The 225506-nt window shown below is 64.0% G+C and carries 220 protein-coding genes, 2 tRNA genes, 3 rRNA genes and 4 pseudogenes (2 of these 229 only partly in view); 129 read left to right on the forward strand and 100 right to left on the reverse strand.

All coding sequences use genetic code 11. The features are described 5' to 3' along the window. Window positions 1-234, reverse strand: partial view of a GTPase HflX gene (gene hflX / locus HSR122_RS08360; protein ID WP_229109133.1) — the start only. 1083 nt of this gene lie to the left of the window's left edge; 234 of the gene's 1317 nt are visible here — the first part of the coding sequence; its start codon is at window positions 232-234; its stop codon lies off the left edge, out of view. A 289-nt stretch (window positions 235-523) separates the two neighbouring features. Continuing rightward, window positions 524-1501, reverse strand: coding sequence for a phosphoribosylformylglycinamidine cyclo-ligase (purM, locus tag HSR122_RS08365; RefSeq protein ID WP_229109135.1), 978 nt, complete (start codon window positions 1499-1501; stop codon window positions 524-526). Window positions 1502-1972: 471 nt separating this feature from the next. Here purM and fer point away from each other — a divergent pair, with 471 nt between their 5' ends. After that, on the forward strand, window positions 1973-2653 hold the full coding sequence (gene fer, locus HSR122_RS08370; protein ID WP_229109137.1) for a ferredoxin Fer: 681 nt from the start codon (window positions 1973-1975) through the stop codon (window positions 2651-2653). 35 nt (window positions 2654-2688) lie between these two features. Then, window positions 2689-3753 (forward strand): guanosine monophosphate reductase, encoded by a 1065-nt coding sequence (locus tag HSR122_RS08375; protein ID WP_229109140.1) that lies wholly within the window; start codon window positions 2689-2691, stop codon window positions 3751-3753. Between the two features lie 62 nt (window positions 3754-3815). On the opposite strand, the gene HSR122_RS08380 is transcribed toward HSR122_RS08375, so the two are convergent. Then, entirely contained in the window at window positions 3816-5321 is a 1506-nt protein-coding gene (locus HSR122_RS08380) for a replication factor C large subunit (RefSeq protein WP_229109142.1), read from the reverse strand. A 240-nt stretch (window positions 5322-5561) separates the two neighbouring features. Here HSR122_RS08380 and HSR122_RS08385 point away from each other — a divergent pair, with 240 nt between their 5' ends. From HSR122_RS08385 to rrf, 6 genes are all read left to right on the forward strand, one after another. Further along, complete coding sequence (locus HSR122_RS08385; RefSeq protein ID WP_229109143.1) at window positions 5562-6206, forward strand: helix-turn-helix domain-containing protein; 645 nt, start codon at window positions 5562-5564, stop codon at window positions 6204-6206. Window positions 6207-6471: 265 nt separating this feature from the next. Further along, on the forward strand, window positions 6472-8061 hold the full coding sequence (locus HSR122_RS08390; protein WP_229109144.1) for an oleate hydratase: 1590 nt from the start codon (window positions 6472-6474) through the stop codon (window positions 8059-8061). Between the two features lie 584 nt (window positions 8062-8645). After that, a 16S ribosomal RNA gene (locus tag HSR122_RS08395) occupies window positions 8646-10114 on the forward strand. A 120-nt stretch (window positions 10115-10234) separates the two neighbouring features. Further along, a tRNA-OTHER gene (locus HSR122_RS08400) sits at window positions 10235-10301 on the forward strand. A gap of 195 nt (window positions 10302-10496) precedes the next feature. Then, window positions 10497-13437: ribosomal RNA gene (locus HSR122_RS08405) — 23S ribosomal RNA — on the forward strand. Window positions 13438-13549: 112 nt separating this feature from the next. After that, window positions 13550-13671: ribosomal RNA gene (gene rrf, locus HSR122_RS08410) — 5S ribosomal RNA — on the forward strand. The 16S, 23S and 5S rRNA genes sit together here with 1 tRNA gene alongside, the layout of an rRNA operon. Before the next feature lie 81 nt (window positions 13672-13752). On the opposite strand, the gene HSR122_RS08415 is transcribed toward rrf, so the two are convergent. The 4 genes from HSR122_RS08415 to HSR122_RS08430 form a co-directional block, all read right to left on the reverse strand. Then, window positions 13753-14619 (reverse strand): ATP-grasp domain-containing protein, encoded by an 867-nt coding sequence (locus tag HSR122_RS08415; protein ID WP_229109146.1) that lies wholly within the window; start codon window positions 14617-14619, stop codon window positions 13753-13755. A 6-nt stretch (window positions 14620-14625) separates the two neighbouring features. Continuing rightward, window positions 14626-14901, reverse strand: coding sequence for a ubiquitin-like small modifier protein 1 (locus HSR122_RS08420; protein WP_229109148.1), 276 nt, complete (start codon window positions 14899-14901; stop codon window positions 14626-14628). Window positions 14902-14972: 71 nt separating this feature from the next. Next, window positions 14973-16133 carry a hypothetical protein gene (locus HSR122_RS08425; protein ID WP_229109149.1) on the reverse strand — a complete coding sequence of 387 codons (1161 nt, stop codon included), beginning with the start codon at window positions 16131-16133 and terminating at the stop codon, window positions 14973-14975. After that, window positions 16130-17347, reverse strand: a complete 1218-nt coding sequence (locus tag HSR122_RS08430) for a potassium channel family protein (RefSeq protein ID WP_229109152.1) — start codon at window positions 17345-17347, stop codon at window positions 16130-16132. The genes HSR122_RS08425 and HSR122_RS08430 overlap by 4 nt, the downstream gene beginning before the upstream one ends. A gap of 130 nt (window positions 17348-17477) precedes the next feature. Between HSR122_RS08430 and HSR122_RS08435 the strand changes: the two genes are divergently transcribed. From HSR122_RS08435 to ligA, 4 genes are all read left to right on the forward strand, one after another. Beyond that, window positions 17478-18587: a pyridoxal-phosphate-dependent aminotransferase family protein gene (locus HSR122_RS08435; RefSeq protein ID WP_229109153.1), complete on the forward strand. Its 1110-nt coding sequence runs from the start codon at window positions 17478-17480 to the stop codon at window positions 18585-18587. Between the two features lie 63 nt (window positions 18588-18650). Continuing rightward, a complete protein-coding gene (locus HSR122_RS08440) occupies window positions 18651-18890 on the forward strand; it encodes an antitoxin VapB family protein (RefSeq protein WP_229109155.1) in 240 nt (79 codons plus the stop codon). Next, on the forward strand, window positions 18887-19261 hold the full coding sequence (locus HSR122_RS08445; protein ID WP_229109157.1) for a type II toxin-antitoxin system VapC family toxin: 375 nt from the start codon (window positions 18887-18889) through the stop codon (window positions 19259-19261). The genes HSR122_RS08440 and HSR122_RS08445 overlap by 4 nt, the downstream gene beginning before the upstream one ends. Window positions 19262-19308: 47 nt before the next feature. Continuing rightward, on the forward strand, window positions 19309-21396 hold the full coding sequence (gene ligA / locus HSR122_RS08450) for an NAD-dependent DNA ligase LigA (protein WP_229109159.1): 2088 nt from the start codon (window positions 19309-19311) through the stop codon (window positions 21394-21396). On the opposite strand, the gene HSR122_RS08455 is transcribed toward ligA, so the two are convergent. The 4 genes from HSR122_RS08455 to HSR122_RS08470 are packed head-to-tail and all read right to left on the reverse strand — an operon-like array spanning window position 21391 to window position 24931. After that, on the reverse strand, window positions 21391-22230 hold the full coding sequence (locus tag HSR122_RS08455) for an ABC transporter permease (RefSeq protein WP_229109161.1): 840 nt from the start codon (window positions 22228-22230) through the stop codon (window positions 21391-21393). The genes ligA and HSR122_RS08455 overlap by 6 nt on opposite strands. Beyond that, entirely contained in the window at window positions 22230-23135 is a 906-nt protein-coding gene (locus tag HSR122_RS08460; protein WP_229109163.1) for an ABC transporter ATP-binding protein, read from the reverse strand. Before HSR122_RS08460 ends, HSR122_RS08455 begins: the two co-directional genes overlap by 1 nt. A 36-nt stretch (window positions 23136-23171) precedes the next feature. Beyond that, window positions 23172-24023, reverse strand: coding sequence for an ABC transporter permease subunit (locus HSR122_RS08465; protein WP_229109165.1), 852 nt, complete (start codon window positions 24021-24023; stop codon window positions 23172-23174). Further along, on the reverse strand, window positions 24020-24931 hold the full coding sequence (locus HSR122_RS08470) for an ABC transporter ATP-binding protein (RefSeq protein WP_229109167.1): 912 nt from the start codon (window positions 24929-24931) through the stop codon (window positions 24020-24022). The genes HSR122_RS08465 and HSR122_RS08470 overlap by 4 nt, the downstream gene beginning before the upstream one ends. A gap of 144 nt (window positions 24932-25075) precedes the next feature. Here HSR122_RS08470 and HSR122_RS08475 point away from each other — a divergent pair, with 144 nt between their 5' ends. The 5 genes from HSR122_RS08475 (at window position 25076) to HSR122_RS08495 (ending at window position 29422) form a co-directional block, all read left to right on the forward strand. Continuing rightward, window positions 25076-25786, forward strand: coding sequence for an ABC transporter ATP-binding protein (locus HSR122_RS08475; protein ID WP_229109169.1), 711 nt, complete (start codon window positions 25076-25078; stop codon window positions 25784-25786). After that, window positions 25783-27045 (forward strand): ABC transporter permease, encoded by a 1263-nt coding sequence (locus HSR122_RS08480; RefSeq protein ID WP_229109171.1) that lies wholly within the window; start codon window positions 25783-25785, stop codon window positions 27043-27045. The genes HSR122_RS08475 and HSR122_RS08480 overlap by 4 nt, the downstream gene beginning before the upstream one ends. A gap of 75 nt (window positions 27046-27120) precedes the next feature. Beyond that, on the forward strand, window positions 27121-27444 hold the full coding sequence (locus HSR122_RS08485) for a rhodanese-like domain-containing protein (RefSeq protein ID WP_229109172.1): 324 nt from the start codon (window positions 27121-27123) through the stop codon (window positions 27442-27444). Window positions 27445-27659: 215 nt separating this feature from the next. Continuing rightward, window positions 27660-28727, forward strand: coding sequence for an ABC transporter permease (locus tag HSR122_RS08490; protein ID WP_229109174.1), 1068 nt, complete (start codon window positions 27660-27662; stop codon window positions 28725-28727). A gap of 2 nt (window positions 28728-28729) precedes the next feature. After that, entirely contained in the window at window positions 28730-29422 is a 693-nt protein-coding gene (locus HSR122_RS08495) for an ABC transporter ATP-binding protein (RefSeq protein WP_229109176.1), read from the forward strand. A gap of 6 nt (window positions 29423-29428) precedes the next feature. Here the strand turns inward: HSR122_RS08495 and HSR122_RS08500 are convergent, their stop codons facing one another. From HSR122_RS08500 to cofD, 4 genes are all read right to left on the reverse strand, one after another. After that, window positions 29429-29620, reverse strand: a complete 192-nt coding sequence (locus tag HSR122_RS08500) for a 30S ribosomal protein S17e (protein ID WP_229109177.1) — start codon at window positions 29618-29620, stop codon at window positions 29429-29431. Between the two features lie 90 nt (window positions 29621-29710). Next, entirely contained in the window at window positions 29711-30286 is a 576-nt protein-coding gene (locus HSR122_RS08505) for a DUF447 domain-containing protein (protein ID WP_229109179.1), read from the reverse strand. After that, a complete protein-coding gene (locus HSR122_RS08510; RefSeq protein WP_229109181.1) occupies window positions 30283-31122 on the reverse strand; it encodes a triphosphoribosyl-dephospho-CoA synthase in 840 nt (279 codons plus the stop codon). The genes HSR122_RS08505 and HSR122_RS08510 overlap by 4 nt, the downstream gene beginning before the upstream one ends. Further along, window positions 31119-32123 carry a 2-phospho-L-lactate transferase gene (gene cofD / locus HSR122_RS08515; RefSeq protein ID WP_229109183.1) on the reverse strand — a complete coding sequence of 335 codons (1005 nt, stop codon included), beginning with the start codon at window positions 32121-32123 and terminating at the stop codon, window positions 31119-31121. The genes HSR122_RS08510 and cofD overlap by 4 nt, the downstream gene beginning before the upstream one ends. A 160-nt stretch (window positions 32124-32283) precedes the next feature. Here cofD and HSR122_RS08520 point away from each other — a divergent pair, with 160 nt between their 5' ends. The 5 genes from HSR122_RS08520 to HSR122_RS08540 all read left to right on the forward strand — a co-directional run bounded on the left by HSR122_RS08520 (window position 32284) and on the right by HSR122_RS08540 (window position 40759). Further along, window positions 32284-32970: a PHP domain-containing protein gene (locus HSR122_RS08520; protein ID WP_229109185.1), complete on the forward strand. Its 687-nt coding sequence runs from the start codon at window positions 32284-32286 to the stop codon at window positions 32968-32970. Next, on the forward strand, window positions 32967-34034 hold the full coding sequence (locus HSR122_RS08525; protein ID WP_229109191.1) for an asparagine synthase C-terminal domain-containing protein: 1068 nt from the start codon (window positions 32967-32969) through the stop codon (window positions 34032-34034). Before HSR122_RS08520 ends, HSR122_RS08525 begins: the two co-directional genes overlap by 4 nt. 57 nt (window positions 34035-34091) lie before the next feature. After that, a complete protein-coding gene (locus tag HSR122_RS08530) occupies window positions 34092-34550 on the forward strand; it encodes a GNAT family N-acetyltransferase (RefSeq protein WP_229109193.1) in 459 nt (152 codons plus the stop codon). Between the two features lie 162 nt (window positions 34551-34712). Further along, window positions 34713-39278, forward strand: coding sequence for a glutamate synthase large subunit (gene gltB / locus HSR122_RS08535; protein ID WP_229109195.1), 4566 nt, complete (start codon window positions 34713-34715; stop codon window positions 39276-39278). Beyond that, complete coding sequence (locus tag HSR122_RS08540) at window positions 39278-40759, forward strand: glutamate synthase subunit beta (protein WP_229109197.1); 1482 nt, start codon at window positions 39278-39280, stop codon at window positions 40757-40759. Before gltB ends, HSR122_RS08540 begins: the two co-directional genes overlap by 1 nt. A 27-nt stretch (window positions 40760-40786) precedes the next feature. Here the strand turns inward: HSR122_RS08540 and HSR122_RS08545 are convergent, their stop codons facing one another. Genes HSR122_RS08545 through HSR122_RS08560 form a run of 4 tightly spaced genes read right to left on the reverse strand, consistent with a single transcriptional unit; the run spans window position 40787 to window position 43466 of the window. Next, window positions 40787-41626 (reverse strand): energy-coupling factor ABC transporter ATP-binding protein, encoded by an 840-nt coding sequence (locus HSR122_RS08545; protein ID WP_394355561.1) that lies wholly within the window; start codon window positions 41624-41626, stop codon window positions 40787-40789. Between the two features lie 53 nt (window positions 41627-41679). Next, window positions 41680-42480: a cobalt ECF transporter T component CbiQ gene (gene cbiQ / locus HSR122_RS08550; protein WP_229109200.1), complete on the reverse strand. Its 801-nt coding sequence runs from the start codon at window positions 42478-42480 to the stop codon at window positions 41680-41682. Beyond that, entirely contained in the window at window positions 42481-42795 is a 315-nt protein-coding gene (locus HSR122_RS08555; protein WP_229109202.1) for a cobalamin transport operon protein, read from the reverse strand. Then, window positions 42792-43466, reverse strand: a complete 675-nt coding sequence (locus HSR122_RS08560; protein ID WP_229109204.1) for an energy-coupling factor ABC transporter permease — start codon at window positions 43464-43466, stop codon at window positions 42792-42794. Before HSR122_RS08560 ends, HSR122_RS08555 begins: the two co-directional genes overlap by 4 nt. Window positions 43467-43711: 245 nt before the next feature. Between HSR122_RS08560 and HSR122_RS08565 the strand changes: the two genes are divergently transcribed. Continuing rightward, a complete protein-coding gene (locus tag HSR122_RS08565) occupies window positions 43712-44335 on the forward strand; it encodes a uracil-DNA glycosylase family protein (RefSeq protein ID WP_229109206.1) in 624 nt (207 codons plus the stop codon). A 118-nt stretch (window positions 44336-44453) separates the two neighbouring features. Then, window positions 44454-45032 (forward strand): hypothetical protein, encoded by a 579-nt coding sequence (locus HSR122_RS08570; protein ID WP_229109208.1) that lies wholly within the window; start codon window positions 44454-44456, stop codon window positions 45030-45032. Window positions 45033-45216: 184 nt separating this feature from the next. Here the strand turns inward: HSR122_RS08570 and HSR122_RS08575 are convergent, their stop codons facing one another. Together HSR122_RS08575 and HSR122_RS08580 are read right to left on the reverse strand one after the other, a co-directional pair. Beyond that, complete coding sequence (locus HSR122_RS08575; RefSeq protein WP_229109209.1) at window positions 45217-45525, reverse strand: DUF7116 family protein; 309 nt, start codon at window positions 45523-45525, stop codon at window positions 45217-45219. 76 nt (window positions 45526-45601) lie between these two features. Then, window positions 45602-46600 carry a mannose-1-phosphate guanylyltransferase gene (locus HSR122_RS08580; RefSeq protein WP_229109211.1) on the reverse strand — a complete coding sequence of 333 codons (999 nt, stop codon included), beginning with the start codon at window positions 46598-46600 and terminating at the stop codon, window positions 45602-45604. Window positions 46601-46711: 111 nt separating this feature from the next. On the opposite strand from HSR122_RS08580, the gene HSR122_RS08585 reads away from it, so the two are divergent. Further along, window positions 46712-46861 carry a DUF7557 family protein gene (locus tag HSR122_RS08585; protein ID WP_455428718.1) on the forward strand — a complete coding sequence of 50 codons (150 nt, stop codon included), beginning with the start codon at window positions 46712-46714 and terminating at the stop codon, window positions 46859-46861. On the opposite strand, the gene HSR122_RS08590 is transcribed toward HSR122_RS08585, so the two are convergent. Next, window positions 46862-47146, reverse strand: coding sequence for a DUF7091 family protein (locus tag HSR122_RS08590; RefSeq protein ID WP_229109213.1), 285 nt, complete (start codon window positions 47144-47146; stop codon window positions 46862-46864). Window positions 47147-47308: 162 nt separating this feature from the next. Between HSR122_RS08590 and HSR122_RS08595 the strand changes: the two genes are divergently transcribed. Together HSR122_RS08595 and HSR122_RS08600 are read left to right on the forward strand one after the other, a co-directional pair. Then, on the forward strand, window positions 47309-48241 hold the full coding sequence (locus tag HSR122_RS08595; protein WP_229109215.1) for a replication factor A: 933 nt from the start codon (window positions 47309-47311) through the stop codon (window positions 48239-48241). Between the two features lies 1 nt (window position 48242). After that, window positions 48243-48842 (forward strand): RPA family protein, encoded by a 600-nt coding sequence (locus HSR122_RS08600; RefSeq protein WP_229109218.1) that lies wholly within the window; start codon window positions 48243-48245, stop codon window positions 48840-48842. On the opposite strand, the gene HSR122_RS08605 is transcribed toward HSR122_RS08600, so the two are convergent. Then, window positions 48839-49255 (reverse strand): VOC family protein, encoded by a 417-nt coding sequence (locus tag HSR122_RS08605; protein WP_229109220.1) that lies wholly within the window; start codon window positions 49253-49255, stop codon window positions 48839-48841. The two genes, HSR122_RS08600 and HSR122_RS08605, sit on opposite strands and share 4 nt — an antisense overlap. A gap of 59 nt (window positions 49256-49314) precedes the next feature. Between HSR122_RS08605 and HSR122_RS08610 the strand changes: the two genes are divergently transcribed. Both HSR122_RS08610 and HSR122_RS08615 read left to right on the forward strand, forming a co-directional pair. Further along, window positions 49315-50649, forward strand: coding sequence for a DEAD/DEAH box helicase (locus HSR122_RS08610; RefSeq protein ID WP_229109221.1), 1335 nt, complete (start codon window positions 49315-49317; stop codon window positions 50647-50649). Between the two features lie 391 nt (window positions 50650-51040). Beyond that, window positions 51041-53779 (forward strand): ATP-dependent helicase, encoded by a 2739-nt coding sequence (locus HSR122_RS08615; RefSeq protein WP_229109222.1) that lies wholly within the window; start codon window positions 51041-51043, stop codon window positions 53777-53779. Between the two features lie 62 nt (window positions 53780-53841). Here HSR122_RS08615 and HSR122_RS08620 read toward each other — a convergent pair whose 3' ends face one another. After that, window positions 53842-54675, reverse strand: coding sequence for a M48 family metallopeptidase (locus HSR122_RS08620; protein WP_229109223.1), 834 nt, complete (start codon window positions 54673-54675; stop codon window positions 53842-53844). A gap of 136 nt (window positions 54676-54811) precedes the next feature. On the opposite strand from HSR122_RS08620, the gene HSR122_RS08625 reads away from it, so the two are divergent. The 3 genes from HSR122_RS08625 (at window position 54812) to HSR122_RS08635 (ending at window position 57074) form a co-directional block, all read left to right on the forward strand. Further along, on the forward strand, window positions 54812-54985 hold the full coding sequence (locus HSR122_RS08625; RefSeq protein ID WP_229109224.1) for a DUF5786 family protein: 174 nt from the start codon (window positions 54812-54814) through the stop codon (window positions 54983-54985). Window positions 54986-55067: 82 nt separating this feature from the next. After that, the gene (locus HSR122_RS08630; protein ID WP_229109225.1) at window positions 55068-55271 is read left to right on the forward strand and encodes a DUF7561 family protein; all 204 of its coding nucleotides are present in this window, start codon (window positions 55068-55070) and stop codon (window positions 55269-55271) included. 81 nt (window positions 55272-55352) lie between these two features. Beyond that, on the forward strand, window positions 55353-57074 hold the full coding sequence (locus HSR122_RS08635) for a helicase C-terminal domain-containing protein (protein ID WP_229109227.1): 1722 nt from the start codon (window positions 55353-55355) through the stop codon (window positions 57072-57074). Window positions 57075-57218: 144 nt separating this feature from the next. Here the strand turns inward: HSR122_RS08635 and HSR122_RS08640 are convergent, their stop codons facing one another. Together HSR122_RS08640 and HSR122_RS08645 are read right to left on the reverse strand one after the other, a co-directional pair. After that, on the reverse strand, window positions 57219-58295 hold the full coding sequence (locus tag HSR122_RS08640) for a class I SAM-dependent methyltransferase (protein WP_229109229.1): 1077 nt from the start codon (window positions 58293-58295) through the stop codon (window positions 57219-57221). Continuing rightward, the gene (locus tag HSR122_RS08645) at window positions 58288-59424 is read right to left on the reverse strand and encodes a 60S ribosomal export protein NMD3 (protein ID WP_229109230.1); all 1137 of its coding nucleotides are present in this window, start codon (window positions 59422-59424) and stop codon (window positions 58288-58290) included. Before HSR122_RS08645 ends, HSR122_RS08640 begins: the two co-directional genes overlap by 8 nt. A 133-nt stretch (window positions 59425-59557) precedes the next feature. On the opposite strand from HSR122_RS08645, the gene HSR122_RS08650 reads away from it, so the two are divergent. Continuing rightward, on the forward strand, window positions 59558-60301 hold the full coding sequence (locus HSR122_RS08650; RefSeq protein ID WP_229109231.1) for a creatininase family protein: 744 nt from the start codon (window positions 59558-59560) through the stop codon (window positions 60299-60301). 55 nt (window positions 60302-60356) lie between these two features. Here HSR122_RS08650 and HSR122_RS08655 read toward each other — a convergent pair whose 3' ends face one another. Continuing rightward, complete coding sequence (locus tag HSR122_RS08655) at window positions 60357-60755, reverse strand: DUF5790 family protein (RefSeq protein WP_229109234.1); 399 nt, start codon at window positions 60753-60755, stop codon at window positions 60357-60359. A 386-nt stretch (window positions 60756-61141) separates the two neighbouring features. On the opposite strand from HSR122_RS08655, the gene guaB reads away from it, so the two are divergent. Next, window positions 61142-62629: an IMP dehydrogenase gene (guaB, locus tag HSR122_RS08660; protein WP_229109236.1), complete on the forward strand. Its 1488-nt coding sequence runs from the start codon at window positions 61142-61144 to the stop codon at window positions 62627-62629. A gap of 43 nt (window positions 62630-62672) precedes the next feature. On the opposite strand, the gene HSR122_RS08665 is transcribed toward guaB, so the two are convergent. The 3 genes from HSR122_RS08665 to HSR122_RS08675 form a co-directional block, all read right to left on the reverse strand. Next, entirely contained in the window at window positions 62673-64397 is a 1725-nt protein-coding gene (locus tag HSR122_RS08665; RefSeq protein ID WP_229109238.1) for an ABC1 kinase family protein, read from the reverse strand. A 100-nt stretch (window positions 64398-64497) separates the two neighbouring features. After that, complete coding sequence (locus tag HSR122_RS08670) at window positions 64498-64854, reverse strand: Hsp20/alpha crystallin family protein (RefSeq protein ID WP_229109239.1); 357 nt, start codon at window positions 64852-64854, stop codon at window positions 64498-64500. A gap of 55 nt (window positions 64855-64909) precedes the next feature. Then, entirely contained in the window at window positions 64910-65707 is a 798-nt protein-coding gene (locus HSR122_RS08675; protein WP_229109241.1) for an E3 ubiquitin ligase family protein, read from the reverse strand. A 149-nt stretch (window positions 65708-65856) separates the two neighbouring features. On the opposite strand from HSR122_RS08675, the gene HSR122_RS08680 reads away from it, so the two are divergent. The 7 genes from HSR122_RS08680 to HSR122_RS08710 all read left to right on the forward strand — a co-directional run bounded on the left by HSR122_RS08680 (window position 65857) and on the right by HSR122_RS08710 (window position 72527). Beyond that, window positions 65857-66519 carry a helix-turn-helix domain-containing protein gene (locus HSR122_RS08680; protein WP_229109243.1) on the forward strand — a complete coding sequence of 221 codons (663 nt, stop codon included), beginning with the start codon at window positions 65857-65859 and terminating at the stop codon, window positions 66517-66519. 27 nt (window positions 66520-66546) lie between these two features. Then, complete coding sequence (locus HSR122_RS08685) at window positions 66547-67185, forward strand: helix-turn-helix domain-containing protein (protein ID WP_229109248.1); 639 nt, start codon at window positions 66547-66549, stop codon at window positions 67183-67185. Between the two features lie 340 nt (window positions 67186-67525). Further along, window positions 67526-67762 (forward strand): 4Fe-4S ferredoxin N-terminal domain-containing protein, encoded by a 237-nt coding sequence (locus HSR122_RS08690; RefSeq protein ID WP_229109249.1) that lies wholly within the window; start codon window positions 67526-67528, stop codon window positions 67760-67762. Continuing rightward, window positions 67759-70116 (forward strand): molybdopterin-containing oxidoreductase family protein, encoded by a 2358-nt coding sequence (locus HSR122_RS08695; RefSeq protein WP_229109250.1) that lies wholly within the window; start codon window positions 67759-67761, stop codon window positions 70114-70116. Before HSR122_RS08690 ends, HSR122_RS08695 begins: the two co-directional genes overlap by 4 nt. Next, window positions 70116-70745 (forward strand): 4Fe-4S dicluster domain-containing protein, encoded by a 630-nt coding sequence (locus HSR122_RS08700; RefSeq protein WP_229109252.1) that lies wholly within the window; start codon window positions 70116-70118, stop codon window positions 70743-70745. Before HSR122_RS08695 ends, HSR122_RS08700 begins: the two co-directional genes overlap by 1 nt. Then, window positions 70742-71836: an NrfD/PsrC family molybdoenzyme membrane anchor subunit gene (gene nrfD / locus HSR122_RS08705; protein WP_229109254.1), complete on the forward strand. Its 1095-nt coding sequence runs from the start codon at window positions 70742-70744 to the stop codon at window positions 71834-71836. Before HSR122_RS08700 ends, nrfD begins: the two co-directional genes overlap by 4 nt. Window positions 71837-71846: 10 nt before the next feature. Beyond that, entirely contained in the window at window positions 71847-72527 is a 681-nt protein-coding gene (locus HSR122_RS08710; RefSeq protein WP_229109256.1) for a TorD/DmsD family molecular chaperone, read from the forward strand. A gap of 22 nt (window positions 72528-72549) precedes the next feature. On the opposite strand, the gene HSR122_RS08715 is transcribed toward HSR122_RS08710, so the two are convergent. Continuing rightward, window positions 72550-72762 carry a hypothetical protein gene (locus HSR122_RS08715; RefSeq protein WP_229112231.1) on the reverse strand — a complete coding sequence of 71 codons (213 nt, stop codon included), beginning with the start codon at window positions 72760-72762 and terminating at the stop codon, window positions 72550-72552. A 101-nt stretch (window positions 72763-72863) separates the two neighbouring features. Further along, window positions 72864-73502, reverse strand: coding sequence for an HAD family hydrolase (locus HSR122_RS08720; RefSeq protein WP_229109260.1), 639 nt, complete (start codon window positions 73500-73502; stop codon window positions 72864-72866). 83 nt (window positions 73503-73585) lie between these two features. Between HSR122_RS08720 and HSR122_RS08725 the strand changes: the two genes are divergently transcribed. Next, complete coding sequence (locus HSR122_RS08725) at window positions 73586-74353, forward strand: competence/damage-inducible protein A (RefSeq protein ID WP_229109268.1); 768 nt, start codon at window positions 73586-73588, stop codon at window positions 74351-74353. 674 nt (window positions 74354-75027) lie between these two features. On the opposite strand, the gene HSR122_RS08730 is transcribed toward HSR122_RS08725, so the two are convergent. After that, a complete protein-coding gene (locus HSR122_RS08730; protein WP_229109272.1) occupies window positions 75028-75171 on the reverse strand; it encodes a hypothetical protein in 144 nt (47 codons plus the stop codon). A 39-nt stretch (window positions 75172-75210) separates the two neighbouring features. Here HSR122_RS08730 and HSR122_RS08735 point away from each other — a divergent pair, with 39 nt between their 5' ends. Further along, complete coding sequence (locus tag HSR122_RS08735) at window positions 75211-76557, forward strand: RNA-guided endonuclease InsQ/TnpB family protein (RefSeq protein WP_229109276.1); 1347 nt, start codon at window positions 75211-75213, stop codon at window positions 76555-76557. 100 nt (window positions 76558-76657) lie between these two features. On the opposite strand, the gene HSR122_RS08740 is transcribed toward HSR122_RS08735, so the two are convergent. Continuing rightward, window positions 76658-78418 (reverse strand): glycoside hydrolase family 13 protein, encoded by a 1761-nt coding sequence (locus tag HSR122_RS08740; protein WP_229109277.1) that lies wholly within the window; start codon window positions 78416-78418, stop codon window positions 76658-76660. 225 nt (window positions 78419-78643) lie between these two features. Here HSR122_RS08740 and HSR122_RS08745 point away from each other — a divergent pair, with 225 nt between their 5' ends. Both HSR122_RS08745 and HSR122_RS08750 read left to right on the forward strand, forming a co-directional pair. Further along, entirely contained in the window at window positions 78644-79636 is a 993-nt protein-coding gene (locus HSR122_RS08745) for an aldo/keto reductase (RefSeq protein ID WP_229109279.1), read from the forward strand. Window positions 79637-79711: 75 nt separating this feature from the next. Continuing rightward, complete coding sequence (locus tag HSR122_RS08750) at window positions 79712-80122, forward strand: DUF1648 domain-containing protein (RefSeq protein ID WP_229109281.1); 411 nt, start codon at window positions 79712-79714, stop codon at window positions 80120-80122. 29 nt (window positions 80123-80151) lie between these two features. Here HSR122_RS08750 and HSR122_RS08755 read toward each other — a convergent pair whose 3' ends face one another. Next, complete coding sequence (locus HSR122_RS08755) at window positions 80152-81126, reverse strand: DUF368 domain-containing protein (protein WP_229109284.1); 975 nt, start codon at window positions 81124-81126, stop codon at window positions 80152-80154. Window positions 81127-81128: 2 nt separating this feature from the next. After that, on the reverse strand, window positions 81129-84257 hold the full coding sequence (locus HSR122_RS08760) for an oligosaccharyl transferase, archaeosortase A system-associated (RefSeq protein WP_229109288.1): 3129 nt from the start codon (window positions 84255-84257) through the stop codon (window positions 81129-81131). A 158-nt stretch (window positions 84258-84415) separates the two neighbouring features. Here HSR122_RS08760 and HSR122_RS08765 point away from each other — a divergent pair, with 158 nt between their 5' ends. From HSR122_RS08765 to HSR122_RS08775, 3 genes are all read left to right on the forward strand, one after another. Next, window positions 84416-85156 carry an NRDE family protein gene (locus tag HSR122_RS08765; protein ID WP_229109290.1) on the forward strand — a complete coding sequence of 247 codons (741 nt, stop codon included), beginning with the start codon at window positions 84416-84418 and terminating at the stop codon, window positions 85154-85156. A 53-nt stretch (window positions 85157-85209) separates the two neighbouring features. Further along, entirely contained in the window at window positions 85210-85560 is a 351-nt protein-coding gene (locus HSR122_RS08770; protein ID WP_229109294.1) for a helix-turn-helix transcriptional regulator, read from the forward strand. 135 nt (window positions 85561-85695) lie between these two features. Then, window positions 85696-88008 carry a vWA domain-containing protein gene (locus HSR122_RS08775; protein ID WP_229109296.1) on the forward strand — a complete coding sequence of 771 codons (2313 nt, stop codon included), beginning with the start codon at window positions 85696-85698 and terminating at the stop codon, window positions 88006-88008. A 67-nt stretch (window positions 88009-88075) separates the two neighbouring features. Here HSR122_RS08775 and HSR122_RS08780 read toward each other — a convergent pair whose 3' ends face one another. The 7 genes and pseudogenes from HSR122_RS08780 to HSR122_RS08810 form a co-directional block, all read right to left on the reverse strand. After that, window positions 88076-88843, reverse strand: a complete 768-nt coding sequence (locus HSR122_RS08780; RefSeq protein WP_229109298.1) for a DUF7289 family protein — start codon at window positions 88841-88843, stop codon at window positions 88076-88078. Between the two features lie 27 nt (window positions 88844-88870). Further along, on the reverse strand, window positions 88871-90487 hold the full coding sequence (locus HSR122_RS08785; RefSeq protein WP_455428707.1) for a DUF7266 family protein: 1617 nt from the start codon (window positions 90485-90487) through the stop codon (window positions 88871-88873). 208 nt (window positions 90488-90695) lie between these two features. Continuing rightward, entirely contained in the window at window positions 90696-91649 is a 954-nt protein-coding gene (locus HSR122_RS08790) for a DUF7261 family protein (RefSeq protein WP_229109302.1), read from the reverse strand. Then, on the reverse strand, window positions 91646-92221 hold the full coding sequence (locus tag HSR122_RS08795) for a DUF7288 family protein (protein ID WP_229109304.1): 576 nt from the start codon (window positions 92219-92221) through the stop codon (window positions 91646-91648). The genes HSR122_RS08790 and HSR122_RS08795 overlap by 4 nt, the downstream gene beginning before the upstream one ends. A 106-nt stretch (window positions 92222-92327) precedes the next feature. Further along, on the reverse strand, window positions 92328-92783 hold the full coding sequence (locus tag HSR122_RS08800) for a DUF7287 family protein (protein WP_229109307.1): 456 nt from the start codon (window positions 92781-92783) through the stop codon (window positions 92328-92330). A 119-nt stretch (window positions 92784-92902) separates the two neighbouring features. Continuing rightward, a pseudogene (locus HSR122_RS08805) lies at window positions 92903-94951 on the reverse strand (type II secretion system F family protein); the annotation flags it as partial. Then, complete coding sequence (locus tag HSR122_RS08810; RefSeq protein WP_229109315.1) at window positions 94948-97455, reverse strand: type II/IV secretion system ATPase subunit; 2508 nt, start codon at window positions 97453-97455, stop codon at window positions 94948-94950. The gene HSR122_RS08810 and the pseudogene HSR122_RS08805, both read right to left, overlap by 4 nt. A gap of 114 nt (window positions 97456-97569) precedes the next feature. On the opposite strand from HSR122_RS08810, the gene HSR122_RS08815 reads away from it, so the two are divergent. From HSR122_RS08815 to HSR122_RS08830, 4 genes are all read left to right on the forward strand, one after another. Next, window positions 97570-97869, forward strand: coding sequence for a hypothetical protein (locus HSR122_RS08815; protein ID WP_229109316.1), 300 nt, complete (start codon window positions 97570-97572; stop codon window positions 97867-97869). A gap of 53 nt (window positions 97870-97922) precedes the next feature. Then, a complete protein-coding gene (locus HSR122_RS08820) occupies window positions 97923-98513 on the forward strand; it encodes a thioredoxin family protein (RefSeq protein ID WP_229109319.1) in 591 nt (196 codons plus the stop codon). Between the two features lie 256 nt (window positions 98514-98769). Further along, complete coding sequence (locus HSR122_RS08825; RefSeq protein WP_229109321.1) at window positions 98770-99054, forward strand: translation initiation factor eIF-1A; 285 nt, start codon at window positions 98770-98772, stop codon at window positions 99052-99054. A gap of 83 nt (window positions 99055-99137) precedes the next feature. Beyond that, the gene (locus tag HSR122_RS08830; RefSeq protein WP_229109322.1) at window positions 99138-99560 is read left to right on the forward strand and encodes a DUF5796 family protein; all 423 of its coding nucleotides are present in this window, start codon (window positions 99138-99140) and stop codon (window positions 99558-99560) included. A gap of 28 nt (window positions 99561-99588) precedes the next feature. On the opposite strand, the gene HSR122_RS08835 is transcribed toward HSR122_RS08830, so the two are convergent. Continuing rightward, window positions 99589-100524: a class 1 fructose-bisphosphatase gene (locus tag HSR122_RS08835; protein ID WP_229109323.1), complete on the reverse strand. Its 936-nt coding sequence runs from the start codon at window positions 100522-100524 to the stop codon at window positions 99589-99591. 224 nt (window positions 100525-100748) lie between these two features. On the opposite strand from HSR122_RS08835, the gene HSR122_RS08840 reads away from it, so the two are divergent. Next, window positions 100749-101150: a universal stress protein gene (locus tag HSR122_RS08840; protein WP_229109325.1), complete on the forward strand. Its 402-nt coding sequence runs from the start codon at window positions 100749-100751 to the stop codon at window positions 101148-101150. On the opposite strand, the gene HSR122_RS08845 is transcribed toward HSR122_RS08840, so the two are convergent. Genes HSR122_RS08845 through HSR122_RS08855 form a run of 3 tightly spaced genes read right to left on the reverse strand, consistent with a single transcriptional unit; the run spans window position 101134 to window position 103641 of the window. Further along, on the reverse strand, window positions 101134-102075 hold the full coding sequence (locus HSR122_RS08845; RefSeq protein WP_229109329.1) for a mechanosensitive ion channel family protein: 942 nt from the start codon (window positions 102073-102075) through the stop codon (window positions 101134-101136). The two genes, HSR122_RS08840 and HSR122_RS08845, sit on opposite strands and share 17 nt — an antisense overlap. 12 nt (window positions 102076-102087) lie before the next feature. Further along, window positions 102088-102942, reverse strand: a complete 855-nt coding sequence (locus tag HSR122_RS08850) for a translation initiation factor eIF-2B (RefSeq protein WP_229109338.1) — start codon at window positions 102940-102942, stop codon at window positions 102088-102090. A gap of 60 nt (window positions 102943-103002) precedes the next feature. Then, window positions 103003-103641, reverse strand: coding sequence for an MBL fold metallo-hydrolase (locus tag HSR122_RS08855; protein ID WP_229109340.1), 639 nt, complete (start codon window positions 103639-103641; stop codon window positions 103003-103005). A 73-nt stretch (window positions 103642-103714) separates the two neighbouring features. Between HSR122_RS08855 and HSR122_RS08860 the strand changes: the two genes are divergently transcribed. After that, window positions 103715-104806 (forward strand): aminopeptidase, encoded by a 1092-nt coding sequence (locus HSR122_RS08860; RefSeq protein WP_229109342.1) that lies wholly within the window; start codon window positions 103715-103717, stop codon window positions 104804-104806. A 95-nt stretch (window positions 104807-104901) separates the two neighbouring features. Here HSR122_RS08860 and HSR122_RS08865 read toward each other — a convergent pair whose 3' ends face one another. From HSR122_RS08865 to HSR122_RS08895, 7 genes are all read right to left on the reverse strand, one after another. Beyond that, entirely contained in the window at window positions 104902-105705 is an 804-nt protein-coding gene (locus HSR122_RS08865; protein ID WP_229109344.1) for an endonuclease III domain-containing protein, read from the reverse strand. A gap of 38 nt (window positions 105706-105743) precedes the next feature. Further along, window positions 105744-106157, reverse strand: a complete 414-nt coding sequence (locus HSR122_RS08870; RefSeq protein WP_229109346.1) for a DUF371 domain-containing protein — start codon at window positions 106155-106157, stop codon at window positions 105744-105746. Window positions 106158-106212: 55 nt separating this feature from the next. Further along, complete coding sequence (locus HSR122_RS08875; protein WP_229109348.1) at window positions 106213-107346, reverse strand: DUF373 family protein; 1134 nt, start codon at window positions 107344-107346, stop codon at window positions 106213-106215. A gap of 74 nt (window positions 107347-107420) precedes the next feature. Further along, window positions 107421-108311, reverse strand: a complete 891-nt coding sequence (locus tag HSR122_RS08880; RefSeq protein ID WP_229109349.1) for a coiled-coil protein — start codon at window positions 108309-108311, stop codon at window positions 107421-107423. Between the two features lie 402 nt (window positions 108312-108713). Then, the gene (gene mvaD, locus HSR122_RS08885; RefSeq protein ID WP_229109350.1) at window positions 108714-109679 is read right to left on the reverse strand and encodes a phosphomevalonate decarboxylase MvaD; all 966 of its coding nucleotides are present in this window, start codon (window positions 109677-109679) and stop codon (window positions 108714-108716) included. A gap of 58 nt (window positions 109680-109737) precedes the next feature. Continuing rightward, window positions 109738-110250 (reverse strand): DUF7122 family protein, encoded by a 513-nt coding sequence (locus HSR122_RS08890; protein WP_229109351.1) that lies wholly within the window; start codon window positions 110248-110250, stop codon window positions 109738-109740. Beyond that, window positions 110247-111155: an RsmB/NOP family class I SAM-dependent RNA methyltransferase gene (locus tag HSR122_RS08895; RefSeq protein WP_229109352.1), complete on the reverse strand. Its 909-nt coding sequence runs from the start codon at window positions 111153-111155 to the stop codon at window positions 110247-110249. The genes HSR122_RS08890 and HSR122_RS08895 overlap by 4 nt, the downstream gene beginning before the upstream one ends. A gap of 83 nt (window positions 111156-111238) precedes the next feature. Here HSR122_RS08895 and HSR122_RS08900 point away from each other — a divergent pair, with 83 nt between their 5' ends. Continuing rightward, complete coding sequence (locus HSR122_RS08900) at window positions 111239-111961, forward strand: CPBP family intramembrane glutamic endopeptidase (RefSeq protein WP_229109353.1); 723 nt, start codon at window positions 111239-111241, stop codon at window positions 111959-111961. Window positions 111962-111983: 22 nt separating this feature from the next. Here HSR122_RS08900 and HSR122_RS08905 read toward each other — a convergent pair whose 3' ends face one another. Further along, on the reverse strand, window positions 111984-112454 hold the full coding sequence (locus HSR122_RS08905; RefSeq protein WP_229109354.1) for a carotenoid biosynthesis protein: 471 nt from the start codon (window positions 112452-112454) through the stop codon (window positions 111984-111986). A gap of 100 nt (window positions 112455-112554) precedes the next feature. Here HSR122_RS08905 and HSR122_RS08910 point away from each other — a divergent pair, with 100 nt between their 5' ends. After that, window positions 112555-113292 (forward strand): proteasome assembly chaperone family protein, encoded by a 738-nt coding sequence (locus HSR122_RS08910; RefSeq protein WP_229109355.1) that lies wholly within the window; start codon window positions 112555-112557, stop codon window positions 113290-113292. Between the two features lie 24 nt (window positions 113293-113316). Here HSR122_RS08910 and hcp read toward each other — a convergent pair whose 3' ends face one another. Beyond that, the gene (hcp, locus tag HSR122_RS08915) at window positions 113317-115005 is read right to left on the reverse strand and encodes a hydroxylamine reductase (protein ID WP_229109356.1); all 1689 of its coding nucleotides are present in this window, start codon (window positions 115003-115005) and stop codon (window positions 113317-113319) included. A 235-nt stretch (window positions 115006-115240) separates the two neighbouring features. On the opposite strand from hcp, the gene dhaL reads away from it, so the two are divergent. The 9 genes and pseudogenes from dhaL to HSR122_RS08960 all read left to right on the forward strand — a co-directional run. Next, entirely contained in the window at window positions 115241-115948 is a 708-nt protein-coding gene (gene dhaL / locus HSR122_RS08920) for a dihydroxyacetone kinase subunit DhaL (RefSeq protein ID WP_229109357.1), read from the forward strand. 1 nt (window position 115949) lies between these two features. Further along, window positions 115950-116348, forward strand: a complete 399-nt coding sequence (dhaM, locus tag HSR122_RS08925; protein ID WP_229109358.1) for a dihydroxyacetone kinase phosphoryl donor subunit DhaM — start codon at window positions 115950-115952, stop codon at window positions 116346-116348. Window positions 116349-116382: 34 nt separating this feature from the next. Beyond that, window positions 116383-117477: an AmmeMemoRadiSam system radical SAM enzyme gene (gene amrS / locus HSR122_RS08930; RefSeq protein ID WP_229109359.1), complete on the forward strand. Its 1095-nt coding sequence runs from the start codon at window positions 116383-116385 to the stop codon at window positions 117475-117477. 24 nt (window positions 117478-117501) lie between these two features. After that, on the forward strand, window positions 117502-119055 hold the full coding sequence (amrB, locus tag HSR122_RS08935) for an AmmeMemoRadiSam system protein B (RefSeq protein WP_229109360.1): 1554 nt from the start codon (window positions 117502-117504) through the stop codon (window positions 119053-119055). Between the two features lie 56 nt (window positions 119056-119111). Further along, window positions 119112-120551: a hypothetical protein gene (locus HSR122_RS08940; protein WP_229109361.1), complete on the forward strand. Its 1440-nt coding sequence runs from the start codon at window positions 119112-119114 to the stop codon at window positions 120549-120551. A gap of 104 nt (window positions 120552-120655) precedes the next feature. Further along, the gene (locus HSR122_RS08945; RefSeq protein ID WP_229109362.1) at window positions 120656-121585 is read left to right on the forward strand and encodes a class I SAM-dependent methyltransferase; all 930 of its coding nucleotides are present in this window, start codon (window positions 120656-120658) and stop codon (window positions 121583-121585) included. A 71-nt stretch (window positions 121586-121656) separates the two neighbouring features. Continuing rightward, window positions 121657-122100, forward strand: coding sequence for a PaaI family thioesterase (locus HSR122_RS08950; protein ID WP_229109363.1), 444 nt, complete (start codon window positions 121657-121659; stop codon window positions 122098-122100). A gap of 86 nt (window positions 122101-122186) precedes the next feature. Then, window positions 122187-122261 (forward strand) — tRNA-Val (locus HSR122_RS08955). A gap of 232 nt (window positions 122262-122493) precedes the next feature. After that, a pseudogene (locus HSR122_RS08960) lies at window positions 122494-122787 on the forward strand (AAA family ATPase); the annotation flags it as partial. 3 nt (window positions 122788-122790) lie between these two features. Here HSR122_RS08960 and HSR122_RS08965 read toward each other — a convergent pair. Beyond that, a complete protein-coding gene (locus HSR122_RS08965) occupies window positions 122791-123402 on the reverse strand; it encodes a hypothetical protein (protein ID WP_229112232.1) in 612 nt (203 codons plus the stop codon). A gap of 467 nt (window positions 123403-123869) precedes the next feature. Here HSR122_RS08965 and HSR122_RS08970 point away from each other — a divergent pair, with 467 nt between their 5' ends. Then, on the forward strand, window positions 123870-124400 hold the full coding sequence (locus HSR122_RS08970) for a 50S ribosomal protein L16 (protein ID WP_229109364.1): 531 nt from the start codon (window positions 123870-123872) through the stop codon (window positions 124398-124400). A 196-nt stretch (window positions 124401-124596) separates the two neighbouring features. Continuing rightward, complete coding sequence (locus tag HSR122_RS08975; RefSeq protein ID WP_229109365.1) at window positions 124597-126132, forward strand: TrkH family potassium uptake protein; 1536 nt, start codon at window positions 124597-124599, stop codon at window positions 126130-126132. A 33-nt stretch (window positions 126133-126165) separates the two neighbouring features. On the opposite strand, the gene HSR122_RS08980 is transcribed toward HSR122_RS08975, so the two are convergent. Together HSR122_RS08980 and HSR122_RS08985 are read right to left on the reverse strand one after the other, a co-directional pair. Next, entirely contained in the window at window positions 126166-127668 is a 1503-nt protein-coding gene (locus HSR122_RS08980; RefSeq protein WP_229109366.1) for a carboxypeptidase M32, read from the reverse strand. 65 nt (window positions 127669-127733) lie between these two features. Next, window positions 127734-128885 (reverse strand): MBL fold metallo-hydrolase, encoded by a 1152-nt coding sequence (locus tag HSR122_RS08985; protein WP_229109367.1) that lies wholly within the window; start codon window positions 128883-128885, stop codon window positions 127734-127736. 164 nt (window positions 128886-129049) lie between these two features. Here HSR122_RS08985 and HSR122_RS08990 point away from each other — a divergent pair, with 164 nt between their 5' ends. Then, window positions 129050-130318, forward strand: a complete 1269-nt coding sequence (locus HSR122_RS08990; RefSeq protein ID WP_229109368.1) for an RNA-guided endonuclease InsQ/TnpB family protein — start codon at window positions 129050-129052, stop codon at window positions 130316-130318. A gap of 277 nt (window positions 130319-130595) precedes the next feature. On the opposite strand, the gene msrB is transcribed toward HSR122_RS08990, so the two are convergent. Continuing rightward, window positions 130596-131009 carry a peptide-methionine (R)-S-oxide reductase MsrB gene (msrB, locus tag HSR122_RS08995; protein WP_229109369.1) on the reverse strand — a complete coding sequence of 138 codons (414 nt, stop codon included), beginning with the start codon at window positions 131007-131009 and terminating at the stop codon, window positions 130596-130598. A gap of 155 nt (window positions 131010-131164) precedes the next feature. Between msrB and HSR122_RS09000 the strand changes: the two genes are divergently transcribed. Beyond that, on the forward strand, window positions 131165-131845 hold the full coding sequence (locus HSR122_RS09000) for a hypothetical protein (RefSeq protein WP_229109370.1): 681 nt from the start codon (window positions 131165-131167) through the stop codon (window positions 131843-131845). After that, window positions 131842-132258 (forward strand): hypothetical protein, encoded by a 417-nt coding sequence (locus HSR122_RS09005; RefSeq protein ID WP_229109371.1) that lies wholly within the window; start codon window positions 131842-131844, stop codon window positions 132256-132258. Before HSR122_RS09000 ends, HSR122_RS09005 begins: the two co-directional genes overlap by 4 nt. 19 nt (window positions 132259-132277) lie before the next feature. Here HSR122_RS09005 and HSR122_RS09010 read toward each other — a convergent pair whose 3' ends face one another. Then, on the reverse strand, window positions 132278-132487 hold the full coding sequence (locus HSR122_RS09010; RefSeq protein WP_229109372.1) for a ribbon-helix-helix domain-containing protein: 210 nt from the start codon (window positions 132485-132487) through the stop codon (window positions 132278-132280). A 157-nt stretch (window positions 132488-132644) separates the two neighbouring features. After that, complete coding sequence (locus tag HSR122_RS09015) at window positions 132645-133445, reverse strand: alpha/beta fold hydrolase (protein WP_229109373.1); 801 nt, start codon at window positions 133443-133445, stop codon at window positions 132645-132647. Window positions 133446-133542: 97 nt separating this feature from the next. On the opposite strand from HSR122_RS09015, the gene twy1 reads away from it, so the two are divergent. The 5 genes from twy1 (at window position 133543) to ribB (ending at window position 136677) form a co-directional block, all read left to right on the forward strand. Further along, window positions 133543-134517, forward strand: coding sequence for a 4-demethylwyosine synthase TYW1 (twy1, locus tag HSR122_RS09020; protein ID WP_229109374.1), 975 nt, complete (start codon window positions 133543-133545; stop codon window positions 134515-134517). Window positions 134518-134581: 64 nt separating this feature from the next. After that, window positions 134582-134815 carry a hypothetical protein gene (locus tag HSR122_RS09025; protein WP_229109375.1) on the forward strand — a complete coding sequence of 78 codons (234 nt, stop codon included), beginning with the start codon at window positions 134582-134584 and terminating at the stop codon, window positions 134813-134815. Next, on the forward strand, window positions 134805-135200 hold the full coding sequence (locus HSR122_RS09030) for a PIN domain-containing protein (protein WP_229109376.1): 396 nt from the start codon (window positions 134805-134807) through the stop codon (window positions 135198-135200). Before HSR122_RS09025 ends, HSR122_RS09030 begins: the two co-directional genes overlap by 11 nt. Before the next feature lie 120 nt (window positions 135201-135320). Then, the gene (locus HSR122_RS09035) at window positions 135321-136016 is read left to right on the forward strand and encodes a CTP-dependent riboflavin kinase (RefSeq protein WP_229109377.1); all 696 of its coding nucleotides are present in this window, start codon (window positions 135321-135323) and stop codon (window positions 136014-136016) included. Beyond that, window positions 136003-136677, forward strand: a complete 675-nt coding sequence (gene ribB / locus HSR122_RS09040) for a 3,4-dihydroxy-2-butanone-4-phosphate synthase (RefSeq protein WP_229109378.1) — start codon at window positions 136003-136005, stop codon at window positions 136675-136677. The genes HSR122_RS09035 and ribB overlap by 14 nt, the downstream gene beginning before the upstream one ends. A 91-nt stretch (window positions 136678-136768) precedes the next feature. Here ribB and HSR122_RS09045 read toward each other — a convergent pair whose 3' ends face one another. Further along, window positions 136769-137827, reverse strand: coding sequence for a DUF7544 domain-containing protein (locus HSR122_RS09045; RefSeq protein ID WP_229109379.1), 1059 nt, complete (start codon window positions 137825-137827; stop codon window positions 136769-136771). A gap of 75 nt (window positions 137828-137902) precedes the next feature. Then, a complete protein-coding gene (locus HSR122_RS09050; protein WP_229109380.1) occupies window positions 137903-138244 on the reverse strand; it encodes a dihydroneopterin aldolase family protein in 342 nt (113 codons plus the stop codon). 122 nt (window positions 138245-138366) lie between these two features. Here HSR122_RS09050 and azf point away from each other — a divergent pair, with 122 nt between their 5' ends. After that, entirely contained in the window at window positions 138367-139137 is a 771-nt protein-coding gene (gene azf, locus HSR122_RS09055; protein WP_229109381.1) for an NAD-dependent glucose-6-phosphate dehydrogenase Azf, read from the forward strand. A gap of 304 nt (window positions 139138-139441) precedes the next feature. Here the strand turns inward: azf and HSR122_RS09060 are convergent, their stop codons facing one another. Continuing rightward, window positions 139442-139963 carry a hypothetical protein gene (locus HSR122_RS09060; RefSeq protein ID WP_229109382.1) on the reverse strand — a complete coding sequence of 174 codons (522 nt, stop codon included), beginning with the start codon at window positions 139961-139963 and terminating at the stop codon, window positions 139442-139444. 337 nt (window positions 139964-140300) lie between these two features. Here HSR122_RS09060 and HSR122_RS09065 point away from each other — a divergent pair, with 337 nt between their 5' ends. Next, on the forward strand, window positions 140301-142967 hold the full coding sequence (locus HSR122_RS09065) for a valine--tRNA ligase (RefSeq protein ID WP_229109383.1): 2667 nt from the start codon (window positions 140301-140303) through the stop codon (window positions 142965-142967). Window positions 142968-143146: 179 nt separating this feature from the next. Here HSR122_RS09065 and HSR122_RS09070 read toward each other — a convergent pair whose 3' ends face one another. After that, entirely contained in the window at window positions 143147-143296 is a 150-nt protein-coding gene (locus tag HSR122_RS09070) for a hypothetical protein (RefSeq protein ID WP_229109384.1), read from the reverse strand. A 103-nt stretch (window positions 143297-143399) separates the two neighbouring features. Here HSR122_RS09070 and HSR122_RS09075 point away from each other — a divergent pair, with 103 nt between their 5' ends. The 8 genes from HSR122_RS09075 (at window position 143400) to HSR122_RS09110 (ending at window position 152036) form a co-directional block, all read left to right on the forward strand. Then, window positions 143400-143927 carry a DUF7547 family protein gene (locus HSR122_RS09075; protein WP_229109385.1) on the forward strand — a complete coding sequence of 176 codons (528 nt, stop codon included), beginning with the start codon at window positions 143400-143402 and terminating at the stop codon, window positions 143925-143927. Window positions 143928-143933: 6 nt separating this feature from the next. Beyond that, window positions 143934-144113, forward strand: coding sequence for a hypothetical protein (locus HSR122_RS09080; protein ID WP_229109386.1), 180 nt, complete (start codon window positions 143934-143936; stop codon window positions 144111-144113). An 80-nt stretch (window positions 144114-144193) separates the two neighbouring features. Continuing rightward, complete coding sequence (locus HSR122_RS09085) at window positions 144194-145357, forward strand: alpha-1 4-glucan-protein synthase (protein ID WP_229109387.1); 1164 nt, start codon at window positions 144194-144196, stop codon at window positions 145355-145357. A gap of 45 nt (window positions 145358-145402) precedes the next feature. Then, complete coding sequence (locus HSR122_RS09090) at window positions 145403-146623, forward strand: extracellular solute-binding protein (RefSeq protein WP_229109388.1); 1221 nt, start codon at window positions 145403-145405, stop codon at window positions 146621-146623. 8 nt (window positions 146624-146631) lie between these two features. Further along, the gene (locus tag HSR122_RS09095) at window positions 146632-148257 is read left to right on the forward strand and encodes an ABC transporter permease (protein ID WP_229109389.1); all 1626 of its coding nucleotides are present in this window, start codon (window positions 146632-146634) and stop codon (window positions 148255-148257) included. Then, the gene (locus HSR122_RS09100; RefSeq protein ID WP_229109390.1) at window positions 148244-149362 is read left to right on the forward strand and encodes an ABC transporter ATP-binding protein; all 1119 of its coding nucleotides are present in this window, start codon (window positions 148244-148246) and stop codon (window positions 149360-149362) included. The genes HSR122_RS09095 and HSR122_RS09100 overlap by 14 nt, the downstream gene beginning before the upstream one ends. Further along, the gene (locus tag HSR122_RS09105; RefSeq protein ID WP_229109391.1) at window positions 149362-151422 is read left to right on the forward strand and encodes an ArnT family glycosyltransferase; all 2061 of its coding nucleotides are present in this window, start codon (window positions 149362-149364) and stop codon (window positions 151420-151422) included. The genes HSR122_RS09100 and HSR122_RS09105 overlap by 1 nt, the downstream gene beginning before the upstream one ends. After that, complete coding sequence (locus tag HSR122_RS09110; RefSeq protein WP_229109392.1) at window positions 151419-152036, forward strand: gluconate 2-dehydrogenase subunit 3 family protein; 618 nt, start codon at window positions 151419-151421, stop codon at window positions 152034-152036. Before HSR122_RS09105 ends, HSR122_RS09110 begins: the two co-directional genes overlap by 4 nt. 55 nt (window positions 152037-152091) lie before the next feature. Here HSR122_RS09110 and HSR122_RS09115 read toward each other — a convergent pair whose 3' ends face one another. Continuing rightward, a complete protein-coding gene (locus HSR122_RS09115) occupies window positions 152092-152775 on the reverse strand; it encodes a dolichyl-phosphate hexose transferase (protein ID WP_229109393.1) in 684 nt (227 codons plus the stop codon). 143 nt (window positions 152776-152918) lie between these two features. On the opposite strand from HSR122_RS09115, the gene HSR122_RS09120 reads away from it, so the two are divergent. Continuing rightward, complete coding sequence (locus tag HSR122_RS09120; protein WP_229109394.1) at window positions 152919-153995, forward strand: hypothetical protein; 1077 nt, start codon at window positions 152919-152921, stop codon at window positions 153993-153995. Between the two features lie 34 nt (window positions 153996-154029). Here HSR122_RS09120 and trmB read toward each other — a convergent pair whose 3' ends face one another. After that, complete coding sequence (gene trmB / locus HSR122_RS09125) at window positions 154030-155082, reverse strand: HTH-type sugar sensing transcriptional regulator TrmB (RefSeq protein ID WP_229109395.1); 1053 nt, start codon at window positions 155080-155082, stop codon at window positions 154030-154032. A 146-nt stretch (window positions 155083-155228) separates the two neighbouring features. Between trmB and HSR122_RS09130 the strand changes: the two genes are divergently transcribed. Then, the gene (locus HSR122_RS09130) at window positions 155229-156356 is read left to right on the forward strand and encodes an NAD(P)/FAD-dependent oxidoreductase (RefSeq protein WP_229109396.1); all 1128 of its coding nucleotides are present in this window, start codon (window positions 155229-155231) and stop codon (window positions 156354-156356) included. Between the two features lie 16 nt (window positions 156357-156372). Here the strand turns inward: HSR122_RS09130 and HSR122_RS09135 are convergent, their stop codons facing one another. Further along, window positions 156373-157341 (reverse strand): chemotaxis protein CheW, encoded by a 969-nt coding sequence (locus tag HSR122_RS09135; protein ID WP_229109397.1) that lies wholly within the window; start codon window positions 157339-157341, stop codon window positions 156373-156375. After that, on the reverse strand, window positions 157334-158251 hold the full coding sequence (locus HSR122_RS09140; protein WP_229109398.1) for a ParA family protein: 918 nt from the start codon (window positions 158249-158251) through the stop codon (window positions 157334-157336). Before HSR122_RS09140 ends, HSR122_RS09135 begins: the two co-directional genes overlap by 8 nt. A gap of 306 nt (window positions 158252-158557) precedes the next feature. Here HSR122_RS09140 and HSR122_RS09145 point away from each other — a divergent pair, with 306 nt between their 5' ends. Continuing rightward, a complete protein-coding gene (locus HSR122_RS09145) occupies window positions 158558-158788 on the forward strand; it encodes a hypothetical protein (protein ID WP_229109399.1) in 231 nt (76 codons plus the stop codon). Here the strand turns inward: HSR122_RS09145 and HSR122_RS09150 are convergent. Then, window positions 158776-159126, reverse strand: a complete 351-nt coding sequence (locus HSR122_RS09150; protein WP_229109400.1) for a hypothetical protein — start codon at window positions 159124-159126, stop codon at window positions 158776-158778. The two genes, HSR122_RS09145 and HSR122_RS09150, sit on opposite strands and share 13 nt — an antisense overlap. Window positions 159127-159248: 122 nt before the next feature. On the opposite strand from HSR122_RS09150, the gene HSR122_RS09155 reads away from it, so the two are divergent. Next, a complete protein-coding gene (locus HSR122_RS09155; RefSeq protein ID WP_229109401.1) occupies window positions 159249-160430 on the forward strand; it encodes a redox-regulated ATPase YchF in 1182 nt (393 codons plus the stop codon). A gap of 22 nt (window positions 160431-160452) precedes the next feature. Here the strand turns inward: HSR122_RS09155 and HSR122_RS09160 are convergent, their stop codons facing one another. Next, window positions 160453-160824, reverse strand: coding sequence for a hypothetical protein (locus tag HSR122_RS09160; protein ID WP_229109402.1), 372 nt, complete (start codon window positions 160822-160824; stop codon window positions 160453-160455). A 102-nt stretch (window positions 160825-160926) separates the two neighbouring features. On the opposite strand from HSR122_RS09160, the gene HSR122_RS09165 reads away from it, so the two are divergent. The 3 genes from HSR122_RS09165 (at window position 160927) to HSR122_RS09175 (ending at window position 163664) form a co-directional block, all read left to right on the forward strand. Further along, window positions 160927-162108, forward strand: a complete 1182-nt coding sequence (locus HSR122_RS09165; RefSeq protein ID WP_229109403.1) for a hypothetical protein — start codon at window positions 160927-160929, stop codon at window positions 162106-162108. A gap of 53 nt (window positions 162109-162161) precedes the next feature. After that, on the forward strand, window positions 162162-162719 hold the full coding sequence (gene thpR / locus HSR122_RS09170) for an RNA 2',3'-cyclic phosphodiesterase (RefSeq protein WP_229109404.1): 558 nt from the start codon (window positions 162162-162164) through the stop codon (window positions 162717-162719). A 132-nt stretch (window positions 162720-162851) separates the two neighbouring features. Beyond that, a complete protein-coding gene (locus tag HSR122_RS09175) occupies window positions 162852-163664 on the forward strand; it encodes a ZIP family metal transporter (RefSeq protein ID WP_229109405.1) in 813 nt (270 codons plus the stop codon). 27 nt (window positions 163665-163691) lie between these two features. Here the strand turns inward: HSR122_RS09175 and HSR122_RS09180 are convergent, their stop codons facing one another. Then, window positions 163692-164189, reverse strand: coding sequence for a twin-arginine translocation signal domain-containing protein (locus tag HSR122_RS09180; protein ID WP_229109406.1), 498 nt, complete (start codon window positions 164187-164189; stop codon window positions 163692-163694). A 159-nt stretch (window positions 164190-164348) separates the two neighbouring features. On the opposite strand from HSR122_RS09180, the gene HSR122_RS09185 reads away from it, so the two are divergent. The 4 genes from HSR122_RS09185 to HSR122_RS09200 all read left to right on the forward strand — a co-directional run bounded on the left by HSR122_RS09185 (window position 164349) and on the right by HSR122_RS09200 (window position 166482). Beyond that, window positions 164349-164501 carry a 50S ribosomal protein L39e gene (locus tag HSR122_RS09185; protein ID WP_229109407.1) on the forward strand — a complete coding sequence of 51 codons (153 nt, stop codon included), beginning with the start codon at window positions 164349-164351 and terminating at the stop codon, window positions 164499-164501. Further along, window positions 164501-164779 carry a 50S ribosomal protein L31e gene (locus HSR122_RS09190; protein ID WP_229109408.1) on the forward strand — a complete coding sequence of 93 codons (279 nt, stop codon included), beginning with the start codon at window positions 164501-164503 and terminating at the stop codon, window positions 164777-164779. Before HSR122_RS09185 ends, HSR122_RS09190 begins: the two co-directional genes overlap by 1 nt. Before the next feature lie 3 nt (window positions 164780-164782). After that, the gene (locus HSR122_RS09195; protein WP_229109409.1) at window positions 164783-165445 is read left to right on the forward strand and encodes a translation initiation factor IF-6; all 663 of its coding nucleotides are present in this window, start codon (window positions 164783-164785) and stop codon (window positions 165443-165445) included. Window positions 165446-165558: 113 nt separating this feature from the next. After that, entirely contained in the window at window positions 165559-166482 is a 924-nt protein-coding gene (locus tag HSR122_RS09200) for an alpha/beta fold hydrolase (protein WP_229109410.1), read from the forward strand. Window positions 166483-166501: 19 nt separating this feature from the next. Here HSR122_RS09200 and HSR122_RS09205 read toward each other — a convergent pair whose 3' ends face one another. From HSR122_RS09205 to HSR122_RS09220, 4 genes are all read right to left on the reverse strand, one after another. Then, a complete protein-coding gene (locus tag HSR122_RS09205) occupies window positions 166502-166774 on the reverse strand; it encodes a DUF7111 family protein (RefSeq protein ID WP_229109411.1) in 273 nt (90 codons plus the stop codon). A gap of 194 nt (window positions 166775-166968) precedes the next feature. Next, complete coding sequence (locus HSR122_RS09210; RefSeq protein WP_229109412.1) at window positions 166969-167865, reverse strand: mechanosensitive ion channel family protein; 897 nt, start codon at window positions 167863-167865, stop codon at window positions 166969-166971. A gap of 71 nt (window positions 167866-167936) precedes the next feature. Continuing rightward, window positions 167937-168722 carry an endonuclease V gene (locus HSR122_RS09215; RefSeq protein WP_229109413.1) on the reverse strand — a complete coding sequence of 262 codons (786 nt, stop codon included), beginning with the start codon at window positions 168720-168722 and terminating at the stop codon, window positions 167937-167939. Window positions 168723-168724: 2 nt separating this feature from the next. Further along, window positions 168725-169660, reverse strand: coding sequence for a rhomboid family intramembrane serine protease (locus HSR122_RS09220; RefSeq protein ID WP_229109414.1), 936 nt, complete (start codon window positions 169658-169660; stop codon window positions 168725-168727). A 159-nt stretch (window positions 169661-169819) separates the two neighbouring features. Here HSR122_RS09220 and HSR122_RS09225 point away from each other — a divergent pair, with 159 nt between their 5' ends. The 5 genes from HSR122_RS09225 (at window position 169820) to HSR122_RS09245 (ending at window position 174162) form a co-directional block, all read left to right on the forward strand. After that, entirely contained in the window at window positions 169820-170299 is a 480-nt protein-coding gene (locus HSR122_RS09225) for a DUF5788 family protein (RefSeq protein ID WP_229109415.1), read from the forward strand. Next, entirely contained in the window at window positions 170296-172035 is a 1740-nt protein-coding gene (gene polX / locus HSR122_RS09230) for a DNA polymerase/3'-5' exonuclease PolX (protein WP_229109416.1), read from the forward strand. Before HSR122_RS09225 ends, polX begins: the two co-directional genes overlap by 4 nt. Continuing rightward, a complete protein-coding gene (locus tag HSR122_RS09235) occupies window positions 172035-172499 on the forward strand; it encodes a Mut7-C RNAse domain-containing protein (RefSeq protein ID WP_229109417.1) in 465 nt (154 codons plus the stop codon). Before polX ends, HSR122_RS09235 begins: the two co-directional genes overlap by 1 nt. Before the next feature lie 74 nt (window positions 172500-172573). After that, the gene (locus HSR122_RS09240; protein WP_229109418.1) at window positions 172574-173065 is read left to right on the forward strand and encodes a DUF5797 family protein; all 492 of its coding nucleotides are present in this window, start codon (window positions 172574-172576) and stop codon (window positions 173063-173065) included. Further along, window positions 173065-174162, forward strand: a complete 1098-nt coding sequence (locus HSR122_RS09245) for a DNA-methyltransferase (protein WP_229109419.1) — start codon at window positions 173065-173067, stop codon at window positions 174160-174162. The genes HSR122_RS09240 and HSR122_RS09245 overlap by 1 nt, the downstream gene beginning before the upstream one ends. Before the next feature lie 15 nt (window positions 174163-174177). On the opposite strand, the gene HSR122_RS09250 is transcribed toward HSR122_RS09245, so the two are convergent. Together HSR122_RS09250 and HSR122_RS09255 are read right to left on the reverse strand one after the other, a co-directional pair. Beyond that, window positions 174178-175872: an FAD-dependent oxidoreductase gene (locus HSR122_RS09250; protein ID WP_229109420.1), complete on the reverse strand. Its 1695-nt coding sequence runs from the start codon at window positions 175870-175872 to the stop codon at window positions 174178-174180. A 171-nt stretch (window positions 175873-176043) separates the two neighbouring features. Further along, a complete protein-coding gene (locus HSR122_RS09255) occupies window positions 176044-176940 on the reverse strand; it encodes an MBL fold metallo-hydrolase (RefSeq protein ID WP_229109421.1) in 897 nt (298 codons plus the stop codon). Between the two features lie 877 nt (window positions 176941-177817). Between HSR122_RS09255 and HSR122_RS09260 the strand changes: the two genes are divergently transcribed. Next, window positions 177818-178162 carry a fasciclin domain-containing protein gene (locus HSR122_RS09260; protein WP_229109422.1) on the forward strand — a complete coding sequence of 115 codons (345 nt, stop codon included), beginning with the start codon at window positions 177818-177820 and terminating at the stop codon, window positions 178160-178162. Between the two features lie 51 nt (window positions 178163-178213). Next, window positions 178214-179461, forward strand: a complete 1248-nt coding sequence (locus HSR122_RS09265; protein WP_229109423.1) for a glycosyltransferase family 87 protein — start codon at window positions 178214-178216, stop codon at window positions 179459-179461. 275 nt (window positions 179462-179736) lie between these two features. Here the strand turns inward: HSR122_RS09265 and HSR122_RS09270 are convergent, their stop codons facing one another. Continuing rightward, window positions 179737-179982: a DUF7385 family protein gene (locus HSR122_RS09270; RefSeq protein ID WP_229109424.1), complete on the reverse strand. Its 246-nt coding sequence runs from the start codon at window positions 179980-179982 to the stop codon at window positions 179737-179739. A gap of 141 nt (window positions 179983-180123) precedes the next feature. Here HSR122_RS09270 and HSR122_RS09275 point away from each other — a divergent pair, with 141 nt between their 5' ends. The 3 genes from HSR122_RS09275 (at window position 180124) to HSR122_RS09285 (ending at window position 181074) form a co-directional block, all read left to right on the forward strand. Further along, window positions 180124-180309 carry a DUF7525 family protein gene (locus HSR122_RS09275; RefSeq protein ID WP_229109425.1) on the forward strand — a complete coding sequence of 62 codons (186 nt, stop codon included), beginning with the start codon at window positions 180124-180126 and terminating at the stop codon, window positions 180307-180309. Between the two features lie 36 nt (window positions 180310-180345). Beyond that, window positions 180346-180570 carry a DUF7123 family protein gene (locus HSR122_RS09280; protein WP_229109426.1) on the forward strand — a complete coding sequence of 75 codons (225 nt, stop codon included), beginning with the start codon at window positions 180346-180348 and terminating at the stop codon, window positions 180568-180570. 69 nt (window positions 180571-180639) lie between these two features. After that, window positions 180640-181074 carry a CoxG family protein gene (locus HSR122_RS09285; protein ID WP_229109427.1) on the forward strand — a complete coding sequence of 145 codons (435 nt, stop codon included), beginning with the start codon at window positions 180640-180642 and terminating at the stop codon, window positions 181072-181074. Window positions 181075-181600: 526 nt separating this feature from the next. On the opposite strand, the gene HSR122_RS09290 is transcribed toward HSR122_RS09285, so the two are convergent. Beyond that, window positions 181601-183691 (reverse strand): CDC48 family AAA ATPase, encoded by a 2091-nt coding sequence (locus tag HSR122_RS09290; RefSeq protein WP_229109428.1) that lies wholly within the window; start codon window positions 183689-183691, stop codon window positions 181601-181603. Window positions 183692-183865: 174 nt separating this feature from the next. On the opposite strand from HSR122_RS09290, the gene HSR122_RS09295 reads away from it, so the two are divergent. Beyond that, window positions 183866-184030 (forward strand): hypothetical protein, encoded by a 165-nt coding sequence (locus HSR122_RS09295; protein WP_229109429.1) that lies wholly within the window; start codon window positions 183866-183868, stop codon window positions 184028-184030. Beyond that, window positions 184027-185226, forward strand: coding sequence for a phosphopyruvate hydratase (gene eno / locus HSR122_RS09300; protein WP_229109430.1), 1200 nt, complete (start codon window positions 184027-184029; stop codon window positions 185224-185226). The genes HSR122_RS09295 and eno overlap by 4 nt, the downstream gene beginning before the upstream one ends. A 503-nt stretch (window positions 185227-185729) precedes the next feature. On the opposite strand, the gene HSR122_RS09305 is transcribed toward eno, so the two are convergent. Together HSR122_RS09305 and HSR122_RS09310 are read right to left on the reverse strand one after the other, a co-directional pair. Then, complete coding sequence (locus tag HSR122_RS09305) at window positions 185730-185948, reverse strand: hypothetical protein (RefSeq protein ID WP_229109431.1); 219 nt, start codon at window positions 185946-185948, stop codon at window positions 185730-185732. A 111-nt stretch (window positions 185949-186059) separates the two neighbouring features. Continuing rightward, a complete protein-coding gene (locus HSR122_RS09310) occupies window positions 186060-186872 on the reverse strand; it encodes a MinD/ParA family ATP-binding protein (protein WP_229109432.1) in 813 nt (270 codons plus the stop codon). A 127-nt stretch (window positions 186873-186999) separates the two neighbouring features. Here HSR122_RS09310 and prf1 point away from each other — a divergent pair, with 127 nt between their 5' ends. Then, window positions 187000-188253, forward strand: a complete 1254-nt coding sequence (gene prf1 / locus HSR122_RS09315; RefSeq protein WP_229109433.1) for a peptide chain release factor aRF-1 — start codon at window positions 187000-187002, stop codon at window positions 188251-188253. A gap of 164 nt (window positions 188254-188417) precedes the next feature. Here the strand turns inward: prf1 and HSR122_RS09320 are convergent, their stop codons facing one another. Beyond that, window positions 188418-190787 (reverse strand): methyl-accepting chemotaxis protein, encoded by a 2370-nt coding sequence (locus HSR122_RS09320; RefSeq protein WP_229109434.1) that lies wholly within the window; start codon window positions 190785-190787, stop codon window positions 188418-188420. 179 nt (window positions 190788-190966) lie between these two features. Continuing rightward, entirely contained in the window at window positions 190967-191359 is a 393-nt protein-coding gene (locus HSR122_RS09325) for a DUF6276 family protein (protein WP_229109435.1), read from the reverse strand. Window positions 191360-191593: 234 nt separating this feature from the next. Here HSR122_RS09325 and HSR122_RS09330 point away from each other — a divergent pair, with 234 nt between their 5' ends. Next, entirely contained in the window at window positions 191594-192121 is a 528-nt protein-coding gene (locus tag HSR122_RS09330; protein WP_229109436.1) for a DJ-1/PfpI family protein, read from the forward strand. A gap of 62 nt (window positions 192122-192183) precedes the next feature. Here the strand turns inward: HSR122_RS09330 and HSR122_RS09335 are convergent, their stop codons facing one another. The 4 genes from HSR122_RS09335 to HSR122_RS09350 all read right to left on the reverse strand — a co-directional run bounded on the left by HSR122_RS09335 (window position 192184) and on the right by HSR122_RS09350 (window position 196008). Further along, window positions 192184-192864, reverse strand: a complete 681-nt coding sequence (locus tag HSR122_RS09335) for a V-type ATP synthase subunit D (RefSeq protein WP_229109437.1) — start codon at window positions 192862-192864, stop codon at window positions 192184-192186. Between the two features lie 72 nt (window positions 192865-192936). Next, the gene (locus HSR122_RS09340) at window positions 192937-193527 is read right to left on the reverse strand and encodes a DUF7411 family protein (protein ID WP_229109438.1); all 591 of its coding nucleotides are present in this window, start codon (window positions 193525-193527) and stop codon (window positions 192937-192939) included. Between the two features lies 1 nt (window position 193528). After that, window positions 193529-193882 (reverse strand): DNA-binding protein, encoded by a 354-nt coding sequence (locus HSR122_RS09345; protein ID WP_229109439.1) that lies wholly within the window; start codon window positions 193880-193882, stop codon window positions 193529-193531. A gap of 377 nt (window positions 193883-194259) precedes the next feature. Beyond that, a complete protein-coding gene (locus tag HSR122_RS09350; RefSeq protein WP_229109440.1) occupies window positions 194260-196008 on the reverse strand; it encodes a glutamate--tRNA ligase in 1749 nt (582 codons plus the stop codon). Between the two features lie 92 nt (window positions 196009-196100). Between HSR122_RS09350 and HSR122_RS09355 the strand changes: the two genes are divergently transcribed. From HSR122_RS09355 to HSR122_RS09375, 5 genes are all read left to right on the forward strand, one after another. Beyond that, window positions 196101-196649 (forward strand): NUDIX hydrolase, encoded by a 549-nt coding sequence (locus tag HSR122_RS09355; protein ID WP_229109441.1) that lies wholly within the window; start codon window positions 196101-196103, stop codon window positions 196647-196649. A 52-nt stretch (window positions 196650-196701) separates the two neighbouring features. Next, window positions 196702-197064, forward strand: a complete 363-nt coding sequence (locus HSR122_RS09360) for a DUF5810 domain-containing protein (protein WP_229109442.1) — start codon at window positions 196702-196704, stop codon at window positions 197062-197064. Between the two features lie 103 nt (window positions 197065-197167). Next, window positions 197168-197593, forward strand: coding sequence for a DUF5809 family protein (locus HSR122_RS09365; protein WP_229109443.1), 426 nt, complete (start codon window positions 197168-197170; stop codon window positions 197591-197593). A gap of 1 nt (window position 197594) precedes the next feature. Continuing rightward, entirely contained in the window at window positions 197595-198029 is a 435-nt protein-coding gene (locus HSR122_RS09370; protein WP_229109444.1) for a hypothetical protein, read from the forward strand. Beyond that, window positions 198026-198565, forward strand: coding sequence for an NUDIX hydrolase (locus HSR122_RS09375; RefSeq protein WP_229109445.1), 540 nt, complete (start codon window positions 198026-198028; stop codon window positions 198563-198565). The genes HSR122_RS09370 and HSR122_RS09375 overlap by 4 nt, the downstream gene beginning before the upstream one ends. A 63-nt stretch (window positions 198566-198628) precedes the next feature. On the opposite strand, the gene HSR122_RS09380 is transcribed toward HSR122_RS09375, so the two are convergent. Next, entirely contained in the window at window positions 198629-199366 is a 738-nt protein-coding gene (locus HSR122_RS09380) for a DUF429 domain-containing protein (protein ID WP_229109446.1), read from the reverse strand. 119 nt (window positions 199367-199485) lie between these two features. On the opposite strand from HSR122_RS09380, the gene HSR122_RS09385 reads away from it, so the two are divergent. The 3 genes from HSR122_RS09385 (at window position 199486) to HSR122_RS09395 (ending at window position 201882) form a co-directional block, all read left to right on the forward strand. Beyond that, a complete protein-coding gene (locus tag HSR122_RS09385) occupies window positions 199486-200217 on the forward strand; it encodes a hypothetical protein (protein WP_229109447.1) in 732 nt (243 codons plus the stop codon). Window positions 200218-200326: 109 nt separating this feature from the next. Continuing rightward, window positions 200327-200677, forward strand: coding sequence for a hypothetical protein (locus tag HSR122_RS09390; RefSeq protein WP_229109448.1), 351 nt, complete (start codon window positions 200327-200329; stop codon window positions 200675-200677). 83 nt (window positions 200678-200760) lie between these two features. Beyond that, window positions 200761-201882, forward strand: coding sequence for a citrate synthase/methylcitrate synthase (locus tag HSR122_RS09395; RefSeq protein WP_229109449.1), 1122 nt, complete (start codon window positions 200761-200763; stop codon window positions 201880-201882). Here the strand turns inward: HSR122_RS09395 and dinB are convergent. Then, on the reverse strand, window positions 201879-203135 hold the full coding sequence (gene dinB / locus HSR122_RS09400) for a DNA polymerase IV (RefSeq protein WP_229109450.1): 1257 nt from the start codon (window positions 203133-203135) through the stop codon (window positions 201879-201881). The genes HSR122_RS09395 and dinB overlap by 4 nt on opposite strands. 18 nt (window positions 203136-203153) lie before the next feature. Between dinB and HSR122_RS09405 the strand changes: the two genes are divergently transcribed. From HSR122_RS09405 to HSR122_RS09415, 4 genes and pseudogenes are all read left to right on the forward strand, one after another. Beyond that, on the forward strand, window positions 203154-204233 hold the full coding sequence (locus tag HSR122_RS09405) for a tyrosine-type recombinase/integrase (protein ID WP_229109451.1): 1080 nt from the start codon (window positions 203154-203156) through the stop codon (window positions 204231-204233). A 1120-nt stretch (window positions 204234-205353) separates the two neighbouring features. Then, window positions 205354-206433 carry a hypothetical protein gene (locus tag HSR122_RS09410; protein ID WP_229109452.1) on the forward strand — a complete coding sequence of 360 codons (1080 nt, stop codon included), beginning with the start codon at window positions 205354-205356 and terminating at the stop codon, window positions 206431-206433. A gap of 556 nt (window positions 206434-206989) precedes the next feature. Then, window positions 206990-207205, forward strand: a pseudogene (locus tag HSR122_RS15035) (HNH endonuclease); the annotation flags it as partial. 153 nt (window positions 207206-207358) lie between these two features. Further along, window positions 207359-208372 (forward strand): hypothetical protein, encoded by a 1014-nt coding sequence (locus HSR122_RS09415; RefSeq protein ID WP_229109453.1) that lies wholly within the window; start codon window positions 207359-207361, stop codon window positions 208370-208372. Window positions 208373-208652: 280 nt separating this feature from the next. Here HSR122_RS09415 and HSR122_RS09420 read toward each other — a convergent pair whose 3' ends face one another. Next, window positions 208653-209162 (reverse strand): hypothetical protein, encoded by a 510-nt coding sequence (locus HSR122_RS09420; protein ID WP_229109454.1) that lies wholly within the window; start codon window positions 209160-209162, stop codon window positions 208653-208655. 285 nt (window positions 209163-209447) lie between these two features. Between HSR122_RS09420 and HSR122_RS09425 the strand changes: the two genes are divergently transcribed. From HSR122_RS09425 to HSR122_RS09435, 3 genes are all read left to right on the forward strand, one after another. Further along, window positions 209448-209837 (forward strand): hypothetical protein, encoded by a 390-nt coding sequence (locus tag HSR122_RS09425; protein WP_229109455.1) that lies wholly within the window; start codon window positions 209448-209450, stop codon window positions 209835-209837. A 481-nt stretch (window positions 209838-210318) separates the two neighbouring features. Continuing rightward, a complete protein-coding gene (locus tag HSR122_RS09430) occupies window positions 210319-210486 on the forward strand; it encodes a hypothetical protein (RefSeq protein WP_229109456.1) in 168 nt (55 codons plus the stop codon). Between the two features lie 708 nt (window positions 210487-211194). Beyond that, entirely contained in the window at window positions 211195-211539 is a 345-nt protein-coding gene (locus HSR122_RS09435) for a hypothetical protein (protein ID WP_229109457.1), read from the forward strand. 310 nt (window positions 211540-211849) lie between these two features. On the opposite strand, the gene HSR122_RS09440 is transcribed toward HSR122_RS09435, so the two are convergent. From HSR122_RS09440 to tpiA, 6 genes and pseudogenes are all read right to left on the reverse strand, one after another. Then, window positions 211850-212245: a hypothetical protein gene (locus tag HSR122_RS09440; protein WP_229109458.1), complete on the reverse strand. Its 396-nt coding sequence runs from the start codon at window positions 212243-212245 to the stop codon at window positions 211850-211852. Between the two features lie 70 nt (window positions 212246-212315). Continuing rightward, window positions 212316-215000 (reverse strand): DUF1156 domain-containing protein, encoded by a 2685-nt coding sequence (locus HSR122_RS09445; protein WP_229109459.1) that lies wholly within the window; start codon window positions 214998-215000, stop codon window positions 212316-212318. Between the two features lies 1 nt (window position 215001). After that, a complete protein-coding gene (locus HSR122_RS09450; RefSeq protein ID WP_229109460.1) occupies window positions 215002-215892 on the reverse strand; it encodes a hypothetical protein in 891 nt (296 codons plus the stop codon). Beyond that, window positions 215876-218401 carry a DUF499 domain-containing protein gene (locus HSR122_RS09455; protein ID WP_229109461.1) on the reverse strand — a complete coding sequence of 842 codons (2526 nt, stop codon included), beginning with the start codon at window positions 218399-218401 and terminating at the stop codon, window positions 215876-215878. Before HSR122_RS09455 ends, HSR122_RS09450 begins: the two co-directional genes overlap by 17 nt. A 332-nt stretch (window positions 218402-218733) precedes the next feature. Next, a pseudogene (locus tag HSR122_RS09460) lies at window positions 218734-218883 on the reverse strand (Y-family DNA polymerase); the annotation flags it as partial. 302 nt (window positions 218884-219185) lie between these two features. After that, window positions 219186-219833, reverse strand: coding sequence for a triose-phosphate isomerase (gene tpiA, locus HSR122_RS09465; protein ID WP_229109462.1), 648 nt, complete (start codon window positions 219831-219833; stop codon window positions 219186-219188). A gap of 107 nt (window positions 219834-219940) precedes the next feature. On the opposite strand from tpiA, the gene HSR122_RS09470 reads away from it, so the two are divergent. Continuing rightward, complete coding sequence (locus HSR122_RS09470; protein ID WP_229109463.1) at window positions 219941-220495, forward strand: response regulator; 555 nt, start codon at window positions 219941-219943, stop codon at window positions 220493-220495. A gap of 27 nt (window positions 220496-220522) precedes the next feature. Here the strand turns inward: HSR122_RS09470 and HSR122_RS09475 are convergent, their stop codons facing one another. Both HSR122_RS09475 and HSR122_RS09480 read right to left on the reverse strand, forming a co-directional pair. Next, on the reverse strand, window positions 220523-221065 hold the full coding sequence (locus HSR122_RS09475) for a multiprotein bridging factor aMBF1 (RefSeq protein WP_229109464.1): 543 nt from the start codon (window positions 221063-221065) through the stop codon (window positions 220523-220525). Between the two features lie 182 nt (window positions 221066-221247). Beyond that, entirely contained in the window at window positions 221248-222588 is a 1341-nt protein-coding gene (locus tag HSR122_RS09480; protein ID WP_229109465.1) for a transposase, read from the reverse strand. 125 nt (window positions 222589-222713) lie between these two features. On the opposite strand from HSR122_RS09480, the gene HSR122_RS09485 reads away from it, so the two are divergent. The 3 genes from HSR122_RS09485 to HSR122_RS09495 form a co-directional block, all read left to right on the forward strand. Continuing rightward, a complete protein-coding gene (locus HSR122_RS09485; RefSeq protein WP_229109466.1) occupies window positions 222714-223223 on the forward strand; it encodes an LUD domain-containing protein in 510 nt (169 codons plus the stop codon). Next, window positions 223220-225397 (forward strand): LUD domain-containing protein, encoded by a 2178-nt coding sequence (locus tag HSR122_RS09490; protein WP_229109467.1) that lies wholly within the window; start codon window positions 223220-223222, stop codon window positions 225395-225397. The genes HSR122_RS09485 and HSR122_RS09490 overlap by 4 nt, the downstream gene beginning before the upstream one ends. A 75-nt stretch (window positions 225398-225472) precedes the next feature. Next, window positions 225473-225506 carry the beginning of a DoxX family protein gene (locus HSR122_RS09495; RefSeq protein WP_229109468.1) on the forward strand. 1100 nt of this gene lie beyond the right edge of the window, so 34 of the gene's 1134 nt are visible here — the first part of the coding sequence; its start codon is at window positions 225473-225475; its stop codon lies off the right edge, out of view.

The raw sequence follows: 225506 nt of genomic DNA on the forward strand, positions 1-225506 counted from the left end.
GTTGTCGAAAATCACCACCGAAGCCCCAGCTCGGGCGACGAGTTCCGACAGCTGGCCGGCTTTGCCTTTCCCGATGTGATAGGCGGGATCCTCCGTCCTGGTCTGGGTCAGTTCGTCGGCGACCTCGTAGCCGGCCGCACGGGCCAGTTCGCGGATCTCGGCGGTCTCGGGGCTCCCCGAGTCGACCCGCTTGGCGATGACCGCGGTTTCCGTGTGCGCTCGTGTCTCCGTCACTCGTCTGCGCGTAGGAGACGAGGCCATATAACTTTGTTTTGACCTCCCGCAGTGGAGTAGCACCCGTCTGCGAGGGGGAGCGACGCGTCTACAAGACGAGCTCAGCGTCCGCGAAAGCGAACGAAACCCCGACAGAATAGCTATCGCGTTCGCAAAGGGGGACGCGGGAGTGGTACTCCCGCGCGTGTGACACTACGGAGCCGTCCGGCTCCATTCACGGTTACGGGATCCAGCCGCATAAGCCTCTAGCGTCGTTCACACGGAAGGCAACGGTGTTTTCCGCGAATCGTCAGGCCAGTTCGAGCCCACGGATCGCTACGCACTCCTCGCCGTCTTCGACGCGACCGATGATGCGCGCATCGTCGCTGTCTTCGACGACGGCTTCGGCGTCGTCCCGGTCGAGCGCAGCCACGAAGCCGGTCCCCATGTTGAACGTCCGGTGCATCTCCTCGCTGTCGACGTTGCCGACGTCCTCAACGAACTCGAAGATCGGCTGTGGCGCGAAGGGGTCATCGATCTCGTAACGATACGATCCCATCCGGGTGAGGTTTGTCCAGCCGCCGCCGGTCACGTGTGCGGCGGCGTGAGCGTCATGCTCTCGAAGCGGGGTGAGCACCTCGCTGTAGATGCGCGTGGGCGTCAGCAGTTCCTCGGCGATCGTGCGGTCGGGTTCAGGTGGGAAGGGGTCGGTGTACTCGTGGTCGCGCGTGACGGCTTCGCGAGCCAGCGTCAGCCCGTTCGAGTGGATCCCGGATGACGGCCAGCCGACGACCGCGTCGCCCGGTTCGGCCTCGCCCGGGAAGACGGCGTCTTTCGGCGCGAGCCCGGCGCAGGTTCCGGCGATGTCCAGTCCCCTGATCACGTCCGGCATGACGGCGGTCTCGCCCCCGACCAGCGCGACGCCGGCACGTTCGGCCCCCTCGCGCAACCCAGCGCCGATCTCCTCGCTCGTCTCTTCGTCCGGCGTCTCGACGGCCAGGTAATCGACGAACGCCACCGGCTCGACTCCCGCCGCGATCAGGTCGTTCGCGTTCATCGCCATGCAGTCGATGCCGACCGTCGAGTAATCGTCGACCGCCTCCGCGACCAGCAGTTTCGTCCCGACGCCGTCGGTGGCCAGCGCCAGATACTGCTGGCCGATATCGACCAGTCCGGCGTAATCGCCCTCGAACTCCCCGGCAGCGCCGATGAGTGCCTCGGTCGCGGCCTCGCTGGCGTCGATGTCCACCCCTGCCTCTGCGTACGTAAGCTCCTCGTCCTCGGCCATACCCGAGTGAGCGCCCGGCCCGGGCAAAAGCACACCGGAACGAACTCGATACGGTGACGATACGACTGCTTGAACCGATAGCGCCTTTCACGACCACAAACGTAGCAAGTCCCCCTCTCGACGTAGGAGACGTTTACATCGCGTGAAAACACCGTAAACAGTCCGAACGATTGTCGTCTCTTATGCGGATCGCCCTCGTGTTGTCTACTATGAGCGTAGCCCGAACGCGGTGTCCGAACTGTGGGTTCGAGGTACAGGGGGAACAGGAGTGTCCGCTCTGTGGGGCGGAACTGGCCGGCGAAGTCGACGAACAGACAGAGAACGGGTGATCGCCCGCGCCGCAGACCTTGATTGCCCTCGGTACCAGTCGCCCGGCCAGGTGCGTCGTCGATATGACCGGCTACGCCAGCCGCCACGAGCAGTTCTTGCGGCCTGCCGAGCGGTTTTACGGCGTCGAAACCTACCGCATCTGTGACCTCGCCGTACGAGGTGCTCGGAGTCGACCCGGACGCCAACGAGGCCGAACTGCTCGAGGCATACAGACAGCGGGTCAAAGAGACCCATCCGGATCAGGGCGGCTCGGTCGAGCAGTTTCAGGCCGTCAGAGATGCCTACGAACAGCTCCGTTCCGGTGCGGTCTCCGACGACGGAACGTCGACCGACGAACCCCGCGCATCCAGCGGTGCCGAGACACCGAGCGAACCGGACAGTCGCCCGAAAACAGTCACCGTCGAGTATCTCGATTACGAGGTGCTCGACGACCACGGCTGGTCGCTCGGCGACGACGACCTCTTCGAGCGCGCCCGACGTGCCGACCTCGACGCCGAGACCCACGGCCGGTTCGCGGTCGAACCGGGCGAGACGCTGCTTGAAGCCGCCGAGAACAACGGCTTCGCCTGGCCGTTCGCCTGTCGGGGCGGGGCCTGCACGAACTGCGCCGTCGCGATCGTCGATGGGGAGATGCCCCCGCCGGTCGGCCACATCCTCCCCGAAGAGTTGATCCGCCGTGGGATTCGGCTGTCGTGTCTGGCCGCGCCGATCACGAGGGACGCGAAGGTCGTCTACAACGTCAAGCATATGCCCGACGTCGCGGAGTTTCTCCTGCCGGCGAGCCGCTTCGAGAAGACGTACTCGCGCCAACGAGATCGGTAGCGTTATCCGGATCGATCGACTATGCCTGCGGCGGCATGAACAACATTCGAACTGGACTCTCGTACGGGGACGCGCTGCTCGTCCCACAGCGATCGCCGGTCGACAGCCGCAACGACGCCGATCTCTCGACGCAGCTCACACCGGGGATCGAACTGGAAACGCCACTGCTCTCTGCGCCGATGGACACTGTCACCGAGGCCGAGACGGCGATTTCGCTCTCTCGCGCCGGCGGTCTCGGGACGATCCACCGATTCATGACGGTCGACGAGCAGGTCGAGGCCGTCGAGCGGGTCGTCGAGGCCGGCGAGCGCTGTGGCGCGGCAGTCGGCATCGCCGAAGACACGATCGCTCGCGCCGATGCCGTACTTGGTGCCGGCGCGTCGCTGGTGATGGTCGACGTCGCACACGGCCACCTCGAGAAGACGCTCGACGCGGTCGCGGACCTGCGGGACGCGTTCCCCGACGCCGAGATCGTCGCGGGCAACGTCGCGACGAAACAGGGGGTTCGCGATCTGGCTACGGCCGGTGCCGACGCGGTCAAAGTCGGGATCGGGCCGGGCAGTCACTGTACGACCCGCCGCGTGGCGGGGGCCGGCGTCCCGCAGTTGACGGCCGTCGACGACTGTGCCGACGCGGCCGCACCGCTCGACGTCTCGATCATCGCAGACGGCGGCATCCGCACGTCCGGTGACGCGGTCAAAGCGCTGATGGCCGGCGCTGACACGGTCATGATGGGCAGTCTCTTCGCCGGGACCGACGAAGCGCCCTCGGAAATCGTCGAGATCGACGGGACGAAGTACAAGCGGTCCCGCGGGATGGCAACGACCGCCGCCAACGAGAAACGCTCGGACAAAGACACCGACGCGGTTGCACCGGACGCCGACGAGGGCGTCGAGGGGCTGACCGAATACAAGGGTCCGCTGGCCGACGTCGTCAAGGAGTTCGCCGCCGGGATACGGTCGGGGCTCTCCTACGTCGGCGGTCACACGATCGAAGACGCGCGCGAACGCGCCGAGTTCATCCGAGTCGCACCCAGCGCGCAGGACCGCGAGGGCGCGCACGGCGATCACGACTGGGAAACCGTCTCCGCCGACGACTGACGTCGCTGTCCCTCTCCATCCGTGTTGCTGTCACCGATGTACCGCTCTGAGGACGGTCTCGTTCACATGAAATCAGATAGTCCGGTCTGTCCGTCGTCCTCCGACTGCTGATCGTCACCGTCGGCCCCGCTTTGTTCGGACGGCTTCCCCTCGTCGGTCGCTGCGGACGCACTCCGGTCCGTCGATCCGGGTTCGCCGGCGATCGACTGCTGGCCGTCCGTGTCGCCCGACGCCGTGGCGCTGTCACCGTCGTCGCTGGCGCGTCCGGCGAACGCCTCGCCGCCGGCCTCGGCCGTCCGCTCCTCGCGGAGTTGCTGGGCGTCTTCGACGATCGACTGGACCTTGTTGGTGTCCTCGCCGCTTCCGGTGACGAAGGAGACGTGGCTGGCGTCGAGGTCGTAGGCGGCGGCCATCGCGACGGTCAGTTCGCGGTTCTTGCAGTGGTGGGTCATCGTCGCCAGAAACGGCACGATCTCCCGGCGTGCCGTCGCGATGCTGGTCCCGTTCCTGGTCGCGATCTGTCGGGCGACGTAATCGCGGGTCTTGCGCGCCCCTTTCGTGCGGCCGAGCTTCGACCAGTACGACGGCGGCCCGTACCGTGTCCATCCGCCTTTCTGTCCGCCGCGTGCGGCCGCGACGCCCGCGGTCATGTTGTCGCCGGCGTACTTCCAGAAACTGTAGTTCTGGGTGGCCCGGACCCGGCCGAGCCACTGGTCCGCGCGAGCGAGCGCGTCGTACGCGCGAGTCAGCTCCGCCCCCTCGAAGTCCTTCGGAACGTTATCCGCGATCCAGTTGATCAGGTCGTCGGGTGTCTCGTCGACATCGTAGGATGACTTGAGAGCGGTTTCGGCGTCGCCTTCCTTGATCACCACGTCGAGGTACTCGAAGATTCCTTGTGTCGTGTCCCGCTCGCCGGTGATCACGTCCTCGGCCCCGATCGAATCTCGCCCCTCGGTCAGCGCCTGCAGGTCCTTGATCGCCCCGCGGAGGTCGCCGCTGTTCATCTCGGCGATCCGCTCGAGCGCCGCGTCCTCGAACTCGATATCCTCCTTGCGACAGACGTCCCTGAGCACGGGCACGATCGAGCGCTTGCTTACCTCGCGGAACTCGATCTCCCGGCAGGCGTTGCGCAGGCCCTTGGACATCTCGTAGAAGTCGTTGGCGATGAGAATTACCGGCTGGTCGGCCTCTTTGACCAGTGACGTGACTGCCCGCGTGCCGCCGCGGTCGGCGTTGCCGTGGATGCTGTCGGCCTCGTCCATGACCACCAGCCGCCGGCCAGCGCCACCCTGTGCGAGCGTCCCCGAGCGGGCCGCCTCGCCGGCGACGCGTTCGATTACGTCCTTCGTGCGCGCGTCGCTCGCGTTGAGTTCGATGGTCGGCCAGCCCTTGTCGCTTGCCAGCGCGTGCGCGGCCGAAGTCTTTCCGACCCCCGGGGAGCCGTGCAGGACGACAGCCTCGCGGTGGTCTTCCCAGGTGTCGGCCCACTTCTCGAGGGCATCGCGGGCCTTGTCGTTACCCCGGACTTCCGCGAGCGTCGACGGCCGGTACTTCTCCGTCCAGTCCATTAGAAGGCGAAAGGCGGGTGACGGGGTTAGTGGTTTCGGAGCGTGGGCCGAGACCGGCGCGGACGCCACGCCCGAGGACGGTATCGGGGCGATGGAATCACCCCCGTCCGCAGACATCCTGTCCTACTCGCCGTCATCGACGTCGGGATTTTCGAGTTCGGCTTCGAGTCGCTCGACGCGCTCTTCGAGTTCCGCCAGACCCTCGCTGTCGTTAAGTCCCGACCCGTGCAACGATCGCATATGAGCGTCGTCTGTGAGTTCGAACTCCTGTCGACCGAGTTGCCGCTGACCGGCGTTGCAGCGGCCCTCGAGACGATCCTCACGATCGACGACGTGGTCTCGGGGACGGCAGGCGCGCCCGCCGTCGTGTTCTCGACGACCGGTGTCGACCCGAGCCGCCTCGAGGAAGCGATGGACGACGCCGGCCCGGTCCTGGAGCACGTGCCCCTCGAGTCGACCGTCGTCGAGTCGCGCTACCGGGTCACTCTCGATACGGCACACGCCGACGTCTACACGCGGCTCGTCGACCTGCGGACCCATCCCATGGGCGCGGTCGTGACCGGTCGCGGCTGGAAAGTCAGCGCGCAGTTCGCCGACCGGGAGGCGCTGGACGCGTTCCGGACCGCGTGTGGAAACACCGGCGTCGAGTTCCGGCCACGTCGCGTTTTCGAGGCCGAGATTGACCGGACCGACGACTACGGCCTCACTGCTGCCCAGCACGAGGCGCTGCTCACCGCCCACGAGATGGGATACTTCGACGTGCCCCGGGAAGCCGACCTGTCCGACGTCGCCGCGGCACTCGAGACGACGACCTCGGCGCTGTCCGAACGGCTCCGGCGCGGCCAGCGCCGACTCGTCGGTCACACGGTCGCCAGCGCGGAGTGATTCGCACTGCAAGATTGGACGAGCCTGAACTGCAACACCGGGAGAGTCTGCATGGCCGTGCGGGTGAGTTTGAACTGCAGGATATATCCTGCAAAGCGTTAGCGCTGCGGCCGGCCTACGTTCCTCTGTGGCGAGACGTCGGGCATACCGTCTGGTCGGCACAGAACTGGAGGATCCATGACCACGCTACCACCACCGCAGGCGAGCACAGACCGCGGATCGGAACGCGAGCGCGTCCGGACGACCGCGACGCCGGAGGGGTCGTATGCCCGTTGAACAGACGCCGCACGTCGCCGACCGGGAGGCGCACGTCGTCGGCGGCGGAATCGCCGGGCTGGCGGCCGCGGCGTTTCTGATCCGTGACGGCAACGTGCCCGGCGAGAACGTCCACGTCTACGAGAAACTCGACGTCGTCGGCGGGGCGATGGACGGCGCGGGCGACCCCGAGGAGGGGTACGTCATCCGGGGCGGGCGGATGTTCAACTTCCCCGCTTACGAGTGTACCTGGGACCTCTTTCGGACGATCCCCGCCCTGGAGGACGACAGCATCTCGGTCAAAGAGGAGATGAACCGGTTCAACGAGAAACACCCGTCCTACGCGGAGGCGCGACTGATCGAGGACGGCAGGCATCTCGACGCCTCCCAGTTCCAGCTGGAGACCCGCCACCGGATCTCGTTGCTCCGGTTGCTGCTCACGCCCGAGGAGCGACTCGGGGACACCCGGATCGAGGAGTGGTTCGGCGACGACTTCTTCGAGACGAATTTCTGGTACGTGTGGGCGACGATCTTCGCCTTCCAGCCCTGGCACAGCGTCGCCGAGGTCCGGCGGTACATGTACCGGTTCCTCCACGAGTTCCCCCGACTGCACACGATGGAGGGGATCGACCGGACCAAGTACAACCAGTACGACTCGATGATCCTGCCGTTGCGACGGTGGCTCGAGGACCGTGGCGTCGACTTCCAGTACGACTGTCGCGTCACCGACATGGATATCGTGACCTCGCGAGCGGGCCGGACCGTCGAACGACTCCATTGCGAGATCGACGGCGGAACCGAGCGCATCGGGGTCGAGCCCACGGATATGGTCTTTTTCACCAACGGCTCGATGACCGACGGGTCGGACCTCGGCGCGTGGGACGAGGCTCCCGAGACGAACGAGACCGGCGCGTCCTGGGAGCTGTGGCGGGAAATCGCCGCGGACAACCCCGGATTCGGCGACCCCGAGGTTTTCGCCGGCAACGTTCAGGAGACCAAATGGGAGTCGTTCACCGTCACGTTGCACAACACGGACCTGTTCGAACACATCGTCGAGTTCACCGACGAGGAGCCCGGCAACGGGCTGGTGACCTACGTCGACTCGTCCTGGCTCATGTCAACGGTCGTCGCTGCGCAACCGCACTTCGCGAACCAGCCCGACGACGTGAAGATCTTCTGGGGGTACGCCCTGTTCCCGGACCGGGAGGGCGACTACGTCGAGAAGAAGATGTCCGAGTGCACCGGCCGGGAGATCCTCGAAGAGCTGTGCTATCACCTCCAGTGCGCGGACCGATTGCCGGAGATTCTGGAGGGCGTCGACTGCGTGCCGTGCATGATGCCGTTCATCACGGCTCATTTCCAGCCCCGGACATCTGGCGACCGACCGGCAGTCGTCCCCGACAGCTCGCGCAACCTGGCGTTCCTCGGACAGTACGCCGACCTCCCGCGCGATGTCGTGTTCACCGTCGAGTACTCCATCCGGACGGCGATGACCGCGGTCTACGAGTTACTCGACCTCGATCAAGAGATTCCGCCGGTGAGCAAACACTACCGCAAGCCGGGGGTCCTCGCCGACGCGGTCTCGGCGTCGTTCGAGTAGCCCCAACATCGACAAGGGCGTATTAATCCCCGACCACCGGATGTCGAACACCGCTCGTGGGCCATAGCGAACGAGAGCCGCCCCCGAAGTGATGTCTCGCCCCACAGTGAACAACCCCGCCACGGCAACGGCGGAGTCTCGGCCGGCCAGAACACCCCTGCGAGGAACCCGAAAAGTCAAATGCAGTACTATAAACCAAGAATGATAATTCCGTCACAGAGCCGTGGTCTCGCGTCTCACACGGCCGACCTCTTCGACGGGTTTTTGTATACCCCTCTCCTTGGATGGAATGCACACGGCAGGTGGCGGACGGCGGCCTCGGTCGCCACGCCACCGGAACTCTAGACGGGGTTTCTCCCGTCGATGATGACGATGTCGGGGGCGTTGCTCTGCAACGCCCTGGATCGCCGCAGTGGCGATCCCCGAAAGATGAGGAGTCCACACCTGCGGGTCGCACCGTACAGATGGGTTCTGATGTGAGCCCTGACAGTTCGGTGATGAATCGTCGATCGTATCGACGTCGCATCATCGAATGACGGACAGAGACATAGCGTGTCTCCGCCAGACCCAACCGATTGGGAAACATTCCGGTTGATCCTGCCGGAGGCCATTGCTATCGGAGTCCGATTTAGCCATGCTAGTCGCACGGGTTGAGACCCGTGGCGGAAAGCTCAGTAACACGTGGCCAAACTGCCCTACAGACCGCAATAACCTCGGGAAACTGAGGCCAATAGCGGATAGGGTTCTCCTGCTGGAGTGCGGAGAACCCGAAACGTTCCGGCGCTGTAGGATGTGGCTGCGGCCGATTAGGTAGACGGTGGGGTAATGGCCCACCGTGCCGATAATCGGTACGGGTCGTGAGAGCGAGCGCCCGGAGACGGTATCTGAGACAAGATACCGGGCCCTACGGGGCGCAGCAGGCGCGAAACCTTTACACTGCACGACAGTGCGATAGGGGGACTCCGAGTGCGAGGGCATAGCGCCCTCGCTTTTGCGCACCGTAAGGTGGTGCGTGAATAAGGACTGGGCAAGACCGGTGCCAGCCGCCGCGGTAATACCGGCAGTCCGAGTGATGGTCGATCTTATTGGGCCTAAAGCGTTCGTAGCTGGCCACGCAAGTCCGTCGGGAAATCTACCCGCCTAACGGGTAGGCGTCCGGCGGAAACTGCGTGGCTTGGGACCGGGAGACCCGAGGAGTACGTCCGGGGTAGGAGTGAAATCCCGTAATCCCGGACGGACTACCGATGGCGAAAGCACCTCGGGAGCACGGATCCGACAGTGAGGAACGAAAGCTGGGGTCTCGAACCGGATTAGATACCCGGGTAGTCCCAGCTGTAAACGATGTCCGCTAGGTATGGCACAGGCTACGAGCCTGTGCTATGCCGCAGTGAAGACGCAAGCGGACCGCCTGGGAAGTACGTCTGCAAGGATGAAACTTAAAGGAATTGGCGGGGGAGCACTACAACCGGAGGAGCCTGCGGTTTAATTGGACTCAACGCCGGACATCTCACCAGCACCGACTGCAATCGTGACGGCCAGTTTGATGCGCTTGCCCGAGTTGCAGAGAGGAGGTGCATGGCCGCCGTCAGCTCGTACCGTGAGGCATCCTGTTAAGTCAGGCAACGAGCGAGACCCGTATCCCTAATTGCCAGCAGCATCTCGCGATGGCTGGGTACATTAGGGAGACTGCCACGGCTAACGTGGAGGAAGGAGCGGGCAACGGTAGGTCAGCATGCCCCGAATGTGCTGGGCAACACGCGGGCTACAATGGCCGGGACAACGGGTCGCTACCCCGAGAGGGGGCGCTAATCCCTAACCCCGGTCGTAGTTCGGATTGAGGGCTGAAACTCGCCCTCATGAAGCTGGATTCGGTAGTAATCGCGTGTCAGAAGCGCGCGGTGAATACGTCCCTGCTCCTTGCACACACCGCCCGTCAAAGCACCCGAGTGAGGTCCGGATGAGGCCTGGATTCCCAGGTCAAATCTGGGCTTCGCAAGGGGGCTTAAGTCGTAACAAGGTAGCCGTAGGGGAATCTGCGGCTGGATCACCTCCTAACGATCGGGACTGGGACGACGTCCCAGCCCACATTTCCTGCCACCGCGGCAGGACCTGGTGATCGGCGGCCGTTTCGGTCGCCGCCGAGCTGTCAGGGCTCACGCCCCTCGTGAGAGGGAGACCGGTAGCTCAGTGGCAGAGCACCACCTCGTGTGGTTACCCCGGTTCGATTCCGGGTCGGTCACTCCCGCGGGCGATCGCGCCCGCACCAACCGATGCACCACCCCGCGGCAAGCGCGGGTGGGAAGGGTTGATACACGCACCGCTCACCCCGGGCGTGTAGATGACACCGCGTGTACGTGCAATCCAGACGTCAACTGGACCCGTTTCATCAGAAACGTGTGTCCGACTATCCGGAGCTGAGCTTCGCTCAGCTTCGTATCGAGTGGCTACTGTGCCGTTCGGTGAATGGCTCGGCTCGAGCGCCGATGACGGACGTGCCAAGCTGCGATAAGCTCAGGGGAGCCGCACGGAGGCGAAGAACCTGAGATCTCCGAATAGGAACTCCTCACCGCAATTGCTTCGCGCAATGGGGAACGCCGGGAACTGAAACATCTCAGTACCGGCAGGAAGAGAAAGCGAACGCGATGTCGTCAGTAACCGCGAGTGAACGCGACACAGTCCAAACCGAATCCTTCGGGATATGTGGTGTTTTGGGCTGACTCTCATCGTCAGACCGTCTCGTCGAAGTCTCCTGGAACGGAGCACGACACAGGGTGACAGTCCCGTAGGCGAGACCACTACGACGTGCGTCAGTACCCGAGTAACGGGGGTTGGAAATCCCTCGTGAATCCGGCAGGCATCGTCTGCCAAGACTAAATACGACTCGAGACCGATAGCGAACAAGTAGCGTGAGCGAACGCTGAAAAGCACCCTCAGAAGGGAGGTGCAATAGGGCCTGAAATCGAGCGGCGATAGAGCGACGGGGCATACAAGGTCCCCCGAGAAATGAGACAGGCGCGAGCCTGCAGTAAGATTCGGGGGAAGCCGATGTTCCGTCGTACGTTTTGAAAAACGAGCCAGGGAGTGTATCCGCGAGGCGAGCTTAACCGGTGCATCCGGGGAAGCGCAGGGAAACCAACATGGCCGCAGGAGCGTGGAACTTCGTCCACGCACCCCAGGGCCGCCGTCTTCAAGGGCGGGGAGTCCCGTGGATACGACCCGAATCCGGACGATCTACTCCTAGACAGGGCGAAGCGTATCGAAAGATACGTGGAGGCCCGCTAGCGTTGGTGTCCTACAATACCCTCGCGTGATCTGGGAGTAGGGGTGAAAGGCCCATCGAGTCCGGCAACAGCTGGTTCCAACCGAAACATGTCGAAGCATGGTCTCCACCGAGATAGTCCGTGAGGTAGAGCGACCGATTGCCGTGTCCGCCCTCGAGAGAGGTCGGCTCGGCTGTCAAACTCCGAACTTACGGACGTCGGCGACGTGGAGGTTCCGGTATGCGGGGTAAGCCTGTATACCAAGAGGGGAACAACCCAGCGTCAGGTTAAGGTCCCCAAGTATGGATTAAGTGTAATCCTCTGAAGGTGGTCTCAAGCCCTAGACAGCCGGGAGGTGAGCTTAGAAGCAGCTACCCTCTAAGAAAAGCGTAACAGCTTACCGGCCGAGGTTTGAGGCGCCCAAAATGATCGGGACTCAAATCCATCACCGAGACCTGACCGCAGGAGTCACATCCTGATCGAGTAGGTTTGGCGCTCCGATTGGGTGGAAGCGCGGGCGAGAGCTCGTGTGGACCGATCGGTGACGAAAATCCTGGCCATAGTAGCAGCGATAGTCGGGTGCGAATCCTGACGGCCTCAAGAGCAAGGGTTCCTCGGCACTGTTCGTCAGCCGAGGGTTAGCCGATCCTAAGATCCGTCGTAATTCGAGCGGATCGAACGGGAAACTGGTTAATATTCCAGTGCCGCCGTCCATCAAAAGTCGACGCTTTGGGTTCGCCTGGACCGGGCTTTCGCCCGGTGGAACTGTCAAAGACCGTGGAAGCCGTAACGGCACGAAGCGATCGAACGGCAGGATACCGCAAGCCAGGTCACCCCGGAGCCCGTGAAAAGACGAAGACGGCGATCGTACCGAGATCCGACACAGGTGCTCTGGCGGCGAAAGCCAAGGCCTGTCGGGACCAATCGACGTTAGGGAATTCGGCAATCTAGCCCCGTACCTTCGGAAGAAGGGGTGCCTGCCTCGGGAAGAGGCAGGTCGCAGTGACTAGGGGACTCGGACTGTCTAGTAACAACATAGGTGACCGCAAATCCGCAAGGACTCGTACGGTCACTGAATCCTGCCCAGTGCGGGTATCTGAACACCTGGTACAACAGGACGAAGGACCCGTCAACGGCGGGGGTAACTATGACCCTCTTAAGGTAGCGTAGTACCTTGCCGCTTCAGTAGCGGCTTGCATGAATGGATTAACCAGAGTCCCGCTGTCCCAACGTCGAGCCCGGTGAACTGTACGTTCCAGTGCGGAGTCTGGAGACCCCCAAGGGGAAGCGAAGACCCTATAGAGCTTTACTGCAGGCTGTCGCTGAGACGTGGCCGCTAGTGTGCAGGATAGGTAGGAGCCGTCACACAGGTACCCGCGCCAGCGGGCCACCGAGGCATCACTGAAATACTACCCACTAGTGGCTGCGACTCTCACTCCTGGCGGAGGACACCGGTAGCCGGGCAGTTTGACTGGGGCGGTACGCGCTCGAAAAGATATCGAGCGCGCCCGAAGACCATCTCATCCGGGTCGGAGATCCGGAGAAGAGCGCAAGAGCATAAGATGGTTTGACAGTGTTCTTCCCAACGAGGAACGCTGACGTGAAAGCGTGGTCTAGCGAACTCATTAGCCCGCTCGATGCGGGCAATGAATGACAGAAAAGCTACCTTAGGGATAACAGAGTCGTCACTCGCAAGAGCACATATCGACCGAGTGGCTTGCTACCTCGATGTCGGTTCCCTCCATCCTGCCCGTGCAGAAGCGGGCAAGGGTGAGGTTGTTCGCCTATTAAAGGAGGTCGTGAGCTGGGTTTAGACCGTCGTGAGACAGGTCGGCTGCTATCTATTGGGGGTGTCATGGTACCTGACGGGAACGCCCGTATAGTACGAGAGGAACTACGGGTGGTCGCCACTGGTGTACCGGTTGTCCGAGAGGGCAGTCGCCGGGCAGCCACGCGACACGGGGTAAGAGCTGAACGCATCTAAGCTCGAAACCCACCTGGAAAAGAGGTACCGCCGAGGTCACTCGTAGAAGACGAGATCGATAGACTCGGGGTGTGCGCGTCGAGGCAACGAGACGTTCAGCCCGCGAGCACTAATCGACCGAAGCCACCATTCATACTGGACGCACGATCCGGAAACGGGTCCAGGCGGAAACTGGATTGCACGTACACGCGGTGTCCACCACCGACGATTGGCATGACGACGGTTCGATTCCGTCGGTCGGCGTTAAGGCGGCCACAGCGGCGGGGCAACTCCCGTACCCATCCCGAACACGGCAGATAAGCCCGCCTGCGTTCCGGCGAGTACTGGAGTGCGCGAGCCTCTGGGAAAGCCGGTTCGCCGCCTCCCATTCATATCCAACCCTCACACAGCAACGGCTGTGTGGGGGTTTTCGTCATTATACGCAGCGATCAAATAACGCCAGTCGTCCTATTCGGCCGCAGTGTCCCGGAGCAACGCGGTCAGATCGTCCCAGAACCCGTCTTCGTATTTCGTCGCGCTGTCGATCGTCGGTCGCGCATTCGTTTCGTTGACTACTGCTCGATCCTCAGTCACCAGTAGATCCACGCCCAGATAGTCGATCTCGAGTACGTCAGCCGCCCGCTCGGCCAACTCGCGGAGCTCGGGATCGAGATCGACGCCCTTCGCTTCGGCGCCGCGGTGGACGTTGTGCTTCCACTGGCCGCGCTCGCGCGCGTCGGTCGGCAGGCGACGCTCGACCGCGCCGACGTACTCGCCGTCGAGGACCATCACACGGTAGTCTCGGGCGTCGGGCAGGTACTCCTGCAGGAGATACGAGCGGTCGCCGGTCGCCCGGTAGTCCTGCACGAGATCGAGATAGTCGGTCACGCCGAGCAGCGAGTCGAGATCGGACACCTTCGCAACGCCGGTCCCGCGCGTCGTGGAGTTGGGTTTGACGACAACCGGCGGGTCGAACCGTTCGGCGGCGGCCGCGACGGCCTCGTCGTCGAGCGGGTTCGAGACCATTGTCGTCTCCGGGACCGGGACGCCGGCCTGCGAGAGCCGGGCGAGCACGGCGGCCTTGTTGCGCGAACGCAGGATCGCCTCGCGTCCGTTAACCCAGGGGATCGAGAGCGCGGCGTCGACGACGCCGCCTTCCATGAGTCGCGACGGGTAGACAAAACCCACGTCGACCTCGGGGAGTGCGGGATCGGACAGGTCGAACGTCCGCTCGCTCGGCTGGAGTGGGGTGACCTCGATCCCGCGTTCGGCAAGCGGGTCGAGCAGTCGCTCGTATGTCTCTGCCTGCGTGGTGACGGCGAGCCAGAGCGCCATTCCGATTCACCCGCCGCTGACCGGCGGGAACAGCGCGAGTTCGGCGTCGCGCTCCAGCGTCGTCTCGTAGCCGTCGGCCGTCTCGAATGGGTCTTCGCCGTCGACGAGCAGGCGGATGTGCTCGGCCAGCTCGCCGTCTTCGTGTACTTCCGCTTTCAGCTCGGGATGGCGATCGAACAGCACTGCCAGCGCGTCATCGACGGTTGCGCCGCCGTCGAGATCGATCTCGACCTCTTTTTGTCCGGCGGCTTCGGCGAGGTTGGCGAACAGCTTCCACTCCATGTCCGGTTAGGGGGGAGCCGACGCAATGATACTGACGGTCGGGGCTGCGAGGCGGGAAACCGAAAGGAGTGTCACGACGACCCGGAATCCGGCGTCGATCGGGCAGCAGCCGCGGTCTCAACGGTTCGGAGTTCGTCGGGCGCGGCGATGACGTAGATAGATTCGCCGCCGGAGAGCGCTCGCTCGCCTGCGGGAAGTGTCTCGATCCCGCTGTCGGGGTCGGCCGACACCACGGCGACGACCGTCACATCGAGCGCGCCAACCGACGTTCCCGCCAACGCGCTTTCGGGGTTGATGTCGACGACGCCCATCGTCTCGTCGGCCGCCCGCAGCAGCGAGACGAACTCCCGGTCCGGGCGGCCGTCGGTCGCGAGCGTGACAAGTCGGTAGCGCTCGTCGGGGTCGAGCTTCGTTGCGTCGGCGGCGTCGATCGCGACAGTCACGACCTCGCCAGCGGTCGCCCGGAGTTCTGCGTTACAGCGGTGCTGTTGTCCGTCCCCGGACCAGATCTGGACGAGGTCGCCGGGCCCGGCCGCATATGACGGGTCCGCACGGATCGCCATCGCGACGCTCTCGGGTGGCAACGTCGGACCGAGGCCCGCGATACGCCGGCCGACGGCGAGGTGCGTGACCGTTCCGTCGGCGTCGAGTTCGAGATCCACGTGGCCGACGCCGTAATCGTCTCTGAGACGGGAACCCAGCCGCTCGCGGAGTTGCGCGACCGTGAGCCCGCGCGGGAACAGCAGCGACTGTCCCGCGAGCGCATCCTTCGTCTCCGGATCGACCGGATCGTAGCCGACGACGTCGTCGATCTCGCCCGGGAGTTCGACCCTGATGACACGACCGCCCGCTAGAACGACACGCGTCAGGTCGTCGAACGCGTCCATCCCGCTTCTGGAGAGCAGTGTCACCCCCACGTGATCGCCCGTTCGATGGCCGACGACACTGGCTCCCGCGCCGGCGAGGACGGAGCCGATGTTGAACGCCGCGGCCTCGAGGCTGACCGTCGCTGCACCTTCGATCACCTGACCGAGTGCCGTCTGCGTGTTGAGATACGCCGCGACGACGCCGAGGCCCACAAGGACGATCGCTCCTATCGGGGCGCGCTGGGTCGCGTACCACCGATACACGAGTGCGGAGATCGCAGCAACTAGCCCGGCAGCGACCGCGACCCCCGCGATCCTTCCCAGCGGCCCGGTCGCTTCGGCGACCCCGAGCTGGAGTCCGATCACGCGATCACCTCCTCGAATCCGTCGAGTGCGTCTCTCGAACCCACGGCGAACAGTTCGTTCCCGGCCGCGATTCGAGACGTGCCCTTCGGCGCGAACTGCCACCCTTCGCCCGTTCGAACAGCGAGTATGGCGACTCCGTGGCGGTCCCTGACGTCGGCTTCCCCGAGCGTGACGCCGTCGAGGTCGCTGTCGGCACGGACCGTCAGCCGGCGGAACCGCCTGCCGGCCCGTCGAAGCAGCGAGAGGACCTCGTACTCCCGGCGGACGCCGCGCGATTCGACGATTAGCGTCGCCTCCTCGACACCCAGGAGCGTCCCCACGTCCGAGCGGGCGACCGCGAGGGTCACCTGTCCGTCCCCGCCGCCGGTCGTCGGCGCATGCGCCGGTATCGCCTCGGTTGACGCCGCTGTGTCGGTCGAGTCTCCGTCCGTCGGTACCGTTCCGGGTCGTGTGGACCTGGCGCTGGCGACCTCGGCGCGAACCCGTCCGTCCGCCGTCACTGCCACTACCCTGTCGCCACGAGCCAGCCCGGTCGGCACGAGCGCGTTCACCGAGACCGCCCGCCGACGGCCGTCTAGTCGTCGGGACAGCCCCGAGAACGGCGGGGCGGCCGCGACGCGCGCCTCGCCGCCTTCGCTGATCGAAACCGACACGTCACCCAGTTCGAATTCGGACCGGAGGCGTTCGGCCAGCCGGGTCTCCAGTTGCGAGACCTGCAGGTCCGCGGGCAATCGCCACTCGCTGTCCCGGATCGCCGCCCGGAGCTGGTCTGGCAGCGGCGGATAGCCCTCGATGTCGTCGACGTCGCCGGTCACGCGGATCCGGACTTCGTTTCGCCCGCCGACGACCTCGATCAGATCTGCCGAAAGCGTCCGTTCGCCGAGCGCCCGCAGCGAGGGCCGTCGGGGGACCGACGCCCCGAGCTGGTCGCCCTTGGCGTGAGCGTACAGTGACATCATCATCACGATCAGCAGTCCGGTCGTGATCGTCGGCGCGTTCGTGGAGTCGAGGATCGTCGGGTCCGCAAGCGCGAGCAGGCCGCCGTTGATCCCCGCGAGCGCGACCGCCAGCGCGACGACGCCGAATCCCGGTAGCGTCACGCCGGTCACGTACTTGAACAGGAAGCCGAGCACGCCCGAAATCAGTGCCGGGATGATCCCCGTCAACACCCCCAGATAGAGTCCGTAGACGACTGCGATCGGGAGCGATTCCATACGCAGTAGGGACGCGCCCGCAAGTTAGTGCTAACGGCGCTCTCGACAGACGCGGTCCTGGTTCTCGGAACAGGACCAAAACTACCATGCCGTCCCACGACGAGTGGACGCATACCGAAGGTGGTTTCCGGTGACGGAAAAACGAGAATACACTGACGATTACCCCGAGAAGACGCTGTATCTGCCCGGCCCGACCGAAGTGCGCGAGGACGTCATCGAGGCGATGGCCGAGCCGATGTTCGGTCACCGCATGGACCGGATGACCGACCTCTACACGACGATCGTCGAGGACACGAAGGAGTTCCTCGATACCGACCAGGACGTGATCGTGCTCACGGCCTCGGGCACGGAGTTCTGGGAGGCGACGACGCTGAACCTCGTCGACGATCGCATGCTCGTCCCGACGTCCGGCGCGTTCAGCGAGCGCCAGGCCAACGTCGCCGAGCGCCTGGGCAAGACCGTCGACCGTCTCGAGTACGAGTGGGGCAACGCGGTCAAACCCGAGGACGTCCGCGAGGCCCTCGAAGCGAGCGACGAGGGCTACGACGCTGTCGGCATGGTGATGAACGAGACCTCGACCGGGGTGCGCAACCCCGTTGAAGAGGTCGGCGACCTGCTGGGCGAGTACCCCGACACGTACTTCGTCGTCGACGCGATCTCCTGTCTCGGCGGCGATTACATCGTCCCCGAGGAGCACAACATCGACGCGCTGTTCACCTCCTCCCAGAAGGCCTTCGCCATGCCGCCGGGGCTTGCGATCACGACCGTCAGCGACGACGCCTACGAGCGCGAGCTCGAGAAGGACTCTGCGTCGTGGTACGGCGGCTTCCAGCGGTGTCTGGACTACTACGACCGCAAGGGCCAGACTCACTCGACGCCCGCCATCCCGCTCATGCTGGCCTACCGCAAGCAGATGAAACACATGCTCGAGGAGGGCCACGAGGCCCGCGACCAGCGCCACCGCGAGATGGCCGAGTACACCCGCGAGTGGGCGCGCGAACACTTCGGCCTCTACGCCGAGGAAGGGTATCGCTCCCAGACGGTCACGGCCGTCGAGAACACGCAGGGCATCGACGTCGCCGCGACTATCGAGGACGTCTCCGAGCAGTACGATCTGGTCTTCTCGAACGGCTACGGGTCGATCGGCGAGGAGACGTTCCGCATCGGCCACATGGGCGAACACACCGTCGAGACCGTCAAGGAACTGACCGACGCCATCGAGGACGTCGCCGGTCTGTAGGTCGGTAGACGGGGTTCGTCGCCGAATTTTATATACGCAGACCGCAAATACACAGATACACAGATGTCCAGCAAGACGATCAGCCTCAAAGAGGAAACCTACGAGCGATTGCGGAGGGCCAAAGGCGAGGGCGAGAGTTTCAGCGACGTCATCGATCGGCTCCTCGGGAACGACGAGCATCCGCTGTACGGGCTCGTCGGGTTGCTTGCGGAAGACGAGGCCGACCGACTGCGGGAGCGCTCGCGAGCGTTTCGTGAAGAGGTGGACTCGCGGATGGACTCCGAAGGTCGGGCCGAACAGTGATTCTCGACGCCTGTTTTTTGATTGATCTGCTTGAGGGCGACGACGCCGCCGTCGCCAAGCTCGACGAGATCAGCGACGACTTACTGGTCGTTCCGACGCTCGTCTACACTGAAGTAGCCGTCGGCATCGATCCGGAGACGGCGGCCGGCAAGCGGTTCGAAGAGATCATGGACGGGATTCCGCTCGCCCCCTACGACGGGGAGGCCACACGCCACGCCGTCGACGTGCAGCGAGACCTGCAGTCGCGAGGCGAACGCATCGGTGCCGTCGATGCGATGATTGCCGGGATCGCACTCGCCCGCGGCGAACCGATCGTCACGCGAAACGCGGGCGAGTTCGCACGGACGCCGGTGCGCGTGAGTCCCTACTGATTGCACGTATCGTAGCCTTCTTTCTCTCGGCGACCGCGTACTCGGGCATGCCAGACGCCGAGCCGCCGGACAACCCCTACGTCGAGGATCCGCCGACTGACTTCGAGCCAGTCGAAGACCTCGATCCCGAACGCGCCCGCGAGCAGGCCGAACAGCTACGCGAGGCCATCCGCTATCACGACTACCGTTACTACGCCGCAAACGACCCCGTCGTCGGCGATCGGACCTACGACGCGCTCTTCGTTCGCCTGCGCGATCTCGAAGACGCCTTCGACCTCGATCACGAGGACAGTCCGACACAGCGCGTCGGCGGCGAGCCCCTCGACGAACTGGCGACCGTCGAACACGTCGCGCCGATGCGCTCGATCGAACAGAGCGGCGATCCGGAGGACGTATACGCGTTCGACGAGCGCGTTCGCCGCGAACTGGAGGAGGCGGGCTACGAGGGGTCGGTCGGGTATCACTGCGAGCCCAAGTTCGACGGGCTCTCGGTCGAGGTCGTCTACGAAAACGGCGTCTACCGGCGGGCGGCGACCCGGGGAGACGGCGTCGAGGGCGACGACGTCACGGAGAACGTCCGGACGATCGGGGCCGTTCCCGAACGCCTCCGCGGGGGCTATCCCGACTACCTGGCCGTGCGAGGCGAGGTCTACATGCCGCGGGCCGCGTTCAACGAGTACAACCGCGAGCGCGTCGAACGCGGCGACGAGCCGTTCGCCAACCCCAGAAACGCCGCCGCGGGGACGCTTAGACAGCTCGATCCCTCGGTCACCGCCGAGCGCCCGCTGTCGATCTTCTTTTTCGGCGTGCTGGACGCGAGCACCCGGTTCGACTCCCAGTCGGAGCTGTACGAGCGATTCCCCGAGTGGGGCCTTCGCGTCTCTGATCGGGTCGAACTCGTCGAGGGCATCGAGGCAGCGATCGAGTACCGCGATCGGATGCTCAAGGCCCGGGACGACCTCGATTACGAGATCGACGGCACCGTCATCAAGGTCGACGACCGCGCGGCCTGCGAGCTGCTGGGGTCGACCTCGCGATCGCCGCGGTGGGCCTTCGCCTACAAGTTCCCGGCCCGCAAGGAGACAACCCGGGTCCGCGATATCGTCGTGCAGGTCGGCCGCACCGGACGGTTGACTCCCGTCGCGCTGCTCGATCCGGTCGAGGTCGGCGGCGTCACCGTCTCGCGGGCGACGCTGCACAACCCCGCGGAGATCGACCGTCTCGGCGTCGACGTCAGCGACGAGGTCCGGGTCCAGCGGGCCGGCGACGTCATCCCGCAGGTCGTCGAAGTGACCGACAAGCGGGCCGAGGGGACCTTCGAATTCCCCGATCGGTGTCCGGTCTGTGGGGCACCCGTCGAGCGCGACGGGCCGATGGCGTTCTGTCCGGGCGGGTTCACCTGCGACGCACAGCTCGAACGAGCGATCGTCCACTACGCCTCCCGCGACGGGCTGGACATCGAGGGACTGGGCGAGTCCGGCGTCGAACAGTTGCTCGAAACCGGCCTCCTCGAGTCGCTTCCGGACCTCTACGAACTGGACGCCGATTCGCTCGCGGACCTCGACGGCTGGGGGAAAACGAGCGCGGACAACCTCCTCGGGGAACTGGAGGCCAGCCGCGAACCGCCGCTCGCGGATTTCCTCGCGGGGCTGTCGATTCCCGACGTCGGATCGACGACGGCTGCGACGCTGGCCCGCGAGTTCGGCACCTTCGAGGCGTTCCGGGAGGTCGCCGAGGCCGGCGATACGGAACGCCTGCAGGCGGTCGAAGACATCGGCCCCGAGGTCGCGGACAGTATCGTCACGTTCTTCGGGCGCGATCGAACGCAGAAGACGCTAGATCGACTGCTCGATCACGTCTCGCCACAGGAGGCCGATACTTCCGGCGGCGACGAACTCGACGGGCTGACGTTCGTGTTCACCGGGACGCTCACGGCGTACACACGCAGCGAGGCACAGGAACTCGTCGAAGCCCACGGCGGGAACGCCACGAGCAGCGTCTCGGCCAACACCGACTACCTCGTCGTCGGTGACAGCCCCGGGCAGCGAAAGCTCGAGGACGCCGACGCCGAAGGAGTACCGATTATCGACGAAAGCGAGTTCGAGGAACTGCTCGAAGAGCGCGACGTGTTATAAGTCGGCTGTCCGGAGTTTCAGATAACCCAGCGTCACCGGCAACACGATCCACGCGAGCGCGACCGCCGCACCGAACCACGGCTCGACGAAGTACGGTTCGCTGTCGGGGATTCCGGGGGCGTACGCCACGAACGCGACCGTCAGGTCGGGTTCGACGCCGGCGAGCGCGTTCCGAACGGCGGCCATCGGCTGGAGGTGTCGCCAGAGCGTCGCCCAGGTCGGAGCCGGGCCCGACGGGAACGCGAACCCGTTGAGCACGTACCGGACAGCGTTGGGGACGCCCTCCCACAGTCGGAACAGGAAGACGATGAACAGTCCAAACGCACCGGCCGCCGCGCGGGTCGTGTCGGCCGAGCCGGCCGAGAGACCGACCGAGAGGCTGACGAAGACGGCCATCAGCGCGCCAGCGACGCCGAGCGCGGCGAGCAGCGCGGTGGCGGAGACGGGCGCACCGAGCGCGGCCGCCAGCCCACTCGAGAGGAGGATCGACGCGCTCGTCAGCGCAGCCACCAGCGCAAGCCGACCGAGGAAGGTCCCGTAGACGACCTCCGTCCGGGAAAACGGGAGACTGAGCAACACCCGAAGCTCGCCCGAGGCGCGCTTGCCGACGATCTGGTTGTACGACATCGAGATCGCCGCGATCGATCCGAGAAACGCCATCGCCGTGATCCCGACGCGCGGGACATCGACCGCGCTCGCGTTCTCGGCGTTCGAACCGGCGAGGTAGCCGATCCCGAGCCCGATCAACAGAAACAGCGCCCCGAGGACGTACAGCTGTCGGTCCCGGATCGCGTCGACGAAGTCCTTCCGTGCGATCTGGAGGAGGCGGTTCATCAGTTCCCACCCCCCGTGTAGGAGACGAACAGGTCTTCCAGCGAGGGCTCGCTGGTTTCGACGTTCTCGACGGTCCCGGCCCCGTGGCAGTCACTGACGACAGCGCTTTTGACGGCGTTCTCACAGCCGACGAGGAGCGTCGTCTGCTCGACGGTGACACTGGTGACGCCGTCCCGTTCCCGGACCGTCTCGACGAGTCCATCGGGAATCGACGCCATCGTCACGCGGAGCTGGCCGGTCGCGCCGGTCGCCTCGCGCAAGCCGTCGATCGTGTCGACGGCGACCAGCTGCCCCTGGTTGAGGATGCCGACCCGGTCACAGACCGCCTCGACCTGTTCGAGGATGTGACTGGAGAAAAACACCGTCGTCCCGCGGTCGGCCTCGGTCTGCACGATCTGTCTGATCCGCCGTGCGCCGTTGGGATCGAGGCCGGTCGTCGGCTCGTCGAGGATCAACAGGTCGGGATCGCCGGCCAAAGCGATCGCGAGCATGAGCCGCTGTTTCATCCCCTTCGAGTAGGCTTCGGCCCGGCGGTCGCCCGCCCCGGCGATCCCGACTCGATCGAGCACGGCGTCGGGGTCGCCGTTCACGCCCTTGGCTTCGAGCGCGAACTCGACGTGCTTGCGGCCGGTCATCCGCCCGAGCGTCCCGTAGCCTTCCGGGAGCACGCCCGTTCGTTCGCGGACGGGCACGGACTCGGCCTGTGTATCGTAACCGAACACCCGTGCCGATCCCGCGGTGGGTCGGACGTGATCTAGCAGAATGTCGATTGTCGTGGACTTTCCCGCACCGTTCGGGCCGAGAAAGCCGAACACTTCGCCTTCTTCGACCGTGAGGTCGAGGTTCTGGAGGGCTGTGACGTCGCCGAACCGCTTGGCGACGCCACTGATTTCAATTGCGGCCATACGCCCGATTCTGACGGGTGAGTAAAGTAAATTCCCCTATAGGTCGGCGTTCGAGAACCGCCAGTAGCCGATTGCGACCGGAACCACGATCCACAGCAGGAGGATCACCGCTGCGACCCAGGGACTCGCGTAGGCGGCGTCGTAGCCCTGACCGATCGCCCCCGTTTGTTCGGCCGTCTGCTCGGCTTCCGCGAGCACGGAAAGCACTTCGCCGAGGATGGTGTTGAACGCGCTTCCCGGAGGAACGTTCTGGTAGAGGAAATACCAGTTCGGCGGATCGAGCGGGTTGTAGTCACGGACGAGCAGGATCACCTGTCCGATCGTTCCCCACAGGAGCTCGAAGACGACGAAGTAGCCGACAGCACCGGCGGTAGCCAGCGACGTCGAGCTGGTCATCGACGACAGGCCGACCATCAGACTCACGTACGTCACGATCAGGACGACCATTGCACCGAGCAACGCGAGCAGCGGAAGCGGCGCGAGGTCTCCGATGAGCGCCGCGCCGACGCCCACGCCGACGACAAGCGACAGGAGCGCCGGCACCGCCAGGACGAGCGATCGACCGACGATCTTCCCGATGATGACGTCGAGTCGGGTATGCGGGAGCGAGAGCAGTATCTTGAGACTCCCGTTGGCCCGCTCGCCGACGACCGCCTTGTGGGCGATGATGACGGCCGTCAGCGTCACGAAAAGCGACACCGGCGTCGCGACGAACGACACGAGAATCAACCCTTGGTTCGCCGCGCCGGCGTCACGGAACACGTCGAAATACCCGTACACGCCGCCGATAGCGACAGCGAACAGGCCGAAGACGACCGCCAGTGCGAGGAACATCCGCGATCGGATCGCGTCCCGGAAGTCCTTGCGCGCGACGGCGATCCAGCTCATCGTTCGCCTCCCGTGTAGGACATGAACAGCTCCTCGAGCGACGCTTCCTCCGTCTCGAAGTCCGAGACGTTCGCGCCGTGGTCTTCGAGCGTCGTCACGACCTCCATCTTCGCGCCGTCGTCGACAGACGCCGTGAGCGTGCCGTCAGTCTCGTTCACACTCGAGACGCCCGACAGCGATCGAACCGCCTCGATCGCGTCGTCGGTGATCCCGTCGGCTGTCACCTGCAGCGTCGCCTGTGTTCCCGCGGCCTCGCGCAGCCCCTCGATCGTGTCGACGGCGACCAGTTCCCCCTCCCGGAGGATGCCGACCCGGTCACAGACCGCCTCGACCTGACTGAGGATGTGACTGGAGAAAAACACCGTCGTCCCGCGGTCGGCCTCCTCGTTGACGATCTGGCGAACGTCCTGCACGCCCGAAGGGTCCAGCCCCGTCGAGGGCTCGTCGAGGATCAGCAGGTCTGGATCGCCGACCAGCGCCATCCCGAGCGTGAGTCGCTGTTTCATCCCCTTCGAGAAGCCGCCCGCCTTCCGGTCGATCGCATCGGCCAGTCCGACGCGCTCGAGGATCACCCCGGGGTCGTCGCTCGTCCCCTTGGACTCGACGACGAACTCGACGTGATGACGTGCGGTCAACCGATCGTAGACCTTGTAGCCTTCGGGGAGCACGCCGGTGCGGCGGCGCACGTCCTGTGAATCCCGCTGTGCGTCCATCCCGAGCACCCGGGCCGTCCCCGAGGTCGGACGGACGAAATCCAGCAGGATGTTGATCGTCGTTGACTTCCCCGCGCCGTTCGGTCCGAGAAAGCCGAACACTTCTCCCTCGTCCACCCGCAAATCCACTCCGCGGAGGGCCGTCACGGACTCACCGAATCGCTTGGTGAGGCCGCTCAGTTCGATAGCGGTCATACTCGGATAATCCCTCTCCTTCGATATATAAAAAAGATTGGATATCGGCCAGACGTGACCGTTCCGGTCGACTACCTCCGTCGCTCGTCACCCACCTGTCGGATTGTGCAACGTGTTTTTGCGAGTCGCGCACCGAGGTTGGGTATGGGAACGGAAGGCACGACGCCGGCCGTATCGCTCGACGGCGTCGCCAAGACGTATCAACTCGGGGAGCCCGTTCACGCGCTGAAGGGGATTTCCCTGGAGATTCCCCGCGGCTCCTATACCGCGGTGATGGGACCGAGCGGGTCGGGGAAGTCGACGCTGATGAACCTGATCGGCTGTCTGGATACGCCGACCGAGGGCGGGATCTTTCTCGACGGGCAGGACGTGACGTCGGTCACCGACCGCGAGCGGACGCGGATCCGCGGCGAGGACGTCGGGTTCGTCTTCCAAACGTTCAACCTCATGCCGCGGTTGACCGCCCGCGAGAACGTCGCCCTGCCGATGGTGTTTCGCGGGGTCGGACGCGCGAAGCGTCGCGAGCGGGCGGCCGACGTCCTCGAGTCGGTCGGGCTCGGCGATCGCCTCGACCACCGGCCGAACGAACTCTCCGGGGGCCAGCGCCAGCGAGTCGCCATCGCCCGCGCGCTGGTCAACGATCCTGCGCTTCTGCTGGCCGACGAACCGACCGGGAACCTCGACACCGAGACGGGCGAGCAGATAATGGATCTGTTCGAAGAGCTCTACGACCGGGGGAACACGATCCTGATGGTCACCCACGAGCGGCCGATCGCCGAACACGCCGAACGGATCGTCCACCTGCTCGACGGCGAGATCGAGCGGATCGAGGAGCTGTCGGGGGTCGGCCGATGAACCTCCTCGAGAGCCTCCGGATCTCCTGGCGGTCGATCCGCGGTCACAAGTTGCGGTCGACGCTGACGACGCTCGGCGTGATCATCGGCGTCGCCGCCGTGATCACGTTCGTCACGCTCGGAACGGGTCTGGAAGCGGGGATCATCGGCGACATCAGCCCGGACGACCAGCGCAACGTCTACACCTGGGCCGCCTCGCCCGAGAACAGCGGTCAGGGCCCGCTCGCCGGCGCACAGCCGGTGTTCACCCAGCGCGACGCCAGCGAAGTCGCGAACCTCTCGGGGGTGGAAGACGCCTACGTCTACACGCAGGTACCGGGCCAGTCAGTCACCTATGGCAACGAGACGGTCGCCAGACAGGGCGGCTTTATCGCGACCGGGGCCGGCTATCTCGACGACGACGAGATCGCCGAGGGACGGCGATTCTCGGGCGGGTCCACGTCGCTCGAGAACGGCTCCATCGAGGCCGTCCTCAACCCGGCGATGGCCGGACTGTTCGACCGGAACGTCTCCGTCGGCGACACGCTCACGATCGGCGCATTCCAGGGGCTACAGGTCGACGTCGCTGTCGTCGGCATCCTCGAGAACTCCGACAGCCGGAGCGCGTTCGAAGGGTTTGGCCCGTCGCCGCGGCTGTACATCCCCGCGGACTTCCAGCTGATCGCCAACGCCGGCGAACAGCCGCGCTACATCGCGCTGATCGCGGAAGCCCCGACCAGAAGCGACGCCGACATCGAGCAGGTCAAGACCGTCACGAGGGAATATCTCACAGGCCCCGAGTCCGACGCGGGCGAGCGCGCGACGAATCAGGACCTCGAGTTCGAGCTCCAGACCAGCACGGAACTGATCGGCCAGCTAGAGGACGTCCTCAACCTCTTGCAGAACTTCATCGTGGGGATCGCGGGGATTTCACTGCTGGTCGGGTCGATCGGCATCGCCAACATCATGCTCGTCTCGGTCACCGAACGCACCCGCGAGATCGGGATCATGAAGGCCGTCGGCGCACAGCGCCGTGACATCCTGGGGCTGTTTATCGTCGAGGCGATCATCCTCGGCGTGCTCGGCGCGATACTCGGGACCGCGCTGGGTCTGCTCGCCGGATACGTCGTCGCGGGCTACATCGGCATCCCGTGGGTATTCCCGGTTCGCTGGACGGCGATCGCGATCGTCGTCGGCATCGCCGTCGGCGTGCTCGCCGGCCTCTATCCCGCCTGGAGCGCCTCCAGGACCGACCCGATCGACGCGCTGCGATATGAGTAGCCACGAGGTCGGACTGCGTTCGACGACGCCGCCGCTTTCGTAGCAGATTTCCCCCACCGGGTCCTGATCCGGCGTATGGATGGTGAGATCACCGCGTCGGCACTCGCGGACCTTCTGGACGCCGACGCAAGCGTCGAGATCGTTGACATCCGGCGACCCCCTGCGTTCGAGCGCGGGCACATCCCGGGTAGCCGGAACCTGCCGCTCGGTCGACTCGTCGATCGGATCGACGAACTGGACGGCGACGCCGACCGGATCGTCACGGTCTGTCCCCACGGCGAATCCAGCGTCCAGGCCGCCCGGCTGATCGCCTCCTACGAGGGGATCGAAGAGACGCCGGTGGTGAGTCTCGCGGACGGACTCGAGGGGTGGGACGGTCCGGTCGAGAACGGCGAGTGATCGTGTCACTCGCGGGGCGAGTGGAGATCGACCGACAACGCCGTTGTGATGCATAAACAACTCGTTTCTGCCCCGTAGTCGACGAGAGCGTTGATCTCGAGAGCCATCGATCCCCGATAGTTCGACCACCGATCCCGGGGCAATGTGGGTGGACGCAACCGCGACAAACCGCCAATACTTTTCACCCTCCCCCAGTCACTCCCGGACGAGTCGTCGTGAGCCTCCGAGCCCTGTTGCGCAAGGAACTGCGCTGGAGCAAGCACAACGTGGCCGCGCTGGTCGTGTTGTTGCTGATACTGCCCGCGACCGCCGGGTACGCCAGCGTCACGTTCCAGCACGTCATCCCCCAGGAAGCCCCTGTTGCGGTCGTCCCGGCCGACGAGACGACCGACGACGGGAGTCTCGAACTCGTCGACGCCGCGGCCGTCACGTTCGCCCAGCCGGTCAGATACGACTCGAAAGCGCCGGCGATGGACGCGCTCCACCGCGAGCAGGTCTATGCCGTGATCACCGTCCCACCCGGGGTGTTAAACGACTCTCGCGAGTCACAACTCACCCTCACCGTCGAGGGGAGTATGGTCCTGTTCGAGCACCCCTCGAACGCGATGGTGAACATACTCAACTACCGCTTGCAGTCGAGTACGTCAACGTCAATCACTGTCCAGCGGGAAGTCGTCGGCGAATCGCGCTCGCTCTCGGAATATCTGATCCCGATCCTGCTGGTCGCGACGCTGACTTTGTTCGCGTTCACGTACGTCCCCTACAATCTGGCCAGCGAGTCGCGGGCGATCCGGCGCATCCGGACCGACTCCTCGCTGGAATCGGTCGTTACGGCGAAGTTGCTCTACTTCACGCTGTTGATGCTGCTCCCGATCGTGACCTTCGGGTTCGTCACGTGGGCGCTCGGATACGCGATCACGCCGATATCGGCCGGGATCGTCGTCGCGCTGTTGCTGTCGTTTCTCTCGATGGCAGCCGTCGCGATGGCGATCATGTTCGTCACTCGATTCGGGACGACCGGCCGGTTCCTCTCGGTGACTGTCCTGTTCGGGCTGGTCGCGTTCGGCGGGCTGATCTATCCGGCCGGCTTCTTCTCGCCGGTTCGCAAGGAGATCGTCAGGTCCATCCCGTTACACTACACGACGATCATCGTCCGCAGCGAGATGCTCAAGGACGTTCCGCTTCGGCTGTACGCCGATTACTTCGCGCTGCTCGGTGCGACCGCGCTCGCGTCGCTGGTCGTGCTGGAGGCGGCGATCGTGTTCTACCGGAGGGGTGACTGACCGTGACCGACCGATTCCGCGTCGAGAATCTGACAAAAGATTACGGCCCGGTTGTCGCCGTCGACGGCGTCGACCTGTCGATCGAACCCGGCGTCGTCCACTGTCTGGCCGGGCCGAACGGGTCGGGCAAATCGACGCTTCTGGGCGTCTTGCTCGGACTCGTCCGGCCGACCGAGGGGACCGTCGTCCGGCCCGCGAGTGATCGAGTCGGCGCGAGCTTCCAGGAACCGGCCTTCTACGACGACCTCACCGTCCGGGAGAACCTCGACGTGTTCCGCGCGCTGGCCGGCGATCCGGCCTTCGAGTGGGTGCAGGAGGTCATCGGGGTATTCAACCTGTCGCGCGTGCTCCACCGCCGGGCCGCCGAGTTGTCGGGCGGGTACAGCAAGCAACTCGATCTGGCGCTCGCGCTGTTGAACGAACCCGATTTCCTGCTGCTTGACGAACCGCTTGCGGATCTCGACGATGTCACCCGTGAATCGCTCGTCGCGTTCCTCGAACGGTACGCGGCCGAGGGCAACGCCGTCGTCGTTTCGAGCCACCGAATCGACGCGTTCGCGCCCGTCCTCGACCGCCTGACCGTCATGTACGAGGGGGAGATCGTTCTCGACGGCCAGCGCGAGGAGATCGACGGGACCGAGACGATCAGGCGCGTCTATCGCGAGGCCATCGCGGAGAACGACAAAGAGAGATAGCGGAGATCAGGCCTCGACGGGCCGGTTCTGCTTTCGCGTGACGTAGCCCGCGATCCGGTTGCGAACGCCCTTCGACTCGATGTTGGTCAGTTCCGCGACGAGTTCCTTGTTGTGCTCGAAGTCCGAGCCGAAGGCGTCGGGATACTTCTCCATCAGGATCGTTGCCGTCTTCTTGACGTAGGCCGGTTTGATCGCCATGTGGGCCCACGTAGCCGGACAGTGCTCAAAAAGGATTCGAAGCGACACTGGTCTGACGGGGACTACCATTCGGCTGTTCGCACAGAGGAACTACCATTCGGCGTTCGCGCGCACGACCTCGAACGCCTCGTTCTCCGGTTCGCCGCCGCAGGTCTCGACGACGCCCTCGAAGTAGTCGAGTCGCTGTCGAAGTCGGTCCTGATCGTAGGCATCGACGCCGAGCCGCGAGGCCGCGACCGTCGCCTCGATGACGGCGTAGTAGCCGCGGTTCGTCGTCCGGACACCCCGGTGCTCGATCCGACTCTCGACCGGGTGCAGCGCCCAGTCGACCCACTCCGTGCCGCCGTCGGTCCCGCTCGCTCGTCGCTCGGGTTCGACCTCGACCCAGGCGTCCGCGCTCGGCAGGATCGGATCGCGCTCCTCGCGGACCGTCAGCGCCGCCTCGGCGAACGCGACCGGATCGGGCGCGAACTGAACGTACCCCCGGCCGCGCTCCTTGAAGTTCCGCCGCGTCCGAGTCGCGCCCCAGGTGCGAGCCGTCACCGGGTCGCCGGCGTGCACGCCCAGCGCGGCGACGTTCCACCGGTCGTTCGGCCCCCGGGTGGTGACGATCGACTCGGTCACGCCCCGGAGGTCGACCGGCCACGCCGCCGAATCACCGCTCATATCTCCAGTCCCTCCTCGAGGGCGACGAACAGCCCCGCAGCGACGATGTCGGCCGTCGTCCCGGGGTTGATCTCTCGCTCGATCAACTCCTCGGCCAGCGCGTCCGCGTCTTCCTCGCCCGTCAGGACGGCCCGCGCGCGCTCGCTGACGCGCTCGGCGGTCGCCTCGTCGTGGTTGATCGCGACGAACGTGTCCGGCTCGTCGGCCAGCAGCTCGAGGAAGACCCGCGCCGCGCGGTCCGCGACCGACCCGTCGCGTTCCTGCAGGCGCTCGGCCGCACCGAAACTCCGGGGAAACCCCTCGGTCCACTCGCGGGCGACGCCGTCGCGGTCGGCCGACCGTTCCATCACGCCCCCGAGCGTCAGCCCGCGTGCGTGAAGCGTTGGCACGGCGTCGCTTCCGCGGCGAACGTCGAGGTCGTCCATGTCGGCCGGCGGGTCGTCGACGGCGACGGCGACGTGCTCGAACGCCCGATAGAAGCCCGCCGCGTCGGTGACGGTCGTCGATTCGACGACAGCTCGAACACCAGACGGCGAGAGGTTTCCACGACCTGCCGCGCGCGCGAGCGGCGTGAGCAACAACAGCGCGCCGAACTGCGTGTTCCCGCCGCGCTGGTCGCTCATTCCCGCGACGGCACGCTCGAAGGCCTCGCCGATCGGCGGTCCGTCGGGATCGGCAGCCAGTTTGAGGCCGGATCGGGCGCCCACAGCACCGGCGAGGAAGTGTTCGAACCGGAGGTCGGCGTATTCGCGTTCTCGGTCGACGTTGCCCGGTTTGGGCGTCCCGGCAACTTCGAGCAACAGGGCCAGTTCGGCGTTCTGGGCGATCGATCTCACAGTGACACCCCCGCGAGGTCCGAGAGCGCCCGCTCGACCGCCCGGGCGACTCGCTCGGCGTCGGCTTCGGTATCCATCGCGGTGTCGGTACGCACGACAGGCCGGTCGAGGTCGGTCCCGTCGTCGCTGTCGAGGACGAACGCGTCCACGAAAGGATAGGTCTCGGCCGTCCCCGCCGTCGAGGGGTCGCGTCCGGTCGCGGCCATCAGTTTCCCGGCCGGCCCGGAGAACACCCGGTCCTCGACGAACGGTGAGACGGCGACGACGGGGGTCGACGCCAGCGCGTCGCGGAACTCGTCCATCGCGAGCATCGGGCCGATGCTCGTGACCGGGTTCGAGGGGCCGATCACGACCGGCGCTTCGAGCGCCTCGAGCACGGCGTCGGTCGGCGTCGCCTCGTCAGCCCCTCTGAACTCGACGGTCTCGACCGGCGGCTCGCCGTCGCGGGCGACCCACCACTCCTGAAAGTGTTGGACTCCGTCGGGCGTGTGGACGAGACTCGCCACGGGATCGTCGCTCATCGGGAGGATCGGTCGCTCGACGCCCAGCGCCTCGGCCAGCGCGGCCGTCGCCTCGGTCAGCGAATGCCCTTCGTCGAGCAGTCCCGTCCGCGTGAGATGGATCGCCCGGTCGCGGTCGCCGATGTGCATGAACTCCGCGACCGCCGAGAAGCGCCGCCAGCGAGCGATCTCGCGGCCGGCCGTCTGTCGCTCGTCGGAGAGATACCGCGGGCCGCCCTCGAGACCGGCGGCATCGGCGAGCGCGTGCAGTCGCTCGTGAGTCTCGGCCGTGTCACCTTCGATCCCCCACCACGTCTCTCGATCGAGTTCGCCGCCGTCGAGGAACAGTACCGTATCTACGTCCGGGCAGACGAGATGGCCGCCGAGTTCGATGTCGTCGCCGGTGTTCGCGACGACTGTCGTCTCCCGGGGGTCGAAGACCGCGTCGGCCCCCGCGAGCAGCTTGGGCGTGCCCGTCCCGCCCGAAAGAAACGTCACCATGTTCGGGTGAAGGCGAGGCGCGAGAGAAAGGTTTTCGGCCCCGGTCTCGTGGCCACGGGCGGGCGGTCGCGGTACGCTGTCGCGTCGAACATAGCTATGAGCCTGCAACCGACGGGACGATATCGAGCGGTTTTTCATCGGTGCCGTCGAACGGCCGAGCGTGCTCTCGGTCGAGCTTCACGTCCACTCCTCGCTCTCCTACGACGGGCGCGATCCCGTCGACGACATTCTGGTACGCGCACGCGAGGCGTCGCTCGACGCGCTCGCGATCACCGATCACGACGAGTTCGACGCGAGCCTCGAGGCCGTCGAGAAGGCATCCGAATACGGTCTCGTCGGCATTCCCGGGATGGAGGTGACCAGCGCGGCGGGACACGTGCTCGCGCTGGGGATCTCCGAGGCGATCCCGAAGGGACTGCCGTTCACCGAGACGCTCGACCGGATCCACGAACAGGGCGGCATCGCCGTCGTTCCCCACCCCTTCCAGGAATCACGGAGCGGCGTGATGGCGGAGATCTCGCGCGTCGATCTCGCGCGGGCCGACGCCATCGAGGTCTACAACTCCCGGCTGTTGACCGGCTACGCCAACCGGCAGGCGCGGCGGTTCGCGCTCGAACACGGGATCCCGATGACCGCCGGGAGCGACGCCCATATCGCGGAGATGGTCGGCCGGGCGACCACCGACGTCGACACCGACGAGCGGTCGGTCGAGGCGATCCTGTCGGCGATCGCCGACGGCCGGACCAGCATCGAGGGGCGACGGACGCCGTGGCATATCAGTTTCAAACAGGCCGCCGGCGGGGCGAAACGACGCCTTCGGGCCAGACTCTCGACGCTTTTCGAATGACGCTTCACGGTGTCTCTCCGTCGGTCGTGCGCGCTGCGATCCAGCGAGGCGACCCGCTCCCCGGCACGCGCGGCTTCGCCGGCGAGGTCGACGGACTGCTCGTCCGGGACGTCCTCGGCCGGTACCCGCTCTTTGTCGATGATGAGGCGTGGGCGTTCGACCCGACCGAACTCGACGACCCGCGATCGTTCCCGGCCGGCCACGTCCGATCCCGGGAGGGGCTGGAACGGTGGGGTTCGCTCCCCGAACCGGCTCTCGCCGAACCCAGCGACGGCGTCGAAGCCGTCCGGTCGGCGCTCGAACGCGCGTTCTCGACGATCGACACGGACGGCCTCGCCATCGCCTTCTCCGGCGGGCTCGACTCGGCGCTGCTCGCGGCCGTCTTCGACGTCCCGCTGTACGTCGTCGGGTTCCCGGACAGCCACGACATCGAGGCGGCACGGCGCGGCGCGGACCTGCTCGATGCCGATCTCACCGTCGTCGAGGCCACGCACGCCGATCTCGAACGCGCCGTCCCCGAGATCGTGGCCGCGACCGGCCGGACCAACGCGATGGACGTCCAGATCGCGCTCCCGCTGTATCTGGTCGCCGAGCGCGTCGCCGCCGACGGGTTCGATCGGCTCGCGCTGGGCCAGGGGGCGGACGAACTGTTCGGCGGCTACGCCAAGGTCGCGAAGGCCCCCGAGGACCCGCGGGTCGAGAGCGATACCGTCCGGGGGGCGACTCGCGAGGTCATCGAGACGCTTCCAGACCAGCTCGAACGGGACGTACTGACCGTCCGCGCGGCCGGCGTCGAACCGGTCGCGCCGCTGTTGCACGACGCGGTCGTCGAGGCCGCGCTGGGGTTGCCCGGCGAGTTGCTCGTCGAGGGCGAGACGCGGAAGGTCGCGCTCCGGGAGGCGGCCTGGCGGTGGCTTCCCGAGGAGCTGGCGACCCGCGAGAAGAAGGCCGTCCAGTACGGCAGTCTCGTCGCGCGCGAACTCGATCGGCTGGCCCGACAGGCCGGCTTCAAGCGCCGGATGGACGATCACGTCACGCAGTACGTCGAGTCGCTGAGCCGCTGATCGGCCGTGTCGGCGCGAGCGCGACAGTCAAGGAACTGGCGGCCGAACCCCTGCTCGATGGAAGTCACGATACGCGACGCCGAACCGGAGGACGCGAGTAGTCTCGATGTCCTTCGGGCACAGGCGCTCAAGATGACGTTCGAAGACGAGTACGACCGACAGACGGTCGGTGATCTCGTTGCGACCGTCGACGAGGAACTACCGAACTGGATCGACGACGACCGATACCTCGTGGCGGTGGCCGAAACCGAAGTCACGCCCGTCTCATATGCCGTCTTCGACCGCAAGAACGGCACGATTCTGTCGATCGTGACGAGTCCCGACTACGAACGCGAAGGATTCGGGAGCGCGATCCTCGCTCACGTCGAGACCGCCGCGAACGAACACGGACACGAGTCGCTGTCTGCGGTCGCACCTCGCTCCGCACTGGCATTTTTCGAGGCGTGCGGGTTCGAAACGGCGGGCACCGCCGAGTGGCACGGCCTGCCCGGGGTCCGACTCGAGAAGTCGATCTGATAGGGTCATTAAACAATATTATTAATACTACGTCTTTCGATAGGTATTGTTTCAGTAGACGATCCTAGGTGTACGCTCGTAATATTTGCCGCCCGAAAATCGGACATCAAATCCGATCACCGTGCGATTTATGCATCTATTTCCCACATATGTATCCAGATCATGGACAGCACCGATAGAGAGGAAAACGAGAGGCTATATGATATATCAGATCAAAAGGCAAACTGCGGCGTCGGCATCACGCTCGATCTGTCGGGCGATCGAAGCCACGGGATCATCGAGGACGGGCTCGACCTGCTGGAGAACCTCGACCACCGGGGGGCGCGCGGGGCCGAGCCGAACACCGGTGACGGGGCCGGGATCTTGATCCAGAAGCCGCACGACTTCTTCACCGACGAGGTGGACGGGCTGGGCGGGTTCGACAGCTACGGGGTCGGCGTCGTCTTCCTGCCGAGAGACGCGTCGAGCGAACAGCTCCGGACGCTGATCGAAGACACAGCCGATCAAGAGGGGTTCGAGGTCGTCGCCTGGCGGTCAGTTCCGACGGACAACACCAGTCTGGGCGAGACGGCCGTGGCGACGGAACCGGACGTCGAGCAGTTCTTCGTCGAACCGCAGGCCGACCTCGAACCCGAGGAGATCGATTCCGGACTGTACGTCCTGCGACGGGTCATCGAGAACCGCGTCGAAGCCGAGCAGCCGGTCGGGAGCGACCGCTTTTACGTCTGTTCGCTCGACCGCCGCAAGGTCGTTTACAAGGGGTTGCTCACGAACGCACAGGTGCGGGCGTACTACCCCGACCTCTCGGACGAACGGGTCGTCTCGCGGCTGGCCTTCGTCCACTCGCGGTTCTCGACGAACACCCTCGGCGCGTGGGAGCTCGCCCACCCCTACCGGAACATCATCCACAACGGCGAGATCAACACGCTACGCGGGAACCTCAACTGGATGCAGGCCCGCGAATCCGAACTGGAGAGCCCCGAGTTCGAGAGCGCGGAGCCGCGCTCCGCGAACGCGAGCGGCGACGAGCCGCGAGCGATCGACAAACTCAAACCGATCACCGACGAGGACCAGTCCGACACCGCCGTCGTCGACAACGTCCTCGAGCTGCTGGTCGAGAGCGGGCGCTCGATGCCGCACGCGCTCCGGATGCTCGTCCCGGAGGCCTGGGAGCAGAACGAGCGTCTCGATCAGGACCGAAAGGAGTGGTATCGCTATCACTCGACGATCAACGAGCCCTGGGACGGTCCGGCGCTGATCGCCTACACGGACGGGTTCAGGGTCGGGGCGGTGCTGGACCGCAACGGCCTGCGACCGTGTCGGTACGTCGTCACCGGGGACGACCGGCTCGTGATGGCCAGCGAGACCGGGGCGCTTGCGGTCGAGGAAGACAACGTCGTCCACAAGGACCGCCTCCAGCCGGGCCAGCTGTTCTACGCCGACCCCGAGGAAGGCGGCGTCGTCTCCGACGAGGAGATCTTCGACCGGCTCACCGACGAAAAGTACGGCCGCTGGCTCGAGGCGAACGAGGTCCGCTTCGAGGACCTCGACGGTGGCCCCGAATCGACGCCCACGTACGTCGACGGCGATGTCACGGCCTACCAGCGGGCGTTCGGCTATACGCTGGATCACGTCGAGCACCTGGTCGAACCGATGGCCGAGGACGGGAAGGACCCGGTCGGCGCAATGGGCAACGACACGCCGCTGTCGGTGTTGTCGAGCCGGAACAAGACGCTCTTTACGTACTTCAAGCAGCTGTTCGCACAGGTGTCGAACCCGCCGATCGACTACATCCGCGAGGAGACTGTCACGTCGCTGGAGCAGCACGTCGGCCACCAGCGCAACCTGCTCGGTGAAACGCCCGCACACTGCCGTCAGCTCTATCTGGAATCGCCGGTTCTCACGCGCGAGCAGCAGGCCAAGGTCGCTGATATCGACGAAAACGGGATCGAGGCGAAGACGATTGACGTCACCTACGAAAAAGGGAAGGACCTCGAAACCGCCGTCGATGAGATTCGCGAGGAGGCCGTCGCAGCGGTCGAGGACGGCTACGAACTGCTCGTCCTCTCCGATCGAAACACGGGGCCGGATCGAGTCCCGATCCCGAGTCTGCTTGCGACCGGCGGGATCCACCACCACCTCGTTCGCGAGGGGCTGCGCACGCGCACAGGCCTCGTCGTCGAGAGCGGTCAGCCCTGTGCAGTCCATCACTTCGCCACGCTCGTCGGGTACGGTGCCGACGCCGTGACTCCCTATTTGGCCTACGAGACCATCGAGGATCTCGTCCACGAGGGGATCGTCGATGCCGACGCCGAGGAGGCGCTGGCGCAGTATCGCCACGCCATCGAGGACGGCATCCAGAAGGTCATGGCCAAGATGGGCATCTCCACGCTGGAGAGCTACAAGGGTGCCCAGATCTTCGAGGCTGTCGGCCTGGATTCGGACTTCGTTTCGGAGTACTTCCGCGGCACCGAGAACCGGACCGAAGGGATCGGCATCGAGGAACTGGAACACGACTTGCTCGAACGCCACGAGTACGGCTTCGATACCCGGATCAGCGGTTCCCTCCACCTGGAACAGGGCGGCGAGCTCAACTGGCGACGGGATGGGGAGTTCCACCAGTGGAACCCCAACACCATCGGCAAGCTTCAGGACGCGGCACAGAACGACGACTACGACGCCTACCGGGAGTTCGCCTCGATGATCAACGATCAGGAGGAACGTCTGCAGACCCTGCGGGGGCTGCTCGAGTTCGATACTGACGAGCGCGAGTCCATCCCGGTCGAGGAGGTCCAGCCGGTCGAGGAGATCACCCAGCGCTTCTTCACGGGGTCGATGTCGTTCGGATCGCTGAGCAAGGAGGCCCACGAGACGCTGGCAGCGGGCATGAACCGGGTCGGTGGGTTCGCCGGGACCGGCGAGGGCGGCGAGCAGGTCGAGCGGTTCGGCACCGAACGGGAGTGTGCTAACAAGCAGGTCGCCTCGGGCCGGTTCGGCGTGACGAGCTACTACCTCGCCAACGCCGAGATGCTCGAGATCAAGATGGCACAGGGCTCCAAGCCCGGCGAGGGCGGCCACCTCCCGGGCGAGAAGGTCAACGAGATCATCGCCGACACGCGGTCGACGACGCCGGGCGTGCCGCTGATCTCGCCGCCGCCACACCACGACATCTACTCGATCGAGGACCTCGCACAGCTGATCCACGACCTGAAGTGCTCCAACCCCGAGGCGGGCGTCCACGTCAAGCTCGTCTCCGAGGCCGGCGTCGGTATCATCGCCGCCGGCGTCTCGAAAGGCAAGGCGGACTCGGTGCTCATCTCGGGTGCCGCCGGCGGGACCGGTGCCTCTCCGAAGACGTCGATCAAGAACGCGGGCCTGCCCTGGGAACTCGGACTGGCCGAGGCCCAGCAGGTGCTCGTCGAGAACGGCCTCCGCTCGCGAATCAAGGTTCGCGTCGACGGCGGCATGAAGACCGGCCGCGACGTGCTGGTCGGCGCACTGCTCGGTGCCGAGGAGTACGGCTTCGGGACCGCACCCCTCATCACGTGCGGCTGTCTGATGCTCCGGCAGTGTCACAACAACACCTGTTCGGTCGGCGTAGCGACCCAGGACGAGGACCTGCGCGAGCGCTTCCCCGGCGACCCCGAGTACGTCGCAACTTACATGCGCCACATGGCCCAGGAGGTCCGGGAATATCTGGCCGAACTCGGCTTCGAGTCCATCGAGGAGGCCATCGGCCGAGTCGACCTGCTCGAACAGAAGGACGTCGAACACCCCAAGGCCAAGCACGTCGACCTCTCGGAGGTGCTCTGGGAGCCCGAGGGCGACGACCTGCAGAAGACGACCGAGCAGAACCACGGCCTCGAGGCGAAACTCGATCAGGACCTGCTCGAGGCGGCCGAACCGGCCATCGAGGACGGCGAGAGCGTCCACGTCGATCTCCGGGCGGGCAACGAGGACCGGACGCTGGGTGCGATGCTCTCCTCGGAGATCTCGAAGCACCACGGCGAGGACGGCCTGCCCGAGGACACCGTCTCGATCGACGTCGACGGGACCGGCGGACAGAGCTTCGGGGCCTTCCTCACGAACGGGATCACGATGCACCTTGAAGGCGATGCCAACGATTACTGCGGGAAGGGGCTCTCCGGCGGGAAACTGATCGTCGAGACGCCCGACGCCGCCAGTTACGAGGCCGACGAGAACATCCTCATCGGCAACGTCGCCCTGTACGGCGCGACCGACGGCGAGGCCTACTTCAACGGCCAGGGCGGCGAGCGCTTCGCCGTCCGCAATTCAGGCGTCAAGACCGTCGTCGAGGGCGTCGGCGACCACGGCTGTGAGTACATGACAGGCGGTATCGCCGTCGTCCTCGGCGAGACGGGCAAGAACTTCGGCGCCGGGATGTCCGGCGGCGAAGCCTACGTCCTCGACGAGAACGGCGACTTCGCCGAGAACGTCAACAAGGATATGGTCTCACTAGAACCGATCGAAGACGAGCGCGACGTCCAGATGATCAAACGGATGATCGAGAACCACGTCCGCTACACGGGCAGCGAGAAGGGGCAGGAGATCCTCGAGGACTTCGAGGAGTACCTCGAGACGTTCGTGAAAGTCATGCCCGACGCCTACGCGGAAGTCGTCGAGGAACACCTCGAAGCGGGCGAGGACATCCGCGTCTCGCCGCCCGCGCCGACGACTGCGGCGTCTCCAACGGAGGGTGACGACTGATGAGCAAAGACCATCCCGACGGCTACCTGAAACACGGGCGCGAACCGATCCACAAACGCGATCCCGACGAGCGCAAGGGCGACTTCGAGGAGATCTGGGAACAGAAGTGGGACGAGGATCACCTCAAGTCCCAGGGCGAGCGCTGTATGTCCTGCGGGACGCCGACCTGTATGAGCGGCTGTCCGATCGGCAACATCATTCCCGACTGGAACGACCTCGTGTATCGAGGCGACTGGAAGCGCGCGCTCGAACGACTGCACGCCACGAACAACTTCCCGGAGTTCACCGGCTACAACTGTCCGGCCCCCTGTGAGAACACCTGCACGCTCAACTACAACGACGATCCAGTGACCATCAAATCGATCGAGCGCGCGATCGTCGACAGAGGCTGGGAGGAAGGGTGGATCGAACCCGATCCGCCCGAACAGCGCACCGACTACGAGGTCGCGATCGTCGGGAGCGGCCCCGCGGGGCTGGCCGCCGCCCAGCAACTCAACCGCGCGGGCCACTACGTCACGGTCTACGAGCGCGACGCGCATCCCGGCGGGCTGATGCGGTACGGGATCCCGGACGCCAAATTCAGCAAGAAGAAGGTCGAACGCCGACTCGACCAGCTCCGCGAGGAGGGCATCGAGTTCGAGTGCGGCGTCGAGGTCGGCGAGGACGTTCCCCCGGAGACACTTGCGGAGGAGTACGACGCCGCGTGTATCGCCGTCGGATCCCAGAAGCCGATCGACATTCCGATCGACGGTCGCGACCTCGATGGGATCCACTTCGCCATGGAGTATCTGCCGCGGGCCAACCCCGGGCAGAACGACGGCGTGGCCGTGCCCGAAGCGATGGACGCCGAAGACAGGAGCGTCGTCGTGCTGGGCGGCGGCGACACCGGTGCGGATTGCGTCGGCACGGCCCACCGCCAGGGCGCGACGCAGGTCGTGCAGATCGAATTGCTGCCCAGGCCGCCCGAAGAGCGACCCGAGGGCAACCAGTGGCCCGACCAGCCCCAGACCTACGAGAAGTCCTACTCGCAGGAGGAAGGCGGCGTCGAGGAATACTGCGTGCAGACCCAGGAGTTCCTCGACACCGACGGCGACGGAGCGGTCGACGAACTCCACGCCCACCGCGTCGAATGGGATCAGAACGAGGACGGCGAGTGGGAGAGCACCGTCGTCGAAGAAGACATGCGCGTCGAAGCCGACATGGTGCTGATCGCCGCCGGATTCGACGGTCCCGAGGAGACGCCGTTCGACCCGCTCGGGCTCGAGATGGCCGACGACGGCACGTTCGAGACCGACGACTACCAGACGAGCGTCGACGGGATCTTCGCCGCGGGTGACGCCAACTCCGGCCCGTCGCTGATCGTCTGGGCCATCGGGGAGGGCCGTGACGCCGCCCGTCACATCGACGAGTATCTCACTGGCGAGACGGACCTGCCCCCGAGCCTGGAGACGGACAACGAAATGGTCGTTTCGCGGCGATAGCGGTCGTCTCGCGCGCGGTTCGCCTCATCACGGGCCCGGAACCGCCTGTCGTCGGGAAAGCGCCGCCACGAGTTCGTCCTCGGTGACGGGATCGGCTTCTTCGACGTCCAGTTCCCGTGCCATCCGGACGGCCGTCGGCGGCTCGAGGTTCGCGCGCTGCAGCAGCGCGTCGTCGTAGAAGAGCTCGTCGGGCGGTCCGTCACCGACGATGTCGCCGTCGGTCATCGCGACGAGTCGATCGGCGACCGCGGCCGCGAAATCGACGTCGTGGGTCGCCACCACGAGGCTGATTCCGTCGGCCTGTAACTCCTCGATGACCTCCCGGACGCGCCGTTCGCGGGCCGGATCAAGCCCGGCCAGGGGTTCGTCCATGACGATCACGCTCGGGTCCATCGCGAGCACGCCCGCGATCGCGACCAGTCGCTTTTCGCCGCCGCTGAGGTGATGGGGGACACGGTCGACGAGATGCCCGGCGTCGAGCCGTTCGAGGGCTTCGTGCGCGCGTTCGCGCGCCTCTTCGCGGCTCGCACCGTAGTTCAGCGGCCCGAACATCACGTCGTCGAGGACTGTCGGCGCGACGATCTGGGCGTCCGCGTCCTGGAAGACGAACCCGACTTCCTGGCGGGCGAGTTCGACGTTCTCGTCGGTGATCAACTCGCCGACGACCCTGAGCTCGCCCGCCTGAACCTCTAGCAATCCGTTGAGATGTTCCATCAGCGTCGACTTGCCCGCGCCGTTCGCGCCGATCAGTCCGACGGTCTCGTCTTCGAAGACCGCGAAACTCACGTCGTGGACGCTGCGCGTCCCGTCCGGGTAGGTGTGTGACAGACAGTGAAGCGCGACAAGCGGTTCCTCGTCGAACTCCATCGGATGTTTGTGCGTACACTCGCTGCCGTACTCCGTCGTATTGGTGTCGTGGCTCATGGCATCACTCCATAGGCGACCGTCACCGCATAGACGGCGATCCCCAGCGCGAACGCGCCGACCGCGAGCAACTCGCGAGCAGGTGGTCGGTCGACGTGGCCGTACACCGCGAGATCGCCGTGATATCCGCGGGCGTTCATCGACTTCAACAGCGCCTCGGATCGCTCGATCGACCGGATGAACGTGTGACCGAAGATCCGCCCGTACAGCGACCGGTTCTCCCAGAAGTCAGACTGGATCCGGCCGCCGCGGGCGTGAATCCCCGCGAGCAGATCCTCGACGACCTCGAGGATGACGAACGTGAACCGGTAGGCGAACAGCGCGACCTGGTCGATCGGCGAGGGCAGCGACCGCCCGAGGACGTGTGCGATCGAGGCATACGGTGTAGACATCCAGATCGCAAGCGAGTATGTCACGACCGTCAGTCCTCGACCGAGCAGGGTCACGAAGGTCGCGGTCCCCTCCCAGGTGATCGAGACGGGGCCGAGTTCGACCATCGGTCTGCCGCCGATGCCGAACGCCAGCGGCCCGGCGATCGCCGCCACGAAGATCACTGGCAGCGTGTACCACACCAGGAGTTTCCGAACCGGGAGCCCGGCGTAGGCATAGCCGGCGAGGACAGCCACGTACAGTGCCCATACCGCCGCCAGTCCGTCCGCGATCGTGACGGCGACGACCAGCAACGCGAGCACGGCCACCTTCGTCCAGGCGTTGACCCGGTGGAAGGGACTGTCCTCGTGCTCGGCGTAGGTGGTCAGCAGGCGCGGATCGGGAACGTGACTCGACAGTCCGCTCATCTAGTTGTGCCCTCCCGACTCGCCGGTGCGCTTGCTGTACCAGTACAGCCCGGCGCTACCGACGACCAGCAGAGCGACGATCGCAACGAAGGGCCCAACGCTGTCCCGGAGTGGGCCGGCGAGCACGAACCCGCCGAGACCGCCGCGGCCGAACTGGAAGATCCCGTCGCCACCGGACGCGCCGCCCGAGACGACTGCCGCGAAGCGCTTGCCCCACGGGACCGCGCCGCCGCTGGCGCGAAAGCCCAGATACCCGACGGCCAGCGCGGCCGCGATCACGCCGCCCGTGAGCAGGTACTGACGGGTTCGTTTCACGAGCCGGTCACCTCCGGGCCAGCGGTAGGCGTTCGATCACCGAGCAGGTCGGGACGGATCGAGGCGATGTAGGAGACGACCGAGCCCGTGACGACGCCCTCGACGACGGCGACGGCGAGGTTGACCGCGACCAGCGCGAGCATGTAGATTCCCAGGTCGAGCCCGCTGATCTCGACGCCGGTGATCCCGCTCACCATCGGGATCGCCCCCATCAGGACCGAACCGGCCGCGAGCCCGCCGATCGTCGCTAGCGTCGCCGCCGGGAAGTGACTCCAGTCGGAACTCCGCAGCAACTGGAAGACGTAGTACGCGCCAGCGACCTCGACGACGCTGACGAGCGTGTTCGCGCCCAGAAAGCCCCACGCGCCGTGGCCGAGCATCGCCGAGAGGACGTTCACCACGAACATCACGATCGCGCCCAGCGCCGGGCCGACGAGGATGCCGACGAGCGCGCTCAGCGACAGATGAACGCCGCCCAGTACGGGGATATTGATCTGAAAGACCGCGAAGCTCGCCGCGGCCACCATCCCGCCGAGCGCGACGTGTCTGGCGTCGAGTCCGTCACGGCGGAGTCGATACACCGCGACCGCGAGGACGACCGCCGCGAGCGCCGACCACAGGCCGACCGCCCACAGCGGTATCGAACCCTCCGGAAGGTGGATGTGTGCCATGTACGTTACTAAATCCGGTATTGATATTAATAACTCTTGCGCTACTGGCTGGCGGAATTGTAGTGATTAATCACATCCACGGACGACCACTTCGGGGACAGTCGATTTCGCAGCGTCTCCGGGCCGGGGTGGTTCGGCTGTCGGAGCACCCGTTGCTTCGAGCCGTGTCCGAGTCGTCAACGATCGTTCGAGAACGAGCGGGCGAGACCGTCGGAGTTTTTTCGCTCAGGCCCGTGGAAGACGGCGTGAAGAACGTCACCCACAGGCAGTCGAACCCCTTCGGGATGGATCCCGATTGCCGCGATCTCGTCCCGGGATACGGCGACGCGAACGCCCACTTCCACGTCATCGGCGATCATCCGGGCGTCCACGGCGGTGCCGAATCCGGGATTCCCTTCACAGGTACGACAGCGAGCGAGCGCCTCCAGCGGGCGCTACTCGAGGCGGGGCTACTCGAATCAGCGGGCACACCGCCGACGGTCGAGCGGACGTACTTCTCGTATCTCTACATGTGCGTCCATCCGGGCGAACCGACCGATTTGGAGTACGCGGATCTGGAGCGGTTTTTCGACTCGGAGTTGCGCGCGATCACCGCTCACGTCCTCCTGCCGGTCGGCCGGCGGGCGACCGAGTACGTGCTCGCCAACTACTCCGCACGCAACGGCCGGCTCGACATGGACGAACTGCACGCCAGCGAGATCCAGGGGGCCGGATGGCTGATCTACCCCATCAAGGATCCTCGGGAGTGGACTGACGACGACGAGCGGGCGCTGATCGACGCGCTGGTCGCACTCCAGCAACGGGATTACCGTCAGGAAGTCGATCTCGGTCGATTCATTCCCGGCGGGGACCCGTACCGGGTACGGTGAGGGATCGGCGCGGTACAACAAGCTACTTGGGCGGGCCACTCTTCCGTTATCGTATGACTTCTATACGTCGTTCGGGTGCGAACGCAACCCATACCGACGGCCACTATGAGGTGATTGTATGAATCCGAGCCGCGTCGATTCGCTTATCGATCTGACTTACGGGCTGTTGATCGCGCTCGCAGTGGGGCTCATCCTGCTCGCTGAGGGCCCGATCGGCCTGGCGTTCGGGATCGGTGTACTGGTGTCGTACATCGTCCACGTCGTCTGGAAGATGGCCCGGTTTGACCCCGACTGGATGACGACAACCGTCAAAGAGACCGTTCAGGAAACCGTCGACGAAACGGTCGGTGAAACCGTCGAACAGCAGGTCGACGAGACTGTCAAGGAGACCGTCGGCGAAACCGTCGAGGCAACGGTTGACGAGGCAGTCGGTGAGAGCGTCGAGGCAACGGTTGACGAGGCAGTCGGCGAAACCGTCGAGAAATCGGTCGAAGCGGCTGTCGACGAAACTGTCGAAAAGAAAGTCGGAGAGACCGTCGAACGCTCGGTCGAGGAGACTGTCGAAGAGAAAGCCGAGCAGAAGGTCGAGGAGACTGTCGAAGAGAAGGTCGACGAAACGGTCGAAGAGAAAGTCGACGAAGCAGTCGAAGAGAAGGTCGACGAGAAAACCGAGGACGAAGAAGCGTCAAGCACGTGAGTCGGCGTTCTGTCTTCTCTTCGCGGTGTCCTACTGATACTGTCGGCTGTAAGTTCGTGGGGATTTTCGGCACACGGGGTGCCGAAATCCTGCCGAAACGCTACAGCCGACTGTCGCGTTTCGAAAGACGTCGACGCCCGGGGTGACGAACGTCTCGCCGGACGTACAGCTGTAGCAGGAGCAATTACCAGCCGACTGTCGTCGCGTGGATCTCGTAGTCTCCGGTTTCGTCGATACCCATGATCGCCCAGTCGTACTCCAGGTGCTGGCGTTGCAGTCGCCGTTCGAGTTCACGACAGTTCCCCTCCCGCGTCACGAAACACCTGAACTGCCCCGATGTGGGCGCATCGTCCGGTTCGGGCATCGGCGTCACGTGAACGACCCGCCACTTGCGCTCGGCCGTGATCTCCTCTCCCTCGTGAGAAACCGTGTACCCGAGGTCGTCGAAGATCGATTCCGCCTGCGTGTCGAGACGCGTGGTAACAGTCCCCATTCAAGAAACCGATACTCGTGCCAGTCTATTAAAGATTGATACGTGACAGGTTCCGGAGGGAACCGATCGTGACAGCTCAGAACGCCTCTCGGGTTTTTAGTTGCTCGACGACGTCGCGCACGCGCTGGACAGCGTCTCTGTCGGCGACGAGCGTTCGATCGTCGAACGACGCGATGACCAGGTCCTCGACGCCGACGGCGCTGACGTGGCCGTCGCTGGCGATGACGTTGTCCGCGGCCTCGAGCGCGAGGTAATCACCGAGAGCGGCGTTGCCGTCGGCGTCGGTCTCGAAGACACGCGCAAGGGCGTCCCAGGTTCCCAGGTCGTCCCATTCGTAGTCGGCGGGGACGACCGCGATGTCGGCGGCCGATTCCATGACGGCGTAGTCGACGCTGATCGACGGGACGGTTTCGTACCCCTGTTCGGGTTCACCGTCGTCGAGCGCCGCGACGAGCGGCCCGAGTTCGGTGTCGGCCGCCGCGTCCAGAAACGCCTCGGGCGTCCATGCGAACGTGCCGCTGTTCCAGTAGTAGCCGTCGTCGAGATACCGTTCGGCGCGCTCGCGGCCGGGCTTTTCGGTGAACGACTCGACTTCGAAGTACGCCCCCCGGTCGTCGCCGGGTTCGACGTAGCCATAGCCGGTCGCTGGCCGGTCGGGCTCGACGCCGATCGTGACCAGCCGTCCCGTGTCGGCTGCGACGCGACACGCCCGTCGTGCCGTCGACGCGAAGTCACCCTCGATATGGTGGTCGCTCGGGAGCGCGAGCACGACACACGGCCCCACTTCCTCGCGGACACGGTGGGTGGCGTACGCCAGCGCGGGCCCGGTATCTTTCGGTTCCGGTTCGGTGAGAACGGCCACGTCGGGCACGAGCGTTTCGACGTCGTCGCGGAACGCCGGCCGCGTGAGAACGTACACTTCGTCGGCGAAGCCGGCGCGCTCGACGGTCGCCTCAAGCATCGACTGTTCGTCGCCGAACGAGAGGAACTGCTTCGGTCGATCGCTGCGAGTCGCCGGATACAGTCGCGTGCCAGTGCCGCCGGCCAGCACGACGGCCGCGATCGGACGGTCCATATCAGCCCGTGCTCGCCCGACGACAAAAACCCACGACAACGCGCGGCAGGTTCCTATTTACGTCTCGACGAACAACGTACAGACGTGCCGGACGAATCCGGCCTGATCCCCATGACCCACACGCTCGAAATCAGCGACGAGCTCAAGGAGCGACTCGACACCCACGTCGAGGAAGACGAGTCCTACGAGGAGTTCATCGAGGAACTGGTCTCGGTCTACGAGACCGAAGGTGCGTTCCTCCAAGAAGGCTACTCCGAGTAGCTACCACGTCTCGATCCGACCCTCGCGAATGTCCTCGACACAGCCCTCGCAGTCGGGATGGCCGTCCTCGAAACACGACGGTTTCCCGTCGCCGCCGACCGGGACAGCACGCCGCTCGGCGTAGCGACGGCAGACGAGGCGCGCGTTTCCCTCGTCGTCGACCGGGAGATCGGAGACCGTGGCGTTCCGGGCGCGCCGGTAGGTGTCCTGCGCCTGGGCAACCTGCTCGCCTGCGGACCGAAGTTTCGTTCGGAGAAACCGTTCGAGCCGACCGTCCTCGTCCATACCCGGACTCGGCACTCAGGACACATAGGCCTTCTCCGGTCGGAGTTGAACAGCGAGCAGTAGGGCGGTTTTCACTTTCACCTCGGTCGCCGAGGGTTTATACGTGAAGACGACCAACTGTCTCATGTCTCCCGTCGAAAACAGAGCGGAGACAGTGAGACCATGACCGATTTGCGTACCCACGCGGAAGAGATACACGAGCAGTTTTCCGACCAGCTCGAGATCGACGTCGAAGACGTCGAGGCACGGCTCGACACGCTGGTCAACGAATACAAGGTCCCCCTCGAGGAGGCACGCCGGAGCGTCACGAACGGCTACCTCGACGAGGCGGGCATAGAGCGAGACGACTTGGGCGGTGGCGGCGGCAACGAGCACGTCGCGCTCGCCGACATCGACACGGCCGAGCAGTGGGTCGACGTCACCGCGAAGGTCGTCGACCTCTGGGAGCCCCGGAGCGACTCCGTCGCACAGGTCGGCCTGCTGGGCGACGAGTCGGGCACGATCAAGTTCACCAAGTGGGCCAAGTCCGACCTCCCCGAACTCGAAGAGGGGCAGGTCTACGACCTCGGCAACGTCGTGACCGACGAGTACCAGGGCGATTACTCGGTCAAACTCAACCGGACGACGACGATCGAGGAAGTCGAAGAGGACATCGAGGTCGGCGACGACACCCGGACCGTCGAGGGCGCGCTGGTCGACATCCAGAACGGGAGCGGCCTCATCAAGCGCTGTCCAGAGGACGGCTGTACGCGCGTGCTCCAGAACGGCCGCTGCAGCGAGCACGGCGAGGTCGACGGCGAGTTCGACCTGCGGATCAAGGGCGTGCTCGACGACGGCAACGAAGTGCAGGAAGTCATCTTCGATCAGGAGGCGACCGAAGAGCTGACCGGGATCGAACTCGAGGAGGCGAAGGACATGGCCATGGACGCGCTGGATACGACAGTCGTCGCCGACGAGATGCGCGTGGCCACACTCGGGCGGTACTACCGCGTCACCGGTCCGACGCTGGGCCGATACCTGCTGGTGAACGACCTGGAGACGCTGGACGAACCGATCGATACTGAACAGGCGCTGATCGAAGCGAGGTCGATCTAACATGAGTTCCACGCCAACCCGCGAAGTCGCCCGCCGCGTCTTCGCACGCGAGTTCAACGACGCGACCTACACGTTCAAGGAGAGCGACGACGACCGCGCGCCGGTGTACGTCCTGTTGCCGACGGGTGCCCGGGCCAACCGGATCTTCGTCGTCGGGACGCTGACCGAGACCGAAGACGTCGGTGAAGACAGCGAGTACTGGCAGGGGCGGATCGTCGATCCCAACGGCGGAACGTTCTTCGTCTACGCCGGCCAGTACCAGCCCGACGCGGCCGCCACTCTGCGGGAACTGGAGCCGCCGGCGTACGTCGCCGTCGTCGGCAAGCCCCGAACCTACGAGACCGACGAGGGCGACGTCAATGTCTCCGTGCGTCCCGAGTCGATCACGAGCGTCGACGAGACGACCCGCGATCGGTGGGTCGTCGAGACGGCCGAGCGCACGCTCGAACGGATCGAGCGCTTCGAGTCCGAGACGGCCGACGAGTACGTCGAGATGGCCGGCGAACAGTACGACCTGCCGGTCGAGAACTACCGACGGGCTGCGCTCGAAGCTCTCGAGAGTCTGGAAGACGAGGAGACGCCGGCCGAAGCGAGTCCCTAGGTTTCCAAAAGCTCCACGAGATTCCCCTCGGGATCGCGGACGAACAGGATCCGCGTCCCGCTTTCGGTCGTCTGCGGTTCGCTGAGCGTGTCCACGCTGTCGGGCAGTTCCGCATACACCGAATCGAGATCGTCGACCTCGAGTCCGAGATGGGTCGCCCCCGGTTCGTTCAGCGACGGCCGCGGTCGGCGATCGCCCTCGGGGCCGTACTCGACGAGTTCCATCCGTGCGTCGCCGCCGTCGAGGTGGACGAACTCGGCGCTGGCTCCCGGGACGTCGACGCCGGTCGCGAACGCCTCGCCGCCGACGGTAAACTCGGCGAGCACGTCTAGACCGAGCACGTCCCGGTAGAACGTCACCATTCGATCCAGGTCCGAGACGGTGATCGCGTAGTGGTGGGCAGTCGGGTCCATACTACATGCGGAGGGAAGCGACGGATAAATAGTTACGACTGGGGACGCAACGCCGACCGATGGCAACGCGGCTCAGCTACGAGGACGGGACGATCCGAATCGACGGCGAGAGGCCGGATCTCCCGTTCGTCGAGGTCGACTCCCGGAGCGAGACCGCCCGCGCGCCGGCCTTTCGCTACCGGGCGTTGCGGCGCTGGCTCGCAGATCGACCCGGCAACCACGAGGATGCAGTCTTCCGGACCGAACCGCTGAATCTCGCGACCGACTACGAGCTGCGGTCCTACCAGCGTGAGGCGCTCGAGGCGTGGCGCGACGCGGGCGACCGGGGCGTACTGGAGTTGCCGACCGGCAGCGGCAAGACGGTGATCGCCGTCGTGGCTATCGCGGCGCTCGGCGTGCCGACGCTGGTCGTCGTGCCGACGATCGATCTGCTCGACCAGTGGCGCGAGGAACTCGATCGGGAGTTCGACGTTCCGATCGGGCAACTCGGTGGGGGGACTCAGCGCGTCGAGTCGATCACTGTCTCGACCTACGATTCGGCGTATCTCCGGGCGGACGAACTGGGTGACCGCTTCGAGTTCGTCGTCTTCGACGAGGTCCACCATCTCGGCGGCGAAGGGTATCGCGAGATCGCACGGCTGCTGGCCGCGCCGGCGCGCATGGGGCTTACGGCGACGTTCGAGCGCCCGGACGGCGCACACGAGGCACTCACCGATCTGGTCGGTCCGAAAGTCGTCGAGATCGATCCCGACGAACTCGCGGGTGAGCACCTCGCGGCCTACGACATCAAGCGTCTGACGGTGTCGCTAACGCCCGAAGAGCGCGAGCGCTACGAACGGCATCAGGGGACGTTCACCGACTACCTCCAGCAGTCGAACCTCCAGTTGCACAGCGGCGAGGACTACCGGAAGCTCGTGATGCGTTCGGGAACCGACCCGGCCGCCAGAGAGGCCCTGCTCGCGAAACAGCGGGCGCGCGAGGTGATGATGAACGCCGACCGGAAGGTCGAGGTACTGGCCGAGCTGCTGGACCGCCATGCCGAGGACCGGATCATCGTCTTCACGGCGTTTACCGACCTCGTGTATCGCCTCTCCGAACGGTTCCTGTTGCCGGCGATCACCCACGAGACGGGAGCCGACGAGCGCCGGGAGATCCTGCGGGCGTTTCGTAACGGGACGTACTCGCGGATCGTCACTGCGAACGTGCTCGACGAGGGCGTCGACGTCCCCGACGCGAACGTGGCGATCGTCCTCTCGGGGAGCGCCAGCGAACGGGAGTTTACCCAGCGGCTGGGACGAATCTTGCGCCCGACGGCCGACGGCTTGCGGGCGCTGCTCTACGAGGTCGTCACCGAGGAGACCGCGGAGGAACAGGTGGCCCAGCGGCGTCGGTGATCCGAAGCGTGGGCGAAGTCCCTCGACTCCGTCTTCATTCCACGCCAGCGACGCGTCGTGGATCGGGAAACTGACCTTCGAAAGCATCTGAGTCGATGCCCGGACAGTAATCGAGTTGGTCGACCGTCTCGCCAATCAGGCGATAGTACTGCACGGCGGCGAAAGATGTCCGACACCCCGGGCAAGCGAGATCGCGCCCCGCGAGTACGACGCGGCCGACGGGATACCTGCGCCGGATCGAGGCCGAGTGGGGCGTGATCGTCTTCCACTCGTGGGGAGACGTCGAGCCGATCACACGACCCGATATGGAGTGTCAGGATTTCTCAAGCTAGCCGGGATCTGACTCGCGCTCCAAACGCACAAGTCGATCCGGACCCGAAGACCGACAGAGATGGGTGCCCGGGAGCTCCTTGCCGACGCGAACGTCTCCTTCGATCCCGAGACCGTCGAGGTCGACGATGGGGACGTGCTGGAGACGCTCGATCCGGTCGTCCGCGAGTGGTGGGTCGAACAGTTCGGCGAGTTCGTTCCCGAGAACGGCGGCTTCTTCACCCCGCCACAAAAAGGGGCGATCCCACGTATCCACGAGGGCGAGAACGCACTGATCGCAGCGCCGACGGGCAGCGGGAAGACCATGGCCTCTTTCGTCGGCATCATCAACGAACTGTTTGCCCGCGACCGGGCCGACGAGCTGGAAAACTCCGTGTACTGTCTCTACGTTTCGCCGCTCAAGTCGCTGGCCAACGACATCCATCGCAACCTCGAAGTACCGCTAGATGGAATCACCGGGAAACTCGATGAACGCGGCGAGGACGTCGAGATCCGCCACGCGATCCGTCACGGCGACACCGACGACAGCGAGCGCCAGCGGATGCTCGAGGAGACTCCCCACATCCTCAACACGACTCCGGAGACGCTTTCGATCCTGCTCAACGCCCCGAAGTTCAAGCAGAAACTCGAGACCGTCGAGTACGTCATCGTCGACGAGATCCACAGCCTCGCCGCGAACAAACGCGGCACGCACCTCTCGGTGTCGCTGGAGCGGCTCGAGGCGATGGCCGAGCAGTCGCCGACGCGGATCGGCTGTTCGGCGACCGTCGAACCCGTAGAGACGATGGCCGAGTTTCTGGTCGGCCAGGATGCTGACGGCGAGCCACGCGAGTACGAGATCGTCGACGCCCGCTTCGCCCGCGAGTTCGATATCGAACTCTCGACACCGACCGACGACCTGATCGACACCCCGCCAGAAGTCGTCACCGATCGCTTCTACGAGCAGCTTCACGAACTCATTCAGGAGCATACGAACACGATCGTATTCACCAACACGCGATCGGGCGCGGAGCGAGTCCTGCACAACCTGCGGGCGAACTTCGAGGCCTACGACGAGGACAACTCCGGGGCCCACCACGGCAGTCTCTCGAGGGACAGCCGCGAGGCGATCGAACGGCAGTTGAAGGCCGGCGAGATCGACGTGGTGACGACCTCGACCAGTCTCGAACTGGGGATCGACATGCCCCACGTCGATCTGGTCGTGCAGGTCGGCTCGCCCAAGTCCGTGGCTGCGCTCCTCCAGCGCGTCGGACGCGCGGGCCACCAGCTCGGCGAGACCGTCACCGGCCGCGTCGTCGCCCTCGACCGCGACGAACTGGTCGAGTGTGCGGTCATGCTCGCGAAGGCCGAGGAGGGGTTCGTCGATCGCGTGTTCGTCCCCGAGGCCGCCCAGGACGTCGCCGTCCAGCACGTCTACGGGATGGCGATCAACGGCCCCCGACCGGAGGCGGAGATCCGCGGGATCCTGACGCGAGCATACCCCTACCGGAACTACGGAGACGAGCAGTGGACATCACTCATGCGGTATCTCACGGCCGACTATCCCGGTCTCGAGGAGAAGAACGTCTACGCCAAGATCTGGCGCGACACCAACGATCCGCCCGACGGCGAGTACCACTACGAGGAGTTCGACGTCGGCGAGCGGTTGATCGGCAAGCGCGGGCGGATGGCTCGAGTCATCTACATGACCAACATCGGGACGATCCCCGACAGCTTCACCTGCGACGTGTTCACTCGATCGGGCGAGGAGTGGGTCGGACAACTCGACGAGGCGTACCTGGACAATCTCGAGACGGGCGACGTGTTCGTGCTGGGCGGCGAGCACTTCGAGTTCCGGTATCGCCGCGGCTCGAAGGTCTACGTCGATCGGACCTCGGCCCGCCCGACCGTCCCCTCGTGGTTCTCCGAGCGGTTGCCGATGAGCTACGACCTCGGGCGTGAGATCCTCACGTTCCAGCGTGAGTCCCTCTCGCGTCTTTCCGAAGGTGGCCGACCCGCAGTCAGGACGTGGCTCCGGGAGTTCCCGATCGACGAACACAGCGTCCGGGCGATCACGCGGCTGTTCGACGAGCAGGTCCGGTACACCGGCCCCGAGAGCGTCGCGACCGACGAGCGACTCGTCATCGAGGAAGTGCGCGACCGCGGGGAGTACGAACGGCGATATCACGTCCACTCGACGTACGGACGGCGGTTCAACGACGGCTTTTCGCGGCTGCTGGCCAACCACGTCGCTCAGCAGGCGACCGCCAACGTCCAGGTCGCGGTCGCTGACAACGGTTTCACGCTCTCGATGCCGCTCAACCGCAAGGTCGACATCGAGGGGCTCGTCAGGGATCTCGACCCCGATTCGGTCAGGGAGGACCTGCGGGCGAGTCTGGAGGGAACGGACCTGCTGGAACGGTATTTCCGGATTAACGCCACCCGGGCGCTGATGATTCTCAAGCGCTACAAGGGCTACGAGAAGTCCGCCAGCGAACAGCAGTTCAACGCCGACATGTTGCTGGATTTCGCGACCGACCTCGAGGAGTTCGCGGTCATCGAGGAGACCTACCGAGAGATCCTCGAAGACAAACTCAACGTCGACGCCATCGAGGACGTTCTCGGGTCGATTCAGTCAGGTGACGTCAGCGTCAATTCGATCCGGGTGGACTCGCCCACGCCGCGGGCGTTCGGCCTGGCGACGCTGTCGGCCAGCGACGTCGTGCTCGCCGAGGACGAGTCCGCAGTGCTACAGGAGTTTCACCAGCGCGTGCTCGACGAAATCGATGACGAACCCGCGGACGCGGCGACGAGTGACTAGGCCGGTACGGACTCCGGTCGACTGCGTGGGCTGTCACCGTCGGCCGAGGCGGCAAGAGTAGTCTACCGAAGTTTCTCGATGCGCTTTTCGGTCGGCGGGTGTGTCGAGACGAGCTTTGCGAGGAGGCTCCGTGATTCACCGAAGATACAGAGCGCGCTGGCCTCCTCGCTGACTCGCGAGCGGCTGTGATCGGCACCGCTGATCTTTTCCAGCGCACGTGCCAGCGGTTCGCCGCGGCCGATCGCCTCGGCTGCGTCGCTGTCGGCGACGTACTCCCGATAGCGCGAGATTGCCAGCACGAACAACATTACCAGGAACTGGACAATGTTCCCGACGATCATACTGACGAAGAGGTCGGCGAGGTCGTTGTCGCCGGCAAAGAGCACGGCGAACTGCGCGACGAGCCCGACGATCGTCGCGATCCCCTGCCCGACGACCATCGTCACGACGTCCCGGTTGCGGATGTGCGACAGTTCGTGTGCGAGCACGCCCTCGAGTTCGTCGTGATCCAGCAGCTGGATGAGTTGCGCGGAGACGACCACGACTCCGGCACCCTTGCGACCGACGGCGAAGGCGTTCGGCACGCCCATCTCGGCGATCATCAGCCGGGGCTTGTCGATGCCCATCTCGTCGCTGAGTCGCTCGACCGACCGGTGGATCTCCCGATATCGGGGATCGTCTTCGGGCATGTCCTGCGCGCCGACGCTGCGCAGTGCACCCCATTTGCCGACCTTGTACTGGACGCCGATCAACAGGACGCTCCCCGCAAGTACGAGCGCGAGTACCATCGTCGAACCGCCGAACATCGCATAGAGGACGGCGGCGACGAGCGCGTAGAACCCGAACAGGATCGATCCGACGATCGCCATCCGGAGCTTGAGACCTGGATGTCGCATGGTACGCGGTCGTTGGCCATCGAGGCGTATAAGTCTCCTGTCCGATAGATCTCACGACAGAGCCCCGTGAGAGGTCGTCCCGTGTGACGGCGTTACATTGATAAGCAAGAATCAACAAGTTTGAGTGTGGTATCCAATGGCGATGGGCTCCTTCGACGACGACGAGCACGAGCGCCGCGAGCGTAAAAACACCGAGGTCGACGCGAGTTTCGACGACGACCGGACGACCTATCATGGGAGCGTCGACTACGACGCCGGTGAATCGACAGAGGAACTCCTCGATCAGTTCGAGGAGATCAAATCGTCCTGAGACGTCTCTGATTCCGCGTTCGCATCCTCGGGTAGCGACGCGACAACGAACGCTTTTGGCCGCCGAGCGACAAGTAGATTCGATGGCGACTCGACGCTGTGACGGCTGCAACGAGCGGACCCGGATCGCCGGCGGGATCAGCGACTTCTGGAGCCAGGCCGGCGGATCGAGCGGCGGGGTCACCCTCGAACTGGCCGACGGCAGCGAGCACTTCCTCTGTTTCGAGTGTCTCGATCGACTCCCCGAGGACCGTGCGGTGACAGCCGAGGACATCGAGGCGCTGTGACGCCGAAGGCAGTACTATCATGAAGGAGCCGTATGGTCACGGATCGGAGCGTTTACCACCGACGGACCCCCGCCCTCGAACGTGGATCCGTCCCGCATCGAGGAGGCCTTCCCCGCGCCCGAATACAGAGGTGCCCAGAAACAGGCTCTTGCAGACATCCGGGAGGCGTTCGAGGCCGGCAACGACGTCGTGCTCGTGCGCGCACCGACCGGCAGCGGCAAGTCTCTGCTGGCGCGGGCCATCGCCGGCTGCGCTCGCGAGGGGAGCCAGGCCTCGGCGAGCCAGCCCATCGACGCCTACTACACGACGCCACAGGTTTCCCAACTTGACGACGTCGCCGAGGACCCCCTTCTGGAGGGCCTGTCGATCATCCGCGGGAAGAACAACTACGACTGCATCCTCCCGGGCGAAACCGACACGCCCGTCGATCAGGCTCCCTGTGTCCGAGAACGGGAGTTCGAGTGTCAGGTCAAACACCGCTGTCCCTACTTCTCGGACCGTGCCATCGCGGCCAACCGCCGGATCGCCGCGATGACGCTGGCGTACTTCATGCAGACCGCCGGCAGCGACGTCTTCGGCGCTCGCGACGTCGTCGTCATCGACGAGGCCCACGGCCTGGGCGAGTGGGCCGAGATGTACGCGACCATCGACTTGCGTCCCGACACCGTTCCGATCTGGGACGCCCGCGAGCCGCCCGAGATCGACGGCCTCGACGACGCCGCCGCCTACGCGCAGGGACTGGTTCAGGCAGCCGACCGTCGGCTCTCGGAGCTTCGGGGCAACGCCGAACTCACGCCGGAAGAGGCCGAGGAGCGCGACCGCCTCCAGCAGCTGCGGTCGGATCTGAAGTGGTTCCGCGAGGAGTACCGCGATCCCGAGGCCGCGACGACCTGGGTGGTCGATCAACCCGACGGCGCGGGCTCGCCGGTGACGATCAAGCCGCTCGATCCCGAACGGTTTCTCGGCCACACCGTCTGGGACCGGGGCAACACGTTCGCGCTGCTGTCGGCGACGATCCTGAACAAGGAGGCGTTCTGCGCGACCGTCGGTCTCGATCCCGACCGCGTCGCGCTGGTCGACGTACCTCACACCTTCCCCGTCGAGAACCGGCCGCTGTACGACGTCACCCGGGGGAAGATGACCTACGAGCACCGCGATGAAACGCTGCCGGAGATCGCTCGCGTGCTCGTGCGTCTGATGGCTCATCACCCCACCGAGAAGGGGCTCGTGCACTGTCACTCGTATGCGATCCAAGAGCAACTGGAGCACCATCTCGAGGAGTTCGGCGTCGGACGCCGGATCCGGAGCCACGACCAGGACGACCGCGACGGCCAGCTGGCAGCCTGGCAGCGCAGCGACGATCCCGAGGTTTTCCTCTCGGTCAAGATGGAGGAAGCGCTGGATCTGGAGGGTGACCGCTGTCGGTGGCAACTCCTGACGAAGGCCCCCTATCCCAACACCCGTGATTCGCGGGTCGCCCGCCGCCTCGAGGACGGACAGTGGGGCTGGTATTACCGGACGGCACTCCGGACGGTGATCCAGGCCTGCGGGCGGGTCGTCCGCTCGCCGGACGATTACGGCGCGACCTATCTCGCCGACGACTCGCTGCTGGATCTCTTCGAGCGTGCCCGGACGGACATGCCCGACTGGTTCGGCGGACAGGTCGATCGCCTGTCGGTGCCGGACCTGCCGGCGTTCGATCCCGGTGTGGCGACCGCGGAGATGGACGGTCGGTCGCGGACTCGATCGCGTTCGAGTCGGCCTTCGAACGACCCGATAGCGGACGTCTGGGAGACCGAGTGACCCGAGTCGGACGACCTAGAAGATCAGCGCCGCGCCGTACGCGATCGACGACCCGACCATGAGGACCGTGAGGACGATCGCGATGATCTGTTGTCTGTTCATACCGGATAGTCGGGAAGCGGCACAATTAGCCTTTTCGTCACGTTACTCGATCCGGGCGTCCACGACGACGTGAGCGACTCCCTCGCTGTAGCCTTTGACGCGGCGCGTGTCGAGTACCTCGACCGTCCGGCCCTGTGCGTCGGCGGCGTCTTCGATCCGTTCGATCGGCCGGTCGAACGCCAGTCGCTCGGGCGTCGCCTCGTGGACGTGCATCGTCCCGCCGGGTTCGAGCGCCGCGATCGCGGGATCGAGATACGCGTAGCCGTCTCCGTCGGGCTCGGTCGCGTCGTAATAGCCCATCACGATCCGATCGACAGTCGGGGCGTCGCCGAAGGCGTCGAGCCCGCCCTCGAGGACGTCGCGGTTGTCTGCCCGATACGCCTGGACGCGATCGGTGACACCGTTTCGCATCGCGTTCTCCAGCAGGAACTCGAAGGCCGTCGGGTTGTGCTCGACGGCGACCACTTTCGCGCCGGCGTCGGCCATCGGGAGCGTGAAGTAGCCGATTCCCGCGAACATATCGAGGACGCGGTCGTCCGCGTCCACAATCTCGCCCATCCGCGCTCGCTCGGCCTTGTTCCCGGGCGAGAACATGACCTCCGACAGATCGAGCCCGTACTCGATGCCGTGCTCGCGATGGACGGTTCGGGTGTCGCCCTCGCCGGCGACGACTTCGACGTCCGGTTCGCGGTGCGTGCTGGAGATCCCACCTCGCGCGAGGACCGTGTCGGCCTCCCCGTGCATCGTCAGCAACGCGTCACCGACCTCCCCGGGTCGCGGCGCGTCGCCCATCTCGACGAGGACGACCGACCCGATGACCGCCCACGAACCGGGCGCGGCGTCGATCTCGCCGTCACTCCAGCCGCGCTCGCGGAGGTGATCCTCGAGGGTTCGGAGGCGCGGTTCGCCGACCTGCCGAACGACCTCGCGGTAGCTGGCGGTCTCCGGCGGCGCGGTCACGGGAATTGCGACGGCGTCCTCGCCGTGTTCCGTGACGCTGCGGTCGGCGTCGTAGACGCCCCCTTCCTGCAGGGTATCGATGACGTCCTGGGCGCGTGGCTTGGCGACTACGACGGCGAGACGGTCACCGTCTACCCCTGTGGGTCGATCGTCAGTCATCGCGCCCACCGTTGGCATCACTGCGCTCCGGGAGGAGATGAAGCCCGGCGCGACTCTTCAACACCGGGACCTCGTCGGCGTCGGAGTCGAGAAACTCCGGTCGCGGGACCGATTTCGTCTCGTACGTCTCGGGATCGAGGACCTGCACGGCGTGCTCGTCTTCGATCGCCACCAGCGTCGTCTCCGTACCGTCCTCGCGTTCGCCGAGTCGCCGGGCGTCCGGAGCGTCCTCGTCCTCAAAAGCGGCCTCGTAGCGATCCCCGCTGGCCAGGCGCGTCCCCTTGAGGTTGCCCCGAACGCTCGTGACCAGCACCGGCCCGTCGCCGTCGTCAGGATCGATGATCTCGCCGGGACGATACCGCGGTAGCCGGACCGCGTAGGTGACCCGATAGAGCTCGTTCCCGTCGCTGTCTTCCGAGATCAACCGCTCCGAATCGGAATACGTTCCGCCCAGTTCCTCGACGATCTGCTTGGCGACGCCCTCCCCCAGCTGGTTCGTCGAGATCTTCATGTTCAGCCCCTCCTCGACCTCGCTGACCTCCGTGATGAAGGCGTTTCGGTCGCCGGTCTCCTCGCGGGCGGCGACGTAGGACTCGGCGATCTCGCGGGCGCGCTTGATCTCCTCGCCCGTCGGCGTCCGTTCGTCGGCCCGGATCTGGACGACGCTGGCGAAGGACCCGCCGGCGATCTTCCCGCATCGATCACAGGTCTCCCGGCCGATCTTGACCGGGACGACGACCTCCTCGGTGACTGGCGTCTCCCGGATCACGCCGGAGAACTGACAGTGCATCCGGATCGTCGTCTCGTCGACCTCCTCGGGGGCGACCTGCCAGGAGACGCTCTCGGCGTCGACGTGGACGCCGAGTTCTTCCGAGACCGCCTCGACAGCCACGTCGGTGTAGTCCTCGGCGCCGACGTCGACCCACCTGTTCCCGCGGTGGACGGCCCCACATTGCGAACAGACGGTGACCTCGACCCGTTCGGGCGCGTCCACGAGATCGAACTCCTCGAAGTAGCAGGCGTCACAGAGGACGCGATCCGGATCGCGCTGGCCGCCCGGCAGGCTGACCTCGGGGTCGCGCTCGATCGGGTCGCCACAACGCGGGCAGAATTCCCCAGACCGACTCATTGCGTGTCGATACGCGACTCAATCGTTTAAACAGCGCGCTCTTGCCGCGTCTGTCGGCGTCGTCCGACTGGCCCGTGACGTACTGCCGTCCGGATATCGGACGGACTTTTGGGCCGCCACGCGTAGCCCGGGTATGCACCTCTCGGAGACGACCTGGACCGACGCCGACGCCGCCGAGACCGACCTCGCGCTGTTGCCGACCGGCAGCACCGAGCAGCACGGCCCGCACGCGCCGATGGGGACCGACGCGCTCAGCGCGGAGACGATCGCCGCCGACGCCGCCGACGCCTACGACGGCGAGGTCGTCGTCGCTCCGCCAGTGAACGTCGGGATCTCCGAGGAGCATCGCCACTTCACGGGCTCGCTGTGGGTCAGCGAGGACACGTTCCGGTCGTACGTCGGAGAGACCCTCGAAAGTCTCGCGAGCCACGGCTGGGAGCGGATCGTCGTCGTCAACGGTCACGGCGGCAACACCGATGCGCTCCGGGAGGTCTGCGGGGCGATCACTCGGGACGGCGACGCCTACGCCGTCCCCTGGACGTGGTTCGACGCGCTGGAGTTCGACGGCTACGGCGTCGAGTTGGGTCACGGCGGCCCCGCCGAGACGGCCGTCGTCGAGGCGGTCCGGCCTGACCTCGTCCACGAGGACCGTTTCGGGGACGCGGCCGCGGGAGCAGGCGACGGGTTCGGTCAGTTCCACCGGGGGACGAACCTGGCCTACGACTTCGCGGAGTTCAGCGACAGCGGTAACGTCGGCGATCCCGGTGACGGAGACGCCGAACTGGGCGAGCGGTTGCTCGCGGACGCGACCGCGGCGCTAGTCGACCTTCTTGGCACGATCGCCGATCGGGACCTGTCTCGTCCCGTCCACCGCTGATCGGAGCGCGCAGTCGTTCCGGCAAATCGGGACAACAGCCCGGTGATACGGCCAGCTACTCGTCCTCGTCTGCGTCTTCGAGGGCGTTCTTGATCGCCGGAATCGTCCCGGTGAGATCGCCGACCGCCTCGTGTGCCGCCTCGATGTCGGCGATCAGTTCTTCGACCTCCGTGATCGCCGCCTCGAGGTCGTCGGCGTCCTCGAAGGCGTCGGCGCGCTTGCCCATCGTGTACCACTTCTTGGCGTCCCGCAGCGCCTCCTCGGCGTCGCCGACGTCGAGCGCGGTCTTGAGCCCGTTGAGTACACCGAGCGTGTTGTCGGCGTCGGTCTCCCAGACTGCCCCGGCCTCGGGCAGTGCCTCGCGCGCCTGTTCGAGGCTCCTTTCGACGTCCGCGCGCATGTCGGTCGCTGCCTCGTCGAACAGTTCGTCGTCGTCGAACGTCGCCTGACTCATACCGTGTGATTCGACACCATAGTACCTAAAGGCACGCCCGAAAGTGAAAGTGAAATCGGCGTTGAGAGCCGCCGAGAGTAGTCTTGGCGTCGGGCCGTTCTGGCGTCTCCCAGAATCGGACGCGGACCGGCAGACGGCCTCATACTGCCGGCTGTAAGTTCGTAAAGATATTCGCCACTCCGGGGTGGCGAATTCCTCCAGTTTGTTACAGCCGGCAGTATCAGTTTCGCGGCAGCATCGCTTGGAAGCCGGTAAACCGCCTTGGGAGTCAAGCCCGGAACGGGTGTCTTGACAGGCTACTGACATACCCCACTGGGTGGCTGTGATCCGTTCACAACGTCTCGATGTCTCGCAACGTTTTTGGGCGGTCGCAGCGGACCGCTTACATGGCGAACGATCCGCAGTCCTTTTCGGCGAAACTGGACGTACCCGAGGCACTGACGTTCGACGACGTATTGCTCAGGCCGAAAGAGAGTCGCGTCGAGCCCGACGAGGCAGACATGTCGACGCGAGTCTCGAAGAACGTGGAGTTGCAGGTCCCGGTGTTGTCGGCGGCGATGGACACTGTCACCGAGGGGAACATGGCGATCGAGATGGCCCGGCAGGGCGGGCTGGGCGTGCTCCACCAGAACATGGACGTCGATCGTATGGTCGCCGAAATCGAACGCGTCAAGCGCGCGGACGAACTCGTCATCCGCGACGTCGTGACCGCCCGGCCGGACCAGACAGTCCGGGAGGTCGACGCGATGATGCAGCAGGAGGGCGTCTCCGGCGCGCCGGTCGTCGACGACGACGACGAGGTGCTCGGGATCATCTCCGGGACGGACATCCGACCGTACCTCGAGGTCGGGGAGTCCGACGCCGTCCGAGAGGCGATGACGGACGAAGTCATCACGGCCGGCGAAGACGTCACCGCGCGCGAGGCGCTCGAACTGATGTACGAACACAAGATCGAACGCGTGCCGATCGTCGACGCGGAGAACCGGCTGGTCGGACTCGTCACGATGCAGGGGATCCTCCAGCGTCGCGAGTACGACGACGCGGCCCGCGACGAGGACGGCGCACTGCGCTGTGGCGCGGCCGTCGGCCCCTTCGAGCAGGACCGCGCGGTCGCCGCCGACGAGGCGGGGGCCGACGTGGTCTTCATCGACTGTGCTCACGCCCACAACCTGAACGTCGTCGAGAGCGCTCGCGAGATCAAGTCACGGGTCGAGGCCGACGTCGTCGTCGGCAACATCGGGACCCAGGAGGCCGCCGAGGACCTCGTCGAGTTCGCCGACGGCCTCAAGGTCGGGATCGGCCCCGGCTCGATCTGTACGACGCGAGTCGTCTCGGGTGCGGGGATGCCCCAGATCACCGCCGTCACGGAGGTCGCTGACGTCGCCAGCCGACACGACGTTCCCGTGATCGCCGACGGCGGCATCCGGTACTCCGGCGACGCGATCAAGGCCATCGCCGCCGGTGCCGACGCCGTCATGCTCGGCTCGTACTTCGCCGGAACCGACGAAGCACCCGGCCGCGTCATCACGATGAACGGCAAGAAGTACAAGCAGTACCGCGGGATGGGCAGCGTCGGTGCGATGTCCTCCGGCGGCGGCGACCGATATCTCAAAGACGTCGAGGAAGACGAGGAAGAGGAGTACGTTCCCGAGGGCGTCGAGGCGGCGACGCCGTACAAGGGATCGGTCGAGTCGGAACTGCACCAGCTCGTCGGCGGCATGAAGTCCGGCATGGGGTATGTCGGTGCCGAGACGATCCCCGAGTTCAAGCAGCGCTCGGAGTTCGTCCGCGTCTCCAGCGCCGGCCACCAGGAGAGCCATCCCCACGACGTGATGATCACCGACGAAGCGCCCAACTACCGTCCCGACGAGTGATATTCCGGTTCGCGTATTTCGATCCACAGGAGTAACACGACGCCTACTCTTCGGTCGCTTCGTCGGCACTCTTGCCGTCGAACGGGCCGAGCGGTGGCTCCTCCGTGTCCGTCGAGCTGTCGCGCTTTCGCATCTGCTGGCGCGTGAACTGCGGCGTCGCCCGGATCCCGCGTCGCTTGCGGAACGATCGATACAGCAGTACCGCGACGAACAGGCTCCCGACGGCGGCGACGGCGGTCGCCTCGATCGTCGAGAGCGCAAAGAGCAACGCGGTCGAGGCGATCCCGCTCGAGAGCAGGAGTCCAAGCACGATCCGACCCGCGAGGACATCGAGCAAGTCGTCGGAGTCCTCGATGTCCGCCCGGACGTAGAACTCCTCGCGTTCGATCCGGTCGAGCGCGGATTCCAGTTTCGGAGGGATCCGAACCGTCGAGCGAGTCGCTTCCTGAAACTCGCTCGCGCGGTCGCGCACGAACTGCCGGGCACTCTCCTTGAGGTACCCCTCTTCCCGGAGGAAGTCGGTCGCCACCGAGATGAAATCGAAGTCGGAATCGAGCGTCACACAGACCCCTTCGACGACGGTCGCGACCCGGAGGACGAGTGCGAGGTTCCCCGGCAACCGCAGCGGGAACTCGTAGATCGTGTCCTCGACCTGTTGGATGATCTGCTGGACGCGGTACTGCTCGATGTCCTCGCCGCGGGCATCCGCAATGGCCAGTTCCATCACGTCGGCCATGACCTGCCGGTCGGCCTCCGGCGAGAGCGTCCCCATCTCGACGAGCGCGTCCAGAATCGCGTCGATGTCCTGCTCGGCGACTGCCGTATAGAAGTCGATGATCTTCTCCTGAATGAACGAATCGACTCGCCCGCTCATTCCGAAATCGTAGAACACGAGCGTCCCGTCGTCCTGCACGGCGAGGTTACCCGGGTGGGGATCGGCGTGGAAGACACCGTCCTCGACGATCATCTGGAAATACGCGCGCTCGAGCGTCTCCGCGAGTCGCGTCCGATCGATTCCCTTCTCGTCGAGGGTCTCGACGTCGTCGATCTTCGTGCCGGGAATGTACTCCATGGTGAGCACTCGGCCGGTCGAGTGACTCTCGACGACCGGCGGGATGGCGATCCGGTCGTCGTCGGCGAAGTTCGACCGGATCTCGGTCAGCATCTCGGCCTCGCGTCCGTAGTCCATCTCCTCGCGGATCGTCGTGGCGAACTCGTCGGCCAGCGTCTCCAGCGAGAACGACCGGGCGTCGTCGACGAAATACATCACGAACGGGAGCGTCCACCGGATGACCCGCAGGTCGGCCTCAACGAGGTCCTCGACGCCCGGGCGACGAACCTTCACGGCGACGGGATCGCCCTCAATCTCCGCGTAGTAAACCTGCCCGAGACTGGCCCCGCTGATCGCCTCGGTGTCGAAGTCGCTGAACCGCTCGTCGACCGGGCCGAGCTCGCCTTCGAGGACCTCGCGCGCGTCGTCCCAGTCGGCGGGTGGGACGCGATCCTGGAGTTTCGAGAACTCCTCGACGTACTCCGGGGGGAGGATGTCCGGCCGCGTCGAGAGGAGTTGCCCGAGTTTGATGAACGTCGGTCCGAGCGTCAGCAGCGTCTCCAGCAACACCGTCGCCCGGCGGTGGCGCTGTTCGGACGTGACGCGGCGGCTCGAACCGACGAGCAGGTACCGACGGCGGTCACGGGCGTAGGCGATCACCAGCGGCAGGAACTGCCGGACGACGGTGAAGAACCGCCGATAAGCGCGGAGATTCACCGGTCGGCCACCTCGCCTTCGTAGTGATCGTTGGATGTCCGTTCCGGGTCGACCGTACGACTACAGCGGTCGCTCCGGGGAATCGTGACGACGAACACTATCAGGCCTCGTCGATCGGAATCGTCGCCGACGGGTCGGCGGTCTGTTTCGGCAGGCGGAGTTCGAGGACGCCGTTGTCGACGGTCCCCTCGGCACCGGTCCCGCTCGCGTCCGGCGGGAGTGGCAACTCCACGTCGAGGAACATCGACCGCTCCTCTTCGACGTATTCGAACTCGACGGGAAGGCCCTTCTCGCGTCTCGCTTCGATGACGATCCGTCCCCCTTCGACGTGGGCGTCGACCGTCTCGGCGGTCGCTCCCGGGAGATCGACGACCAGCAGGTACGCCTCGTCGCTCTCCAGGAGGTCGGCGAACACCGCGTCGGGCAACTCTTGCAACGCGTCTCGCAGGGCTGACATACGACTCGCTTAGGGCGGTAGGGCCAAAAACACGGTGGTCGCGGAGACCCGCTCGCTAGACAAATAGTGCGATCGCAGCCCCGACCAGAGCGACACCCAGCAGCGTCGGCAGGAGTCCGATCTGCACCTGTTCGAGCGCGACGCCCCGTTCCCGGGAGTCAGCGATCAGGAACCGCCGGATTCCCTCCCCGTCGATCCGGACGTTGACCTCGCCGGCGCGACTGCCCGCTGACGGGTCATAGTGAACGGACCCGTACACGTAACAGTCCTCGCCGGGGTCGAGTCGCCGCTCGACGTAGCGCTGTTCGTCCCCGAGCCGTATCTCGACGGGGCCGACCGTAGCCGTCTCGTCCTGGGGCTCGATGTCGGGATGAGACGCGATGAACGCCTGAATCTCATCGGGTGGCGTCGTCCCGGCCGGGACAGTCACCGTCTGTTCGCGCAGGTGGCGGACCGAACCGCTCGGCTCGACCCGACAGCTGGCGGTGTCGTCTTCCAGTCGGAAGGGGCCGCCGCGAAGCCCGGTCGCGAGCGTCTTCCAGTTTCGACCCGCGGTGTCCGGATCGCCGGTCGGCTCTGACTGCGTTACCTCCCACTCGCAGACGAGACACTCGGCCCGGGAGAACGGTGCCTCGACCGTTCCCTCATCCGGTCTGGCGGTTCCGACGACCTCGACCGGCCCCGGATCGTTCGCGGCGTCGGCCACCGCTCGCGGCTCGCCGCGATAGATCCGGACTCCGAACCACAGTTCGCGCACGCCCAGAGAGGTGACGACCAGCCCCGCCACGGCGACAACCCCCGGTAACAGCAGTTCAGACAGTGCCATCGGCAGCGCTTCTCGGCCGACTGTCATCACTGTTGTCGTTCGTCCAGCGGTGCCACCGCGTCGACCGTTCGGTGTCGCAGCGACGACGTGGCACTGCTGACGACTCACTCTCAGGCGGAGTGCGAGTGTCGCCGCTGTGAAAACGCTCATAGTTCCGTAGGTCTAAGTCTCGGCAGATGTCCGACGCTCCGACGTTCACGTCCGTCGAATCCGGGGACGGCTCCGTCAGTGGTGGCCACGACACCCGTGATCTGTGGGTGACACTCAAAATCTACGTTGGAGACGACTGCCCGCTGACGGCCATCGACGCGGACGTCGAGAACGTCGACTTACAGCAGATGAACGGCGAGTGCCGGGCGACGATCGTCTCTTGCGACGACGAAGACCTGAACGTCTTGCAAACGCACCAGGAGATGGGGCCGGACTGCGTCTCACAGGCGTTTCACCGACACGGGTGTATCCCACGCATCGTCGATACCGACGAGGATTCGATCACGGTTACGGTGTATCCCGACGAGCGCGCGACGATTCCGAAACTGGTCGAGTCCATCCAGGATCTCGGGTACGTGCTCGACGTCGAGCGCCTGGTCGGCGTCAGTCCGGAACTCATAACCGATTCGACCGTCCTGTGTGATCTGTCGATCCTGACCGAGAAACAGCGAGAAGCCATCGAACTCGCCGTCCAGCGAGGGTACTACGCCCGCGATAGCGACGTCAACCTGGACGGGATCGCCAGCGAACTGGACATCTCGAACTCCGCGCTCTCGCGCCGACTCAAGTCCGCAGAGGCAAAGCTGATGCTCGAACTGATCGATCGGGCGGACGGCGACAGCTGCTAGTCGGGATGAACGTTACAACTGGAAAATATGACCGAAAGTGACTTCGGGACGATGACCCACGAGCGGCGGCCGCTGTGGATCGTGCTCGAGATAGACGTCGAGGACGACTGCCCGCTGACCGACATCGAGGATCCGGTACTGGACACCGATCTGCAGCACATGGGCGGCATCTGTCGATCGGAGGTCGTGACTGGCGGCCAAGACGTCGAGGTGCTCCACTTCGAGGAGCCGATGGGGTCGGAGTGTCTGGCGGACGTGTTTTTCGAACACGACTGTGTTCCGCAGATCACGGGCGTCGACGACGGTTCGTTGCTGGTGACGATCCACCCGTCCGATCGAGCGGACATCCCCGAGTTGCTCGAGGGGCTGGAGGCGGTTGGATACCACGCACAGCTCGACCGCGTCGTCCAGATCGACGAGGATATGATCGGTACGTCACCTGTCCTCTGTGATTTTAGCCTTCTGACCGAGAAACAGCAGGAAGCCCTGGAGCTGGCTGTCAGACACGGATATTACTCGCAGCCCCGGGAGACGACCCTCTCTGAGCTGGCGTCGAGGCTGGGTATCGGCAAGTCGGCGGTCTCCCACCGCCTGCAGGCCGCGGAATCGAAGGTCATCCGCAATCACGTCCCACAGACAGACTCGCTGTCAGCTACCAACGGCTGATACGGTCGGTTGTAACGATTTACCGGTACGATCGCATAACGGGTGCGATCGATCCGGAACAGACGTACAACCGACCGTATGAAGCCGCGGGCGTCCGCGCTGTGGTACCCGACGGGCGTCGTGATACGGATCGTCGTACCGATGTACCCGCCCCTCGATCCATCATATTTAAGCAGGCAGGATAGGGCCCGATAGCCACTCCGCACGATCGGCGGACCGTCGTGTGAATCGGGAGCGATATACCGGGTAACTCCGCATCCGCCGGGTACTTAAAACCCTCATCTGGTTCGAATGAAGCGATACCGGACAGCGGCAGCTACGATAGGGTAGAGGGATTACCGTGACCGAACACACGACGGACGCGGACCACGAGTCGCCTCCCGACGCGATACCGGACACCGATCTGGCTGCCGACGAGTTCGATCAAGAGCTCGGCGAGCAGTTGGGCAGAGACGCCCAACGGTACGCGGAGGGCGAGATGAGCGAAGACGAGTTCTACGAGAAGTACCACGACGCGCTGATCGAGGAGTTCGGCGAGGACAACCGACCGGTCGCCAGGGGGAGGGACGAGTCGTGAGCGAACGCGATTCGGAGGGCGGACTGACACGACGCTCACTGTTGAAAACCGCGGCCGCGGGAGCCGTCGCCAGCACCGCCGGCTGTGGGTCGATCCTTTCAACTTCGTCTTCGTCGTCGCTGACGCGCGGTACGGAGACGGCGTACGGCAACTGCTGGCAGTGTCACAAGGCCTGCGGCATGGAGGTGACGCTCAACGAGGCGGGCGAAGCGACGGAGCTCCACGGCATCGACGGCCATCCGCGCGGCAGCGCCGGCGAGGGAACGAAAGGGACCCTCTGTCCGAAAGGCCTCTCCCAACTGGAGAAGGCCTACTCGCCCGAGCGGATCAAGCAGCCCCACGTCCGCAAGGACGGCGAACTACAGAAGGTCGACTGGGACGAGGCGATCTCCTATACGGCCGACCGCCTGGAGGATTTCGCCGACGAGTACGGGCCCGAATCGCTGATCGAGTTCCACGGCTGGGGGACCTCCGGGGTCTTCAGCACGCTGTTCCGGAATCTCTATGGCTGCCCCAACCACGTTCCGCACCCGACGCCGACCTGTTTCGGCTCGATGGCGGTGACGGGCACGCTGATGGGTCTCGGCGGCGGAAACATCCGCTGGATCGACTACCCCAACACCGAGTACATCTTGGTGTGGGGTCGAGACCCCCTGGAGAGTTTCGCCGGCCAGTGGGAGGCCAAACAACTCCTCAAAGCTCGCGAGCGCGGCGCGAAGATCGTCACGATCGATCCGGTCTACACCGAGACCGCAAAGAAATCTGACGTGTGGCTCCCGATCGAACCCCGGACCGACGGCGCGCTGGCGCTGGCGATGGCCAACGTCATCATCGAGGAGGGGCTGTACGACGAGGAGTTTGTTGAAGAGTACACGCACGGCTTCGAGACCTACAAGGAGGCTGTCGCCGACAAGACCCCCGAGTGGGCCGCAGAGAAGACCGGTCTGGCCGAACACGACGGACTGGGCGCAGAGACGATCCGCGAGATCGCTATCGGATTCGCCGAGGCCGCTCCCGCGGCAGGAATCACTTCCTGGACCGGACTCGGTCAGAGCGCCGACCACCAGAAGGGCGCACAGAACGTGGTCGCGCTGACGGCGCTGGTCGGCAACATCGACCGACCCGGCGGGCAGCGCTGGCACACCAGCCCGCCCCTGTCGGACCCCTTCGAGGTCGGCTGTGAGGAAGAACTCCCGAACAACGCCGCGGACAACCCGTGCTATCTCACGGACAAAGAATCGGGCTACGCCTCGATGACCGGTAAGCCGGTCCAGAACCGCGTTCCCGAGATGGTGGACAACGGCGACGTTCGGGGGATGGTCTACTACTACCGGAATCCGGTCACCGACGGGGCCGCCCAAGAGTGGCTCGGCACCGACGAGCGGGAGGGCGCCCTCGAGAAGATGGACCTGGTCGTCGGGATCGACGCCTTCTGGAGCGAGACCGCCCGCAAGGCCGACGTGGTCCTGCCCGAAGCCTCACAGCTCGAAAAGCCCATGTTCGAATCCGGCGGGTACGGCGCGTACAACGAACATCCGTGGATCACCGGATCGAAGGCCGCGATCGAGCCCCAGTGGAACAGCAAGCCCGGCTTCGAGATCGTCAGCGAACTCGGCCGTGAGATGGGCTACGAGGAGTATTTCCCCTGGGAGGACAAGACGGAATTCATCAACGACCAGCTCGAGGCGGTCGATCTCACGCTCGAGGAACTGGAACAGGAGCACGATACCTACTACGTGTTCGACGACGAGCAGCACCGCAACCCCTACGAGAAGTGGAAAGGCGGCGGCTTCGCGCAAGGGGCCGAGGAGTTCTGGTTCGACCTCGACAAGAAGCTCGAGGGGATGTACGGCAAACTCAGCGAGCAAGTCGGTGCCGAGATCACGACCGGCCCGCAGTGGGTCGAACCCGGAACGATCGGCGACGAGCTGACCGAGGAGTATCCCCTGGAGATGCTCGACACCCGGACTGTGGAGTTCTCACATGGCGGCGATCAGGCGCTGTCGCTCCCCCTCGAGCAACTCGCCGAGTCGTACGGCCTCGAACACGAGGACTACCGCGGCAACTACCTGGTGATCCATCCGGACCAAGCGGGCGAGCGCGACATCGAGCACGGCGACATGGTGACGATCGCCTCCGAACACGGCGAGGCCGAACTGATGGCGGCCGTGACGGAGGGGATCCATCCGGGTGCGGTCAGCGTCGAACCGTACGGCTTCGGTCGGGGGTCGATCCAGCCAGACGGCGACGGTGCGAACAACATGCTACTCAACAGTCCAGAACAGATCGATCCGGTATCGGGCGAGATAGACAGGCACATCGCGGTCGAGGTTTCCCCCGGAGGTGACGACTGATGGGCGAACAGTGGGGTTTTTATTTCGACCCCGACAGCTGTATGGGCTGTAACGCCTGTTCGATCGCCTGCAAGAACCGCCACGACACCGACGCCGGCCACGTCGACTGGCGGCGCGTCGAGACGGTCTCGGAGGGTGCGTTCCCCGACTACGAGGAGACGAACATCTCCCTGTCGTGTATGCACTGCGAGGACGCCCCCTGCGAGGAGGTCTGTCCGACCGGTGCGATCGAGAAACGCGAGAGCGACGGGATCGTCACGATCGACCAGGACAAGTGTATCGGCTGTGGCTACTGCGGCTGGGCCTGTCCGTACGGCGCGCCACAGTACGGCGACGACGGCCTGATGCAGAAGTGTAACCTCTGTCTGGACAAGGGGCCGGGCAGCGGAGCCGACGCGCCTTCGAAGAACGAACAGCAGGCCAACGGCGAGGCGCTCGAACCGGCCTGTGTCGACGAATGTGTCGGCGACGCGCTCGACGCTGGCCCGGTCGGGGAGCTGCTCGACAGGGCCTCGCAGGAGGCCGCCGAGCGCTTCGAACAGAACCGGACGAACGTGATCATCGATTCGACCGGCGAGAACAGTGTGACAGGGATGCAAGGCGTCCGACAGGCGACTGAGGACTCATGAGCGATATCGCAACCGGATCCGATCTCCTGTGGATCGCGCGAGGCCACTGGGAAATCTTCATCGCCACCTACCTGTTTCTGGGTGGGCTGAGCGGCGGCGCGTACCTCACCTCCGTCGTCTCCTCGGAGGTGTTCCGGCCGCGTGCCCGGGGCCCCGACGAGATTTTCGCCTGCGAGGAGACCTCACGATGGGGTGCTATCGTCGGAGTCCTCGCCATCGCCGTCGGCGGCGTGGCGCTGCTGTCGCACCTCGGCGCGCCGCTGCGCGCGCTCACGTTCCCGGTGCTGTTCACCAACTTCGGCTCGTGGCTGGTCATCGGGACGTGGTTTATCGTGCTGTTCGCACTGTTCGTCACGATCGAGGCCTTCTGGTTGCTGTTCGGCGAGGAACACGCCGGCTCCGAGGGCCTGAGCTACGTCCCGCGCTGGATCGTCGCCTGGATCGACGACGTGCTCCCGCTTCCCGAGGGATGGAGCATCGTCGCCGCGCTCGACTGGCTCGCGGACCGCCTCCGACCGACCGAACGCGCTCGACGCGTCGTTCACGCCGTCGGGAGCGTCGCCGCTGTCGGCGTCATCGTCTACACCGCGCTGCTGTTGACCGACGTCTCGGTGGTCCCGCTGTGGGACCGACAGTACCTGCCGATCGTCTTCCTCATGAGCGGTCCCTCGACGGGCATCTCCGCGGCGCTGCTCGGGACCGTCGCCAGCGGCGGCGGCCTCAGCCGGACGAACCACCTGTTCTGTCTGGCCGACGACGCTCTCATCGCCGTCGAGACGGTGACGCTGGTCGGACTGCTGGTCGCCCTCTCGTCAGGCAGTCCGGCGGGCGAGCAGAGCTACGACCTCCTGGTGAACGGGGCGTACTTCCCGCACTTCGCCGTCGGCGTCCTCGCGCTCGGACTCGTCGTCCCGTTTGGGCTCTCGATGACGATGACCGGGCTGGTCCGGTTCACCGACATCGAACACCGGTGGGGAGCCGCGTTCACCGGCGGATTCGCTCTGAAGTACGTCCTCGTGCTCGCCGGCGGGTTCCTGCTCCGGTACACGCTCCTCTTCGGCGCGGTCAAACAGCCGCTGGGGGTGCCGTGACGTGGCGTCGATGTCTTCCCCCAGCGACGATCCCGGCTCCCCGTCTGTGTCCGTCTTCGAGCAGTCGGCGGCCTGGCGGGACCTGCACGTCCTTCTGGCGACCGGGCTTCGTCACCCCGACGAGCAGTTCAGAGCGGCTCTCGAGACTGGCGAGTTCGAAGCGGAACTGCGGTCACTCGTGTCTGAGCTCGATGTCGGTCTCGCGATTTCGGTCGTGCCGCCGGTCGAGCGGAGCGACGGACTCACGACGGCGTACATCGATCTCTTCGAGGGCGGGCAACAGCCCTACGCCCCACCGGTAGAGTCCCCGTATCGACCCTGGTACGACAGGGACGAGGGCGGGCTGATGAACGGACCGTCGGCCGCCGAGATGCGCCAGCGCTACCGTGCGCTCGATGTGTCCGTCCCCGACGCGTACTCGCCGGATCACATCGCACTGCTGCTGGAGTACGGGAGCCTGCTGCTCGAAGCCGACGAGCGTGAGGCCTATCGATCGTTCGTTCGCACGCACTTCGAGTGGGTGCCGGCACTCAGGCGCGCGACGGACACGGCGGCCGCGAACGCGCCGGTCTACCGCTGGCTCGCCGTGCTGATCGACGAACTGTGTGTCGCTCTCCGGGACCGTCTGGACGTCCCGGATCCGACTGCGGAGGACGTTGATCGGATGGTCGCCCGGGCCGGCAACAGCTGACGGACGCCTCCGTCGCGAGGTTTCAGTTCGACCCGCCGAAGAGCGTCGTATGGATGAACGGCGCGGTTTCGACGACGTGACGCGACTCTCGGCGGCCGTCGAGACGCTCCGTGAGGCGGCGACGCCGCTGGATCGGACGGAGCAACTCGGGCTGTCGGCGGCCGAGCGGCGCGTCCTTGCGACGCCCGTCGGCGAGGATGTCGAAGCGGAACAGCGGTTGTTCGAGCCGGGCCACCGGCTACGGCCCTCGGATCTGGGGCTGCTGAAGGCGACCGGCCTCCGCGAGGTCGACGTGCCCGTCGGGCTGGTGACCGACGAACAGGGCCAGCGACTTGTCTACACTGTTGAGAAGAGGCCATCGAGTCGTTCGATGCGGTGGTCCGCGAGGACGCAGTGTCCGCGCTCGACGGGGTCGAACCGCTCGACGTGGGCGGCGTCGAGGCCGGCGTTCCAGGCCGCACCGACGTCAGATGGGCTGTCGCCGACGAGGATCGTTTCCCCGTCGCCGGAGACGCCGAGATCGTCGAGCGCCCGGTAGACCGGGTTCGGGTCGGGTTTCCAGCCGACGTCGTCGCCGCAGCAGACGACGGTGTCGAACCGGTCTGCGATGTCGAGGCGCTCGAGCACGGCCTCAGTCAGCGGCGGCTGGCTGTGAGTGACGACGCCGACCGGCCCCTCGAGATCGGCGAGCAGTCGCTCGGCGTCGTCGTAGAGGTAGGTCGCTTCGGCGCGACGGACGGGGTCTTCGATCTCGTGAAAGAGTTCCCAGAACGGTTCGGGGTCAATCCCCCACTGACGCAGTTGCGCGTTTCGCGAGCCGCCGAACCCGTGCCAGAGCGTCGTCACTTCGGCATCGGAGAACGCTCTGCCGAGGCGGTCGCCGATCTCGTCGAAGACCCGTCGTGGATGGGCGGGATCGACATCGACCAGCGTCCCATCGAGGTCGAACAGCCACGCGTCGTAGGCGCTCGCCATCGGATCGGCTGATAGGCGGCCGTCGAGTAAGAGCGTTGCGCCGGGACGAAACTCTGAGGCCGATCGAGCCCTCACGCAAGGTAATGAACGTCGCAGTGCTGACCGTGGGCGACGAACTCCTCTCCGGGGACACCGACAACGCCAACGGCACGTGGCTCGCGAACGAGGTGACCGACCGCGGGGCCGACGTCCGGCGGATCCTCGCGCTACCGGACGATCGAGCGACGATCGCTGATGTCGTCGATCAGTACAGCGATGCCTTCGATGCCGTGATCGTCACCGGCGGGATCGGCGGCACGCCCGACGACGTGACAGTCGAGGCCGTCGCCGACGCGTTCGACCGCGGACTCGTCGTCAGCGAACAGGCGCGCGCCCGGATCGAACAGCGCCTCTCGGAGATCGGCGAGTCCGTCCCGCAGCTGGAGATCGACGTCGATGCGGAGGCGTCGATCCCGGACGGGGCCGAACCGCTCGTCAATCCGGCGGGGCTCGCGCCCGGCTGTCGGCTGGCGAACGTCTACGTGCTGCCGGGGATCCCCGGCGAGATGAAAGCCATGTTCGAGACGGTCGCCGAGGACTTCGCGGGCGACCTCAACTCGCGGTTCCTCTATACGGTCGAACCGGAGGCCAACATCGTCTCCGAACTGCGTGCCGTCCGCGAGCGCTTCGGCGTCCGCGTCGGGTGCTATCCCGACCGGGAAGCGCGACACAACCGCCTCAAACTGACCGGGAGCGACGACCAGTCGCTCGACGCGGCGACCGAGTGGCTGCTCGGGGCGATCGACGCCAGCGAGACGCCCGTCGAACGGGAGTGGGACTCCGACGAAGAGCCGGCCGGCGGCCCCGAGTGATCCGTCTCCCGCAGTGACCTCCGACTAGACCTCTCAGTTTGCGAGAGAGTACCGAATTCGTTCAGAATGATTTATTATCATAGACACAGTACATTCACATCCCGTTAGAAAACGGGGACACACCGGACGACGCATCTCGGAACTCCCGACAGGGACAAAGGGATGCGTTTGGGGCACAACCAAGCGTCCCGTAACAGGGATCCGAGGTCGCGCCCTGAAGGAGAACCGAAGCAGTCCACAACTGATCCGGCCGGCCGGATCAGCGCGAAGGCCAACTACCGGACGCCACGTAAGTGGCATTCGGGAACCCGACACGCTGGCAAACGCTGGTGAAAGCCCAGATAAAGTCCGCGAGGACAAGGCCGATGGAAGCTCGGCTACAGCCGGCACGTGTGTCGGCACAGCCGAACGGACCGTGGAAAACGGCTCCTGTCCGGGTCCAAACCGTGCTAACGGGATTTTCACGCTTTCTTCGATGTCGGAGCAACTGCTCTCCAGTCATGTCGGAGCCATTGCGCCGTGAAATCCGTCCAGTCACCGAAACGGTCACTATCTTGATTCAGCGAGAGAATCCCGCCCTTCCCGTGAGTGACGAGCGTTCCGACGCTTAGTCGGAACCGAGGAGCGAACAGGGCGGGCGTGAATCGCGTACGCTCCGGTAAGAAACCACCACGTCACTGCTGGTCTTGAGTCTCCAACGCTTCCAGACCAGCTTCTAACACTTTTGCATAGGCTTCCGAGAGGTTCAGGTCGTTCGCTTCTGCGTAGTCTTTGATTCGTCCGTGGATTGCCCAGTCAATGTCGATGTTTGGCCTCATCGGTGGACTTATTAGATATTGGGACTAATTATACTTTGGATGAAGCGCACCAACACGTTCGCCGTGCGACCGCTCACCGACGACGGTGAGCAGGTCCTACGCGACCTGTTGGATGCGTCTGCCGCTCTCTGGAACGAGATTAACTACCAGCGCCTCATGCGCTACAACGACGAAGACGGCTTCGAGGGCGACGTTTGGGACGCCGACACTGGCGCTCTCGAAGGGAAATACAAAGCCGTTCTCGGCGCGTCCACCGCTCAAACTGTCCGACGAGCAAACACCGAAGCGTGGCGCGGGTTCTTCAAGAACAAGAAAGCGTATCACGACGAGTCGAACACGTCGGTCACGGAACACCCCGAACCGCCGGGCTTCCGTGGTAACGAGGACGACGGACGTGTTCTCAAAGGCGTCGTCCGTAAGGACGCATACACTGTCGAATGGGGCGACCGCTCTCGACTGGAGATGGTCGTCGGCAAACAACTCCGTGACAGGCACAACAGCCCGAAAAGTCGTCTCCGGCTCGAAATTGGTGGCGACCCGAACTGGCCCGACTACGAAGACCAAGGCCGACTAGAACTGTGGTACGACGAGACAGACAGCACCTTCCGAGCTTCGCAGCCCGTGACTGTTTCTGACGATGCACGGGCGACTCCACTGGCTTCCGAAACAGCCGCTCTGGATATTGGTGCGAACAATCTCGTTGCCTGTACCACCACGACCGGCGAGCAATACCTGTACGAAGGCCGGGAGTTGTTCGACCGCTTCCGTGAGACGACACGAGAAATCGCCCGGTTGCAGTCGAAACTCGAAGAAGGCAGGTACAGTAGCAAGCGTATCCGGCGGTTGTACCGGAAACGCACTCGTCGCCGCGACCACGCCCAAGAAGCACTGTGTCGTGACCTGCTGGAACGGCTGTACGCCGAGGGCGTGGACACGGTGTATATCGGTGGGTTGACCGACGTACTCGAAACGCACTGGTCGGTCAGGGTGAACGCAAAGACCCACAACTTCTGGGCGTTCAAGCAATTCACCGAGCGACTAGCGTGTACCGCTGAAGAATACGGCATCTCGGTCGAAGTCCGGTCGGAAGCGTGGACCAGCCAAGAGTGCCCGCAGTGTGGCGGCACAGACCGAACGACACGGCATCAGGATACACTCACCTGTCCGTGTGGGTTCGAGGGGCACGCCGACCTCACAGCTTCAGAAACGTTCCTGAAGCGGCAGACAGAACAGGCAGTCAGGCCGATGGCACGGCCCGTGCGGTTCGAGTGGGACAATCATCAATGGCGTTCAACCACAGACGCTTCTTCAAATCCCAAAGAACAGCGCACAGACCCGAGTACCGTCCACGTTGACGGGAATATTGCCTCCGGGGAATCGGCATAGCCGAGACTCCCACGTCGGAGAGGAAACCGCGCCGTCGTCGGGCTTCGCCCGACTGCTTGAGGGACGTAGTCCCTCTCTGTTTACGGCGCGGAGGATGTCATCAGCTGATCCGGTAGACCCGCGCCTCGTAGGGGCGCAGTTCGAATTCGGTGGGGTCGTCGCCGGCGTCGTCGTAGTTGCTGATCAGCAGTTTCGGGTCCTCGGCGTCGAGATTCGGCGGGAGCGTGAACGCTTCTTCGTAGGCAAAGACGTTGAGGACGACGAGCACGCCGCTGTCGCCGAGCGTCCGGAGATACGCGAAGATGTGAGGGTGGTCCTCGTACAGGGGGTGGAAGTCGCCGTAGACGATCGTGTCGTTGTCCTCGCGCAGATCGATCAATTCGCGGTAGTAGTGCCAGATCGAGTCCTCGTTCGCGCGGGCGTCTTCGACGTTGATCCGATCGTGGTTGGCATTGACCTTGATCCAGGGTTCGCCGTCGGTGAACCCGGCGTTTTCCTCGTCGGACCACTGGACCGGCGTCCGGGAATTGTCCCGGCTCCGGTGTTTGACGACGTGTTTGATGTCCTCGAAGCCGACGTCGTGGCGTTCCATCAGTTCTTCGGCCTGCTGGATCGCCTCGACGTCCCGCAGTTCGTCGAAGCTCTGCCACTCGACGTTGGTCATGCCGATCTCTTCGCCCTGATAGATGAACGGCGTCCCCTGCAGCGTGAACTGTAGCGTCGCCAGGAGTTTCGCCGAGGCGACCCGGAAGAAGCCGCTGTCGCCGAACCGCGAGACGGTCCGGGGGTGGTCGTGATTGCCGAGGTAGTTGGCGTTCCAGCCCTCGCCGTCGAGGCCGATCTGCCAGCGCGTCAGCACGTCCCGGAGTTCGTGCAGGTCCCAGTCGTTGAACTGCGTATCCGGATCGTTCAGGTCGTCGAGTTCGTCGAGTTCGACGTCGATGTCCTGAAGGTCCCACTTCCCGCCGGGTCGGTAGGGGATGTCGGCGTGTTCGAAGTGGACGATCATGTTCAGGCCGTCGCCGTCTTCCCCGCAGTACTGCTTGGCTTCCTCAACGCCACAGCCGGGCATCTCCGCGACGGTCATCATGTCGTAGTCGGCGAACACCTCGTCGTGCATCTCGGAGATGTACTCGTGGACGCGCGGCCCGTTGACGATGTGTTCCCAGCCGACCCAGCCGGGGTTGTCCTCGCCGTCCGGGAGCCCCTCGCGTTTGGAGATGAGGTTGACTACGTCGAGGCGGAACCCGTCGATGCCCTTCCCGAGCCACCAGTGGAGCATCTCGAAGAGGTCCGCCCGGACGTCCTCGTTGCGCCAGTTCAGGTCCGGCTGCTTCTCGTCGAAGACGTGCAGGTAGTACTGCTCGCGCTTCTCGTCGTACTTCCAGGCGTCGCCGCCGAAAATCGACGTCCAGTTGTTCGGGAGTTCGCCGCCCTCGCGACCGTCGCGCCAGTAATAGTAGTCGGCGTACTCGCTGTCGGGGTCTTTCGACTGGAGGAACCACTCGTGCTCGTCTGAGGTGTGGTTGAGCACCATGTCCATGATCAGTCGCATGTCGTGATCGTGGACGGTTTCCAGCAGTCGCTCCCAGTCGTCCATCGTCCCCATCTCGTCCATGATGGCCTGATAGTCACGGATGTCGTAGCCGTTGTCCGCGTTCGGGGAGTCATAGACCGGGCAGAGCCAGACCACGTCGACGCCCAACTCGTCGAGATACGGCACTTTTTCGATGACACCGGGGATGTCACCGATCCCGTCCCCGTTGCTATCGTTGAAGCTCCGCGGATAGATCTGGTAGACGACGGCCTCTTTCCACCACTCGCGATCGACTTCGTCTTCGCGCTGCGTGTCTGCGGCCATGGTGGTCTCTCACCCTGTAGTAAGTGAGTACAATTATATGTGTTGATCCGCCCGGGGAATTGCCGTGCGGGCCCCTGACGCGCCGTCGTGATCGAACGGTTCTGACTGCTGGCTGTAACGTTTCGGGACCAGCCTCTCGCTCGCTTCGGACGTGTCCCGCCAGCGCCCTTCGTTTCGAACGGGACCAGCCGGCACCTTTTTCTTCGGACTGTTCTACGTACGTCCATGCGCAAGCGCACACTCGGTTCGACAGGAATGGACCTGACGGAGATCGGGCTCGGAACGTGGAACGTCGGTCCGGTCTGGGGCGACGTGACCGACCGCGAGGTCAAAGAGTCGATCCACGCCGCGCTGGACGCGGGCGCGAACTTCGTCGACACGGCCGAGGTCTACGGCGACGGTCGCGCCGAGCGACTCATCGGCGACGTGCTCGACGCACGCGACGACGCCGACGCGATCCGCGTCGCGACCAAGGCCGCACCCGACGAGGACGAACGCCACTCCGAGGCCGGCCTCCGCGAGTCCGTCGAAGGTTCGCGGGACCGACTGGACATCGAGACGCTGGATTTGATCCAGCTACACTGCCCGGAAACGGCCGCCTTCTACGAGCCCGAGACGTTCGAGGTGCTCGAGGATCTCAAATCGGAGGGCGTGCTCAACCACGCCGGCGTCAGCGTCGAGAAGATCGAAGAGGCGAGCAAGGCGATCGAGTACGACGTCGTCGAGTCGGTCCAGATCATCTTCAACCCGCTTCGCCAGCGCCCCAGCGAACGCTTCTTCGAGCGCGCGGCGAACGAGAACGTGGGGATCATCGTCCGCGTCCCGCTCGCGTCGGGGCTGCTCGCGGACGCGTTCGACGACATCTCGGACCTCGACGAAGACGACCATCGCCGGATCGCCGCCGAGGACGGCGTCGAAGCCGGCGTCGGCCGAAAGGGCGGGGAGACCTTCGCCGGCGTCCCCTTCGAGGTCGGACTTGCGGCAGTCGATGATATGCGTCGGCTCGTCCCCGAGGGGGCGTCGATGGCGCAGTTCACGCTCCGGTGGATCCTCGATCACGACGCCGTGACGACCGTCATCCCGGGCTCAACCACAGCCGAGCACGTCCGGGAGAACATCGCCGCGGCCGACCTGGAACCGCTCAGCCACGAAACCCACGGCGCGGTCCGTGACGTCTACGAGAAGCGAGTCTACGAACACGTCCACCATCGGTGGTGAGAGGGGCGATCACCGTTCATTATGTTCGAGTGATATGACCAAGAGCTTTTGATTACCGGTCGCGTGTCGGCACCTATGGTCCTCCAGCGAAGCGATCTGATCGCAAGCGCGATGCTGGTCCTCGCGGCCCTCGCCGGTGTCGCTTTCTGGGACGCGCTGCCCGCCGAGATGGCGATCCACTTCGGCCCGGGCGGCGATCCCGATTCGTCCGTTTCCAGACCGGTCGGGGTAGTGCTCGCTCCGGCGATCGGCCTCGGTGCGATCGCGATTGCACGCGCCGCGATCCGCGCCGATCCGACGGCGGATCCACGCGTCGGCTCCGCGGCGATCTACTTCGTCGGCGGCGTCGTGAGCTACGTTCACGGGCTCGTGCTCGCGTACAATCTCGGGCATCAGTTCTCGATGACGGCCGCGCTCGTGCCGGTGTTCGTCGCAACGGCCGTCCTCGTCGCGTGGGCCGTCTACCGGGACCGGATCGCATCCTGACGGCGTGCGACCGGCGCGTCGTTCCTGGGCTAGTACGACAGGTCGTCGGTGTAGTGATCAAGCACGAGCACTGCCCCACCACCGGCGAGGACGGCAAGCGCGAGCGGCGAGACGGACGCGAGCGAAAACGTCTCGACGTTCGCTCGCATCTCGATGACCGGAAGCCGAAGCGCGCCGACCATGAGGCTGACAAGAAACGACAGCGTCGCCGCCCGGTAGTGGTTGAGCGCCCACCGGATCGCGTGAGCGACGGTGACGACGCCGATGACAGCGCCGCCGACGAACGTCACCACTGTCGTCGCCGGATCGAGCAGCGACGCGATCGACCGGTCGCCCAGCAGCACCGCGATCGCGCCGTCGACGAACGCGGTCAGCGTCCCGGTGAGATACTCGTACTGGCCGAGCAAGACCAGAAAGAACGCTCCGGAGACGCCGGGGAGAATCATCGCGACGATCGCGATCGCTCCGGAGACGAACACGATCGGCAGCGTGTGGATCCCGTCGGCCCCGGCCGTCACGCCGGAGACGAGAAACGCAAGCGCGAACCCCGCGACTGCAGCGACAATTCGGCCGGGCGTCGACAGCGACAGCTGGTCATAGAGGACGATCGCCGAGGCAGCGATCAACCCGAAGAAGAACGCGAACGTCGCGCCGGGGGCCTGCTGTAAGGCCCCGTAGACGACTCTGGACATCGCCACGACGGCCGTGACGATCCCGGTCCCGAGCACGACCAGAAACGGGACGTCCATCTCGACAAGTCGCTCGTACAGCCGCCGCCTCCCGGACGAACTGCCGAGACCACCCAGCAGGGCGAGCGCGTTCGGATCGAGGTTCGTGATCGCCGTGATGAGTCGCTCGTAGATGCCCGTGATGAACGCGATCGTCCCGCCGGAGACGCCCGGGATCGAATCGGCCATCCCCATTGCGATCCCCTTCAGATAGACCGACAGCCAGCTGTACAGGGGCGTGTCCCCGACGGCGTGGCGCTGGCTGTCGTCAATCACGCTTACCCCGCGACTCCGGCGGTCGCCACCTGTTCGAGACCGATCTCGGGGGCGAGGAGGCCCGACGCGGTCTCGTTGTCGGTTGTGTTGTTCGATCCGTCCGTCTCGTTTCCGTTCGTGGTATCCGTTTCGTTGCCGTTTGTGCCGTCGGACCCGTCAGTACCGTTACCGTTCGACTCGTCGGTTTCGTTGCCGTTCGTGCCGTCTGTCTCGTTGGTCGTCGGAAGCGTCGTCTTATCCAGCGTGACTTCGACCGGCTTGGAGTCCTCACCGATCACTTGTGCTTCCGTGACGTCCTCGGTGGTGTTGTACCGGATCCAGTCGGACCCGTTGTACTGAATCCCGGTCGAGAACGTGTACGACGACTCGGCACGGACGCTGACGTTCGTGTATCCGTTCTCCGGGCCCCACTCGTCGTACCCGGTCGTCGAGTACGGGAGCGTCATCGTGAACGTCCCGTCCGGCCCGGCCTCGGCGCTCTGGACGTACTCGAAGGTCTGGTTCGTCGTCGGGATCTCCATGTTCACGCTCGCGTAGACGGTCTGGTTCGACGCGCCGTCGATTTCTCCCTCGACTGTCGCTCCCGGAACGCGCTCGAAGGTCTTCGTCCACGAGGAGTAGCGCTCGGCGTATGCCTGTGGCTGCTGGACGCCGGTGAACGCGCGTCCGAGCGACGGCTGCATCGCTGCGATCGGGTTCTGACTGTCCTCGGTCGCGTGGACGAGCCGGTAGTGTTCCAGCGCGGGCACGTGCTCACTGGGGAACTTCCCGAGGCCGCCGATCTGCGCGTTGGGGTTGTCTTCGACATATTCCTGTGCGGCTTCGAGGCTCGGCTCGAAGCGCGTCGTGTTGCCTTCGCCCGGTGCCGGCACAGAGGGGATTCCCTCCCTGCTGTCCGTCTGGACGATCGGGACGGGACTCTGACTGCCCTGATACTGGGCGTAGGGCGGGAGCTGTCCGACGGCATTCCCCGGCACGTAATCCGGCCAGGCACCGCTCCCGTGGTATCGGTAGAGCCGGTTGACCATCGTCTCGTAGTAGTCCTGCTTGTGAACGGTGAGGTACGGGCGTGCCGGGACGATATCGCCGTCCTGGTTCTGTCTGAGCGTGGCGACCTGCTGGTAATAGTCGTCCGTCGAAACGCCGTCGACGAATGACGGCGGGGCGAAGAACTTCGTGCCGAACATCGGGTCCGACGCAGTCGCCATCTTCCAGTCGATCATGACGTAACGCGTGTCGCGGTTCTCCCCGTCGCTCATCGTGTCCTGTCGTTCCTCGTCGGCCCGACTTCCGTTCTGTGCGAGCAGGAACCGGGCCGCATCGGACGCCGACTGCTGGAACGGATTGGCGACCGGAATCCGCTCGGCCTCGCTTGTGATCCAGTGGCCGTAGTCCCACCACGAGAGGACGCCGTAGGACCCTTCCTCGTAGTCGTAATCGTCGGTCTTAGCGTACTCTCCCCAGTACTCGAGATCGTTGCCGGCGTCTTCGAAGTCACCGACGGCCGGGGTGTTCTCGCTCATCCACTCGAGGCCGCCGTCCCATTGCTGGACGCCACCCGGCCCGGAGTTGAATGTCGGATTCGACTGCGTGATGGGGTCTTGCCCGTACCCTCGGTTGTCCGTCGCCATGACCATCGGTGCCGTCACGAGCAACAGGACCGTGAACACCGCCATGACCTGGTAGGGGCTGACACCGATCGAAGCGCTGTCCGTGATCGTCGTGAGGTAGCTAAATCCGATGCTGATGGCGTATGCGGCCATCACCGCCACCGGAACGGCGAGGTAGTACCCGAAGCGGACCTGGGTGTACGCCATGGAGAAGATGACGGCAAGCCACAGCGAGACGAACAGCAGTTCCGACCGCCTGTTCGAGGCGATCACTTGTCGTGCAACCGCGAGAATCACACCGAGAGCAGCGATGACGTGCGCGAACCCGTACCAGTTGTAGAGAGTCGTTCCGGGGTCGCGCAGCGGCGTGACTTCGCCGATAGTGGCCGCCCCCCCGCTCGGCTGCTGACCGATGATCCCCCCGAACACACGGATAAGCTGATTGCTCATGTAACTGATTGTGCCCGGCGAAATGACGAACACGGCGAGGAGCACAGCGCCGAGGGCCCCGATGGCGCCGAGCGGATACGTCCAGACAGGCTCAGACCGCTTGTTCAAGACGCGACTCAGCCCTGCGAGGAACCCGCTCCAGACGACGCCTGCGATCGCGAGCCCCGGGTGCAGAAGTGAGAACGTGACGGCACCGATCTGGAACGAATTGATGGGGAGCAACATGAGCGCGCCAGTCACGGCGAATATGACGCCGCTGGCGAGCAACATTGGCTCCGGGGTCGTTCCCCGGAGGTGATCGACGATCGCCTGGATCGTGACGTATAGCCCGAAGGCCCCGACCAGTACGACACCCGGCGGCCACACCCACATGTACAGCGCCATCGCAACGCCGGCCAGCGCCGCGTACCCGACCGGCTCTCGAAGCCCGGCCACGTCACGGTCGACGATCAGTTCCCAGACCGGCTTCTCGCTGTCGGCGACCTGGAGAGCGACGACGATCGCCAGTGCCGCGAGCGCCTGGGTGAACGCCTCGGCGACCTGATGGTCGGAGAAGCCGACGAGACTTCGGCTGAGGAAGCCACCGGTCGAGAGGGCGACGATCAGTGCGGCGATGACGCCGCTGAACCGGTTCTTGCCGAGTCGCTTGCCGAGGAAATACGACACGACGACGATCGATGCGCCGATGACCGCCGGCGCGAACAGGAGCACCGTTCGAATCGTCGCTTGATCAGGGCTCCCGAGACCGACGATCAGCGCGACTGTCGCGATCACTTGGTCGAAAATCGTCCCGAACTGCGAGACGGACGTGCCGGTCGGGAAGTTCGTCCACACCTCGAAGGGCATCGTCTCCGGCCAGTTGCGAACCGTGTACTCGACCTGCCGGAGGTGATACCAGGCGTCGTTCCCGCTGAACATGACTTCCCCGTCGACGATGAAGTTCCCCCACGTCCGGGCCCGAACCCACAGCGCGAACACGAACAGTGCGAGAACGGACGGAACATGATACCACGTGCTAAACCACTCGACTGCCTCTTCGACCTCCTCTGACATCCCTTCGTCCTGACTCATGGATACACGACACTCCGGGGACTCATTAGCCGGTCAAACTGCCAACTCGCGCATAAGCCTTATGAAGTCACGTTAGCACTCAGCCGGTGAGTCATCGGAAAGCGAGTTCGTCGGAAGGTGTGGCCACCGTTTCATAGCGTGGAGTCCTACAGCGATCCATGTGCACGCTCGTGTTCGCCTGGCAGACGTTTCCCGACGCGCCGATCGTCGCGGCCGCCAACCGGGACGAGTCGCTGGATCGCCCTTCCAGCCCGCCAGAGACGTTCGGCTCGGAGCCGAGAGTTCTCGCGCCCCGGGATTCCGAGGCCGGCGGAACCTGGATCGGTGTCAACGACCGGGGCCTGTTCGTCGCGCTCACCAACCGCTGGACCGACGTCGAACTGAGAGGCGACCGTTCCCGGGGATTGCTCGTCCATGACGCGCTCGGTCGGGAAAGCGCCGAGGACGCCGTCCGCTACGTCGAACGGGAACTCGACGCGTGCGACTACGAGCCACTGAATCTCGTTGTCGCGGACCGGACCGCCGCGCTGTTCGTCGAGTACGATGGCAACGTGGCGGTCCGGAACTTTGATCCCGGCGTCCACGCCGTCGCCAACACGGGCGCTGACGGACGGTACACGATCCCCGAATACCGTAGCGAGCACGCCCGGGAACAGGCCGCAAACGTCGATCGCCTGCGGACGGATCTCCAGCCCGAACCCGGCGAGGAGAGTCAAGTGTGGCGACGGCGGGCACGGGAAGCGATCCGCGATCACGACTACGGGGTCTGCGTCCACGGCGATGGATTCGGCACACGCTCGTCGTCGCTGCTCACGATCGGCACTGACAGCGTTGAGTACCACTTCGCGGACGGCCCGCCTTGTGAGACGGAGTACCAGCGGGTCGAGGTCGACCTGTAGCCTCGAGCCGATCGAAAGCCACCTTTAAGCGAATCGGGGCGCGAAGATCATACATGAGCACGTCATCGGCCGAGGACGACCTCTCTGAGGACGAGCGACGCGGTCTTGAACTTATTCGCCAGTCAGGAGGGATTCATCAGAGCGATTTCTGGAAGGAACTGGATGTCAGCTCTCGAAAGGGCAGTCGGATCGTCGAGTCGCTCGACGAGGAAGACCTGATCGACCGCGAAGAGACCGTCTACAACGGCCACAACACCTATTATCTCACGCCGAAGGCGAGAGATCTGGACTTCTCGCTGCTGATGGCTGGAGACATGCTGTCACCGTTTATCGGTGACGAGGAAGTCAATCCACAGAGCGATGCCTTCACGCAGTGGATCATGAACCTGGCGTACGAGGAGTGAGGCGAATCTCGCTTCCAAACCTCGTTGTATAGTTTGATGTTATGTAGTGCGATAAACCAATCAAAATCTGCCTCAGGTGAATGCCTACTACCAGTACCAAAACACCTTTTTATGGTTAGTTAGATATACGAAACTATGAGCAGGCGGAAAAGAGGGTCAATGTGGGGAGACGAACGCGCGGTTTCGGAGCTTATCGGTGCCGTCATCATTGTTGGACTCGTGCTGACAGGGTCAGTACTCGTCGTTTACTTCGGGACGAACGTGATCGACGAGACGAGACAGGGCCAGAGCGACGAGTCAGCTGAAATCGGGATTCAGGAAATCGATTCGCGTTTGAGCACGCTGTCGACCTCCAGTGCGGCGACGACAACCAGTTTCGAGATAGGATCGAATATCGAAGGCGACGCCTATCTCGTCGAAAACGAGGGATACCTCAACCTGACAGTCAACACGCGCAGCACGTGTTCCGTGCAGGAGCCACTTGATTCTGTGCGCATCGAGCGCGATGACGGGCAAATCGTGGCCTACGAAGCCGGAGGGACGTGGATCAAAAGTCCCGACGGCGGTGCGATTTACAATACGGCCCCGGACGTGTCCTACAGGAACGGGACGGTCGACATCTCGCTGTTGAACCTCACTGGTCGCGTCAGCGAAGGCGCCAATCAAGCAGTCACGGATGTCAACACGTCTCGACGCGACAGCAAGAGCGCCGTCAATACGGTGTTGCAGGGCGAGTGTGTCCGCCCGGACAACGTAACGCTCCGCATTCAGAGTGATTTCTATCGAGGATGGGCGGACTATCTGGAGACCGAGACCGGACTTGAGCCGAACGCATCGCCGGCACCGGGTGACAGTTATCTGCGTGTCGACGACGCCACGCAGACGGTCACCGTCTATCTGAACCAGAGTTCGCTCCCGCGGCGGACGAACGACGAGATCAACAACGTCGTCAACGTGACTGGTTCGGACTACATGGATGAGGTGACGATCTCCGACAATGGAATCCTGATCGACAAGGGCGTCAACAACACGTACACTGTCTACAGCGAACCGATCTCTGAGCGGCCCGAGATCGGCACTGTCCGCAGGGTGACCCAGGCGGATAACGTGACTCGGCCGCCGCTCGACGTTGTTTTCGTCGTCGACGAGTCGGGGTCGATGGCTTGGAGCGCTGCAGACGACTCGAAGGCCAAATACGAAGCCGTTCGGGACGCAATGAGAGACTTCACAACGTATCTCGACAGCAATATGGATCGTGTAGGTCTCGTAGGGTACAATCAGTACCACACTGGTGACATTGTCGATGACGGGGGAGTATATTACTTTCTCGATGAAGAGTACCGAGAAATAAATGAGGGGTCAAACCGAGGAGCGATATATCGAACCAATCGTCGGATGCTAACGACAGACTTTGTCGAATTCAATCGTTCGACTGTCACTGAAACCGAGGCAGTCGGTGGTACGTACTCAGCAGGTGGGATGAAAAAAGCGTCGAGCCTTCTTAATCTCAGGAGTGACGAAAGCCGAAACCGGGTCGTGGTAATGCTCACCGATGGGAAGAACACCGGAAGTGATCAGTGGTATATCGGGGACGATACTTTCGACAGGAGCAACAGCGCGACGATTGAGCTCGCCAGACGAATGAACCGGACGGGGATGACTACCTACACTATCGGATTTGCCGATGACGAAAATAGCGTTAACAAAACCTTCCTGAGAAACACTGCCGACGCGGGCGGTGGTGAGTACTACTTCGCAACAGACAGTGAGGAACTTGAAGATGTCTTCTCTTCGATCGCCGAGCGCGTTTCGAGCACCAAACAGGTCGGCCACTACGGTGTGACCACGAATCTCTCCACTGACGATACTGTACATCCGCCACAGATTACTGGTGACATCAGCAGAATTGCAACTGCGACCGCGGATGGTAAGGAGTGGCTGAACGTCAACGATCCCACGGCACCGTCGACATTTAGCCACGCCTTCGCCGTCAGTGGCGGGGATATGGTCAAATTCACGGCCACCAAGTACAGCTGTGACAAGTGGGTCGGGACTGGACAGACGGAGGTCATTAACGGTTCATCTATCCCCGTCACGCGGTGTGCAGAGATGAACACAACCGACCCGACTGTTATCGACAGTGACAACGTTACCGTGTTCACGAACGACAACTCCACAGGTTTCAACGATGAGCTCAACAACACGAAGTCGGCCGAGTGGCAAACCAATCTCACCGAAGCGCTTGATGAGTACGGCGGCCTCTACGACGAGTCGTCCAAAGAACTGACTCTCAATAGCAACGAGGTGCTGGTACTGTACGACTTCCCGGACGAGAAACACACCGACAACCGGATGTTGCTGCTCTACAGCGTCGGTCTCTCCGAAGAGGAGGCACGCCCGACTGGCGTAATTGACATCGACATCGACAACGTCGAGATATCGAACTAATCGCGTAGACGATCTCAGATCGATCTCAAATCGATCGAGTCCCGCTACGTCTGCAATTGCGATCGGTCTATGAATATGCAATCGAGATGATTGACCGACGAATATACACGCTATCGAGATCAGTGCTCGCGCCACACTGAACCGTTACCGACGTATCGGACTCTCCCGTGACCGTCCAGTCACCATCCGCGTTCTCGAAGTAATTAGCCCACTCTCTGGCACGACTCTCACCGGAGAACGTCAATTCCACCTCGATCGTATCGACCGTCGAAGCGTTGCCGGTTCCCGAAGACGAGACGGGATAGAGCAGCGTCTGGTCTGCCAGTCGGCCGGTGACTCGGAGCGTCCCCTCGCCGCCGATCTGCCGCTCAGTATCGCCTTCGAGGGTTACGAACGAAAGGATCGCTGTCCCGTCCGAACAGACGAAGCCGGGACCGCTGGTGATGAGTCCAGCATCTGATCGCTCTTGAACGCGAAACAGTGCGCCACTCTCGTACCCGATCCGGACATCGTTGCTCTCGTAGACAAGCGCGTTGAGCGGGAACGACTCGGTATACGTCTTGCCGGAGTCCGCTGTGACGTTCACAGTAGCTGAGGACGATGGCGAGAGCGTGAGCGACCCGCCGCTGAGATCGATTGCATCAGTTCGAGTTGTTGCCTGACTTTCCTCAAGTTCGGTGAATGACCGAGTGATCAGATCGAAGGTCCGTTCGGCGTTGTTCAGTTGCTGGTTCTCGTTGAACGACTCGAGCTCCGACAGCCCGAACGTCGCGACGAGTCCAACCGACGTGAGGATGATCCCGAACATCAACACGAATCCGACGACATCACTCACTGATCGGTCGTCCGCTCTCGGGGACATTTACGAACCCTCCTCCAGAACGACGCCCTGCAACTCGGGACTACGCTTGGGCGACAGTGAACGTAACTCGGCCTCGATCCAGAACGTGTCGGCGTCTTTGTTAATCCCCGAGAACGTCACCGTCCCGGAACCGGAATCGGCGTCATCGAGGGTTACCGAATTAGACTTGACACTGCCGCTGTTCGGCTCCCCGTAGACAGTCAATTCGATTTCCTCGCCGCTGTCGATGTCGGCGTTCAGTGAGCCCAGCTGGCGAGTCGAGTCGAAACTGACGACGATATCATCACTGACTGCTTCAACGTCGTAGCTCGAAACGTATCCCCGCTCAGGATCCACCACTGTTCGGTTAGTCGCACCATTCACCCAATAGCGGAGGCCAACTGCTGTGTCTTCTACATTGCCGCCGCCCTTGTATTTACACATACTGACAGTGACCGTCTCAGAGGGGTCAATCACAACCGGGTCATTATCGAACTCGCCCTCAGCACTCCGGAGTCGAACGATCGTCCCGTCCGGTTTGTCCCGTAAGTCGATCGACCCGAACTCATACTCCCTGTCCCAGACGCCATCGCCGTCTGTATCGAATGCGATCTCACTTCCGTTCTTGTACTCGAGCTTGTTTATGTTCTTGACGTCAGCTGCCGGGTTGATGCTTAGATGCGTCACTCTAGCAGCGTCTCCCCACTCGTTGGTCACACTGAATGTGGTACCGACGCCGCCACACCTACTTCCGCCACCGGCTCCGGAAGTAAAGTCGTCGTTATACGCCAGACCCGAAACACGCATCAGGCGCGTCTGGGTCGATCGTGCACCCTCGTCGTCCTCGACCTGTAAGGTCACGTTGTGCTTTCCGGGCGACAGCGATGTGCTGTACGTCTCGCTCCCCGAGTGTTCGAGCGAACCGTCGATGTGCCACTCGTAATCGACGATCGTTCCGTCCGGGTCGCAGCTGTCTGCCGCGTCGAAGTACACCGGAGTTCCACTCTCTGGGAAATCAGGAGAAAACGTGAACTTCGGGATAGGGGGTCGGTTCGTCGGATCGATCACCTCGCCGTACTTGTTGCGATCGATGTCTTGCCCGACACCGATCCGCATCGTTCGCGTCATCGGCACGACGGCGCCGCTACTGCTCCCGCCGCTCGTCTTCGTTGCTGTGAGTATGAACTCCGAGCCCGAGCGCGTCAGGTCAGCGGATACGTCCGAAGGGACCGAAAGCGGTACTATCTGTGAGACGTCTTGGCCAACCACAGACATAGCGAGACAGGTGTCGGTCACACCAGCACAGGCCCCCGAGGTGTTCTCGTACGACACCCTGTATTCGTTGCCGGCGATTGCGTCCGGGTGCTCGACAGTCACCGTGACTGATCCCCCCTGTTCACTCAACGCGACAACTTTCTGAATGTCGTCAGCCAATCGATTCCCGATCGTATTCAATTCGTCCTGAGCTGCGTACTCCTGTTGATCGGTGAGAAATCCATTGGCCGTACTTAACAGTAGTACCAGCAAGACGCCGGTGATCCCGATCGTCAAGACGTGTGTGACGGGCGTCGAGAGCCCGCGATTGTCCCCCCGTACTGACTCGATGTTAGTTCCCCCGCGTCGTCTGCTGTCGGTCATTGTGTTCCCTCTCTCTGACTCACAGCGTGACTTGCTGTCGTCCCGGGTGCGCTGAGACGCTTAGATGGCAATACGATACCCGAGCCGTCCCGCATATGTCCCGTTGTTCCCGGCCATAATATATAAATACTATGCCGTGATTGACGAGCGCGAAAAAGCTTCATTACGAACTCTTAGATCGCGACTCACAGGGGCTGCCCGAGACACCTCATGATCCGTAGACCGAAACGTTTCTCGTCGTAGTGAAGTCAGTCTGATCAGATCGATAGGTCAAATCGACTTGCCCCTTCCAGACAATCGGTGACAGACAGGGGCCGGGATCCCCTGGTGAACACGCTGAATAATCATCCGTACTCCCGTTTGACCACTCCGTGTCGACCGCCAGATCGTACTGCCCCTCGATGTTGTCACCGTTCGAGACGTTGACGGAGTACGGCGGAGACAGCGTCTCGACCCCGCGGAACGTACACTCGCTGGCAAACGCTTTACCACTCCGCAGATCCAGCAACACTCGGCCACCGGTCGACTCGCAAGTAGTTGTATCAGCACCGCCAGCACTATCTGTTGTCTGCACCCGCAAGTCGGCCCCGTTCCCGCCGTCCGAACGGTTGAGTTGGTACGAGATCGCTTCGCTCTCCCCGTTGACTTTGATAGTCGTGTGTTCGCCACTCGTGTTTCGCAAATCGACGTTGACCACGAACCAGCCGATATCGACTCGATCGTTGGTGAACGACCAATTTGAGACCGTTGCTCCGCTACTCGAATACGTGAAGTTCCGATCACTGCTCTGTACGATCCTCGTTGCTGTGGTGAGCGTCTGGTTGTACGACACGTCGACGAATGTCGAACCGGACGACGCATACATGCGAGCCATCCCATCACTGTAGTTGGCGACGTGGCTGTGGACGCTCTCGTCCAGTTCGGGAGTGTTCCTCGTCTCATTGGCGTGGTTGATCCGAAGCAGGAGGGATCGCACATCCTTCTGAGATTCGAACGTGAACTCACTGATCTCGGATGATTCGACGCGGTCCTCGCCTGTACCGACGTTCTCAGTGAACAGTACGGTGTTGACGACGACCGACAACCCGAGGATAATAACTGCGAGTGCGACTGCGCCCACGAGCAACAACTGCCCGCGTGACGAGAACTGACAGGAGGTCACCAGACGATCACCCGTATTTCGACGATATTGTAGACCGGTCCGGGAACGGCGTTCGGGACCGGATAATACCCGCTTTTCCCGTCGACCGGATTCCGGGTCGGGTACGTGTCGTACTGCCACAACTCCGCTGACCCGGCAGTCGGCGACGTCAGCGTCATGTTATCGTAGAGAGTGATCCGATACGACGCGACGACTGCGCTGTCCGCGGGTGTCCCTCTGGATGCGATAACCGTTCGTTGTATCCCATCGGACTGATTCTTCGGCAGGTACCGCATCTCGACGTTGTACATCCGATCGCGTTCGTCGAACGTCTCGTTTAGCATCGTCCCCAGTGGACCCGGTAGCTGTTCGGTCCCGTACCCGATCCGTGGATTCACTGCCCCGTAGAACGTTTGCCGACGCTGTGACCAGTTGCGAGCGAGTTCCGAGAGATGACCGGTGTCGTTACTGCCGGAGACTGTGAGGATGTCTTCGGCCTGCTGTTTGATCTCCGTTCGGACACCCTGATCGACTGTTCCTCCTGTTGTCGGCGTGATCGTAACTGCCTGAAGCGCGTATAACAGCGCGGTCAATACGACAATAGCGCTGATAATGCCCTCTAGAGTGTATGCTTGCCCGCGATCAGTTGAACTGCCCCCACTCGGTACGTTTCCTGTGATTGAATCGATCTCTTTCATCTTACCACACTCGGACAACGAGTCGACATGCTGGAGAATATCCCTCAACTGTGACTATTCGTGCCGACGTTGCGACTTGTCTGTCGTAGAACGAATTGTCTGTGCCGTTGATCGTTTTCTCCCCGCTGAGCGTCTCGACAGTGATATTGATATTCGTCGTCCGTGGGAGTCCGTATCGATCGCGCAAGTCGCTTTCCGACTGATCGAGAACTCTCCACAGCCGCGTCTCGTTGAGGTGGTGTAGATCCGATCCCTCCGACAAGTTCTCGACCATCTGGGTTGTCACCTGTTCTGCCTGTGCCCGTTCGGCACCGCCGGCAGCGGATTGAAAAGGACTCAACAGCCCGGGAAACAGCGATAACACGAATATGAACACCACGAGGAAGACGCCGATTCCAACGGCGAAGTCCTGCAGTGTCTGTCCCCGTTCGTCAGTCAGGAGTCGTCCCCGTGCCATAGTCGTGTCACCCGCGTTCGAAGTCGCCGCAGATCGTGGCCGACGGGCCCCGCTGCCAGCAACAGGAGCGCCGCTTCGGCCGTCTCGTTGGAGCCACCACCGGTCGCGGTGTCGCCACCGCCGACGGCGATCCAGACCACCAGCGCGATGGTCCCGAGGATCACCGCGTACTTCACGCCTGATACGAGATTGACATCCCTGATATACCCTGCGATAAACGCCGAGAGAATCGCCTGCAGCGTCACGGCATGGAAGAACAACATCGACAGCGGGCCCAGTGATTCGACCTGGAACTGCCCGGAGCCGGCCTCGCTGCCGCCCGATGCCGCCGACTCCAGCCCCTGCATCGTATCCAGGAACTGTACCTTCAGCAGCGCGATCACGCCCAGCAACGTGAGATATGTCATGATGATGATCACGACCTGCATCCGCGTGCGGGACTTGCGATCGCGCTCGATGTCGTCTTGGTTCTCGCTGGCCTGTGCGGCCGTCGAGAGCACGTCCTGGATCTGACTGGAGGCCTCCTGTGCCTCGCTGATCAACTTTACCGTCCGCGCCATCCGGGGGACGTGGAACTTGTTGTTGAACTCCCGGAGGCTCTGCTTGAGGCTGGTCCCGTAGTTGGTCTTGGCGTGGATCGTGTCGAACTCGTCGGCCAGCCGTCCGGTCGACGTGTCGGCGACGACGTTGATCGACTCGAGCAGCGTCATCCCGGTGTCGTTGGCGCTTGCGAGTTTGCGGAGGTTCTCCGAGAGTTTGCCGATCACCGATTTCCGGTAGCGCTGATTCCACTCGTAGAAGATCGCCAGCGGGATGAAGTTGATGTACATCGGCAGGTAGATCCAGAAGAACGTCTGCCGGATCGGGTCTTCAGCCATCTTCGAGAAGAACCCGGTGCCGTCGGCCGTCTGGAACGGGAAGGGCAGCGCGGCCCAGCCCACGGCAATCGAGATGACGAGCGCGAGCAGCGAAATCGGGACCGTCAGCCCGAGCACGTACAGCGGGTTGTCACGGAAGAAAATGTGGGGCTGGCGAAAGATTTCCTTGAGCTGGTAGCTCCCCTCGCGGTTCTTGATCCGGTCGAAGACGTTGTACTCGCCGGTGAACTGCTCGACGAGTCCGAGGTTGAGAAGGCCGCCGGTCGTGTACGTCTGGATCCGCTCGCCCCGGTCGGCCTCGAGGTACCCGTCGCCGACAGTGTCGTGTGTCACGGTCGAGACCAGGACCAGAAACGCCATGCTCGTCAGCGGAATCAGCCCGTACACGGTCCCGTACATGAGCATCGGGTTCCCGCTTCCCATCATGTTCATAATCACGAGAATGATGATCAAAAGCAGCGGGAACAGCGAAATCGTCATGTACATCTCGCCGAACAGCTCCAGCGTCTCCAGGAGCTTTTCCTGCTCCTGTTTGGCCGTGCGCATGTGCTTGTTCTTCTGGTCTTCGAGGAAACTCGTCATGTCCCCGCCGGAGTTGATGATCGACAGCATGTCCGTCAGAAACTGACTGAGTTCGTCGCTGGGCGTCTGTAGCGCCTGATTCCGGATTGCGGTCCGATAATCGGTATCGAAGTACTCGGTCTCGAGAACGATCGACTGGAACTCCTTGGCGGCCTCGCCATAGGTGTCCTCGGCTTTGGCCATCGCCTCCAGAATTTCGAGCTGGTTGAGACCGCCGACCGAAAGCGCGTACATGAACGAGATTGAATCGGATAGCAGGACGTTGATCTCGCGCTTGCGGGCGCTCGATCTGAAATACGGGATCGACACGAGCGAGCCGAACCCGATGCTGAACCCGGTGGCACCGAAAAAGAGGCCGCTCACGAGGACGATCGCCGGCACCTTGAGGGTGTTGACGAGGTCGTTATACGGGCCGAAATTGATCCCGAGGATCAGCCATTCGTCCGGCAGAAACAGTGAGACGACGAGATAACCGAGCAATAGCCCGACGAGCCACAGGGCGAACCCGGCTATCAGCCCGACAGCGAGCGCCCTCGAGAGGAACATCTCGACGTTGTCGGCCATCCGCGCCTCCGCGAGTTTGTCCTCGACGTTGCTGACGAAATCCCCCTCTTCGTCGAACAGCCACTGGTATAGCGGGTAAAACGCGTCCCCGAGGGCACTGCTGCTCGCAAATCCCGCCTCGGTCGTACGCGTATCGAGACTCATTCTTCCTCAGATGCCTCCACACCGGCCTTCGGAACGAACTGACCGAAATCCGTCTTTTCACTCGTTTCGTCGACCGTGATATCCTCCTGAGTTTCGACGCCAGTCAGCGCTTTGACGATGTCGGGCGTCTCGGCCGAGCGCAGCTGTCGGAACAGCGGGTTGGCGTTGTCCAGGATCTCTTCTGCCTCCTCGAGGGTTTCGTCGCCGGGGTCCGGCCGCGGCACCAGCTCCTCCTTTTCGGCGTCGACCTCGATCTGGACCGACTCCATCTCCCGCAAGTCCTCGAGGCTCCGTGCGAGCTGGTCGTTGGCGATTAGCGTCATGATCGCGTCCGGATCGTTGATGAACGCCTGCAGCGTCGCGGCGACCTCCGTGTAGGTGTTGAGCCCGTTCTCGATGAGATACGCCAGCACGACCTTTCGCTTGAACAGTTCCTCGTCGAGGCGATCCTGATCCCACCCGCGGTCGAACTTGATCTCCTCGAGGGTGTTTGAGTTGCCCATCTGGATGAACTGGTCCGTGTCGGCCTGCCACTGGTAGACGTCTCTGACGTTGATCTCGTCGTTTTCCGGCGTGTATTCGTTGATTTCCGTCAACGTCTTGTTGCGCCTGACTTTCGAGCCGCCGACACGGGTCTGGGTCTGGATCGATACCAGATCCAGCGCCGTGAACAGCGTCTTCGAGACGTTGATCGGATCGGTCGTGAACCGCTTGATGACCTCGCCGACCGAGTCGGCGTGGAACGTGGTGTAGGTCGTGTGTCCGGTCGACATGACCTGAAACAGCGTCCGACCCTCCTCACCGCGGACCTCACCCATGACGATGTAGTCCGGTCGCTGACGGAGTGCGGCTTCCAGCAGATCGAACTCGTCGACATCGCCGGTATCGTCCTGTCCGAACGAAGGACGGGTCACCGAAGCGACCCAGTTGCGCTGTGGCAGTTCGACCTCGCGGGTGTCTTCGATGGAGACGATCTTGGAGTTGCTGGGAATGAAAAGCGAGATGGCGTTCAGGCTGGTCGTCTTCCCCGAGGCGGTACCCCCAGCGAAGATCATCGACTTGTTGTTCTCGATGCACAGCCAGAGGAACGCCATCTCGTCGAGGTTAAAGGTGTTCCAGTTGATGAGGTCGATCGGCGTGAACGGGACGTCCTTGAACTGACGGATCGTGTAGTTGGTCCCGTGATCCGAGACTTCCTTGCCGAGCGTGAGCTGTGCACGCGAACCGTCCGGCAGGGTCGCGTCGACCTGCGGCTGGCGTTTCGAGATGCCTTTGCCCGATCGCTGTGCGAGTTTCACCACGAAGTCGTCGAGTTCCTCGCGGCCGTGTTCGACGTTTGTGATGATGTTCTCGTACTCGGTGTGGTAGACGAACACACGGGAGTTGTATCCGTCACAGGAGATGTCTTCGACGTTGATGTCGTGTTTGATCGGGTCGATCTTCGAGTACCCGATGAAGTCACGCTTGAGGTAGTACAGGAGTTTCTCGACCTGGTACTCCGTGAGCGTTTTCGGATCGTCGTCGAGGACCGCCGGCTCCGGACGGGCTTTGATGCCTTCGAGTTCGCCCGAGGAGTCGCTGGCCTCGACGTCCATCCCCAGCAACTTCTTGAGTTTGCCGAACTGGCCGACGCCGTTGGTCGTCGGGCCGCTGTAGAGATCGTACCGATCAAGCAACTGCTCTGTCTCGCGCTGGATCACGTTCGCGCGCTCGGCCTGCGTCCCGTCGATAGCGGCCTCGTCGTCGGCGTACTTGATCGCTGTCCGGAGTTTCTTCGCCAGAAAGTCCCCGATGTCCTCTTCGATCGGGTTCAGGTACGGCTGGACGACGTAGTACTTGCGCTCGTTTTCCTTTCGGGAGTGGAAGACGATCGCACAGGCGTAGGGTTTGTTGACCCAGTACCGTTCGACCTCGTCGAAGTGCTTTTTCTTTTCCATCGGGACGGCCTTCTCCAGATCGTACCGATTGACGACTGTCGTGTGACCCTCTGTCGTCGAGAAGAACTCGTCCTCCTCGAGGCCCTCGTTGACGTCGACCGTGCGTTCGTCGACGATATCTTTCAGCACCCGTGCGTCGTCTCCGGCCTCGTGAAGTCGCTGTTCGGTCTCGTCGGGGTCGAACCCGAGATACTCCTCGGGTTCGAACGGGATCCTGTTCCCGTCGCCGTCCCGCGGCGGTTCGCCGTCGCGTTCGTAGTAGTACTCCTGCTTGAAATGCTCCCAGAGATACCTGCCTCTGGTGACCGGGGTCGATTCGACGTCGAGAAACGATTCCCAGTACTGGTTGAGCGTCTCGGCGGCCGTAGCCCCGTCTTCGAGTCGGTCCCCCGTATGATGGGGATCGAACCCGAGATACTTGCTCCGGTCGAAACGGCCACCGTCGTGAAACTCATGCCTGAAGTCAGTCCAGTCGTACCCACCCCCGGCACTGACGTTCTGCAACAGCCGGTCTCTGTCGGAGCGAGTCGCCTCACTCTCTCCCCCGTCAGTGTCATCGATTGCCATTAGTTTCTTGTTCTGCGGCTATCCCGGAAAAACTTTATGTAGAGAATATCATATTTGGTTCCTCGACGCTACCTGTCGGAAGTCTTAACACTCAGTGGTGCATATCCGGCGGCGATGGCTGAATCGACCGTTTCACAGCGCGGATGGGAACTCGTCGCCGAGCACGACGGGATGGCCTTGGTCCTCGGTGCGATCGTCGAACTCGACCCGGCCGAGTCCTACACCCGTGCGGAGCTCGCCGACGCCGCAGGGATGTCGCTCAAGGACCTCTATCTCTCCGAGACGATAACGGCACTGACAGATATCGGACTGCTCGACCGTGACGAGAGCGACGGCGAAGTGACCTACGCCATCGACGACGACTCGCCGGTCTACGAGCGTGCGGTCGGGTTCGAGCAGGCGCTGACAGAGTAGGCTCTGCTGTCGGCGACACCGCTTTCTCCCCGCCGCTCGTAGCCGGACCTGTCATGGTTTCGCTCGATACCGACGACTACCGACTCGAACGCGGCGACGAAGCACCGGCGTTCGAACTGACCGGCACGGACGGCCGGGACTACACCCTCGACGACTTCGGGGACTTCGAGGCGCTGCTCGTGGTCTTCACCTGCAATCACTGCCCGTACGCCAAAGCGAAGATGGACGAACTCAACTACCTCGCAGAGACCCACGACGACCTCGCGGTCGTCGGGATCAATCCGAACGACGCCGAGGAGTACCCCGACGACTCCTTCGAGCGCATGCAGGAACTGGTCGAGGACGGCACCGTCGCCTACGACGCCTACCTCCGTGACGGCTCACAGGAGATCGCAGCGGCCTACGGCGCGGTCTGTACGCCCGATCCGTTCCTGTTCGGAAACGAGGACGGGACCTTCCGGCTGGCCTATCACGGCCGGATCGACGACGCGCTGAATCCCGACGACGAGCCGACCGACTACGAGATGCGCGAGCACGTCGAAGCGGTGCTGTCGGGCGAAGACGTCGACGCCGAGGACAAGCCCTCCCGCGGCTGTTCGATCAAGTGGACGGACGGCAACGAGCCAGACTACTTCGAGGCCTGATACTGTACGCCCGTTCCATATCGACCGTCCAGCGTAGTGAACTCATACTGCCGGCTGTAACTTTTCGAAATGATTCGGCACGACGTCGTGCCGAATATCTTTACGAACTTACAGCCGGCAGTATCACCTCCGGGGCAGTCGCCTCGTACCACTGTACGATCGGAGCGGCGAACCGTCCCTGCACGAGGTCGACCCTCGTGCGTCGTGCTACCACGAATCTCCAATCACTTAACCGTGCCGGGGGGCTAGGAGGTGCATGAGCAACGAATCACAGCGCAAGAATTTGCGAATGCCGTCAGACAAGCAAGTATTTGCCGTCGTCACACGACACGAGGGTGGCAACCACGTCCGACTCCAGTGTCAGGACGGCGAGACGCGAATGGGGCGAATCCCCGGACGGATGAAGTACCGGACCTGGATCAACGAGGGCGACGTCGTCATCGCCGAACCGTGGGACTGGCAGGACGAGAAGGCCAACGTCGAGTGGCGTTACGACGAGCAGGACGCCCAGCAGCTCCGGCAGGAAGGCCACATCGAGTAGTCGTCCGATAGACCCCCCGATCAGCCGGACCGTCCGGGACCGCGAACGCGACTCTTTTGCCCGTCAAAGCCGAACCCGACCGCATGAACCGCGCCAGTGAGGTCTCTCCGTCGACGCTCTCGGTCGAACTCACGGACGGCGGCATCGGGATCGAGTATCTCGACGGCCGACAGGTGTTCTACCACGGCGTCCCCTCGAAGACCTCCGAAAGTCACCGAACGACTCCGGGAACGGACGTCCACGTGCTGGTTACCGACCGGGACGGGACCGAGGGGATCCTCGTGTATCTCAACGACCGCAAGACCGACGGAGAGATCCTTGAGGAGAGCGGCGTCGGGCGCGTCCTGTTGGCGGACGGCGAGTCGACGACCGTCTTCCCCGGCGTGACGGTCTCGCGGGACGGGTTCGCCTTCGAGATCGACGCCGACGTCGAGACCGTCGACGGACGCGTGTTCGTCTTCGAGGAATCGGAGATGGTCGAACGGCGCTACGAGATCGTCGCGTAGCACTCTCGGCGATAGGCCGCGACGATCGCTAGTCCCAGGGCGATTCGCGGGTCGTCACCGTGGGGTCGGTCGTCGCTCCGCCGAGCGTCTCGATCAGTTCGGCCAGCGGTTCGGGACTGCCGACGAACAGCGGCGTCCGCTGGTGTAGCCGCTCGGGTTCGGTATCGAGAACGGAGCGCTCGCCCTGATAGGACAAGCCGCCCGCCTGCTCGACGATGAACGCGATCGGATTGGCCTCGAACTGGAGGCGAAGTTTCCCCGAGGGTCGCGTCTCCAGACGCGGATAGGCGAACACGCCGCCGTGGCTGAGTACCTGATTCACGTCGGCGACGAGTGCGCCGCCGTACCGCCGCTTCAGCCGTCGCTGAACCGACATCGAGTACCGACGGAACGCGCCGGACCACTCGGGAACCGGCCCCCCGAACCCGTAGACAGTACCCGTCTCCGGGAGCGACACCGACGGGGTCAGTACCTCGCGCTCACCCTGAGTCAGGAGGTACTCCGTGACGCCGTCGCGGGTGGCGACCATCGCCGTCGTGGTCGGGCCGTACAGCACGTACATCGCCCCGATCAGGTCGCGGCCGCTGGCCGGGAGGCCACCGTCGTAGACGCCAACGATCGTCCCCACGCCGTTGTTCGAACTCAGGTTGCTGGAGCCGTCGAGCGGATCCACCGCGACGGACAGCCCGGATCCGATCGAGACGGGATCGGCTCGCTCCTCGCTCGCGTAGGTGCCGACACAGGCGAGTTTGCCGAGCCGGGATTCGAGCAGTTCGTCGGCGTAGACGTCGGCCGCGAGCATCTCCTCGCCGCTGGGATTGGCCTCGCCCTCGTAGCTTCGATGCGTCTCGAAGGCCGTGCGCAGTTTCGGAACGGTCTTGGCGACCGTGTCGACAATACTGGTAATACAGGCCGGTTCCTCCGCCGTCTTGAGGTCGTTCGACCCGGGGCCGGATGTCCCCATCTCGTGTGGGCGTCCTCGAAGAACACATAATATTCTTCTGTCTAGTGGCCTTAGTTCTGGTTTCAGGTTATACATCCCTAGAGGCCCTTACATTGTGGTAATACTTTCAATTTCGATGAACGATTACGTCACGTCTCGACGAGCCTGCATGCGATAAAAACACAGGCACATCCGGCACGAGGAGTATGGAAACATACAGGCATCCCGACGGCCAACAGGGGGTAATGACTCTCGTCGTCGTGCCGGTGCGGTATCCGCTTACTGAACACTCCAGGGCGACTCTCGCGAAGGCTATCAGGATCGCAAACGAGGAGGACGCAGCACTGTCGATTCTCCACGTGAACCTCTATCAGGAGAACGGGCGCGTCACCCGGACGGACCTCAAGGAAGCAGTCGAGGACGCGTTCGGCTATCTCTCGGACGCGCGATACGTCGTTCGGTCGGGGTTTCTCGTCGAAGAGACGATCCTCGACGAGATCATCGACGGGGACGCCGACGTCGTGGTGATCGGCCAGAAGCAGACGAGCAGGTGGCGAGAGATGATCCGGCGGCTGCTCGACGATCCGGACCTCGAACGGTTTCTCGACGACGAACTCGACTGTCGGATCGTCACTGTCTCCCGGTAGCCTCTCCGTCGCGCATCGAGACGGGGAGCTCGCCGCTGGTCTCGTCGAAGACGACGTGTGAGTGTGGGTACGCGATCTCGACGTCGGCGTCCTCGAGCCGGTCCCAGATCTCCGTCTGGATCTCCGATCTGACCGCCGGAAGCTTGTACGGTTCCTCGACCCAGTAGCGAAGTGTCAGACCCACGCCGTGATCGCCGTATTCCGCGATGTAACAGGTCGGGCTGGCGGGGTACCGTGTCGGCCCGATCCGGATGTTCGGCCCCCCCTTGAGGACACCGTCGACCGACCGGGCGGCGCTCTCGATCAGCCGTCGCGCCTGTGAGAGGTCGCCCTCGTAGGTGACGACGACCTCCAGCGACTGGCGGGTTCGCGTGTCCTCGGCGGAGTAATTGATGACGTCCCGATCGCGCATCGTCCCGTTTGGGACGACGACGAACGTGTTGTCCAGCGTGAACACCTTCGTGTACCGGAGCGTGATGTCCTCGACGAAGCCGCGCTGGCCAGTGTCGGCGATCTCGATCATATCGCCGATCTCGTAGGGCTGGTCGGCAAGCAGGAAGATCCCGCTGATGAAGCTGCCGACGATCGGCGCGAGGATGACACCGATCACGGCCGTGAGGACGGTAACCGTGAGCGCGATCTGGCTGAGGCGAAAGCCGTAAATCCGAAGCACCGAGAACAGCGCGATCAGGTAGATAGACGCAGTCGCGCCGCGGATCGTCATCCGGGCGAGACTGGGGCGGTCGAACCGCTGGGAGATGCGTCGGCCGAACAGTCGCACGAACAGCTGTGCGAGGACGTACGCCAGCGCGAACACGATGGCGGCCAGCAATAGCCCCCAGACGGCCGAAATCACGGTCTCGCTGACGGCGGAGATCCGCTCCTGAATCGCCGAGACGATCAGCGGGTAGACGAATCCGGACATCGATCGTATGCGTCAGTCGTACCGGCGGATGCCCTCGTCAGTGACGATCGAGTCCAGCAACTCGACGGGCGTGGCGTCGTAGTTGGGATTCTCGATGGTGAACCCCTCCGCCGGTTCGCGCATGACCTCGCTGACCGGCCGGAACTCGTTTTCGAACTGGAAACCGCCCTCCGGGATCTTCGCGCTCGCGCCGACTGCGGTGACGGGCACACCGACGTCCGCGGCAGTCGCTGTGATCGGGTACGTCCCGATACGATTGTGCAGGAACCCGTCGACGACGCTGTCCATACCGACGATCACGCGGTCGCACTCCGGCAGGAAGTGCCCGCTGGCGTTGTCGACGATCAGGTGCGTATCGATCCCCTCCAGTTCCGCGAGCGTCCGGGCGGTCTTGCGACCCAGATATCGCGGTCGGCCTTCGGTGATGTAGACCGTCAGTTCGTATCCCGCGTCCACGGCGAGTTCGAACGTGCGCAAGACGGTCGTCGAGTAGTCGTGGGTGAGCAGCGTCGAACCGTCCTCGAGCAGTTCGACGGCCCGCTCGGCAGCCGCTTGCTTGGCGGATTCGACAGTCTCGACCACCTCGTTGATCACCTCCTCGGTGAGCGCCTGCGCTTGTTCGACCGTGTCGAGATCGGCCTCCGAGACGGTCGTGATGATCTGGCGCTGGGTCTCATACAGCGACGCGTGAGACGGCTTCGCACGACGGAGCGCGCTGCTGTTGCGATCGAGGGCGCGGACGTACTCCTCGACCGTCGGGAAGTCGTCGTCGGTCAGCGACCGCAGCGCTTCGGCCGCCTTGACGGCCACGATCGAGGAGCTGTGCGTCTGCATCTCCTCGATCTCGTCGATGGTCTGGTCGATCATACACCCACAATCGGCGCTTCCGTCCAAAGGCTTTCTGATACTGTCGGATGGGTCTGCCGACTACTGGTCGAGATCTGCCAGTAGCGTCTCGATCGCCTCACTCGCGTCGTGGTGAACGTGCGAGCCGTGAGAGACGAGAAGCGTCTCGATCGAGAGGCCGTCCAGCCGACGGACGCTCTCGCGAGTGCGGGTATCGGCGTCGTTGAACCGGGCGTCGATGACCGCGAGCGGACCGCTCCAGTCGTCGTCGGCCGCGAACGCCGAGTCGCTTCCGACGACCGTGTCGCCGGCGAACAGCACGTCGTCGGCCCGGTACGCCATGTTTCCGGGTGTGTGTCCCGGCGTCGCGATCGGTTCGATCCCCCACTGACGCTCGCCGTCTCGCAGGGAAACGTCGACGTCGATGCCGGCACGGGACAGCGCGGAACGGTCGCGTGTCGGTGCGGCGACGGTGACGTCAAGTTCCGCCCGCAGTCGGGGGACGGCCCCGTAGTGATCGACGTGGGCGTGTTCGACGACGACAGCCTCGACATCGTGCTCGCGTGCGAACGCGATGACCGCCGGAGCGATAGACTCGTCGCCCCCGCCGATCATGACGGTCGTCTCCGCGGGGCGAGCGACGTGTACCGACAGCGGCTCCTCGTAGTCGCCGTAGGACCACTCGATTGCGCGCGTCCAGATTCCGGGCGCGATCTCCATACTCGGGGATCGAAACCGACGCCCAAGACCGTTTCGTCGCAGTCGTTTTGACGGCGCTGCCCGAACCGGGCGTATGGACGAACGAATCGAGGCGCACGCCGAGACGCTGGTCGACTGGAGCGCGCGGATCGAACGTGGCGACGACGTCGTGCTGGCGGTCGCAGACGGCGCACACGACCTCGCGGTCGCGACCGCTCGCGTGCTGGGCGAGCGCGGCGCGAACCTCCTGTCGCTGTATCGGTCCGACGAGATCCAGCGGGCGTATCTCCGGGCTCATGACGGGGAGTTCGACACCGACCCCGAGTACCAGCGCGCGCTGTACGAGCACGCCGACAGCGTGCTGTTTCTCGGCGGCGGTCGCAACACCGCCGCGACGGCCGACGTGCCGGGCGACCGCCTGAACGCTTACGGCCGCGCCCGCAAGGCGATCAGGGAAGCCCGGATGGACACTGACTGGGTCTCGACTGTCCACCCCACGCGGTCGCTGGCCCAGCAGGCGGGCATGAGCTTGCCCGCCTACGAGGAGTTCGTCTACGACGCCGTGCTCCGCGACTGGGAGGCGCTGGCCGCGGAGATGGCCGATCTGAAAGAAATCCTCGACGAGGGGAGTGAGGTCAGGCTCGTCGGCGAGGGGACCGATCTGACGATGTCGATCGAGGGCCGAACCGCGGTCAACAGCGCAGCCTCGGTCGCCTACGATTCGCACAACCTGCCCAGCGGCGAGGTCTTTACTGCCCCTGACTCGCCCGAGGGACACGTGACCTTCGACGTGCCGATGACGATCCGTGGCAAGCGCGTTCGGGACGTGCGCCTCACCTTCGAGGACGGCGTCGTCACCGACTACGGCGCGGCCGTCAACGCGGACGTCATCGGCGAGGTGCTCGAGACCGACGAGGGGGCGCGCCGCCTCGGGGAACTGGGCGTCGGGATGAACCGCGGGATCGATCGGCCGACCGATTCGATCCTCTTCGACGAGAAGATGGCCGAGACCGTCCACCTGGCGCTGGGACGGGCCTACGACGCCTGTCTGCCCGACGGCGAGAGCGGCAACGATAGCGCCGTCCACGTCGATCTCATCACGAACATGGATGAGGGTTCGCGGCTCGAGGTCGACGGCGAGGTGATCCAGCGCGACGGGCGGTTCCGCTGGGAAGACGGCTTTTGATACTGTCGGCTGTAACAAACTGAAGGAATTCGCCACCCCGGGTGGCGAATATCTTTAGGACCTTACAGCCGACAGGACGAGAGTGCGCGAGGAAGTCAATTTGTGGTCTCGGCGGGATCGACGACCTCGCCGCTCGCGGGCTCGACGCCGACCTGATCACAGAGATCGGCCATCGGGCAGGCCTCGGGGTCGTCCAGACACGCCGGCGTGCGCGCGGTGCAGTACTCGCGGCCGAACTGGATCATCGCGGTGTGTCCGAAGCCGCACTTCTCGCCGGGAACGTCCGCTTCGAGGTGTTCCCGGACGGTCTCGTGGTCGGCGTCGGGCGGTGCGACGCCGAGCCGGCGAGCGATCCGGTGGACGTGCGTATCGACCGGAAAGACGCCGTCCTGCCCGCCCGAGAACAGGAGCACGCAGTCGGCTGTCTTCGGCCCGACGCCGTTGTACTCCAGCAGCGAGTCGCGGACTGCGTCGGCGTCGCCCTCCCGAACGAACTCGTCGAAGGCCGCCTCGCCCCCGTAGGTATCGCGTACTCGCTCGGCGATCCTGACGATCCGCTCGGACTTCTGATTGTAGAGTCCGGCCGAGGAGATCGTTTCGGCGAGCCGCCGCTGGTCGGCCTCGGCCAGGTTTTCCACCAGATCGCCCGATCCGTAGCGTTCCATCAGACTGTCGTGGGCAGGCTGGCTGGCCTTGTCGGCGGTGTTCTGACTGAGGATCGTCCGGACCAGCGACTCGAAGGCGTCCTGACCGCCGTAGGTCTTCTGCCAGTACAACTCGCCGAGGCGATCGACGACGGCCTCGGCGCGGGTCTCCGCCTGTCCGGTCTCGAAGATCGTGGCCTGTCCGCCGCCCCCGTCGCCACCGCTGATGTTCTCGGCCGGCTCGTCGTCGGACATGCGGTCCACTGAGGCCCGGAACGGAAAAAGCGCCGCGGTCACTCGACCGACAGCGTCAGCGTCAGGTCGGCCCCGTCTGCCAGCGCGTCGATCAGGCCCCGATCGAGATCGGCAGCGGCGGCCTCGGCGTCGACCATGACCGTCCGGTCGTCGACGTACTCGCTCGTCCGGGCGACCATCGATCGTTCGTTCTCGAAGGTCAGGTCCGGGTGGCCCCGGCCCGTCACGGTCGCCTCGTTGCCGCCGACGTCGAGCGTGGCGGTGATCGTCGCGTCCGCCGACTGGCAGGCCGACACGAACCCGTCGTCGAACTCGGCGGGGACGCGGTCTGCCTCGACCGCGAGGATGCAGTCGCCCGCCGGCGTGAGGTACTCGTCGCTGGTCAACTCGAAGGTGCTCTCGTGGGTGGCCGTGACGTTCTCGTGGCCGGTCGCGTGGATCGTTTCGTCCATACGGGCCGTGATCGCTCCAGCGTTCATAGGGATTGCCTTCCGGCCCGACCGGTCGCTATTCGTTCACGGCTTCTGGCTCGTCCGCGCTCGTGGTATTCAGAGACGCCGCGAAGCGGACGCCGATCAGGCTCACGAGCACGCCGGCGACCAGATAGACGGCGAGTTCGACGCCCGGTTCGAGCGTCGTCTCGGCGATCAAAAGCGGCCCGAGATCGACGGTCGGAACAGTGACCGGGTCCATCGTTTCGCCGCGCGTGAGGAAATACGCCGTGATCCCCCGGACGACCAGCCCGACCGCGACCGCGCCGAAGGGCAGGTTCAGGAACGCGCTGTGGACTGTCTCGTCCCGGATGAACTCGTCGACGAGCCGGCCAGTGCTGGCTGCAAGCGCCGCCCCGGTCACCCACGGGATCGCGTCGTAGACGAATCGCATTCCCACCAGCAACGGTGCGTCGGTCGACATCGACGAGACGCCCAGCAGACCAGCGAAGACTCCGATCAGTCCCAGCCCGACCGCGACGACGTAGGTGACGAGCGCGACCTGCCCCGAGTACAGCGCCTGCTGGATCTGTGCCGTGGCCGTTTCCAGCAGCTCGTCGATGCCCAGCCCCTTGTAGAGCAGAAACGTGCCGAAGACGGCCGCGATCGCACCAAACGCGACGGTGACGCTCCCGACGAGCAACAGGACCGGGAAGACGATCAGCGCCGCCCCGACCGGAACGAACACCGTCTCGCGGAGCTCCTCGTCGCCGAGCAGCTGCTTGAGCAGGTAGTAGGTCGATTCGATGTCCCGGGCCTGCCGGACGACGACCCGGTCGATGGCGTCGACGGTGATCCGGCTCTCGATGATCGGTGCCAGCCGCTCGTCTTCCGCGCTGTCGACGACCACGACGGCCGATTCCGGGTCGTACGCCTCGACGAGCTGGTCGGTCTGCCGGGCGACGGCGCGGTCGATGCTCACCGGATCGCCGACGCCCGAGAGCACCGCAACGACCGCGTCGTCGCCGCTGTCTTCGAGGTCGCGAGCGACCCGTAGCGACTCCAGCAGGCAGTTCACCTGACTGTCCTCCGGGTCTTTGATACCGAAGTCGGTGACGAGCGACTCGACGGCCTCCCACCCGACGACGGGAGCCTCGGCGTCGCCCGTGACCGCACCGCCCCGATCGATGCAGACGACCAGCGTTGTCACAGGCGAGAGCAAACGTCGAGCCTATAAAAACCTTCGACACTCCGTTCACACCGCGACGACAGAATAGCGCTCGATTACAGCAGCCCCGTCTTCTGGAGCTTCATGAGATCCTCGGTTTCGAGGGTCTCGCCGTCCTTGAACTTCTGGTAGATCTCCTCGGCCTCCTCGCGGGCGGCCTCCTGTTTCTGCTCGCGCTCCTGGCGCTCTTCCTCTTCCTCTTTCTTGTCCAGCTCGCGCAGTCGCTTCTGGACGCGCACGAAGTCCTCGTGGTGCTGGTCGGCCGCTTCCTGAGCCTCGACGAACTTCTCGTGCATCTCGTCGGCCTCGTCACGGATGTCGTCGGCCTCGCGATAGGCCTCGATCATCTCGTTGTGATGTTTCTGGGCCTCGTCAGCCAGTTCCGTGACCTTCTGGTGATGGCGGGACGCCTCCGAGCGGATCTCTTCGGCCTCTTCTTTGAGCTCGTCGACGTCGTCAGTCTGCTCGAGTTTCTCCTTTCGCTCCTGGAGCTTCTCGCGCTTGGCCTCGATCTTCTCGATCAGTTCGCGCTCTTCCTCGGTCCCGAGGACTTCCGTCTGCTGTTTGAACTCCAGGTCCTCGATCTCGTCTTCGAGCTGCTCGATGCTCTTGCCCTCGTTGAGCTCGAGGTCGTTTTTCTTCTGCTCGACCTCCTCGAACAGCTCGTTGGCCTCCGCGTTGAGCTCGTTGCGCTTCTCCTTGTGTTCCTGAACCTGCTCGTTGAGCTCGTCGCGCTTCTCGCGGTGCTCCTGTGCCTCATTGACCTTCTCGCGAGTCTTCGCGTTCAGGTCGTCGCGCTCGGATGCACGTTCAGAAGCGAGTTGATTGAGTTCGTTTCGTCGATCCCGAAGTTTGCCAGCGAGCTTGATGAGCTCGCCTTTGGACTTCGTTTCGAGTTCTTCGTCTGTTACCGATACGTTCTTGGATTCGTCTATCGAGTCTGCCATGGTTTGAAACCCTCCGATGCCATTCCGCTCCCGTGTGTGACAGAGATGCCGCTAGAAACCGGCTGTCGCCTGATAATGAGGTTCCCTGTCATGTTGGGCGTCGCACGATGCTGCCGAACGCCAGGAGCGTTCTGGTACTTCCCTCTACAACTTTCCGCTATTAAAGTATTCCGGTCGAGGGGGTCATTGTTTCTCTCTCTCATGGGGGTAGACCGCAAGACGGGAATCCATCATCGTCGTTCCTGTCGTTCGGGTGACGATCGCCGAGACCGGGCGTTCATGATACAGGTGGTCACACCATTTCGGGATGTTGTCGCTGACAATATCAGGCGACCGTCGTGCCGATTTACCGGTGCGACCGCAGAATGCGGTCGACCCGGAAGGGGCGTGCAACGGTCGCTATCAGAACAGAGCCTGATCGTCTTCGAGGACCTCGGCCGGCCCGCCGACCGTCCAGTGGCGCGTTTCGATCCCGAGATCCGTGATCGTCTCGACGACTTCCTCGACGTGTTCCCCGGTCGTGTTCACGTAGACGCTCGCGCCCGTGTCCCCCGAGAAGTAGGCCTCGATGCCCTCAGATCGGAGCTGGCGGACGGCGTTGAAGATCTCGATCGTCCTCGGCTGCCAGTAGACCCACGCCGACGGCCCGGTTATCGTCGTCGCCGCCAGCGAGAGGGTATCGCGCTCGGCCAGTTCGAACGCACGCCCGAAGTCGGCCGCCCGGAGCGCGTCGCGCATCTCGTCCATCTGCTCGTGAATGTGGGCCATCCGGGCGTCGAACATGTGGCTCTCTGTCGCCTCGGCGTGTGCGGTCTCGGTCTCCTTGTAGGTCGGAACGAGCGCCGCGACGACGTGCAACTCCGCGTCGAGGTCAGTCTCGAGACGCTCAGCGCGACAGTCCTCGTCGTTCTTGCCCGAGTAGAGCACGGAGAAGCCGCCCGTGACCGCCCGCGCTGCCGACGCCGAGCCGCGACGGGCGATCGTCGAGACTTCGGGACGGGTCAACTCGAGTCCGGCGGCGTCGGCGGCGGCCATCGCCAGCGCGGCGAATCCCGACGACGACGACCCGAACCCGACGTTCGTCGGGAAGGAGTTCTCGCTCTCGACGCGGGCCGGACGGTCGATGTCCGCGAGCTCTCTGACGCGATCGAGCACCGACTCGATGCGCTCGGCTCCGCGGCCGGTGACCGTCTCGCCGTCGACGACGTACGTCTCCTCGTCGGCCTCGAAGGAGACGGTCGTCTTCGTGTGGCTGGGGGCCGTGCAGACGCTGATGCTGTCGTGATACGGGTAGCGCAACTCCGGATCGCGCATCCCGTGATACTTGACCAGCCCCTGGATCGGGTGGGCCTTCGCAGTCGCGTGCATACCCGTGGGTCCGGCCCGGCGCACTTATCGGTGCCGTCTCGACCGCGAGAAACCGGCGTTATTCGCCGCTGAAATCCCTGCGTCGACCCTTGGGGATCTGTGAACGCAACTCGCCGTGGACGTACAGCCCGACGCCGATCGGCTCGGGGCCGCCGGCGATGTCGTGGGTCACGATCAGATAGCCCCAGTCGCCGTCCCACGCCAGTCGCTGGTCCTCGCCGGCCAGGAACCGCTCGGCCGCCGCCCGGTCGAGGCGGACGACGTTCCGGTCCGCCCGGGAGCCGAACCGCTGGACGGCTTCGGTCGTCGGCTTCCAGTGTTCCTGACGCGTGCGCATGAACGACAGCCCGAGCGCCTCGATGTCGACCGGCGATTCCAGTTCGCCGGCAAACGCCCAGATCTTGCCGTTGCCCCGCTCCCAGAACGTGTACGCCTCGAAGGTTTCGGACGGCACGCCGAACCGCTCGGTCCAGAACGCCAGAATCTCCTCGCGGGTCGGTCGCCCCTCGATTTCGCGTTCGCCGTCGGTCGCCGGGAGTCGGTCGAAGCGATGGCTGACGTTCTCGCTCATCCCGTCACCTCCAGTTTCGCGACGAAGAACCCGCCCGTATCGTTGTGATGCGGGTAGATCCGCTTGGCGCGCTCGACCTGCGGATCGAAGGTCTCGCCGTCCCACTCGGTCACGCCGTCCCGGTATGCGAGCGGCAACTCGAAATTGAGGAGCCGACAGTCCTCGGCCTCGAGGACGTGATCGAGGACGCCCTCGTTCTCCTCGGGGGCGAACGTACACGTCGAGTAGACGATCGTTCCGCCCTCGCGGGTGGCCTGAATCGCACGCGTGAGGATACCCTTCTGGACGCCGGCGATCCCCTCGACGTGGCCCAGCGACCACTCCTCAAGCGTGTCGGGGTTCTTGCGGATCGTCCCCTCGCAGGAGCAGGGCACGTCAACCAGCGCCCGGTCGTACAGCTCCCCGCCGAACGGTTTCAGCGAGTGGTTGCGCGCGTCCTCGTTGGTGACGGCGACGTTCGTCACGCCCAGCCGTTCGGTGTTCGAGCGCAGCGCCGACAGCCGGCCCATGTTGTTGTCGGTCGCGACGACGAGCCCGCGATCGTCCATCAGCGCCGCCAGCTGGGTGGTCTTGCTGCCCGGCGCGGCGGTCGCGTCCCAGACTCGCTCGCCGGGCTGTGGGTCGAGCACCGTCGCCGGGACGGCCGAGACCTCCTCCTGACCGTGGATCCAGCCGTGGGAGTACGGCCAGTTCGCGCCGGGCTGGTCCTCGGGCAACCGGAAGAGCCCGGGATGCCACTCGACTGGATCGAGTTCGATGCCGGCCTCCTGCAGTCCCCGTCTCGCCCGCTCGATCGTCGTCTTGATCGTGTTGACACGGACGACAGGGGGGAGCGGTCGACGGCAGGCCGAGCGGAAGGCCTCGAAGTCGTCGACGATCGGCTCGTAGCGCGACAGCGCGTCCATCGACCGTTCATTCGAGAGGTCGGGGCTTGTGGGTTTCGAAGGATTCCGGCACCGTTATTTCACAGTCGAATCTGACGCTCGATATGGGTCGCGCAGGTCCGCCACAGAAGGGGGTCGTCAGATCGATCGGCGTCGGCGTGGGACTGACCGTACTGGGGATCGTCGGGACGTTCGCCGGGGGAATCGTCGCCGGAATCCTGCTCGTTCTCGGTGGGGGGTCGCTCCCGGAACCTGTCGCAGGCGCGTTCGTCCTCGGCGTCGTCGAGGCGACGTATCTCGTGATCGGTGTCGCGTACGTCAGCAGAACACGGATCGCGGTGCCCTGGGACCGCCCCACAGACGAGGGGCTTCGGTGGGCTGTGTGGGGGTCGCTCGCAGCTGTCGCGCTCGCAGCTGTCGTCTTTCTGGGGATCGACGCCGCCGGGCTGTCGCTGGAGACGCGACTCGAAGCGGAGACGGCCGACATCTCAGTCCTCCAGTTCCTGTCGATTCTCGCCGCGTTCGCCGTCGTCGCGGTCAGCGAGGAGTACCTGTTCCGCGGCGCCATCCAGCGACGGCTCGAACTGGGACTGGGCGAGTGGGGCGGTCTCGCGGTCGCCAGTCTCCTGTTCGGGAGTATTCACGTGTTCAACTACGACGGCGAGGCCGCGGCCCTCCTGCTGGCGGTGCTCGCGCTGTCGCTTGTGGGCGCGGTCGTGGGCTACGCCTATCAGCGGACCGAGAACCTGACCGTTCCCGTCCTGATCCACTACACCTACAACGTGACTGTCTTTCTCTTGGCGACGCTGGGGTTCCGACTGGTCTGAGGGAGAGGCTGAGTACGATCGACTACAGGAACGGGACAGTGACGGCCGCCGTGAGGAAACTGATGAACAGCCAGCCGAGGTAGTTCCACCACGGGACGCCGCGGTAGCGCGGGCCGGAGAGGTCGTCGGTGTACGTCCAGTGACCGTCGTCGACGCCCCGGTGGTCAGTCAGCACGTCGTAGGCGGTGGCAACGACAGCGGTTGCGACGACTGCTGTCCACCCGTCTGTCACGAGGAGTGCGAGCTGGAAGGCGAGATAGATGACTACCGTCCAGCCGAACAGCACATAGAGCGGGACGCCGCCGACTTTCGGATCGACGTGATGCTCGAGCCAGCCGAGAGCGACGACGAGCGTTTCGGCGACGAACGCGATCGCCGCGCCACCCCCGAACAGCGCGATCGTCGCAGCGACGGGCCACGTGACAATTGCGTGGGCAAGCCCGAGGAGACCCAGTCCAACGGTCGAGAGAGCGAAAACACGACGACTCACCATGGGAAGCGTCGGGTGAGCGAAAGCAAAAAGGATTGCTGACAGAGCAACGTACCTGTCACTCGGGCCAAACGGTATGTCGGTGCCCGACGTTGCATCACACATGGCACATATCAGCGTCCACCGCGAGGACATCGCGCTCGAGGAACCGGTGCTGGTCGAAGGGTTACCCGGGCTCGGACTCGTGGGCAAGATCGCGGCCGATCACCTCGTCGAGAGCTACGACATGGCCCACTACGCGTCCGTTCACTGTGACGGGCTTCCAGAGGTCGCCATCTACGACGCGGACGGCCACGGGGTCGAGCCGCCGGTACGGATTCACGCCGACGAGGAGCGGAACCTGCTGGTCCTGCAGAGCGATATCCCGATCTCGCCGTCGGCCGCGAAGGAGTTCGCCACCTGCGTGACGGGGTGGCTCGACGACCGGAACGCGTTCCCGCTGTACGTCTCCGGCATGCAGCGCTCGGACGAGCAGACGACGGACATTTTCGGACTCGCTGTCGCGGGCGCGGGCGAGCAACTGGAGGGGCTCGACGTCTCGACGCCTGACGAACGCGGCGTCGTCAGCGGCCCGACCGGCGCGCTCGTCTATCACGCCGAACGCGCGGGACTGGACGCGCTCGGGTTCGTCGTCGAGGCGTCGCCGCAGTTCCCGGATCCGGCGGCGGCCAGGGCCCTGCTCGATACCGTCGTCGAGCCGGTCGCGGACGTCGAAATCGAGACGGAGACGCTGGTCGAGAAGGCACAGGAGATCAGCGAGGCCAAGGAACGTCTCGCCCAGCGGATGCAACAGGCCGAAGACGAGAGTTCGCAGGCCCAGCCGGTCGGGATGTATCAGTGACGATACGCGCCAGACGACACCGCCCTACGCCGACGGCGCCGGCACGAGCGGGCTGGATTCGAGTTCTTCGAGGATCGCCTCGCGGTCGCGCTCGACGGAATCGACCGGCTTGATGTCGAACTCCTCGACGAGCAGGTCGACGACGTTCGCCGAGAGGAACGCCGGCAGCGTCGGGCCCAGACGGATTCCCTTGACGCCCTGACTGAGCAGCGCGAGCAGGACCGTCACGGCCTTCTGCTCGTACCACGCGATGTCGTAGGCGATCGGCAGGTCGTTGACGTCCTCGACGTCAAGCGCCGCCTGCAGTTCCATCGCGATCTTCAAAAGCGAGTACGAGTCGTTGCACTGGCCGGCGTCGAGCACGCGCGGGATCCCACCGATGTTACCCAGATCGAGCTTGTTGTAGCGGTACTTCGCACAGCCGGCAGTGAGGATGATCACGTCCTCGGGCAGGGACTCGGCCATCTCGGTGTAGTAGTCCCGATCGGGGTGGCGGCCGTCACAGCCGCCCATGACGACGAACCCGCGGATGTCGCCGGCCTGGATGGCCTCGATGATATCGTCGGCCCGCTCGAGGACGGCGTTGTGCGCGAACCCGTTGGGAACCGTTCCGGATTCGATCTCCTCGGGCGGTTCGGTCTCCTTGGCGTGTTCGATGAGCGCCGAGAAGTCCTTGGGCTCGCCGTCCGTGCGGTCATCGACGTGGGGCAGGCCGGGGAACCGGACGACACCGGTCGTGTAGGTCCGACCGGCGTAGGAGTCGTTTGGCGGGACCAGGCAGTTGGTCGTCATCAGCACGGGGCCGTTGAACGCCTCGAACTCCTCGTGTTGCTGCCACCAGGCGTTGCCGTAGTTGCCGACGAAGTGGTCGTACTCCTCGAAGGCAGGGTAGGCGTGTGCGGGCAGCATCTCGCCGTGCGTGTAGACGTCGACGCCCTCGCCTTCGGTCTGCTCGAGCAGTTCTTCGAGGTCTTTCAGGTCGTGGCCGCTGACCAGGATCCCCGGCCGATCGCGGGTACCGATATCGACTTCGGTCGGTTCGGGATGGCCGTAGGTGCTGGTGTGTGCGGAATCGAGCGTCTCCATGACCTCGACGCCGACCTCGCCGCACTCGAGCACCAGCCCGACCAGATCGTCGACATCCAGTTCGTCTTCGAGTGTCGCGGCGAGTCCACGCTGGACGAACTCGAAGACCTCGTCTCTCTGTTCGCCCAGCACGTAGGCGTGGTCGGCGTAGGCGGCGATGCCCTTAATCCCGTAGGTCAGCAACTCCCGGAGCGACTGGACGTCCTCGCTTTCGGTCGTCTGGACGCCGACTTCGGGGGCCTTCCGGTAGAAGGCCGCGCTGTCGTCCGCCTCCCAGGTCGCGGCGTCCGGCAACGCCTCGTCGGCAATCGGGCCGACCTCGCGCTCGTAGCGCTCGCGGAGGTCTCGGCGGAGTTCGAACCCCTCGCGGATCTGCCCTTCGAACCACTCGGGGTCGAAGTTGACGTTCGTGATCGTCGAGAACAGCCCCTCGACGACGAACACGCGGACGTCCTCGTCGACGATGCCTTCCGTGCGGGCCCGCTCGGCCAGATACGCGAGTCCTTTCAGCTCCCAGACGAACAGATCCTGGATGTTCGACGTCTCGGCGTCCTTCCCGCAGACGCCGGTTTCCGTACACGCCTCGTTGTCGACCGTCTCCTGACACTGATCACAGTACATACTCATGGGGAATCACCCGATGCGAGGACACGCGGTCCGGCCAGCGTGCCGAATCGATCTCGTGTCCCCGGCATACCTGATCCGATGGCCGCCATCCACACGTATCTCTTCCCGAACTTGTTCGGATACCGATATTTCTTCCCGGTCGTTCGTTATAGATGTCCCGAATAGTCAATCAAAATGATATTGGTTTCGATATATCGCCGGAACAGTTTACTCGGCGTGGGTTCATTTAGTTCGCATGGACGAGACAAGACAGCGAGAGGCACTGCTCGAGGCGATCGAGAACATCGCGGATCGGATCGACGAGGAGCGGGAGTATCTGACGGAACTGGACTCCGCGATCGGCGACGCCGACCACGGCGCGAACCTGAACCGCGGGTTCAAGGCCGTCATGGAGAAGCTCGAGGCGATGGACGACGACGCAGACGTCCAGGAGATTGCGAAGACGGTCGGAATGACACTCGTCTCGGAGGTCGGCGGCGCGGCGGGCCCGCTGTACGGTGGCTCGGCCATGACTGCGAGCACCGAACTCGAAGACGGGATCACGACCGAGTCGTCGGTCGCGTTCGCCGAGGCGTTCCTCGAGAAGTTGCAGGACCGCGGGGACGCTCGCGTCGGTGACAAGACGATGGTCGATGCGATCACGCCGGCGGTTCACACCTACAAGAAGTCCATCGAGCAGGACGACCTGCCGCCGCTGGAGGCGCTGGCGAAGGCCGTCGACGCTGCCGAGCGCGGCGTCGAGTTCACGGTCCCGATCAGAGCGAGCAAGGGCCGGGCGTCGTTCCTGGGCTGGCGTTCGACCGGGCATCAGGACCCCGGTGCGACCAGCACACTGTTCATGCTCGAGGAGATCCTGGCAGTCGCCGAACAGTATCTGGAGGGCGACACCGACGTCGACGCGGCGTCGCCGACGATCCCGGACGAAGAACCCGAGGAGGAGTGAGATGATCGGACTACTGATCGTCTCTCACAGCGGGCAGGCCGCCGCCGGAATCAGGGAGATCGCCATGGAGATGGGCGGCGACGAGGAGACCATCGCCGCGGTCGGCGGCGACCCGGACGGCGGGATCGGCACGTCGATCGACGAGATCCAGGCGGCGCTTTCGGATCTGCTAGAGGCGACCGACGGCGTCGTCGTGCTGGTCGACCTCGGCAGTGCGGTGATGAACGCCGAGACGGCCATCGAGATGGTCGAGGCCGACACCGACGCCGAGATCGAGATCGCCGACGCGCCGATCGTCGAGGGGGCGCTCAACGCCGCGGCCAGCGCGACCAGCCCGAAAGCGACAGTCGAATCCGTCCGGGAATCGGCCGAAGAGGCCCGGGACATCTCGAAACTGTAGGCGTTTTCACCGCGTGGGAGTCCGGGCGCCGTTCATGACGCCCGCGCCCTTACTTCGGGACGAGCAGAGTATGACCGGCGAGCAACTCCCGCCGCGGGAGACGGAGCACTACGAGACGGTCGAGGCCGACACCGTCCGGTGTCTGATCTGCCCGCGAACCTGTGAGATTCCGGCGGGCGAACGCGGCGTCTGTGGCGTCCGGGAGAACCGTGACGGTCGCCTGTACCTGACGACCTACGGGCGGGCGGTCTCGACGTCGATCGACCCGATCGAGAAGAAGCCGCTCTTTCACGTCGCGCCCGGAGCCGACGTGCTCTCGGTCGCCACGAAAGGGTGCAACCTGCGGTGTGACTTCTGTCAGAACTACCGAATCGCCATCGAGTACGAGGGCGTCACCGAGCACGAGCGCCCGCCCGAAGAGCTGGCCGGTCGGATCGAGGCCGGCGACGCCGACGGGATGGCCTACACCTACACCGAGCCGACGATCTTCATGGAGTACGCGCTGGACACCATGCGCGCGTCGCCGGACGACGCCCTGCAGGTGTTCGTCTCGAACGGCTACATGCGCCCCGAGACCGTCGACACGCTCGCGCCACACCTCGACGCGATCAATATCGACATCAAAGGCGACCGGGAGTTCTACCGGAAACACACCGGCATCCCCGACCCCGAGCCGATATTCGAGACCGTCGAACGGTTCGCCGAGAGAGACGTCCACCTCGAGGTGACGAACCTCGTCATTCCCGGTGAAAACGACGACGAGGCAAGCCTTCGCGACCGGATGGAGTGGATCGCCGACGCGGTCGGGACCGAAACACCGGTCCACGTCTCGCGGTTCCATCCCGACTACAAACTCACTGACGTTCCGCCGACGCCGATCGAAACGATCGAGCGGGCGACGGAGATCGCCGGCGAAGCCGGTCTGGAATACGTCTACAGCGGGAACGTCCCTGGCCACGAGAGCGAGTCGACCTATTGCCCTGACTGCGGTCGACTGTTGATCGAGCGCGAGGGGTTCGCCGTCCGGGGTATCGACCTCGAAGACGGTGCCTGTCCGAACTGCAGTCGGGAGATCCCGATCCACGGAACGCCTCGTGGCCCGTCGAGCGGTCGCCGTCGTGTGCTCTGATCGATTCCCGGAGGATAACGATCCATGGCACGAACGAACGAAGTTCCCGCGCAACTCGACCACGACGCGGGTCGGACGCTGGTATCGCGCGCCAGGCAGACCGTCGAAGCGGCCGCCCGAAGCGACGGCGAGCCGACGCCTTCGGGTGGCGAACCGGCTGATCGTCTCCAGATCGTCAGAGGCGTGTTCGTCACGATCAAGCGCGGCGAGCAGTTGCGCGGCTGTATCGGACGGCCCGATCCGGACGAACCGCTCGCCGAGACTGTCGTCGACGCCGCGATCGACGCCGCGCTGCACGACCCTCGCGTCGAACCGGTCGGGCCCGACGAACTCGACGACGTGACGGTCTCCGTATCGGTGCTCTCGAAGCCCGAACCGCTCCCGGCGTCAGACCCGTCGAACTACCCCCAGTACGTCGACGTCGGCAGACACGGGTTGATCGCCGAACGCGACTCGGCCCGGGGGTTGCTCCTGCCGCAGGTCGCCGTCGACAACGACTGGCGTGCCGAGCGATTCCTCGAGGCGACCTGCCAGAAAGCGAGGCTTCCGGGCCGTGCCTGGCGCGAGGACGGGGTCGAAATCAGGCGGTTCTCCGGCCGGGTGTTCACCGAGGCACAGCCGGGAGGAACGGTGATCGAGCGCCCGCTCGGGCGACCATCCGGGGCGGGCAAAGAGTCCACAGGCGACGGTGGAGGGCTGAACTCGGACGGACCCGGGGAGCCACGGACGGACGGCGGAGGTGTCAGAACGCCGGCAGTCGCCGGGGGGTTCTACGCCGGCGACGCTGACGGACTCGAGGAGCAACTCCGGGAGTCGTTCACCCACGAGGTCGGGCCGGGCTCGCTGGCCGAGCACGACGCCGACCCGCGACGGCCGCTCGGACTGATCGTGCCACACGCGGGGTATCCCTACTCCGGACCTGTCGCCGCGCACGCCTACGCGACGCTCGCGCGCTCCGACACGCCCGAAACAGTCGTCGTCTTCGGGCCGAACCATCGACGCGTCGGGGAGAGCGTCGCCGTCGCGCCTCACGACCGCTGGCGGACGCCGCTCGGGGACGTCCCGGTCGATCGAGAACTTGCCGAGACTGTCGTCGACCGCCACGGGGCCGCGACGTTCGATCCGGTCGCCCACGAGGGCGAACACTCGATCGAGGTGCAGGTACCGTTCCTCCAGCACGTCCTCCCGGAAGTGTCGATCCTGCCGATCTGTCTCGGCACGCTCGATCACGACCGGGCCGAGCGACTCGGAACGGCGGTGGCGGACGCCGTCGATCGAACCGGGCGGAGCGCCGTCGTCGTGGGCTCGACCGATCTGACCCACTACCAGCCCCACGAGGCGGCAGTTGAGGCGGACCGACCCGTCCGCGAGGCGATCGAACGACTGGACTCCGACACGATCGCCAGCCTGTCGGCGGAGGGTCACTCGATGTGTGGACCCTGGTCGACAGTCGCGACGGTGAGTGCCGCGCGCGAACTCGGCAGCGAGTCCGGGGACATCCTCGCGTACGCGACCAGCGCCGACACGGCGGGGTCGCCGGACCGCGTCGTCGGCTACTGTGCGGCGGCGATTCGGTAACGAGACCGGTCCAGCCGCCAGCCAAACTATTTGTCCCCGGACCGGAAAGTTGCGATATGGACGAGTCCGACCTCTCTTCGGACCTGCGGGATCGGCTCGACGACCGCAGGGCCGAGCGCTCCAAGGGGACGCTCGCGCTGAGCGAGCAGGAGGGATACGTCGGCGACGAACTGACTCTTCTGGGTCGGAACTTCCCCGAAAACGAACAGTACGATATCGTCTGGCACACCAGCGACGGGAAGTGGGGCGTCATCGAGGCCAACAGGGTCGTCGGGCCACAGTACAGTCCGCGAACCGAAGCCGTCGCGACAGTTCGGACCGACGGATCCGGGTGTTTCGAGGAGACGTGGACGGTCCCGGAGGACTACGGTGGGTCACACAAGATCACTGTCGAGAACGACGGCGGCGTCGCAGCCAGAGCCGAATACGAGGTCAGGCCGTGGTTCGAACTCGACCGGACGGCGGCACCGATGGGCGAGTCGTTCGTCCTCAGGGGGTACGGGATCGGCCCGTCGCTGGACTCCAACAACTTCCAGGTCGCCTGGGACAACCAGTTCGTCGGGTTCATCACGGGCGTCATCAACCGCGGGACTGCGACGGCACGGATCCGGGCTGTCGGCCCGCCTGGCGAGCACGTCGTGCAGGTCTGGCGAAACTACCGCGGCGTGCCGTTCGTCGCGAACAACACCCAGTCGCCGCTGGGCCCGGTCGGCGGCGACCGGCCGAACGCCTGGACGGTCGAAGTGACCGAACCGGACGATCCGCCGCCGACGATGTGGGTCGACGAACTGTTGGAGGAGCAGCCCTTCGAGGTCCACTATCCCGACCTCGACGCCGATACCGAAGCGGAGCTCGACGTGACTCCGCAGTGTGGCCCGGCCGGAACGCAAGCGGTCATCACGGGGCGGAACTTCCCGCCGAACGCGTCAGTCGACCTGCAGTGGTATCAGCACGTCGGCGACGGGATCCGAGGACTGGAGGTCACGCCGACGGTCCGCCCCGGCGTCTTGCCGACCGTGGCCGCCGACGCGGACGGCCGGTTCCAGGTCGAGTTCGAGGTCCCGCCGGCTGAGGGGTCGACTCGGCCGATCCTCGCGGAAGTCGACGGCCAGTCGGTCGCAGCGACCGGCTTCATGATGCAGCCCTCCATCGAGACGTTCGAACCCACCAGCGGACCGGTCGGGACCGAAATCGAGATCGAACTCTCGGGGATCGGGTGGACGGCCTACGAGAGCGCGCCCTTCTTCGTCTACGACAACGCCCCGCTGGGCTACGCCTGCGGCACGAGCGAGGACCTGCGCAGCCCGACCGTCAGGACGGTGCTGCAGGCGACGGGCGAACCCGGCTATCACTTCATCGAGGTCTACCCCTCGATCTTCGAGATGGAAGACGACGAACCCGAGTTCGAGATCCGTCCCCACCTCTCGTATCTCGACAACCACCCCGTGCGCCCGCTCCCGGCCTGTCACATGGTCTTCGAGGTGACTGGGGAATGAACGTCGAGCGTCTCCAAGCCAGCACACCGCAAGCACCAGCGTGACCGCACCGCAAATCGATCCGGCGCCCCAATCTTTTTTGTCAGCCCACCTGAACGACGGCCATGGGTTCGGATTCCATCTACGACAGACACCACGAGGTGTTCTTGCTGTGGGCATGTCGCGAGACAGGTGTGTTCGACGCGCTTTTCGCGGGGTACGGTCGACCCGACGCGGTCGCGGAGCACGCGGGGATCACCGATCGGGCGAGCGGGATCGTCCTCGACGCGCTGGCCGATTCGGGATACGTCCGGGAGACGAAAGACGGCTACGAGCCGACCGATGAGTTAAGGGGGTTCGATCCCGGGACGCCGCCGGTCGAGCGCGGTATCCTGCCCCATCGCGTCGACTCGCTGGAAAATTACATCCGGCTCCCGGAGACGATGCGGACGGGCGAATCGCCGGAGCCGACCGAGGAGGGGTTCAAAAACTACATGGGTGCGATGGCCTCGATCCCGGACGGGACGCTGCGGGCGATCGTCACGGCTGCCGAGCACGCCCATCCGCGACCCGAGCGCGTGCTCGACGTCGGCGGCGGGCCGGGTCGGTTCAGTGCCGAGTTCGCCCGTCGCGGGGCCGCGGTGACGCTACTCGACCAGCCCGAGGTGCTGGACCTGCTCGCGGATCACCATGCGGACCTCGATGTCGACGTCGTCGAGGGTGACGCCCGCCAGTCGCTGCCGGCGGGGTTCGATCTCGTGTTCAGCGCCCGCATGACGGTGTCGCTGTCGTTGCCGGGCATCCGCGAGTACGTCGGGAACGTCTTCGAGGCGCTCGAACCCGGCGGGACGTTCGCCGCCGCGGAGTGGGTGCGGGGTCGGGCTGACGTCGCCGGGCGATTCGGCGTGCACATGCTCAGCATGTCCGACGTCGGCAACACCTACACCGAAGACGCGTACCGTTCGGCGCTCGAGTCCGCGGGCTTTACCGATCCGGAGATCCGGGAAGTCCCGGACACCCGCTTTCAGCTGGTCGTCGGGCGGAAACCTGGATAGTTGATCGGTGACTGCCCTCGTCGGCTGCTTCGATCCGAGCCTACAAACGCCTCGGGGACCCAGAGACCACCATGACCGAGTTCACGGACGACGTCAGGGACCTGATTCAGTACCATATCGAGGAGGAGCACGGCTATCTCTCGTGGCTCGGGGTCTCGGTCGAGGAGTTCACCCGCGATACCGTCACGATGTCCGTCCCGTACGACGAGAAACTCACGAACACGACCAGTCCGCCGACAATGCACGGCGGGATCGCTGCGACGCTGGCGGACACGGCCGGCGGGGTCGCGCTCCGACCGTCGCTGTCCGATCCCGTGGGCGGCGGGGTCGCGACGATCAACCTCAACGTCAACTATCTCCAGCGCGCGTCTGGCGATCTCACGGCGCGTGCAGAGGTGGTCCGGGCGGGCAACAGCGTCGGCGTCTCGGAGGTCTACGTCGAATCGGAGACGCCCGACGGGGCTGTCGAGCCGGTCGCCGTCGTGACGGGTGCCTACCGGCTGTTTCAGGACTAGATTCGCGTGCAGACCTCAACGCGTTCGTTCCAGTGGCTATCGAAAAGCAATTCTTAAGTCGGCCACTCCGGTAACCAGTAGTGCGCGGGTCGGTGATCTAGTCCGGTTATGATACCTCCTTCACACGGAGGAAGTCGGCGGTTCAAATCCGCCCCGACCCATAAGTCTTCTAAACGGCCGTGAAGGAGCCTGAAACGACGCCTTCTTGCGTTTCAGGGTCACAGCCGGGATTTGAACCCATCCGCTCGACGTCGGCGTTGCGTTGATTCGTGTGGCCTTTCGCTTCGACGATTACGATCACCCCCTCATAGTGACCGTTGTACCGATTTACAGGTGCGACCGCACGACGTCGTGCGGTCGATCCGGAAGGGACGTACAACAGTCACTAGCAAGAAGAACACTCGGACGCATATTCTCTCCCCGACGGCCGTCCTCTACAACGAGCCCGAATTCCTCCTTCGCACGGAGTTACGGAACCCCGCGCGGTACATGACTATCCTCAAGGCGATCGCAACCGGGCACACGACGCCCAACGCGATCTCTGGGGCGACCAGTATCGATTCGGGGCCGCTGTCGAAGTACCTCCAGACCCTCCGGCGGCTGCGGTTGATCGACCGCGAGGTGCCCGTGACGGCGTCGACAAAGCAGTCCAAGCGGTCGCGGTATGGGTTGTTAATTTGGTTTCTGCTGCTACGTCTCGGGGACAGATATCGATTTGATGAGGTCCATTTGCATCTCCATTTTCCGCTTTTTATAGTCTACATCCACTATTTGTATTTCTCCGATATCCTCAGGCCGAAATACAATTTCGATATCTTCAAAATAGAAATCGCCGATAACCACGTCAGCACCGAACTCAAGTTTGGATGGTTTAGTGTCGTCGAGAATTGTCTGTTTTGAAATAACACCCATCGCGTCCTGCTGTCCCACTACGAAGAAGTCGGCCAGTACGTCTGGATTTATCTGATTCCTCTCACCGAGATTATTAATTAGCCGCAAATTTGGATCTCGGGGGTCCTGCCGGACATTGGTAAACAGGGCGTCCTGTTCGTATTTGAACTCGATATCCAATCCCAGCGCCGTGTCAACAAAATCCCTCCCCTTGTCGTCAACCCACTGCAGCCGGCCATCACTGTACACTTCCAAGCACCGTTCGATAATGTCGGACTTATCGAAGCGGTCTTTTCTGCCGTTCAACTGGTCGCCGACAGACTGTACTAGGGTGGCATAACGCCGCTTATCGATCGACTCAGCCAACTCGGCTGCGTACTGTTCTTCGGTGGGTATATCTGAGTATGTCATACAATTTTCTTACCAACAGATCATCTTCATAGTTCTGATCACTATTCGTCTGTAGTTTGCTGGCACTCCACCCGTGACGGCCGAGTGAGTCCTCAACCTGTGAGTGGTTGCGGATTTTCGCTCGGTAGGGGCGGTGGACATCCAGCACTTGAACATCTGTATAATATCTTACATCCTATTCTTTTGTAAATGAGATATTTGGTAGCGGTGGAATATATGGCCCTGTCGGAGTCGGTGAAAGGTGGCGCTGAGTGACGGCGCGTATCCACGGCCCGCAGGCAGTGGTATTGCGCCTGTTCAGCCCATAATGACCGTTGTACCGATTTACCGGTTCGATGACGCAGTCGTGCGGTCGATCCGGAAGGGACGTACAACGGTCACTACGTCCGTGTGATAGTGGATCATACCGTCGTCGGCGTTCGAAGCCCTTATCCCGACGCTGGGCCACGTATCCGCCAAGAGTACTTATGTCGGACAAACCAGCCTCGATGTACCGGGACATCGACAAGCCCGCCTATACGCGACGCGAGTACATCACGGGCATCCCCGGCTCGAAGATCGCACAGCACCAGATGGGCGACAAGAACACCGAACCGGAAGACTACCCCGTCCAGATCAGCCTCGTCGTCGAAGAGGAAGTCCAGCTGCGCCACGGCGCGCTCGAGGCCGCTCGCCTGTCGGCCAACCGCCATCTCATCAAGGAACTCGGCGAAAACAACTACAAGATGATCCTCCGGAAGTTCCCCCACCAGGTCATCCGCGAAAACAAGCAGGCGACCGGGGCCGGGGCTGACCGTGTCTCCGACGGGATGCGTCAGGCTTTCGGGAAGATCGTCGGTACCGCCGCCCGGATCCAGAAGGGCGAGCGCCTGTTCACGGCCTACTGTGACGTCGAGCAGGCCGACGCCGTCAAGGAAGCCTACCGCCGTGCCTACAACAAGATCACCCCGCCGTGTCGCATCAAGGTCGAACGGGGCGAAGAGCTGCTGATCGCTTGACCTCCTCCACACGACTGAAGTCGTGGGCTTTCGTCTCGTTACCGCTGTAACCGGTGTGGGTCGGCACGACGCCGTGCCGAAATGCCTGCGGCAACGTACGACGATCACCAGTAGTAGCACTTCCAGCGCTGTGCAATCGTGCACAGGTAGCCCGCAGGTCGAAGCGCATATGTGATCTGTCGCTGCCAGATACCGTATGGCCACTGTCGTCGACTGGCGGGTGAGCGTCGGGCTGGTCGGGAGCGTCTTCAAGTACCTCTCGATCCCGCTCGTGCTCCCGCTGGCTGTCGCCTTACTGTACGGGGACGACCCATGGCCGTTTCTGGCGACGATCGCGGTCGCGCTCGCGCTCGGGAGCGCGCTCGAACGACTCCGCGGTGACCGCGAACTGGGCCATCGAGAGGCGTTTCTGCTCGTCAGTCTCACCTGGCTGGCCGTTCCCGTGCTCGGAACCATGCCGTACCTGATCGCCCGCGTCGGGACTGTCGCTCATCCCGTCAACGCGCTGTTCGAGTCGATGTCGGGATTCACGACGACCGGTGCGACGCTTCTCGGAGACATCTCGGTCGAGAAACACGGCCACGCGATGCTGCTGTGGCGACAGCTCACCCAGTGGCTCGGCGGCATGGGGATCCTGGTGTTGATGGTCGCGATCCTGCCCGAACTGTCGGTCGGCGGCGCGCGACTGATCAGCGAGGAATCGCCGGGCGTCAGCGTCGACAAACTTCGACCGAAGATCCAGGAGACGGCCCGGATCCTCTGGCTGATCTACATCGGGTTCACGGTCGCGGCGACCGTCGTCTACTACGGTCTGCACCACCTCGGGCTGGCGGACAACATGGGGCTGTACAACGCCGTCGCCCACGCGCTGACGACGCTGCCGACCGGCGGGTTCTCCCCCGAGGCGCGGAGCATCGAGGCGTTCTCGCCGGCCGTCCAGTGGGCCGTGATCGCCTTCATGATCGTCGCCGGGACGAACTTCGCGCTGTTCTGGTACGCGCTGATCGGCCGACCCGAGAAACTGTTCCGAAACTCCGAGTTCCGGAGCTACCTCGGGACGATGGTCGCCGTCAGCGCTCTCGTCGCCGGACTGCTGTTCTCCGGGCTCGGGCTCGCGACCGCGCCCGAGGCGGTCGGACCGATCCCCGGCCACCTCGAAACCGCGGTCCGGCAGGGGGTCTTTCAGGTCGTCGCGATCGTCACGACGACCGGCTACGCGAGCATGGATTTCAATACCTGGGACTCGACCGCGCAGGTAGTGCTCCTGTTTGCGATGTTTCTCGGCGGCTCGGCGGGATCCGCCGCCGGTTCGATCAAGATCATCCGCTGGTACGCCGTCGAGCGCTCGATCCTGCGGGAGCTGTTCACGACGGTCCATCCCGAAGCGGTACGGCCCGTCCGAACCGCCAGCGGCGTCATCGACGAACAGACGCTCCGGGGCGTCATCACGTTCATCCTCGTGTTCATCGGGATCTTTGCGATCTCGACGGTTCTGCTCCTTATCGAAGGGGCGACCAACCCCGAGATCGGCGGCCTCTCGACGCTGGAGGCGATGAGCGCCACGATCGCGACGCTGGGCAACGTCGGTCCGGGATTCGGAATCGTCGGGCCCATGGACAGCTACCTCGACTTCTCGACGCCGGCCAAACTCTACATGATCGGCCTGATGTGGATCGGGCGTCTCGAGGTCCTCTCCGTGCTGGTCGTCTTCACGCCAAACTACTGGCGATAGGGGAGACAGCCGTCGGGCGAGAAAACGATCCGACTACAGTTCGTAGAGGTCGCCGTACTTCTCGGTCACGTACTCGAGGAAGTAGTCGGCGGTGTAGGACTCGCCGGTCGCGACCTCAACGAGGTCGTCGGTCGTGTATCGCGCGCCGTGGTGGTGGACGTTCTCGCGGAGCCACGTCTGGAGGTCTTCGAACTCGCCGGCGCGGATCGACCCGTCCAGGTCGCCGAGGTCGTCCTCGGCGGCCGCGTAGAGCTGAGCCGCCATGACGCTGCCCAGCGTGTACGTCGGGAAGTACCCGAAGTTGCCGTGGCTCCAGTGGATGTCCTGCAGCGCCCCCTCGGCGTCGTTTTCCGGCCGGAGCCCGAGGTACTGCTCGTATTTGTCGTTCCAGACCTCGGGCACGTCTTCGACATCCAGATCGCCGTTGATCAGATCGCGCTCGATCTCGAAGCGGACGACGATGTGCATGTGGTAGGTGAGCTCGTCCGCGTCGACCCGGATGAGGTTGTCGTCGTAGACGCGATTTGCGGCCCGGTAGAACGTCTCCCCGTCGATGTCCTCGACGCCCTCGAAGGCCTCGCGGACGTCGTCGGCGACCGACTCCCAGAACGGACGACTGCGGCCGACGTGGTTCTCCCAGAGGCGCGACTGGGACTCGTGGACGCTGAGGTTCCGCGACGACCCCAGCGGCGTTCCGTACTCCTCCTGCGGGAGGCCCAGATTGTAGAAGGCGTGACCGAACTCGTGGACCGTCGCCGTGAGCGCGCTCAGCGGATCGTCCTCGAGAAACCGCGTGGTGACCCGGCAATCGAACTGGTTACCGGACGTGAACGGGTGGCTTGAAGTGTCCAGTCGCCCGCGATCCCAGTCGTAGCCGATCCGGGTGAGTATCTCCCGGGAAAGGTCTTCCTGTGCCTGTTCGGAGTAGGTCCCGTCTGCGAAGGGGTCGGGCTGAGTGACGTCGCTGTCGCCGACGGCCTCGATCAGCGGGACTAACTCGTCGCGGAGCCGTTCGAGCACCTGTTCGGCCGTCTCCAGGCCCAGATAGGGTTCGTAGTCCTCGAAGAGGACGGCGTAGGGATCGCGGTCGGGATCGATCGCGGCGGCGTACTCGCGGCGCAGTTCGACCAGCTCTTCCAGCACAGGCGCGAACTGCGAGAAGTCGGCGTCGGCCTTCGCGGACTCCCAGACTTCGAGCGCCTCGGAGGACTTCGCGCTGATCTGCTCGATCAGCGCCTGTGGAACCGCCGCGGCGCGCTCGTGTTCGCGGCGGATCTCGCGGACGACGGCCCGCTGTTCGTCGTTCAACTCGGAGCGGTCGAGGGTCTCGAGCGCGTCGGCGATCCCGTCGTCGGTCAGCAGTTCGTGTTTGAGTCCGGACAGCGTCGAGAGCTGTCGGCTCCGGGCCGGCGCGCCGCCGTCCGGCATCGTCACCTGCTGGTCCCACGAGAGGACGCCGACTGCCGACTCGACATTGCTGACGCGGCGGTACGCTTCGAGAAGGTCGTCGTATGCCTGTGGTGCTTCCGCTGACATGGCCGGGCATACGGCCGCGGCAATAAAGTACCCCTGGTCATAAGGCCCGCGCGTCGGGCGATTGATCAGTCGCCGCTCGCCGCGCAGTTGTTCGGGCCGAGTTCCAGCTCAGTCGCCGCCGCCTCGTCTTCGGGTTCGTCGCGCCCGGCGTTGATGTCGATTATCTGCTCGTAGTTCGGCGGTTTCTCCGGTAGCGAGGCGGTGAGCCGGGCGACGAACGTCTCGCGGTCGACGGCCAGCAGGTCCAGTTCCGTCCGGACCTCGCCGATCGTCGAAGCGACTGGCTCGCCGGGCGTCACGTCGGTCGTACCGTCGGCGTCGACAGCGAAGTGGCCGGGCAGGACGGTGACAGAGTCCGGTTCCGCGAGCAGCGTCCGGTGTAGCGAGTCGTACAGTCGCTGTGCACCCGTGTCGGCCGCGCCGTCGCCGAACTGGAGCTCCGTCCGGCCGACAGAGTCAACGAACAGCGTATCACCGGTCAACACGGCCTCGTCATCGAGCAGGTAACTCACGATCTCGGAGGTGTGGCCGGGCGAGGGAACGGCCTTGAGATCGTGGTCGCCGACGGTGACGACCTCGTTGCGCGCCAGCGGTTCGTACTCGTAGTCGACCCCACGGTCGGCCGCGTCGGCCCCGAGATAGTAGGTCGCGCCGACGTACTCGGCCAGTTCCCGGCCGCCGGAAACGTGGTCGGCGTGAACGTGCGTGTCGAAGACGTGCTCGATCGAGTAGCCCCGCTCCGAGGCGGCCGAGGCGAACCGATCGACGTGCCGGGTCGGATCGACGACGGCGGCGATCTCTGCAGCCGGGTCAGCGATCAGATAGCCGAGACAGCCTTTCGCCCGTCGCTGGAACTGCAACACTTCGAGATCACCGCTCGTCGGGATCTCGACGACGTCGTAGACCTCGCTCCAGCCTTCCATCCCGTCTTCGACGACGGTGACGTCCTCGAAACCGCTATCCTCGAGATGGGTCGCCAGATCGTGCGAAGCGATTCCTTTCGCGCAGATCGTCACGACCGAGTCGTCGCTTGACAGTCCCGTCGCCTCGCGAAACTCCTCGACGGCGAACTCGAAGTCGGGCTTGTAGGTGTACTGGATCGCACCCTGGATATGCCAGGCCTCGAAACTCCCTTCGGGTCGCGTATCCAGCAGCGAGAACGATTCGCCGGCGTCGATCCAGTCGCGCAACTGATTCGCAGTGATCGTTTCGACCATGTCGACGCTGTACGTGCTCTGTAAAGTTATATGCTGAGGCGCAATACCACGGCTTTCAGGCTGTGGATACGCGCCGTCATCCGGCAAAGATTCCACAGACTATAGCACGACTGGATATTCCATAGAAGATAAGTAGCGACGTTTCATAAGATAGTAGTACAGGGATGCCGACCACACGCCGCACCCACGTCTGCCGCATCCAGAACCACTCGCAGGTTCGGGAATCGCTGGACAGGCATGGGTGGTCGGCGTCCAAGCTCTGGAACGTCGCCCTCTACCACGCCCGCCAGACGTGGGACGAAACCGGCGAAATCCCCGACGAGTCCGAACTGAAAGCCGTGGTGAAGGAACACGACAAATACCGAGGACTGCACAGTCAGTCCAGTCAGAAAGTTCTCGAAGAGCTTTCTGAGGCCTTCACCTCGTGGTTCAACAGCGACGACAGTCGGGACAATCCGCCGGGCTACCGCAAACAGAACTACTACGACGACCAAGGTCGCCGTGTCCACGAGGAACACCCCCGCTCGACGGTCACGTGGAAAGCCAACGGCTTCCGCCACGACACGAAACACAACCGATTCCGGCTCTCAAAGGGTAAACTCCACAAACCGTCACCGCGTGCCCGCGACTATATCCTCGTTGAGTACGACGCCCCACCCGAAGTCGAATTGGAGAACGTTCAGCAAGTCCGTGCCGTCTGGAACAGTCACAAGGAACGATGGGAACTTCACGTCGTCTGCAAGCACGAGATTGAGGCAGAGGCACCAGGCGAGAAGGCAGCGGGTGTTGACCTCGGAATCTGCAATCCTGCCGCCGTTGCATTCCCCGACGACGCTCTGTTGTATCCGGGCAACACGCTCCGCGAGGACAAGCACTACTTCCAGCAAGAAGAGTACCAGACAGCAGGGCCGCACGGTCCCAGCCAAAAAGCAGAGTGGGCACGTGAAAAACTGTCGCGTCGCAAAGACCACTTCCTACACGCCCTCTCGAAAGACATCGTTGAGCGGTGTGTTTCTCACGATGTTGGCACGCTTGTCGTCGGCGACCCCAGTGGTGTTGATGAAGACGACTGGGGTAGACACGGCAACAAACGCTTGGATAATTGGGCGTACAAGCGGTTGATGAACCTCATTGACTACAAAGCCCGTGAACGTGGCATCGAGGTGGAGATGCCCGACGAGCGCGGTACATCATCGTCGTGTAGTGTGTGCGGGCACGAAGACGGGGACAACCGTGTCGAACGTGGGTTGTGGAAGTGCGACCGCTGTGGGGTTGTCGCTCACGGCGACGTGAACGGAGCCGATAACATCAGGCAGAAAACGCTAAGCGTGACTCCCCCACTTGGGGATAGCGATAACGGCTGTTTGGCCCAGCCTCGCGTCATTCAGTTCAGCCGGACTCACGGATTCCAGCCGCGAGCAACCGCCGAGTGACGTGTAAACCCTAATATCCCAACGCTGAGCAAATCGGAGATTTGCGATGTACGCGAATCTTCGATTCGCTTGACTCGGGATTCCCCCGCGTCGTCGGGCTACGCCCGACTGCCTGGGAGAGCGACGCTCTCCCTCTGTTCACGCAGGGGAGGAGGTCAAAACGCCTGTAAGGGGCACGTCTTGACGGGACGAGATCGCGAGTGTCCGTCAATCGGCAGCGGTCATCGTCACCCGTCTACTCCGGACCGTGTATGCCGGGCGATCGTTCCGGCGATCGCTACTTGTCGGGATCGAAGTCAAGCGCCGCCGAGTTGATACAGTAGCGCTTGCCCGTCGGATCGGGGCCGTCGTCGAAGACGTGACCGAGGTGGCCGCCGCAGTTCGCACACGTGACTTCCGTCCGTTCCATCCCGTGACGGGTGTCGAGTTCGGTTTCGACGTTGCCCTCCCCGACGACGTCGTAGAAACTCGGCCAGCCGGACCCGGAATCGAACTTGGTGTCAGCGTCGAAAAGCGCCGCCCCACACCCGGCGCATCTGAACACGCCGTCGTCGTCGACGTCGAGCAGTTCGCCGCTGAACTTCGGTTCCGTGCCGCGCTCGCGCAAGATGTGATACTCTTCCTCGGTCAGCATCTCGCGCCACTCCTCGTCGGTACCCGGCAGGTCGTCGATCGAATCGGAGTCAGACATGCCCGCTCGTAGGTTCCCGAGACGTATATGTCCCCTGACATCGGCAGTCTCCGTCGACACCGCCTCGAACGGACGGTCGAGGAATACGGCGATCGCTCGGCGGTCTAATGTTCCGCCGACACAGTGTATAAACCGGTGGGGGCCGTTGTGCTGATATGCCTCTGAAAGGGTCGGGACCGGCCCGGATGCGCGAGATCGACCGTTATGACGGCGGCGTCGGCTGGATGGCTCATCCCGACGAGCGGATGCAACGCGCCAGCCACGCCGTCGTCAGCGAGTCGGGTGGCGTCTGGGTGCTCGACCCGGTCGACGCCGACGGTCTCGACGACCTCCTGGCGGAGCACGGCGAGGTCGCGGGCGTCGCCGTCCTGCTGGATCGACACAAGCGTGACGCCGCCGCAGTCGCACGTCGTCACGACGTTTCGGTGTACGTGCCCGAGTGGATGGACGGCGTCGCCCCGAAGCTCGACGCGCCGGTCGAGCGCGTCCACGCCGACCTCGGGGACTCCGGGTTCGGGGTCCACGAGCTGATTGACACGCCGCTGTGGCAGGAAGCGGCCCTCTACGGCGAACACGACGGAACGCTGGTCGTTCCCGAGGCGCTCGGGACTGCCGAGTACTTCCTCGCGAGCGGGGAATCACTGGGGGTCCATCCGGCGTTGCGGCTGAAACCACCCCGGTCGCTCCGGCGGTTCGCGCCCGAGCGCCTGCTCGTCGGTCACGGCGAGGGCGTCCTCACGGACGCGGCGAGCGCGATCGGCGAGGCGCTCGACGGCTCACGCCGGCGCGCACCGAAACTGTACGCAGAAACCGTCCGGTCGATGCTGTTCGGATGACCGAGACCCGATACATCACCGAGGGGCTCCTCGAGTACCTGCTGGAGTACGCCGGCGACCGCGACCCGCAGTCGGTGACAGTCTCGCTGGACGCCACGCCGGCCGGAGAACTGGACGGCCTCGATCTGGACCCGGAGACGCCGGTTTTCACACACGTCTACCTGCCGCAGGCCGGATCGTCCGTCAACGCCGTCTTCGGGATGGACCTGGGGACGCCGGTCGGCCAGACCGACGGCCGGTTCGTGTCCCACCCGACCGGCGAGTTGAGCGTCTCCGAGACTGACGACCTCCACGCAGTCGTGTTCGTGGCCGTCCCGCCGTGGGACCGGTCGTCGCTCGCGGCGTTCGATCCGGGCGGCCGTCGGCTACCGATCGAGGTACTCGCAGTCGAACCGCCCGAAGACGTGTTGTGACCGCGCTGGACCGACCACGCTACTCCAGATATCCAAGGTCCTGCAGTTGCTCGGCGATCTCGGCGAACTCCGCCTCGGTGAGCCGCCCCTCTCGCTGGTGTTCGATGACGATACTCCGCAGGAGAAACCTGACAAGGTCGCTCGTGCTGGAGAAACTCGTTCCCTCGATCGTCTCCTCGATGCGGTCGGCCAGGTCTTTCGGGATCGAGACGGTCGTGTACTCGGTCATAGCAGAGTGTGAGGACAGCACGGGGGATAGGCGTTGTGTCCTGTCCATGGGACAGCACGAGGTCGGTGTCGTGGACTCGATCCCGGGCCCTGTTTCATCGTGACTGTTGGACATCTGTCCGGCATCGACCGCGCGATGGAGGGCGGTCGGATCGGGATCAGGCCCGTCGCTCGTCCAGCCACGCCAGCAACTCGTCGGCGACGACCTGTGGCTGTTCGACGTGGACCAGATGGCCGCTCTCGACCGCTCGACCCTCGCCGCGCGGGAGGTGTTCGGCCAGTCGTCGGCCTGCCTCGGGATCGACGATCGCGTCCTCGACGCCGTGAAAGACCAGCGAGGGCGTCGTCACCTCGTACAGATCGGTCAGTTCGGCCTCGCGCATGGCGGCCAGCTGCCCGTCCCAGCCCGTCCGGTCGGCGTCGTCCGTCGCACGCCACTCGACGATCCGTCTGATCTCGTCAGGATGTGCTTCGACCGTGCCGGGCGCGAACGCCACCGCCAGCGATCGTTCGATCGCCTCCGGGTCGTCGCGAGGGGCGCGAAGCCGGGCGAGCGCGTCGAAATCGACGTCCGACGGAGCAGTCGGCGTCCCGAGCAGTCCGAGCGACTCCGGTCGCCCGGCGCGGCGGGCGTACTCGACGGCGACGACCCCGCCGAGACCGGCCCCGAGGAGGTGCACCGAGCGAGCGCCGTGGTCTGCGAGCACGGCGTCGAGATCGGCCGTCAGGTCACGAACGGTGTAGGGCCCGTCGGGCGTATCGGAGTTCCCGGTCCCGCGATAGTCGAATACGACGACCTCGTGCTCGCGTGCGAGCGGTGTCACGAGATAGCTCCACTGCCAGGCGCCGAGACCGGCGACCCCACAGCAGACGACGGTCGGTCCCTCGCCGTGGACGGCGTACTCGATCCCGACAGCGCCGTTACGTGCAGTCGGCATGACCCGTGGTTGGTCGGCCATCCTCGTGTGCGTTTCGACAGCCGGACGAAGCGCCTCGACCGGGACGTGCCGATCCGGTTCCGCATCGGTTATGCACACGGGGACGGTAGACGGGGACATGAGCGACGAGGGTGGTCCCCGGCAGGTCGGCGACCCCGACTACCACAGCGTCAACCATACTGCGGTACAGACCTGCGGGTGGACCGACAACGCTCTCCAGGGCGAGGGCAAGTGCTACAAATACGCGTTTTATGGCGTCGAGAGCCACCGCTGCATGCAGATGACGCCGGTGGTGAAGTGCAACGAGCGCTGCGTGTTCTGCTGGCGCGATCACGCTGGCCACGCCTACGAACTGGGCGACGTCGAGTGGGACGACCCCGCCGCAGTCGCGGACGCCACGATCGACCTCCAGCGGAAGCTGCTGTCGGGCTACGGCGGCAACGACGACGTCCCCCGCGAACGGTTCGAACAGGCGATGGAGCCGCGCCACGTCGCCATCTCGCTGGACGGCGAACCCACGCTGTATCCACATCTGCCCGAACTCATCGAGGAGTTTCACGACCGGGAGATCACGACGTTTCTGGTCTCGAACGGGACGAAACCGGAGATGATCGAGCGATGCGATCCGACCCAGCTGTATATCTCGGTGGACGCACCCGACCGAAAGACCTTCGAGGAGACCGTCAAGCCCGTCGAGGAGGACCTCTGGGAGCGGCTGATCGAGACGCTGGACGTCCTCGCGGCGAAAGACGACACCCGAACGGTGCTTCGGACGACGCTCGTCGGCGGCGAGAACGACCACCGTCCGGCGTGGTACGCCGCGATGGCCGACCGCGCTGACGTCGATTTCTTCGAACTGAAGGCGTACATGCACGTCGGCCACTCTCGGGGGCGTCTCGACCGCTCGTCGATGCTCGACCACGACGACGTCGTCTCGTTCGCACGCGAGGTCCAGGCGTTCCTCCCCGACCACGATCACCTCGTTGACGTGCCGGACTCCCGGGTCGCCATGCTCGCGCGGGACTCGGACACCTGGGTGCCGAAACTGCAGCAAGGAAGTCAATTCTGGGCTGACGATCCGGCTGCGCGCTGACTGTCGGTGTCCGATCGCCGCTCCCGGAATGCTCTTTGTCGGTCGGTGTGTATCCCGATACACGATGAAAACCGTGCGAGTCGACGAGTGGTTTCACGAATATCTCAAGACCGAGAAACGAGACGACGAGACGATGGGTGAAGCACTCGTCCGTCTTACTGGCGCACCGGCCCCCGATCCGGACGTCATCGCTGGAGTCATCACGGAGGGGCAGGGCGAGCAGATGAAAAACCGAATTGACCGGATGGACACATCGAGTGCGACAGCGATGCGCGATCGGATGACAGATGATTCTTGACACGAACTACCTGATTGATCTTTTCAGCGGGAAATCTCGCGCACACGAGAAGGCAGAGGACCTGCAGCGAAATCAGGAGATACAGCGCGTACCTGTGCCAGTTCTTTCCGAACTCGAATACGGTGCAGAGTGGGTGCTCGACGAGCACGAGCGACGGCGTATCCGGAACTTGAGCCGGATGTATTCGATCACACGGCTGGACGAAGAGATGGCAATTAGAGCGGGACAGTTGCTTGCGCGGGCAGATGGTAGTGCTGGCAGTGAGACCGGACCTGACATGATCGATGCGTTGGTCGCAAGTGTCGCAGAGACAGTTGACGAACGGGTCGTGACTGACAACGTAACCGACTTCGAGCGACTGGGCGTGTCCGTCGAATCGTTCTGACTGTGATACAGCTTCGAAGGGAATTGCCGCCTCGGGGTGACGTTCACGGTTTTCCATTCCAATTCTGAGATGCATACAACAGTCGGTATGCTTATCCGTCGGGATACCGCAGTTTCAGGTATGGAATTGTCGGGCCGGGTGATCGGGTACGACGAGCTCCGGACGCTGAAAGTGCTGGCGCTGGCCGGCGCGCTCGACGGCGAGGCGAAAATCTCCTGTGCGGGCCTGGCCGGCAAGCTCGACGTGTCGAACCAGACCGCCTCGCGTCGCCTCCAGAGTCTCGAGGACACCGACATGATCGAGCGCGAGATCGTCAGCGACGGGCAGTGGGTGTCGGTGACCCGCGAGGGCGAGGCGCTGCTCCAGCGCGAGTACGCCCACTACCAGCGGATCTTCGAGTCGCAGGTCGGCGTGACGCTGACCGGCACGCTGACAAGCGGGATGCACGAGGGCGGGCACTACATCACGCTGCCGGGATACATGCGCCAGTTCGACGCGAAGCTCGGCTACGAGCCGTACGCGGGGACGCTGAACGTCGAACTCGACGCCGAGAGCGTCCGCGCCCGGGCGCGGATGGACGCGCTCGATCCGATCGAGATCGAAGGCTGGGAAGACGACGAACGCACCTACGGGCCGGCCTACTGCTATCCGGCGACGATCGAGTTCGAGACGGGGACCTACGACGACGCTCACGTCATCGCGCCCGAACGGACCCACCACGGCGACGTTCAGCTCGAGTTGATCGCTCCGGAGAAACTTCGCGCCCGGTTCGACGCCGACGACGGCGACCACCTCACTATCCATGTCCACGAGTAACGAGACCTCAGGCGGATCGACCAGCATCGACCACGCGATCGCGGCGTTTCGGGACGGCGATCCGATACTCGTCCATGACGCCGCCGACCGCGAAGGCGAGACCGACATCGTCTACCCGGCCGGGGCGGTCGATTCGGACGCCGTCGCACGGATGCGCAACGACGCCGGCGGGCTGATCTGTGTCGCCCTCTCGAACGAGGTCGCCGAGGCGTTCGACCTGCCGTTCTCCCAGGAGATTATCGATCACCCGACCGCCGCGGATCACGAACTCGGCTACGACGAGCGGTCGTCGTTCTCGCTGACGGTCAACCACCGGGACACCTACACCGGCATCACCGACGAGGACCGGGCGCTGACGATTACCGAACTCGCCACGGCTGCGGCCGATCCCGAGGGGTTCGACTTCGCCGGGCAGTTCCGATCGCCCGGTCACGTCCATCTGCTGCGGGGTGCGCCCGAGCTGGTAGACGATCGAAAGGGGCACACTGAACTGGGGCTGGCGCTGGCGGATGTCGCTGACCTCCCGCCCGCCGTCGTCGTCTGTGAGATGCTCGACGACGAGACCGGCCGCGCGCTCTCGCCGGTCGACGCTCGCACCTACGCCGCCGACCACGATCTCGTCTACGTCGAAGGGCGAGAGATCGTCGAGCAACTAGGCTAGATCACGTCTGTCGGCAGCGATTCTGTTTCGAGGCAGACAGCGCAGATCAGCGTCGCGTGGTCCGCGACGACGGAGTGACGCGACGCTCAGCCTACCGTTCGGTATCGGTCGCGAGCGAGGGGCGGATCTCACCTAACACGTCGAAATCGCTCTCGAAATCGCCGACGATCAGGAGCGCGAAGTAGCGGTGGAACGACTCGATCGGGACGTGAACGACCGCGCTGGCCAGCGCGAGCACGAGGACGAACGCGACCGCGAGCAGAGCGACCCCGACGACGAGCGGGACCGTGACCGTGCCGCCCGCGATCGCCCCCAGGCCAACCAGCAGGCCGACGATGAGAAACGGGATCGCCAGCACGACGCCGACGATCGCCAGCACGATCCCGACGGCGACTGTCGTCGCGATCCGGAGTCCAATCGCCACGAGCAGGTACGCGCCGAACTGCTTCCACTGGGTGCGGACCGCTGCGAGGAGTTCTCGCCAGGCCGACAGGACGCCGCTGTCACGCGCCAGCATGACCGGCACGACCAGTTGGGTCGTCAACCAGTGGACCGCGATGGCGGGCAAGCCCACGAGCGCCCCCACGAACAGGAGCGTGGCGATCCCGACGAAGATCTGTGCGTCGCTGATCGTGACCGAACCGCCGCCGAGCGCGGTCGTGATCGGGTCCCAGAACAGCGCTAGCGTCGCCGCGCCGAACAGGGCGAGCGAGACCGCGAGGACGGCGAGCCGAAAGCCGAACAGTCGGAGACCACGCCCCCAGTGGCGACCGAGGCCGCGACGGATCGCAACCGACCGGTTCGACAGTCCCTCGACGAAGACGAACTCCAGGATCGCGCCGAGCCAGGCCAGCACCAGCCAGGCCAGCCCGAGGACGACCGCTATCGCCACCAGTACGGCAACGACCTCGCTCGCGATCGAGACCGAACCGGGTTCGACAGTCACGTCCGTGACTGGTGCCGTCGACCCTGCCGACGAACCCGCCGACGGGGTGTTCGAGCCCAGGCTCGTGACGTTCCCGCCGGACCCGAAGCCGAGAACGAAGACGACGACGGCCAGCCGCGCCCACAGCCCCCCGTCGAACGGGAACAGAAGCGACCGCGTCAGCGACACCGCGTCGTCGATCCGCTCGGTTGCATACAGTGCCATACCTGTTCTTTCAGAGGAACGCTCAAAAAGACTACCTATTAGGTATTGCCGGGAACCCGGTGCGAACGCGTACCGTTACTCGACGTCCACGAGGCGCATCAGCGGGTAGCCGTCATCCATCTCCATGCGGGCGACGGCCCGAGACCCCTCGTAATCGACGCGAATCTCCACTTCGGCGAACCGGCCGGTGAACTCCGTGTAGTCGGCCGACCCCTCCGCGATGGCGGCTTCGAGTTCCGCCTCGCGGATCTCGACGGTAACGGACTCACAGTAGGGCTGGTTCTCGATGGCTTCCTCCATTGCCTGCGCGAGGCTGTCGGCACTGTCGGGACTGACCGGCGTCCCGGCGAACTGGTGGTACAGCGATCCGAACTTGATCCCGGCCTCGAAGCAGGCCTGCTCTGGGTCGGTGGGCATACTGTTCAGTTCGCAGGCCGCGTGGAAACGCGCTTCGGACCGCGGCCGCGGGACCCAGCGACAGGGACCGCTCGCGGGGCGAACCGTATCTTACTTACTGGCCGGTCGCACAGATACACTCGATGGACGATCCCGTTCTGCTCACGGGTGCTGGCGGTCGCGTCGGCGAGGCGATCCTCGAGGGTCTCGCCGACGAATACGAGTGGCGACTGCTACTGCACAGCCCACCCGACGAAGAACCGGACCACGAGTACATGATCGGCGACGTCACCGACGAGGCGCTCGTCCGGGCCGCCGTCGAGGGCGTCGGCGCGGTCATCCACCTCGCCGGCGACCCCCGACCCGAGGCCTCCTGGGACAGCGTCCTGTCGAACAACATCGACGGCACCCAGAAGATGTACGAGGCCGCCGTCGACGAGGGCGTCGAGAAATTTATCTACGCCTCCTCGAACCACGCGGTCGGGGCCTTCGAGACCGACGAGCGCACCCCGGAGATGTACCGCGAGGACGACGATTTCCTGCTCGACGGGACCGAACTCCCCCGTCCCGGCAACCTCTACGGCGTCTCGAAGGCCACCGGCGAGGTCCTCGGCCGGTACTACCATGATCAGTACGACATCGACGTCTGTAACATCCGGATCGGCAACCTTACTCGCGGTCACCCGCCGATCGACTACGAACGCGGCCAGGCGATGTGGCTCTCCTACCCCGACTGTGCGCATATCCACCAGCGCGCGCTCGAAGCCGACTACGACTTCGAGATCGTCTACGGGATCTCCGACAACGACCGCAAGTACTACTCCATCGAACGGGCTCGCGAGGCGCTTGGCTACGATCCGCAGGACAACTCCGCGCATTTCAAGGGCGAAGAGCGGGTCGAAGAACCGCGTTGAAACAGTCGAAGTAGTCGGGTGAACCGACGATTCCCGGAAGCGGCCGAAGGTCCCGACGCGTTCGGGATGCTGTCTTTCGGTGATACCCGCTCAACGAGGTCTATCTCATTTCCGCGGGAAAATCAGACTGTTCCACGACGGACACGCGTCCCGACGACACTCGGAAGTTGCAGGCGGCCGAGGCGCGTGTCCCCGGCCGAACCTCAATACGTCACGGGGGCTGCTCATACTGTCGGCTGTAACAAACTGAAGGAATTCGCCACCCCGGGTGGCGAATATCGTTACGAACTTACAGCCGACAGTATCAGCTGTCGTCTTCGTCGTCGAGTTCGTTCTCTTCGGCCTCTTCTTCGGCTTCGGTGTCTTCAATCTCCTCGTCTTCTTCGGCCTCGTCGCCCTCATCGTGCTCGTCTTCTGCGCCCTCAATGTCGTACTCGTATTCTTCTTCGACGAGCGTCAGGGGCCCGTCGCCGAGGACGTACTCCAGTTCGCCCTCGAAGCCGCCTTTCTCGAGTTCGAACTCGACTTCGTCCCCGCCGTCTTCGGAGAGGTTGAAAAAGACGGTTCCGTTCTCGTCGGTCAGTTGCGTTTGATCGTCGTAGGTGACCGAAACGTTCTCCGCGGGGCTCCCGTTGGTGGTGACCGTCACTTCGAGCGTGTCGTTGTCCAACGTCGCCGTCGCGTCGACGTTCGTGAGGGTGCTCGTGGTTTCGTCCGCCTGTGCACTCGCGTCGGCCCCGGTACCGACCGCACCGGTCGCCGCAGCGACGCCGGCGACACCTATGAGAGCGGCAACGACCAGGGCAGCAGTTTTGATTCGGCTCATGCACTCCGTCCATCGGGCGAGATTACAATAAACCGGGCCGACGCTCGTCTTCGATTAGCCCGATTTAATCGGATTTAACGGACACTCGAGGCCAGCCTGGTGCAGCTACTCTGGACAGCACTCTCTGAGCCGGAACGACAGAATTGCAGATCGGTGTCTTCGACGGGTTCGGACCGCGACGGGAGCGACAGTGCCACGCGCCGGTACGGAAGCGAAAGTTTATACAATCGACATCGTAATCGTTCAGATATGGCTCTGATGTCGTCGGTAGTACGATAGCCGCGCAGGCACGTTTTCACCGCCAGTCCGGCGACCAGCCACGACACCTCTCTTACCCATGAGTGATCTTCCAGACACCTACGACCCGGACGACCGCGAGCAGCACTGGCGCCAGCAGTGGCAGGAGATGGACCTCTACAGCTACGACGCCGGGGCGGCCGATCCCGACACGGACTACGTGATCGACACGCCGCCGCCCTATCCGACGGGGAACCTCCACATCGGCAACGCGCTGGGGTGGTGTTACATGGACTTCGCCGCTCGCTATCACCGCCTGCAGGGCGAGGACGTACTCTTCCCGCAGGGCTGGGACTGTCACGGGCTCCCGACGGAAGTGAAAGTCGAAGAGAACGAGGGGATCCACCGGACGGACGTCCCGCGAGAGGAGTTCCGCCAGATGTGCATCGATCACACCGAGGAACAGATCGACGCAATGAAAGACACGATGCACACGCTGGGGTTTTCCCAGGACTGGGACCAGGAGTTCCGAACGATGGACCCCGAGTACTGGGGGACCACCCAGGAGTCGTTCGTCGAGATGGCCGACGACGACCTCGTGTATCGGGACGAGCACCCGGTCAACTGGTGTCCGCGCTGCGAGACGGCCATCGCCGACGCAGAGGTCGAGACCGAGGAGGGCGTCGAGGGGACGCTCCACTACATCACCTTCCCGAGCGCCGACGGCGGCGACGACGTCGAGATCGCGACGACCCGTCCCGAACTGCTCTCCTCGTGTGTTGCGATGGCAGTCCACCCCGACGACGACCGCTACGCCGATCGGGTCGGCGACACCTTCGAGGTGCCGCTGTTCGGTCAGGAAGTCGAGATCATCGCCGACGAGGAGGCCGACCCCGAGTTCGGGACCGGCGCGGTGATGATCTGTACCTTCGGGGACAAACAGGACGTGACCTGGTGGGCCGAACACGACCTGGATCTGCGGATGTCCTTCACCGAAGACGGCCACCTCAACGAGAAGGCCGGCGAGTACGAGGGGCTGACTATCGAGGAGGCTAAGGAGGTCATCGCAGAGGACCTCGACGAGGAAGGGTATCTCGAGGATACCGAACCAACGACGCAGAACGTCGGCCAGTGCTGGCGCTGTGACACGCCGATCGAGATCCTCAGCAAGGAGCAGTGGTTCGTCGAGGTCGATCAGGACGCGATCCTCGAGCGCGGTCGGGAGGTCGAGTGGATCCCCGAGCACATGTACGACCGCCTGGAGGAGTGGACGGAGGGCATGGAGTGGGACTGGGTCATCTCCCGCCAGCGCGTGTTCGCCACGCCCATCCCGGCGTGGTTCTGCGCGAACGACGAGTGCGATCACATCCACGTCGCCGATCCCGAGGAACTACCGGCCAAACCCACCGAGGAAGAGCCCGCAATCGAGGAGTGTCCCGAGTGTGGCGCCACCGAGTGGGTCGGCGAGACCGACGTGATGGACACGTGGATGGATTCCTCGATCACGCCGCTTTTCGTTCGCGACTGGCCCGACGAGGACTTCCACCCGACGACGCTGCGGCCGCAGGGCCACGACATCATCCGGACGTGGGCGTTTTACACGCTGTTGCGCACCGACGCGCTGGAGGACGAGATCCCGTGGGAGGAGATCCTCATCAACGGGATGGTCTTCGGCGACGACGGCAACAAGATGTCCAAATCGCAAGGCAACTTCGTCCAGCCCGAGGAAGTCGTCGAGGACCACTCCGCCGACGCCTTCCGGCAGGCGATGGCGCTGGCGGGCAAGCGCGGCGAGGACGTCCAGTTCCAGTGGAAGGAAGTCACCTCCGCCTCGCGGTTCAACACCAAGGTCTGGAACATCACGAAGTTCGCCGCTCAGCACCTCGACGCGGACCGCGAGCCGCTGGACAACCCGGCCTATCGTGACATCGACCGGTGGATCCTCTCGCGGGCCGCCGAGACCGCCGAGGATGTCGCCGAGTACATGGACGACTATCGCTTCGACGCGGCGCTTCGGGAATTGCGGGAGTTCGTCTGGCACGACCTGGCCGACGACTACCTCGAGCTCATCAAGGGCCGACTCTACGAGGGGCGACCCGGCGAGCGCGACGCCGCCCGCCAGGGGCTGTTCGTCGCGCTGACGGCCTCGCTGAAGATGCTCGCGCCCTTCGCGCCGTTCATCGCCGAGGAAGCCTACAACGCTTTGCCCAGCACGGAGGGTAGCGTCCACGCCGCCGAGTGGCCCGAGATCGACCTCCATCCCGAGGAGGTCGAGGACACGGACGCCGTCGAGCAGGCCGGCGAGATCATCGTCGACGTCGCCTCGACGATCCGGGGCTGGAAGTCCGACGCGGGGATGGCGCTCAACGCCGAACTCGACAAGGTCGAAGTCTACCCCGACGACGGCCCCGAGGAGCGCGCGATCGACACCTACGACCTCAGCGAGGCGGTCAACGCGCCCGTGCTGATGCGCGAGGGCGTGCCCAGCGTCGAGCTCGTGCCCGTCGAGGTCGACCCCGATCACTCCGTCATCGGACCGGAGTTCCGCGATCAGGCCGGGCAGGTCGTCTCCGCGCTGGAGTCGATGGACCCGCAGGAAGTCAAAGACCAGATCGACCGCCACGCCGAAGTCGAGGTCGACCTCGGCGGCGAAGTCGCGGTCGTTCCCGGCGAGGCCGTCGACGTGATCGAGGAACGGCGCGCGGCCTCCGGCGAGGCGGTCGTCGTGCTCGAATCCGAGACGGCGACGATCCTGATCTACGAGTGATACTGCCGGCTGTAAGTTCGTAAAGATATTCGCCACCCGGGGTGGCGAATTCCTTCAGTGTGTTACAGCCGGCAGTATGAGAACAGGCCGATTGCCTCGATCGACAGACAGGTCGAGTACTCCGGGGACCGACCCCCCGGATGAAGTCGGGCGGCGATGGACGCGACTACTGGAGAAGGCTATTGCGGCGGTTCGAGGGCCGTGTCCGTCGCGATCCAGGCGTCGGGATTGCCGTCCTCGGTGAAAACGGTCTTGTCCTCGGTCGGGGAGTGTGCCGACACCGACGGCCAGTTCTCGATCGCGTCGTCGGGCGTGCGGGTATCTGCCATCGCCGTGGATTAGGTTCGCCTAAAGATAAAAGCGTTCGGATGTTCTTCACGCCGCGGGGACGGTCCGCCTCGGATTTAGGGTGGTGGGGCACGAACGGACGATATGGTCGACGACGACCCTCCTGACGTCGAGCGACAACTCGCGGAACTGACCCGGACGGTCGCACGGTTGCGCGACCAGCTCGAACGCGAGCGACGCCCGCTCGTGGCCCCGCGGCCGCCGCGGGCCGACGAACTCAGACAGTTCACCAGCGAAGTCGCGATCCCGGGCGCGATACTGCTTCTCGAGACGAACGTCCGTGCGCTGCGGCTCTTCCAGCGAACGATCCGGCTGGCCGACGGGGTCGACACACAGGACGGCGGCGACTCGGTCTCACAGCGGGCCGAGCGCGCCGGCTCGAAGGCCCTGTCGCGTCTCGAGAGCGCGCTCGAAGACGTGCAGTCGGCGCTCGACAGCCAGCCGCCGGACAGCGAGGCACGCGACCTGCTCGAAGACGCCCGGCGGCTCCAGTCCGAACTGGAAGACCGGCTCGACGAGACGGACGAACCGATTGAGACCGGGCCGTCGGTCGACGTCGAGTCCGAACTCGAGTCGATCAAGGATCAGGTCGAGAACGACGACGACCGATAGCCGAGCATGCGCGAGGGCGTTCGAAGCGCACTCGTCGGACTGCTCGGCGGGAGCGGTGGCGTCGCCTTCGTCGCGCTCGCGATTCTGGCCGCCGACCCGGCCGCTGACGAGGCACTTGGACTGCTGGTTGTCGCGTTCCTCTCGCTCAACGGCGCGTTTTTCGTGTTTGCCGTGACCCGCTACTGATCGTCGTTCCGCTTCTCGTCGTCCGGGGCGACCGACAACGATACACTCTTTAGGCTGGCCTAAACAATGGGGAGTGACCGATGACAGACGACATCTGCGTGATCGTGCCGACGATCCGGGAGTACGAGTGCGTCCGCGAGTACGTGGCAAACGCCCGCCGTCACGAGTTCGACACGGATCGACTGCACTTCGTGCTGGTCACGGAGGACTTCTGTGACACCGACGCGATGGACGAGATGCTGGATGAACTGGACGTCACAGGGGAGGTCTTCGACGGGAGCGCCCGCGAACGGTGGTTCGCCGAGCAGGGGATCGAGGAGCACGACTACCTGATTCCCGAGGCGAGTCACGCCCAGACGAGTTTCGGTCTGCTGTACCTCTGGGCGGGCGAGTTCGAGTACGGCGTGTTCATCGACGACGACACCCTGCCCCACGAGGACAGCGATTTCTTCGGGACGCACATGGACAACCTCCAGTACCGGGGCGCGATCGAGGCCGTCGAGTCAGACGAGCGGTGGGTGAACGTCCTCTATCAGACCGACACGGACCTGTACCCGCGCGGGTATCCCTACAGCGCGATGGACGAGACCGTCCGAACGGAGACGACGACAGTCTCGGAGGTCGTCGCCTCCCAGGGACTGTGGACGAACGTTCCCGACCTGGATGCGGTCCGGATCCTGATGGACGGCGATCTGGACGGCCAGGCCCAGACTCGCCTCGACGCGGACGACTACGGCGAGGACTTCGTGGCCGCGCCGGGTCAGTACCTGACGGTCTGCTCGATGAATCTGGCGTTCAGACGCGAGGTCGTCCCGGCGTTCTACCAGCTCCCGATGGACGACAACCCCTGGGACATCGGCCGGTTCGACGACATCTGGAGCGGCGTCTTTTTGAAGCGCGCGGCGGACCTGCTGGGCAAGCAGATCTACAACGGCGCACCGCTGTGTGAGCACAACAAGGCCCCGCGCTCGACGTTCGGGGACCTGGCCAACGAGGTCGCCGGCCTCGAACTGAACGAACACGTCTGGGAACTGACCGACCGCGTTGCCGAGGCCGAGAGCTTCGCCGACGCCTTCGAGCGCATGGCCGAGGAACTGGTGACTGCCGAGACAACCGACTACGAGAACGGCGAGTTCCTCCGGCACGTCGGCGAGTACATGCACGACTGGCTCGACTGTCTCGCGACGATCGAATCCGACGGTCTGGAGGCCACGCGATCGGCCCGGTCGCTCGCGGACGACTGAGACGAACCGCCAGACTTATGTTATTTAGGCCAGCCTAAACCAATGATGACAAACGACGACAGCACGTTCGGCGATCGATCGGAGCGTCCGGGGACTCGCTCGTCACGACGGGGCTTTCTGGCGACGAGCGGCGTCGCGGCGGCAGGCGCGCTCGCCGGCTGTACCGGGCTGTTCGGTGGCGACAGCGGTGACTACGGAGCGCCGGACTACGACGCGGCCGACGCGGCGATGGAAGCGATGGCCCTCTCGGAGTTTCAGGGATCTGGGGCCATTCTCGAGGGACGACCGGCACCGGGCGGGCGCTCGATGGAGGACCTCCCGAACCTCTCGGGCGAACTCTCGATCTATCTCGGCGGCGGCGAAGGCGGACTCTACCTCCAGCTGTTCGACGTCCTCGAGGAGGTCTATCCCGACTTCGCGTATACGTCTCAGTCCAAACCGTCGAGCGAGCTCGCCCTCCAGATCGCAGACGAGGCACAGGCCGGCCAGCTCCAGGCGGACCTGTTCATCTCGATCGGCGCGGGGTCGCTCGGGACCGTCCTCGAGGACGGCGCGACCCGCCCGCTGACCGAAGAGACGGTCGATCCCGTGCCCGACGCGTTCGTACAGCCGGACCGCAACTGGGTCGGTATCGCCGGCCGTGCCCGGGCGGTCCCGTACAACACCGAGCAACTGGACGAGGGCGACCTCCCTGACAGCGTGATGGACTTCCCCGACGCCGACCCGCTCCAGAGCGCGACTGGCTGGGCACCGACCTACGGGGCGTTCCAAGACTTCATCACCGCGATGCGCTTGCAGGAGGGTGAAGACGCCACTCGCCAGTGGCTCGAGGACATGCAGGCGGCCGGGATCCAGTCCTACGACAACGAGTTCCTGATCTCCGATGCGATCTCGACCGGCGAACTGGCGGCCGGGTTCGCCAACCACTACTACGCGCTGCGCGTGCTCAACGGCTCGCCGGATCGACCGCTGGACCTGTATTTCACCCGCGGCGACGCCGGGTCGCTGGTCAACGTCTCGGGTGCCGCGCTGCTCGATCGCGACGAGAACGCCGGCCTCGCGGACGTGTTCGTCCGCCACCTCCTCTCGGCTGAAGCCCAGGAGTTCTTCGCCACCCGGACCTACGCCTATCCGATGCTGCCCGGCGTCCAGCCGGTCGGTGACCTGCCGACGATCGACGAACTGGAGACGCCGGATATCGACCTGACCGAACTGGCGAACACCGGTCCGACGACGGACCTGCTGACCGAAGCGGGAGTGCTGTAGCGGCGACGATGTCAGTCAGCGACCCCGTGTCCCGCCGCATCAAGCGCCGCTCCAGAGGCGACGTCCAGACGCTCGTGCTGGCGCTGCTTGCGGGGTCGGTCGCGGTCGCAGTGCTGACGCCGCTTCTGTGGGTGCTCAACAGCGCTCGATCGGTGCCCCTCGATCGCTTCTTCGACATCCTGTTCCGCCGGACGACCCTCGACATCTTCCTCAACACGGTCGTGCTCGTGGTCGCGGTGACCGCGCTGTCGGTCCTGATCGGCGTCCCGCTCGCGGTGCTGACCGCACAGACGGATCTGCCCTTCCGACGGCTGTTTACCGTGCTCGCCGCGCTGCCGCTCGTGGTCCCCAGCTACATCGGCGCGTTCGCGTTCGTCTCGGCGTTCGGGCCGCGGGGCGAGCTCGCCGACGCGCTCGCACCGCTCGGGGTCGAGCAGATCCCTTCGATCTACGGGCTCGTCGGCTCGGTGATCGTGCTGACGCTGTTCACCTATCCGTACGTCTTTCTCACGACGCGGGCGTCGCTGCTGTCGATCGACGGCCGGACCGTCGAGGCCGCCCGGACGCTCAACCACACTCGTCTGGGGGCGTTCAGGCGGGTCACCCTCCCGCAGTTGAAGCCCGGAATCGCGGCGGGTGCGTTGCTGGTCGCGCTGTACACGCTGTCGGACTTCGGGACGCCGGCGATCATGCAGTTCGACGTGTTCACCCGGATCATCTACGTGCGCACGACCGCCCGGCAGGTCGATTTCGCGTCGATCTTCTCGATCCTGCTGGTCGTGCTGACGGTCGTCATCCTGCTCGCGGAATCGCGGATCGAGCGCGGCGGCGAGACCTCCGCGTACGTCAACCGCGGGACGGATCGCCCCGGCGTCGTTCGGCTGGGTCGGTGGCGCTGGGTGGCGACGCTGTTCCCGCTCGCCGTCGCGTCGCTGGCGCTGGCGCTGCCGCCGGCGATCCTGTTCACGTGGCTGGGCCGTTCGACGCCCGAGCTGGCCGGTGCGGCCGTCGACTTCCGGTGGGAGTTCACCTGGAACTCGGTGACCGCCTCCGCGCTGGCGGCGGGGGCGTCCGTGCTCGCGGCGCTGCCGCTCGCGTATCTCTCGGCCCGCGGCGACGGACGGCTCTCGTCGCTGCCCGAGCGGGCGAGTTACGTCGGCTACGCCGTTCCGGGCGTCGTCGTCGGGTTCGGCCTGCTGTCGGTGGCGCTGAACGCCACGCCGTTTCTCTACGGCTCGCTGGCGGTGCTGGTGTTCGCGTACGTCGTCCGGTTTCTCCCGCAGGCGGTCGGGACGACCCGGTCTTCGATCCTGCAGGTCGATCCGCAACTGCTCGAGGCCGCCCGGACGCTCGGCAAACCGCCGCTGGTGGCCTTCCGAAAGGTCGTTCTGCCGCTGGTGATGCCCGGCATCGTCGCCGGGGCCGCGCTGGTCTTTCTCACCAGCATGAAGGAACTGGCCGCGACGCTTCTGTTGCGGCCGTTCGGCTTCGAGACGCTAGTCACCTACATCTGGCAGGTACAGGAGGCCGCGGCGTACGGTCAGGCGGCCGTACCGGCGCTGGTGTTGATCGGCATCTCGGCGCTGTCGATGCTCGTGATACTCGGACGGGAGCGATACGATGTCAAGGAATGATACCTTAACGACGATCGAACAGACGATCGAAACGACGCCCGAGCGCGAGTCGTTCGGCGAGCCGGTCCTCGAGCTGGCCGACGTCACCAAGCGATTCGGCGGCGAGCGCGCCGTCGAGAACGTCTCGCTCGACATCCGCGAGGGCGAACTGGTGACGCTGCTCGGCCCCAGCGGCTGTGGCAAGACGACGACGCTGCGGATGATCGCCGGGCTCGAGACGCCGTCCGAGGGGACGGTCACGATCGGCGGCGAGCGCGTCGCCGGAGCGCGGGACGCGACGCCGCCCGAACAGCGCGACGTGGGCCTGGTCTTTCAGGAGTACGCCCTGTTCCCGCATCTGACCGTCGGCGAGAACGTCGCCTTCGGGCTCGAGGCGGACGACGGCGAGCGCGTCGCGGAGCTGCTCGAACTCGTCGACCTCGAGGGGTACGCGGACCGCAGCCCCGAGAGCCTCTCGGGCGGGGAGCGACAGCGGGTCGCGCTCGCCCGCTCGCTCGCCCCGGAGCCGGACGTGCTCCTGCTGGACGAGCCGTTCTCGAATCTGGACGTTCGACTGCGCGAGGAGATGCGCGAGGAGGTCCGCCGGATCCTCAAGGCCGCCGGCGTGACGGCGGTGTCGGTCACCCACGACCAGGAGGAGGCGCTGTCGATCTCCGATCGGGTGGCGATCATGAACGACGGCCGCCTCGAACAGGTCGGCCGCCCGGAAGAGGTGTTCGGCCACCCCGAGTCGCGGTTCGTCGCGAGCTTTCTCGGACAGGCGAGTTTCCTCACCGGGACCGTCGTCGATGGCGGCGTCGACACGTCGCTTGGGCTGCTTGACGACGACCGGCTCGACGGCTCGATCGAGGAGTATCGCGGTGCCGAGATCGAGGTCCTGGTCCGTCCGGACGACCTCCGGGCGACACCCTGTCCCGGGCCCAGTACGCACGGCGAGGTCGTCCACCGCCAGTACACCGGCCCGTCGTTCGTCTACCGGGTCGAACTCGATTCCGGCGACGTGGTCCACTGCCAGCACAACCACGCGACGGAATTCGACCACGGGACTCGCGTCTGTATCGAACTCGAGGCCGATCACTCGCTGGCCTGGTATCCCGCGGAGTGATGGCGGGCGTCGAGACGACCGCACGCCGTCTGCTCGCTACCGTCCGCGAGCAGACGCGCGATCCCGAGACGCGGTGGCGAATAGCTGTCGCACTGCTCGCGGCGATCGGCGGTGCGACCGTTCTCCTGCTCGCGACGCGGGTGTTCCCCTACCACTCGCTGAACCACGACGAGGGCGTCTACCTCCAGCAGGCCCGGATGTTGCTCGACGGGCAGCTCTTTCTCCGACCGCCCGTCCCCGAGGCGTTCCGGCCGTGGTTCTTCGTCGAGAGCCCCGAGGGGATGTACTCGAAGTACTCGCCGGTCGTCCCGGCGTTGTACGCGCCGGCGCTCGCGCTCGGGGTGCCGCGAGCGACGCTCGCGCTCGTCGGCGCGGGAATCGTCGCGCTCGTCACCGCGATCGGTGCGGAACTGTTCGACCGGCCGACCGGACTGCTCGCCGGCGTCGCCGTGCTCGCCTCGCCGCTGTTCCTGATAAACGCGGCGACGTTTCTGCCGTACGCGCCGACGACGCTGCTGAACCTGCTCTTCGCGTTCTCGTATCTCCGGGCCGACCGGACCGGGAGCCGCCGGCTCGCAGCGGCCGCAGGGGGCGCGATCGGGCTGGCGTTTTTCGCCCGGCCCTACACCGCCGTGCTGTTCGCCGCCCCGTTCGTGCTCCACGCGCTGTGGACGCTGCGCACCCGCGAGCGCGACGTGTGGCTCCGGCAGGTGACCGTCGCGGTTGTCGGGCTGGTCGGGGTCGCCGCCGCGCTGGGGTACAACGCCGTCGTCACCGGCTCCGCACTGGAGTTTCCCTATCACGCGTTCGCCCCGCGAGACGGGGTCGGGTTCGGCACGCGCGAGTTGCTCGGCCGCGAGATCGAGTACACCCCGGAACTCGCCGCGCGGTCGAACGCCCGCGCGCTGGAGACGTTCGCGAGAGACTGGGCTCCGGCCGGCCTGCTCGGAGTCGCCACCGCCGCTGTCGGACTCGTGGTCGCGCTCCGCCGTCGGACGCCGCGGCGGCTGGCGCTCGCCGGACTGGTCGTCTCGATCCCGGTCGGCGAGGCGTACTTCTGGGGGACGCTGAACGTCCTCGGTGAGATCGGCGACCCGGGCGACGGGCTGATCGCCTCCCTCGGGCCGTACTACCACTTCGACTTGCTCGTGCCGCTGTCGCTGTTCGCGGCGCTCGCGCTCCGGACTGCCGGATCGCGCGCGTGGACGGTGCTCGACCGGCGGCTCGATCCGCACAAGGCGCTGTCGGCGTCGCTAGCGCTCGCGGCGGTCGTCGCCGCGGTCGGCGGAGCGGCGGTCGTCACGACCGCGACCGACCCCATCGATCGCAACCGGGCGGTCACCGACCACTACGAGGCCGCCTACGAACCCTTCGAGGAGCAGTCCTTCGAGAACGCGCTGGTCTTTCTCCCCCAACCGTACGGCCCGTGGCTGAACCACCCCTTCCAGCCGCTGCAGAACGACGCCGGCTACGACGGACCGGCGGTCTACGCGCTCGAGGAACGCCCCTTCGAGGTGGTCGACTCGTTCCCGGATCGGAACCTGTATCGGTACAGTTTCCGGAACCCGTGGCCGCCGATCGCGGGCGAGCCGGTCGAGCCGCGACTCCGGCCGATACGCCTCGCCGAAGGGGACGCAGTCTCACTCTCGATCGCCGCCGGCCTGCCGACGTACGCCCAGAGCGTGTCGATCGTGCTCGAGAGCGACGATAGCCGCGAGCGAACGGCGGTTGCCGCCGGGGACGAACTCGCGCTTGCACTGGCGGTGGGCGACGGAGCGGCCACGCTCGACGGCCCAGGGATCGAGCAACCGGTACGCGTCCCGGTCGAGGGGCGCGCGACGGTCGATCTCGAACTGTTCGTCGACTACGGGACCGGGGCCGGGTTCAGCTACGCGCTCTCACTGCCGGTCGAGACGGGCGACGGGACGACACGCGCGTTGTCGCCGCGACTCCAGCTGTGTGAGCTGGCACATCGCTGTGACGGTGCGGCCGCCTACGTGCCGGGCGAGACGCGCCAGGGGCAGTTTCTGCATACGACGTTCGAGGTGACCAAACAATGATAAACGAGACGGACGAGTCCGTGACACACGAGACTGACGAGCAGGCGAACGGAGCGGAAGACGACACCACGCGTCTCACGCGACGGGACGCGGTGATCGCGCTCGGTGCGGCCGGCGTCGGAGCCGCCGGACTCGGCGCGCTGGCGTGGGACGATCTCGGCGACGAGACCGCCGACGGGCCGACGGATCGGGACGAGCCCGGAGGGCGCGAGACGATCGTCGCTGCCGCCGAGGCGCTGTATCCCGAGCGGGTGACGGGGATCGACTCGTTCGTCGAGAGCTACGTCGTAGGCCGGATCCAGGACCGATCGGCGTACTTCGACGGCGTCCGGGCGGCCGCCCGACGGCTCGACGAGTACGCTCGCCACTGGGACGATCGGCCGTTCGCCGAACTCGACCGGGGGGCCCGACAGGACGTGTTCGACGAGTATGGACTGGACGACAGCGAGCCGGACCCCAGCGGGAGCGAGCGCGAGCGCGCCCGGTATTACCTGATCAACGAGTTGCTCTTTGCCTTCTACTCGTCGCCGACCGGCGGATCGCTGGTGGGACTGGAGAACCCGCCCGGCCATCCCGGCGGTCTCGACTCGTATCAGCGCGGGCCGGACGAGTGATTTCGGCGGCTCCGAGTCGCGTCGGTGCGGATCGGGGAGCGGCCGGACCGGGAGTTCACCGCAGTCGTTCCTGCATCCCGACCCGCAGGATCGAGCCGGCGATCTCGGCCCCGCCGGAGACCGGATCCAGTGTCGTCTCGCCCGCTCGCTCCCGATAGTCGATCTCGATCTCGCGGACGTCGTAGCCCCGACACAGCGGTCGCAACAGCAGTTCCGCGGAGAGGCCGGTGTTCTCGGTCCACTCGATGCCCTCGATGACGGACGTCCGGTAGGCGCGCATCCCCGTCGTCGTATCGCGGACGCGGCTCCCGACCAGCGCGCTCGCGATCGCGGCGAACAGGTGGTTGCCGAGTCGGTTGAACCGCGGCATCGTCTCGGCCCCGCGCGAGAGGCGGTCGCCGCTGACGACGTCCGCGCCGTCGTTGATCGCCGCCAGGAAGTCCGGCAGTCGCTCCATGGGATAGGTGTCGTCGCAGTCAGTCGTGACCACGACCGGTCGGTCGGCCGCGCGCAGCGCGCGCTCGACGGCGACGCCGTATCCCTGTGGTTCCTGTTCGATGACCCGCGCCCCCTTCTCGCGGGCGATCTCCGGCGTTCGGTCGCTGGAGCTGTCGACACAGGCGACCGACGCCCGCCCGTCGGTCACGCGCTCGATATCGTCGAGCACTGTGCCGATCGCCGCCTCTTCGTCGTACGTTCCCATGACGACCGCGAGGTCGTCGAAGGTGTACTCGCTCATCGTGTGTCTCTGTCCGCTCCGGTCATATTTTAGGCTTGCCAAAACCAGTGGGAGTAGAAGCGATTATTGCCCGTTTCTGTCGACGAGAGGATCTCTTTCCCGGTGGTTATTTTTACTTTGCCAACAGACAGTAGCGCACAACTATGTCGTCAAGAGAGTACACGCGGCGAGACCTCATGCAGAAAGGTGTAGCGGGAGCGGGATTCGTCACACTCGGATCACTGGCGGGGTGTGGTAGCATCGGCGGTGGTAACGGGAACGGCAACGGCAACGGTTCGACGGCGGGCGACACTGTTCCGGCGAAGGCGGAGGCGATCGTCTCGATGGACGTCGAGGCGATGTTGAACGACGACGACCTCCGGGACGTCGGCGATACGGTACTCGAGGAGTTACAGCAGTTCGGACAGGGCGAAGGCAACCTGCCGGAAGACGTCGACTCGGCGATCGAGATGGCTCGCGAGGAAGCCGACCTCGATCCGACCGGGTTCCGGAGTGGGACGCTGTTCATGCAGGTCGAGGGGTCCGGCGCCGACGAGGACTACGCCGGCATCGTTATGGAGACTGACTGGTCCGAGGACGACCTGATCGGGTTCCTCGAGTCGGAGGGTGACAGCGATCTCGAGGAATCGGAGTACAGCGGCAAGACCATCTACTCGGGAGCCGACACCGACGAGGGCGGCATGGCTGTCCTCTCGGACGGTCGGTACGTCATCGGACCGACGGCGGTTCTGGAAGACGTCATCGACGTCGTGAACGGCGACGCCGATGCCATCGGGAGCGAGCTGACGGACCTGTATGACATGACAACCGAGGGTCACGTGCAGTTCGCGACTGTCGTTCCTGAGGGCTCGCTCGAAGACATGGATACCGACGAGATCGAGATCGAGAGCCTCGATCAGATCGAGTACGTCTCGGGAAGCGTCTACAAGACGGACTCGGCCTACGGCGTCGAGACGAACATGTGGGCCGGCGACGCCGCGAACCAGCTGAAGGAGGACGTCGAGTTCGCCATCGACGCGGCGACTCGACTCGAAGACACGTCCGAAGCACTCAAGTCGAGACTCGAGGACGTACGGGTCGAATCTGCCGACCAGACCGTGACAGTCTCTTACGAGGAAGACATCGCACAGGTGAAAGAGGCCGCCCAGACCTACATCGAGGAGAACATCATGGGGCTGCTGTTCCTGCTTGCGTTCAGCGGCGGCGGAACGACTCTGTAAGGCTATCCAAAGCGTTGGGACGGCGGCGTCCCGTTCACACGCCTGGCGGACCGTCCGTCCCGACGACGATCTCGTGTGCCTCGATGTCCTCGAGCGCGGCGACCTGCCCGCCGACTTCGATCTTACGATCGCCCGTGTCGACGAGTATCGACGCCGCGATCCAGTTGCTCTCCGCGGTCACGTCGACGATTTGCCCTTCGACGAGCGTGTGCTCGCCGGTCTCGACGTCTCGCCCGTCGATCGAGGCGTAGTAGGTCCCCTCGAGTCGCGACAGGTCGGCAACGCATCGCCGGATCGTCCCGTATCGGCGCGGGAACCGGTCGGAGATGGGCTCATCGACCACGGTTTCTGCGGTCGTCCACAGGACCGTGTTCAGAAAGCCCGACAGCAGAAAGCCCAGTTCCGACCGGTTGAAGATCACGCCGTAGCGGTCCTCCGCACCTTCGATCCCCTCGCGGGTGGCGTACATCGCGTACTCGCCGTCGGCCACGGCGACAATCGGCGTCGTCACGCCGCGCCGCGTCCGGACGGTCGTGGCCACGTCGACGTAGTCGAATTCCTCCGGACCGGGAACCGCGGCGGCCGGCGAGAGCAGGATCTCGACCGAGACGCCGGTGTCCTTGACCGACGCCAGCGTCTCGTGGAACCGATCGAGCAGGTCGGGCGTCAGCGACACCATCAGCTCGTACTCGGCCGACTCGATCACGTCTTCGAGATACCGGAGCATCGTCGGCCGGGACTTCACCAGCGAGACGCCCTCCGCCTCGCGGGCCGGTTTCGTGTATCGTTTCCCGAGCCCGTCGACGAGCGACGACAGCGAGTCCCGGTAGTCCGCGAACGCCTCGTCGGGATCGATCGCCAGGACCTTCATCGGTCTGGACTCCCGGAGTTCGACCAGCCCGCTGTCGCTGAGGCTCCGAACGGTATCGTACACCCGCGGCTGGGGGATGTCGGTGTATTCGGCGATCTCCGCGGCCGTGAGCTCGCCGTGCTCGAGGATCGTCAGGTATGCTTTCGCCTCGTACTCGCCGAAGTCTAGCCGTTCGGCGATGTGCTCCAGCGACGTGAGTAGGTCGTCCGACGCCATCACAACGTTATTCTACGAGCGAATAAATCAGTCCTTTGTTATTGGATCGACGTGTCACACACACTGCCGAATGTGAGCGCGCGGCGCTTTGAACAGCACGTCACCGGGACCCGCGCGTTTAGGGGGTTTCAGTCCCAACGTGAGGTATGCGAGTTGCAGTCTTCGGCGGCGGCTACGCCGGCCTTCCGCTCGTTCGCAGGCTCGAACGGCGGCTCCCGGCGACAGACGAGATCGTTCTCTTCGACGAGAGCCCGACCCACACCGTGCGCCACGAGGTGCATCGCGTCGTGCGACGGCCCGACATCGCCGAGGCGATCGCGTTGCCTTTCGAGGAGGTGCTCGATCGCGCCCGCCACCGCCAGAAACGGGTAGCGGAGATCGACCCCGATCGGCAGGTCGCGACGCTTTCCGACGGCGAGACGGTCGAGTACGACGCGGGCGCAGTCGCGCTCGGCGTCGAGACGGAGTTCTACGGACTGGAAGGGGTCCGCGAGCACGCGACCCCGTTGCGGACGATCGAACACGCCCGACAGGTCCGGGCCGGGGCACTCGAGACGTTTGAGGGCGACGGCCGGATCGTCGTCGGCGGCGCGGGACTGTCGGGGATTCAGGTCGCGGGCGAACTCGCGGCGCTGGCTGGCGAGCAGGACGCCGACGCGACGGTGACGGTGCTCGAACAGGCCGACACGATCGCGCCCGGGTTCCCCGCGGACATGCGCCGCGCGCTCCGGGAGGAGCTGGACGCTCGCGGGATCGAGGTCCGGACCGGATCGGGCGTCAAGCGAGCGGACGACGCGACGATCGCGCTCGAAGACGGGTCGGAACTCGCCTACGACCAGTTCGTCTGGACCGGCGGAATCCGGGGGACCGAGGCCGTCTCTCACCGGCCGGCGGTCCCGGCGACGCTTCGACTGGCGGACCGGACGTTCGCGCTCGGTGACGCGGCCCGAGTGACCGACATCGACGGCCGTCCCGCCCCTGCGAGCGCACACACCGCGATCAGGCAGGCCCCGGTCGCCGCGGAGAACCTCGCGGCGTTGCTCGCGTACGACCGCGAGGGCGCGCGCGGGCTCGAGCCCCGGCTCGAACGATACGACTACGATCAGCTCGGGTGGCTGGTCAGCGTTGGCGACGGTGCCGTCGCGAAGGTCGGTCCGCAGGTCCTCCGCGGCGCGGCGGCGACAACGGTCAAGCGATCGGTTGGTGTCGGGTACCTGACCTCGATCGGTGCCGTCCGAGATGCGGTCGAACTGCTCGCCGAAGAGTTGCAGTGATTGCGGGTCAGGCGGGTCAGTCGTCGAGGAGCGCGACCTCGGGTTCGGCCCAGATCACGAACTCGCCGTCGCGTTCGACGACGCCGTTGACCGCCTGTTCGTCGAGCGGCGAATCCTTGACCTCCGATTCCGTGATCGGCATGACCTGCCGGACCTCGTCGACGACCCAGCCGACGTGGCCCTGTTCGTCGAAGGTCCCTTCGTCGAAGACGACGATCAACTGTTCGTCGTCGGTCTCGTCGATTCCCAGCGACACCTTCGGATCGAGAATCGTGGTGATCTGGCCCCGGAGATCGACGACGCCGCGAACGTGTTCCGGGGTGTTCGGCACGCGCGTGACCGTCTCCTCTTTGACGATCTCCTCGACGTGCTGGATGTTCAGACAGTACTGCTCGTCCCCGAGGCGGAACTCCAGCACGCGGATCTCCTCGTCTGTGCGTTCTGTTTCCTCTGACTGTGTTGCCGCGGGCCCCTCGATCTCCATCGGCTGGTCGGTTTCGGACGTGCCGTCGTTGGCTTGCTGTACGTCGTCCTCGTCGTCCGCGGGGCTCGTTTCGCCCCCGTTCGACTCGCTGTCTCCGGTATCGTCCTCAAACGCCGCCGCAGCTGCGGCCGCGGACGAGACAGCCGCCGCCGCGTCGTCTCCCGGTTCGGAACCGGGCGTGTCGTCCCGGCTCGAGTCGGGTGTGGCGCTCTCGTCGGACGACGAATCCGATCCGGTTGTGCCGGATGACTCCTCGAACCACTCTGACTCGTCCGGCACGTCGTCGGTCATGGCAGTTTCGGACGGATTCGGGCTCTCGGCCCCGTCGCCCGAATCGGCGCCGTTCGAGTCCCCATCGTCCATCGGGTTGGCTCCGTCAGAGTCAGCGCCGCCATCGTCCGAGTCGGCCTCGTCGTGGTCGGCCGAACCGGTGCGACGCCCCTCGCGCATTCGTCGGATACGTTTCGCCCGTTCCATGCGGTCGTCATCGTCGTCAGTCATGTGTTACCTCGTGTGTACTGTCGCTGGCGAATCCGAACCGCTCGTCGAACGCCGCGGCGATGTCCAGAAAGACGTCCGCCATGTCGACCTGCTCGTCCGCGGCGAACACCGATTTCCCCGCCTTGAACGCGCGCTGTAGCGCGACCCGTTTTCGGACTTCCCAGACCGGGAACTCGTCGAAGACCTCGTTGAGCCACGCCAGCATTTGTCGGTCTTCGTTGGTCTTCTCGACGCGATTGGCGACGACGCCCATCGTCTCGACGGTGATGCCGGTCTGTCCCTCCAGCGCCGCCATCTGGTCGATGAGCAGCTCGATCGCCCGCTCGGAGGTCGCCTCCGTCAGCGCCGGCACCAGAATGTGCTGGGCCGCGTAGATCCCGGTGTCAGTCAGTTTGCCGTAAAACGGCGGCGAGTCGATGATCACGTAGTCGTACTCGTCTTCGATGCCCGCCAGCGCCTCGTCGAGCACGTCCAGCGCGTGCGGGCCCGAGACCGATTCCGGAGTGACGTTGATCCCCAGCGAGGCCAGCGCCGACGGATCGACCGCGAGTTCGGGGTCGTCTTTGACGCGAGCGACGAGGTCGGCGATCGTCAGCTCGTGTTCGGCCTGCAGGAGGTCGATGTTGCTCGGCAGGACGTCCATCTCCCCGTGCTCGACGACCAACTCGCCGGCCCGATCGCGCTGGCGATGGTCGGTCAACACGTCGAAGAACGTGGGCGGCGCCCTGTCGTAGGCGTCAAGCAAGCCCAGCCCCTCCGTCGCGTTGCCCTGCGGGTCGAGATCGACGAACAGGACGTCGCGGCCACGCTCGTTGAGCGCCCCCGCGACGTTGATCGCGATCGTCGTCTTGCCGGTCCCGCCCTTGGCGTTCGTGACGCACACTCGCGCGGACCGCGTGTCGGAGCTCATCTCTACCGTTGTCCGGGGATCGGGCACGACGGGTTATAAAAATACGCTCCGGCCTATCAAATCGGAAAATCGGACTGGCGACACACCGGACCGACATGCCCGTCCCAGCCGCAGTCAACCGGGGTCATACTGGTGGCTATACCATTTCGAAATGATCTGGCACGCCGTCGTGCCAGATATCTTTCCGAACGTATAGCCACCAGTATCCCTCTAGGACTTCATGTTCCATGCTATCACTCATATAAGTATTAACTCGCCTCTGAATAAAGGCTTATTACCGGTCGGAACCTACCGGCACGTGCAGTTATGGCTACCACAATGAGTACTCAGCATACAGCACCGTTCACGATCAGCGAGGCGGACAGCGATGCCGCTCCCGAGACAGGGGTCGTCACGCAGACGAAGCGCTACACCTTCTACTGGCTGGTCGGAGAAGAACCGATCCTCCTGACGGTCAAAGACTACGACGGAACGAACGTCACCGGCGAGGTCGATCCCCCCGATCGCATGATCGAACGGGTCGCTCAATCCGGCTGATCCTGTCGGCCGTATCGAGTCGCGACCCAGTCGATGATCGCGCCGTAGGCCACGCCGGCGAGGAAACTCGGCCAGTCCCGGAACTCGCTGGTGAGCGTGATCGCCGTCGTCACCACGAGCCCCAGCAGTACGCCCCTGACGAGGACGTTGTACTCCGAGTCGACGATCCTGAGTCCGCCGGCCAGCCCGATCAACAGCCCCATGACGACCCGGTTGTACCACATCGCGATCAGGAACAGTTCGTTCCCCTCGAACCCGATCCGGAGACCGACGCCGACGATACAGAGGACGCCCAGCGCCGCACCCGTCAGCACGCCGATCGCGAGTCGTCTGTCCATGCCTGCATATCTGTCGGATGGGAGATGAGTGTTCGGGTCGCCGATGCGTTCCGGTCGGGCACCTCGGCCCGGAGACCCGCACGATCGAAATCCCCTTGGACCGGGGCCACCCACTCGGAGGTATGCTCTCGATCGCGCTTGCCGGAAAGCCCAACGCCGGCAAGTCAACCTTCTATCAGGCGGCGACGATGGCCGAGGTCGACGTGGGCAACTACCCGTTCACGACGATCGACGCCAACCGCGGGGTCACCCACGTTCGAACGGACTGTCCCTGTCTCGACCTGCAGCAGCGTTGCGGGAACGAGCACTGCCACGACGGCAAGCGCTACGTCCCCGTCGAGTTGCTCGACGTCGCGGGGCTAGTCCCGGGCGCGCACGAGGGGCGGGGGCTGGGCAACCAGTTCCTGGACGAACTCTCGAACGCCGACGTCATCCTGCACGTCGTCGACGCGGCGGGCGCGACCGACGAGGAGGGCGAACCGGTCGAGGTCGGCGAGCACGACCCCCTCTCCGATCTGGACTTCATCGAGACGGAACTTGACCTGTGGCTGGCCAGCATCGTCGATCGCAACTGGGAGTCGGTCGAGCGCGCTTCCCGGTCGCCCGACTTCGATCTGGACGAGGCACTGGTCGATCTGCTCAGCGGCGTCGGCGCGAGCGAACTCGACGTCTCGCGAGCGCTGCGCGAACTCGACCACCCGGAGGACCCGCTCCAGTGGGCCGACAACCACCGCGAGGCGCTGGCCGAGGACATCCGCCAGCGGACGAAGCCGATCGTCGTCGTCGCCAACAAGGCCGACATCGCGCCCGAGGAGAACCTGCAACGACTGCGGGAGGCCGCCGACGCGGTCGTTCCCGCGACGGCGGACGGCGAACTCGCACTCAGGAAGGCCGCCGAGGGCGGCGTCATCGAGTACGATCCCGGCGACGCGGACTTCGAGATCGTCGGCGACGTGAGCGAACAGCAACAGCGAGGGTTAGAGCGGATCCGTGAGGTCATGGCCGAGTGGGGCGGTACCGGGATTCAGGAGGCGCTCGATTACGCCGTCTACGACCTGCTCGATCACATTACGGTCTATCCCGTGCAGGACGCGACTCACTGGACGGACGGGCAGGGCAACGTCCTGCCCGACGCCTTCCTCCTGCCGAGCGGTTCGACCCCCACGGATCTGGCTTACGCCGTCCACTCCGACATCGGCGACGGCTATCTCCACGCCGTCGACGCCCGCGAGGACATGCGCATCAGCGACGAGCAAGCGCTCGAAGAGGGCGACGTCATCAAGGTCGTCTCGACGGCGAACTAGCGTCCGCGACCGGCGACGGTGGTCACGTCCAGTGTTCCCGGTCAAAGACGAACCGCGAGACGTACGCGGCCAGTTCCCGGGCGGCGCGTTCGCTGGACTCGTGGAGGTCGCCCGAGATCGGCCCCGCCTCACCGCCGACGCCTTCGGCCTGGGAGATCGGGTCGGTACCGGTCGGGTACGGTCGCCGGTCGCCCACCTGATCGCGGAGGCACTGGACGGCTTCCGGGCGCAGTTCGGCGTCGAGATGCGACAGGTCGTAGCGAACGATCCAGCCGCGCCGGGCGTTCCGGATCACGAGGACCGGCTGTCCGTCGCCGGCGTTGCGTTCCCAGAGCATCTGTCGCTCGGCGTCGGTCTCGTAGACCGGGACGTTCGACGGTTCGATATCAGTCATCGACCAGTGTACGGCGTCCAGCCGCTTGACTGCATCGCCCGGAGCGCCGATCGATTTCCGCTACAGTCAGTTACATGCGTCTCGGCGTGCAACGCCGTCCCGATGTCGCTGGACCCGCCCGGCCCGGCGCGGACTCCGCGTCCCGACGCTGGCCCGTCACGCCCGATCCTTGCAGTGATCGCGGGTGCTATCGCGCTCACGCAGGTTCCGGTCGCCGCCGCACACGAGACGACCGCGACCGGCGGGATCACGTCCGGCCACGGCGTCGCGCTCGCGCTGGTCGGGATCGCCGTCCTCGTCGGGAGCGCACTCCTCAAGCGAACGGGCCGATCCAGCCCCACGCTCGCCCTGTACGGCGTCTTCGTCGGCCTCTCGCTCACGGTACTCGGGACGGTCCTCTTCGAGGGGCTGTCCCCGGACCCGACCTACACCGCGCGTTCGATGCCGTTCCCCCGGGCGTGGTACCAGCCGCTTGCGCTGTCGGTCGGCACCGCCGTCGCGGCCGGGAGCGTGCTCGTCGGTCGGCTCCGCTGGCCGACCCGCCCGCGGTACGCGCTGCTCGGCGTCCTGATGGGGCTGTGGATCGCCTACCCCTACCTGATCCCCGGTTCGAGCGACTCGCACCCGCTCGGCTACGCGATCGTCCTTGCGACTCCTGTCGCCGTGGCGTACGTGCTCTGGACCGACGCCGGGGACGCGCTCCGGGCCGTCCTGCGCGACCGGGTCGCCCGACGGTTCGGCCTCGGGACCGCCGTCGTCCTGCTGGTGTTTTTCTTCGGCGTGACCGGCTACCTCTCGTTTTTCCCCGAGGAGGGCGCCCCCCACGAGGTCACGGTCGCCGTCCTGCCGACGATCTACCAGCTCGTCACCTGGCCCACTCTCGAGATCGCGCTCCCGCACGTCCCGCTGTTTCTGGCCGTCTCGCCCGGCCAACTGTTGATCCTCGGAACCCTGAGCGGGCTCATCGGGCTAAACGGCGCGCTCATCGCCCGCCAGTGGCGCGCCGAACAGCGGGCCGGGTTCACCGAGGGAACGGCCGGGAGCGCCGCCGTCGTCGGGACGTGTACCTGCGGGTGCTGTGGACCGCTCGTGGCCAAGATCGCTGGGCTGGCGGCCGGACCCGCCATCGCAGCGCCGCTGTACTGGCTGTTCGTCGACCCGATGTCGCCGCTCAGCGCGCTGTTCGTCGTCGGGAGCCTGCTGCTTTTCGCCGGCAGTATCGTCTACTCGGTCAGCGCCGTCCGGAACGTCGACACCTCGGTGACAGTCTCGCCGTCGGATTAACCGAGCACTCCGCAACCGGACCGATTTTCAGACGTGCCGACGAACGGAAACGCATGAGCAAGCGACTGTTCGTCAGCGTCGACCTCGACGGACTGGCCGCGGAAGTCGAAGCCGTGCAGGAGCTGTTCGAGGGCGCAAGCGGGCTGAAATCCGTCGATCCAGCCCAGGCACACGTCACGCTGAAGTTCCTCGGAGACACGGACGAGGATCGGATACCCTCGCTGATCGAGGAACTGGAAACAGCTGTCGAGGGTTCCGGTGTCGACCCGTTCGAGGCGACGTTCGGCGGCCTCGGCGTGTTCCCCTCGATAGAGTACATCAGCGTCGTCTGGCTGGGCGTCCGCGAGGGCGGCGACCGGCTGACCGCCCTGCACGAGGCGATCGAGGACCGGGCCGTCGGAATGGGCTTCGATCCGGAAGACCACGAGTTCACGCCCCACGTCACGATCGCGCGGATGAACCACGCCGGTGGCAAGGAACTGGTTCAGGAGATCGTGCGCGAGCGCGACCCCGACGTCGGATCCCTCCGCGTCGAAGAGGTCCGACTCACCGAGAGTACCCTCACGAACGACGGCCCCGAGTACTCGACGCTCGAATCGTTCGAATTGTAATAAAACCCGCACGAGACGAGACGCGGACTCGTCGCCTGCAACCTGCTGTTAGGCCGGCCGAACGACTTAGGTCGGCCAAAGTGATAATATTACTGATAAGTCTTAAGTGTCGCAAGCCCGTAGCCGGGATCGATGGATCTCTGGTTCAATCTGACGCTGGTGTTCGTCGCGGGGTTGATCACCGCGCTGGCGACGGGGCTCGGTGCGATCCCGTTTTTCCTGGTCGAGAAGATCGGCGACCGCTGGAACGTCGGGCTGTGGGGGTTCGCGTCGGGGATCATGGTCGCGGCGTCGGTGTTCGGGTTGATCTTTGAGGGGCTGCAAAACGGCGGTAGTCAGCCGGCCCCCAAGCTCGTCGCCGGACTGCTCACCGGCGTCGTGCTGGTCGTCGTGAGCCACCGGCTCCTCTCCGACAGCGATATCGACCCACAGGAGTACGAGGAGGCGGATTTCAAGAAGCTCGTCCTGATCCTGGGGATTCTGACCGTGCACAGCTTCCCCGAAGGGATCGCGGTCGGGGTGTCCTTCGCCGAGCTGGGCTTCGAGGGCGTCGAGGGGATCGTCGTCGCCGGGCAACTCGTTCCGCTGCTGGCGATATTCATGACGGTCGCGATCTCGATCCACAACGTTCCCGAGGGGATCGCGATCTCGATCCCGCTACGGTCGATGGGCGTCAACGAGTGGCGAATGGTCGGCTGGGCGGTCTTCTCCAGTCTCCCGCAACCGATCGGGGCCGTCATCGCGTTCGCGTTCGTCCGGGTCGCCCGGGAGTTCCTGCCGTTCGGCTTCGGGTTCGCCGCCGGGGCGATGATCTATCTCGTCCTCACTGAGTTCATCCCGGAAGCACTCGATCAGGGAGAGGGTCTGCCCGGCGGCGGGCGCCGGGAACTGATCGTCGGCGTCGCTTCCGGCGTCGCACTGATGGTGCCGCTTGCGTTCATCTAGCGTCGGAATCGGCACACGGAGGCGCACCTAGATCGGCAAGCTACTTGCGACGACTTTCAGATCGAGCTGGATCGACAGCGGGTCCGAGTGTGCGGACACCGTGTCCTCGTAATTGGAGTTATCGAGCACGAAGTACACCGTCCCGTCGGCGTTCAGCGGTTCCCGGGCCCGTTCTTCGGTCGAGGACTGATAGAGGTCGTCCTGGAGCTTGATCGCCTGGCCGCCCAGCGAATCGAGTCCCGTCGGTCGCTCCGAGGGCATGTCGTCGTTGTCTCTGTCCTTGACGTAGGCTCGGTACGTCTCGACCGCGTCTTCGCGCTCGAAGACGTACACCACGAACGGCCTATCGTCGCGTGCCGTGTATTCGATCTCCTCACCCTCCGGCGGGAGTTCCAATACTTTACCGGATCCGGATGGAACGTTGACTGTCCCGTTCTTCGAGAAGACGACTTCACCACCCATACAGCCGGCAGTGCCGACGACTGCCCCGGTCGCCGCTGCCGTGAGGAATCTACGACGCCGCATCGGCTCGACTATCGTCGTTCCCGGTAAATAGATCCACCTCCCCAGTTTTCAAATATGATACGCCTTTCCCCCTCGTTTCCGGAGGCGAAACCGCCGGCCGCCGGGCGGCCGACCGAAAGGAACACACATTTAAGCGGCCGCGCGGAAGGGTCTGACACTATGGGCAAGAAATCCAAGGGCAAGAAGAAGCGCCTGGCGAAACTGGATCGACAGAACAGCCGCGTTCCGGCGTGGGTCGTCATGAAGACCGACCGGGACGTGCAGCGAAACCCCAAGCGACGCCACTGGCGACGCAGTGACACTGACGAATAATGAGCGCGAGTGATTTCGAGGAGCGGGTCGTCACGGTCCCGCTTCGCGACGCGAAGGCAGCACCGAAACAGGAGCGAGCGGACAAGGCGATGGCGATCATGCGCGAGCATCTCGCAAAGCAGTTCTCCGTCCCGGAAGACGCCGTCCGGCTGGACCCGTCGCTCAACGAGGCGGTCTGGTCGCGCAGTCGCTCGAAGCCGCCGAGCAAGCTTCGGGTCCGGGCCGCTCGCTTCGAGGAGGAAGGCGAGGCGGTCGTCGAGGCCGAACCGGCCGAGTAGAGCGTGCCCCGCGCTTCCTTCTCCGGGTCGTCGTACGTCGGTGTCTTCGCCCGCGCCACCGACGACTGTCTGCTCATCCGGCCGGACCTCGATAGCGATATCGTCTCGACCGTCGTCGACGCGCTCGCCGTCTCGCCCGTCGAGACAACTGTCGGCGGATCGGGGACGGTCGGCGCGCTAGCTACCGGCAACGAGAACGGACTGCTTGTCAGCAGCCGGATCACCGACCGGGAACGCGATCGGATCGCCGACGCGCTCGATCGGCCGGTCGTCGAACTCCCTGGTCGGATCAACGCCGCCGGCAACGTCGTGCTGGCCAACGACACCGGCGCGTACGTCCACCCCGACCTCTCGCGGGAGGCCGTGCTCGCGGTCAAGGACGCGCTCGACGTGCCCGTCGAACGCGGCGTCATCGCCGGCGTCGAGACCGTCGGAACGGCAGCGGTCGCTACCAACAGGGGCGTGCTCGCCCACCCGAAAGCGACTGACGGCGAACTCGACGCGCTGGAAGACCTGCTCGACGTGCCGGCCGATATCGGGACGATCAATTACGGCGGCCCGCTTGTCGGCTCCGGACTGGTGGCCAACGACGCCGGGTACGTCGCCGGGCAGGACACGACCGGTCCGGAACTCGGTCGCATCGAGGACGCGCTGGGATACATCTAGCGCCGACTCCTCCCGGTCGGAGCGGCGGCTTTTCCTCCGACTGTGATTTCGAAGGGAAACCCGAAGCGATCCCAGGCGGACATTATTTGTCGGTCTCGCTCCAAGACGTGAGCATGAAGCTTCGGAATCTCGTCGCCGCCGGCGTCGGTGGACTCGGCCTCGTTGCCGCGGGCAATCGGCTCCTGCAGGCGAACGCCGAAGAACTCGAACCGCCGCTGCCGGGCGACCTGCGCTCGTATCGCTGGCGCGGCTTCGAGGTCGGGTACACGAAGGCCGGCGACCCCGAGGACCCCACGCTCGTGTTGGTCCACGGGATCAACGCCGCCGCGACCAGCCGCGAGTTCGAACCCGTCTTCGAGTCGCTTGCCGAGGAGTATCACGTCCTCGCACCCGACCTGCCCGGATTCGGCACCGCCGATCGCCCGCCGCTTTTGTACTCCGGGCCGCTGTACGAGCAGTTCCTCGTGGACTTCCTCAAGGACCTGACCGACGAGCCGACGGTCGTCGCGTCGGGACTATCGGGCGCCTATACCACTCTCGCGGCGCGTGATCTCGACGTCTCGGAACTGGTGTTGATCTGCCCGACCGACACGACGATGGGCGGGGACGGCAAGCGGACCTGGGTGCGGTCGCTGCTCCGGTCGCCGCTGGTCGGACAGGCGCTGTTCAACGCGCTGGTCAGCAAGCGTTCGATGACTCACTTCCACGCCGATCACGGCTACTACGACATGGACAACCTCACCGCCGAGCGACTCGACTACGAGTGGCACGCTGCCCATCAGGAGGGCGCGCGGTTCGCCCCGGCGTCGTTCCTCGGTGGCTTCCTCGACCCGGACGAGTCACTCGAAGACGGGCTTCGAGACGTCGACGCGCCGGTCACGCTCGTGTGGGGGCGGGACGCCTCGACGACGCCGCTGTCGGCGGCTCGGTCGCTGGCCGACGCGAGCGACGCGAAACTGGTCGTCTTCGACGAGGCGACGCTCCTCCCGCACGTCGAGCATCCCCAACAGTTCGTCGAGTTACTCCTCGAGGAGTGACGACGAGAGCCTTCGTCCGTCACATTCCCATGTCGTCGGCGGGCGCGGGGACCGGCAGGTCGTGTGGCGAGACGCCGAGCAACTCGGCGGCGTGATCGAGCGCCATGTCGAACCCGTAGTAGCGCTCAAGTTCGTCGCCGTCGGCGCTCGGCCGCACCTTCAGCATGGCGTAGCCGCCGATGTTCTGAGCGATCGCGGCCGTCGCGCCCTCGCGCTCGAAGACGAGCAGGCGCTCGGTCTCGGTCTCCTCGTAGCGTGCCGTGATCCCGTTCTCGGTGACGGACGTGGTCATCGACCCGTCCTGAGGACTGGAGGTAGTCTAACGTTGTGGTTCACCCGTCGAGTGTCACATCGCGGTCTCCGTCGATCTCGCGTTCAGCCCTTGCGTATCAGGACTTGGTCTGGGCTCGCATACAATGCTGGCTGCACGCACTGGTGACCTCCGCTGCGAGGTAAATTCGGGATCCTCTCGCCGACTCGAGAGAGTCAGTCGTCGGCGACAGCGCCGTCGTGTCCGATCTGTTCGACTTCGATAGCGCCGGTGAGTTCCGTGTACGGATACGGCATCCCGATCCCTTCCGCGTCGAACCGCCGTTTGACGTTCTCGACGAGTTTGTGCTTGACGCCGCCGGCACCGGTTTCCTGTGGGTTGATCCACACGCGGCCGTTGAGGACGACCGCGGAGTCCGCGAGTCCGGTGACGGGGGCGGTCGGCTCCGGATCGTCGAGGACGCCGTCGATCTTCGCTGCCTCTTCGAGAATGATCGACCGGGCGTCTTTGATGCTCGCGTCGTACTCGATCCCGAAGTCGAAGGTGACCCGGCGCGTCTCGTTGGCCATCGGATTGGTGACGGTGCCGTTCGCCAGATCGCCGTTCGGGACGGTCACTTGCTCGTTGTCCCACGTGTCGAGTTTCGACACGCGGAGGCTGATCTCGCGGACGACCCCGCCGTTGCCGTCCCACTCGATGTAGTCGCCGACCTCGAAGGGCTTGTCCTTGATGATGAAGATGCCGGCGATGAAGTTCTCCACGATGTCGCTGGCGGCGAAGGCGAATCCGAGTGCGAGGGCGGCGAAGATCGTCGCGAACGCCGAGAGGATCACCGGGAACCCGGCGACGACCGCGGCGATCGCTACCGCCCCGAAGACGGCGATTGTCCCGGCGATACTCGACCCGAGACTCACGATCGACGACGAGAACTCCCGTGCGTTGAGCGCTCGCTTGGTAATGCGGACGAGAATCGGTTTGCCGACGAAATAGAGAATCAAGAACGTCACAACGAACGACAGTACTGTGACTCCAAACGAGACGAGCAAGTCTCCGTACTGGCTGGTGAACTGATCGATACTTGTCGGTAGCCCCTGCTGTAACACTGGCAACATTCCGACTACGTGATCGGAGTGGAGCGGTATAGAACTTTTGGCGGTATTGACGCAGTCCGGGGCACGCTGCACTACTCGAAATCGGCTTTGGCCTTGTCGGCGAGCGCGTCGGCCAGTCGCGTCGGCTCCGGGAGTTTGTAGCCGTCGCAGGTCCGTTCGACGACATCGACGGCCGTCTCGGCGCTGATCCGATGGCCGGGACTGACGTATAGCGGATTGATCGAGGTCGAGCCGCGGTCGTACTGACGGCTCTGGTAGGCGTAGCCGATCACGGTCCCGTCCGGCGCGGTCACGTCCGCGTCGGACTTGATCGCGATCCGTGCGCCCTCAGGCAACCGGTCGGGAAGCGGCTCTCGGGGCGTCCCACAGAGGAGGTTCTTCGCGACGCCGACGGTCGGGCGATCGAGCGTGACGCCGACGTGGGTCGCCAGCCCGGCCTGCCGGAAGTGAATCCGGCCGCTCCCGTCGATGACAGTCAGATCGGGGGTGACTGACAGCGACTGCAGGGCCGCGAGGACGGCGTTACCCTCCCGAAAACTCAGCAGTCCGGGGATGTAGGGAATCTCCGTCTCTGCGACGGCCGTGGCCTCGTCGATCACCTCGCCCGCGCGGAGCGCGACGGCGGCGCTGACCGCGCGGTCGTCACCGAGAAAAGCCTGATCGACACCGGCGATCACCGGCGGCTCGGCGTCGACGAGCGAGCGCTGATCGCCGTCCCGATCGACCGTGACGTCTCCGGGATCGAAGGTTAGATCGTCATCGAAAACAGCGGCTGTAGCGATCTCGTCCTGCAGCGCTTCCATCGCCTCGCGGGACAGCGACGGATCGGGGACGAACGCAGGTCGGACGGGCTCCATCGCTAGAACGGCCCGCGGCCTCTTCCAGGCCCGCCCGGGCCACCCGGACCGCCAGGACCGCCACCGCCGAACTGCAACTGGTTGGGCGCGCGAACGCGACCCTTGACTCGCTGGCCGTACGCGAGCCCGATCAACAGGCCGAGGAGGTGGGCCAGGTCGGCGACGTTACTCCCAGTGAGACTCGGGCCGAAGACGCCGAGCGCACTTATGACCGCAAACCCGGCAGTGAGAACCCAGATCGGGATCGGCAGCAGGAAGTACAGGTAGACGCGCAAGTTCGGGTTGAGGATCGTCAGCACGCCCATGATGGCAAGTCCCGCCCCGCTGGCACCAACGACGCCGCCAGCGCCCGAGATGACGCCGAATCCCTCGTAGATCTGGAGGGCAACCTGACCGAGGCCGGCTATCGCGCCACTCGCGATGAACAGAGCGCTGAAGTCCCGCGATCCGACGTAGTCCTCGACGAGTCGGCCGAAAAAGAATATCACGATGCTGTTGACCGCGATGTGGCCGAAGTCACCGTGCGCGAAGATCGATGTCACCCACGTCCAGACGTATTCGGGGTGCTGCGGAGTGAGGACGAACAGCGTCCGGTGGAGCTGGTTGCTGCCGACCGTGAGGACGACCGCCTGCAGGATGAACGTGATCCACATCGCCCCGAGGAAGACGTAGGTCATGTTCCCTCGGAAGTACCCGAGCGGCCCGCCGACACCGCCCAGTCCCAGTCGGGCGGCGAGCCCGTTGGAGCCACTGGTCTGTGGCGTCTCCACGCTGGCGTCGAAGCCGCTGTCGAAGACGCCCCCGGGGTCGTTCCAGTCGTCCAGTCCCGGACAGTCGTGGTTCTCCGGGAGGCGGTGATCGGCACAGAACGTTCCGCCGCAGTGACGGCACTGATACGGCATGTTCGTCTGCTTGCCACACACGTCGCAAGTCGCCATTACCGCTCTTTCGAACCGGTGGGGCAAATGGATTGTGCTTGGTTGTCCCGGCCAGGTTCGCGCGATCGACGTGCGGGATGCGGGACCGAGTGCCCGCTATCGATCGGAGACCGGATACGGACGCGTGGATTTTTCTCGATGGGGTCCCGACGGGGGAGTGTGCAAGAGTACCAGCGCAAACAACTGCTCGAACGCGTCGAGCGCGAGGGGGCGACGGTCGGGGCCGCCATCCCCGAGGAGATCGACGTGCAGGGGGAACCGATCGACCTCCGATCGTTCGTCTTCGAGATCAAGCGCCGGGAGACGGTCCCGCCCGGCGAGCGCGAGCGCGTCGAACGGGCCAAACGTAATCTCCGGCGCGAGCGCCGACAGCGCCGTCGCCGCCTCGAATCCGGATCGATCTCCTACGAGGACGGCGAGCGACTCGCGGAGGCGATCGTCGGGATCGACCGCGCGCTGGAAGGGCTTGAGTCGCTGGAGCCGTCCGACATCGAGAGCGAAAAGCAGGCAAAGGAGGCGGCCGATCGGAAGCGATGGATGACGTTTCTCAAACAGGCGCTGGGCCGCGACGAGACGGGCGGCGCCGGACCGCGCGCTGGGTCGGGCGGCGGCCGCGATTCGCAGGGAGGGAAACGATGACCCGCAACGACGCCGTCGCGGACCTGCTGGCGGAGATGGCAGATCGGCTCGAGGCGATGGACGTCGAGTACAAGCCCCGGGCCTATCGGCGGGCGGCCGAGAACGTCCGCGAACACCCCGAACCGATCGAGCGACTCGCTGGCGAGGGCACCGAGGCCGTCGGGGGGATCGACGGCGTGGGCGACGCCATCGCGTCGAAGATCGTCGAGTACGTCGAGACCGGGTCGATCGGCGAACTCGAAGAACTGCGTGATGAACTGCCGGTCGAGATCGACGCGCTGACCGGCGTCGAGGGGGTCGGCCCGAAGACCGTCGGGACGCTCTACGAGGCGCTGGGGGTCCGGACGCTCGACGATCTGGAGGACGCCGCCGAGGCCGGAGCAATACAGGATGTCAAGGGCTTCGGTGCCAAGACCGAGCAAAATATCCTCGAGGGCATCGAATTCGCCAGAGAGGCCCACGAGCGACAGTTGCTGGGCGAGGCGGTCCCGCTCGGGGAGTCCGCGCGGTCGTATCTGGCTGACCGGCCGTCGGTCGAAGCCGTCGAGATCGCGGGCTCGCTGCGGCGCTGGAAGCCGACGATCGGCGACGTCGACGTGCTGGTCGGCAGCGACGACGGCGAGCGCGTCGTCGAGGCGTTCACCGACTGGGGCGAGGCCGAGACGGTGCTCGAAGCCGGCGAGACGAAAGCCAGCCTCCGGGTCGGATCGGTTCGGGTCGATCTGCGTGTCGTCGCTCCGGAGGAGTTCGGGTCCGCGCTCCAGTATTTCACCGGCAGCCGCGACCACAACGTCGCGCTGCGCAACCGGGCGATCGAGCGCGAGTTGAAGATGAACGAGTACGGCGTCTTCGACGTGTCGGCGGTTGCGGATCCCGACGCCGGCCAGCGCGTCGGCGAGCGGGTCGCCGGCGAGACCGAGCAGTCGATGTACGCGGCGCTTGATCTCCCGCTCGTCCCGCCGGAGTTGCGGGAGGGGCGCGGCGAGATCGAAGCGGCCGCGGCCGGCGAGTTGCCCGAGCTGCTCGAGGAAGAGGAGGTGCGTGGCGACCTGCACGTCCACACCGACTGGTCGGACGGCGAAAACACGATCGCGGAGATGATCGAGGGCGCGGCGGCGTTCGGCCACGAGTACGTCGCGATCACCGACCACGCCACCGGGCCGGGGATGGTCGGCGGCGTCGGGCTCGACGACGCGACGCTGCGCGAGCAGATCGACGAGATCCGGACGGCAGCAGCGGAGGCCGACATCGAGGTCTTCGCGGGCGTCGAAGCAAACATCGGCGAGGACGGTTCGATCTCGGTCGCCGAGGACGTGCTCGCCGAGCTGGATCTCGTCGTCGCTTCGCCCCACGCGGCCCTCTCCGGCGACGGGACGGACCGGCTGATCGCCGCCGCCGAGCACCCGCAGGTCGATATCATCGGCCATCCGACCGGGCGGTTTCTCAACCGTCGCCCGGGGCTGAATATCGAATACGATCGGCTGGCCGCAGCAGCGGCCGAGGCGGGGACGGCACTCGAGGTCAACGCCAATCCGCGGCGACTCGATCTCGGCGGACAGGCGGTTCGTGCGGCGATCGAGGCCGGCGCGACGATCGTGATCGACACGGACGCCCACCGGCCGGCCAGTTACGAGTACATGCGCTATGGGGTGCATACCGCCCGCCGGGGCTGGGCCGAAGCAGGCGACGCGCTCAACACGCGAGGCCCGGGCGCGATCCGGAGGTTCCTGGACTGATGTCGGGCGACGAACGGCAGCCGGCGCTGTTGCTGGACACGATGCTCGGCAAGCTCGGGACGTACCTGCGGATGTGTGGCTACGACGCTGCCTACGCGCTGAACCGGGGCGTCGAGGACGACGACGAGATCGTCGCCCTCGCGCAGACGGAGGGGCGCACAGTCGTGACCAGAGACGTTTCCCTCGCCAGACAGGCACCCGAGGCGGTGCTGATCGAATCCCGGGACACGGTCGATCAGTTGCGCGAGTTCCGCGACGCCGGCTTCGACCTCGAACTCGAGGCCGAACCCTCGCGTTGCGGTGCCTGCAACGCGCCGCTGACCCGGGTCGCGCCGGAGGAGCCGACGCCGGACTACGCGCCCGAACCCGACTACGAGGCCGTCTGGCGCTGCCGGGAGTGTGGCCAGCACTTCTGGCGCGGGAGCCACTGGGACGACGTCGAAGAGACGCTCTCGAAGCTGTAACCGCGCGCCGGCGCGACCGGCGACGCGCGTCGAACCACAACACCATTGTCCCCCGCCGTGCGTAGCCACGGGCGATGACGCTCGAGGAGACGGCGAAGCGACGCCTGGCGGACGTCGTTGCGCTCGCGCCGACGAAGAACAGCGAACTCCAGGACCGGTGGGAACTGGACAGCGGGAGCGAGGTCCACCAGTACCTCGAATCGGAGCTCAAAGACTACTACTACCGCAACGAGGACAGCCTGATCTGTGCGACGCCAGAAGGCCGCCGGATCGTCGAGGAGGCGGGGCTCGTCGAGGGGACCGACGACGACCAGCACATCACTGTGCCCCCGATTCAGGCGAGGGTTCTCGAGGTGATCGCCGGCCCCGACGAGGCGACCCAGAGCGTCGTGTCGGTCTATCACGCGCTCGAAGACGCGGGCCACGACGACTACGAGGTCGAGGACGTCCGGTCGGCGCTGCACAGCCTCGTCGAGAAGGGCGTGCTCGAACGCGTCCGCAAGACCGTCCCGACGTTCCGGCTCGCCGTCGAGCGATCGGAACTCGCCGTCGACGAACTCGAGTGATGGAGACAACGCACCGGATCGTGACCGGCGACGCGCGGTCGCTCGCGGCCGTCGAGGACGACTCTGTCGAGCTCGTCGTCACCTCGCCACCCTATCCCATGATCGAGATGTGGGACGACCTGTTCGCCGAACTCGATTCCGAGGTCGCCGCCGACCTCGAGGCGGGCGACGGCCGGGCGGCTTTCGAGCGGATGCATGGCGTGCTCGATGCGGTCTGGCGGGAGGTTGATCGGGTGTTGGTCGACGGTGGCATCGCGTGTGTCAACGTCGGTGACGCGACCCGCTCCATCGGCGATCGCTTTCGCGTCTTCCGGAACCACGACCGGATCAGCGGCGCGTTCGAGGACCTGGGATTCGATCCGCTCCCCGAAATCCTCTGGCGTAAGCCAACGAACTCCGGGACCAAGTTCATGGGCTCGGGGATGGTCCCGCCCAACGCCTACGTCACGCTCGAACACGAGTACGTGCTGGTCTTTCGCAACGGCGGGGAGAGCCGCGAGTTCGAGCCCCGCGCCCAGCGACGCTACGACGCGGCGTACTTCTGGGAGGAGCGCAACCGCTGGTTCTCCGATGTCTGGACGGATATTCAGGGGACACTCCAGACGCTCGGCGGTGACGGGACCCACAGCGACGGCCTCCGGGAGCGCTCCGGGGCGTTCCCCGTCGAGCTCCCCTACCGGCTGATCAACATGTACTCGGTCTACGGCGACACCGTTCTCGATCCGTTCTGGGGGACGGGAACCACCTCGCTGGCGGCGATGCTCGCCGCGCGCAACTCGATCGGCTACGAGCTGAACGAGGACTTTCGATCGGTGTTCGACGAGCGCATCGAAGGTCTGCCCGAGCGTTCCCGTGACGTGATCGACAGTCGGCTCCGTGCCCACTGCGAGTTCGTCGCCCGACAGCGCGAGGCGGGCGAGACGCTCGAATACGAGGCCGAACGCTACGGCTTCCCCGTCCGCACGAAACAGGAGCGGTCGATCACCTTCTACGAGGCCACGGACATGTACGAGACTGGTGCTGGGTATGCACTCGCCCACGAGCCGGTCGAGGAGACGCCCGAGCAGCCGTCCCAGGACAGTCACTCGGAGCTGTGATCGACCGACGATCGACTACCGGAAAACCGTCCCGAGTTCGGCACCGCGGTCGCGGGCGTCGCGGTCGCGCTGGGCCGCGCGGTACAGCTCGTAGCCCCCGGCGATGTTCTTCGCGTCGAAGCCGTGCTGGGTCAGGATTCGCGTGGTGATATACGATCGGAGCCCGGCCTTGCAGTGGGGAACGATCGTCGTGTCCTCGGGCAGTTCATCGAGGCGGTCTCTGATGTTCGACAGCGGGAGCTTCCGGGTACCGTAGATCTCGCCGTCGTCGTGGCGCTCCTCCAGCGGTCGACAGTCCAAAAGCGTGTATTCTGTCGGGTCGAGATCCTCGAGATCGTGCCAGTGGAGCACGTCGACGACGCCGGAGACGATGTTGCCCGCGGCGAACCCGGCCATGTTGACGGGGTCTTTCCCGGACCCGTACGGCGGCGCGTATGCGAGATCGAGCTCCTGCAGGTCGAAGACCGTCTTCTCAAACTCGATGGCGGTCGCGATCACGTCGATGCGCTTGTCGACGCCCTCACCGCCGACGATCTGCGCGCCGTAGAGGCGGCCGTCCTCGGGACCGAAGATCAGCTTGATCCACATCGGCTCGGCGCCGGGGTAGTAGCTGGCGTGGGACATCGAGTAGGTGAACGACTTCTCGTAGTCGATCCCGGCCGCCTCGAGCGCGCGTTCGTTGCGGCCGGTCGCGGCGACCGTCTTCTCGAAGACCTTCGCGATCGACGTCGAGAGCACGCAGTTCTGGCTATCCTCGCGGCCGGCGATGACGTTCGCCACGATCCGGCCCTGCTTGTTGGCCGGCCCGGCCAGCGGGACGTGTGCCGGCTCGCCGGTCACGCAGTCGGTCACCTCGATCGCGTCGCCGATGGCGTAGACGTCGTCCTCGGTCGTCCGAAGCCGGTCGTCGACGACGATCCCGCCCGCATCGCCGATCTCCAGCCCGGCGGCCTCGGCGAGTTCGGTCCGGGGCGTGACACCCGTCGCGAGCACGATCACGTCCGCCGGAATGGCCGTCCCGTCGGCGAGTTCGACCGTCGTCGAGTCGCCGGCGTCGATCGACTCGGCGCGGGCGTTGAGATACAGGTCGACGCCCTGATCGCGGAGGTGGTTGTTGATCTGGGCGGCCATCTCGTAGTCAAGCGCCTGCATCACGTGGTCTTCCATCTCGACCAGCGAGACCGATAGACCGGCCTCCTGCAGGCTCTCGGTCGCCTCCAGCCCGATGTACCCGCCGCCGATGACGACGGCGCGTTCGGTCCCTTCGGCTTCGACGCGGTCGCGGATCGCCTCTGCCGCCGACAGCGACTGCAGCGTGTGGACGTTCCCGGCCTCGTCGATCCCGTCGATCGGCGGGACGATCGGCTCGGCACCGGGCGACAGGAGCAGCGAATCGTAGGCCACCGTCTCGGTGTCGCCGTCGTGTGCGACCGCGACCGTCTTCTCCTCGGGATCGACGTCGATCACCTCGTGCCCGGTCCGGATGTCGAGCGCGAAGCGCGTCTCCAGCGACTGGGGCGTCTGGACGAGCAGGTCGTCGATGTCCTCGATCGCGTCTCCCACGTAGTAGGGCATCCCGCAGGTCCCGATCGAGACGTTCTCGCCCTTTTCGAGGACGACGATGTCGAGCGATTCCTCAAGACGACGGAGTCGGGCCGCCGCGCTGGCACCGCCGGCGTTGCCGCCGACGATCACGACGCGCTCGCTCATCGGCGCTCACCGTCCGTCGAGCATCGGCCGGGCGACATTCGATTGCGATTCGAGACGCGATACGACCAATGCTGTGATAGCGTCGTCATCACTCGAACGCTCGTCCGTGTGGACCATACGCCCGACGCAATATCAGTTGCACCTTTTAAGTACGTGCCCGAAGACGCGGGCCTACTCGTCGAGCGACGCCAGCACGCCGCGGACGTTCATCGCGAACTCGCCACGCGCCTTGCGCTCGTCCCAGACCTCGGGGGCGTCGGCCGGATCCCACAGCCGTTCGACGATCCCCTCGATGTCGTCGGCGTCTCCGTCGGCGTCTCGAACCTCGGCGACCCACGACTGGAGCCGCTCGGCGTATGCCGAGAGCCGACCGTCGGCCGGGGCCGGCCCGAAGTGGGCGTACAGCAGCGTCTCGGGGTCGAGATCCTGAAGCATCTCGACGTCCTCGAGCGCGCCGTCGAGATCGAACTGCGGCGGCGGGCTGGTGGCGTGGATCCGATCGACCGACGGCGTGTAGACGCCGGCGGCGTCGCCGGTGAAGACAGCGTCGCTCTCGGGCATCTCGAAGACGACCTGATGGGGAGCGTGTCCCGGCGCGTGATGCGCTCTGAGCGTATGGTCTCCGAGATCGATCTCCGCGCCGTCAGTGATCGGCTCGATCCTCTCTTCGGGGACCGGCTCCGGTTCGGTGTAGAAGACGATCTGTTCGCCGACGGCCCCTTTCGTCCCCTCCCAGAGTCGGCCGGGGTCGACGAGGTGGGGTGCGCCGATCTCGTGGACGTAGACCGCGGCGTTCGGACACGCTTCGGCGAGAAATCCGGCACCGCCGGCGTGATCGAGGTGCACGTGCGTCAGCGCGATCACCGACAGCTCGTCGGGAGCCACCCCGACGGTCTCGAGCAGATGGAGGATCCGCTCGTAGTTCGTCCCGATTCCGGAGTCGACCAGCGCGGGACGGTCGTCGTCGATCAGGTACACCGAGCCGTACTCCGCGGAGTCGTACATCCCGGTGTCGACGTAGTGGACGCTCTCGTCGGCCGGAACTGTTTCGACGTCACCGATCGCCATACGTCGATCGACTCGGGGGACGGCAATAGGACTGACGTTCTGACGTCCCCAGTTATCGACGCGCTACGTGCTGTCTGGTAGCATACTGAACAGGTTGCGCATCCAGTATATGTCCTCTTGAGTGCAACAGAAGTCGAGGAGCGAGAACGTATGACACCAGACATCGGACGGCGAACAGCGTTGAAAGCGATCGGAGCGACGGGGGCGGCGTTCGCCCTCGGGGGGATCGGTACTGCCGGTGCGCGAGGGCCCGCCCGAGCGAAGGGACGCGGTATCGCGAACGAACGACGCCGACAGGGTGCGAGCGCGGAACCGACGATCGTCGAGCTCGCCATCGCGGCTAACGCCGAGGGCGGGCAGAGTTACAGCGGAAGCGAGGCGAAAGCCCACCGGGTTTCGCCGTGGGATGAAGCCGACATGATATGCCGCAAACCATGCAATCTAGCCAACCCGTAATCCTAACGGTTATTTTATTGGAGAAGCTATAAACACAATAGACATGCGACATGCTGCTGCGGGGAACGCGCTCACGCTCAAGACGGCCACGAGTGCGTCTCAACTCCTACACTCACACACCTACGCAGCCCAACCAGCAGCGGTTGGCATGTCACTACAGTACTCCCCACTTGTGGCTGCAACGGGGAGTGGGGCCGATGGCCCGGCCCGCTGCTCACGGTGCTGGACGCCCGTGAGTGCCACTCCTGCCACGGGAGGGCAACACCGAGCGGATACTCAACACGCCACACTCTTGTTCGAGGGCCGAAGGTGCATCAGCAAACCCGCAAGTTCACAGCCGGGGTAATCAACTGGCTGGATTACCCACGGAGGAATCCCACGGCTTCAGCCGTGTGGAGGAGGTCAAGAGGGGCAGTCCGACGTGTTGATCGCCGCGCTCGTGGCGAAGCCGGACCTGCTCGAGACGCTCAATACCCGGCGCGGCCAGTACACGGTGTTCGCGCCGGTCGACGCCGCCTTCGGGACGGCTGGCTTCGACGAGGACAACGCCGGGGAGATTCCGGAAGACATCCTGCTGTACCACCTCACCCGCGGCCGCCGGTACGCCGACTCGGTCCTCGGCGCGCCGCGGCTCCGGATGCTCAACCGCGAGTTCGTCACGCAGGACGACGGCGTGCTAAACGACGGACAGGCGACGATCGTCGTGACGGATCTCGAGGCCGCCAACGGCGTCGTCCACGCGGTCGACGGCGTCCTGCTGCCCTGAGAGCGGCCCGGATCGGACCGCTTTTTACGGAGGTAATCGTGGCTGACGGACGTGCTGGACCTCGAGGAGCGAAACCGCGGCACCCGACTCGTCCTGCTGGTGGGCGTCGCGCTCGGACTCGGCAATCTCGCGTACGTCCTGCTGGCCAGCCCCCGGCACATCGCCATCGACTACCGGGTGTACCACCTCGCGGGCACCGTCGCGCTTGAAGGCGGGAACTTCTACGCGGCCGTCCCCGAGGGACTTCCGGGGTACTTCCATTACGTCTACCCGCCGATCACTGTTCTCGGGTTCGTTCCGCTGGCGTTGCTGGGTGGTGAGACGGTCGGGTTCGCCGTCCACACGATCGAGACGGTGCTGGTGGGGCTGGGCGCGGCGTGGCTGCTCGTCCGGTACATCGAGCGCGTCGGCGGCGGTCGCCTCCCGTGGCTCGATCGCGGGCTGATCGCTGCGTTCGTCGTCGGCTCGGTCCACTCGATGTCCTCGCTGCTGTTCGGGCAGGTCAACCACCATCTCGTGGCCGCACTGGTAGTCGGCTTCGTCGCGCTCGACGCGGATCGGGAGACGCTCGCCGGCGTCGCCTTCGGGCTCGCAGCGTTTCTGAAGGTGTTTCCGGCGGCCGTCGGCCTCTGGCTGCTCCGGCGGCGGGCCTGGCGAGCGATCGGTAGTGCCGTCGGGTTCGCCCTCGCCGGCTTCGCGGCCGGGCTGGCCGTCTTCGGGCCGGAGCTGACGGCCGCGTACGTCGAGCGCGCGATCGTCCCGCGGTTCTCGCCCGACGCCTTCGCGGGCGGGCTCGCTCCCGGCGAAACGTATCTGACGATTCGGCGGCCGATCTCGGTGCTGTTGCCGACCGTCGATCCGGCGCTGTACGGCCTTCTGGCGGCGCTCGTGCTCGCGCCGCCGGTAGCGTATCTCTACCGGACGATCGAGGACCGTGAGGACCGGCTCGTCTCGATCATGGGGACGATGGCCGCGATTCTCGTCTTCTTCCCGTCGTTTCCGCTGTACGTCGTGATCCTCTACTTCCCGCTGGTCCCCCTGCTGTACCTGCTCGAACGCGGGCGGCCGCGACGGCTGTTGCTCGCTGGCGCGCTCGTCGCCTCGATCGCGATTCGGTACGACGACCTCAGGCAAGGCTTCGAGATGGCGGGTTCCGCACCCGATCTTCTCGAGACGGTCGTCCGACCGGTCTTGACGTTCGTGACGCCCGGGCTGGTCGGAGTGCTCGTGATTCTTGGGGCGTGTCTCCTCCAGCGCCGCCACAAGCACGGGCCACAGTTCGACCCAGCTCGTGATTGAGGCGATCAGTACGACGACGAACACCGCCCGGAGCAACCAGTTGCTCACCGGCTCGAGGACGGCAGCGACACCGAGCGAGGAGAGCAGCGTCTCGAGACCGAGATACAGCACCACCGTTCTGAACCCGAACGTGAGCGAGAAACAAAACCTCGTGATCCCGATGCTCTCTCGTCTTGTCCCACGCTTTCGCCGGGCTTATACTGCCGGCTGTAAGTTCGTAAAGATATTCGCCACCCGGGGTGGCGAATTCCTTCAGTGTGTTACAGCCGGCAGTATTAGGAGTGCGTGAACAGCAGTAATTGGTCGTCCGTGCGGACCAGACAGAACGGCCCGGGGGGAGACTGGAAGGTGTGCTCGCGCTTCTCGGAGGCGAACAGTTTCTCGAAAGGGGACCCACAGACGGGACAGTCGTAGCCGGCCCGGTTTTCCAGATGCATCGTCTCCCGGGTCTCCTTGCGGAGTTTGAACCCCTCGCGGTACTCGTGGACGTCGAACCCGTCCGTCACGTCCAGTTCCGACATACCGAGGACGGTACGCGGAGGTGGTGGTTATATGCTGTGCCCGTTCGTCGTATCCAGTGACGGTGTGACGATCTCCCGAACAGCGAGCATACGGCTACCGCATGGATCAATATTAAGTAGCAGCTGGTAGTATCGAGGGGTATGAGTCACGCGTCGAGTTCGGACATGGACGTCGGTCTCGCGATGCTGTTCGGGGCGCTCGCGGTCGCCGGGGCCGCAGTGATGTACCTGGCTGTCGACGCCCAGTTGCTGGCGGCGACGGGGTTCGCGATCGCAGTCGCCGCCGGCGCGCTCGCGATCGGCGCGCTACACGTCTACGGCGCGTAGCAAACGGTTTTTATCCTGCAAGACGTACTTGCGTGCATGGGCGAGTTCAGCGAGGAAGAACAGCGGATCTTGGAGTACGTCCGCGAACGTGCCGCGGGAGGCGAGGCCTACCTCCGGGCGAAACAGATCGCTGAAGGGATCGGGCTCTCGGCGAAGCAGGTCGGCGTCCGCCTGCCGAAACTCGCCGAGAAGGCCGACGAGGTCGACATCGAGAAATGGGGACGCGCCCGGTCGACGACCTGGCGGGTCACTCGCGGATAGTCGACCTGTTTTTCGTCTGTCATTTCTGGACAGGCGTCCTTTTTTGCTTCCGCGGTCCGTATAGCGGATATGACGATTCGGGTCGAGCGGGAAGTGGACGTGCCGGTGCCGCCCGAGCGAGTCTGGGAGTACATCGTCGAGCCGGAAAACCGGGCCCGGCCGATCAGCGTGGTCACGGATTTCGAACTCGACGACGAGACGGCTCGGAAAGCGACCTGGCACATCAAGCTCCCGATCCCGTTGATCGATCGGACGATCGCCGTCGAGACCGAAGATGTCACGCGCGATCCTCCGAAATACGTCAAGTTCACCGGTCGGTCGAAAGTGATGCGCGTCGTCGGCGAACACGAACTCGAACCGACCGAAACGGGAACGCGCCTGACCAATCGCTTCACCGTCGAGGGGCGCGTCCCGGGCGTCGAGCGCTTCTTCAAGCGCAACCTCGAAACGGAGTTCGACAACATCGAAGACGCCCTGTTCGACGACCTCGGACTCCGACACTAGTCCGTCTCGATTCGACACCGTCTCGGTCCCGTCGATTCGGACGCCGACACGCCGGTCGAGACACGGATCTTTATAACTCTCCAATCCGTACCGAATCGATGCCGGTGCGACGCTTTTCTCGTCGATACCGGCACTGACGGCGACCCGCCTCGCTGCTCGGCCACACCGCCCGCCTCGGCCGTCCGGACGGCCATCTCCCACCTCGTCCGCTCTCCCATCTCCGGTGCGTTTGCTGCACGCTCGTCGGCCGCAGTCTCACGATCTGTCGGTTCGTACCGTCGCTCGCGACCCGCTCGGGGAGCAGGTTTGCTGTGGTAGTCAACTCGCCTGCATGCTCGCGATCGCGTCCTTGTCGCTGGGCATCTGGAAGTCGATCGGGGGTCCATGTGTATATATACCACCCAAGGCCAGGTTAAATAGCCGTGGCCGGTGTGCGTCTCGCCTGCCCGAGCACGAACCTGTAACACACGAGGCCTCGATCGCCTCCGCCGGACACATCGAGGTCTCGATCACTCCCCAGGGGCGGTCACTCTTCGAGTGCGTTCTCGAAATGTGCGGCCGTGACCGAGATTTCGTCAGCGTACTCGTTGGCCTCCTCGGGCGCGTGAGCGAGCACGATGTCGTCGATGGCGGCGATCGTGGCCTTGCGGACCAGCGCCTCGATCTCCGCGCCGGAGTACCCCTCCGTCCCGGTCACCAGCTCTTCGAGATCGACGTCCTCGTCGAGGGGCTTGTCTCGCGTGTGGACATCGAGTATCTTCCGCCGGGCGTCCGCGTCGGGCAGGGGGACCTCGATGTGCTCCTCGAGCCGTCCGGGCCGCAACAGCGCGTCGTCGATCGCGGCCTTTCGGTTGGTCGCGGCGACGACGACGAGGTTCGGGTTCTCAGCGACGCCGTCCAGTTCCGTCAGCAACTGCGAGACGACGCGCTCGGTCACCTCGTTGGAGTCGCCGCGCCGGCCCGCGATGGCGTCGATCTCGTCGAGGAAGACGATCGTCGGTGCGGTCTGTCGAGCCCGATCGAAGACTTCCCGAACGGACTCCTCGGACTCGCCGACGTACCGGTCCAGCAGTTCGGGGCCGTTGACGTGGATGAAGTTGACGCCGCTCTCGCCGGCCAGCGCCCGTGCGAGCAACGTCTTCCCGGTCCCCGGCGGCCCGTGCAACAGGACGCCGCTGGGCGGTTCGGTATCGGTCGCCTCGAACAGCGGCCCGTACAGCAGCGGCCACTCGACGGCCCGTTCGAGCGTCGCTTTGGCGCCGTCCAGTCCGCCGACGTCGTCGAAGTCGACGCTCGGTGATTCGGCGACGTACTCCCGCATCGCGGAGGGGTCGACCGACGCGAGTGCCGACTCGAAGTCCTCGCGGCCGACCGTCGGCCGTTCCTGATCGCGTCGCAGCGCGTGCATCGCGGCCTCGGTCGTCAGGCTCTCGATGTCGGCACCGACGAACCCGTGGGTCCGCTCTGCCAGTCGGTCGAGGTCCACGTCGTCGGCCAGCGGCATCCCGCGTGTATGTACGTCCAGAATCTCTCGGCGGCCTTTGACTCCAGGGACGCCGATCTCGATCTCCCGGTCGAAGCGGCCGCCGCGCCGAAGCGCGGGATCGACCGCGTCCACGCGGTTGGTCGCGCCGATCACCACGACGCGCCCGCGGTCCTCCAGCCCGTCCATCAGCGTCAGCAGCTGGGCGACCACGCGGTTCTCCATGTCGCTGTCGTCGTCGCGCGCGCCGGCGATCGAATCGACCTCGTCGATGAACAGGATGGCGGGGGCGTTCTCGGTTGCCCGATCGAAGGCCTCGCGCAACCGCTCCTCGCTCTCGCCCTTGTACTTCGAGACGATCTCGGGGCCGGAGATGACGTCGAAGTAGGCGTCGACCTCGTTGGCGACCGCGCGGGCGATCAGCGTCTTGCCAGTGCCCGGTGGTCCGTACAGCAGGACGCCGCTGGGCGGGGAAATGGAGAGTCGCTGAAAGAGATCGGGTCTCGACAGCGGGAGTTCGATCATCTCCCGGACCTTCTCCAGTTCGTCGTCCAGCCCCCCGATGTCCTCGTAGGTCGTCGATGCGGTTTCGGTGTCGTCGGTGGATTCGTCAGCCGTCGCTTCGTCGCTCGGTCCGTCCTCAATCTCCCGTGGGGCGACCGTGACCCCCGTCGCGTCCTCGACACGGACTGAACCCCCGGGATCGGTGTCGAGCACCTCGAACCCGCCGACCCCCTTGACGTGGAACTGCTCGCCCTGCCGTAGCGGCCGGTCAAGCACCCCGTCTTTGACCAGCGGGGCGACCGACTCACTGCTGAACTCCCCGAGGTCCTCGGTGGGTCGCACCGTGATCGATCGGGCACGGGACACCGTCGCCGGACGGACCCGGACGGTGTCGCCGATCGTCACGCCCGCGTTCGCCCGGGTATCGGCGTCGATCCGCAGGGCGTCGTCGTCACCGTTGCCGGGCCAGACTTTCGCGACCGTCTGCTGGTCCCCCTCGATGACGATCGAGTCGCCGCTCAACACGCCCAGCCGGCTGCGAACCCGTTCGGGAAGGCGCGCGATGCCACGGCCCGCGTCGCGCTTCCGTGCGCCCGCGACCGTCAACGCCACCCCGTCGCCGCCTGACATGCCCCGACGTTCGGGTGCCATGGGCTTGAGCGTTTCACCTGACACCGAGGGCTCGCTGATCCCCGGAGAAGACCGAATCGAATCCGCAATTCATGTCCGAGGGTAATGTAAAATGACCAATCAGTCAAAACGGAATAGATAATCTTACTTCGGAGGCGAGTAAACACGGTAGGTGTGCCGGAACGTCTCGTCGGGTCTGCCGGAGTGTGGCGTGGACAGAAGCGGACGCTCACGCCCGCGCTCCCGGACGCGACGCCGGTGCCGGACGACGCGCACCGGTCGGTCCCTGACGGGCCGCCGGACGACGGCAACGCGACAAACGGAGGCGAACACAGATGACACTCATCACGGACATCACGCTCCGACGGATACTGGACTCGCGAGGTAACGCCACGGTCGAAGCCGAAGTCACCACCGAGAGCGGTGGATTCGGTCGCGGTGCCGCCCCGAGCGGTGCGAGCACGGGCGAACACGAGGCGATCGAACTGCCCGCGGAGGAAGCCATCGAGAAGGCCGAAGCCGAAGCCGTCCCCGCCCTCGTCGGCGAGGTCGACGCGATCGACCAGCGCGCGGTCGACGACACGCTACACGAGGTAGACGGGACCGACGACTTCTCGGGTATCGGCGCGAACAGCGCGGTCGCGATCAGCATGGCCGCCGCCAAGGCCGGCGCCGACGAACTCGGACTCCCGCTGTTCCAGCACCTGGGCGGGACCTTCCGGGGCGATCAGTTCCCGACGCCGCTGGGGAACGTCGTCGGCGGCGGCGAGCACGCAGAGGAAGCCACCAACATCCAGGAGTTCCTCTCGGCGCCGGTGGGCGCACCGAGCGTCACCGAGGCGGTCTTCGCCAACGCGCAGGTCCACGCTCGCATCGGCGAACTCCTCGAGGAGAGGGGCGTCCCCGCGAACAAGGGCGACGAGGGCGCGTGGGCGCCGCCGATCGGCGACGACGAGGCCTTCGAGATCGTCGATCAGGCCACCACCAAGGTCGGCGACGAACTCGGCTTCGAGATCTCGTTCGGCCTGGACATGGCCGCCGCCGAGATGTACGAAGACGGCGAGTACGTCTACGAGGGCGAGGACAACCGCTCGACGGCCGAACAGATCGACTACGTCGCCGAGATGGTCGACGAGTACGACATGGCCTACGTCGAGGACCCCCTGGACGAGAACGACTTCGAGGCCTTCGCCGAGCTGACCGACCGCGTCGGCGACCGGACGCTCATCTGTGGCGACGACCTCTACGTCACTAACGTCGAGCGCCTCCAGGAGGGTATCGACAAGGGCTCCTCGAACTCCATTCTCATCAAGCCCAACCAGATCGGCACCCTCTCCGATGCGGTCGACGCCATCGAACTCGGCGCGGACAACGGTATCGTGTCGGCGGTCTCCCACCGCAGCGGTGAGACCGAGGACACGACCATCGCTCACCTCGCCGTGGGCGCGGCCGCCCCCTACATCAAGACCGGCACCGTCGCCGGCGAACGCACCGCCAAACTGAACGAACTCATCCGCATCGAAGAACAGGTCTAAACGGAAAGCAGCGCGAGTTCCCCGCCCCACCGTGGGCGGGGGTGAAGCGCGTACGCTCCGCTGCACAATCCATATCTTCAAGTTGCTGTCGAACCATATTTACAGTACGGGAGCCACGGTATCCGCCTCGCAAAACACCGCAAGGTTGCGCCGGGCTTCAAGTGTGTCGGGCAGTGGTGAAGCCGCCGACCTCCACGGACACACCACCCACGGCGGCAACAGGCGACCCCTGTTGCGGTGGGATTCGCGGTGTGTTCGGGTGTTACTGCTCCCACACGACCCATCTGGGAAGTGCGGAGGGAATTAAATTCGCCTGCCGCCGTTACGCTCCCTGTTGGGAGAGGCCAAACGGCGAAGCCCCGCGCCACCGTGCGCGGGGTACTTCACACGAGACGTAGCGCGAGTTCCCCGCCCTTCCGAAAACCGCAGGCTTTCGTACATCTCCGATTTGCGTCAGCACCGTGGGCGGAGGGGAGGTGCGGTCGATCGGTACAAAAGCCGTATCAGAGGAAGGTATCGAAAAAACTAATTACGGAGAAGACCCCCACGACGATCCCGCCGACAAACAGGAGGAGGCCCCACAGAAACACCCCGTCGACGACGATAGCGGCCAGCATGAGTACGATCCCGATCGCGAGCAGAAGGACTGCAAGTACGGCCTGGAGCCCGCTCTCGAGCAGTTCGCCGAGATCGAGTTCGAAGATATCGAACACCTCGTCCATATCTCACGCTATTCGAAGGTGATTGAAAAAACCTTCCAAATCTGTGATCGAACGACCGGCACTGACAGGACCGATCGGACGGAAACCGGGACACCGGGAAGCGAGAGACGTCTACCCGCCGAACAGGCCGAGAACGCCGCCCCTGTCGCCGTCGTCGTCTTCGCTCGTCTCTTCCTCTGTGGCCGAGGGAAACCATTCCGTTTCCTCTTCGACAATAGTCTCGACGGTCTCGCCTTTGAGTACGCGTTCGAGCGCCGTCGAGAGGCGTCGGTAGGCGTTCGCGGCGGGGCTGTCCGGGAAATTCAACACGAGCGGTTCGTCGGTCGTCGCCTCCGTGTCCTCCGGGATGACTGCCAGTAGCGGGTAGTCGACCTCGCGCTCGACCTCGTCGATGTCGGACTGGACTTCTGCGCGAGTCAGGATCGTGCCGATGACTTCGCCGTCGACCCGCTGTGCGAGCTGTGCGGTCTTGCCGGCGTCGCCGATCGCGACGCTGTCGGGCGTCGTGACCAGCAAGACGCTGTCCGCCAACCCGAGTGGGACCGTTGCCTCGTGGCTCAGTCCCGCGCCAGTGTCGATCAGGACGACGTCGTAGGCGTTGGCCAGCGTCTTGATAACTTTCCGGAGTTTCGCGGGGTCGGCGTCCGCGAACGCTTCAAGACTCTGTTCGCCGGGGACGAGCGTGACACCGCCGGGCCCCTCGGTGAGCGTGTCGCTGATCGCCGCGCGCTCGGCGAGCACCTCGTGCAGACTGGTATCGTGGTCGATCCCGAGCATGGCCGCGAGGTTCGCCATCCCGAGGTCGGCGTCGACGATAACCACGTCGTAACCGGCGTCTTCCATCGCGACGCCGGCATTGACGGCGGTCGTCGTCTTCCCGACACCGCCCTTGCCGCCAGCAATGGTAAAGACGTGTCCCGTCATTTGGCCTGTTTGAGAACAGCGGGTGCCACCCATATAAAGCCGTCCGTCCCGTGTCAGTAGAAAACAACGTTTTCGGTCCGACGTGCGGTCAAAGCATACTTACCCCTCATCGGACTAGTAGCAGCCAATGAGCGAACAGGAAGCCGAGCAATCCGACCGGCAGAAATACGAGTTCCAGAAGGTCATCGAGGAACTCCAGGACTACCGCGGGTCGGGTACTCAGCTGGTCACTATCTACGTCCCCGAAGACAAGCAGATCAGCGACGTCGTTGCCCACGTCACCCAGGAGCACAGCGAAGCGAGCAACATCAAGTCCAAGGAGACCCGCACGAACGTGCAGGACGCCCTGAAATCGATCAAGGATCGACTGCGGTACTTCGATACCTATCCCCCCGAGAACGGGGTCGTCCTCTTTTCGGGCGCGGTCGACGCCGGCGGCGGCCAGACCGACATGATTACCCGCGTGCTGGAGAGTCCGCCCGACCCCATCGAGTCGTTCAGGTATCACTGCGACGCGGAGTTTCTCACCGAGCCCCTCGAGGACATGCTCGCCGACAAGGGGCTGTTCGGACTGGTCGTCCTCGATCGCCGCGAGGCCAACGTCGGCTGGCTCAAGGGCAAACGCGTCGAGCCCGTCAAGTCCGCCTCGTCGCTGGTGCCGGGCAAACAGCGCAAAGGTGGCCAGTCCGCCCAGCGGTTCGCCCGCCTCCGACTGGAGGCGATCGACAACTTCTATCAGGAGGTCGCCGAGATGGCCAACGACCTGTTCGTCCCCGAGCGCCACGACCTAGACGGCGTGCTCGTCGGCGGACCCTCACCGACGAAAGACGAGTTCCTCGACGGCGATTACCTCCATCACGAACTCCAGGACATGGTGCTGGGGAAGTTCGACGTCTCCTACACCGACGAGTCGGGGCTATACGATCTGGTCGACGCCGCCGAGGAGGTGCTGGCCGAGCACGAGATCCTCCAGGACAAGGAGGTCATGGAGACGTTCTTCAAGGAGTTACACGACGGCGAGAAGGCCACCTACGGCTTCGACCAGACCCGACAGAACCTCAACATGGGTGCCGTCGAGCAGTTGCTCATCAGCGAGGATCTCCGCAAGGACGTGCTCACCTACGAGTGTTCGAACGGCCACACCGACTACGAACTGATCGATACGACGGCGGACACCGACCCGCACACCTGCTCAACCTGCGGCGAGGACGTTCCGACCGAAGAAGCCGAGCGGGAGGACGCCATCGAACACCTCATGGAACTGGCCGAACAGCGCGGCACCGAGACGGTGTTCGTCTCGACTGACTTTGAAAAAGGTGAGCAACTGCTGACGGCCTTCGGCGGCATCGCGGGTATTCTGCGGTATTCGACCGGCGTGTGATCCCGGAGGACCGGTCCGCCGCGAACGGGCGTCAGATCAGGGGAGACGGTCGCAACGTCGGTGCGACGACGCTCACGGCGAACCGACGGGTGGGTCGAGCACCCACGATGGGATTTTTGCCTGGATGAAAATGCGTTCACCCCAATATAATTGGTATCGGCGGCTCAGTGCTCGTCTTCGCTGCTTTCGGTTTCAGCGCTGCCACCGTCACTGGTAAGTGCCGGCTGATCAGGTGCCTCGAGAGCTGCCGTCTCCTCGACGTCGAACCGATCGAGTTCGTCGCGGAGGTTGCCGACCTGTCTGGAGAGGTCCTCGACGCGCTCGACGGCGTCTCCGATAGCGGCTGACTGGGACTGTGTCGACGCTGCCACGTGTTCGATGTCCTCGGCGGTTCCGTCCGTGAGGTCTGCCACGCGGTCGACCATCTCGGCGACCTCCTGGGTCGCCCGTGACTGGTCGTCGGTCGCGTTTTTGATCTCCTGTACACCCGCGTTCGTGTCCTCGGCGCGGTCGGCGATGTCGTCGAACGCCCGCAAGGCCTGTTCGACGGTTTCGCTCCCGTCCGCGATGCGCTCGCGCATTTCGTGTATCTCCTCGACCGTCCCGTCACTCCGTCGCTGGACATCCTCGATCACGTCGCTGATCTCCCCGACAGCGTTCTGCGTCTCCTCGGCCAGACTCTTCACTTCGTCCGCGACCACGGCGAACCCGTCACCACTCTCGCCGGCGCCCGCACGCGCCGCCTCGATGTTGGCGTTGAGCGCGAGCATGTTCGTCTGCTCTGCGATGTCGGTGATGAACTCGACGATCTCGCCGATCTGTTCCATGCCGTCGTTCAGTTCCTCGATCGCGTCGACGGCGACCTGACTCTGCTGTTGGATCTCAGCGAGTTCGTCGAGGGCCTCGCTGGCGGCCTGCTGTCCCTGTTCGCTCGCGCTCGTGGTCCGGCTGGCGTTTTCCGCCACCTGGTCGGCCGTCGCAGCGACCTCCTCGATCGTCGCCGACAGCTGTGTCGTCTCGTCGGCGACGTCCGCGACGTGGCGCTGCTGTTCGTCGGCGTCCTGCTGGATCTGCTGGGTCGTCTCCGCGATGTCGTCGCTCGCATCACGAATATTCCGGATGTCCTGACTGGCCTCTCGGCTGCGCGTGTCGACAGCGTCGGCGAACGACTGGATCTCGACGATCGTTGACTCCCACTGTTCGAGCATCGTGTTGAACGACTCGGCGATTGAGCGCATCGCCTCGTTATCCGCGTCGGTCGACATTCGCTGACTGAGGTCGCCGTCGGCACACGCTTGCATGACTGTCTCGTAGTCCTGTGCCTGTTGCTGGAGCTGTCGGGCCAGCTGTTCGGCCTGCTGTTGTGCCTGTTCGGCCTCGGCCCGTGCGGTCTCTGCCTGTTCGCGGGCCGATTGGGCGTCGGATTTGGCCCGCTCCGCGTCCTCTATCTTGCCGACCAGCGAGTCGCGCATCGTGGCGATCGAGTCAAACAGCTGTCCGATCTCGTCGCCCCGACCGGAGTCGATATCGACGTCGAATTCGCCCTGCTCGACCGCGCTCGCCTTCGCCGAGAGGCGATCGATCGCGGCCACCGTGTTCCGGCCGAACACCCCGCCGACGACGAGTAGCCCGAGAAGCGCCAGCCCGGTAAACAGGTACACGCCTCGCTGGACGTCCGAGACGAGCCCGTAAGCCTGGTCAGTCGGCGCGTGGACGACCACGACCCAGTCGCTGCCGAAATCCGGTGCGTTGCGCTCGCCCGAGGGAGCGAACCCGACCAGGTGATCTGTCTCCGGAGCGAAGCCACTCTCCGGAGCGTGTTCCGGACCGACCGTCATCGAGTCGCTCACGGTTCGTGCTGGGAGTTCCCGAACACGGCTCAGAACGGGGCTGTCACCCGGATACTGCGTGCCGACGGCCGCTGCCTGCGGCGTGTCGTACATCACGATCGTGTCGTCGCTGTCGACGACCATCGTGTACGAATCGTCTATCTCGGCGTCGGACCCGCCCGAGAGGATCCGGTTGCCGACAGATTCGACGTCGTAGACGGCGACGAGCAGTCGGCCGTCTCCGAGTTCGGTCGTGAACGCGACGGCGTGATACTCGCCTTCGGCGACGTACAGTTCGGACACGTCGACATCACCGATCTCGAAATCGGGTTCGCGCGCCCAGCCGACGTCGCCGTCGTCGACGGTCTCCCCGACTTTCACGGACCGGGAGGAGTGTTCGATCGTGTTCGTCTCGGGATCGACCACGTGTACCAGCGTCAGCGCGGACCGCTCGGACACGTCGGTCCGGTACGTTTTGAGGTGATCGTTGATCGCTTCGTCGCTGGCGCTGGCTTCCGGCAGATTCCGTTCGAGAGTCCGCATCTCGACGGCGCTGCTCGCAAGCCAGTTGTCGAGCGACTGTGCGTTCGCCGTCGCAGTCGACTCGAAGTCCCGGTCGACGCTCTGTTCGACCTGATCGGCCATGACGGTCGTCGCCCCGATCCCCACAATCGCGACGAGCAAACCGATGAACAGGATCACCATACCGAATTTCGCCGCGTAATTCTCCCGAACTACTCCGGGCACGACGCGTCTGTAGACCCCCACCCCAATCCGGCCGACACGCGCGACCAGTTGGCGTGGCTGCTCCAACATGACTGGAATTGACAACACACGTTGTTATAATATTTTCCACGTGAGAACCGGCACACGTGGCAGTGTCGTCACAGCAATTGTTCGAGCTGTCGCCTGCGACCGTCGAGGTCGACGTGACTGTCGACAGTCGGATCAGCGGCGAGCCGGTCGACGACGAGCATCGGATCGGTTCCAGCACGCTCGACTGCGTCGAACAGCGTCGCGATCTCCGAGCGATACAGCGCGAACCGATCGAGCAGTCCGACCGCCAGCGCCATCGGAACGGCCGCGTCGGGATTTGTCGGGAACGCGTCGCTGATTCGCTGGCAGTCGGGCTGGCCCGTCGGTGGATCGGCAACGGGCCGTAACGTGAGACAGTGCGTACAGACACCGACACCGGCTTCGTCGCCGGGCAACAGCTCCCGGAACTGCTTGGGCACTTCGAACGCTACGACCGCCGAGCCACACTCGGGACAGTCCATATCCGGTTCTGACGGCGCGCGTATTTCATACTGCCGGCTACACGTTCGGGCCACGGCCGGACGGCCGAGGGAACCCGGACCGTGCGTCCGGGCCGCTGCGCGACGGTTGCGGAGCACGACCCCACAAAAGATTATGCACAAACCTCGCGTAGTTCGACGTGGCGCTGGAATGCGGTCTGACGGCCAGTGGTGACGCGGCGGCTGTCAGACGCGTGTGACCGGCGGTGATCGAACATGAAACTCGAAGAGAAACACATCGCCATGTTGGTCGGCCCCGGATACGAGGACCTGGAGTTCTGGGCCGTCTACATGCGTATGAAAGAGGAAGGCGCACAGATCGACGTCGTCGGGATGGAAGCCGGCGTCGAATACACGAGCAAGAGCGGCGGACTCACCGCCGAGACCGATCTCGCGGCCGCGGACGTCGACCCGGATGACGTGGACGCGGTCCTCGTTCCCGGCGGCTGGGCACCCGACAAGATCCGCCGCGACGAGTCGGTCCTCGAACTCGTCCGCGAGGTCTCCGAGGACCACAAGATCGTCGGCATGATCTGTCACGCCGGACTGGTCGGCATCTCCGCGGGCATCGTCGAGGGATCGGACGCGACGGGCTCGCGCGGCATCAAAGACGACCTCGAAAACGCCGGGGCGACCTGGGTCGACGAACCGGCGTTCCGGGACGGCAACCTCGTCTGGGGTCGCGTCGTCGCCGACATCCCGGAGTACTGCCGCGTACTGGTAGACGCGCTGGAAAAACAGTAACCGATCGATAACTGCGATCGGCCAATAGCGCCGAATCGATCGTCAGTCGCTGATCGAACGACTCAGTCGTCGGCCGAGACGGGCTCTGCCTGGGCGGCCTCCCGTTCGGCGCGCTCTTCGGCCTCTTTCTTGTCCTTGATCTTTTTCATCCGGAAGATCTCTTCGCGTTCCTGCTCTTCGAGCTTCTGCTCGATGTACTCCTTGTTCGAGCGGAGTTCGGGCAGGAGCTTGAACTCCAGGGCGTTGACGCGACGCTTGGTCGTCTCGATCTCGTCGAGCAGTTCCTTCATCGCGGTCTCGACCTCGGCGGCGAGGATGATCTGTTCGAGCAGTTCCTCGTAAGCCTCGGCCGCGGCGTCGATCCGGCCGGACGTGCCGAGCACGCCGTACCCGCGCTGGTCGAGCGTCTTCCGGACGCTCGTCGACTCGATCTGCGGGACGACCACGCCCATGATGTTCTTCGACTGGGTCGTGATTTCGGGATGCTCCTTCAGTGCGGCCGCTGCACCCCGAACGGCGATGTCGCCGTCCATCGCCCGGGCCATGTTCAGTCGCTGCTGTGCCGTCTCGTAGGTGTCTTCCAGATCCGAGCGGACGTCCTGTGCCTGATCCAGGATGTCCATGAACTCCATGATGAGGCCGTCGCGCTTCTTCTCGAGGGTGTCGTGCCCCCGCTCGGAGAGCTCGATCCGGTCCTCGATCGCCATGAGGTTCTTCCGGGTCGGTTTGACGTCCGTAGCCATTTGCGCGCTAGTTCCGGCTACGGTGACTTACACCTTTCCACTTCCTCGGTCACTGCTCCCGTGGACGACCCGTCACTGCCGGCCGCGAACGCGCGTCTGGACGTGCTCGGGGAAACACTCCTCGACAGTCGCCTGACCGTACTCCTCGGCGATGACGGCCCGGATCTCCGTCTCGTAGTCGGCTTTCGGAACTGTCTCGCTCGGCCCGGACTCCACGTCGAGGTGCGTCTCGACGAGCCGATCGACCGCCCCGCGACCGAAGCCCGTCAGCGGCGAGAGGTAGTCGATCCCGTGTCGATCTTCCAGGCTCTGGGCGAACGCGCGCGGGATCGTCGGCACCCGATCGTCCCGGCGCGTCCCGTCGGCGACGGTGTCGTACCCAAGCGCGGCGACTTCCTCCAGGGCGTGCTCGTGGATCGCCTGGATGCCGTTGCGCGGGAACCCGTCGGCGACGACCCGCTCGGCGGCCTCGCGGACGATCCGCTCTTCGAGTCCGACCCGTTCGAACGGCAAGTCGACGGCTTCGGCCGCCTCGCGAGCGTGGACGGCGCTGTCGGCGAGGCCGGCGGTCGCACAGACCAGTGTCACGTCGTAGAACGGCTCCAGGAGCAACGCCGCCAGCGTCGAGTCCTTGCCACCGCTGAAGCAGACGGCCGCGTCCATCTCACCGGTGGCGGATGTTGAAGCTCTTCGAATCCGGCGTGAGTTGCTTGAGCAGATCTCGCATCTGGTCCTCGTCGATCTGCTCGCCGCCCAGCCGGCCGCTCTGGGCCAGCGCGACGATCTGCTGTTCGACCTGCTCGGCGATGTCCGGCTTGGACATTTTGACCGTATTCAGCCGCTTTCGCGCCCCGTCGGTGAGGTGCTGGCGAAGGACGGCCTTGCGCTGGGCCTCGGCCTGCTCCTGTGCCGCCTGCCTGGCCTCGTCGTCACCCCCGCCTTCGGCCTGATCGCGCAACTGTTCCATCTTTTCCTGGCGAAGCTCCTCGAGTTCGTCGTCGCTTGGCTCGCCACTCATTGTATTCGTGGGTAGGATTTCGGCACTCGAAAGTCTTTCCCAAGAAAGCCCTCGGCGGGTGCTGGCGCACCCGCCTCGCCCTTTGCATGTCCGCCAGGCCCGCCTTGCGGTGCCGCGCCGATCGGCGCGGCATCCGCCCGGGTTACGCCGGCGCTTTCCGCAGTCGCGGCCGCCGTGGCCGCGACCGGACCGCGCCGCTCGCCGCGGCCGCACCGCCACCGCGACCGCGCCCCGTTCCTCCCCGGACGCGCGGATGAAACCGCGCGTCGGCATCCTGGCGGCAATCGACCGGAATCGCGCGTCGGCATCCTGGCGGCAATCGACCGGAATCGCGCGTCGGCATCCTGGCCGCACCGCAGTGGCACGTCCCGGCCCCGTCAGGGATGAGCGAAGTACGTCACCAGTTCGTCATCGGACTCCGGCAGGGCGTCGATCCGGACGAACCCGACCCGGACGAACTGCACCATCTCGTCGGACTCGTAGTCCGTGAGTCCGGGTTCGGCGTAGCCGGTCACGTCGCCGTCCATCGTCCGCATGCGCGTCGGGACCGCGCCCTCGGCGGGGACCCAGTGGATCACCTCGACGTCGCCCTCTCGCACGACCTCGATGTCGTCGTCGGTGCACTCGAAGGCGTCCCCGGTGTGGCGAACGCAGCCGTAGCCTTTCAGCCAGACGCGCTCGCCCTCTGCGGGCACGTCTCCGGCCTCGACCAGCACCGCGTCCTCGACGGGGATCTCGCGTCGACCGCGGTCCTCGTTGGGGTGGACCGGGGGCTGACCGGCGTCTGGACCGCCGACGATCGGCTTCTCGACGGCCGGCCCGATTTCGTCGTCGCCCGCGTGCGAGTCACGGACGAAGAACGCCCGATCGGCCTCCTCGTCGATCAGTTCGCGGTTGTTCGCGTAGATCGAGGTCATCGACAGATCGACGTTGCTGGTGGAGGTGCCCAGTTCGGCCATCGCGTCGACAATGGCCTCGCCCCTGATCCCGCGGCGCCTGAGGCTCTTGAGGGTGGGGGCGCGCGGATCGTCCCAGCCGTCGAGTGCGCCCGCCTCGATCTTCGCCTTGATCGTCGAGGTGCTCATCGAGACGTCGTAGGCGTCGACCTGGACGTGCCCCCAGTGGATGACCTCCGGATAGTCCCAGCCGAAGTAGTCGTAGACGAACCCCTGGCGCTTGGCGGAGTCCTGCAGGTCGATCCCGCGGATGATGTGAGTGACGCCCGTGAGGTGGTCGTCGATCCCGCTCTGGAAGTCCAGCATCGGCCAGCACCGATACTCGCTGGCTTCCTCGCGTGGGTGGGGCGTGTCGATCATCCGGAAGGCGACCCAGTCCCGCAGCGCGGGGTTCTTGTGCTCGATGTCGGTTTTCACCCGCAGGACGATCTCGCCCGACTCGTACTCGCCGTCGACCATCGCCTCGAACTCCTCGCGGGTCCGCTCGGGGTCTTTCTCGCGGTGCGGACAGGCCTCGCCGCTGTTCTTGAGGTCGGAGAACGCCTCCTGTGGGCACGTGCAGGTGTAGGCACCGCCCTGCTCGATCAGTTCTCGGGCGTGATCGTAGTAGGTCTCCAGGCGGTCGCTGGCCCGCAATACCTCGTCCGGCTCGAACCCGAGGTAGTCGACGTCGTCGAGGATCGCGTCGTAGGCGTCGAGGTCCGGGCGTTTCGTCTCCGGATCGGTGTCGTCGAACCGGACGATGAACGAACCGTCGTACCGTTGCTTGTAGGTCCCGATGACGGCGGGCATCCGGGCGTGACCGATGTGCCAGGGGCCGTTCGGGTTCGGGGCGGCGCGCATCCGGACCTCGTCGTAGTCCTCGGCGTTGGGTAGGTCCGGGAGCGTGCGTTCGTCCGCCTCGTCGTCGCGTTCGAGTGCCTCGAGACGCTCGGGCGCGAGTTCGCCGAGGCGATCGCGCTTTTCCTCGGCGTCCATGTCGTTGACGCGTTCGACGACGGGTGCGACGACGCCGGCGATCTGGTCGCCGTACTCGCGGAACTCGGGGTTGTCGCCCATCAGCGGGCCCATGATCGCTCCGACCTGTGCGTCGCTGTCGTGTTTGAGGGCGTTGAACAGCGCGTCGATCTCGGCGGCCTCCTCGACGCGGTCGCGGATCTCCTCGTCCATGCCGCCCGATTGCAGGCGGCGGGTCAAAACGCTCCCGGGTTGGGCTCGCGACCATCCACAATCAGTTTGTCCTCCGGCCCGACAGTACGAGTATGACCGACAGCGACCTGACGTGGGAGTGCCTCGAGAGCGAGACCGTCTACACCTGCCCGGGGTTCGACGTGATCAACGAGACCGTCAGGCTGCCCGACGGCACCGAGACGGACTTCGATTACGTCGCCGAGGGCGACAGCGTCGTGGTCCTCCCGTTCACTACCGACGGCGAGGTCGTCGTCATCGAGGAGTGGCGCGAGCCGGTCCGGCGAGTCAACTACGGGCTGCCCGCCGGCGGGGTCGAACCCGACGATAGCGAGCCCGCGGCGGCGGTCGAGCGCGAACTCGCCGAGGAGACGGGCTACGAGGCCGGACGGGTCGAACACCTCACCACCGTCGAACCGGCCAACGGCTTCGCCGACACGGTCTTTCACTACTTTCTCGCCGAGGGGTGTACCCCCACGGCCGAGCGCGATCTGGACCACGACGAGTCGATCGACGTGACGACGACTTCCTTCGAGGACCTCCTCGCCGCCGTCCGCGAAGGCGAACTGCGCGACGGCCGCGCCGCGCTGGGGATCCTGTACTATCATGCCTTCCAGCGGTGAGGGTCACAAGCGAGCCAACAGTCGTATCACTCGCTCGCTCCACTGATCGGACATGGCGTATCGCTGTCCAGTCTGTGAGGCGGTACAGGCCGACGCCGAGCACCTGGCGAACCATCTGGCGTTCACGGCAGTCATCCGCGGGGGCGACCACGAGGCGTGGCTCGACGAGCGCTTCGCCGACTGGGGCGAGGACGATCCGGAGACGCTCGCGGCCCGGGTGCGCAAACGCGACGCGGTCGAGGCCGTCGACCACCCGATCGACGAGATGGACGTCCGCGATTCCGAAGTCGGGGCCGGCGAAGGCGTCCCGAATTCCGGGCAGCACGCACTCGACGGTGACGCGCTCGATGAGGAAGCACGGGAGATCCTCGCGCGAGCGCGGGAACTGACCCGCCGGATCGAAGACGAGGGGTGATCCGCCGAATCGGAGACGACGGGTCCAGCCGCATCGAGGGCGGCGGTTCGGGCGAGGACCGAGAGGCGAAACGGACTAGACGCTGTGGCCCGGAGGGGACGGCATGGAACGCGAGGGGCAGTTCGCGCCGGAGACGCTCGAGGCGGCGCGCGAACGCTACGAGGCGCTGGGATCGACCGCGCAGGTCGTCGTCAGAGAGGTCGCGAAGGCCATGGAACTCGACCGGGAGACGTATCGCGACCGCGTCACGAGCGACGTGATCGAGACCGCTCGAGAGGTCCTGTTCGCCGAATCACTCGCCGTGACTGTCGGCACTCGCGAGGAGTTCGACGCGTGGCGCGTGGACCACCCCGACTACGAGGTCCGTGAGATCGGCAGCGAGAACGTCCGGCAGGTCGCCTGGCACGCGGCCCCTTTCGCGGAGACGGTCGTCGCCGCGACCTTCCAGGACGAGCGCGAGGCCGCCGTCGGGACGCTCCGCCGGCAGGCGTTCGGCGACGTCTACCGGGACGCCCTGCGGGGAGGCTGACATGCGACCGATCGCGCGGAACTTCCTGCTGGGCGTGCTCGCGGTGGTCGTACTGCTGCTCGCGCTCGGCGCGCTGCCGGGGGTGCTCAAGAGCGGCGACCCCTACTATCTCACGGCGACACCCGTCGATGCGGACGAGTTGACGACGGACCACCGTTCCGGTGCCGTCGATGCGGCCACCCTCTCGGAGCGACGCTACGAGTACACCACCGCGGCGCTGGCCGACGCGACGAACGGGACGGGCTACGCCGACCCGTACTGGCGCGGCCCCGTCGGGATCAAGGGCGCGTTCACCCACTCGCCGTTCGACGAGTTGAGCGCGCTCCGCTCGAACTACCCCGCCGCGGCCGACGGCGACGCGGTCTTCGTCCGGGCGAACGCGACCGCCGGGGAGAGCGTCACGTTTTACAGGCTGAACACGACACAGAGACCATGAGCAACGACACACACGACTGGCCGATCGTCGAATCGGAAATCGAGTACGAGACGGGATGGTACACCGGCGGCTACGACCTCGTCGAGCAACCCGACGGCTCGCACAAGCGCTACTACTGGGCGGAACTGCCGCCCGCCGCGGTGGTCGTGCCCGTGACCGACGACACGGTCGTGATGGTCGAGCAGTACCGACCGACGATCGGCGAGCACTGTCTGGAACTGCCGGCGGGGATCGTCGAGGACGGCGAGTCGTTCACGACCGCCGGCGCGCGCGAACTCCGCGAGGAGACCGGCTTCGATCCGTCCGGGACCGCTCTGCTGGAGTCGTTCTGGACGGCGACCGGCGTGCTCCGCCACGAGCGCGGGATCGTCTTCGCCGAAGGGCTAGAGCCAGTCGAGATGAGCCACGACGACAACGAGTTCCTCGACGTGCGGCCGGTCCCGGTCGAGGAGGCGCTCGAACGAGCGCGCGAACCGCCCGCGAACGACGCAACGCTCGAAGGACTGCTGCTCGCAAGAGAGGACGGGTTGCTCTGACGCTTCCGCGCCCCGAAGCGCGCGGTTTCCACGCGCCGGGCGAGTCGATACCAGCGTGAACGCTCACCGACGACCGGCGTAGACGATCTGCATCGGCAGTCCCTCGGCGTCGAGCGGCGGGTCGTCCGGCAGCGTCCGGAAGTCTCCGGCGCCGCGTTTCGCCGCCAGCGCCAGTCCCATCGCGTCGAGCAGGTCGTCCCGGTTCGACTCGCCGATCCGTCGTGCCCACTGGGGCTGTGATTCGATCAGCGACTCCTCGAAGTCCTCGTAGACGCCTGCGATCGAGTCGTCGACGGCTTCGAGCACTGTGCGCCGGGCTTCGAGCCCGTCCGCGTCGTGTTTCGAGGGGAGCGATTCGCCTCCCCCCAGTGCACGGAAGCAGACCTCCGGATGGGACTCCAGAATCGTCGCTTCGGCGTCGACCCCGTCGCGGAGGAGCCGGTCGACCTCCCGGATGCGCGGGATCAGTCCCCACGCCTGACTGGAGAGGCTGTCCCCGCGGCAATCCTCGTTTTCCTGCTTGGCTCGCTCGTAGGTCGGGGCCTCGACGGCCGCCCGACACGGCGTCCAGAAGACGCTGCTCGATCGCTCCCCGAGGAACGCCTTGGCCTGTCGGTCGCATTCCCGGCGTTCCGCCTCGGGGAGTCCGATCGGGACGTCGACCAGAATCGCCGCCGCATCGCGGTGGGCGAACCAGACGCTGTGCATCGACGGGTGCATCTGCGCCGTCCACTCCTCGCCGTCGGTGGCGACGGTCAACCAGCCGCGCGACGCCCAGTCGACGCCGACGTATCGGGCCATGTCCGATCGTTTGTGGCCCGGAACAGTAAATCCCGTCCCGTCACCGCACTTGGAGGACCGCCTATCGGTGTCTGACCGGTCGGTGGGTTTTACTGCCGAGGCGTCGTGACTGGAGACGAATGATCGTCGTCGCCACGGCGGATTTCGAGGTCTACCACGGGGTCGTCACGGCGCTGCGCGACCGCAGCGTCGAGTTCACCACGGTCGAACCCGGCGAGCAGTTGCCGGATCGCACGTCGCTGGTGATCGTCGGCCCCGGCGAGTCCGTCGAGACGCCCCCGGACGTGCCGATCGTGACTGGCGACCCGGAGACGCCACGCCGTGCGGTCGAGGAGGCGCTCGCGCGGCTCAGGGGCGGGCACGGGCGGACGGTCGTCGGCATCGATCCCGGCGAGAAGCCGGGGATCGCCGTCCTCACGGGCGAGGTCGTCGTCGCGGCGTTTCAGGTGCCGGCCGCCGAGGCCGCCGGGGTCGTCGCCCGGGAACTCGAGGACGCGGTCGACCCGCTGGTGCGGATCGGCGACGGCGCGCGGCTGGTCGGCGCGCGGGTCATCGACGACATCGACGCGCCGATCGAACTGGTCGACGAGACCGGGACGACCCCGTATCTCGGGACCGGTGCACGCGGGATGGGCGACGTGCTGGCAGCGGTCAACATCGCGCGCATGGAGGGCGAACCGATCGACTCGCGCGACGTCAAGCCCACGGCCGGGGAGATCCAGCGGATCAAAGACCGCTCGCGGGAGGCGAGCGAGACCAACCGCGCGATCGACGAGGAACTCGCCCGGCGCGTCGCAGTCGGCGACCTCTCGATCGAGGAGGCGCTGGCCGAACACCGCAACGCGGAGTGACGGCCGTCTGCAGGTCAACTACTTTGGCAGTCGGCGACGAAGTACGAGTACCGATCGTTCGGAACACGCGACAGCAGCTGTCGGGTGACACCGACGCGACCGGCGACAGATGACGCGCTACGAGACCTTCGTCGAGGACGGGACTGTCTACGTCGGCCACGAGGAGCGACTGGAGATCGGCCCGGTCGAGGACATCGTGGACGTCGTCGGCGGACCGGCCTGGACGATCCAGTATACCGAGGCCGAAAAGCGACGCCACCCCGGGATGGACACCTCGGACGAGGGGTTGACGGTCGACGTCGTGGACATGCTCCAGACGATGACGCACGGCGAGCGGTTCGTCGAAACGCTGGCCGCCCACCCGGCCGAGATACCGTCCGACGACCCCGATGCGATCGCGCCGCGGACGGGGCTGTTCGTCGGCAAACTGCTTGAGAACCTCGAGAACGGGCTGGACTAGGCGGGGCGTGACGGCAGCCATCTCGCCCGCCCGACCGATTCGAAGCCGAGACACATATATCGCCGGCCCTGAAACGACGGGGCATGACTGGAGTCAACCGGGGTCTCGACGGCGTTGCCGTCGCAGAAACACGCCTGAGCACGATGGACGGCGAGGCCGGTGAACTGATCATCGGGGGGTTTCCCGTCGAGGAGCTGGCCGACAACGCCACCTTCGAGGAGACGCTGTACCTGTTCTTTCGCGGCCGGCTTCCGGACGCCGAAGAGCTGTCCGCGTTCCGCAGTGATCTGGCCGAATGCAGGGCGATCGGCGACGAGGTGCTGGCGGTGTTGCGACGGGCCGCCGAGGAGGAGAAACCAGCGATGGACGCGCTCCGGATGGGGGCCGCGGCGGCGAACCTCGGCACCGAGGACGGCGATCCCGAAGCCGACGCCCTGCGGGTCGTCGCCGCGTTCCCGACGATCGTGGCGGCCTACTGGCGATATCGCGTGGGCGAGGAGCCGATCGAACCCGACCCCGACCTCGGCCACGCGGCGAACTACCTCTACATGTTGACCGGCGAGCGACCGGACGAGCGCGCGGTTCGCGGGCTGGAGACGTATCTCAACGCCGTCGTCGATCACGGACTCAACGCCTCGACGTTTACGGCGCGCGTGGTCGTCTCGACGGAGTCGGACGTGGTTTCGGCGGCGACGGCCGCGGTCGGGACGCTGAAAGGACCGCTCCATGGCGGCGCGCCCGGGCCCGTGCTGGACATGCTCAAGGAGATCCACGAGTCGGGCGACCCCGAGGCGTACGTTCGGGAGAAACTCGAGGCCGACGAGCGACTGATGGGGTTCGGCCACCGGATCTACCGGGTGCGTGACCCCCGTGCGGCCGTCCTCGAGGCCGCCGCCGAGCAGTTCTACGATGACGACGACGATTTCTTCGAGACGATCACCGACTTCGAGGACGTCGCCGTCGATCTGCTGGCCGAGTACAAGCCCGATCGCGACCTGGAGACCAACGTCGAGTTCTACACGGCGGCACTGTTGCACGGCGTCGGTGTCCCACAGGAGCTGTTCCCCGCGACGTTCGGCATCGCCCGGGTCGGTGGCTGGATGGCCCACGCGCTGGAACAGCTTGAGGACAACCGCCTGATCCGCCCCGAATCGAGATACACCGGCGAGCGCGGCCGCTCGTGGACGCCGATCGGGGAACGCTAGAAGTCCGAAAGGGTCAGCTGGTCATCGTCTCGCGTGTGTTCCGGGCCGCGGTTGGACCGATCGCCTTGCTCCTGGCCGGCTTGTTCGTCGCTGTCGTCGAACCCGTCGAGACTGGCCTGTTCGCGGTCGGTGAAGGACAGTTTCGAAACGCGAACGCCCACCTTGCGGACGCGGGCGTCATCGAACTCCGCAAGCAGGTCCGTCGCGATCGCCTCGACCAGATCCGGATCGTCGACAGGTCCGGACAGCGATCGAGCACGCGTGTGCACGTCGTACGGCGGCGTCACCACCTTGATCCCGATCGTCTGGTAGAGCGCGCTCTCCCGGCGAGCACGCTCTGCCACCGCGGTCGCGAGCGTTCGAACGCGCTCGTATACTAGGTCGATGTCCGCGACGGGTTCGGAGAACGCCGACTCCCGCGAGAAGCTCTTCGGGTCGTCTCGGGGCGTGACCTCGCGGGCGTCCTCGCCGCGGGCGAACCGGTAGATCTCCCGGCCGCGCTCGCCGAAGCGATCGACCAGCCGGTCGGGGTCGGAATCAGCCAGATCGCCCGCGGTCTGGATGCCCATCTCGCGGAGTTCACGGGCGGTAACGGGGCCGACGTTGTGGACAGCCTCGACGTCCATCGGCGCGAGAAATTCCCGGACGTCGCCGGGTTCGACGACGACCAGTCCGTCCGGTTTGTCGGCGTCGCTTGCGATCTTCGCGGCGCTCATCGTCGGTGCGACACCGACGCTCGCGACGACGCCGACTGCTGATTCGATCCGGGCTTTCAGGTCGCGAGCGACCCCCTCGACGCCGTCCCAGTCCGTCCGATCGGTCACGTCAAGGTAGGCCTCGTCGATGCTGACCGCCCGGACGACGTCCGCGCTGTCCCGGAGGATCGCCCGCACGTCCTCACTGACGGACTCGTAATAGTCCATGTCGACGGGCCGGTAGTAGCCGGTCTCCTCCGCTGAGTCGCGCTCGCTCGCGCCCGTTCCGTCGGTCTCCGCCCGGCGCGGGAGTCGCTCCAGGGCCTCGGAGATCGCCATCGCGCTCTCGACGCCGAACGCGCGCGCCTCGTAACTCGCCGTGGCGACGGCCCCGTGGTCGTCGCCGTCCTCGTAGCCCATCCCGACGACGACTGGCTCGCCACGGAGTTCGGGCTCGCGCAACCGCTCGCAGGCGGCGTAAAAACAGTCCATGTCCACGTGACAGACGATCTGCTCGGGGCTATTCGTACTCGTCAGACGAGCGTTATGGCGAGTCATCGAATGGCCCCCGTGGTAATGTCGCTGGTTCGGGGCCGCGCCTTCGTGGACTTCAGGAGCCCACCGATGTCAACACTCGATCCGATCACGCCACGAGAAGCGTTGGAGATGTACTGTAATGACATTGACGGCGAGTTGTCGCCCAACTCTGTCCAGGCCAAACGCTACCAGTTAGGGTTCTTCGTCGACTGGTGCGAAGGCGCAGACAACGACGAGACGGCCCGTGTCGAGAATCTGAACGAGATCACTGGAAGAGACTTCACCCGATTCAAGAACTGGCGTAGCGACGGAATCAACAAAGTTACACTGCGGACAAACCTCTCGGCGTTGCGGACCTTCATGCGGTTTTGCGTTTCGATTGATGCGGTTGATCCGTCCATTCCCGAGAAGATCAATGTCCCAACGTTAGACTACGGTGAGAACGAACGAGAAACATTCCTGAGCCACGAGCGAGCAACGACGATTCGGGCGTATTTGCGGAAATTTCAGTATGCAAGCCTGAAACACGTCCTGTTCACCCTCCAATGGCATACGGGAGTGAGAATGTCGGCGTTGCATAGCCTCGACGTGGAGGATTTTGACTATGAACAGGAAACCATACGGCTCCGTCACCGTCCAGACACGGACACCCGACTCAAGAACGGGGAAGCAGGGAACCGTCTTGTAACGATCGACACTGAGACTGCCGCAGTCGTGGACGACTACATTGAGCACAAGCGAACCCCTGCCACAGACGAGTACGGGCGACACCCTCTGTTCAGTTCCTCGAAGGGTGGTCGAATGTCCAAATCGCACTTGAACAAACACATGTATCGTCTCACAGTCCCCTGCGAGTACGGACAACCGTGTCCTGCCGACAAGGACCCACAGGACTGTGAATACGCTGGAACGTTTAGAGACTTCATCAAATGTCCGCACAATGTCCGTCCCCACGATGTCCGTCGTGGAAGCATCACCCACTGGCTACGGAACGACGTGCCTGAGAAAGCAGTCAGTGACCGTATGGACGTCTCGGTGAAGACGATCGACAAGCACTACGACAAACGCAGTGAAGACGAACGAGCCGAGGTGAGACGCCAATACCTGAACGAAGTCTGATCTAGAAAGGGCCGTTTCCCTCCATTGTTATACCATCATCACATGGAGAACTACAGTACATATGTTATTGCAGTAAAGATGTACTCTCCCCCAGAAACTGTACTATACACCCTTCCATTGGAAGAACGGTAATCCGTCGGTGGAATATACACCATGGGTGTGGTTCCTTCCTGCCGTGTGACACTCGATCTTGCTTCCCTGTTAGATTACTCGGGGACAGGTCGACCACCACAGGGAGGGACTTTGTGGCGTAGCCAACTCCCAGTGCGCTCCGTGGAAGTTGACACCGACCAGCAGATCGAGTGATCCAGTGCGAGTATTCCAACCCGCTTGGCAGGCGAAGGGGCTTTTGTTACCCGATTATCTCGGGGGATGTGAGGCGTCCAACCAAGTACTGTACCAGCAAATAGGGCTTGTTCACCATTTAAAATTCTCGGAACCTATAAGATAACTGTCCGTATCAAGCGGGGGATCTCAGGAATCTTTGACGATATGTGGAGCATGAGTCATCGGAGGAAAACCACATTGGCAGAATACACCTCCTGTAGAAGTTCATACTAATTCCAAATATCAGTTCCGTCCCGCTGACCCCTCGAAACCTCTATGACAATCTGATAGCGCCAATATTTCTCGCTCCCCTCTTGTAATCTGATACCAATTGAAAAGCTATGAAGATATGTATGGGGGGAACGAGTATGTAATCAAACATGGTACTACTATATCGGGCACTATCTTCTAATAACCAAATCTTTATCAGTGATTGTTTCGTAGCATTTAAGTGTTTCTAGCGACAATAGATATAATGAGAGGAATGCACGCCATTCAGATCGACGGCGATGAGCCTATCCGTTCGCCGTCGTGCGAATATGGTTCGATGGAGCCAACCGCGTCCCAGCGCGGTCAGGGAAGCAATAGTCGTATCTTCACTTCCTTCTTGGCTTCTATCGAAATAAGACTGACGACAGATTGCTGTCAGTCGATGCGTCCACCTCTCGGGATCATAAATGTCTGCTACGGACGCGAACGATAACGAGAACAATAGTATAGATCTGCCAACTGACTTTCTACCAGCCCGCTTGCGGCTCCAGAGAAATCTCCGCGATGGGAAGGTGGGTGCAGAATGACCGACGTCGGGATTGACCCTGTCGAGCAGACGGTTTCCCATCCAACCGCTGTCGAAAGCCTCAGAGACCAATATCTCACCGCCAGAGACGGCGTCAGTCTCCGTGAGGAAGCCGTGACGGTCAAAGGTCGGGCGAGGACGTGGGGCGACGTCAGAGACGAATTTGAGTCGTATGTGTGGCGACAACGGAAAGCCAGCAGTACGTGGGAAGACGAGAAGAATGTCTCTCCTAACAGCCATCGTTTCACAGAGCAAGCGAGCAAGGACAGGTACGGGCGAACCCTCGGTGTTGATCGAGCCGCCCGCGATTTGTGGGGCAACGATTTAACCACGGTGTTCATCACTCGTCGAGCGAGAGCATTTGGCGAAAATGGGCAACCACAACCCCCAGCCGATCACCTCGACGATCTACTCGATGGGAACCACAACGTGTATCGAGCCTATGAGAGGCATATCGAGGATGTCCACGGACTGACGTATGCTCGACTGTCGGTATTAGAACCCCACGCGAACGGGTACGCACACATCCACGATGCCCTGTGGGTCAAGGACCCTGACGCTGTCCTCAGTGACGTGGATATTCTTCCTGCCGTGGACGCACACCTCGACGCCGTCGAGCAAGCAAGACCACGAAATCACGGTCCTGCGGCGGTGGATGTTCGCCACGACCCCGAGGGTAGAGACAGAGAGAATCGAGAAACCGCACTTGTAGGAGACGGCGTCCCAGAATCGACGGCGTTGCCCCCTGAACTGTGTAAATATCTGGGCGGAATGGCGGAATATGACGGCTCCAGTAACGCAAATATCCCACGTGTTCTCCAGGCCGATACTGGCCCACTGAGATTCTATGCGTTGCTCTGGGCGAGAGGCATTCGACAGTGGCGACCCGACCAATCGGAGTTCCCCCGTTTTGTAGGCATATCACAGTACTGGTACGATGACGACAGCGGGAGTGACGACGTCGAGGAGACAGTTGCTCCTGAAGATATCGAGAACGGTGGTGGCGTGGATCGCGTCGACGTCGAAGGCCGTCCGACTGACTTTGAGAAGTACAACGCAGGTGGCGCAATGGACTGATTGACTGTCTTCTCTGAATTCTACCCGTACTAACTTTACACTTTTGTTTTTGGGCATTTCAGTCCCCTCTGTATCCCGAAATCGGGCAGTACTGATTTTTCGGGGTATAAAAGGGGCAGTAGACAGACACCAATCAATACGACCAACACTAACGATGACAGAAACACAATTCACGAAAGTCGCTGGACTCGGAGAATTGCATCCTGATTACTGGAGCGAACTACTCAGCCACCCAGAAACCACGATAGAGATTCAGCACTGTGGAAAACCGATCTACTACGGGAACGTTCGAGTCAGCCGCCCGAGAGTACGATGTATCCACGATGGGAAAGAATACAGTGCCAAAATCTCCATCGCCGTCGAAACGACAAAGCCCCACAAGTGGAGAGTCAATGAATGAATAGGCAATATTACTCTTACACATATCATGGTCGTATGGCTGAGAAAGGCACTGTACTGTCAGTGTAGGACAGTGGCTCTAATCCAGTCAAACCATATGCAGAACTGATCCATTCGCCCCCAAAATTGAAGCGAATTCATTAACAATTACTTGTCAATGGGTCGGGACTTGCCACCTGACTGGGATCAACGGCGAAAAAGGGTCTATCAGCGAGATAACTATCAGTGCCAGAATTGCGGCGCAAAAGGTGGTCCTCGGGGAAATGCAGAACTGCACGCTCATCACATTGTACCCAGAGCGTCTGGTGGATCACACGAACTGAGCAATCTCCAAACTGTCTGTAAGCAGTGCCACGACGCAATCCACCATAACAGACAAGCACCGACAGGGCGGGGACAACGACGCCGTCAGCAACTGAAGGAGAACCGCACAGTTGAGAAACGAGGCTTAGAGGAAAATAGAGCACTGCAAGCGTTTCTCAACAGTGACCAACTGCCGTATGCCATTTCGAAGCATCATACCTGCGTGAAGGAACTATACAATGCCAACGAAAATCTCAGTACTGGGTTAGAAAAACTGGATTCGATGAGGCGAACAGCACAGGCATCCCGATCAGGTAGTAGTCCATCCCTACAACAGGTGTCAGAAACTCATACACAAACCAAAGACGAAGTCAATGATGCTCTCACTTCGCTTCAGTCGAATATTGAGAATCTACAAAGCATCTCTATTGGCTCACTTCACCCAGCCACAAACCAACGATTAGAGGACACGATAAGTGAATTGGACAGGCTCTCCCAACAACTGGCACAGATGCGGGATGTATTCGATCGAGTGGCGACAGATGATGACTTTGGAGAGTCGGATCTCCATGATCTGCGCCTCCTTACTGACGAGGTCCGTGAAGGAACTGATGAGGTTACAGACTCAATGACCACGGTCATTGAAAAGATCATTACTGAGGCGAAGGAAGAAGTCACTCATATAGACGAGAAAACGCACCACGGAGAAGTCAATTCTCAATCTGATTTGATACCGACTCAACGCCTATACCATAATTCCCTCAAAACATGCCCATTCTGCGGGGAAGAGTTAGACAATCCCGTAATCAGGGTATTTGACTCCAATTTTCAAGTATCTCAATGTAAGAATTGCACAACGGAGTGGGTCAAGCCCAAGCAACCTTTCAGTGTGACAGATTTGACTGCAGATATAGCGATTACCCACACCCGTCGTGACATAAAGAATATCTCTTTCCCCAAGGTTGTTTGGGATGTGATACGCAGGGACAGTAAGGACATCCCCGACAGCTGGCACAAATATCAAAGCCTGACAGAAGAAGTTCGCAAACAAAACAGAAATGGACTTTTAGCACTCTCTATAATACTTATCGTAGCCTTCATCACACCACTGTTCGCTTTTGGCGGCCCAGGATTTATACTATCTTTGATGTTTTTGTTTATACTTCTTCCAATTTTCGCACACATTTTCGATCGGTGGATAAGGGATAGGGTGAGACAGACTATGAGCGCCGTGTGAGTCTTTCTATGACGGGTTTACAACCAAAATTTCTGCGAAGACAACGGGGCCGATGACCAACTGATTCGCTGTGTTATCGTGACCGTGTACCCGTGAGTGTCCCAGTGAAAGTGTCGAAACGGTGACTACCTCCTCCTAATATCACTCCCCCGATACTACTGTAGGATCGTGACGGTGGGGGATAAGTAAATTCCAGTGGGATAATCAATGGTTTGACTCTGTTGAAACCCTCAATTGATGATGGGTTTCAGCGATCGTACTGGATACAGGTTCCAATTAGTTATTCATTGTAGTGCGCCTCTAATTCTCCCTTCACGCTTATAAATCGGAAACCGATAACAATGAGAAAAACAAGCAACATCACTGGTGCTGCGTCGGGAACGAGGTCAGCAATCAGCAAAAAAAGTCCGTAGACTATAAAGAGCAATCCGTATTCCAGCGACATCTCTTGGAGAGTCAGCACAAATCGATAAGTGAGTGTCAGCTCGTGGGCAAATGCTGCAATCAAGAGTAGACCAAATGCTGCAGAGAACACCTCAATCTGGGAGGTATATTGGGTAGGATTTTCAGAGAGGATGATAGCTAATCCTGCAAAGACCAGACTCGCTGTAGCCAATGCAGTTCCGCGTTGATTCTGGGAGATCTCATCATAGAGATCGTGATCCTCGACGATCCCAAATTGGTGCTCTCTATTCAGATAGACTTTCGCTATTGCCTCAATTATGAAAAGTAGTATCAGAAACCACTGTCTTAGGACATTTATCCAACCAATCCCTGTTAGAATTGCCATTACTATGGCTCGTATCCACAGTTACTGCATTTCTTCTTCCCTCCAGACTGGGTCAAATTTGAGGCACCGCATTTCGGGCAAGTCCACTGGCGTTTCTCAATCTTGTCTCCGCTCATGCTAGGAGTGAGAACAACCAATAACAAAAATTGTTTGGTGGATAACTATGGACTGATCTATATCTCAGAGACAAGGGACCTGTCTATTCATGTTAACAGGTAATAAAAACTGCTAATTTAAAATATTAAAGTAGATCAAATGACTAGCACTCAATGAGAGCAAGCAATTATGCCAGGAGATTCCTCAACCACTGAGCCCGATCTCGAAGAAATCCATGAAGAAGTGACTGAGATTACCGCGATAGAAATCACGGAGCCGACAGATGCCCACAACGAACGAGATAATCCTGAAGTATCTGTGGCAGTTCAGCAGTTTGGTCGTACTATAGAACACTACACATTCGAATTCGTTCGCCCATCACAAGATACTGAATATCCGCGATATCGTCTTGGTCCTTTTAGAGTAAGTGAAAAATCCAACCAAACACAATACCAGAATAATGCAATGTATGAGGCAGCAAAAGCACTGGCCGAATATACAAAGACGCCAGTTAGGATGGAGGTCAAACCTGATAGTGAAATTGAAGATCAGGAATTGAAATCATATAGCGGCCCGTGAGGTAGTGCAGGAAGATGTACTGGCTCAGATAGAACTGATCGTAACCCAACCCCAATCTACAATATGGGACGCGTTTTTCCTATCTACCTCAACGATCTCGCCATCGAGGTGATCGACAGGTTCATGTTATTGATCGGGACGGTCGCAACACAGTAGTCACCTACATTAAGCTATGATAGAGTTGCAACGGGGCCGACTGTTCGAATAGAGCGATACAGCTGTAGTGGGAGACGCTACCACTAACTCGTTGTCTGAACCGCGCTCATTGTGTCTCTTTCACCTCTGTTCAGGTCGTGAACATTGGGTAACGCTTATTCGCTCGTCATACGTGGTTTCACATGCATCTTCGTCTGAGGGTGTCAGCTATCGTTGCTGGCACCTCAGCATTAGACGATATAGCGGCAGGTATCGGTTATATTCGTCTCAGACGACCCGCTTGTTCTTGCTTGATCATTTCGGGCGTGATTTCCTTCTTTGGGAGATGGCGGAGGTACTCAGGTCTAAGATGAACACGCTCGTCGTATGGACTGTGCTGACCAATCTGACGGAGTCGGCCAGCGGAGATGATCCCAAGCAGCCGAATGATCCCATTGCTGTACTCGGCGAGCAAGTAATCGTCGGCGTTACCGAGGGTATCGGAATCGACTGATAGTTCTCGGGGTCCATGCCAGCAAGTCTTGACGTCAATATCGCGGCCATGGACAGTGAAATCAGAGCCCCCATCACCCTGGTCTGCAGGGTAGATTGTCCGATCAACCTGCGTTTGGAAGTAAGTCGCAGCGATGTACTCACCGAGACGACCGACCTTGAACTGTTCTTGGCGTGTTGGGTTGAGATTGTACTGGCGACCGAGTTTAGTTGCAAATCGATTCGCGGAGTAGACGATATCCTCGTCAACAGACCCAAATGGGTGGTCTGTCCTGTCCCGACTCAGCGGGAACGGCATTTGCGAACTGTGCTCCGTGATCTGTGTCTGCTCTGTGGACATAGATGTCTCTCGTGGTATGGAACCCCTCCAGAACCTCAGTCAGTGCATCTCCGTCTGAGGGTGTCAGGGGTGATCTACGTTCGAACCGTTCGTTTGATTACCTGTTCCTGAATGCCATCAAACCTCAGTGGGCTCCGCCCACTCTATTCTTGGTATCGTGCCTATCCTGACCTCCGACAGCGATGTTTCTCTTCGCTCTATTGCTCGTAGTAGGCCGCTTGCGGGCCGTCGTCCGTGTTCTCTGTCGAACGCATCTGGTGATTCGAAGGGGGTACTAATAAGTTATCCCCTCAGCCTGGATTTCCCAACAAATTGTACGGACTTTTCACAGGGATTAGATATATAGTTGACAGAGCACAGACCTTACGTATGGAAAATACTGGGATGGGTCGCCCGATTCTTCACGTCTTTAACGTAGCCGACCCAGCCTATACAGTAGAGACGCCTGATGGTGAACTTATCGAATATCCATATCATCAGCGTTTAGATGCCAAAACGAGGTTTATGCTGATTAACCGCTTTGATGAGACACGGTTTGAGCCAGATGGCTTTCCGCAGATCCCTGTGGATATCGCAGCGTATGGTAAACCTGCGATTGCTGCTTATCTATGGGAAATTCAGGATGTTCCTCGGGAGGAGATCGCTACAATTCTTGATGTTGAACCAAGTACAGTGAGACACTACGTTCGAGAATTTGCTCAAAATAATAGATAGAGCACATCTTATATAGAGTCTGTCAGAATATCAGTGGCACCAATTTTCTTTTGGCTCCGACTCCCCTGTTCTGAACACGACTTAATGAAGTGCCGATACAATGTATGAGCAGTGGGTATCGCGTATTGGGATATCAACACTATCGTGACTGCTGATCAGTCGGCTCCCACTCAATCCAGCGCCGACTTATCAATAGTGACGATGTCATCTTGCCAGTGGTCGCCAGCGTTATGTGTTCAGTTGGGACGGTGGTATCGTTTAAGCAGTGACCCTTCCAGCCACTATTGGAGAAGGAACGATCTCAAGAAGTTTATGATTGCACATTGATATTGCTGTAGTACCAGCCAGCGCCTTCTTGCTGAATCCCATGGAACACCCGCTTGAGTGGGATCTCGTCGCCCTTGTTGCGGAGTATCGGTTCATCCCAGTATTCGATATCCTCAACCACGAACTGGACACGAGGGTTCTCTGTCAGTAGAAAATTCACATGGTCTCGGAAGATTCCGTGGACGTAATCGCACGCTTCGAGCGGCTCATCTGCAGCACGGAGAAAATCGTCAAGCCCGTAGACAGTGACATCGTATGGAAGACTCTCCATCCGATGGACGCTCCGCAGGAACTCAACTGAACTCATCTCTTCATTGAATGTTCCGTGTCGCTCAGCCGCGTCCTGCGAGTGCACGTGAAAGCCGATATCCAAACTCATCTGTTTACCCCCAACTGGTGTCGCCCTCCAATATAAACGTCAGTGCGAGAGGGTATTCGCCGTCGCATGGTTACGAGAAGTCTTCGAGATCAAGTTGTGTGTCCGTCCGCTCTTCGACATAGTCTGCGATGTCAGTATACTCGTCGTCATTTTCGATTTCAGCCAGTCGTCGAAGCGCAGCGATCGAGCCCTCGTCGGCCCACTTTCCAAACTTCTGTGCCAGTTGGTCCGTCTCGTAGAGGTAGCGCATGTAATGGGCCTTGTCGACTGCGAGGGTGTTCCGCTTGGATTCGACGTCGTCAGCACGGTCCAGTGGTCCGCGGACGTTCAGGTGGTCTCCCTCCTGTTCCAGCAAATCTTCGTGGACAAGTTCAGCGACATCGACTCCTCGCTGGCGGAGATCCTTATTCAGCGCGTTGTAGGAGATCGTCCCACCGCGTCCGAGCACATAAGTGAGGTAGACGGCACTGAGAGTATCCATCTCGTCACTCATCGTCTGCACCCGCTCTTCCATCAGCTGGTCGTCGACGATGTCACGGATGGTCTCGACCGCGGCATCGACAGTCATCTGCTCGCCTTCGTGAGTGACGTTCGGGAAGTGACGCGAGTACACTTCCAGGCACTTGCCCATTGTCACCGCGAACACGTCGCCCTGCGTGAGCCGCGAGCCGCTCTCTTCGAGACGATTAATCTCCTCCTCGGCGCGGAAATAAATCTCGTCTTCCAGCGAGCGCCAACTAACAGTCTCAGGGTCTTCGTCTCGGTCCCGACAGACCACGATCATATCGTATTCGATGTTAGCCTTGTCATGGATGTGTGTCGACCCACGCATCTCGCCACGGATTGGATACAGGGACGTGACGTAGAATCCCGCTTCGAGAACGGATTTCAGCACTGTGCTCCACCCTTCTGTTTCCTTGTGATGGAAGGTGAAGGCCATGATGCCGTCGTCCTTGAGTTTCTGATTCGCTTGATCGAAGACGTTCGTCAGGCCCGTAACGAAGTGGTCCTCATCGCGGTAGGTGTCGACGCTGTCCTCGCCAGCAGGGTCGCTTACCACTTCGCTGGCTTTCGGTGTAAGTTCGGCAGTGAAGTGCTCATACTCGTCTTCGAGAACTTGCTTGAGCCAGACGTAGTAGAAGTCTGCTACCTCGGCGTACATCACGTTGTCAAAGTACGGTGGGTCTGTGATGACGGCATCTACACTGTCGTCTTCGATAGGAAGGTACTCTGAGGTTCCACAGCGAAGGTAGGTGTTGTACGTCGCATTTTCTGTTCCTTCGACGGGTTGTCCAAGTTGGTCTGGGTCATCAGCGACATAACCCTCGATTTTGCCCACACCGTCTTGCTGTTTCGTCTCGCCGTCCTCGATGTACTTCTCGTAGGGATTCAGGCAGAACTCTTTCCCCGCCCGCATTTTGTCGAACTCCCCAGAGAATGTTCCACGTCCGTATTCAGTTCCCCAGAAGTTATTCTCAATCGGGGTGTGACGAGCGGTGATAGTATGCCGTTTATATATGCCTTCAAGCTTGTTCGCTGACCGATTGTACTCACAGAGCATATTGTTGAACTCAGAAGAACTCGAAAACGCAAGCAGAAGAAACTCCTTTATATTCTGATCGTCAATGCTGCCAATCTCACGCAGTAACTTCCCGAGACTAAGCAATTGGCGCGCGTTAAACATCTGGTCGTATCGCTCATAGCCGTGGTTTCTCGCACGGTCGGAACTTCCTCGATACCGCTCTGTTGTCGGGATTGGGAGCTCGTCACGAATCTCTTCGAGTTCTTCTTGGGCGTCGGCGTACCGTTCGCGGTCAAACTCGTCGGCAGGCTTGTACCCCTTCTCATCCGTCTCAGGACAGTAGTACTCCACAGCGTAGAGGGACTTGTCGGGTTTCCCAAAGCGATCTACGCTCTCGATGATAGACATTTCAGGATGGTCGTCGCAGTGGGGGCAGGTATACGATCCGCGGGAGACATTACCCGCTTCTTTTGGGACGTACTCGTGGTCGCACTCAGGACAGGTGGTTTCAGTGCGATAGTCATCAGTCTCGAAGACGTGCCAGCACTCGGGACAGACCACATTGTAGTGGTCGTCTTTCGAGGAGCGGGCATTTGCCAGTCGGTAGTCTTTGAACAGTGCGACATCTTCGCCGCAGTTCCGACACGGAAGTTCATCGACCCAGAAGTAGTACATCGCCTGGCCTTCCCGATCTGAGTCGGGACACTTCGTTCGATAGTAGTCCTTGATCTCTTCACCGACTGTCTCTTCGATCTGTTCGTATGCTGCGTCGAGTTTGTCTAAATCGACAGGTTCGACTTCTTTCTTGACGATGAACCACGCTACTGGGTTGAGCTCACTCCCGATCGCATTGGCCCCCATGCGAAGCGACTCAACGATGCTTGTCCCACCACCCATGAACGGATCAAGGACGGTCTTGTCCCCGAAATCAACGTCTTCAAGATAGTATTCCCAGAGTGCATCGGGATTCTCCCAATCCACATCTGGAAGGCCCCCTTCCTCTGCAAGCGTCGACTGTCGTTCCCCGTCGACAGGCATTTCTTCGTCTGCCAGGGCGTACAGGAGCATTGTACGGAAGACTGAGCCCAGTCGCCGCGCCCACCACTTGTGCATTGTATAGACGGGGCGGTAATACCGCTTCGCGTGGGCTTCCTTGTTCGCGATTTCGTTCACCTGTTCGATAGGGAACGAGATTTCGATCGGTCGTCGGTCATGGTCGCCGTTGGAAGTCATATTAGAGAGTTACCTTGATACGGGGCGTGATGCATTCCAGTAGACTACAACCACCATGCTGGAAGGTACTATACTTGCCTCTCACGGGCCACGTGTATCTTCCGATTGGCATATAGTAGCCATCTGACTCGACGACGAGACTCTCATCAACCAGATGATCTGCGTCAACATCACCGACGCTCTCGAAGCGCCCGCTGAACGTCTCTTGAAGGGCTGATTTCTCACCGTCACTGATCTGGAAGGTATGACCAGCATCAAGTCGCGCATACCCGTGGTCCGAGCCGATCACCACGCGGTCAGTATCGAGTTGGTCAAGAATCGCTCTCAGAGTGGTCTCCGTCTTCTCATACATTTCTTCGATCGAGGACAGTTTCGTCTTCCCCTCCTGAATGTTTTCGAGCAGCGCATCGGGGTAGCGACACCAGACAATCTCTTCGTCACCGTCGAGCGAGGGATCTTGACTTTTGACGCTTGCTGTCTTGTGTTCTCTCTTGAGGTCTGAATAGTCGACACGGTCGCGGTAGAACTTCGTCTCTGACGGGACTGAGGAAAACGAGTATTCTGTCTCAGGTTCGTGTCCTTGCTCTTCGAGCATATCGACGAACATCGCCGCCTCACGGACGCTCATCGCATCCATCACCACGAACGTGCCGCCGTCAGGAACGTCGAGAGACGCTTCATTGACGCACTTGTCGGGTAGCACTTCATCGAAAAACTCTCGATAGACGTCCAGCAGCAAGCGCTCGTAGCTTACTGCGTCGGTCTCTTTCCCGTAATGCTCGTTGATATCGTCGCCAGCGGGATACCAGATGTCCCAGAGTGCGTCCCACACTGGCGGGACAGGGTCATCGTTCTCAACCAATTGAGCGAGGTCGTCAGTCCTCAGTCTCACGTTCGACCACCACCGTTACGTCGATGTGATCGGCACTCGGGAGTTGTTCGAGAAACTCAATTAGTTCATCCTTCGAGAGATCGTCGACATCGTAATTCAGGTCCACGCTAACTGTCGTATCCGTATCGCTGTTGATCCGCGACTCGGCTTGACTTCTGAGCACGCGGGCACTGTTGCCTTCCAACTCAATGGTCTCCTTGGTCGTAGATACAGGTGAAGGACCGCCACCTCCGCTACCTCCACCACTGCCGCCACTACCGCCGCCTCCTCCTGACGTCGGTTTATCGGGACCATCACCGCCGTCGCCACCGCCACTGTCGATGTCGCCACCCCCACCGTCACCGCCGCCAGTCGGCTCTGGCGGTTCCTCTTCTTCGAAAATCGAGTCGTCAAGGTTGTCGGGATGGTGGATCGTCAGGTCATCATCGAGATCGGGAAGGGGGTCGTCTTTCTGAGGGACGTAGAAGTTCGCTCGGTCTCCTTCGAGTACGATCTTCTCGTCGCGGTATAACTGCCTGACTGCGGAGTAAAACACCTCATCGGACAGGAGCACAGGCATCCGACGGAACTGTCTGAAATCGTTAAGCATCGATGCGATAGCGATACCATTTTCAGCGTCCGCAACTTCTTCGCGGACTTTCTTACCAACGTAGGTCTTGTCTCGACCGACTTTGTCTTTCACGTCGTCGACATCTGCTGCCACATCGATCCGTCGCATTCGTACACCGTCGCCGCTCGGGTCTTCGCTCCATTTGACCCACTTCCCGAAGCGATCTTCGAGTTCGTTCCGCAGTTCCCGTCGCTCGTCGCGGATGATCGACGCGAGTTCTCCATCGTCGTCGACGTTCCCACGAAGATTCTCGGCCCCAAGCACGCGGGCAGCCTTGCTAATTATATCCTCGTCGTCGCGGACCGCTTTCTTTGGCGTGACGAAAAGTACTGTGTTTTGGTAGGTTCGACCCTCGAAGAAGTCGCTAAGCTTCGCTTGCAATGCTCCGTTCGAGAGATAGTCAAGCATCACGACCGTGGTCAGTTCCTTGGTGTCGGGAACATCCTCATCGGGGTAAACGTAGACATCGTCATTCCACACATCTTTTTGGACCACGTCGACAAGCGTCTCCTCAATGCTGTCGCGGTCGTCCCCGAGTGCTCGTTCCTGTTCCCGCGTAACGAGTGCGGTGAGCTTGGGATCTTCTGTCAGGTAGTAGTTTTCCTTCTGAGAGTCGCGGTCAAGGTAGTGAGCAACCCCGTAGAGACTCTCCAGCGACATGTGAAGCTTATCGACGGTCGTCTTCTCGGGCTTGAATGTCCCGAGCAAGCACTCGGTCACAGACGCCCGCTGCTCTCGCTCCTCGATTGTGTACAGGAAGATTGTCCGTAGTAAGTCATCTCCAAAGTCGATGTCCTCGACAGCGTCTTTGTCCGAGACGTAGCGGTTGAATAGCGTTTGGTTGATCCCACGGAAGGCACTCGGTTCGATGTCGCAGGTGACGATGAGATCCGTCTCCTCGTACTTGCGGCGGACAGTATCGGCAAGCACGTTCATTACGCCACGGACACTCTGGCGTTCCTGGCCCGCTTCGTAAATGTCGTCGAGGAGGTCGAGCAATTCAGGGTGGAAAGGATATGTCTCGACCATCCGATTCTCGTATCGCTTTGGCTCATCGATTTCGATAGGAAATGTGTAGTGGTCGACGTACTCACTCACGACATCCCGAACAGCCTTCTTATCGACGTCCTCTTGGCGTGTCTCGAAGAGGCGGTGAAGGATAATTTGTTCGCGGTCCCCCGTGTCGTTCATATCGACCGCATAGGGGTTTGTGCGGTCGAGAATCCGTCTGATGTCGCGGCTCTTGTCCAGCAGGGTGACGAACGCGAATAGGTCCTCCTGCGGGTCGTTGGCAACTTCGAAGAGGTTCTGGAGGAAGAACTCGTTTCGTTCGAGCAGTTCCTCGTTCTCGCTCTCGTCGAAGGACTCCCACCACGTTTCGATCTCGTCGAAGAAGATAGCGACAGGTTCCTCGTCGCTGAGTTGTTCGAGGTGGTCGGTTGTCGGATAGCGTTTGATGTCGTCGAGAAGATCCTCACGGCCCAAGTCCCTGAAGATCGGCTCCCAAATGAGATCGGCGTCGGTCTCACTGGTCGAGTGGATAGACGCCTTAGTACTCTCGGGAAGATCGAGTGTGATACCCCAGTCGTCGACCCACTTCTGAGCGACATCTGGGCTGTTGAACATATGGTAGAGCACGAGAAGACCGTGAGACTTGCCAGCGCCGTAAGGGCCAGAGAGTGCAATGCCACCCTGGCTGTCGCGTCCGCGAAGTTTGTTATCGACATAGTCGAACGCAGTTTGCAGCGCGTTCGAGGGATAGGTCATCGAGAACAGACGATCAGCATCGTTTTCCAGTCGATCCTCATCGTCCCCAACCTTGTGGGCCTGCAGGACGCCTTGGAACTGTCCTTTGATGACTTCATCACGGGGGGTGAGGAGATCGCGAACTGCAGTCATAGGATGTGACAGACTCCACGCCCGTACCACTTCATACTTATCACTGAAAAGAGCCGTGTCGTGGTGAGAGCGGGACGCGCAGGCAGTCACGTTGCCCTACAACTGACTGCCGAGCATCACGCCGAACCCGACCGCTCGCAATCCTACAATCGCACTGCAAACGATCACCTACTTTTTCGTATCTGGATGCCTTCAACACAGATGAAGTCCACGACGGGACGCGCCTCGAACGAAAGTATGTGACGATCACGTCGAAACGAATGGATAAATCCCGCCGTCCTCGTAGCCGTCGGTGGTTTCGTGAAACGAAATCACCGATTAGCCGAGGTCTCCTCGGCGTTCATCCCGACGACGACTGGCTCGCCACGGAGTTCGGGCTCGCGCAACCGCTCGCAGGCGGCGTAAAAACAGTCCATGTCCACGTGACAGACGATCTGCTCGGGACGGCGATCGACCCCGGGCAGACGCGCACGCTCGGGCATACCCACCCTACGGTTTCGGGACTGGTTACAGTTGCGACAGCGGCCGACCGATCGGTTCTCGTGGCGACGCCGAGACACTCGCCAGTAGCGAGCGTGTCGTCGGCAGAGAAACCCGGGGGCAGGGTGGCCAGTCCGCCGCCGGGACCGCGCGGTTCGTCGGCGATGCCAATTCCGGACGTTCACGACGGTCGTTCCCGTCGGGAACCTCACGGAACGAGGTTCCGTGTGAGTGTAAATACCACACATACTTAATTCTATCGACGGTGGATACCGACGCGAAAAAACCGAAACGGTTCGACCGATCAGACCAGCGGTTCGACGAGGTCCTCGAGGACGGCACGGGGATCGTCGGCCTTGGCGACGCCGCTGGCAAGCAGGACGCCGCTGGCACCCAGATCACCGGCCGCGTCGACGTCGTCCCCGCTAGAGATGCCGGCCCCGCAGAACACGTCGACGTCCTCGTCGACGTTGGCGGCCGCCTCGACAGCGTCGGTGACGATGTCGGGATCGGCCGTCGCGACCGAGACGTCACCGCCGATGAGTTCCGGCGGTTCGACGGCGACGGCGTCCGGACCGAGCGCGGTCACCGCGCCGATCTGTTCGGGGTTGTTGGCACAGACGACCGTCTCCAGTCCGGCGCGTTCGGCGGCCTGCACCGACCCGTCGATGTCGGCGAGTTTCAAGCGGTGCTCGGAGTGGTTGATTAGCGTCCCGTCCGCGCCGGCTTCCGCGACGCTCTCAGCGAGCGTGTGGCCGGTGTTGCTCCCGTAGTCGATGGGGTCTACGTGCTGTGCCCAGGTCTCGACGCCGGTCTCGGCGACGGCTTCGAGGTGTGCTGCCTGGGGTGCGACGCCGACCCGAACGCCGCTGTCGTCGGCGACGTCGGCGGCCGCTTGCGCCACTTCGATCGGATCGCACGGGTACGTCTTCAGATTGACAAGAACGAACATTCCGTATGGACTTTCTCAGGCATGTGGAAAATAGATTTCGAGTCTTCTCTCGAACTGCGAAGGAAAGGTTAAGAAGGGGTCGATGTCAACGCCCGAACGGTGAATTCGTGAGCTCTGCGCCCGCGGATCGAGGGACAGTCCTGGTCGTCGAAGACGAACAGCATCTCGCCGACCGCTATACGGACTACCTGAACGACCGGTACGAGGTTCGGACGGCCTACAGCGGCGAGGAGGCGATCGAGATGCTCTCCGAGGACACCGATATCGTCTTGCTCGACCGCCGGATGCCGGTCGTCTCGGGCAACGAAGTGCTCGCGTCGATCGAAGAGGACGGCTACGACTGTCGCGTTGCCATGGTCACGGCCGTCGATCCGGACTTCGACATCATCGACCTCGGCGTGGACGACTATCTGGTCAAGCCCGTCAGCAAGAACGCGCTACTGGAGGTCGTCGACCGGCTGTTGACGATCACCGAGTACAGCGAGCGCATGCAGGAACTGACCTCGAAGAAGCTCAAGCGAAACGTGCTGCGGGTCGAGAAACCCAAGTCGGAACTGCGCGAGAGCGGTCGCTACGCGGAGCTCGAAGCCGAGATCGACCGTCTCGAATCGAAACTCGACGTACTCTCCGAGGACCTCTCAGAGGACGATCTGATCCGGTGATCCCGGCAACAGAGGACAAACAGGCAGCTAGTCCTTGCGTTCGACGACGTCGCCGAGCGTGTACTCGCCGCTCGCGGAGCCGCTCTCCCACTCGGTGTCCTCGTCGGGCGTCGAACCTTCCGAGAGATCGATACCCAGCTCGCGTTCGAGTTTCCGCTGTACGTCGTCGCTAGGGAGGGTCTCACCGTGTTCGAGTTTGCGGATCAGGCTCGCCTTCTCGTTGAGATTTTTCGCGAGGTCCTCCTGGCTGAGATCGGCCGCTTCGCGGGCCGACCGGATCCGCTCGTCGTAATCCTGTGCCACCTCGTCCATCTCGTCGAACATGTCGCGGCGACGCCCCCCACCGCCGGACCCCCCCGAGGAGCTCGAGCCGCTCGCTGTGCTGGTCGAACCGCTCGTCGAACTGGAGCTGCTGGACCCGGTCGAGTATTTCGTGCTCGTGCTCGACTGCTCTGTCGTCACTTCAGTCCCGAACTCCGCACACTCGTCGCAGACCTGGAGTTCCGCGCCTTCGATCTTGACGGTGTTCGGCGAGCTCGTCTCCTTCCCGCACATCTCACACTGGACCATGTTGCTCTATAACTCGCCCCGTGGCTTAAAACGTACGCCGTCGAAGGCAATCGACTCGATCGGCTACAGAGTCGAGTCCGTCCCGCCCGACCGTTCGAGCGCGGCGTCAGAGATTTCGGACAGCCTTGCCCGTTTCCGCAGGCGTGAAGTACCCCGCGCACGGTGGCGCGGGGCGTCCGTGTCTACTCTGGTACTGCTGAGGCAACGGACTTGAATTCCTCTCGCGCTTGACTCTGCGAGTCTCGCGCCGACGGTCCGTGTCGGTCAACACCCGAACCCGAAGTGGGTCCGTGAGAGTCGGCCCCTCCACCAGGGCCCGATACCGCCCGTCTCACCTTCTTCACCTGAGGAAGGGTGTCGAGAGGCGGCACATTTCCATACTGTTCATCGAACCACTCCTGCACGACGCACACCGCCGCCTTCCGATCTGCATGGTCCTGGAACCCACACTCCAGACACTTGAACCGCTTTTTCTGCCGGTTCGCTCGTTCGGTATGCTGGCACTCCGTTCGGGGGCATCGCTGACTCGTGTACTCCGGGTCAGCCTTGTCAGTGGGAATCCCACTCCAGGCAGCCTTGTACGACACCATCTCTTGGAGTGCCGCGAACGGCAACGAGTGGAGCCGACGGTTCATCCGCGTGCCGTAGTCGATGCTGTCTCGCATGTCTTTGAGGTCTTCAAAGACAAGTACCGGGTCCAGAAACTGCGAGACCCATTCGACTACGTGACGCGATACCTTGTGCAAAGCGTCGTGGACGTAGTCGCGTTCTTCGGTCTGTACGACTGATTCAAAGCCTGTCTGCCCCGCTTTCTGCATCCGCTTGCGTTTGGTGAAAAACTCGTGACGCTGTTCTTTCACCGATGGATACTCAAACACCACGGAATCTTTCACAGCACCGTTTCGACTCATCGCAACAAGTGCGATGCAATCCTCGTTCACATCCACACCAACAATCGTGTCTGCATCGTGTTTGCTGGCGACTCGATGCGTTTCATGCGTGATGGTAACGTGAAGTCGCCATTCGTCGTGTTTGTGGACGACTTCAGCCGTGCCAACCCGCCATTCCTCATCGTTGAAAGCAGTCCTCAGACGGTCGAAGTGGTCAGGGCTCCCACGAAGTTCACCTTTGACGTGCGTTCCTCTCGTAGCCGTGATGCGGAATCGAACTGTGGTATCGTCTTCGGGGAACAGCCGGTAGCCTTCGCCGTGGTTCATCACCATCGGGTACAGGCCGTCAATGTATGGGTAGGGCCGCCCCCACCCATCATCTTTGTTGTCACGGTAGGTTTCGAGCTCTCCAAGTGCCTTGTCAACGATGAGTTGAGTGGTGTTGTTAACGTGATCGGCGTTGGTGACGACAGTCGATTTGATGTCGTCCCACTCCCATCCTTGTCCGTCAAGGCGATTGGTTTCGTTACGAATGCGACGAGCTTCGAGACAGCCCGTTTGCAGATCGTCGCCACTCCCCGTGTCAATATCTAGTCCGAACGATAAGGTCTGGGTGAGTTTGGACAACTGCACTATAATCTTATATGGTTTGATACCTGTTAAAAGTTGATATTGTGACGCGCTTCACCCACGGGCACGGTGGCCCCTGGTACTCGCGCTGTTTTCATTATAGACCGACCGAGCCGAAACCGCGTGTAATGGCAACAATCGCTGGGAACGCGACCGTGGATCGGTTCGCCGCGGCGCTCGACGACCTCGACGTGGGCTGGACGCTGACGACGGTCGACGAGCTCTCCGGAGAACTCGAACGGTTCTCCGAACCGACCGTCGGCGCGCCCTTCCCGTTCGAGGACCTGTCGCTCCCGGACTCGATCCCGCGAGCCTCGGAGTCCGAGGACGTGAAAGACGCAAACACCGGTGTCACGGCGGGCGTGCTCGCGATCGCGGAGTACGGAAGCGTCGTGATCGGATCGGAACCGCCGGAAACCGAACCCGTCAGCCTGTACGCGGACACGCACGTCGCCGTCGTCCGGGCGGAAGACGTCGTCGCCTCGATGGGCGAGGCGTTCGCCGAACTCGGGCCGCGGCTGCGAGAAGCCGGCGGGAACGCGATCATCGTCACCGGGCCGAGCGCCACCGCCGACATGGGTGCACTGGTCCGCGGCGTCCACGGTCCCGGTGACGTCCACGTGGTGATCGTCGAATGAGCCGAAAATCCAAGCGAGCGAAAGCCGCACAGATCCGCGAGACGATGGCCAGCGAGGGTGCGTCCGTCCGGGAGAACACGCAGGGATTCAACCGGGGTCGTTACGAAACCGTCGCGGATCTCGAGAACTACGAGGAACTGAAAGACGAGGCACGCCAGATCAAGGAAGACGCCATCGAGCGGCTCCCGGAACTGATCGATCAGCTCACCGAGGCCATCGAAGCGAACGGGGGAACGGTCTATCTCGCCGAGGACGAGGCCGACGCCAACGAGTACGTCTCATCGCTGGTCGAGTCCGGCGAGACGGTCGTCAAGAGCAAGTCGATGACCAGCGAGGAACTCGAGGTCAACGAACACCTCGAGGCTGCGGGTGCGAACGTCGTCGAGACGGACCTCGGGGAGTGGGTCCTGCAGGTCGCCGACGAGGCTCCGAGCCACCTCGTCGCGCCGGCGATCCACAAGTCCCGCGAGTCGATCGCCGAGTTATTTCACGAGCGGTTCGATCCGGACCAGCCACTCGAGACGCCGGAAGACCTCACGGCTTTTGCCAGCGAGTACCTGGCCGACGCCTTCGAGGACGCCGACGTCGGCATGACCGGTGCGAACTTCCTCACTGCCGACAGCGGGTCGATGCTGCTGGTTACCAGCGAGGGCAACGCCCGCAAGACCGTCGCCGCGACCGATACCCACGTCGCCGTCGCTGGCGTCGAGAAAGTCGTCCCCAGCGTTGAGGACCTCCAGCCGTTCGTCGAACTGATCGGCCGCTCCGGCACCGGTCAGGACATCACTTCCTACGTCTCGCTTCTCACGCCACCGGTCGAGACGGCGACCTTCGGCGAGGACGAGCTCGAGGGCAGCGACGATCGCGACTTCCACCTCGTGCTGATCGACAACGGCCGCATGGCCATGCGCGAGGACGAGCAGTTGCGCGAGACGCTGTACTGCATCCGGTGTTCGGCGTGTGCCAACACGTGTGCGAACTTCCAGCAGGTCGGCGGCCACGAGTTCGGCGGCGAGACCTACACCGGCGGGATCGCCGGCGGCTGGGAGACCGGTGTCCACGGCCTCGACAGCAGCGAGGATTTCGTCGACCTCTGTACCGGCTGCTCGCGCTGCGTCGAGGCCTGCCCGGTCGGGATCGACATCCCCTGGATCAACACGGTCGTCAGAGACCGGATCAACCGCGGGGCCGACGACCACACCTACGACTTCCTGGTCGACGGTCTGACGCCGGACACCGAGGAAGGCGGGATGAGCCTCCAGAAGCGGTTCTTCGGCAACTTCGTCACCGTCGCGAAACTCGGCAGCTTCTTCGCGCCTGTCTCGAACTGGCTGGCCGGTTTCGGCCCCAATCGGTGGATCGCCGAACAGCTTTTGGGCGTCGATCAGCGCCGGGACATGCCGCAGTTCAGCCGAGAGACGCTCAAAGAGTGGGCCAGCGGCCGGGACGGACCAGCCGACCCGGACTGCGAGGTCGTCTTCATGGCCGACACCTACACCAATTACATGCACGTCGAGCGCGGGAAGGCCGCGATCCGGGCGCTGGAAGCGCTGAACGTCGACGTCGAGATCGCGGACGTGACCGAGAGCGGGCGGGCCGCCCTCTCACAGGGGATGGTCAGGACAGCGGCCAACCACGGCAAAGCGGTCGCCGAGGAGTTGCTCCCCCATATCGACACCGGACGAGAGGTCGTGATCGTCGAGCCGAGCGATCTGACGATGCTGCGCGACGACTACGAACGGCTGCTTGACGCGGAGACGTACGAACGGCTCTCGGAGCACAGCTACGAGATCCTCGAGTACGTCTACGGCCTGCTGGAGAACGGGGCCGACGCCAGTGCCCTGCGTGACGGCGACGGCGAGGAGATCGCCTATCACGGCCACTGTCAGCAGCGAACGCTCGGGCTTGCGGCCCACACCGAGGCCGTCCTGGAGGAACTCGGCTACGACCTCGTCACCTCCGACGTCGAGTGCTGTGGCATGGCCGGCTCGTTCGGCTTCAAACAGCAGTACTACGACGTGAGCATGGCGGTCGGCGAGGAGTTGCGCGAGCAGTTCTCGACCCCCGAAGCCGAGGGCCGGACGGTCGTCGCCAGCGGCACGTCCTGTCACGACCAGCTGACGGACCTGATGAAACAGGACGTGCCGCATCCGATCGAACTCGTCGCACCGTGATCTAGACGCAGAGATATCGCCCCTATCTTCCGGTGAGCGCGCCCTTATGCCCGTTCAATCCATACAACGCCCATCATGATCCAGATTCGAGAAGCGGTTCGACGGTCCG

The organism is Halapricum desulfuricans (assembly GCF_017094525.1).
Taxonomy (GTDB): domain Archaea; phylum Halobacteriota; class Halobacteria; order Halobacteriales; family Haloarculaceae; genus Halapricum; species Halapricum desulfuricans.

Coding starts and splice junctions, on each gene's coding strand:
- HSR122_RS08990 (WP_229109368.1), top strand. CDS start 129,050: ATGCCGACCACACGCCGCACCCACGTCTGCCGCATCCAGAACCACTCG.
- HSR122_RS09100 (WP_229109390.1), top strand. CDS start 148,244: ATGTCAAGGAATGATACCTTAACGACGATCGAACAGACGATCGAAACG.
- HSR122_RS08785 (WP_455428707.1), bottom strand. CDS start 90,487: ATGACCGACAGCAGACGACGCGGGGGAACTAACATCGAGTCAGTACGG.
- HSR122_RS08580 (WP_229109211.1), bottom strand. CDS start 46,600: ATGGACCGTCCGATCGCGGCCGTCGTGCTGGCCGGCGGCACTGGCACG.
- HSR122_RS09080 (WP_229109386.1), top strand. CDS start 143,934: ATGCGCGAGGGCGTTCGAAGCGCACTCGTCGGACTGCTCGGCGGGAGC.
- cbiQ (WP_229109200.1), bottom strand. CDS start 42,480: ATGAGCGGACTGTCGAGTCACGTTCCCGATCCGCGCCTGCTGACCACC.
- HSR122_RS08685 (WP_229109248.1), top strand. CDS start 66,547: ATGACCGAAAGTGACTTCGGGACGATGACCCACGAGCGGCGGCCGCTG.
- HSR122_RS08865 (WP_229109344.1), bottom strand. CDS start 105,705: ATGTCCGACGACGAGCCGGCCGAGAACATCAGCGGTGGCGACGGGGGC.
- HSR122_RS08475 (WP_229109169.1), top strand. CDS start 25,076: ATGGGAACGGAAGGCACGACGCCGGCCGTATCGCTCGACGGCGTCGCC.
- HSR122_RS08675 (WP_229109241.1), bottom strand. CDS start 65,707: ATGACAGTCGGCCGAGAAGCGCTGCCGATGGCACTGTCTGAACTGCTG.
- HSR122_RS08830 (WP_229109322.1), top strand. CDS start 99,138: ATGAACCGCGCCAGTGAGGTCTCTCCGTCGACGCTCTCGGTCGAACTC.
- HSR122_RS08455 (WP_229109161.1), bottom strand. CDS start 22,230: ATGAACCGCCTCCTCCAGATCGCACGGAAGGACTTCGTCGACGCGATC.
- HSR122_RS09235 (WP_229109417.1), top strand. CDS start 172,035: ATGTCGGGCGACGAACGGCAGCCGGCGCTGTTGCTGGACACGATGCTC.
- HSR122_RS09395 (WP_229109449.1), top strand. CDS start 200,761: ATGACTGGAGTCAACCGGGGTCTCGACGGCGTTGCCGTCGCAGAAACA.
- HSR122_RS09290 (WP_229109428.1), bottom strand. CDS start 183,691: ATGTCAGGCGGCGACGGGGTGGCGTTGACGGTCGCGGGCGCACGGAAG.
- HSR122_RS09000 (WP_229109370.1), top strand. CDS start 131,165: ATGCCTCTGAAAGGGTCGGGACCGGCCCGGATGCGCGAGATCGACCGT.
- HSR122_RS09010 (WP_229109372.1), bottom strand. CDS start 132,487: ATGACCGAGTACACGACCGTCTCGATCCCGAAAGACCTGGCCGACCGC.
- HSR122_RS08590 (WP_229109213.1), bottom strand. CDS start 47,146: ATGGACGAGGACGGTCGGCTCGAACGGTTTCTCCGAACGAAACTTCGG.
- HSR122_RS08585 (WP_455428718.1), top strand. CDS start 46,712: ATGACCCACACGCTCGAAATCAGCGACGAGCTCAAGGAGCGACTCGAC.
- HSR122_RS09375 (WP_229109445.1), top strand. CDS start 198,026: ATGAGCAACGACACACACGACTGGCCGATCGTCGAATCGGAAATCGAG.
- HSR122_RS09210 (WP_229109412.1), bottom strand. CDS start 167,865: ATGTTGCCAGTGTTACAGCAGGGGCTACCGACAAGTATCGATCAGTTC.
- HSR122_RS09090 (WP_229109388.1), top strand. CDS start 145,403: ATGACAAACGACGACAGCACGTTCGGCGATCGATCGGAGCGTCCGGGG.
- HSR122_RS09065 (WP_229109383.1), top strand. CDS start 140,301: ATGAGTGATCTTCCAGACACCTACGACCCGGACGACCGCGAGCAGCAC.
- HSR122_RS08595 (WP_229109215.1), top strand. CDS start 47,309: ATGACCGATTTGCGTACCCACGCGGAAGAGATACACGAGCAGTTTTCC.
- HSR122_RS08835 (WP_229109323.1), bottom strand. CDS start 100,524: ATGGGGACATCCGGCCCCGGGTCGAACGACCTCAAGACGGCGGAGGAA.
- HSR122_RS09250 (WP_229109420.1), bottom strand. CDS start 175,872: ATGAGCGAGCGCGTCGTGATCGTCGGCGGCAACGCCGGCGGTGCCAGC.
- HSR122_RS08970 (WP_229109364.1), top strand. CDS start 123,870: ATGTCGGACAAACCAGCCTCGATGTACCGGGACATCGACAAGCCCGCC.
- dinB (WP_229109450.1), bottom strand. CDS start 203,135: ATGACTCGCCATAACGCTCGTCTGACGAGTACGAATAGCCCCGAGCAG.
- HSR122_RS09340 (WP_229109438.1), bottom strand. CDS start 193,527: ATGGACGCGGCCGTCTGCTTCAGCGGTGGCAAGGACTCGACGCTGGCG.
- HSR122_RS08485 (WP_229109172.1), top strand. CDS start 27,121: ATGGATGGTGAGATCACCGCGTCGGCACTCGCGGACCTTCTGGACGCC.
- HSR122_RS09445 (WP_229109459.1), bottom strand. CDS start 215,000: ATGACTTCCAACGGCGACCATGACCGACGACCGATCGAAATCTCGTTC.
- HSR122_RS09240 (WP_229109418.1), top strand. CDS start 172,574: ATGACGCTCGAGGAGACGGCGAAGCGACGCCTGGCGGACGTCGTTGCG.
- HSR122_RS08940 (WP_229109361.1), top strand. CDS start 119,112: ATGGACGAGTCCGACCTCTCTTCGGACCTGCGGGATCGGCTCGACGAC.
- HSR122_RS08560 (WP_229109204.1), bottom strand. CDS start 43,466: ATGGCACACATCCACCTTCCGGAGGGTTCGATACCGCTGTGGGCGGTC.
- HSR122_RS09145 (WP_229109399.1), top strand. CDS start 158,558: ATGGCTACCACAATGAGTACTCAGCATACAGCACCGTTCACGATCAGC.
- HSR122_RS08390 (WP_229109144.1), top strand. CDS start 6,472: ATGCCCGTTGAACAGACGCCGCACGTCGCCGACCGGGAGGCGCACGTC.
- HSR122_RS09365 (WP_229109443.1), top strand. CDS start 197,168: ATGGAACGCGAGGGGCAGTTCGCGCCGGAGACGCTCGAGGCGGCGCGC.
- HSR122_RS09320 (WP_229109434.1), bottom strand. CDS start 190,787: ATGGTGATCCTGTTCATCGGTTTGCTCGTCGCGATTGTGGGGATCGGG.
- HSR122_RS08980 (WP_229109366.1), bottom strand. CDS start 127,668: ATGTCAGCGGAAGCACCACAGGCATACGACGACCTTCTCGAAGCGTAC.
- HSR122_RS08570 (WP_229109208.1), top strand. CDS start 44,454: ATGAATCCGAGCCGCGTCGATTCGCTTATCGATCTGACTTACGGGCTG.
- HSR122_RS08600 (WP_229109218.1), top strand. CDS start 48,243: ATGAGTTCCACGCCAACCCGCGAAGTCGCCCGCCGCGTCTTCGCACGC.
- HSR122_RS08545 (WP_394355561.1), bottom strand. CDS start 41,626: ATGGAGTTCGACGAGGAACCGCTTGTCGCGCTTCACTGTCTGTCACAC.
- HSR122_RS08625 (WP_229109224.1), top strand. CDS start 54,812: ATGGCGATGGGCTCCTTCGACGACGACGAGCACGAGCGCCGCGAGCGT.
- HSR122_RS09410 (WP_229109452.1), top strand. CDS start 205,354: ATGACCGACGTCGGGATTGACCCTGTCGAGCAGACGGTTTCCCATCCA.
- HSR122_RS09015 (WP_229109373.1), bottom strand. CDS start 133,445: ATGGCCGACCAACCACGGGTCATGCCGACTGCACGTAACGGCGCTGTC.
- HSR122_RS08645 (WP_229109230.1), bottom strand. CDS start 59,424: ATGAGTCGGTCTGGGGAATTCTGCCCGCGTTGTGGCGACCCGATCGAG.
- HSR122_RS08950 (WP_229109363.1), top strand. CDS start 121,657: ATGACCGAGTTCACGGACGACGTCAGGGACCTGATTCAGTACCATATC.
- HSR122_RS08890 (WP_229109351.1), bottom strand. CDS start 110,250: ATGAGCGAGAACGTCAGCCATCGCTTCGACCGACTCCCGGCGACCGAC.
- HSR122_RS08855 (WP_229109340.1), bottom strand. CDS start 103,641: ATGGAGATCGCGCCCGGAATCTGGACGCGCGCAATCGAGTGGTCCTAC.
- gltB (WP_229109195.1), top strand. CDS start 34,713: ATGGACAGCACCGATAGAGAGGAAAACGAGAGGCTATATGATATATCA.
- HSR122_RS09305 (WP_229109431.1), bottom strand. CDS start 185,948: ATGGACGAGGTGTTCGATATCTTCGAACTCGATCTCGGCGAACTGCTC.
- HSR122_RS09220 (WP_229109414.1), bottom strand. CDS start 169,660: ATGGCGACTTGCGACGTGTGTGGCAAGCAGACGAACATGCCGTATCAG.
- HSR122_RS08530 (WP_229109193.1), top strand. CDS start 34,092: ATGGAAGTCACGATACGCGACGCCGAACCGGAGGACGCGAGTAGTCTC.
- HSR122_RS08430 (WP_229109152.1), bottom strand. CDS start 17,347: ATGGAATCGCTCCCGATCGCAGTCGTCTACGGACTCTATCTGGGGGTG.
- HSR122_RS09310 (WP_229109432.1), bottom strand. CDS start 186,872: ATGACGGGACACGTCTTTACCATTGCTGGCGGCAAGGGCGGTGTCGGG.
- HSR122_RS09190 (WP_229109408.1), top strand. CDS start 164,501: ATGAGCGCGAGTGATTTCGAGGAGCGGGTCGTCACGGTCCCGCTTCGC.
- HSR122_RS09060 (WP_229109382.1), bottom strand. CDS start 139,963: ATGAGCCGAATCAAAACTGCTGCCCTGGTCGTTGCCGCTCTCATAGGT.
- HSR122_RS08670 (WP_229109239.1), bottom strand. CDS start 64,854: ATGTCAGCCCTGCGAGACGCGTTGCAAGAGTTGCCCGACGCGGTGTTC.
- HSR122_RS09200 (WP_229109410.1), top strand. CDS start 165,559: ATGAAGCTTCGGAATCTCGTCGCCGCCGGCGTCGGTGGACTCGGCCTC.
- HSR122_RS09435 (WP_229109457.1), top strand. CDS start 211,195: ATGGAAAATACTGGGATGGGTCGCCCGATTCTTCACGTCTTTAACGTA.
- HSR122_RS08480 (WP_229109171.1), top strand. CDS start 25,783: ATGAACCTCCTCGAGAGCCTCCGGATCTCCTGGCGGTCGATCCGCGGT.
- cofD (WP_229109183.1), bottom strand. CDS start 32,123: ATGGTGACGTTTCTTTCGGGCGGGACGGGCACGCCCAAGCTGCTCGCG.
- HSR122_RS09330 (WP_229109436.1), top strand. CDS start 191,594: ATGAAACTCGAAGAGAAACACATCGCCATGTTGGTCGGCCCCGGATAC.
- tpiA (WP_229109462.1), bottom strand. CDS start 219,833: ATGTTCGTTCTTGTCAATCTGAAGACGTACCCGTGCGATCCGATCGAA.
- HSR122_RS09275 (WP_229109425.1), top strand. CDS start 180,124: ATGAGTCACGCGTCGAGTTCGGACATGGACGTCGGTCTCGCGATGCTG.
- HSR122_RS08775 (WP_229109296.1), top strand. CDS start 85,696: ATGAGCAGGCGGAAAAGAGGGTCAATGTGGGGAGACGAACGCGCGGTT.
- hcp (WP_229109356.1), bottom strand. CDS start 115,005: ATGAGTATGTACTGTGATCAGTGTCAGGAGACGGTCGACAACGAGGCG.
- HSR122_RS08730 (WP_229109272.1), bottom strand. CDS start 75,171: ATGAGGCCAAACATCGACATTGACTGGGCAATCCACGGACGAATCAAA.
- HSR122_RS09095 (WP_229109389.1), top strand. CDS start 146,632: ATGTCAGTCAGCGACCCCGTGTCCCGCCGCATCAAGCGCCGCTCCAGA.
- HSR122_RS09405 (WP_229109451.1), top strand. CDS start 203,154: ATGTCGCTGGTTCGGGGCCGCGCCTTCGTGGACTTCAGGAGCCCACCG.
- HSR122_RS08505 (WP_229109179.1), bottom strand. CDS start 30,286: ATGAGCGGTGATTCGGCGGCGTGGCCGGTCGACCTCCGGGGCGTGACC.
- HSR122_RS09475 (WP_229109464.1), bottom strand. CDS start 221,065: ATGGTCCAGTGTGAGATGTGCGGGAAGGAGACGAGCTCGCCGAACACC.
- HSR122_RS09420 (WP_229109454.1), bottom strand. CDS start 209,162: ATGGCAATTCTAACAGGGATTGGTTGGATAAATGTCCTAAGACAGTGG.
- HSR122_RS09380 (WP_229109446.1), bottom strand. CDS start 199,366: ATGGCCCGATACGTCGGCGTCGACTGGGCGTCGCGCGGCTGGTTGACC.
- HSR122_RS08470 (WP_229109167.1), bottom strand. CDS start 24,931: ATGACCGCTATCGAACTGAGCGGCCTCACCAAGCGATTCGGTGAGTCC.
- HSR122_RS08965 (WP_229112232.1), bottom strand. CDS start 123,402: ATGACATACTCAGATATACCCACCGAAGAACAGTACGCAGCCGAGTTG.
- HSR122_RS09440 (WP_229109458.1), bottom strand. CDS start 212,245: ATGAGTTTGGATATCGGCTTTCACGTGCACTCGCAGGACGCGGCTGAG.
- HSR122_RS08910 (WP_229109355.1), top strand. CDS start 112,555: ATGGCACATATCAGCGTCCACCGCGAGGACATCGCGCTCGAGGAACCG.
- HSR122_RS09075 (WP_229109385.1), top strand. CDS start 143,400: ATGGTCGACGACGACCCTCCTGACGTCGAGCGACAACTCGCGGAACTG.
- HSR122_RS08420 (WP_229109148.1), bottom strand. CDS start 14,901: ATGGAGTGGAAGCTGTTCGCCAACCTCGCCGAAGCCGCCGGACAAAAA.
- HSR122_RS09455 (WP_229109461.1), bottom strand. CDS start 218,401: ATGACTGCAGTTCGCGATCTCCTCACCCCCCGTGATGAAGTCATCAAA.
- dhaL (WP_229109357.1), top strand. CDS start 115,241: ATGGACGAGACAAGACAGCGAGAGGCACTGCTCGAGGCGATCGAGAAC.
- HSR122_RS08905 (WP_229109354.1), bottom strand. CDS start 112,454: ATGGTGAGTCGTCGTGTTTTCGCTCTCTCGACCGTTGGACTGGGTCTC.
- ribB (WP_229109378.1), top strand. CDS start 136,003: ATGTCCACGAGTAACGAGACCTCAGGCGGATCGACCAGCATCGACCAC.
- HSR122_RS09175 (WP_229109405.1), top strand. CDS start 162,852: ATGGATCTCTGGTTCAATCTGACGCTGGTGTTCGTCGCGGGGTTGATC.
- HSR122_RS08465 (WP_229109165.1), bottom strand. CDS start 24,023: ATGAGCTGGATCGCCGTCGCGCGCAAGGACTTCCGGGACGCGATCCGA.
- HSR122_RS08840 (WP_229109325.1), top strand. CDS start 100,749: ATGACTCTCGTCGTCGTGCCGGTGCGGTATCCGCTTACTGAACACTCC.
- HSR122_RS09325 (WP_229109435.1), bottom strand. CDS start 191,359: ATGGACTGTCCCGAGTGTGGCTCGGCGGTCGTAGCGTTCGAAGTGCCC.
- HSR122_RS09205 (WP_229109411.1), bottom strand. CDS start 166,774: ATGACCACGTCCGTCACCGAGAACGGGATCACGGCACGCTACGAGGAG.
- HSR122_RS09165 (WP_229109403.1), top strand. CDS start 160,927: ATGTCGCTGGACCCGCCCGGCCCGGCGCGGACTCCGCGTCCCGACGCT.
- HSR122_RS09345 (WP_229109439.1), bottom strand. CDS start 193,882: ATGAGTGGCGAGCCAAGCGACGACGAACTCGAGGAGCTTCGCCAGGAA.
- HSR122_RS08815 (WP_229109316.1), top strand. CDS start 97,570: ATGGCTGAATCGACCGTTTCACAGCGCGGATGGGAACTCGTCGCCGAG.
- HSR122_RS09490 (WP_229109467.1), top strand. CDS start 223,220: ATGAGCCGAAAATCCAAGCGAGCGAAAGCCGCACAGATCCGCGAGACG.
- HSR122_RS09115 (WP_229109393.1), bottom strand. CDS start 152,775: ATGAGCGAGTACACCTTCGACGACCTCGCGGTCGTCATGGGAACGTAC.
- HSR122_RS09045 (WP_229109379.1), bottom strand. CDS start 137,827: ATGGCACTGTATGCAACCGAGCGGATCGACGACGCGGTGTCGCTGACG.
- HSR122_RS09030 (WP_229109376.1), top strand. CDS start 134,805: ATGATTCTTGACACGAACTACCTGATTGATCTTTTCAGCGGGAAATCT.
- HSR122_RS08630 (WP_229109225.1), top strand. CDS start 55,068: ATGGCGACTCGACGCTGTGACGGCTGCAACGAGCGGACCCGGATCGCC.
- HSR122_RS09150 (WP_229109400.1), bottom strand. CDS start 159,126: ATGGACAGACGACTCGCGATCGGCGTGCTGACGGGTGCGGCGCTGGGC.
- HSR122_RS08720 (WP_229109260.1), bottom strand. CDS start 73,502: ATGGCGAGCGCCTACGACGCGTGGCTGTTCGACCTCGATGGGACGCTG.
- HSR122_RS09430 (WP_229109456.1), top strand. CDS start 210,319: ATGGCGGAGGTACTCAGGTCTAAGATGAACACGCTCGTCGTATGGACT.
- HSR122_RS09215 (WP_229109413.1), bottom strand. CDS start 168,722: ATGGAGCCCGTCCGACCTGCGTTCGTCCCCGATCCGTCGCTGTCCCGC.
- HSR122_RS09425 (WP_229109455.1), top strand. CDS start 209,448: ATGCCAGGAGATTCCTCAACCACTGAGCCCGATCTCGAAGAAATCCAT.
- HSR122_RS08985 (WP_229109367.1), bottom strand. CDS start 128,885: ATGGTCGAAACGATCACTGCGAATCAGTTGCGCGACTGGATCGACGCC.
- HSR122_RS08900 (WP_229109353.1), top strand. CDS start 111,239: ATGGGTCGCGCAGGTCCGCCACAGAAGGGGGTCGTCAGATCGATCGGC.
- HSR122_RS08740 (WP_229109277.1), bottom strand. CDS start 78,418: ATGGCCGCAGACACGCAGCGCGAAGACGAAGTCGATCGCGAGTGGTGG.
- HSR122_RS09130 (WP_229109396.1), top strand. CDS start 155,229: ATGCGAGTTGCAGTCTTCGGCGGCGGCTACGCCGGCCTTCCGCTCGTT.
- HSR122_RS09160 (WP_229109402.1), bottom strand. CDS start 160,824: ATGACTGATATCGAACCGTCGAACGTCCCGGTCTACGAGACCGACGCC.
- HSR122_RS08895 (WP_229109352.1), bottom strand. CDS start 111,155: ATGGACGCGCTGTCGCGCTACGAGCCGATCGTCGACGACTTCGAGGCC.
- purM (WP_229109135.1), bottom strand. CDS start 1,501: ATGGCCGAGGACGAGGAGCTTACGTACGCAGAGGCAGGGGTGGACATC.
- thpR (WP_229109404.1), top strand. CDS start 162,162: ATGAGCAAGCGACTGTTCGTCAGCGTCGACCTCGACGGACTGGCCGCG.
- amrB (WP_229109360.1), top strand. CDS start 117,502: ATGGCACGAACGAACGAAGTTCCCGCGCAACTCGACCACGACGCGGGT.
- HSR122_RS08845 (WP_229109329.1), bottom strand. CDS start 102,075: ATGTCCGGATTCGTCTACCCGCTGATCGTCTCGGCGATTCAGGAGCGG.
- HSR122_RS09120 (WP_229109394.1), top strand. CDS start 152,919: ATGTCGTCAAGAGAGTACACGCGGCGAGACCTCATGCAGAAAGGTGTA.
- HSR122_RS09085 (WP_229109387.1), top strand. CDS start 144,194: ATGACAGACGACATCTGCGTGATCGTGCCGACGATCCGGGAGTACGAG.
- guaB (WP_229109236.1), top strand. CDS start 61,142: ATGGCGAACGATCCGCAGTCCTTTTCGGCGAAACTGGACGTACCCGAG.
- HSR122_RS08765 (WP_229109290.1), top strand. CDS start 84,416: ATGTGCACGCTCGTGTTCGCCTGGCAGACGTTTCCCGACGCGCCGATC.
- HSR122_RS09285 (WP_229109427.1), top strand. CDS start 180,640: ATGACGATTCGGGTCGAGCGGGAAGTGGACGTGCCGGTGCCGCCCGAG.
- HSR122_RS08750 (WP_229109281.1), top strand. CDS start 79,712: ATGGTCCTCCAGCGAAGCGATCTGATCGCAAGCGCGATGCTGGTCCTC.
- amrS (WP_229109359.1), top strand. CDS start 116,383: ATGACGCCCGCGCCCTTACTTCGGGACGAGCAGAGTATGACCGGCGAG.
- HSR122_RS08500 (WP_229109177.1), bottom strand. CDS start 29,620: ATGGCGATCAAACCGGCCTACGTCAAGAAGACGGCAACGATCCTGATG.
- HSR122_RS08615 (WP_229109222.1), top strand. CDS start 51,041: ATGGGTGCCCGGGAGCTCCTTGCCGACGCGAACGTCTCCTTCGATCCC.
- prf1 (WP_229109433.1), top strand. CDS start 187,000: ATGAGCGAACAGGAAGCCGAGCAATCCGACCGGCAGAAATACGAGTTC.
- HSR122_RS09270 (WP_229109424.1), bottom strand. CDS start 179,982: ATGTCGGAACTGGACGTGACGGACGGGTTCGACGTCCACGAGTACCGC.
- HSR122_RS08820 (WP_229109319.1), top strand. CDS start 97,923: ATGGTTTCGCTCGATACCGACGACTACCGACTCGAACGCGGCGACGAA.
- HSR122_RS09155 (WP_229109401.1), top strand. CDS start 159,249: ATGCTCTCGATCGCGCTTGCCGGAAAGCCCAACGCCGGCAAGTCAACC.
- HSR122_RS08610 (WP_229109221.1), top strand. CDS start 49,315: ATGGCAACGCGGCTCAGCTACGAGGACGGGACGATCCGAATCGACGGC.
- HSR122_RS09105 (WP_229109391.1), top strand. CDS start 149,362: ATGGCGGGCGTCGAGACGACCGCACGCCGTCTGCTCGCTACCGTCCGC.
- HSR122_RS09035 (WP_229109377.1), top strand. CDS start 135,321: ATGGAATTGTCGGGCCGGGTGATCGGGTACGACGAGCTCCGGACGCTG.
- HSR122_RS09050 (WP_229109380.1), bottom strand. CDS start 138,244: ATGCCCACCGACCCAGAGCAGGCCTGCTTCGAGGCCGGGATCAAGTTC.
- HSR122_RS08440 (WP_229109155.1), top strand. CDS start 18,651: ATGTCCAGCAAGACGATCAGCCTCAAAGAGGAAACCTACGAGCGATTG.
- HSR122_RS08725 (WP_229109268.1), top strand. CDS start 73,586: ATGAACGTCGCAGTGCTGACCGTGGGCGACGAACTCCTCTCCGGGGAC.
- HSR122_RS08680 (WP_229109243.1), top strand. CDS start 65,857: ATGTCCGACGCTCCGACGTTCACGTCCGTCGAATCCGGGGACGGCTCC.
- HSR122_RS09385 (WP_229109447.1), top strand. CDS start 199,486: ATGATCGTCGTCGCCACGGCGGATTTCGAGGTCTACCACGGGGTCGTC.
- HSR122_RS09335 (WP_229109437.1), bottom strand. CDS start 192,864: ATGGCTACGGACGTCAAACCGACCCGGAAGAACCTCATGGCGATCGAG.
- HSR122_RS09185 (WP_229109407.1), top strand. CDS start 164,349: ATGGGCAAGAAATCCAAGGGCAAGAAGAAGCGCCTGGCGAAACTGGAT.
- HSR122_RS09140 (WP_229109398.1), bottom strand. CDS start 158,251: ATGAGCTCCGACACGCGGTCCGCGCGAGTGTGCGTCACGAACGCCAAG.
- twy1 (WP_229109374.1), top strand. CDS start 133,543: ATGAGCGACGAGGGTGGTCCCCGGCAGGTCGGCGACCCCGACTACCAC.
- HSR122_RS09255 (WP_229109421.1), bottom strand. CDS start 176,940: ATGGCGATCGGTGACGTCGAAACAGTTCCGGCCGACGAGAGCGTCCAC.
- HSR122_RS08700 (WP_229109252.1), top strand. CDS start 70,116: ATGGGCGAACAGTGGGGTTTTTATTTCGACCCCGACAGCTGTATGGGC.
- HSR122_RS09110 (WP_229109392.1), top strand. CDS start 151,419: ATGATAAACGAGACGGACGAGTCCGTGACACACGAGACTGACGAGCAG.
- HSR122_RS08735 (WP_229109276.1), top strand. CDS start 75,211: ATGAAGCGCACCAACACGTTCGCCGTGCGACCGCTCACCGACGACGGT.
- HSR122_RS08825 (WP_229109321.1), top strand. CDS start 98,770: ATGAGCAACGAATCACAGCGCAAGAATTTGCGAATGCCGTCAGACAAG.
- azf (WP_229109381.1), top strand. CDS start 138,367: ATGGACGATCCCGTTCTGCTCACGGGTGCTGGCGGTCGCGTCGGCGAG.
- HSR122_RS09005 (WP_229109371.1), top strand. CDS start 131,842: ATGACCGAGACCCGATACATCACCGAGGGGCTCCTCGAGTACCTGCTG.
- HSR122_RS08850 (WP_229109338.1), bottom strand. CDS start 102,942: ATGATCGACCAGACCATCGACGAGATCGAGGAGATGCAGACGCACAGC.
- msrB (WP_229109369.1), bottom strand. CDS start 131,009: ATGTCTGACTCCGATTCGATCGACGACCTGCCGGGTACCGACGAGGAG.
- HSR122_RS08745 (WP_229109279.1), top strand. CDS start 78,644: ATGCGCAAGCGCACACTCGGTTCGACAGGAATGGACCTGACGGAGATC.
- HSR122_RS09180 (WP_229109406.1), bottom strand. CDS start 164,189: ATGCGGCGTCGTAGATTCCTCACGGCAGCGGCGACCGGGGCAGTCGTC.
- HSR122_RS08605 (WP_229109220.1), bottom strand. CDS start 49,255: ATGGACCCGACTGCCCACCACTACGCGATCACCGTCTCGGACCTGGAT.
- HSR122_RS08870 (WP_229109346.1), bottom strand. CDS start 106,157: ATGGACGAAACGATCCACGCGACCGGCCACGAGAACGTCACGGCCACC.
- HSR122_RS09485 (WP_229109466.1), top strand. CDS start 222,714: ATGGCAACAATCGCTGGGAACGCGACCGTGGATCGGTTCGCCGCGGCG.
- HSR122_RS08945 (WP_229109362.1), top strand. CDS start 120,656: ATGGGTTCGGATTCCATCTACGACAGACACCACGAGGTGTTCTTGCTG.
- HSR122_RS08710 (WP_229109256.1), top strand. CDS start 71,847: ATGTCTTCCCCCAGCGACGATCCCGGCTCCCCGTCTGTGTCCGTCTTC.
- HSR122_RS08800 (WP_229109307.1), bottom strand. CDS start 92,783: ATGGCACGGGGACGACTCCTGACTGACGAACGGGGACAGACACTGCAG.
- HSR122_RS09370 (WP_229109444.1), top strand. CDS start 197,595: ATGCGACCGATCGCGCGGAACTTCCTGCTGGGCGTGCTCGCGGTGGTC.
- HSR122_RS09280 (WP_229109426.1), top strand. CDS start 180,346: ATGGGCGAGTTCAGCGAGGAAGAACAGCGGATCTTGGAGTACGTCCGC.
- HSR122_RS08385 (WP_229109143.1), top strand. CDS start 5,562: ATGAGCGTCGTCTGTGAGTTCGAACTCCTGTCGACCGAGTTGCCGCTG.
- HSR122_RS09070 (WP_229109384.1), bottom strand. CDS start 143,296: ATGGCAGATACCCGCACGCCCGACGACGCGATCGAGAACTGGCCGTCG.
- HSR122_RS08575 (WP_229109209.1), bottom strand. CDS start 45,525: ATGGGGACTGTTACCACGCGTCTCGACACGCAGGCGGAATCGATCTTC.
- HSR122_RS08540 (WP_229109197.1), top strand. CDS start 39,278: ATGAGCAAAGACCATCCCGACGGCTACCTGAAACACGGGCGCGAACCG.
- ligA (WP_229109159.1), top strand. CDS start 19,309: ATGCCAGACGCCGAGCCGCCGGACAACCCCTACGTCGAGGATCCGCCG.
- HSR122_RS09245 (WP_229109419.1), top strand. CDS start 173,065: ATGGAGACAACGCACCGGATCGTGACCGGCGACGCGCGGTCGCTCGCG.
- HSR122_RS09025 (WP_229109375.1), top strand. CDS start 134,582: ATGAAAACCGTGCGAGTCGACGAGTGGTTTCACGAATATCTCAAGACC.
- nrfD (WP_229109254.1), top strand. CDS start 70,742: ATGAGCGATATCGCAACCGGATCCGATCTCCTGTGGATCGCGCGAGGC.
- HSR122_RS09355 (WP_229109441.1), top strand. CDS start 196,101: ATGACCGACAGCGACCTGACGTGGGAGTGCCTCGAGAGCGAGACCGTC.
- HSR122_RS08460 (WP_229109163.1), bottom strand. CDS start 23,135: ATGGCCGCAATTGAAATCAGTGGCGTCGCCAAGCGGTTCGGCGACGTC.
- HSR122_RS09135 (WP_229109397.1), bottom strand. CDS start 157,341: ATGACTGACGACGATGACGACCGCATGGAACGGGCGAAACGTATCCGA.
- dhaM (WP_229109358.1), top strand. CDS start 115,950: ATGATCGGACTACTGATCGTCTCTCACAGCGGGCAGGCCGCCGCCGGA.
- HSR122_RS09350 (WP_229109440.1), bottom strand. CDS start 196,008: ATGGACGAGGAGATCCGCGACCGCGTCGAGGAGGCCGCCGAGATCGAC.
- HSR122_RS08760 (WP_229109288.1), bottom strand. CDS start 84,257: ATGAGTCAGGACGAAGGGATGTCAGAGGAGGTCGAAGAGGCAGTCGAG.
- HSR122_RS08525 (WP_229109191.1), top strand. CDS start 32,967: ATGACGCTTCACGGTGTCTCTCCGTCGGTCGTGCGCGCTGCGATCCAG.
- HSR122_RS08810 (WP_229109315.1), bottom strand. CDS start 97,455: ATGGCAATCGATGACACTGACGGGGGAGAGAGTGAGGCGACTCGCTCC.
- eno (WP_229109430.1), top strand. CDS start 184,027: ATGACACTCATCACGGACATCACGCTCCGACGGATACTGGACTCGCGA.
- HSR122_RS08655 (WP_229109234.1), bottom strand. CDS start 60,755: ATGAGTCAGGCGACGTTCGACGACGACGAACTGTTCGACGAGGCAGCG.
- HSR122_RS08880 (WP_229109349.1), bottom strand. CDS start 108,311: ATGGCAGACTCGATAGACGAATCCAAGAACGTATCGGTAACAGACGAA.
- HSR122_RS08650 (WP_229109231.1), top strand. CDS start 59,558: ATGCACCTCTCGGAGACGACCTGGACCGACGCCGACGCCGCCGAGACC.
- mvaD (WP_229109350.1), bottom strand. CDS start 109,679: ATGCACGCGACTGCGAAGGCCCACCCGATCCAGGGGCTGGTCAAGTAT.
- HSR122_RS08860 (WP_229109342.1), top strand. CDS start 103,715: ATGGACGAACGAATCGAGGCGCACGCCGAGACGCTGGTCGACTGGAGC.
- HSR122_RS08380 (WP_229109142.1), bottom strand. CDS start 5,321: ATGGACTGGACGGAGAAGTACCGGCCGTCGACGCTCGCGGAAGTCCGG.
- HSR122_RS09390 (WP_229109448.1), top strand. CDS start 200,327: ATGACGCGCTACGAGACCTTCGTCGAGGACGGGACTGTCTACGTCGGC.
- HSR122_RS08415 (WP_229109146.1), bottom strand. CDS start 14,619: ATGGCGCTCTGGCTCGCCGTCACCACGCAGGCAGAGACATACGAGCGA.
- HSR122_RS08770 (WP_229109294.1), top strand. CDS start 85,210: ATGAGCACGTCATCGGCCGAGGACGACCTCTCTGAGGACGAGCGACGC.
- trmB (WP_229109395.1), bottom strand. CDS start 155,082: ATGGCGTCGGACGACCTACTCACGTCGCTGGAGCACATCGCCGAACGG.
- HSR122_RS08975 (WP_229109365.1), top strand. CDS start 124,597: ATGGCCACTGTCGTCGACTGGCGGGTGAGCGTCGGGCTGGTCGGGAGC.
- HSR122_RS08375 (WP_229109140.1), top strand. CDS start 2,689: ATGAACAACATTCGAACTGGACTCTCGTACGGGGACGCGCTGCTCGTC.
- HSR122_RS09360 (WP_229109442.1), top strand. CDS start 196,702: ATGGCGTATCGCTGTCCAGTCTGTGAGGCGGTACAGGCCGACGCCGAG.
- HSR122_RS08640 (WP_229109229.1), bottom strand. CDS start 58,295: ATGACTGACGATCGACCCACAGGGGTAGACGGTGACCGTCTCGCCGTC.
- polX (WP_229109416.1), top strand. CDS start 170,296: ATGACCCGCAACGACGCCGTCGCGGACCTGCTGGCGGAGATGGCAGAT.
- HSR122_RS08620 (WP_229109223.1), bottom strand. CDS start 54,675: ATGCGACATCCAGGTCTCAAGCTCCGGATGGCGATCGTCGGATCGATC.